At 71.9% G+C, this 230,686-nt stretch carries 189 protein-coding genes, 15 pseudogenes and 1 riboswitch (2 of these 205 running past the window's edge); of the genes and pseudogenes, 104 read left to right on the top strand and 100 right to left on the bottom strand.

The window, feature by feature from the left end; all coding sequences use genetic code 11:
* The 4 genes from P8T65_RS45195 to P8T65_RS45180 all read right to left on the bottom strand — a co-directional run.
* Positions 1-773: the 5' portion of an adenosine deaminase gene (locus tag P8T65_RS45195; protein WP_316731229.1), read on the bottom strand. The gene continues 304 nt to the left of window position 1, outside the view; only the first 773 of its 1,077 coding nucleotides appear in the window; it begins with the start codon at positions 771-773; the stop codon falls past the left edge of the window.
* A 60-nt stretch (positions 774-833) separates the two neighbouring features.
* Positions 834-1,229, bottom strand: a complete 396-nt coding sequence (locus P8T65_RS45190; RefSeq protein ID WP_316731228.1) for a VOC family protein — start codon at positions 1,227-1,229, stop codon at positions 834-836.
* Positions 1,230-1,385: 156 nt separating this feature from the next.
* Positions 1,386-2,642: a hypothetical protein gene (locus P8T65_RS45185; RefSeq protein WP_316731227.1), complete on the bottom strand. Its 1,257-nt coding sequence runs from the start codon at positions 2,640-2,642 to the stop codon at positions 1,386-1,388.
* A gap of 149 nt (positions 2,643-2,791) precedes the next feature.
* Complete coding sequence (locus P8T65_RS45180) at positions 2,792-3,679, bottom strand: glycoside hydrolase family 19 protein (RefSeq protein WP_316731226.1); 888 nt, start codon at positions 3,677-3,679, stop codon at positions 2,792-2,794.
* A gap of 417 nt (positions 3,680-4,096) precedes the next feature.
* Between P8T65_RS45180 and P8T65_RS45175 the strand changes: the two genes are divergently transcribed.
* Entirely contained in the window at positions 4,097-5,140 is a 1,044-nt protein-coding gene (locus P8T65_RS45175; protein WP_316731225.1) for an acyl-CoA dehydrogenase family protein, read from the top strand.
* Between the two features lie 63 nt (positions 5,141-5,203).
* Here the strand turns inward: P8T65_RS45175 and P8T65_RS45170 are convergent.
* A pseudogene (locus P8T65_RS45170) lies at positions 5,204-5,685 on the bottom strand (LLM class flavin-dependent oxidoreductase); the annotation flags it as partial.
* Positions 5,686-5,727: 42 nt separating this feature from the next.
* On the opposite strand from P8T65_RS45170, the gene P8T65_RS45165 reads away from it, so the two are divergent.
* Complete coding sequence (locus P8T65_RS45165; RefSeq protein ID WP_316731224.1) at positions 5,728-6,012, top strand: hypothetical protein; 285 nt, start codon at positions 5,728-5,730, stop codon at positions 6,010-6,012.
* Positions 6,013-6,035: 23 nt separating this feature from the next.
* On the opposite strand, the gene P8T65_RS45160 is transcribed toward P8T65_RS45165, so the two are convergent.
* Together P8T65_RS45160 and P8T65_RS45155 are read right to left on the bottom strand one after the other, a co-directional pair.
* Positions 6,036-8,198 (bottom strand): MMPL family transporter, encoded by a 2,163-nt coding sequence (locus P8T65_RS45160; protein WP_316731223.1) that lies wholly within the window; start codon positions 8,196-8,198, stop codon positions 6,036-6,038.
* A gap of 157 nt (positions 8,199-8,355) precedes the next feature.
* Complete coding sequence (locus P8T65_RS45155) at positions 8,356-8,859, bottom strand: MarR family winged helix-turn-helix transcriptional regulator (protein ID WP_316731938.1); 504 nt, start codon at positions 8,857-8,859, stop codon at positions 8,356-8,358.
* 311 nt (positions 8,860-9,170) lie between these two features.
* On the opposite strand from P8T65_RS45155, the gene P8T65_RS45150 reads away from it, so the two are divergent.
* Positions 9,171-10,532, top strand: a complete 1,362-nt coding sequence (locus P8T65_RS45150; RefSeq protein WP_316731222.1) for a deoxyribodipyrimidine photo-lyase — start codon at positions 9,171-9,173, stop codon at positions 10,530-10,532.
* On the opposite strand, the gene P8T65_RS45145 is transcribed toward P8T65_RS45150, so the two are convergent.
* Positions 10,466-11,626 carry a cobalamin B12-binding domain-containing protein gene (locus P8T65_RS45145; RefSeq protein WP_316731221.1) on the bottom strand — a complete coding sequence of 387 codons (1,161 nt, stop codon included), beginning with the start codon at positions 11,624-11,626 and terminating at the stop codon, positions 10,466-10,468. The two genes, P8T65_RS45150 and P8T65_RS45145, sit on opposite strands and share 67 nt — an antisense overlap.
* Before the next feature lie 328 nt (positions 11,627-11,954).
* Here P8T65_RS45145 and P8T65_RS45140 point away from each other — a divergent pair, with 328 nt between their 5' ends.
* A complete protein-coding gene (locus P8T65_RS45140) occupies positions 11,955-12,404 on the top strand; it encodes an SPW repeat protein (protein WP_215452235.1) in 450 nt (149 codons plus the stop codon).
* Positions 12,405-12,516: 112 nt separating this feature from the next.
* On the opposite strand, the gene P8T65_RS45135 is transcribed toward P8T65_RS45140, so the two are convergent.
* Positions 12,517-13,287 carry a metalloregulator ArsR/SmtB family transcription factor gene (locus tag P8T65_RS45135; RefSeq protein WP_316731937.1) on the bottom strand — a complete coding sequence of 257 codons (771 nt, stop codon included), beginning with the start codon at positions 13,285-13,287 and terminating at the stop codon, positions 12,517-12,519.
* 88 nt (positions 13,288-13,375) lie between these two features.
* On the opposite strand from P8T65_RS45135, the gene P8T65_RS45130 reads away from it, so the two are divergent.
* The 5 genes from P8T65_RS45130 to P8T65_RS45110 all read left to right on the top strand — a co-directional run bounded on the left by P8T65_RS45130 (position 13,376) and on the right by P8T65_RS45110 (position 16,493).
* Positions 13,376-13,759: a hypothetical protein gene (locus tag P8T65_RS45130; RefSeq protein WP_316731220.1), complete on the top strand. Its 384-nt coding sequence runs from the start codon at positions 13,376-13,378 to the stop codon at positions 13,757-13,759.
* Positions 13,756-14,604 carry an aminoglycoside phosphotransferase family protein gene (locus P8T65_RS45125; protein ID WP_316731219.1) on the top strand — a complete coding sequence of 283 codons (849 nt, stop codon included), beginning with the start codon at positions 13,756-13,758 and terminating at the stop codon, positions 14,602-14,604. Before P8T65_RS45130 ends, P8T65_RS45125 begins: the two co-directional genes overlap by 4 nt.
* Positions 14,605-15,144 (top strand): hypothetical protein, encoded by a 540-nt coding sequence (locus tag P8T65_RS45120; protein ID WP_316731218.1) that lies wholly within the window; start codon positions 14,605-14,607, stop codon positions 15,142-15,144.
* Between the two features lie 87 nt (positions 15,145-15,231).
* Positions 15,232-15,495 (top strand): GlsB/YeaQ/YmgE family stress response membrane protein, encoded by a 264-nt coding sequence (locus P8T65_RS45115; protein ID WP_316731217.1) that lies wholly within the window; start codon positions 15,232-15,234, stop codon positions 15,493-15,495.
* 119 nt (positions 15,496-15,614) lie between these two features.
* Positions 15,615-16,493 carry a GNAT family N-acetyltransferase gene (locus P8T65_RS45110; protein ID WP_316731216.1) on the top strand — a complete coding sequence of 293 codons (879 nt, stop codon included), beginning with the start codon at positions 15,615-15,617 and terminating at the stop codon, positions 16,491-16,493.
* 7 nt (positions 16,494-16,500) lie between these two features.
* Here the strand turns inward: P8T65_RS45110 and P8T65_RS45105 are convergent, their stop codons facing one another.
* Complete coding sequence (locus P8T65_RS45105; protein WP_230217761.1) at positions 16,501-17,295, bottom strand: GNAT family N-acetyltransferase; 795 nt, start codon at positions 17,293-17,295, stop codon at positions 16,501-16,503.
* Positions 17,296-17,525: 230 nt separating this feature from the next.
* On the opposite strand from P8T65_RS45105, the gene P8T65_RS45100 reads away from it, so the two are divergent.
* On the top strand, positions 17,526-18,701 hold the full coding sequence (locus tag P8T65_RS45100) for an acyltransferase family protein (RefSeq protein WP_316731215.1): 1,176 nt from the start codon (positions 17,526-17,528) through the stop codon (positions 18,699-18,701).
* On the opposite strand, the gene P8T65_RS45095 is transcribed toward P8T65_RS45100, so the two are convergent.
* Positions 18,679-19,527, bottom strand: a complete 849-nt coding sequence (locus tag P8T65_RS45095) for a GNAT family N-acetyltransferase (protein WP_316731214.1) — start codon at positions 19,525-19,527, stop codon at positions 18,679-18,681. The two genes, P8T65_RS45100 and P8T65_RS45095, sit on opposite strands and share 23 nt — an antisense overlap.
* A 328-nt stretch (positions 19,528-19,855) precedes the next feature.
* Between P8T65_RS45095 and P8T65_RS45090 the strand changes: the two genes are divergently transcribed.
* The 3 genes from P8T65_RS45090 (at position 19,856) to P8T65_RS45080 (ending at position 23,352) form a co-directional block, all read left to right on the top strand.
* Complete coding sequence (locus tag P8T65_RS45090; RefSeq protein ID WP_316731213.1) at positions 19,856-21,520, top strand: alpha/beta hydrolase; 1,665 nt, start codon at positions 19,856-19,858, stop codon at positions 21,518-21,520.
* Positions 21,521-21,644: 124 nt separating this feature from the next.
* Positions 21,645-22,175 (top strand): DUF4232 domain-containing protein, encoded by a 531-nt coding sequence (locus tag P8T65_RS45085; RefSeq protein ID WP_316731212.1) that lies wholly within the window; start codon positions 21,645-21,647, stop codon positions 22,173-22,175.
* A 70-nt stretch (positions 22,176-22,245) separates the two neighbouring features.
* Positions 22,246-23,352 (top strand): chemotaxis protein, encoded by a 1,107-nt coding sequence (locus P8T65_RS45080; RefSeq protein ID WP_316731211.1) that lies wholly within the window; start codon positions 22,246-22,248, stop codon positions 23,350-23,352.
* A gap of 39 nt (positions 23,353-23,391) precedes the next feature.
* Here P8T65_RS45080 and P8T65_RS45075 read toward each other — a convergent pair whose 3' ends face one another.
* Positions 23,392-23,805, bottom strand: coding sequence for an SsgA family sporulation/cell division regulator (locus P8T65_RS45075; RefSeq protein ID WP_316731210.1), 414 nt, complete (start codon positions 23,803-23,805; stop codon positions 23,392-23,394).
* Between the two features lie 376 nt (positions 23,806-24,181).
* On the opposite strand from P8T65_RS45075, the gene P8T65_RS45070 reads away from it, so the two are divergent.
* A complete protein-coding gene (locus tag P8T65_RS45070; protein WP_316731209.1) occupies positions 24,182-25,612 on the top strand; it encodes a SpoIIE family protein phosphatase in 1,431 nt (476 codons plus the stop codon).
* A gap of 56 nt (positions 25,613-25,668) precedes the next feature.
* Here P8T65_RS45070 and P8T65_RS45065 read toward each other — a convergent pair whose 3' ends face one another.
* Positions 25,669-27,180, bottom strand: coding sequence for a hypothetical protein (locus P8T65_RS45065; protein WP_316731208.1), 1,512 nt, complete (start codon positions 27,178-27,180; stop codon positions 25,669-25,671).
* A gap of 235 nt (positions 27,181-27,415) precedes the next feature.
* On the opposite strand from P8T65_RS45065, the gene P8T65_RS45060 reads away from it, so the two are divergent.
* A complete protein-coding gene (locus P8T65_RS45060; RefSeq protein ID WP_316731207.1) occupies positions 27,416-28,555 on the top strand; it encodes an aminoglycoside phosphotransferase family protein in 1,140 nt (379 codons plus the stop codon).
* Positions 28,556-28,791: 236 nt separating this feature from the next.
* Complete coding sequence (locus P8T65_RS45055) at positions 28,792-30,762, top strand: N-acetylmuramoyl-L-alanine amidase (protein WP_316731206.1); 1,971 nt, start codon at positions 28,792-28,794, stop codon at positions 30,760-30,762.
* A gap of 441 nt (positions 30,763-31,203) precedes the next feature.
* Here P8T65_RS45055 and P8T65_RS45050 read toward each other — a convergent pair whose 3' ends face one another.
* Together P8T65_RS45050 and P8T65_RS45045 are read right to left on the bottom strand one after the other, a co-directional pair.
* On the bottom strand, positions 31,204-31,701 hold the full coding sequence (locus P8T65_RS45050; RefSeq protein ID WP_215452222.1) for a hypothetical protein: 498 nt from the start codon (positions 31,699-31,701) through the stop codon (positions 31,204-31,206).
* Between the two features lie 69 nt (positions 31,702-31,770).
* Positions 31,771-32,373, bottom strand: coding sequence for a CGNR zinc finger domain-containing protein (locus P8T65_RS45045; protein ID WP_316731205.1), 603 nt, complete (start codon positions 32,371-32,373; stop codon positions 31,771-31,773).
* A 195-nt stretch (positions 32,374-32,568) separates the two neighbouring features.
* Here P8T65_RS45045 and P8T65_RS45040 point away from each other — a divergent pair, with 195 nt between their 5' ends.
* Complete coding sequence (locus P8T65_RS45040) at positions 32,569-33,489, top strand: transglutaminase-like domain-containing protein (protein WP_316731204.1); 921 nt, start codon at positions 32,569-32,571, stop codon at positions 33,487-33,489.
* A 53-nt stretch (positions 33,490-33,542) separates the two neighbouring features.
* Here the strand turns inward: P8T65_RS45040 and P8T65_RS45035 are convergent, their stop codons facing one another.
* The 5 genes from P8T65_RS45035 to P8T65_RS45015 all read right to left on the bottom strand — a co-directional run bounded on the left by P8T65_RS45035 (position 33,543) and on the right by P8T65_RS45015 (position 37,955).
* The gene (locus P8T65_RS45035; RefSeq protein ID WP_033526253.1) at positions 33,543-33,788 is read right to left on the bottom strand and encodes a DUF397 domain-containing protein; all 246 of its coding nucleotides are present in this window, start codon (positions 33,786-33,788) and stop codon (positions 33,543-33,545) included.
* Between the two features lie 82 nt (positions 33,789-33,870).
* A complete protein-coding gene (locus tag P8T65_RS45030) occupies positions 33,871-35,037 on the bottom strand; it encodes a thiolase domain-containing protein (protein WP_316731203.1) in 1,167 nt (388 codons plus the stop codon).
* A complete protein-coding gene (locus P8T65_RS45025; RefSeq protein WP_316731202.1) occupies positions 35,034-36,104 on the bottom strand; it encodes a thiolase domain-containing protein in 1,071 nt (356 codons plus the stop codon). The genes P8T65_RS45030 and P8T65_RS45025 overlap by 4 nt, the downstream gene beginning before the upstream one ends.
* Complete coding sequence (locus tag P8T65_RS45020) at positions 36,101-37,042, bottom strand: OB-fold domain-containing protein (protein WP_316731201.1); 942 nt, start codon at positions 37,040-37,042, stop codon at positions 36,101-36,103. The genes P8T65_RS45025 and P8T65_RS45020 overlap by 4 nt, the downstream gene beginning before the upstream one ends.
* Positions 37,043-37,154: 112 nt before the next feature.
* On the bottom strand, positions 37,155-37,955 hold the full coding sequence (locus tag P8T65_RS45015) for a crotonase/enoyl-CoA hydratase family protein (RefSeq protein WP_316731200.1): 801 nt from the start codon (positions 37,953-37,955) through the stop codon (positions 37,155-37,157).
* Positions 37,956-38,122: 167 nt separating this feature from the next.
* On the opposite strand from P8T65_RS45015, the gene P8T65_RS45010 reads away from it, so the two are divergent.
* Complete coding sequence (locus P8T65_RS45010; protein ID WP_316731199.1) at positions 38,123-39,742, top strand: acyl-CoA synthetase; 1,620 nt, start codon at positions 38,123-38,125, stop codon at positions 39,740-39,742.
* Positions 39,743-39,766: 24 nt separating this feature from the next.
* On the opposite strand, the gene P8T65_RS45005 is transcribed toward P8T65_RS45010, so the two are convergent.
* Entirely contained in the window at positions 39,767-41,266 is a 1,500-nt protein-coding gene (locus P8T65_RS45005) for an acyl-CoA synthetase (protein ID WP_316731198.1), read from the bottom strand.
* Between the two features lie 229 nt (positions 41,267-41,495).
* Between P8T65_RS45005 and P8T65_RS45000 the strand changes: the two genes are divergently transcribed.
* The gene (locus P8T65_RS45000) at positions 41,496-43,919 is read left to right on the top strand and encodes a penicillin acylase family protein (protein WP_316731197.1); all 2,424 of its coding nucleotides are present in this window, start codon (positions 41,496-41,498) and stop codon (positions 43,917-43,919) included.
* 97 nt (positions 43,920-44,016) lie between these two features.
* On the top strand, positions 44,017-44,829 hold the full coding sequence (locus P8T65_RS44995; protein WP_399102767.1) for an SAM-dependent methyltransferase: 813 nt from the start codon (positions 44,017-44,019) through the stop codon (positions 44,827-44,829).
* Positions 44,830-44,945: 116 nt separating this feature from the next.
* On the opposite strand, the gene P8T65_RS44990 is transcribed toward P8T65_RS44995, so the two are convergent.
* From P8T65_RS44990 to P8T65_RS44960, 7 genes are all read right to left on the bottom strand, one after another.
* The gene (locus tag P8T65_RS44990; RefSeq protein WP_316731196.1) at positions 44,946-46,556 is read right to left on the bottom strand and encodes an acyl-CoA synthetase; all 1,611 of its coding nucleotides are present in this window, start codon (positions 46,554-46,556) and stop codon (positions 44,946-44,948) included.
* On the bottom strand, positions 46,553-47,677 hold the full coding sequence (locus tag P8T65_RS44985; protein ID WP_316731195.1) for a nitronate monooxygenase: 1,125 nt from the start codon (positions 47,675-47,677) through the stop codon (positions 46,553-46,555). Before P8T65_RS44985 ends, P8T65_RS44990 begins: the two co-directional genes overlap by 4 nt.
* A gap of 320 nt (positions 47,678-47,997) precedes the next feature.
* On the bottom strand, positions 47,998-49,596 hold the full coding sequence (locus P8T65_RS44980) for an NAD(P)/FAD-dependent oxidoreductase (RefSeq protein ID WP_316731194.1): 1,599 nt from the start codon (positions 49,594-49,596) through the stop codon (positions 47,998-48,000).
* 152 nt (positions 49,597-49,748) lie between these two features.
* A complete protein-coding gene (locus tag P8T65_RS44975; protein ID WP_316731192.1) occupies positions 49,749-52,049 on the bottom strand; it encodes a tetratricopeptide repeat protein in 2,301 nt (766 codons plus the stop codon).
* A gap of 63 nt (positions 52,050-52,112) precedes the next feature.
* Positions 52,113-53,003: an oxygenase MpaB family protein gene (locus P8T65_RS44970; protein ID WP_316731191.1), complete on the bottom strand. Its 891-nt coding sequence runs from the start codon at positions 53,001-53,003 to the stop codon at positions 52,113-52,115.
* 745 nt (positions 53,004-53,748) lie between these two features.
* The gene (locus tag P8T65_RS44965) at positions 53,749-54,855 is read right to left on the bottom strand and encodes a ricin-type beta-trefoil lectin domain protein (protein ID WP_316731190.1); all 1,107 of its coding nucleotides are present in this window, start codon (positions 54,853-54,855) and stop codon (positions 53,749-53,751) included.
* 31 nt (positions 54,856-54,886) lie between these two features.
* Complete coding sequence (locus P8T65_RS44960; protein ID WP_316731189.1) at positions 54,887-55,138, bottom strand: RICIN domain-containing protein; 252 nt, start codon at positions 55,136-55,138, stop codon at positions 54,887-54,889.
* 852 nt (positions 55,139-55,990) lie between these two features.
* Here P8T65_RS44960 and P8T65_RS47575 point away from each other — a divergent pair.
* Positions 55,991-56,071, top strand: a pseudogene (locus P8T65_RS47575) (hypothetical protein); the annotation flags it as partial.
* Between the two features lie 429 nt (positions 56,072-56,500).
* On the opposite strand, the gene P8T65_RS44955 reads toward P8T65_RS47575, so the two are convergent.
* From P8T65_RS44955 to P8T65_RS44945, 3 genes and pseudogenes are all read right to left on the bottom strand, one after another.
* Entirely contained in the window at positions 56,501-57,070 is a 570-nt protein-coding gene (locus P8T65_RS44955; RefSeq protein ID WP_316731188.1) for a TetR/AcrR family transcriptional regulator, read from the bottom strand.
* Between the two features lie 717 nt (positions 57,071-57,787).
* A pseudogene (locus P8T65_RS44950) lies at positions 57,788-58,309 on the bottom strand (TetR/AcrR family transcriptional regulator); the annotation flags it as partial.
* A 97-nt stretch (positions 58,310-58,406) separates the two neighbouring features.
* Positions 58,407-58,760, bottom strand: a complete 354-nt coding sequence (locus P8T65_RS44945; RefSeq protein WP_316731187.1) for an SDR family NAD(P)-dependent oxidoreductase — start codon at positions 58,758-58,760, stop codon at positions 58,407-58,409.
* A gap of 472 nt (positions 58,761-59,232) precedes the next feature.
* Here P8T65_RS44945 and P8T65_RS47570 point away from each other — a divergent pair.
* Positions 59,233-59,340: pseudogene (locus P8T65_RS47570) on the top strand (hypothetical protein); the annotation flags it as partial.
* Between the two features lie 65 nt (positions 59,341-59,405).
* Here the strand turns inward: P8T65_RS47570 and P8T65_RS44940 are convergent.
* Both P8T65_RS44940 and P8T65_RS44935 read right to left on the bottom strand, forming a co-directional pair.
* The gene (locus P8T65_RS44940; RefSeq protein ID WP_316731186.1) at positions 59,406-60,722 is read right to left on the bottom strand and encodes a cytochrome P450; all 1,317 of its coding nucleotides are present in this window, start codon (positions 60,720-60,722) and stop codon (positions 59,406-59,408) included.
* On the bottom strand, positions 60,719-61,405 hold the full coding sequence (locus P8T65_RS44935; protein ID WP_316731185.1) for a helix-turn-helix domain-containing protein: 687 nt from the start codon (positions 61,403-61,405) through the stop codon (positions 60,719-60,721). The genes P8T65_RS44940 and P8T65_RS44935 overlap by 4 nt, the downstream gene beginning before the upstream one ends.
* A 192-nt stretch (positions 61,406-61,597) precedes the next feature.
* Here P8T65_RS44935 and P8T65_RS44930 point away from each other — a divergent pair.
* From P8T65_RS44930 to P8T65_RS44915, 4 genes and pseudogenes are all read left to right on the top strand, one after another.
* Positions 61,598-62,147: pseudogene (locus P8T65_RS44930) on the top strand (methylmalonyl-CoA mutase family protein); the annotation flags it as partial.
* 45 nt (positions 62,148-62,192) lie between these two features.
* Positions 62,193-63,773, top strand: coding sequence for an acyl-CoA carboxylase subunit beta (locus tag P8T65_RS44925; protein WP_316731183.1), 1,581 nt, complete (start codon positions 62,193-62,195; stop codon positions 63,771-63,773).
* A 17-nt stretch (positions 63,774-63,790) separates the two neighbouring features.
* Positions 63,791-64,000, top strand: a complete 210-nt coding sequence (locus tag P8T65_RS44920) for an acyl-CoA carboxylase epsilon subunit (RefSeq protein ID WP_316731182.1) — start codon at positions 63,791-63,793, stop codon at positions 63,998-64,000.
* A 10-nt stretch (positions 64,001-64,010) separates the two neighbouring features.
* Positions 64,011-64,289 (top strand): annotated as a pseudogene (locus P8T65_RS44915) (cobalamin B12-binding domain-containing protein); the annotation flags it as partial.
* Between the two features lie 883 nt (positions 64,290-65,172).
* On the opposite strand, the gene P8T65_RS44910 reads toward P8T65_RS44915, so the two are convergent.
* A complete protein-coding gene (locus P8T65_RS44910) occupies positions 65,173-66,351 on the bottom strand; it encodes an acyl-CoA dehydrogenase family protein (protein ID WP_316731181.1) in 1,179 nt (392 codons plus the stop codon).
* Positions 66,352-66,466: 115 nt separating this feature from the next.
* Positions 66,467-66,841: a ferredoxin gene (locus P8T65_RS44905; protein WP_316731180.1), complete on the bottom strand. Its 375-nt coding sequence runs from the start codon at positions 66,839-66,841 to the stop codon at positions 66,467-66,469.
* Positions 66,842-67,012: 171 nt separating this feature from the next.
* Between P8T65_RS44905 and P8T65_RS44900 the strand changes: the two genes are divergently transcribed.
* Positions 67,013-67,375 (top strand): DUF6479 family protein, encoded by a 363-nt coding sequence (locus P8T65_RS44900; RefSeq protein ID WP_316731179.1) that lies wholly within the window; start codon positions 67,013-67,015, stop codon positions 67,373-67,375.
* Between the two features lie 91 nt (positions 67,376-67,466).
* Here P8T65_RS44900 and P8T65_RS44895 read toward each other — a convergent pair whose 3' ends face one another.
* The 10 genes from P8T65_RS44895 to P8T65_RS44850 all read right to left on the bottom strand — a co-directional run bounded on the left by P8T65_RS44895 (position 67,467) and on the right by P8T65_RS44850 (position 80,536).
* Positions 67,467-68,666, bottom strand: coding sequence for a 4-hydroxybenzoate 3-monooxygenase (locus P8T65_RS44895; RefSeq protein ID WP_316731178.1), 1,200 nt, complete (start codon positions 68,664-68,666; stop codon positions 67,467-67,469).
* A 125-nt stretch (positions 68,667-68,791) separates the two neighbouring features.
* Complete coding sequence (locus P8T65_RS44890) at positions 68,792-70,000, bottom strand: type III PLP-dependent enzyme (RefSeq protein ID WP_316731177.1); 1,209 nt, start codon at positions 69,998-70,000, stop codon at positions 68,792-68,794.
* 50 nt (positions 70,001-70,050) lie between these two features.
* Positions 70,051-71,838, bottom strand: a complete 1,788-nt coding sequence (locus P8T65_RS44885; protein ID WP_316731176.1) for an IucA/IucC family protein — start codon at positions 71,836-71,838, stop codon at positions 70,051-70,053.
* Entirely contained in the window at positions 71,839-73,032 is a 1,194-nt protein-coding gene (locus P8T65_RS44880; RefSeq protein ID WP_316731175.1) for an MFS transporter, read from the bottom strand.
* The gene (locus P8T65_RS44875; protein ID WP_316731934.1) at positions 73,029-74,795 is read right to left on the bottom strand and encodes an IucA/IucC family protein; all 1,767 of its coding nucleotides are present in this window, start codon (positions 74,793-74,795) and stop codon (positions 73,029-73,031) included. The genes P8T65_RS44880 and P8T65_RS44875 overlap by 4 nt, the downstream gene beginning before the upstream one ends.
* Before the next feature lie 59 nt (positions 74,796-74,854).
* The gene (locus P8T65_RS44870) at positions 74,855-76,054 is read right to left on the bottom strand and encodes an ATP-grasp domain-containing protein (protein ID WP_316731174.1); all 1,200 of its coding nucleotides are present in this window, start codon (positions 76,052-76,054) and stop codon (positions 74,855-74,857) included.
* Between the two features lie 88 nt (positions 76,055-76,142).
* Positions 76,143-77,159, bottom strand: a complete 1,017-nt coding sequence (locus tag P8T65_RS44865; protein WP_316731173.1) for an iron-siderophore ABC transporter substrate-binding protein — start codon at positions 77,157-77,159, stop codon at positions 76,143-76,145.
* Between the two features lie 94 nt (positions 77,160-77,253).
* The gene (locus tag P8T65_RS44860; protein WP_316731172.1) at positions 77,254-78,075 is read right to left on the bottom strand and encodes an ABC transporter ATP-binding protein; all 822 of its coding nucleotides are present in this window, start codon (positions 78,073-78,075) and stop codon (positions 77,254-77,256) included.
* Positions 78,076-78,449: 374 nt separating this feature from the next.
* Positions 78,450-79,490, bottom strand: coding sequence for an iron ABC transporter permease (locus P8T65_RS44855; RefSeq protein ID WP_316731171.1), 1,041 nt, complete (start codon positions 79,488-79,490; stop codon positions 78,450-78,452).
* Positions 79,487-80,536: an iron ABC transporter permease gene (locus P8T65_RS44850; protein ID WP_316731170.1), complete on the bottom strand. Its 1,050-nt coding sequence runs from the start codon at positions 80,534-80,536 to the stop codon at positions 79,487-79,489. The genes P8T65_RS44855 and P8T65_RS44850 overlap by 4 nt, the downstream gene beginning before the upstream one ends.
* 188 nt (positions 80,537-80,724) lie before the next feature.
* Here P8T65_RS44850 and P8T65_RS44845 point away from each other — a divergent pair, with 188 nt between their 5' ends.
* Complete coding sequence (locus P8T65_RS44845; protein WP_316731169.1) at positions 80,725-81,570, top strand: (2Fe-2S)-binding protein; 846 nt, start codon at positions 80,725-80,727, stop codon at positions 81,568-81,570.
* Between the two features lie 143 nt (positions 81,571-81,713).
* Positions 81,714-83,819 (top strand): family 43 glycosylhydrolase, encoded by a 2,106-nt coding sequence (locus P8T65_RS44840; protein WP_316731168.1) that lies wholly within the window; start codon positions 81,714-81,716, stop codon positions 83,817-83,819.
* Here the strand turns inward: P8T65_RS44840 and P8T65_RS44835 are convergent.
* Both P8T65_RS44835 and P8T65_RS44830 read right to left on the bottom strand, forming a co-directional pair.
* Positions 83,806-84,711 carry an endonuclease/exonuclease/phosphatase family protein gene (locus tag P8T65_RS44835; RefSeq protein ID WP_316731167.1) on the bottom strand — a complete coding sequence of 302 codons (906 nt, stop codon included), beginning with the start codon at positions 84,709-84,711 and terminating at the stop codon, positions 83,806-83,808. The two genes, P8T65_RS44840 and P8T65_RS44835, sit on opposite strands and share 14 nt — an antisense overlap.
* A 96-nt stretch (positions 84,712-84,807) precedes the next feature.
* Complete coding sequence (locus P8T65_RS44830) at positions 84,808-85,167, bottom strand: metalloregulator ArsR/SmtB family transcription factor (protein ID WP_033526294.1); 360 nt, start codon at positions 85,165-85,167, stop codon at positions 84,808-84,810.
* A gap of 157 nt (positions 85,168-85,324) precedes the next feature.
* Between P8T65_RS44830 and P8T65_RS44825 the strand changes: the two genes are divergently transcribed.
* Positions 85,325-86,653: an MFS transporter gene (locus P8T65_RS44825; protein ID WP_316731166.1), complete on the top strand. Its 1,329-nt coding sequence runs from the start codon at positions 85,325-85,327 to the stop codon at positions 86,651-86,653.
* A gap of 27 nt (positions 86,654-86,680) precedes the next feature.
* Here the strand turns inward: P8T65_RS44825 and P8T65_RS44820 are convergent, their stop codons facing one another.
* Entirely contained in the window at positions 86,681-87,805 is a 1,125-nt protein-coding gene (locus P8T65_RS44820) for a HoxN/HupN/NixA family nickel/cobalt transporter (protein WP_399102748.1), read from the bottom strand.
* A gap of 206 nt (positions 87,806-88,011) precedes the next feature.
* A riboswitch (cobalamin riboswitch) is annotated at positions 88,012-88,217 on the top strand.
* A 29-nt stretch (positions 88,218-88,246) separates the two neighbouring features.
* Between P8T65_RS44820 and P8T65_RS44815 the strand changes: the two genes are divergently transcribed.
* The 4 genes from P8T65_RS44815 to P8T65_RS44800 are packed head-to-tail and all read left to right on the top strand — an operon-like array spanning position 88,247 to position 91,128.
* Entirely contained in the window at positions 88,247-88,966 is a 720-nt protein-coding gene (locus P8T65_RS44815; protein ID WP_316731165.1) for an energy-coupling factor ABC transporter permease, read from the top strand.
* On the top strand, positions 88,963-89,484 hold the full coding sequence (locus P8T65_RS44810) for an energy-coupling factor ABC transporter substrate-binding protein (protein ID WP_316731164.1): 522 nt from the start codon (positions 88,963-88,965) through the stop codon (positions 89,482-89,484). Before P8T65_RS44815 ends, P8T65_RS44810 begins: the two co-directional genes overlap by 4 nt.
* 5 nt (positions 89,485-89,489) lie before the next feature.
* Positions 89,490-90,245, top strand: coding sequence for a cobalt ECF transporter T component CbiQ (gene cbiQ / locus P8T65_RS44805; protein ID WP_230212636.1), 756 nt, complete (start codon positions 89,490-89,492; stop codon positions 90,243-90,245).
* Position 90,246: 1 nt separating this feature from the next.
* Positions 90,247-91,128, top strand: coding sequence for an ATP-binding cassette domain-containing protein (locus tag P8T65_RS44800; protein ID WP_316731163.1), 882 nt, complete (start codon positions 90,247-90,249; stop codon positions 91,126-91,128).
* Here the strand turns inward: P8T65_RS44800 and P8T65_RS44795 are convergent.
* The 6 genes from P8T65_RS44795 to P8T65_RS44770 are packed head-to-tail and all read right to left on the bottom strand — an operon-like array spanning position 91,110 to position 96,258.
* Positions 91,110-91,979 carry an amidohydrolase family protein gene (locus P8T65_RS44795; protein ID WP_316731162.1) on the bottom strand — a complete coding sequence of 290 codons (870 nt, stop codon included), beginning with the start codon at positions 91,977-91,979 and terminating at the stop codon, positions 91,110-91,112. The two genes, P8T65_RS44800 and P8T65_RS44795, sit on opposite strands and share 19 nt — an antisense overlap.
* The gene (locus tag P8T65_RS44790; RefSeq protein WP_230212629.1) at positions 91,979-92,290 is read right to left on the bottom strand and encodes an L-rhamnose mutarotase; all 312 of its coding nucleotides are present in this window, start codon (positions 92,288-92,290) and stop codon (positions 91,979-91,981) included. The genes P8T65_RS44795 and P8T65_RS44790 overlap by 1 nt, the downstream gene beginning before the upstream one ends.
* The gene (locus P8T65_RS44785; RefSeq protein WP_316731161.1) at positions 92,287-93,285 is read right to left on the bottom strand and encodes an aldo/keto reductase; all 999 of its coding nucleotides are present in this window, start codon (positions 93,283-93,285) and stop codon (positions 92,287-92,289) included. Before P8T65_RS44785 ends, P8T65_RS44790 begins: the two co-directional genes overlap by 4 nt.
* Entirely contained in the window at positions 93,282-94,049 is a 768-nt protein-coding gene (locus P8T65_RS44780; RefSeq protein WP_316731160.1) for an SDR family oxidoreductase, read from the bottom strand. The genes P8T65_RS44785 and P8T65_RS44780 overlap by 4 nt, the downstream gene beginning before the upstream one ends.
* Entirely contained in the window at positions 94,046-95,383 is a 1,338-nt protein-coding gene (locus tag P8T65_RS44775) for an L-fuconate dehydratase (protein WP_316731159.1), read from the bottom strand. The genes P8T65_RS44780 and P8T65_RS44775 overlap by 4 nt, the downstream gene beginning before the upstream one ends.
* 23 nt (positions 95,384-95,406) lie before the next feature.
* Positions 95,407-96,258 (bottom strand): fumarylacetoacetate hydrolase family protein, encoded by an 852-nt coding sequence (locus tag P8T65_RS44770; protein WP_316731158.1) that lies wholly within the window; start codon positions 96,256-96,258, stop codon positions 95,407-95,409.
* Between the two features lie 343 nt (positions 96,259-96,601).
* On the opposite strand from P8T65_RS44770, the pseudogene P8T65_RS44765 reads away from it, so the two are divergent.
* Positions 96,602-97,051: pseudogene (locus tag P8T65_RS44765) on the top strand (hypothetical protein); the annotation flags it as partial.
* A gap of 38 nt (positions 97,052-97,089) precedes the next feature.
* Positions 97,090-97,326 (top strand): annotated as a pseudogene (locus P8T65_RS44760) (ABC transporter permease); the annotation flags it as partial.
* Between the two features lie 105 nt (positions 97,327-97,431).
* Here P8T65_RS44760 and P8T65_RS44755 read toward each other — a convergent pair.
* Positions 97,432-98,748 carry a phytase gene (locus tag P8T65_RS44755; protein WP_316731157.1) on the bottom strand — a complete coding sequence of 439 codons (1,317 nt, stop codon included), beginning with the start codon at positions 98,746-98,748 and terminating at the stop codon, positions 97,432-97,434.
* 233 nt (positions 98,749-98,981) lie between these two features.
* Complete coding sequence (locus tag P8T65_RS44750) at positions 98,982-100,256, bottom strand: DUF418 domain-containing protein (RefSeq protein WP_316731156.1); 1,275 nt, start codon at positions 100,254-100,256, stop codon at positions 98,982-98,984.
* A 191-nt stretch (positions 100,257-100,447) separates the two neighbouring features.
* Here P8T65_RS44750 and P8T65_RS44745 point away from each other — a divergent pair, with 191 nt between their 5' ends.
* The gene (locus tag P8T65_RS44745; protein WP_316731155.1) at positions 100,448-101,131 is read left to right on the top strand and encodes a response regulator transcription factor; all 684 of its coding nucleotides are present in this window, start codon (positions 100,448-100,450) and stop codon (positions 101,129-101,131) included.
* A 74-nt stretch (positions 101,132-101,205) separates the two neighbouring features.
* Positions 101,206-102,327, top strand: a complete 1,122-nt coding sequence (locus P8T65_RS44740; RefSeq protein WP_316731932.1) for a histidine kinase — start codon at positions 101,206-101,208, stop codon at positions 102,325-102,327.
* Positions 102,328-102,448: 121 nt separating this feature from the next.
* On the opposite strand, the gene P8T65_RS44735 is transcribed toward P8T65_RS44740, so the two are convergent.
* A complete protein-coding gene (locus P8T65_RS44735) occupies positions 102,449-102,823 on the bottom strand; it encodes a helix-turn-helix transcriptional regulator (RefSeq protein ID WP_316731154.1) in 375 nt (124 codons plus the stop codon).
* Between the two features lie 253 nt (positions 102,824-103,076).
* Between P8T65_RS44735 and P8T65_RS44730 the strand changes: the two genes are divergently transcribed.
* The 11 genes and pseudogenes from P8T65_RS44730 to P8T65_RS44680 form a co-directional block, all read left to right on the top strand.
* The gene (locus tag P8T65_RS44730; protein ID WP_316731153.1) at positions 103,077-103,766 is read left to right on the top strand and encodes a response regulator transcription factor; all 690 of its coding nucleotides are present in this window, start codon (positions 103,077-103,079) and stop codon (positions 103,764-103,766) included.
* A 99-nt stretch (positions 103,767-103,865) separates the two neighbouring features.
* Positions 103,866-105,224 carry a histidine kinase gene (locus P8T65_RS44725; protein ID WP_316731152.1) on the top strand — a complete coding sequence of 453 codons (1,359 nt, stop codon included), beginning with the start codon at positions 103,866-103,868 and terminating at the stop codon, positions 105,222-105,224.
* Between the two features lie 235 nt (positions 105,225-105,459).
* On the top strand, positions 105,460-106,890 hold the full coding sequence (locus P8T65_RS44720) for an NAD(P)/FAD-dependent oxidoreductase (protein ID WP_316731151.1): 1,431 nt from the start codon (positions 105,460-105,462) through the stop codon (positions 106,888-106,890).
* Between the two features lie 220 nt (positions 106,891-107,110).
* Positions 107,111-107,380 (top strand): hypothetical protein, encoded by a 270-nt coding sequence (locus P8T65_RS44715; RefSeq protein ID WP_316731150.1) that lies wholly within the window; start codon positions 107,111-107,113, stop codon positions 107,378-107,380.
* 116 nt (positions 107,381-107,496) lie between these two features.
* Positions 107,497-109,416 (top strand): alpha/beta fold hydrolase, encoded by a 1,920-nt coding sequence (locus P8T65_RS44710; protein WP_316731149.1) that lies wholly within the window; start codon positions 107,497-107,499, stop codon positions 109,414-109,416.
* Positions 109,413-110,033 (top strand): hypothetical protein, encoded by a 621-nt coding sequence (locus P8T65_RS44705; protein WP_316731148.1) that lies wholly within the window; start codon positions 109,413-109,415, stop codon positions 110,031-110,033. Before P8T65_RS44710 ends, P8T65_RS44705 begins: the two co-directional genes overlap by 4 nt.
* A gap of 2 nt (positions 110,034-110,035) precedes the next feature.
* Entirely contained in the window at positions 110,036-110,161 is a 126-nt protein-coding gene (locus P8T65_RS44700) for a hypothetical protein (protein WP_286014539.1), read from the top strand.
* 39 nt (positions 110,162-110,200) lie between these two features.
* Positions 110,201-112,093, top strand: coding sequence for an ABC transporter ATP-binding protein (locus tag P8T65_RS44695; RefSeq protein ID WP_316731147.1), 1,893 nt, complete (start codon positions 110,201-110,203; stop codon positions 112,091-112,093).
* Between the two features lie 38 nt (positions 112,094-112,131).
* Positions 112,132-112,323: a hypothetical protein gene (locus tag P8T65_RS44690; protein ID WP_316731146.1), complete on the top strand. Its 192-nt coding sequence runs from the start codon at positions 112,132-112,134 to the stop codon at positions 112,321-112,323.
* Positions 112,320-113,108 carry a class I SAM-dependent methyltransferase gene (locus P8T65_RS44685; RefSeq protein ID WP_316731145.1) on the top strand — a complete coding sequence of 263 codons (789 nt, stop codon included), beginning with the start codon at positions 112,320-112,322 and terminating at the stop codon, positions 113,106-113,108. Before P8T65_RS44690 ends, P8T65_RS44685 begins: the two co-directional genes overlap by 4 nt.
* A gap of 104 nt (positions 113,109-113,212) precedes the next feature.
* Positions 113,213-113,371, top strand: a pseudogene (locus tag P8T65_RS44680) (hypothetical protein); the annotation flags it as partial.
* A gap of 64 nt (positions 113,372-113,435) precedes the next feature.
* Here P8T65_RS44680 and P8T65_RS44675 read toward each other — a convergent pair.
* Positions 113,436-113,951, bottom strand: coding sequence for a helix-turn-helix domain-containing protein (locus P8T65_RS44675; RefSeq protein ID WP_316731144.1), 516 nt, complete (start codon positions 113,949-113,951; stop codon positions 113,436-113,438).
* A gap of 89 nt (positions 113,952-114,040) precedes the next feature.
* Between P8T65_RS44675 and P8T65_RS44670 the strand changes: the two genes are divergently transcribed.
* From P8T65_RS44670 to P8T65_RS44630, 9 genes are all read left to right on the top strand, one after another.
* Positions 114,041-114,538: a PaaI family thioesterase gene (locus tag P8T65_RS44670; protein WP_316731143.1), complete on the top strand. Its 498-nt coding sequence runs from the start codon at positions 114,041-114,043 to the stop codon at positions 114,536-114,538.
* A gap of 509 nt (positions 114,539-115,047) precedes the next feature.
* Positions 115,048-117,051 carry a serine/threonine protein kinase gene (locus P8T65_RS44665; RefSeq protein ID WP_399102731.1) on the top strand — a complete coding sequence of 668 codons (2,004 nt, stop codon included), beginning with the start codon at positions 115,048-115,050 and terminating at the stop codon, positions 117,049-117,051.
* Positions 117,052-117,233: 182 nt separating this feature from the next.
* Positions 117,234-118,067, top strand: a complete 834-nt coding sequence (locus P8T65_RS44660; RefSeq protein WP_316731142.1) for a PIG-L family deacetylase — start codon at positions 117,234-117,236, stop codon at positions 118,065-118,067.
* 162 nt (positions 118,068-118,229) lie between these two features.
* A complete protein-coding gene (locus P8T65_RS44655) occupies positions 118,230-118,784 on the top strand; it encodes a SigE family RNA polymerase sigma factor (protein WP_316731141.1) in 555 nt (184 codons plus the stop codon).
* Positions 118,781-120,151 carry a PQQ-binding-like beta-propeller repeat protein gene (locus tag P8T65_RS44650; protein ID WP_316731140.1) on the top strand — a complete coding sequence of 457 codons (1,371 nt, stop codon included), beginning with the start codon at positions 118,781-118,783 and terminating at the stop codon, positions 120,149-120,151. Before P8T65_RS44655 ends, P8T65_RS44650 begins: the two co-directional genes overlap by 4 nt.
* A gap of 248 nt (positions 120,152-120,399) precedes the next feature.
* A complete protein-coding gene (locus P8T65_RS44645) occupies positions 120,400-120,822 on the top strand; it encodes a DUF6924 domain-containing protein (RefSeq protein WP_316731139.1) in 423 nt (140 codons plus the stop codon).
* Between the two features lie 683 nt (positions 120,823-121,505).
* A complete protein-coding gene (gene dhaK / locus P8T65_RS44640) occupies positions 121,506-122,498 on the top strand; it encodes a dihydroxyacetone kinase subunit DhaK (RefSeq protein WP_316731138.1) in 993 nt (330 codons plus the stop codon).
* 89 nt (positions 122,499-122,587) lie between these two features.
* A complete protein-coding gene (dhaL, locus tag P8T65_RS44635) occupies positions 122,588-123,202 on the top strand; it encodes a dihydroxyacetone kinase subunit DhaL (protein ID WP_316731137.1) in 615 nt (204 codons plus the stop codon).
* The gene (locus tag P8T65_RS44630; protein ID WP_316731136.1) at positions 123,195-123,605 is read left to right on the top strand and encodes a PTS fructose transporter subunit IIA; all 411 of its coding nucleotides are present in this window, start codon (positions 123,195-123,197) and stop codon (positions 123,603-123,605) included. The genes dhaL and P8T65_RS44630 overlap by 8 nt, the downstream gene beginning before the upstream one ends.
* 975 nt (positions 123,606-124,580) lie before the next feature.
* Here P8T65_RS44630 and P8T65_RS44625 read toward each other — a convergent pair.
* On the bottom strand, positions 124,581-125,309 hold the full coding sequence (locus P8T65_RS44625) for a glycoside hydrolase family 75 protein (protein WP_316731135.1): 729 nt from the start codon (positions 125,307-125,309) through the stop codon (positions 124,581-124,583).
* Between the two features lie 369 nt (positions 125,310-125,678).
* On the opposite strand from P8T65_RS44625, the gene P8T65_RS44620 reads away from it, so the two are divergent.
* A complete protein-coding gene (locus P8T65_RS44620) occupies positions 125,679-126,659 on the top strand; it encodes a fibronectin type III domain-containing protein (protein ID WP_316731134.1) in 981 nt (326 codons plus the stop codon).
* A gap of 162 nt (positions 126,660-126,821) precedes the next feature.
* On the top strand, positions 126,822-127,358 hold the full coding sequence (locus tag P8T65_RS44615) for a hypothetical protein (RefSeq protein ID WP_230212562.1): 537 nt from the start codon (positions 126,822-126,824) through the stop codon (positions 127,356-127,358).
* 168 nt (positions 127,359-127,526) lie between these two features.
* On the opposite strand, the pseudogene P8T65_RS44610 reads toward P8T65_RS44615, so the two are convergent.
* From P8T65_RS44610 to P8T65_RS44595, 4 genes and pseudogenes are all read right to left on the bottom strand, one after another.
* A pseudogene (locus P8T65_RS44610) lies at positions 127,527-128,066 on the bottom strand (PadR family transcriptional regulator); the annotation flags it as partial.
* 74 nt (positions 128,067-128,140) lie between these two features.
* Entirely contained in the window at positions 128,141-130,162 is a 2,022-nt protein-coding gene (locus tag P8T65_RS44605; protein WP_316731133.1) for an NADPH-dependent 2,4-dienoyl-CoA reductase, read from the bottom strand.
* A 215-nt stretch (positions 130,163-130,377) separates the two neighbouring features.
* The gene (locus P8T65_RS44600) at positions 130,378-131,154 is read right to left on the bottom strand and encodes a putative protein N(5)-glutamine methyltransferase (protein ID WP_316731132.1); all 777 of its coding nucleotides are present in this window, start codon (positions 131,152-131,154) and stop codon (positions 130,378-130,380) included.
* Between the two features lie 355 nt (positions 131,155-131,509).
* Positions 131,510-132,294 (bottom strand): annotated as a pseudogene (locus P8T65_RS44595) (GNAT family N-acetyltransferase).
* A 298-nt stretch (positions 132,295-132,592) separates the two neighbouring features.
* On the opposite strand from P8T65_RS44595, the gene P8T65_RS44590 reads away from it, so the two are divergent.
* From P8T65_RS44590 to P8T65_RS44550, 9 genes are all read left to right on the top strand, one after another.
* Positions 132,593-133,198, top strand: coding sequence for a sulfite oxidase-like oxidoreductase (locus P8T65_RS44590; RefSeq protein WP_316731131.1), 606 nt, complete (start codon positions 132,593-132,595; stop codon positions 133,196-133,198).
* Positions 133,199-133,244: 46 nt separating this feature from the next.
* Positions 133,245-134,036 carry a ferredoxin reductase gene (locus P8T65_RS44585; protein ID WP_316731930.1) on the top strand — a complete coding sequence of 264 codons (792 nt, stop codon included), beginning with the start codon at positions 133,245-133,247 and terminating at the stop codon, positions 134,034-134,036.
* A gap of 204 nt (positions 134,037-134,240) precedes the next feature.
* Positions 134,241-134,825, top strand: a complete 585-nt coding sequence (locus P8T65_RS44580; RefSeq protein WP_316731130.1) for a hypothetical protein — start codon at positions 134,241-134,243, stop codon at positions 134,823-134,825.
* Positions 134,826-134,985: 160 nt separating this feature from the next.
* Positions 134,986-135,387 (top strand): DUF485 domain-containing protein, encoded by a 402-nt coding sequence (locus P8T65_RS44575; protein ID WP_316731128.1) that lies wholly within the window; start codon positions 134,986-134,988, stop codon positions 135,385-135,387.
* Positions 135,381-137,006, top strand: a complete 1,626-nt coding sequence (locus P8T65_RS44570; protein ID WP_316731127.1) for a cation acetate symporter — start codon at positions 135,381-135,383, stop codon at positions 137,004-137,006. Before P8T65_RS44575 ends, P8T65_RS44570 begins: the two co-directional genes overlap by 7 nt.
* A gap of 100 nt (positions 137,007-137,106) precedes the next feature.
* The gene (locus P8T65_RS44565; RefSeq protein WP_316731126.1) at positions 137,107-138,075 is read left to right on the top strand and encodes an acetylxylan esterase; all 969 of its coding nucleotides are present in this window, start codon (positions 137,107-137,109) and stop codon (positions 138,073-138,075) included.
* A gap of 10 nt (positions 138,076-138,085) precedes the next feature.
* Complete coding sequence (locus tag P8T65_RS44560; RefSeq protein WP_316731125.1) at positions 138,086-138,514, top strand: nuclear transport factor 2 family protein; 429 nt, start codon at positions 138,086-138,088, stop codon at positions 138,512-138,514.
* A 103-nt stretch (positions 138,515-138,617) separates the two neighbouring features.
* Positions 138,618-139,778: a serine hydrolase domain-containing protein gene (locus P8T65_RS44555; protein WP_316731124.1), complete on the top strand. Its 1,161-nt coding sequence runs from the start codon at positions 138,618-138,620 to the stop codon at positions 139,776-139,778.
* A 205-nt stretch (positions 139,779-139,983) separates the two neighbouring features.
* The gene (locus P8T65_RS44550; protein ID WP_316731123.1) at positions 139,984-140,730 is read left to right on the top strand and encodes an alpha/beta hydrolase; all 747 of its coding nucleotides are present in this window, start codon (positions 139,984-139,986) and stop codon (positions 140,728-140,730) included.
* A gap of 81 nt (positions 140,731-140,811) precedes the next feature.
* Here the strand turns inward: P8T65_RS44550 and P8T65_RS44545 are convergent, their stop codons facing one another.
* On the bottom strand, positions 140,812-141,612 hold the full coding sequence (locus P8T65_RS44545) for a methyltransferase domain-containing protein (protein ID WP_316731122.1): 801 nt from the start codon (positions 141,610-141,612) through the stop codon (positions 140,812-140,814).
* A 64-nt stretch (positions 141,613-141,676) separates the two neighbouring features.
* Between P8T65_RS44545 and P8T65_RS44540 the strand changes: the two genes are divergently transcribed.
* Positions 141,677-143,263 carry an alpha-amylase family glycosyl hydrolase gene (locus P8T65_RS44540; RefSeq protein WP_316731121.1) on the top strand — a complete coding sequence of 529 codons (1,587 nt, stop codon included), beginning with the start codon at positions 141,677-141,679 and terminating at the stop codon, positions 143,261-143,263.
* A gap of 165 nt (positions 143,264-143,428) precedes the next feature.
* Here P8T65_RS44540 and P8T65_RS44535 read toward each other — a convergent pair whose 3' ends face one another.
* Positions 143,429-145,213, bottom strand: a complete 1,785-nt coding sequence (locus tag P8T65_RS44535) for a sulfatase (protein WP_316731120.1) — start codon at positions 145,211-145,213, stop codon at positions 143,429-143,431.
* Between the two features lie 385 nt (positions 145,214-145,598).
* Between P8T65_RS44535 and rho the strand changes: the two genes are divergently transcribed.
* Complete coding sequence (gene rho / locus P8T65_RS44530; RefSeq protein WP_316731119.1) at positions 145,599-146,741, top strand: transcription termination factor Rho; 1,143 nt, start codon at positions 145,599-145,601, stop codon at positions 146,739-146,741.
* Between the two features lie 80 nt (positions 146,742-146,821).
* Positions 146,822-148,033 (top strand): serine hydrolase, encoded by a 1,212-nt coding sequence (locus P8T65_RS44525; RefSeq protein WP_316731118.1) that lies wholly within the window; start codon positions 146,822-146,824, stop codon positions 148,031-148,033.
* Between the two features lie 275 nt (positions 148,034-148,308).
* On the opposite strand, the pseudogene P8T65_RS44520 reads toward P8T65_RS44525, so the two are convergent.
* From P8T65_RS44520 to P8T65_RS44465, 12 genes and pseudogenes are all read right to left on the bottom strand, one after another.
* Positions 148,309-148,911, bottom strand: a pseudogene (locus tag P8T65_RS44520) (glycosyltransferase 87 family protein); the annotation flags it as partial.
* A gap of 251 nt (positions 148,912-149,162) precedes the next feature.
* Positions 149,163-150,551, bottom strand: a complete 1,389-nt coding sequence (gene mptB, locus P8T65_RS44515; RefSeq protein ID WP_316731929.1) for a polyprenol phosphomannose-dependent alpha 1,6 mannosyltransferase MptB — start codon at positions 150,549-150,551, stop codon at positions 149,163-149,165.
* Positions 150,552-150,713: 162 nt separating this feature from the next.
* Positions 150,714-151,634 (bottom strand): glutaminase, encoded by a 921-nt coding sequence (locus P8T65_RS44510; protein WP_316731117.1) that lies wholly within the window; start codon positions 151,632-151,634, stop codon positions 150,714-150,716.
* On the bottom strand, positions 151,634-153,049 hold the full coding sequence (gene aspA / locus P8T65_RS44505; protein WP_316731116.1) for an aspartate ammonia-lyase: 1,416 nt from the start codon (positions 153,047-153,049) through the stop codon (positions 151,634-151,636). The genes P8T65_RS44510 and aspA overlap by 1 nt, the downstream gene beginning before the upstream one ends.
* Before the next feature lie 235 nt (positions 153,050-153,284).
* Positions 153,285-154,331 carry an asparaginase gene (locus P8T65_RS44500; RefSeq protein ID WP_316731928.1) on the bottom strand — a complete coding sequence of 349 codons (1,047 nt, stop codon included), beginning with the start codon at positions 154,329-154,331 and terminating at the stop codon, positions 153,285-153,287.
* Positions 154,332-154,339: 8 nt separating this feature from the next.
* The gene (locus P8T65_RS44495; RefSeq protein ID WP_316731115.1) at positions 154,340-155,788 is read right to left on the bottom strand and encodes an amino acid permease; all 1,449 of its coding nucleotides are present in this window, start codon (positions 155,786-155,788) and stop codon (positions 154,340-154,342) included.
* Positions 155,785-156,516 carry a FadR/GntR family transcriptional regulator gene (locus P8T65_RS44490; protein WP_316731114.1) on the bottom strand — a complete coding sequence of 244 codons (732 nt, stop codon included), beginning with the start codon at positions 156,514-156,516 and terminating at the stop codon, positions 155,785-155,787. Before P8T65_RS44490 ends, P8T65_RS44495 begins: the two co-directional genes overlap by 4 nt.
* Positions 156,517-156,636: 120 nt before the next feature.
* The gene (locus P8T65_RS44485) at positions 156,637-157,470 is read right to left on the bottom strand and encodes an undecaprenyl-diphosphate phosphatase (RefSeq protein ID WP_316731113.1); all 834 of its coding nucleotides are present in this window, start codon (positions 157,468-157,470) and stop codon (positions 156,637-156,639) included.
* A gap of 112 nt (positions 157,471-157,582) precedes the next feature.
* The gene (gene crcB / locus P8T65_RS44480) at positions 157,583-157,957 is read right to left on the bottom strand and encodes a fluoride efflux transporter CrcB (protein ID WP_316731112.1); all 375 of its coding nucleotides are present in this window, start codon (positions 157,955-157,957) and stop codon (positions 157,583-157,585) included.
* Positions 157,954-158,343, bottom strand: coding sequence for a DUF190 domain-containing protein (locus P8T65_RS44475; protein ID WP_316731111.1), 390 nt, complete (start codon positions 158,341-158,343; stop codon positions 157,954-157,956). Before P8T65_RS44475 ends, crcB (P8T65_RS44480) begins: the two co-directional genes overlap by 4 nt.
* On the bottom strand, positions 158,340-158,813 hold the full coding sequence (gene crcB, locus P8T65_RS44470; protein ID WP_316731110.1) for a fluoride efflux transporter CrcB: 474 nt from the start codon (positions 158,811-158,813) through the stop codon (positions 158,340-158,342). The genes P8T65_RS44475 and crcB (P8T65_RS44470) overlap by 4 nt, the downstream gene beginning before the upstream one ends.
* Positions 158,814-158,993: 180 nt before the next feature.
* Positions 158,994-159,995 (bottom strand): SMP-30/gluconolactonase/LRE family protein, encoded by a 1,002-nt coding sequence (locus P8T65_RS44465; RefSeq protein WP_316731109.1) that lies wholly within the window; start codon positions 159,993-159,995, stop codon positions 158,994-158,996.
* A 113-nt stretch (positions 159,996-160,108) separates the two neighbouring features.
* Here P8T65_RS44465 and P8T65_RS44460 point away from each other — a divergent pair.
* A pseudogene (locus tag P8T65_RS44460) lies at positions 160,109-160,594 on the top strand (hypothetical protein); the annotation flags it as partial.
* Positions 160,595-161,191: 597 nt separating this feature from the next.
* On the opposite strand, the gene P8T65_RS44455 reads toward P8T65_RS44460, so the two are convergent.
* Positions 161,192-162,760, bottom strand: coding sequence for an arabinogalactan endo-1,4-beta-galactosidase (locus P8T65_RS44455; protein WP_316731108.1), 1,569 nt, complete (start codon positions 162,758-162,760; stop codon positions 161,192-161,194).
* A gap of 217 nt (positions 162,761-162,977) precedes the next feature.
* Entirely contained in the window at positions 162,978-164,999 is a 2,022-nt protein-coding gene (locus P8T65_RS44450; protein WP_316731106.1) for a beta-galactosidase, read from the bottom strand.
* A gap of 209 nt (positions 165,000-165,208) precedes the next feature.
* On the opposite strand from P8T65_RS44450, the gene P8T65_RS44445 reads away from it, so the two are divergent.
* From P8T65_RS44445 to P8T65_RS44425, 5 genes are all read left to right on the top strand, one after another.
* Complete coding sequence (locus P8T65_RS44445) at positions 165,209-166,531, top strand: extracellular solute-binding protein (protein ID WP_316731105.1); 1,323 nt, start codon at positions 165,209-165,211, stop codon at positions 166,529-166,531.
* Positions 166,528-167,451, top strand: a complete 924-nt coding sequence (locus P8T65_RS44440) for a sugar ABC transporter permease (protein WP_316731104.1) — start codon at positions 166,528-166,530, stop codon at positions 167,449-167,451. The genes P8T65_RS44445 and P8T65_RS44440 overlap by 4 nt, the downstream gene beginning before the upstream one ends.
* Entirely contained in the window at positions 167,448-168,353 is a 906-nt protein-coding gene (locus P8T65_RS44435) for a carbohydrate ABC transporter permease (protein ID WP_316731103.1), read from the top strand. The genes P8T65_RS44440 and P8T65_RS44435 overlap by 4 nt, the downstream gene beginning before the upstream one ends.
* Entirely contained in the window at positions 168,350-169,381 is a 1,032-nt protein-coding gene (locus P8T65_RS44430) for a LacI family DNA-binding transcriptional regulator (RefSeq protein WP_230212511.1), read from the top strand. Before P8T65_RS44435 ends, P8T65_RS44430 begins: the two co-directional genes overlap by 4 nt.
* Positions 169,382-169,563: 182 nt before the next feature.
* Positions 169,564-170,364 (top strand): VOC family protein, encoded by an 801-nt coding sequence (locus P8T65_RS44425; protein WP_316731102.1) that lies wholly within the window; start codon positions 169,564-169,566, stop codon positions 170,362-170,364.
* A gap of 17 nt (positions 170,365-170,381) precedes the next feature.
* On the opposite strand, the gene glgX is transcribed toward P8T65_RS44425, so the two are convergent.
* Positions 170,382-172,508, bottom strand: coding sequence for a glycogen debranching protein GlgX (gene glgX / locus P8T65_RS44420; RefSeq protein WP_316731101.1), 2,127 nt, complete (start codon positions 172,506-172,508; stop codon positions 170,382-170,384).
* The gene (locus P8T65_RS44415) at positions 172,505-173,020 is read right to left on the bottom strand and encodes a pep a2 (protein WP_316731100.1); all 516 of its coding nucleotides are present in this window, start codon (positions 173,018-173,020) and stop codon (positions 172,505-172,507) included. Before P8T65_RS44415 ends, glgX begins: the two co-directional genes overlap by 4 nt.
* Positions 173,021-173,287: 267 nt before the next feature.
* On the opposite strand from P8T65_RS44415, the gene P8T65_RS44410 reads away from it, so the two are divergent.
* From P8T65_RS44410 to P8T65_RS44380, 7 genes are all read left to right on the top strand, one after another.
* Complete coding sequence (locus tag P8T65_RS44410; protein WP_316731099.1) at positions 173,288-173,650, top strand: DUF5133 domain-containing protein; 363 nt, start codon at positions 173,288-173,290, stop codon at positions 173,648-173,650.
* Positions 173,651-173,710: 60 nt separating this feature from the next.
* Entirely contained in the window at positions 173,711-175,726 is a 2,016-nt protein-coding gene (locus P8T65_RS44405; protein WP_316731098.1) for an alpha-1,4-glucan--maltose-1-phosphate maltosyltransferase, read from the top strand.
* Entirely contained in the window at positions 175,723-177,441 is a 1,719-nt protein-coding gene (gene treS / locus P8T65_RS44400; RefSeq protein ID WP_316731097.1) for a maltose alpha-D-glucosyltransferase, read from the top strand. Before P8T65_RS44405 ends, treS begins: the two co-directional genes overlap by 4 nt.
* A 29-nt stretch (positions 177,442-177,470) precedes the next feature.
* On the top strand, positions 177,471-178,859 hold the full coding sequence (locus P8T65_RS44395) for a maltokinase N-terminal cap-like domain-containing protein (RefSeq protein WP_316731096.1): 1,389 nt from the start codon (positions 177,471-177,473) through the stop codon (positions 178,857-178,859).
* A 4-nt stretch (positions 178,860-178,863) separates the two neighbouring features.
* Positions 178,864-181,218 (top strand): 1,4-alpha-glucan branching enzyme, encoded by a 2,355-nt coding sequence (gene glgB, locus P8T65_RS44390; RefSeq protein ID WP_316731095.1) that lies wholly within the window; start codon positions 178,864-178,866, stop codon positions 181,216-181,218.
* A complete protein-coding gene (locus P8T65_RS44385; RefSeq protein WP_316731094.1) occupies positions 181,215-181,568 on the top strand; it encodes a glyoxalase in 354 nt (117 codons plus the stop codon). The genes glgB and P8T65_RS44385 overlap by 4 nt, the downstream gene beginning before the upstream one ends.
* 66 nt (positions 181,569-181,634) lie before the next feature.
* Entirely contained in the window at positions 181,635-182,036 is a 402-nt protein-coding gene (locus P8T65_RS44380) for a MarR family winged helix-turn-helix transcriptional regulator (RefSeq protein ID WP_184898178.1), read from the top strand.
* A 71-nt stretch (positions 182,037-182,107) separates the two neighbouring features.
* On the opposite strand, the gene P8T65_RS44375 is transcribed toward P8T65_RS44380, so the two are convergent.
* Positions 182,108-182,530, bottom strand: a complete 423-nt coding sequence (locus P8T65_RS44375) for an SseB family protein (RefSeq protein ID WP_316731093.1) — start codon at positions 182,528-182,530, stop codon at positions 182,108-182,110.
* 434 nt (positions 182,531-182,964) lie between these two features.
* Here P8T65_RS44375 and P8T65_RS44370 point away from each other — a divergent pair, with 434 nt between their 5' ends.
* The 6 genes from P8T65_RS44370 to ligA all read left to right on the top strand — a co-directional run bounded on the left by P8T65_RS44370 (position 182,965) and on the right by ligA (position 189,929).
* Entirely contained in the window at positions 182,965-184,254 is a 1,290-nt protein-coding gene (locus P8T65_RS44370) for an alpha-L-fucosidase (protein ID WP_316731092.1), read from the top strand.
* Between the two features lie 378 nt (positions 184,255-184,632).
* Positions 184,633-184,881: a hypothetical protein gene (locus P8T65_RS44365; RefSeq protein WP_316731091.1), complete on the top strand. Its 249-nt coding sequence runs from the start codon at positions 184,633-184,635 to the stop codon at positions 184,879-184,881.
* A gap of 38 nt (positions 184,882-184,919) precedes the next feature.
* Positions 184,920-185,282: a hypothetical protein gene (locus P8T65_RS44360; protein WP_316731090.1), complete on the top strand. Its 363-nt coding sequence runs from the start codon at positions 184,920-184,922 to the stop codon at positions 185,280-185,282.
* Entirely contained in the window at positions 185,218-185,625 is a 408-nt protein-coding gene (locus P8T65_RS47565) for a helix-turn-helix transcriptional regulator (RefSeq protein ID WP_399102695.1), read from the top strand. Before P8T65_RS44360 ends, P8T65_RS47565 begins: the two co-directional genes overlap by 65 nt.
* Before the next feature lie 103 nt (positions 185,626-185,728).
* On the top strand, positions 185,729-187,183 hold the full coding sequence (locus tag P8T65_RS44355) for a glyceraldehyde-3-phosphate dehydrogenase (protein WP_316731089.1): 1,455 nt from the start codon (positions 185,729-185,731) through the stop codon (positions 187,181-187,183).
* A gap of 643 nt (positions 187,184-187,826) precedes the next feature.
* Complete coding sequence (ligA, locus tag P8T65_RS44350) at positions 187,827-189,929, top strand: NAD-dependent DNA ligase LigA (protein WP_316731088.1); 2,103 nt, start codon at positions 187,827-187,829, stop codon at positions 189,927-189,929.
* Positions 189,930-190,020: 91 nt separating this feature from the next.
* Here ligA and P8T65_RS44345 read toward each other — a convergent pair whose 3' ends face one another.
* From P8T65_RS44345 to P8T65_RS44300, 10 genes are all read right to left on the bottom strand, one after another.
* Positions 190,021-191,250, bottom strand: a complete 1,230-nt coding sequence (locus P8T65_RS44345) for a SpoIIE family protein phosphatase (RefSeq protein WP_316731087.1) — start codon at positions 191,248-191,250, stop codon at positions 190,021-190,023.
* A gap of 373 nt (positions 191,251-191,623) precedes the next feature.
* Entirely contained in the window at positions 191,624-192,427 is an 804-nt protein-coding gene (locus P8T65_RS44340; RefSeq protein WP_316731086.1) for an endo alpha-1,4 polygalactosaminidase, read from the bottom strand.
* Positions 192,424-193,086 carry a spherulation-specific family 4 protein gene (locus P8T65_RS44335; RefSeq protein ID WP_184898159.1) on the bottom strand — a complete coding sequence of 221 codons (663 nt, stop codon included), beginning with the start codon at positions 193,084-193,086 and terminating at the stop codon, positions 192,424-192,426. The genes P8T65_RS44340 and P8T65_RS44335 overlap by 4 nt, the downstream gene beginning before the upstream one ends.
* Entirely contained in the window at positions 193,083-194,153 is a 1,071-nt protein-coding gene (locus P8T65_RS44330) for an NAD-dependent epimerase/dehydratase family protein (protein ID WP_316731085.1), read from the bottom strand. The genes P8T65_RS44335 and P8T65_RS44330 overlap by 4 nt, the downstream gene beginning before the upstream one ends.
* A 7-nt stretch (positions 194,154-194,160) precedes the next feature.
* Positions 194,161-194,874: a sugar phosphate nucleotidyltransferase gene (locus P8T65_RS44325; RefSeq protein ID WP_316731084.1), complete on the bottom strand. Its 714-nt coding sequence runs from the start codon at positions 194,872-194,874 to the stop codon at positions 194,161-194,163.
* Between the two features lie 41 nt (positions 194,875-194,915).
* Positions 194,916-195,917: a GDP-mannose 4,6-dehydratase gene (locus P8T65_RS44320; protein WP_316731083.1), complete on the bottom strand. Its 1,002-nt coding sequence runs from the start codon at positions 195,915-195,917 to the stop codon at positions 194,916-194,918.
* Between the two features lie 79 nt (positions 195,918-195,996).
* Positions 195,997-197,415 carry a hypothetical protein gene (locus P8T65_RS44315; RefSeq protein WP_316731082.1) on the bottom strand — a complete coding sequence of 473 codons (1,419 nt, stop codon included), beginning with the start codon at positions 197,413-197,415 and terminating at the stop codon, positions 195,997-195,999.
* Positions 197,412-198,920, bottom strand: a complete 1,509-nt coding sequence (pelF, locus tag P8T65_RS44310; protein ID WP_316731081.1) for a GT4 family glycosyltransferase PelF — start codon at positions 198,918-198,920, stop codon at positions 197,412-197,414. Before pelF ends, P8T65_RS44315 begins: the two co-directional genes overlap by 4 nt.
* Before the next feature lie 92 nt (positions 198,921-199,012).
* On the bottom strand, positions 199,013-201,172 hold the full coding sequence (locus P8T65_RS44305; protein WP_316731080.1) for a hypothetical protein: 2,160 nt from the start codon (positions 201,170-201,172) through the stop codon (positions 199,013-199,015).
* Between the two features lie 409 nt (positions 201,173-201,581).
* On the bottom strand, positions 201,582-202,094 hold the full coding sequence (locus P8T65_RS44300; protein WP_316731079.1) for a hypothetical protein: 513 nt from the start codon (positions 202,092-202,094) through the stop codon (positions 201,582-201,584).
* Positions 202,095-202,856: 762 nt separating this feature from the next.
* Here P8T65_RS44300 and P8T65_RS44295 point away from each other — a divergent pair.
* The 5 genes from P8T65_RS44295 (at position 202,857) to P8T65_RS44275 (ending at position 215,942) form a co-directional block, all read left to right on the top strand.
* The gene (locus P8T65_RS44295; RefSeq protein WP_230216972.1) at positions 202,857-203,723 is read left to right on the top strand and encodes a DUF4132 domain-containing protein; all 867 of its coding nucleotides are present in this window, start codon (positions 202,857-202,859) and stop codon (positions 203,721-203,723) included.
* Positions 203,720-208,648, top strand: a complete 4,929-nt coding sequence (locus P8T65_RS44290; protein ID WP_316731078.1) for a DNA-binding protein — start codon at positions 203,720-203,722, stop codon at positions 208,646-208,648. The genes P8T65_RS44295 and P8T65_RS44290 overlap by 4 nt, the downstream gene beginning before the upstream one ends.
* A 129-nt stretch (positions 208,649-208,777) precedes the next feature.
* Positions 208,778-209,938, top strand: coding sequence for an AAA family ATPase (locus P8T65_RS44285; protein WP_316731077.1), 1,161 nt, complete (start codon positions 208,778-208,780; stop codon positions 209,936-209,938).
* A complete protein-coding gene (locus tag P8T65_RS44280; protein ID WP_316731076.1) occupies positions 209,935-213,864 on the top strand; it encodes a DUF5682 family protein in 3,930 nt (1,309 codons plus the stop codon). The genes P8T65_RS44285 and P8T65_RS44280 overlap by 4 nt, the downstream gene beginning before the upstream one ends.
* Positions 213,861-215,942, top strand: a complete 2,082-nt coding sequence (locus P8T65_RS44275; protein ID WP_316731075.1) for an SWIM zinc finger family protein — start codon at positions 213,861-213,863, stop codon at positions 215,940-215,942. The genes P8T65_RS44280 and P8T65_RS44275 overlap by 4 nt, the downstream gene beginning before the upstream one ends.
* Before the next feature lie 102 nt (positions 215,943-216,044).
* Here the strand turns inward: P8T65_RS44275 and P8T65_RS44270 are convergent, their stop codons facing one another.
* From P8T65_RS44270 to P8T65_RS44255, 4 genes are all read right to left on the bottom strand, one after another.
* Positions 216,045-217,067 carry a hemolysin family protein gene (locus P8T65_RS44270; RefSeq protein ID WP_316731074.1) on the bottom strand — a complete coding sequence of 341 codons (1,023 nt, stop codon included), beginning with the start codon at positions 217,065-217,067 and terminating at the stop codon, positions 216,045-216,047.
* Positions 217,064-218,404, bottom strand: a complete 1,341-nt coding sequence (locus tag P8T65_RS44265; protein ID WP_316731072.1) for a hemolysin family protein — start codon at positions 218,402-218,404, stop codon at positions 217,064-217,066. Before P8T65_RS44265 ends, P8T65_RS44270 begins: the two co-directional genes overlap by 4 nt.
* A gap of 160 nt (positions 218,405-218,564) precedes the next feature.
* Positions 218,565-219,242 carry a response regulator transcription factor gene (locus tag P8T65_RS44260; protein ID WP_316731071.1) on the bottom strand — a complete coding sequence of 226 codons (678 nt, stop codon included), beginning with the start codon at positions 219,240-219,242 and terminating at the stop codon, positions 218,565-218,567.
* A 62-nt stretch (positions 219,243-219,304) separates the two neighbouring features.
* Positions 219,305-220,330: a histidine kinase gene (locus P8T65_RS44255; RefSeq protein WP_316731070.1), complete on the bottom strand. Its 1,026-nt coding sequence runs from the start codon at positions 220,328-220,330 to the stop codon at positions 219,305-219,307.
* A 138-nt stretch (positions 220,331-220,468) separates the two neighbouring features.
* On the opposite strand from P8T65_RS44255, the gene P8T65_RS44250 reads away from it, so the two are divergent.
* From P8T65_RS44250 to P8T65_RS44235, 4 genes are all read left to right on the top strand, one after another.
* A complete protein-coding gene (locus P8T65_RS44250; RefSeq protein WP_316731069.1) occupies positions 220,469-221,185 on the top strand; it encodes an ABC transporter ATP-binding protein in 717 nt (238 codons plus the stop codon).
* Positions 221,182-223,494, top strand: a complete 2,313-nt coding sequence (locus tag P8T65_RS44245) for an FtsX-like permease family protein (RefSeq protein WP_316731068.1) — start codon at positions 221,182-221,184, stop codon at positions 223,492-223,494. The genes P8T65_RS44250 and P8T65_RS44245 overlap by 4 nt, the downstream gene beginning before the upstream one ends.
* Positions 223,495-223,680: 186 nt before the next feature.
* On the top strand, positions 223,681-223,866 hold the full coding sequence (locus P8T65_RS44240) for a hypothetical protein (RefSeq protein WP_316731067.1): 186 nt from the start codon (positions 223,681-223,683) through the stop codon (positions 223,864-223,866).
* Positions 223,867-224,330: 464 nt separating this feature from the next.
* Positions 224,331-224,621, top strand: coding sequence for a hypothetical protein (locus P8T65_RS44235; RefSeq protein ID WP_316731066.1), 291 nt, complete (start codon positions 224,331-224,333; stop codon positions 224,619-224,621).
* Positions 224,622-224,705: 84 nt separating this feature from the next.
* Here P8T65_RS44235 and P8T65_RS44230 read toward each other — a convergent pair whose 3' ends face one another.
* A complete protein-coding gene (locus P8T65_RS44230; RefSeq protein WP_316731064.1) occupies positions 224,706-225,284 on the bottom strand; it encodes a TetR/AcrR family transcriptional regulator in 579 nt (192 codons plus the stop codon).
* 86 nt (positions 225,285-225,370) lie between these two features.
* Here P8T65_RS44230 and P8T65_RS44225 point away from each other — a divergent pair, with 86 nt between their 5' ends.
* The 3 genes and pseudogenes from P8T65_RS44225 to P8T65_RS44215 all read left to right on the top strand — a co-directional run.
* Positions 225,371-225,766: a tautomerase family protein gene (locus P8T65_RS44225; RefSeq protein WP_316731927.1), complete on the top strand. Its 396-nt coding sequence runs from the start codon at positions 225,371-225,373 to the stop codon at positions 225,764-225,766.
* A pseudogene (locus tag P8T65_RS44220) lies at positions 225,759-226,771 on the top strand (zinc-binding dehydrogenase). The gene P8T65_RS44225 and the pseudogene P8T65_RS44220 overlap by 8 nt, the downstream one beginning before the upstream one ends.
* A 5-nt stretch (positions 226,772-226,776) precedes the next feature.
* Positions 226,777-227,010: pseudogene (locus tag P8T65_RS44215) on the top strand (hypothetical protein); the annotation flags it as partial.
* Positions 227,011-227,041: 31 nt separating this feature from the next.
* Here P8T65_RS44215 and P8T65_RS44210 read toward each other — a convergent pair.
* The 3 genes from P8T65_RS44210 to lnt all read right to left on the bottom strand — a co-directional run bounded on the left by P8T65_RS44210 (position 227,042) and on the right by lnt (position 229,892).
* A complete protein-coding gene (locus P8T65_RS44210) occupies positions 227,042-227,536 on the bottom strand; it encodes an aminotransferase class III-fold pyridoxal phosphate-dependent enzyme (RefSeq protein ID WP_316731063.1) in 495 nt (164 codons plus the stop codon).
* A gap of 195 nt (positions 227,537-227,731) precedes the next feature.
* Complete coding sequence (locus P8T65_RS44205) at positions 227,732-228,208, bottom strand: NUDIX domain-containing protein (RefSeq protein WP_316731062.1); 477 nt, start codon at positions 228,206-228,208, stop codon at positions 227,732-227,734.
* 67 nt (positions 228,209-228,275) lie between these two features.
* Entirely contained in the window at positions 228,276-229,892 is a 1,617-nt protein-coding gene (lnt, locus tag P8T65_RS44200) for an apolipoprotein N-acyltransferase (protein ID WP_316731061.1), read from the bottom strand.
* A 282-nt stretch (positions 229,893-230,174) separates the two neighbouring features.
* Between lnt and P8T65_RS44195 the strand changes: the two genes are divergently transcribed.
* Positions 230,175-230,686: the 5' portion of an O-antigen ligase family protein gene (locus P8T65_RS44195; protein ID WP_316731926.1), read on the top strand. 472 nt of this gene lie beyond the right edge of the window; the window shows 512 of its 984 coding nt (coding positions 1-512); its start codon is at positions 230,175-230,177; the stop codon falls past the right edge of the window.

Genomic DNA, 230,686 nt, shown 5'->3' with positions numbered 1-230,686 from the left:
GCGATCCGGCGGTCGCGCACCCAGGCGGCGAGGCGGCCGAGCTTGCCGTCGACGACGTCCTCGGTCAGGCGCACCCCGTGGCCGATGCGCTGGGCGCCGCACACCTGGAGGGCCTGGTGGATGCTGGGCAGCCCGTGGGCCTCGCCGGCGTGGATGGTGAAGGGCACGCTCTCGCGGCGCAGGTGCTCGAAGGCGGCCAGGTGGTCGGCGGGCGGGAAGCCGTCCTCGGCGCCCGCGATGTCGAAGCCGACGACACCGGCGTCCCGGAAGGCCACGGCCAGGTCGGCGGCCTCCTGCACCCGGTCGAACATCCGCATCCCGCACAGCAGGGTGCCGACCCGGACCGGGGTGCCCGCGGCCGCGGCCTTCGCCATACCGACGGCCAGGCCCTCCTGCACGGTCTCCACGACCTCGCTCATCGTGAGCGCGCCCCGTGTGTTCAGCTCGGGGGCGTAGCGGACCTCGCCGTAGACGACACCGTCGGCGGCCAGGTCCAGGACGTACTCCTCGGCCGCGCGCAGCAGGCCCTCGCGGGTCTGCAGCACCGCGAGGGTGTGCTCGAACGTGGCTATGTAGCGCACCAGGTCACCCGAGTTGGCCGCCTCGTAGAACCAGGTGGCGAGGCCCTCCGGGTCGGTCTCCGGGAGGGTGTGGCCGACCTCCGCGGCGAGCTCCACGAGGGTGGCGGGACGCAGGCCGCCGTCGAGGTGGTCGTGCAGGACGGCCTTGGGCAGGCGGCGGATCACTTCGGTGTCTATGCGCGTAGCACTCATGGCGTTCGTTCCTCGGCAGGTGGTGCGGTGGGGTGGGATGGGTCGAGAGGTGGGGACGGTTCAGTCGGCGGCGGGCTGGAGGAGGTCCCAGCGGTTGCCGTACAGGTCCTCGAAGACGGCGACCGAGCCGTAGGGCTCGTGGCGCGGCTCCTCCAGGAACCTGACGCCCACGGCCCGCATCCGGGCGTGGTCGCGGGCGAAGTCGTCGGTGTGCAGGAAGAACCCCACGCGTCCGCCGGTCTGGTCGCCGATCCGGCCGCGCTGCGCCTCGTCCTTGGCGCGCGCCAGCAGCAGGCCGCCGCCCTGCCACTCGCTCCCGGGCTCGACGACGACCCAGCGGGCGCCGTCGGGCCGCGGTTCGTCCTCCACGAGCCGGAAGCCGAGCGCCTCGGTGTAGAAGCGGATGGCCTCGTCGTAGTCGTCGACCACGAGGGTGACCAGGGCTATGCGTCTCATCGGGCCTCTCGGGTCGTTCGGGGTTCCCGGGAGGTTATACGTAACACGCATCGGACGGCAAGTGGCGTTCTTCCCGTACCTCCGGGCGGCCCCCGGCACGACGAGACCCCCCGCGATGCGGGGGGTCTCGGGGCCCGGGAGGGCGTAGGCCCGCGATCACTCGCCGGGCGACGCCTCGCGCAGGGCGGCGATGCACGTGCTCAGCGCCTGCTGAAGTTCCTCCAGGCGCTCCAGCATGTCGTCCTCGTAGATGGCGTCGAGGTCGACGGCGTCGTCGAGGGTCAGCTCCTCGAAGACCTTCGTCGCCTTCTGGAGGCTGCTGTAGAACTTGGTCCGCCGCTCCTGGACCCGCAGTTCGGGGTCGGACTCCACGGTCTGGACGACGAGTTCCTTGACGGTGTCGTAGGCCTCCGTCGCCCACTCGCCGGTGTCCTCGTCGTCGTCGAGCTCATCGATGAGGGACAGGTGCCGCTCGGCCTCGGCGCGCAGTTCGGCGGTGGCGTCGATGACCTGCCCGGCCGGGGTCTTGACCTGCCCGTTCTCCACGATCTGCCGGACGTAACCGATCCGGCTGGCCGCCTGGGTCTCGCTGGCTACGGCCTTCTTCAGCTCGTCGGTGCGGGCGATGTCGCGGGCCAGCTCGGTCTGGAGGGCCGGGTCCTCCTTGAGGCGGTCCAGCAGCGCTGTGCGCGCCGCCTGAGCGGTGGAGGGGTCGGCGAGGATCGCGGCGCGCAGTGCGGTGGGGTTCTCGGCGACCTCCAGCGCCTTGGTCGGGCGGATGCCCTCGGCCTCGGCCGCCGCCGTGATCGCGGTGCCCCGGTCGGAGGTCGCACTGGACCGTGAACTGTAGTACGACAGCCACACGTCCGCGTCCGGGAGGTCGACCTCCTCGCCGGGGGCCAGTGTCTCGAAGTGAGGGACCATGCCGTCGTCGGCCGCCCTGTCCCAGGCCTTGTAGTACCGCATGACCCGCTCCGGCGAGCATCCCGCCAGCTCGGCGAAGTGCTTCGCCGACACCTTCGGCGTCTCGCCCGCCAGCTCCCCGCCGGGCCGCACACTCCGCGCCACCTTCAGCGCGAAGGCCCAGCCACCGGTGCGCGCGTACACCCCGAACTCCCGTGCGTCGCGCGCGACTTGCTCGTCCACGACGTCGACCGGGGTGTCGTCGACGGTCTCCTCGGCGGTGACGTCGAGGCCGGACGGCCCGACCTTGTCGGGCGTCGGCCGCGCGGGAGCCGTCCCCCCGGCGGCCTGTGCGGGCACCTCGGGTGCGGGTGCGGCCTCGGAGGTCCGCGTCTCGACCGCTGCGGGCTCGACCCAGAAACCCTCGTCCCCGGTCGGCGCCGCGCCGGTAGCGGGTGTCTCGTCGGCGGGTGGTACGGCCGATGCGGAGTGGGCGGTGGCTACGCTCACGGGTGACTCTCCCGGGTGGTGACGAACGGCAGGGACAGAACTGGCAGCCTATATGAACCCGTTGATGCCGCTTTGCCTGGACGCCCGCCCCGGTCGTGGCCCGACTGCCGCAGTCTCCCACGCAGCCGGGCGTGCACGACCGGGTCCCCTCAGCAGTACAGGTTGCCGCCCGCCGACGTGCCGAGGATCTGGACGAACCGCTGGTACGCGCTGACCCGGCTCTGCACCTGCGCGGGGTTCTTGCCGTCACACTCCAGCGAGCCGTTGATGCTGCGGATGGTGTGCCCGAAGCCGGCGCCACCGACCATGGCGTTGTGGCCGGTCATGGTGCCGGGACCGGTCTGGGTGTTCCAATACCACAGGGCGGTCTTCCAGGCGACGGCCGCGTCGTTCTGGACCAGCCAGGGGTTGCCCAGCAGGTTCAGACCCAGCGCGTCGCCGGCCGCCTTGTAGTTGAAGTTCCAGCTCAGCTGGATGGGGCCGCGTCCGTAGTACGCCGCCTGTCCGGCCGGGCAGCCGTAGGGCCGGCCCCAGTCGCAGTAGGTGGGGTAGTTGGCGGTGTTCTGCTCGACGATGTGGACGAGGCCGCCGGTCTCGTGGTTGACGTTGGCGAGGAACGCCGCCGCCTCCTGCTTCTTGACGGTGTCGCTGCCCATGGTGGCGAAGGCGGGGTAGGCGCTCATGGCGGCCCGCAGACCGCTGTACGTGTAGAACGAATTCCGGTTCGGGAACATCTGGTTGAACTGCGCCTCGCTCACCACGAACCCGGAGGGGTTGGTGGGGCCGCTCTCGCAGGCGTACGGCTCCCAGTACCAGGTGCTGATGGTGGGGTCGTACCCCGGGTTGTCGTGCTCGGCGATGTACGCCCTGCCGTCGGTGTAGCGCACGATGTCGCCGGTGACGTAGGACCGGCCGGCCACCCAGCTCGCATAGCTCGAACAGGGAGCCGCGGACGCGCTCTGGGCGGGCAGCAACAGGGGGGTGGAACCGCCGATGACCAGCGCGGTCAGCAGGGCGGATATGCGGCGCCTCGACACGTGACCAACTCCTTCGTGGAGCACGGCCGCCCCCGGGCGAGGGCCCGGAGGCATGGCTGGGAGGCACCCCGCGCGCACGTGCCGGCGGTGCCGGCCACGGCGTGGGGGCGGCCGTGGTGGGGGTGTGGGGCACACTCAAGCGCGTTGGTCTGTACCAGTCAAGGGTGTAGACCAGTCAACTCCCGATCGCGCCGTGGGCGGTCGCGAACCTCGGCGCCCCGAACGGGCTTGACGACCCCTCCGGCGCGCGGGGACGACAATGACATCCGAACGCAGCCGCCTGGCCGCTTGCGTCCGAGGACCTGACAACAGGCCGACGTGGCGCAGGTCACACGTCATGCGAGGCGGATGGAGAACGTGTGATCTTCCGGTCCCGAAGATGTGATCTTCGGGACCCGGGCCGGGGAGAATCACCCCATGACCACGTCACCGCACCCTCTCGTCGTCCAGGCGCGCGGACTCGCCGCCGAGGTCCTCGCGCCCCAGGCGGAGCGCGTCGACCAGGAGGGCGTGCCCGCGAGCACCATCCAGGCGATCAAGCGGTCCGGGCTGCTCGGCGTGAGCGCGCCGGTGGCGTACGGCGGGGCGGGCGCGCCCGGCTCGGTGGCGCGGGAGACCGCCGAGATCCTGGCGGGGGCGTGCTGCTCCACCTGGTTCGTGCAGACCCAGCACCACACACCCGTCCTGACTCTCGCGAAGTGCGAACTCCCGGCCAGGGAGAACCTGTTGGGGAAGCTGGCCACCGGCGAGCTGCTGTCCGGCGTCGCGTACGCGCATCTGCGGCGCTATCCGCACGTCCCTGTCCGGGCGGTGCCCCGGCGTGGCGGCTGGCGGTTCCACGGCACGGTGCCGTGGTACACCGGCTGGGGCCTCAACGACGTGATGCTGTTGGCCGGCGTCACGGACGCGGACGAGGTGGTGTTCGCGTTCACGGAGGCCCGTCCGCAGACCGGGTTGCGGGCCTCGGCGCCCATGCGGCTCGCGGCGCTCACCGCCGCCCGTACGGTCTCGCTCCAGCTCGACGGGTTGTGGGTCCCCGACGACGCCGTGGCCCTGCACGCGCCGTACGAGTCGTGGGCCGCGAGCGACCGCCCCAAGCCGACGAACGCCTCGCCGGCGGTGTTCGGGGTCGCCGAGTCGGCCCTCGGCCTGCTCGACCAGGACGACCCCGCGACCAAGGCGCTCCGGCTGCGGCTCGACAAGGTGCGGCGGCAGGCGTACGCCCTCGCCGACCATCCGGCGCCGCACGAGCACATGGCGGAGCGGCTGGCCCTCAAGACGAAGGCGTTCGACCTGATGCGCACGGCGACGACCGCGGCGGTCGTCGCCGGTGGCGGACGCGCCATCGACCTGGACAGCCGCGCGCAGCGCCTGGCCCGCGAGGCGATGTTCCTCCTGGTGCAGGGCCAGACCCCCGAGGTTCGCCGCGCCCACCTCGCCTCGCTGTCGGCGGCGTACTGAACGGGCCGGGTCCGCGCGGCGCGTCAGCTCGCGAACGGCACCTGTGCCGCGGGCGCGGCCCGCGTGGGACTCCTTGATCCGCTCGGCGACCTCGTCGTGGCTGCCGACCAGGGCGGTGCCCGCCCCGCCGTGCACCAGGCCGATGCCCGCCCAGAGGTCGGGGTGGATCTCCAGGCCGTCGCGGCTGCCGCCGTGCAGGGCCAGCATGCGCCGCTGTCCCTCGGACCCGCTGCGGGCGAGTCCGGCCTGCACGGACCGGACCGTACGGTCTCGGGGTCGAAGCCGTCGAACGGTCGGTTCGCCTCCGCCCACGCCTGCGCGGCGGTGTCGCGGGTGATGGCGTGCAGCCGGATCCCGAAGCGGAGCGTGCGGCCCTCCTTCGCCGCCGGCTCCCTGATCCAGGCGATCTTCTTCGCGACCTCGGCCGGCGGTTCGCCCCAGGTGAGGTAGACGTCGACGTGCCAAGCGGCAATCTCCCCGGCGATCGGCGAGGAGCCGCCGATGTACACCTCGGGCACGGGGTCGGGCAGTCGGGCCAGCCTCGCGCCTCCGCGAGGGCCCCCGGCGATGCCGGCGTCGATCGCGGCGTGCAGCGACTGGGCCATGACTCCGTGCAGTTGCGGGCCCTCGAAGGTGAGGTGGTGCGGCAGGACCTTTCGCCCCGCACCCGTACCCACTCCAGACGGACGGTGCCGCTGGCCGTCGTGCGCCGGCCGAGGCCGTCCCAGTCGTCGATCACCGTGACGCCGGGGACACCCCGGGGCACGGCGACCGTGCCGCTGCTCATCCCGGTGATCCGTGACTTCCGCACCGACGGGGCGCGGACGCTGGGCGCCGGGCGGGTCATGACCCGGCCCGGGGCAGGCTCATGACCCGCCCCGGGCGAGATCACGTCTCACCGGCCGGCGTGGCGACCCGCCTCGTCGCGGTCCGCGACCTCGCCGTCCTCGGCCGTCCCGCCGCCGTCGGCCGTCCTGCCGCCGTCGGCCGCATCGCCGGAGCCCACCTTCCCCGGCCACCAGGCGCGCTCCCCGAGGTCCCGCACCAGTGCCGGCACCAGCAGCGAGCGCACCACGAGGGTGTCCAGGAGGACGCCGAAGGCCACGATGAAGGCGATCTGGGCGAGGAAGGCCAGCGGGATGACGCCCAGCGCGGCGAAGGTCGCTGCCAGGACCACGCCCGCGGAGGTGATGACCCCGCCCGTGCTGACCAGCCCGCGCAGCACGCCCTGACGTACGCCGTGCCGCAGTGACTCCTCGCGGACCCGGGACATGAGGAAGATGTTGTAGTCGACGCCCAGCGCCACCAGGAACACGAACCCGTAGAGCGGGACTGACGGGTCGGTCCCGGTGAAGCCGAACAGGTACTTGAAGACGAGGGCGGAGACGCCCAGCGTGGCGAGGAAGTTCAGGGCCACCGTGGCGACCAGCAGCACCGGCAGCAGCAGCGAACGCAGCAGGCCGATCAGGATGAGGAGGATGACGGCGAGGACGACCGGAACGATGAGCGTGCGGTCGCGCTCGGCGGTGCGCAGGGTGTCGTACTGCTGTGCCGTGTAGCCGCCGACGAGGGCGTCCGCGCCGGGCACGGCGTGCAGAGCGGTCCGCAGCCGGGCCACCGTCCGCTTCGCGGCGTCGCTGTCCGCGGCGGCGTCGAAGGTGACGTCCACCCGTACCCGTCCGTCGACGACCAGCGGCTCGGACCCGGGGCGGCCGGACTCGCCGACGGCCGCCGCCGAGGCGACTCCATCGGTGGAGCGGGCGGCGACGAGCACCGGCCCCAGCCGGTCCGCGTCCGCGACGACCACGGCGGGGTTGCCGGAGCCCGCGGGGAAGTGCTCGCCGAGGGTCTTCTGGGCGGCGACGGAGGGGGCGCCGCCCACGAAGGTCTCGTCGAGGGGGACGCCCTTGGAGGTCAGGGTCGGGGCGAAGGCGGCGCCGGCGAGGAGGACGACCAGGGTCACGGCCCACACCCGGCGCGGCCCGCGGTCGACGAGGTCCGCGACCCGCCGCCATACCCCCTCGCCGCGCCGCGCGGCGGCCGCACGGGCGCCCGGCCGGGCGGGCCAGTAGGCGGCGTGACCGAGGGCGACCAGGACGGCGGGCAGGAAGGTGAGCGTGGCGAGGACGGCGCAGCCGATGCCGATGGCACCGACCGGCCCGAGCGCCCGGTTGTTGGTGAGGTCGCTGAGCAGCAGGGCGAGCAGGCCGAGCGCGACGGTCGCGGCACTGGCCACGATCGCGCCCCAGGACTGCCGCAGCGCGGCCCGCATGGCCGTGAACCGGTCGGCACGGCCGGCGAGTTCCTCACGGAAGCGGGCAGTGAGGAGCAGGGCGTAGTCGGTGGCGGCGCCGATGACGAGGATGGACAGGATGCCCTGGACCTGCCCGTCGACGCGGACGACGCCCCGGTCGGCGAGGGCGTACACGACCGCGCAGGCGAGGCCCAGGGCGAACACCGCGCCGAGGATGATCACCAGGGGGAGCAGCACGCTGCGGTAGACGAGCAGCAGGATCACCAGCACGGTCAGGAGCGCCACGGCGAGCAGCAGGCCGTCGATGCCGGCGAAGGCGTCGGACAGGTCCGCCTGGCTCGCGGCGGGACCGGCCAGGTGGGCGGTGGTGCCGGGCAGGCGTTCGGCGGCGGCACGGATCCGGTCGAGGGTCTCGGGCAACCTGTCGCCGAGGTCGGGCCTGAGCGGGACCACTGCCCGCAGCGCCTCGCCGTCCCGCGAGAGGAGTGCGGGCGAGACCTCTCCCGTGACCCCGGGGGTGTCGGCGAGGGAGGCGAGGACGCGGTCGGCCGAGACGCGCCGCTCCGCGAGACCGTCGCCCGTCCACACGACGATCGCCGGCAGCGTCTCGTCCTGCCGGAAGGCCCGCTGGGCGGAGACGACCTCGGTGGATTCGGCGCTGCGCGGCAGGAACGCGACCTGGTCGTTGGTGGCGACCTCGCCGAGACGCCCGGCGTACGGGCCGAGGAGTCCACCGACGACGAGCCAGACGGCGATCAGCAGGAGGGGGACGAGCCGGCGGGCGCGTCGCGGGGTGGGGGACATGGTGCTCCAGAGTCGGGCGGAGTTGCATCGACGAGTGACCCAAACAGATGACTCAACGAAAAACAATCTCAATGATTGAGTTACTTCTCGACCTGATCCTAGAGGCCCGGCGCTCCCCCGGTTCAGCAGGGGGTTGGTCGACCCGGCGGGGGCCGCTTCAGCGGGAGTGCTCGGCGCCGGCGCCCGCGCCCAACTCCTCGTTCATCGCCGCGAGGAAGCGCAGGACGACGGCCAGCTCCTCGGCCGTGAACCGGGAACGCGCGGCCTCGGTCGCCGCCGCGAGGGGCCGGAAGTACGTACGGGCCGCCCCTCGCGCGTCGGCCGCGTAATACAGGTGCACCACCCGGCGGTCGGCGCTCTCCCGGACCCGGCGGACGTGCCCGGCGCGCTCCAGCCGGTCCACGCACGCGGTGACCGCGCCGGAGGTCAGCCCGAGGTGTTCACGCAGCCGCTTCGGCGTCATGGGCGCCTCCGCGTCCAGGATCGCCGCGAGCGCTTGGACGTCCGTCGCGTGCAGTCCGTGGTCGCCCGCGAAGGCGTGCACCAGCCGGTTGATTTCGCCGTTCATGCGGCGCAGCGCCACGGCGAAGGCGTGCAGGTCGGTCGGCGCCCCGGAGACGGCACCCCCGTCGTTCCCCGGCTGCCGAGCGGGATCGTTCACTGTGGCCACGCGGTCAGCGTAGTCGCCGTACCGATCACCCGAACGCGCGGCAATGCCCCCCCGGGCGCATCCGTGACCGCTGTCGCGGAGGAAGTGATGTCGAGGGCCGCGACACCGGACGCGGGGCGCGCGACCGCGTTCCGGCGGGCCGTGGCCCCGCGACCCCGCCGTGCGCGGCGGTCCGCCCGTGAGCGCCCGATCCGTATCCGTCAGATCCATCCGATCCGCCCAACCCGTCCGATCCGCCCAACCCGCTCGATCCCCTTACCCTTCCGCTCCCCCATCCGCTTCCCCATCCTCGGAGCCCGTCCATGAACGTCTCGGTCGTCCTGTTCACCTCCGATCTGCGGCTGCACGACCATCCGCCGCTGCGCGCGGCGCTCGACGGATCGCGGCAGGTGGTCCCGCTGTTCGTGCGCGACCGGGCCGTGGTCGCTGCCGGGTTCGCCGTGCCCAACCGGCTCGCGTTCCTCGCCGACTGTCTGCGTGACCTCGACGCGGGACTGCGTGAGCGGGGTGGCCGACTGGTGGTGCGTTCAGGAGACGTGGTCGAGGAGGTGTGCAAGGTGGCTGCCGAGGCGGACGCCGACGAGGTGCATCTGGCGGCCGACGCCGGCGCGTTCGCCCAGCGGCGTGAGGAGCGGCTGCGGCGCGCCCTGGAGGCCGAGGGCGTACGGCTGCACGTGCACGAGACGGTGACGACCGTCGTGGACCCCGGGGCGGTGACACCGGCCTCGTCGGACCACTTCTCGGTGTTCACGCCGTACTTCGGCCACTGGTCCCGGCACCGGCTGCGCGACCCGCTGGCCGCGCCGCGGACGGTACGGGTGCCGGAAGAGATCGGCTCGGAGGAACCGCCCTCACGGGCGGAGCTGTCCGGCCTGTCGCCGGAGCTGGCGACCGGCGGTGAGACGGAGGGCCGCGCACGGTTCACCTCGTGGCTGCGGTCCGGCATCGCGGCGTACGAGGACCGGCACGACGACCTGGCGGGCGACGCCACCTCGCGGCTCTCACCGCATCTGCACTTCGGCACCCTCTCCCCCGTCGAACTGGTCCACCGGGCGCGCGGGGCGGGCGGCCCGGGTGCCGAGGCGTTCGTACGGCAGCTCGCGTGGCGGGACTTCAACCGCCAGGTGCTGGCCGTGCGGCCGGCGGCCGCGTCCGTGGACTACCGGGCCAGGCACGACCGTTGGCGATCCGCTCCGGACGAGGTCGAGGCGTGGCGGGAGGGCCGCACCGGCTATCCGGTGGTCGACGCGGCCATGCGCCAGCTGCGCCACGAGGGCTGGATGCACAATCGCGGCCGTCTGCTGACGGCGAGCTTCCTGACCAAGACGCTGTACGTCGACTGGCGCGTGGGTGCCCGGCACTTCCTGGATCTCCTCGTCGACGGCGACGTGGCCAACAACCAGCTCAACTGGCAGTGGGTCGCGGGGACCGGCACGGACACCCGCCCCAACCGGATCCTCAACCCGGTCACCCAGGCGAAGCGGTACGACCCGGAGGGGGAGTACGTACGGCGCTGGGTACCGGAGCTGGCGGACGTCGCGGGGCCGGCGGTGCACGAGCCGTGGAAGCTGCTCGGGTTGGACCGTGCGGCGCTGGACTATCCGGAGCCGATCGTGGAGTTGGCCGAGGGACGGGAACGGTTCCTCCGGGGACGCGCATCCTGACGCTCCGGATCCCGAGGCGTCGGCTCTGGCGGCTCCGGCTCCCGACGAGCCGGATCGTCCGCCCCGGCGCCGGAAGACGGCCGTTGCGACCGTTCCGGCCGGTCCACCTGTCCCCGCAGCGCCGACAGCACCTCCACCGCGTCGCCCAGCGAGGACGGCCGGACGGTGCCGGGCGCGGGGTGCCCGTGCCAGCCGGGGCCGCCCAGCACGACGAGCGGCTGCCTGCGGGCGCCCTTCACACCCCAGCGCGCGGCGGCGACATGACGGGCGAGGGGCAGGCTCGCCGTGGAGCGGGCCTGGGCCCACAGGACGACCGCCACGGGGCCGAGCCGGTCGACCGCCGAGGTGAGCGCCTCGGCGGGGACGGCCGCGCCGAACATCCTGGTGGGCAGGCCGAGTTCGCCGAGGGCGGCGTTGAGGGCCTCCAGCGGGAGGGTGTGCTGCTCGCCCGGCACACACGCGAGCACGACCGGTCCGGGCGCGGTGGTGTCGGGCCGGGGTGCGGGCGGCCGGGTGTGGCGGCGCAGCGTGGTGGAGACGTGCCAGGACAGCAGATGCTCGACCTCGACGTAGCGGTCCCTGGAGGAGGCCCATTTGCGGCCCACCGCGTGCAGGGTCGGCACCATCACCTCCTGCCAGGCGACCGTCAGCCCGTACCGTTCGACGGCCTCGGCCAGCTGCTCCTCCACCGCCGGGGCGTCGAGGCGTACGGCGGCGCGGGCGAGGCCCCGGCACTCCCTGCGGAGGTCCCCCGGGGCCGTCGGGCCGGCGGCGCGGGACGGCCGGGGCCCGCCGTCCGGCGTCCGGGCACGTCCGGGGTCCTCCTCCACACTGCGGCCCCCGGCCCCCTCCTTCGCCGCGCGGGCCGCCTCCGCCGGTGGCACCCCCGCCGCGGTGAGCCGGCACATCGCCTCGACGACCGTCACGTCCCGCGGGGTCCAGCGCCGGTGCCGGCCGTCGGCGCGGACCGCGGGCCCGATGCCGTAGCGGCGGTCCCAGGAACGCAAGGTGGTCGGCGACACGCCCAGCCTGCGGGCCAGAGCTCCGCTGGTGAGTCCCGGATCGGCAGGGTTTTCCTCCCCGTATGCACCCATGCGGGCGACTATACGATGCAGAAGCGGTGCGAACTGGAGCCCGCTTCGGCGAGATCGCCGCCCTGCGCATCCGAAGGTCCGGTTCCCACGGAAGTGGCTGACGGGCGGGGCCGAACGACCGGGCCACTGCCGGTCGAGGGCGCGGCCCCGTCCAGGCCCGTCCCCGAGGTGCGGTCGGCGCCCCTCGGGGACGGCCGCCATCCCCATGGTCCACTCCACCCCGACCACTACACATAAAGGCAAAATAAGCGCAGAATGAACGTACGCGGCGCTTACCGCATACCCCACCAGACGCGGTCAGGCCTGCGGAGTTCAAAGGAGTCGACTCATGGCCAACGTCTCACACAGGAGTGACATCTCCAGTCACCCCGACGCACCCGAAATGCAGGCTCGGTACGCCCGCATGCTCGGCGGTCGCGACGTGGCGCTCGTGGACGGACCGGTGTTCCTGCTCGGTCTGTACTGCGCCGTGTCCCCGTGGATACTCCACTTCACCACGAGCCAGCCCGCGCTGGTGCCCCACAACCTCATCGTGGGCATCGCGATCGGACTTCTGGCCCTCGGCTTCACCGCCGCGCCGGAGAGGATGTACGGCCTGAGCTGGGCCATGGGCGCGCTGGGTGTCTGGATGATCATCTCGCCATGGATCGTGGGCGAGAGCCCGGACGCCGGTGTCGTGGTCAACAACATCATCATCGGCTGCCTGACCCTGCTGCTGGGGCTGATGTGCGCCGGCGTCGCCGCCAAGGGCGGCACCCGAGGGGGCCGCACCCCGTAGGGGTGACCAGAACGCCCGCGAGGGGTAACGGCGGCCGATCCGCTCAGGCGGACCGGCCGTCGCCGTTCATCCTCGGGCGGCCGCCGCCGTTCCCGGTCGGGCGATCCGCCGCTCATCCTCGGGCCGGCACCTTCCACGGCTCCTGCGGCAGGACACGGCCGGTCTCCAGCAGCGACTTGAGGTTGGACAGCACCGCGGGCCAGCCGAAGGACACCTCGGCGAGCGCGCCTTCGTCCTGGAGATCCTCGTGGGTCACGGTGAGCCGCACGATGTCGGCGTGCGGCTCGATGTCGAAGGTGACCCGCGAGTAGGTCTCCTCCTTGCCCTCGCCCCCCGGGGAGGCCCAGGTGGTGACCAGCCGGGTCGGAGGCTCGCTCACCACGACCGTGCCGACGACGTCCTCGACACCGGAGCCGTCGGTGCGGACATGGGCCCAGCGCGAGCCCTGCCGCCAGTCCGACTCGTTGCGGTGCCCCCAGTAGTCGGCGGTCAGATCCGTGCTGGTCAGCGCCTCCCAGACCTTCTCGGGCGTGCTCGCGATGTAGGTGACGTACACGAATGTGGGCTTGTCGGTCATGGCTTCCTCGGCTCGTCGTTTCACGGCACCGAGCGCTCTCAGCCGGGGGCGCTCGAACTTGTCGATCCACCGCTCCTGCATCTCGTGGAGCGGGACCGGATTGAGGTAGTGCAGCTTCTCCCGCCCCCGCCGCACCGTGCTGACCAGGTTGGCGGCCTCCAGGACACCCAGGTGTTGCGTCACCGACTGCCGCGCCATGTCGATCCGCGCACACAGCTCGCCCAGGGTCTGCCCGTTGTGTTCGTGCAGCCGGTCCAGCAGCCTTCTGCGGGTCTCGTCGGCCAGCGCCTTGAAGACCTTGTCCATGCCGGGATCGCTCTCTGATCGCACACCCCACGTTATGCAGGTAATTACCTGCATTTCAATTGTCGAGGGCGCGCCGCACACTGTCGCGGTGAGCCGAACCTTCAGCGCCCTGGTGACCTCGGGTGCGGACCTGCTGGGCGTCACCGGCCCCTTCCCCGTCGATGTCCCGTGGTGGGCCGAGGTCAAGCCCGTCGTGGAGCGGCTGGAACGCGCGCTCGGGGTGGCCGTGTACGTGGTGCGGCTGCTGCGTGTCGACGGCGGTGAGGGCGGGCGCGACGGGCATGTGACGTACCACGTCGAGGCGTTGGAGCCTCCCGCCCCAGGCAGCCCGGCGCTCCGCCCCGCGGATCGGGGGACGCGCGCCCTGCTGGAGACGGACAACGCCTGCGCTCCCCGTGGGCACGCGCAGACGGGCTGCGTGAACTGCTCGGCTGGGCCTCGCGGACCCTGGCCGCGCTGGGGCGGCCGGTGACCGGACCGGTCCGGCAGCGGCGGACCTGGAACCTGGCGGGTCTCTGCAGGCTGCCCACCGGGCAGGGGCCGGTCTGGCTCAAGGCGACACCGCGCTTCGCATCCGACGAGGCCGCCGTCATCGCCGCGTTCGCCCGCGTCGACGCGGGACTCGTCCCGACGGTCCTCGTCGCCGACGAGCGCCGGATGCTGCTGGAGCACGTCCCGGGAGAGGGCTGCTGGGCGGCCGACGCCGCGACGGTCGAGGCGGGAGTACGCCGTACGGTCGCCGCGCAGGCCGCCCTGGCCGGCCGCGAACCGCCGCGTCTCCGGGACCGGCGGGACCCGGTCCTGACCGAGCTGGTGCGTGACCTGCTCGACGGACCGGCCGCACCGGACCTCACCGCACAGGAACAGGACAGGGCACGCGAGTTGACGGGCCGCTGGGAGCGGCTCGCCGAGTGCGGCCTCCCCGCCACGCTGGTGCACGCCGACTTCCACCCGGGCAACTGGCGCGGTGACGGCCGGTCACCGGTCGTCATGGACTTCGCCGACGCCCACTGGGGCAACCCCGTACTGGACTGTCTGCGCCTGTACGACTTCCTCCCCGAGGCGGTACGCGGCACGGCCGTCCGGGTCTGGGCCGACGCCTGGAGGACCCACGCCCCGCGGAGCGACCCGGCCCGCGCACTGGCCCTGGCCGAGCCACTGGCACACCTCACGTACGCCGTGCGCTACCAGGAGTTCCTCGACGGCATCGAGCCCTCGGAACGGCCGTACCACGAGGGCGACCCGGCGGCGGTGATCCGCAGGGCCCTGCACTGCCAGAGACATCCCGGCCTCGGTTTCACGGAGATGGTGGACTAGATGGATCGTGCCGAGGTGCTGCTCATCGGCGGCCGGGCCGGGGTCGGCAAGTCGACCGTGGGCTGGGAGATCTCCGACCGGCTGCGGGTCGCCGAGGTCCCGCACGCCCTCATCGAGGGCGACTTCATGGGGCAGGTGCACCCGGCGCCCGCGGACGATCCGCAGCGCGCCGCGCTCGTGGAGCGCAACCTCACCGCAGTGTGGGGCAACTACGCTGCCCTCGGTCACCGTCGGCTCGTCTACACGAACACCCTGAGCGTGCTCTCCGGGACGGCCGACACCTTCCGGCGGGCCATGGGCGCCGACGTCCGGATCGTGCGGGTGCTCCTGACCGCCTCGGACGAGACGACCGAGCGACGGCTCCGGGGGCGGGAGATCGGCTCCGAGCTGGAGCGGGAGCTGACCGGCAGCGCGCGCAAGGCACGACTGCTGGACGAACGGGCGCCGGCGGACACCGTCCGTGTCCCGACGGACGGGCGCACCGTCATGGACATCGCGGCGGAGGCGCTCGCCGTCACGGGATGGGTGCCGGGCCCGTGAAGAAGGTGAAACGGAAACGGACTGCACTCGCGTTCGAAGGGCACTCGCACGGTTGCGGAGATCCCGACGACAAGGGGCGGAGTTCAGATGGAGATCGACGGCATCATCAGCGCCATCGTCATCGGCATTGTCATAGGTGTGCTCGGCCGGCTCGTCATACCGGGTCGGCAGCGCATCGGCATCCTGCTGACGATCCTTGTGGGCATCGTCGCCGCGCTGATCGGCAGTGCGATCGCGGCGGGGATCGGTGTGGCCGACACCGGCGGCGTCGACTGGGTCGAGTGGCTGATCCAGATCGCCCTGGCGGCCCTGGGAATCGTGGCACTGGACCGCGGCCGGGCTCGCCGCTGAGCGGCCCGGGAGCGACGACGGGCGCCTGCGCACGTACGGAATCTCGTTGCGGGTGATCGCGCCCGGCGGCTAGCGTCGCCGGGCGCCGCCGTTCGCCCGTCGACCTTCCCGGAGGGCCGTTGTCCCCGCGCGTCACCCATCTCACCGACCCCGCCGTCACCCCGTCGAGCCGTCGGCTCGTCTGGCTGGCGACCGGCGAGGACGGCACCCCCCTCGGGACGGCCTTCCTGCGGCTGTTCACCAAGGAGGGGCAGACCCATCTCGCGGAGCTGGAGGTCTCCGTGCACCCGGCCGAGCGGCAGCGGGGTGTCGGTACGGCGCTGCTCGACGCGGCGATCATCTCGGCCCGGGACGACCGGCGCCGCGCCGTCGTCGCCCAGGCCGACCGGGGCTCCCCCGGCGACGCGTTCCTCGCGGCGCGTGGTTTCCGCCGGGTGCTGACCCTGACGTACGCCCGGCTCGAACTCTCCGAAATCGACCCGGACCGCATCACCCGGATACTCCAGCAGCCCTGCCCGGGCTACCACTTGACCCGGTGGACGGGCGTCGTACCGACGTCGCTCGCCCGCACCTACGCCGCCTCGCGCCGCGCGATGGACGACATGCCGATGGGCGACACCGACTACGGCAAGGTCGTCTGGGACGTCGAGCGGGTCGTGGCGGCCGCCGAGGCGATCGCGCGGCGCGGCGACACGCTGTACACGGTGGCCGCCGTACACACGTCGAGCGGCACGATCGTCGGCTTCTCGGAGCTGGTCCTGCCGGGTGACGGAAAGGGCGAGGGGCAGCACTACGGCACCGCGGTGCTGCCCGAGCACCGGGGCCACGGCCTCGGGCTGCGGATGAAGGCGGAGGCGATCCGCCACGCCCACGCCCTGGCCCCGGACCTGGCCCTGCTCACCGACACCGCCGAGGAGAACGTCCCCATGCGCCAGGTCAACGACGCGCTCGGCTACCGGCCGACGCACACGGCGACCGAGTACCAGCTCGACCTGTGACCGGCGCTCAGGCAGCGGCCGCGCTGCCCACCGCGTACTCGTACGGCGTGGTGGTCGTGAGCGGCTCGAAACCCAGACGGGCCAGGATCGGGCGGCTGCGGGCCAGCGCGTCGACCTGGACGTAGCGGTAGCCGCGGTCGGCCGCGACGCGGGCGCGGTGGGCGACCAGGGCCCGGTAGACGCCCCGGCCGCGCCAGCCCTCGACGGTGCCACCGCCCCAGAGCCCGGCGAAACGGGTGTGGGGCAGCAACTCCATCCGGGCGGCGCTCACCGGTACGTCCCCGGCGAGGGCCACGACGGCCACCACCGTCTCGGTGTCGCCGGTGAGTTGGGCCAGCAACTGGTGGCGCATCCGGGAGCTGTCCGTGCCGAAGGCCTTCTCATGGACGTCGGCCACCAGGTCCACGCCCGCGCGGTCGGTGACCGGCAGGATCCGCACGCCCTCGGGCGGCTCGACGTCGAGGGTCAGGTCGGCGACCTCGGCGACCATCAGCGTCTCCTCCGGAGCGGGCGTGAAGCCGGCCGCGCGCAGGCGTCTTCCCAGGTCGACGGGGAGATCGTGGCCGTACAGCTTCCATTCGAAGTCGCGTCCGAGCCCGGAGAAGTACCGGATCTGCTCGGTGATCGCCGCGTCGGCGCCCGCCTCGTCGAGGTCGGACCAGACGACACCGCTCCAGCCCTGCTCGGAACCCACCTGGCGCACCACTCCGCCCACGCGCTCGATCCGGGCCCCGGGCCCGTCGGGGCGGGCCCCCTCTCGCATGTCCCGGTCGAACAGTGCCAGCACCGCAGCGTGATCCATGGTGCTCACTCCATCACCAGTCGTTCGCCCTGGCAACGGAATTCATCCGCTTTCTCACCACCCGGTGGTGCTACGGGCGGGCCCCGGTGCCCAAGTCGGTCGGGCGGGTGGGAACGCACCGGCGGTTCCACGCCAAAACCATCGGTCATGTGGTCGAGGACGACTGGGACCGGCGGGACGGGGCAGGCGGTCCGGGTTCAGTCGTCGTTTCGTCCGGAGACCTCTCAGCGATGCCCGAAGACGTGGTGCAGCACACCCGCCCCTCCCCCGCCGCCCCACCCGAGGGGAAGGCGCCCCGGGCGGGGCGGACCTCGCGGGACCCGTACTTCGACAACGCGAAGTACCTCACCATCGTCCTGGTGGCCTGCGGGCACGCGTGGGAGCCGCTGACGTACGGCAGTCGGGCGGCCACGGCCGCGTACCTGACGGTCTACGCGTTCCACATGCCGGCCTTCGCCGTGATCTCCGGGTATTTCTCGCGGAGTTTCGACATGGCGCCCGGCCGGCTGAAACGGCTGCTGACGGGCGTGACCCTGCCGTACGTCGTGTTCGAGACGGCGTACACGCTCTTCTACCGGTGGGCGCAGGACGACCCGGGCTATCCGCTGAGCCTGCTGGACCCCTGGTACGTGATGTGGTTCCTGGTCGCGCTGTTCATCTGGCGGCTGACGACACCGCTGTGGCTGATGCTGCGTCACCCGCTGCCGGTCGCGCTGGGCCTGGCGACGCTGGCGGCGGTCTCACCCGATCTCGGCGGCGACGTCTCCATCCAGCGGGTGCTGGGTTTCCTGCCGTTCTTCGTGCTGGGCCTGACCCTGCGGCCCTCGCATTTCGAACGGCTGCGCACGCGCCGGGTACGGCTGTCGCTGCTCCCGGTCGGTCTGGGAGCGCTCGTGGTGGCGTACTGGGTGGCCCCGTGGTTCGACGCGGGCTGGTTCTACCACCGGGGCAGCGTCACCGGCCAGGGCGTCACCCGCTGGGCCGGCCTGCTGACCACGCCCGCCCTGTTCGCTCTGGCGGTGCTGCTGACGGCCTGCTTCCTGGCCTGGGTGCCGGGTCGGCACCTGTGGTTCACGGCGCTGGGCGCGGGCACGATGTACGGCTATCTGCTGCACGGCTTCGTGATCAAATGGGCGCGTTTTCGGGACTGGTACGCCGTCGAGTGGCTGCACACCCCGCTCGGGGAACTCGCGGTCACGGCGGTGGCGGTCGGCGGCATCACGCTGCTGTGCACCTCCCCCGTACGGGCCGTGCTCCGCTGTGTCGTCGAGCCGCGCATGGAGTGGGCCTTCAGGAAGAGCGACGCCGCCCCGCCGGGCGACGCCGCTCCCGCCTCCGCGGAGGGCCGACGCGAGGCTTCCGCGGAGGCCCGGCGGGAGGCCCCTAGCCGAGCTCCAGGGTCGTGACCCCGAAGACCCGCTCCGCCGCGTACGGCCGGATCGGGCCGGTGTACATACGGGCCGTCTCGAAGGACGGGGTCAGCCCGTACTCCTCGACGAGCGCCACGGCGGCCGTGTTCGGCTCCGGCACGTCGACGGCCAGCTCACGGCCGTCGGCCTCGGCGGCGAGCCCGGCGAACAGCGCGCGGGCGTCCGCGGCGGTGTCGGCGAACAGGGGGCCGATGCGCAGGGCGTCCCGGCCGGGCCGGATGACGCCGTAGCCGGTGAGCCGCCCGTCGACGATCCGCGCGAGGGCCCGGTGTCCGTCGGCGGTCAGCCAGCGCTCCAGGAAGCGGGGGCGGTCGGCCGGGTGGCAGGCGTTGTCGTACGCCGCGAGGAGCCGGGCGTCGTCGACGGGCCGTACATCGCCCGATACGGCGGTCCGCGGCACCACGCCGGAGTACCGGAAGGTGCGATGGGCGGGCTCGAAGCCGGACTGGCGGTAGTTGTCCTGCTGCGCGACCACGCCGTCGAGGCCCACGGTGCGGTCGCCCGCGTGGGCGAGCGCGGTCTTCCAGGTGGTGCGGCCGTGGCCCCGGCCGCGCAGGTCCGGGCGGACCAGGTAGAAGCCGAGGAAGGCGTAGTCGTCGCCGTAGGTGACGACGGAGACGGCGGAGACCGGTTCCCCGTCGAGCCGGCCGATGAAGAAGCCCTCGGGGTCCTGTGCGAAGAAGCACGCCGGGTCCGACAGGCCCGGGTTCCAGCCCTCGTCCCCCGCCCATCGGGCGACCACCGCCCAGTCGTCGACGCCGGCCCGGGTGACGACGAGGTCCTGATGGCCCGGAGAGGTCATCTCTGCGCTCCTTCGCTGAGGTCGCGAGTGCGGCCGCCGTGCGACCGCGGGCGACGGTGGTCGGCCGTGCCCCGCAGCATCCTCGCCGAAGCCCGATCACGCCCGCGACGCCGGACACGGCCGACCTCGCGGCGCGCCTAGGCCGGTCCGGCGGCCCGTTTCACGCGTACGAGCGACCCCGCGCACCGCCGGCGGGGCCTCCTGGCGCGGCGCAGAGTACGGCACTCCGGGACGGTCCGCCCGCCGGGAGGCGTGGCCCCGGGGGGCCGCCTATGGTGATCCGGGGGTCGTCCCCGGCCGCCCCGGCCGGGCTTCCCTGGAGGCACGCATGCGGTCCACGCACAGACGGCGCCCTCTCACCGGAGCCGCGGTCGCGGTGCTCGCCCTGCTGGGCGCCGGGCTGCCCGCCCTGACGGCGGGCGCCGACGACGACAAGGACGACGCCCGGCCCGACCTGAGCCGCTTCTACGACCAGAAGATCAAGTGGTCGAAGTGTGAGGGCGTGGAGATGCCCCGGGATCTGCGCTGCGGCAAGGTCACCGTGCCGCTCGACTACACCCGGCCCCAGGCGGGCACCCTCGACCTGGCGATGGCCCGCTACCGGGCCACGGGCGACGCACGCGGCTCGCTGCTGCTGAACTTCGGCGGCCCCGGCGGCCCCGGGGTCCCCGAACTCGCCTACAGCGGCGAGAACTTCATGGACCTCACCAAGGGCTACGACGTCGTGACCTTCGACCCGCGCGGTGTCGGCCGCTCCTCCCCGGTCAGCTGCGGCGACGGCACCGACGAGGCCCTGGAGGCCACCGACGGCGGTGAGGACGCCGACGACCCCGGGACCGCGCTCGCGAGGCTGCGGCGGGCCGCCGCCGAGTGCCGCGAGAACTCCGGGCCGGTGCTGCCGCACATAGGCACCCGCAACGCCGCCCGCGACCTCGACGTGATGCGCGCCGCCCTCGGCGACAAGAAGCTCAACTACCTCGGTTTCTCCTACGGCACCCGGCTGGGCGCGGTGTACGCCGCGCAGTTCCCCCAGCGGGTGGGCCGGATGGCGCTCGACGGGGTGGACACCCTGAGCGAGCCGCTGACCGAGCAGGGTCTGGTGGGCGCCCAGGGCCAGCAGAAGGCGCTGGAGGACTACCTCGACGCCTGCACCGAGGAGCTGACGTGCCCGTTCGGGCAGGACGCCCGCTCGGCCCGTGAGCAGGTCGTGGCACTGGTCGACTCGCTGGACGAGCACCCCCTGCCGTCGGACTTCGGGCCGGACTTCACGGGCCAGGATCTTGTGGGCGCCATCGGCCACGCCCTCTACAGCGAACAGCTGTGGCCCATGCTCACCCAGGCGCTGAACATGCTCGTCCACGACGGCGACACGCGCGGCGTCATGGCGCTCACCGGCGGCGGCTTCGCCCCGCCGACCACCCCGTACCGCGTGGCCCCGCCGACCGCCCCGTACCGCGTCGCGGCGCCGGGCCGCCCGCACGAACCCCCCGATCCCACTCCGTCCGCCCCCGCGACCCCGCACGACGGGCTGGTCGACATCGAGGAGATCCCGCTGGACAACCTCCCCGCCGCGCTCATGGCGATCAACTGCGCCGACGACCCCGACCGGCCCTCCGCCAGGAAGCTCACCGACAATCTGCGGGACCTGCGCGCCGCCTACGAGGACGCCTCCCCCGTGTTCGGCCGGTACCGGCTCACCCAGGTGCTGATGTGCTACGGCCGCCCCGCGGGCAGCGACTTCATCCGCGAGGAGGTGCGCGACGTCGACACCCCGAAGATGCTGCTCGTGGGCACCCGGGGCGATCCGGCCACTCCGTACCGCTGGACCGTGGAGACGGCGAAGCGGCTCGGCCCCTCGGCGGTCGTCCTGGACAACAAGGGCAAGGGGCACACCGGCTACGGGTCCTCGAAGTGCGTACACGCGAAGGTCGACGACTTCCTGCTGTTCGGGACGCTGCCCGACGACGGAAGTTCATGCGGAGTCGACGACTGAGCATCGGGCGCGTAACACGGGCCCAATCGGTACAACCCCGGGCGCATCTCGCTCGCCACACTGGGCAGACGTCACGTTTGCGTGTGCCGTACCCGTATGTGACTTAACCTGGGGGAATCCACCGATGCGCACCCGCTCCTTGCTCACCGTCTCCACCGTGGCCACCGCCGGCGCCGCGCTCCTGCTCACCGCCGCCCCTCAGGGGCTCGCCGCCCAGCCCGCCGCGAAGACCCCGGTCTGCAAGTCGAAGGTCCTCAAGCTGGGGGCCAAGCAGGCGAAGGACACGCGGATCGTGCACATCAGCGTCAAGAACACCGGCACCCGCACCTGCACGATCGACCGCCTTCCCGTCGTCACCTTCGGCGACCTCGACGGGGCGGCCCAGCCGGTGCCGTCCGGCGAGAGCGGCCCGTACAAGGTCGGCGCGGGGAAGACGGTGTACGCCGCGGTCCGCACGATCGCCCACCTCAAGGACCCCGAGGCGCGTCGCGTCGGCACGATCACCGTGTCGGCCAACCCCGACCTCTACGGCCGCACGTTCCCCCTGAAGCAGCTGGGCGCCAGCAAGAAGGTGAAGGTCTGGGAGCCGGTGACGACCTGGTGGAAGCCTTCCAAGGCCGCCGCCGACAAGGCGCTGAAGAAGGAAGTGGGCTGACCCACGAGGTCCGACCGGGGGCCTCTCCACCCCAAATGCCCGATACGCGAATCAGTCCTATCGTGAAGGGATGGAGCATGCCCTCAGCCTCGCGACCCTCATCGAACTGCGCCGTCCGCGGCCCTACCCGGCGGTCTCGGTACTGACGCCGACGCACCGCCGAGAGCCCGAGAACGCCCAGGACCCGGTCCGGCTGCGCAATGTCGTGGCCGAGGCCAAGAAGCGGCTGGAGCACGATCCCGCCGTCACCCGGGAGCGGCGCCACGACGTCGTCGAGCAGCTGGACCGGGCGCTGGCCGAGGTGGACCTGACGCACGCCGAGGACGGCCTGGTGATCTTCGCCGCGCCCGGTGAGCACCAGGTCTGGTCGCTGACCCGTCCGGTGCCGGAGCGTGTGGTGCTCTCGGACACCTTCCTCACGCGGAACCTGGTGGCGGCGCAGGCCGCCGAGCGGCCGTTCTGGGTGCTCGCGGTCTCCGCCGACCGGGTCACCCTGTGGAACGGCGGCGGCGACCGTGTCACCGAGGCGCACGTCGGCGGGTTCCCGATGACCAGGGACCGCGACAACTTCGACGCCGAGCGGCAGGAACGGATCGGCGACCAGCCGTCCGCCTACCGCGACGAGGACACCCGGCATTTCCTCCGCGACGCCGACACCGCGCTCGCCCGGATCCTGCGCACCCGGCAGCGCCCCCTCTACGTCACCGGCGAGACGGCGGCACTGTCCCTGCTCGACGAGATCGGCACGGTCACCAGGGACGCCACCCACGTCCCCCACGGCGGTCTCGCGCACGGCACCCCGGAGGCCGTGTGGCAGGCGGTGGGCCCCGTGGTCGCCGACGAGAACCGCAGGAGCGTCGACACCGTGGCGCGGCGACTCGAAGCGGCGCGCGGTCGCAAGACGTTCGCCGCCGGCGTCGACGAGGTCCGTCAGAACGCCCGGCAGGGCCGGATCCAGCTCCTGGCCGTCGAGGAGAACTTCCGGGCGGCCGTGCGCGCGGACGGCGGCAGCGCCGACGGGCATCTCGTGCCGGCCGAGAGCGGCGACCTCGACGTCCGCGAGGACATCGTGGACGAGATCGTCGAGCGCTGTCTGGACACCGGTGCCGAGGTCCGCTTCGTCCCCGACGGCATGCTCGGCGACGCCCGGGGCATCGCGGGCGTCCTGCGCTACTGAGCCACACCCCCGCCCACCGCAGCGCCACCGGGAGGGATGTCAGACACCCCGCAGGAGGGACGTCAGTCCCCGGTCGAGCGCGGGGCCCACCTCCTCGCTCCCGGCGGCGACGACGGTGTAGCTGCGCAGCAGGAAGCGCTGCAGTGCCGCCTTCTCGAACCGGAGCAGCGCCATGCCGTACGAGGAGTGCAGCTCCACCACCGTGCGGAACCGGCCGTTGGGACGGATGTGCACATCGCCGGCGCCCGCGGGGGCGCGCACGCCCTCCGCCAGCAGTCCGCGGGCGAACGTCCAGGTCACCATGGAGCCGTTCAGCGAGATGTCGGCCGGGAAGTCGAGGTGCACGGCCAGCGGATCGTCGGAGGAATAGCGCAGGCTCGCGGGCACCGGGATCTCCCGGTCCTCCTCGGTGACGAGGAGCGCGCGGGCGGGCTGTTCCAGCGTGACGGTCATGAACGGTCTCCGTTTCGGATGAAGCTCTTCCTGCCGAGAGGTTTCGCAGGACGCGACGTCCTGGATTCATCGCTGTGACCCATGTCACTCACGGGCCCGGGGAAGCACTCGCACACATGCCCCTCGAACAGGGGAATGAAAGACAGGTGAGCGCGGTCGACGACCCGTCAAGTCACGTACGATCCCTACGACTTGGGCCCTCGGGACGCTCATCGAACCGCAGTGGGCACCCCCGACCGCGAGGACGGTGGCATATGCCGGAAGCACCACCGTATCGTGTCTTGCCAAATCCCTTACAGCGCGTCCGGGCCTGTGCAACAGTCGTAATCGGCCCTTACGTCAGCGTTGGTCGTACCGTCCCCCATCGGAGTACGTGATGCCGTCCCCTCTCTCTGCGGATCGTCCCGCCGCCCAGCCGCCCCGAAGCGGCACGGTCGACGCGCTCATCTCGCAGACGCGACGGCTGCGGGGCGACGTGGACGCCGTACGACGCGACGCGGCCGCCGACGAAGCCGATCCCGAGATCCGCTGGCAGCGGGCGCTCTACGAGCTGGCCCTGCATCAACTGAGCGATCTCGACGACCACTTGGCGCAGCTGCGGGACGGCCCGGCCCCGCCGCCCGCCCCCGCGGCCACGGCCGGCCTCCCGGTCGCGCCACCCCCGGCCCCCCGGCGCGAGTCGCTGCTCAGCCGCGTCGGCAGCGCCGAGTGGAACCTCCTGACGGACGAGGCGAGCTGGTCCGGTGAGCTGTTCCAGATCCTCGGCCGCGACCCGACCGCCCCGCCGCTCACCCTGGACGAACTGCCGTCGCTGGTCCACGACGAGGACCGTCCGCGGCTGACGGCGATGGTCACGGACTGCCTCATCGACGCCAAACGCATCGACGGGGAGTTCCGGATCGTGCTCCCCGACGGCGGGGTGCGCACCGTGCACATGATGGGCGAGCCCGTGCTCGACGACGACGGCGGTACGGCCTCCATGTGGGCCGTCCTGCGGGACGTCAGCGAACTGCGGCGCAGCCAGCGAGCGGTGAGCGAGACCCGTGACTCGCTGCACCGCGAGCGGCACATCGCGCAGACCGAGCACCGGCTCGCGGTCGAGCTGCAGGAGGCCGTGCTGCCGCCGTGGCGCGGCCCCCTGCGGCTCCCGCAGCGGGGCCCCGAGAGACTGGACCTGGCCGCCCACTACCTGCCCTGCTCGACGAGCGCGCTGATCGGCGGCGACTGGTACGACGCCCTCGAACTGCCGGGCGGCGACAGCCTGTTGAGCGTCGGCGACCTCACCGGTCACGGTGTCACCGTGACCTCGGGCATGGCGATGCTGATCGGCGCACTCCGCGGCATGGCGATGTCGGGAACCGAGCCGGGCCGGCTGATGGCCTGCCTCAATCAGTTACTGGACGCCACCGTGCAGCCGGCGCTCGGCAGCGCGGCCTGTTGCCGCTACCGGCCGGCGACCCGCACCCTCGTCTGGGCACAGGCCGGGCACCCCGCCCCGCTGCTGTTCCGCGACGGGACGGGGCGCGTGCTGCCCCCGCCGGACGGAGTCCTGCTCGGAGCGACCTCCGGAGCCGTCTACGGGCAGGCCGAAGTCACGCTCGAACAGGGCGATCTGCTGCTCCTGCACACCGATGGACTGGTCCCCCGGCGGGACGGAGAGGCAGCCGTCCAGCGGCTGTTGGACCTGGCCCCCCGGTTCGGCGAGGCACGTACGGCCCAGGAATGTGTCCGGACGGTGGTGGAGGAGTTCGGCGAGAGGGAGCGTACGGACGACGCGTGCGTGCTCGTCGCCCGGGTCAGCTCCTGAGGAACGGGCCACTCACCCGCACGCCGCCCCTCACCCTCGCACCGGGAGGTGATGCCTCACGCCGGGGCGATGTCGCCCCTGTTCTTCGGCAGTGAGGCCCTCGGCTGGGGCTTGGGCAGGGAGAGCTGGATCTCCTCCCGCAGATCCTGGATCTTCGGATAGCCGGCGTACTGACCGGTGAGCCGGTACATCTCACGCAGCCGGTCCCAGGTGCGGTGCGAGGAGTTGGAGCCCATCGACGCCAGCGCCAGACGCGCGTACCCGCTCGCCTGCTCCGGGTCGTCGCCGATGAAGCAGGCCGAGGCCATCGACAGGTAGTCGAAGATCTGCGACCTCCCCTGGGCGTTCGTCCTGAGGTCCAACGCCTTCTCCGCGTAGTGCCGGGCGTGCTGCGCCGCTGCCGGTTCGTGCTCCGCGAGGGTGCGGTAGGCCAGGGCCTGCATGCCGTACAGATCGGCCTCGTTGAACATCTGCATCCAGCTCGGCGGCGGCACGTCCCCACGGTCGGAGACGAACAGGTCCTCGGCCTGGCCCAGGGTGCGGCGCATGGCCTGGCCCTTCCCCAGCGATGCCTGCGCCCAGGCCTCGACGGTGTGGAGCATGGCCTTGGTGCGGGGCAGGACCTGGTCGCCGGACCCGGACTGGGCGAGTTTCATGATGTCCAGTGCCTCGTCGGGTTTCCCGAGGTGCACCAGTTGTCGGGCCGCCCGGGAGAGGGCCTCGCCGGCGCGGGGCCGGTCACCGCCCTCCCTCGCGGCGTGGGCAGCGATGATGAAGTACTTCTGGGCGGTGGGTTCGAGGCCGATGTCGTGCGACATCCAGCCGGCGAGGACGGCGAGGTTGGCGGCGACGCCCCACAGGCGCCGCTGGAGGTGTTCGGGGTGACGGTAGGAGAGCATGCCTCCCACCTCGTTGAGCTGTCCCACGACAGCCTTGCGTTGCAGCCCGCCGCCGCGGGCCGCGTCCCAGGCCCGGAACACCTCGACCGAGCGCTCCAGTTCCTCGATCTCCTGCGACCCGATGGGGGCGGCCTCGTAACGGTCGAACCCAGCGGGGTCGGCGTGCAGGGAGTTGTCGAGGTCGGGGGCGTCGGCCGCGAGGGCCGGATCGGTGTGCAGCCAGTCGTGCATGGCGCTGCTGAGTGCGGATCCCGCGGTGAGCGCGACGCCCGCACCCACCAAGCCGCGTCGGTTGAGCATGAGGTCCATTCCCGTGAATTCGGTGAGGACCGCGGCAGTCCGTTCGGGCGCCCACGGCACGCCGTCGGGATGTTCCACATTCCCGCCGCCCTGCCGTTTCCCCGTACGCCCGTGCCGGACCAGACCGAGGTCCTCGATGGTCACGACACGGCCGAGACGCTCGGTGAACAGCGCCGCCAGCACCCGTGGCACGGGATCGCGCGGGATCTCTCCCATGTCGATCCACCGCCGTACCCGTGAGGTGTCGGTCGCCAGCTGGGGGTGGCCCATGGCCGCCGCCTGCCGGTTGACCAGCCTCGCGAGCTCTCCCTTCGACCAGCCGGCCAGGCCGAACAGGTCTGCGAGTCGGGTGTTGGGTTGTCCGCTCACGTCAAGCCCCCAGGTTCTCGGCTGAGTTGAATGTAGCCCGCTGTCAGTTGCTCGGGGACTATTCGCCAGGCTTCGCCAGGGTGCGCTACATGGTGTGCCAGGGCCCATCCGGTGTCAGGTAGGAAAGCGCCACCCCGACCCGGTCGCCCCGACGGGCACTCCCCAGGGTGTCCCCGGTACGGCCGGGGCGGGTGGCACGTGACCTGCCGGCACACGAAGGGATCTGTCCTCCCCCATGTACGCAGCATCGTCCTCCGTGTCCGCTCCTCCCCGGTCGCTGCACCCCCGTCAGCCGGGCAGCGGCGGCCCCTACCTCGACCCCACGCGTACGGCGGCCCCGGTGCTCGGCGGCCGGGCGCGGCGCGTGCCCGGGCTCGGCACCCAACCGCTCAGCGGGAGACTCGACTTGTCCGGCCCTCAGGGCGCGCAGCTGCGCACGGCGATCGCCTCGGTGCACCGCATCTGTCCGGAGTTCACTCCGGTCCAGGTGCTGCGCCGCAGCGGCCGCTCGGTGCTGCTCGTCGGTACCACCGGGCGAAGTACGGCCGTCGCCAAGTGTTTACTGGATCATTCCTCCATCTGGGAGGACCGGCTCCGGCACGAAATAGCCGCATACCGCTCGTTCGTCCGGCACCGCCCCCCCGTGCGGGCGCCGAGGCTGATCGCGGCGGACCCGGACAACTGCACCTTGGTCATCGAGCGGATGCCGGGCCGGGTGGCGGCCCTGCAACGGCACCCGGTGGAGGCGCCGCCGCGCGCCGACATCCGGGCGGCGCTCGGCGCGATCTGCCGGCTGAACGCGTGGCGACCGCCGGTGGGGACGTTCGACGCCCCGCTGGACTACGCGGAGCGGATCTCCCGCTTCCATGAGCTGGGCCTGCTCACCGACCGGGACATGGGCGATCTGCAGAAGCTGCTGCACGGCATCGCGCACGCGTCCGGCCGTCAGGGCATGGGCCAGTTCTGTCACGGCGACGCCCTCCTGTCGAACATCCTGCTCTCACCGGCCGGTCCAGTGCTGGTGGACTGGGAGCACGCGGGCTGGTACCTGCCGGGGTACGACCTGGCGACGCTGTGGGCGGTGCTCGGGGACGCACCGGTGGCACGGCGGCAGATCAGCCAGCTGGCGCAGTCGGCGGGCCCGGCATCCCGGGACGCGTTCCTGGTGAACCTGATGCTCGTACTGACCCGTGAGATCCGTACCTACGAGACAGCCGTGCAGCGTTCGATGCACGACTCGACCCCGGCGGCACCGGGTCAGGCCCACCCGGCTGCTGCGCCGTCCGGCGAGGAACAGCGGCTGCTGCTCAGGCGGCTGCACGACGACTGCCAGCTGGCCCGCAAGGCCGTACGGGCGGCGGTCGGCACTCGCTGAGGGGATACGAAGGTCCGCGGTGTGCCGGCGCAAGGGCCGCACCGCGGGCCTTCGTCATGACCCGGGGGTGGTCGTGCGCCCGGCAATCACCGGGGAAGCGGCCTTCTGGGGGCATGATTGACGGATCGTCGGCCGACCGATAGCACGGAAGCGCTCCTCCGCACGCGGGCCTCGCCCACGGGAGGAGCCTTTGGTCTGCCACTCCGCCAACGCCCCACCGTTAGAGGAGGCCCGCCTTGCGAGGATCCCCCACCGACCGCAGGCCCACCCCCCGTCCCAGACGTGTCCGCCGAGCGGCGCTCGCCACGGCTCCCGCCGTCCTGCTGCTGCCCCTGCTGGGCGCGGCCCCGCCGGAGAGCGGTTTCTCGGCCTCCGGCGGTCTGCAGGGCGCGTTCACCGCCGCGGCCGAGAGGTACGGCGTACCGCGCAGCGTCCTGCTCGGCGTCTCGTATCTCCAGTCCCGTTGGGACGAGCACGGCGGCGCGCCCAGCGTGACCGGCGGCTACGGGCCCATGCATCTCACCGACGCGCGCACGGCCCTGGCCGAGGCCCCGCACCACGGCGAGGGCACGGAGGACGCGCGCGGCGACGAGTCGCGCCCGCTGACCGTGCCGGAGGCGAAACTGCCGCAGCCCGCCGAACTCCCGGCCCGGCTACGGACGTTGACGAGGGCGGCCGAGCTGACCGGCCTGCCCGCGCGGAAGCTGCGCACGGACGCCGAGGCGAACGTGGCGGGCGGTGCAGCGCTGCTCGCCGCCGCCCAGCGGCAGCTCGGCGCGGAACCGAGCGCCGATCCCGCGGACTGGTACGGGGCGGTGGCGCGCTTCTCGGGGGCCGACGACCGGGCCACGGCGGCGGCGTACGCGAACGAGGTGTTCGCGGTCATCCGTGCCGGCGCGGAGCGCGTCACGGACGCCGGTCAGCGGGTGGCCCTGGCGGCCGACCCGGACCTCGCGCCCGACACCGGGCAGCTGTCCCGGTCCGGACTGCGCGCGGCGGCCGCCGGGGCGGAGTGCCCGACCACGGTGGCCTGTGAGTGGATCCCGGCGCCGTACCAGGAGTTCGGCGACAACGACTACGGCAACCACGACCTGGCCGACCGGCCGAACTCCCAGCCCATCCGGTACATCGTCGTCCACGACACCGAGGGCTACTGGGACACCACTCTGGAACTGGTCCAGGACCCGACGTACGTGTCGTGGCAGTATTCGCTGCGCTCCACGGACGGGCACATCGCGCAGCACATCAAGCACAAGGACGTGGCCTGGCACGCCGGCAACTGGTACGTCAACGCGGGCTCGATCGGTCTGGAGCACGAGGGGTTCCTCGCCTCGCCGGACGCCTGGTACACGGAGGCGATGTACCGGTCGTCGGCGCGGCTGGTGAGGTACCTGGCCGACAGATACGGCATCCCGTTGGACCGGCAGCACATCCTGGGCCATGACACCGTGCCGGGTCCGACGACGGCGACGATCCCGGGGATGCACACCGACCCGGGTCCGTACTGGGACTGGCGGCACTACTTCGAGCTGCTGGGCAAGCCGCTCGGAGCGACGTCCGGCGCCGACAGCACCATGGTCACGATCCTCCCGGACTACGCCGCCAACCGGCCCGTGTTCACCGGCTGCGGGTCCGGCGGCGCGACCTGCGCGGTGCACGGCTCCAGCGCCGTACGCCTCTACAGCCGCCCCGACGTGACCTCACCCCTGATCAAGGACATCGGGCTGCGGCCGGACGGCAGCGGTTCGACGACCAATGTGAACGACCTCGGGTCCCGGGTCTCCACCGGGCAGCAGTACGCGGTGGCGGAGCGGCAGGGCGACTGGACGGCGATCTGGTTCCTGGGGCAGAAGGCCTGGTTCCAGAACCCGCCGGGCAAGCCGACGGCGGTCGGCGCCACCGGGCTGGTCGTGACGCCCCGGGACGGCCTGGCGGACATCCCGGTGTACGGCCGCGCCTACCCGGAGGCGTCCGCCTATCCGGCGGGGGTGCCCGCGCAGGCGGTGTCCCCGTGGCCGTACAAGCTCCTCAAGGGGCAGAAGTACGTCACCGGGGGCCTGGTGCCGGGCGAGTACTACTACGCCGTCACCTTCGACACGAGCGGACACCGGGTCGTGGTCGGCAAGGACCTCTACTACGAGATCCAGTTCGGCCACCGGGTGGCGTTCGTCAAGGCGGCGGATGTGCGGGTACTGCCGGCCGGGTGAGCGGCGGGACGCCCGTAGGCCCTGTCGTCGCATTCCCGCCTGCCCCGCGACGCCATGCACGCGCTCTCGACGCACCGGGCACCGACCCGAGTACGTCCGGTACCCGGGTCAGTGCCCGGCACGCCGAGAGCACGCTCCCCCGGTCTCGGCTGCGCTCGACCGGGAGGTACCCCCACGACGCCGCCAGGCCGCCCTTCGGGCGACGACGGGAATGTGACGACAGGGCCTAGGAGACCGCTGAAGATCTTGCTCTGGCCGCCCGACTCACCCTGGATTGCCGGTAAATGTCAATCGCCATCAAGCAGGGCAAGCCGGGCGCATTTTCAAGATCTTCAGGACGCTTCTAGGGCACGAAGAAGGGCCGGGTGCGTACCCGGCCCTTTCTCGTCCTCGTCCTCACCGGGTCGCGACCCGGCCGGGCGTCGTACGTCGTGCGCGCTCTCAGCCCTGCTGGAACAGCTCCGCCGGGAGCGGCTTGAGCAGCGCGTAGAGGTCGTCGGTGATGGGGCGGTCCCAGGCGGCGATGGTCACCAGGACGTTGTCGCTGCGGTCGAACTGGACGCAGGAGATCCGGGACTCGGAGAGCTTGAGGCGGCGGACGATCAGCAGGTTGTCGCCCTGCATCACCGGGATGTCCTCGGAACCGACGACGGTGATGTCCTCCTCGTTCTCCAGGGCGACCAGCAGCTGGGCGACCTCGAAGGGGATCTCGCCGTCGGCGACCTCGCGCGCCGGGGAGCCCTCCGGGAGGTTGCCGATGATCATCGCGGGGCCACGGCCGCCGTAGAGGTCGTAGCGCAGGAAGACGCCCTGGCAGCTGCCGTCGGGGGCGGGCAGCAGACCGGCACCGAGATTGCCCGGCCAGTCGCCCGGATCCATGGCCAGTACGTCGAAATCGGGCCCGGCGGGAGTGGCGCTGCGGCGGCGGAGGAAGGACATGCCGTAATGGTACGGCGTGTCGTCCCAGGGTGGAGCCGAGGGAGCGCCGGGGAGGGCGATCCCGGCTGGTCAGGCCGAGGTCTTCCTGTGGCGGTCGTGGTGGCGGGCCACCCGGGCCCGGTTGCCGCAGGCGGGTTTGCACCACTCCTGGCGGGGGTGCTCCTTGAGGAAGTAGCGCACGCAGCGCGGTGCGTGACAGGCGCGCAGCCGTTGTCGTTCGGGGCTCGCGAGGAAGGCGAGCGCGGCGCGGGCGAGGGCGGCGGTGAGCGGGTCCTCGCCGGTGGCGGGCCGGTGGTGCACGACGGGGTCGACACCGGGGCCCCAGGCTAGGACCGGGACGGTCGGGGTGAGGGCGGCGGCCTCGTTGAGACGCGCCAGGGCCTCGGGGACGGGCAGCAGACGGGTGGCGTCGGCTGGGCTGGGCTCGCCGGGGGCGACGGCGCGGGCGAAGAGGGCGCGGACGGCGGCGCGGAGGTCGCGTACGGAGGTGAGCGTGGCCTCGTCGACGTCCGGGCCGAAGGCCGCCGGGAGGTCGTCCGTGTGGGCGCGGACCCAGGTGGCGAGTCCCATGACATCGGTCAGGTCGTCGGCGACACCGCCGCTGCCGTCGTGGCGGACGGTGAGGGCGAGGTCCAGGGCGAGCCGCGCGTCCCCGCTGATCGAGTACTCCATGCCGCTAATGATAAGGGAGCCCACATCCATTAGTTCTTGTCGGTGACGCGCGCGGAGAATGCGGAGAATTCCGGGCACCCGCATTCCCTCGCGCTTCCGCGTGAATTGTGGACAATTGCCGATGAATTTTGACACGGTTGGGGCGGAGCGGCCCGTAACTCGAACACGCGGCCGATTCATTCTGGGGGTTCGCTCATGCCACCCGTACGGCTCGCACCGGACGTCGCCGCCTTCTACACCGTGCAGAGCGCGTTCACCGACCCCGGCGACCTCGCCCCGCTGTACGCCGGCCTCCCGCGGGACCCGGCCCGACTCGCCCGCGTGGCACGGGATCTGATGATCCATCGGGGCGAAGGCGGGACGTTCGGCCACACCGTGGCGCGGGAGCGGCTGCACGACGACGCCGAGACACGCTACCTCGACGACATCCTGCGGCTCATCGTCGAACGGAACGACGCGCCCCTGTCGCACCGCCGTGAGCCCGGGGACCGGTTCGTCGGTGTGTGCCGCGACTTCTCGCTGCTGCACTGCTCGCTCCTGCGGCACTTCGGCGTGCCGGCCCGGCTGCGCTCGGGCTTCGCCACGTACTTCGGGCAGAACGGATTCCACTGCGACCATGTGGTCACCGAGTACTGGGACCCGGCGCGGGGCTGGCTGCTGGCCGACGCACAGCTGGCCGAGCCGCTGGTCGCCGACGAGTGGAGGATCGGCTTCGACCCGATGGACGTACCGCGCGACCGCTTCCTGGTGGCGGGCAAGGCGTGGCGGGCCGTCCGGGCGGGTGAGGCGGACGCCCGGACGTTCGGCCTGCACCCGCCGGAGGACGGGTCGCTGAACGGGGAGTGGTTCGTGGCCGGGAACGTCCGGCTCGATCTCGCGGCGCTGAACAAGGTCGAGACACTGCTGTGGGACATCTGGGGCACCGAGACGGAGGCCGGGCAAGAGCTCGTCGCCCCGGCCCGCGAACTGTACGACGAGGTCGCCCCGGTGGTGGGCGACGAGGTGCGCTTCGCCGCGGCGCGCGAGCTGTTCGCGGAACGCGAGGGGCTGCGGACACCGCGGACCGTGCTGTCGCTGGCGCCCTACAACGGCCCGCGCGAGGTCACCCTGCGCTGACCCCGCCGTGGGCTGGGCGGCCTGACCGCCCACCCCACGGCGCGTACGGCCGCTCAGGTCAGGTCGAACTCGCCCTCACGGGCCCCCGACACGAAGGCGCCCCATTCCGCGGGGGTGAAGATCAGCGAGGGGCTCTCGGGGCTGCCGCTGTTGCGCATGGCGATGAAACCCTCGACAAAGGCGATCTGGACATCTCCCCGCCCCTGGCTGCTCGACCGCCAGTCCGCGTTGCTCAGGTCCAGTTCCGCCGGCTTGTGCCAGCCATCGAGGGATCGCTGCTGCATGGTGGTCTCGGCCACGTCCGTGCTCCTCCCGGTTCGTCGTCCGCCCGCCAGACTAGCGATCGGCCCGCACCGCGCACAGGCCGTGCGAGCGGAAGGTTCAGGAGGCGGGCGGCTCGGCGCCCACGAGCCACATCGAGAAGAACTGCGAACCGCCGCCGTAGGCGTGCCCCAGGACCCGCCGGGCGCCCTCGACCTGGTGTTCTCCGGCGAGACCCCGCACCTGGAGCGCGGCCTCGGCGAACCGGATCATGCCGGAGGCACCGATGGGGTTGGTGGAGAGGACCCCACCGGACATGTCGACCGGAAGGTCCCCGTCCAGCTCGGTGACCCCGGACTCCGTGAGCTTCCAGCCCTCCCCCTCGGCGGCGAAACCCAGGTTCTCCAGCCACATCGGCTCGTACCAGGAGAACGGCACGTACATCTCCACCGCGTCGATCTCGCGGCGCGGATCGGCGATACCCGCCTGCCGGTACACGTCCGCCGCGCAGTCCCGCCCCGCGCGCGGCGACACGCTGTCCTTGCCCGCGAACAGGGTGGGTTCGCTGCGCATCGCGCCGCCGTGCATCCACGCGGCGGGCCGGGGCGCGCGCGCCGCGCCCGCCCGGTCGGTGAGGACCATCGCCACGGCCCCGTCGGAGGACGGGCAGGTCTCCGAGTAGCGGATCGGGTCCCACAGCATGGGCGAGGCCTGCACCTTCTCCAACGTGATGTCGTGCTCGTGGAGATGGGCGTACGGGTTCTTCAGCGCGTTGCGGCGGTTCTTGTACGCGACCAGGGAACCGACGGTCTCGGGGGCACCGCTGCGGCGCATGTACGCGCGCACGTGCGGGGCGAAGAAGCCGCCCGCGCCCGCGAGCAGCGGCTGCTGGAACGGGATCGGCAGGGACAGCCCCCACATGGCGTTGGATTCGGACTGTTTCTCGAAGGCGAGGGTCAGCACCGTGCCGTGGACACGGGCCGCGACCAGGCTGGCGGCGACCAGTGCGGTCGAGCCGCCGACCGAGCCGGCCGTGTGCACCCGCATCATGGGCTTGCCCACCGCGCCGAGCGCGTCCGCGAGGTACAGCTCGGGCATCATGACGCCCTCGAAGAAGTCGGGCGCCTTGCCGATGACGACGGCCTCGATGTCGGCCCAGCCCAACTCGGCGTCGTGCAGGGCCCGTCGGGCGGCCTCGCGGACGAGTCCGGCGATCGACACGTCCCGGCGCGCCGCCACGTGCTTGGTCTGGCCGACGCCTACGACGGCCACGGGCTCCTTGCTCATCGGGGATCCCCTTCGAGTACGGCGACCAGGTTCTGTTGGAGACACGGGCCGGAGGTGGCGTGCGCGAGCGCCCGGTCGGACTCGCCCCGGTGGATGCGGGCGGCGGCCTCGCCGATCCGGATGAGCCCGGCGGCCATGATCGGGTTGGCGGCCAGCGCCCCGCCCGACGGGTTGACGCGCACGGTCTCGTCGAGCCCGAGGGCCCTGCGCAGGACGACCTCCTGGGAGCTGAACGGCGCGTGCAACTCGGCGGTGTCGACGGGCCGTTCGTAGGCCCCGGCCCGCTCGGCGGCGAGCCGGGCGGACGGTGAGTCGGTCAGGTCGCGCACGCCGAGGCCGTGGGCCTCGATGCGGTGGTCGATGCCCCGGATCCAGGCGGGCCGCTCGCACAGTTCCCTGGCTCGCTCCCCCACCGCGAGGACCACTGCGGCGGCCCCGTCGCCGATGGGCGGGCAGTCCCCGGTGCGCAGCGGCCGTACGAGGTAATCGCCCTGGGACACCGAACCCCTCAGCTGGGCATGGGAGTTGGCGGTCGCGTCCGCGCGACTGCGCGCCCCGACCGCCGCCAGGGCCGGTTCGTCCGTGGCACCCGCGTCGATGAGGGCCTGGGCCTGGAGGGCGGCCAGGGCGACGGGGTCGGGCCACAGCGGGGCCAGGTAGTACGGGTCCAGCTGCCGGGTGAGGACGTCCCGTACGGAGCCCGGCGAGGACTTGCCGTAGGAGTAGACGAGCGCGGTGTCGGCGTCCCCCGTGCGGAGTTTCACCCAGGCCTCGTAGAGCGCCCACGCCCCGTCCATCTCGACGTGCGACTCGGAGATCGGCGGCCAGGCGCCCACTCCGTCGAGGGCGAGGGTGAAGGAGAAGGCGCGGCCGGCGAGGTAGTCGCTGGATCCGGAGCAGGTGAAGCCGATGTCGGCGGCCTTCAACCCGGTCCGCTCCAGGACCTGGTGGAGCACCGGCATGAGCATCTCCACCTCGGAGACCTCGTCGGTGGTGCGCCGGTGGTCGGTCTGCGCGAAGGCGACGACGGCGATGTCACGGGCTCCCGGGGCTTCTTCGCGCGTCATAGCAGCTCCTTGTACATGTCGTAGTCCGCGTCGGGTTCGCCGGTGGGCCGGTAGTGGTCGGGGTAGCGGGCCCCTTGCGTCCACACCGGCTCCACGCGCAGCCCCATGCGCACCTGGTCGTAGGGGATGCCGGCGATCCGGCCGTGCAGGGCGAGCCCGGCGCCGTCGAGGGCTATGTGGGCGTAGACGTACGGGACTTCGATGTCCAGGTTCTTCGCCTTGATGTTGACGATGCAGAAGGTGGTGACCGTGCCGCCGGGGCCGACCTCGACGCGCTCCCGCGTGGCGACCCCGCAGGTCGGGCAGGCGCCGCGGGGCGGGACGTACACCTTGCGGCAGGTCGGGCATCGCTCGCCGACGATGCGCCGGTCGCCGAGGGCCTCGATGTAGCCGGTCTGGGCGCGTCCCGGCGAGTAGGTGTAGTCGAGGCGGGCGGCGGCGACGATGCCCGTGATCGCCTCCTCGAACTCACCGCTGTGCCCTGCCGGTTCGACCGATTCGCCGTCGTACGGTTCGAAGCAGGCGATGTCCGTGATGGCACCGGACCGCTCCTCGGCCCACCGCACCCTGACCCGCATACCGGTGCGGACGGTGTCCGGGCCGGGCGCGTCGAGGGCGTGCAGCAGGGCCGTGTCGGCGCCGTCGAGTTTCACCAACACCCAGGCGAAGGGGGTGTCGAGGGGCTGCCCGCGACGGGGGTCGTGGTTCCAGGCCCAGGTGGTGACGGTTCCGGTGGGGGCGACCTCGACGAGGTCCCGGATCTCCTCGGCGGTGACGGGGTCGTACTCGACGGGCGGCACCAGCACCTTGCCGTCGACCGTGCGTACACCGAGGACAACCCGCTCCCGCAGCCCGGTGAGAAAGGCGCTCTGCACGGGGCCGACGGACCGGGTGAACGGAAACTCGACGGTGAGGGGGGCCTTGAGGATCGCGGACATCGGGGCTTGCCTCCTTCGAAAGGGGAGCGGCAGGAGCGCCCCCGAGGGGCGCGGGGAACCGCGCGACCAGCCACGACGGACCCGCGGCCGACACACGACCTGAGCAGTACGTCTACGCCCGCTTGTAAACAGGGGGCCTCTTCTCGGCGAAGGCACGAGCCCCCTCCTTCGCGTCGGCCGTGTCGAAGACCGGCCACCCCCGCTTCAACTCGGCGGCCAGCCCCTCCGCCTCGGTCATCTCGGCCGTCTCGTACACGGACGCCTTCACCGCCTCCACGGCCAGCGGCCCGCACGCGTTGATCTGTTCGGCGATCTCCAGGGCTTTGGTCAGGGCTGTACCGTCGGCCACGACGTGCCCGACGAGACCGATCCCGGCGGCCTCGTGCGCGCTGTAGGGCCGGCCGGTGAGCAGCATCTCCAACGCGTGCGTACGGGGGATCTGCCGCTGGAGGCGGACCGTGGAACCGCCGATCGGGAAGAGCCCGCGCCGGACCTCGAAGAGGCCGAACGTCGCCGACTCCCCCGCGACGCGGATGTCCGTGCCCTGGAGGATCTCCGTGCCGCCGGCGACACAGTGTCCCTCGACCGCGGCGATGACCGGTTTGCGCGGCCGGTGGTGACGCAGCATCGCCTTCCAGTGCAGGTCGGGGTCGGCCTTGAGCCGGTCCCGGTACTGCTGGCCCTCCATGCCCTTGCCCGCGAGGGCCTTCAGGTCCATCCCGGCGCAGAAGGCACCGCCGGCTCCCGTGAGGACGATCGAGCGGACCTCCTCGTCCTCGTCGGCCTGGACCCAGCCGTCGTACAGGCCGACCAGCATCGGCAGCGAGAGCGCGTTCTTGGCCTCGGGCCTGTTGAGCGTGAGCACCAGTGTGGCGCCTTCGCGTCGCACGGTGAGGTGTTCGGTGCCGCCCATCCGGTGTCCTCCGTCCACAGGAAACGAGAACAGGTTGCAGGAGCCGGGTCGGCACTTCAAGGGTTTTCTGACAGGCAGTCAGATTTCTGTGCGGGGACTCTTCACAGTTGTGCCGCCCTTTGCTCTGATGACCGGCAACCGAGGGCAGCGGGGTCAGGAGGAGTGCGGTGGAGTACAACCTTGCCGACCTGTTCGAGTCGGTCGTCGACGTGGTCCCCGACCGGGCGGCGCTCGCGTACCTCGACATCCCCGGTACGGGCGCGGAACGCCGGCTGACCTACGCCGAACTGGACGCGGCGGCGAACCGGATCGGCCACCATCTGCTCGACGGCGGGATACGGCCCGGCGAGCATGTCGGCCTGCACCTCTACAACGGCGTCGAGTACCTGCAGACCGCGCTCGGCTGCCTCAAGGCGCGGATCGTGCCGGTCAACGTCAACTACCGCTATGTGGAAGAGGAGTTGGTCTACCTCTACCGCGACGCGGACCTGGCCGGGCTGGTATTCGAGGCGGAGTTCACGGGGCGGGTGGCGGCCGCGCTCCCGCGGACGGAGAAGCTGCGGCACCTGGTGCGGGTGGGGACCCTCGCGCCGGACGCGCCGGCCCTCGACGCCGTCGCCTTCACCGAGGCGGAGGCCACCGCGTCCGACGGGCGGGGCTTCCCGGCCCGCTCGGGCGACGACCAGTTCATCATCTACACCGGCGGCACCACGGGCATGCCCAAGGGGGTGATGTGGCGTCAGGAGGATCTGTTCTTCTCGGGGTTGGGCGGCGGCGCGCCGACCGGGGAGCCGGTGAAGTCTCCGGAGGAGCTGGCCGAGCGGGTGGCTGCAGGGGGCGACGGGATCACGTTCTTCCCCACGGCTCCGCTGATGCACGGGACGTCCACGCTCACCGCGTTCATCGGGTTCAACTTCGGCCAACGGGTCGTGATACACCGCAAGTTCGTGCCCGAGGAGGTCCTGCGCACCATCGAGCGGGAGAAGGTCACCAGTGTGTCCCTGGTGGGCGACGCGATGCTGCGGCCGCTGATCGACGCGCTCGGCGGGCCGCTGAAGGGCACCGACTGCTCGTCGCTGTTCAGCGTGTCGTCCTCCGGGGCGATCATGTCCGAGACGGTCCGGCGGCAGTTCCAGGCCCTGGTGCCGAACGCGATGCTGCTGAACAACTTCGGCTCGTCGGAGTCCGGTTTCAACGGAACGGCCACACAGGACGCGGGCGCGGGCAACGGGTTCCGCATCCGCGTGCACTCCCGTACGCAGGTCGTGGACCCGGCGACGTACGAGCCGGTCCCGGTCGGTGTGCCCGGCCGGGTGGCGCAGCGGGGCCATGTCCCCCTCGGCTACTACAACGACCCTCGGAAGACCGCCGAGACCTTCTTCGAGCGGGACGGCGAGCGCTGGGTACTTCTCGGCGACATGGCGACCGTCGACGAGGAGGGTGTCGTCACGGTCCTCGGCCGGGGGTCGCAGTGCATCAACACCGGTGGCGAGAAGGTGTATCCGGAGGAGGTCGAGCAGGCGCTAAAAGCCCATCCCGACGTCTACGACGCGCTGGTCGCCGGGGTGCCGGACGTCCGGTGGGGCAACCATGTGGCCGCCGTGGTGCAGCTGCGCGAGGGGGCCGCCCGGCCGTCGCTGGAGGACATCCAGACCCACTGCCGCACCCGCCTCGCCGGCTACAAGATCCCCCGCCAGCTGGTCCTCACCGACGCCATCCAGCGCTCCCCCAGCGGCAAGGCGGACTACCGCTGGGCGCGCTCGGTGGCGGTGGCGGCGGACGCGTGAGCCGGCCACCGGGGCCGCGTCCGGTCAGGGGCGCGTGAAACGGTCGCGGAGCTCGCGCTTGAGGATCTTTCCGCTGGCGTTGCGCGGTAGTTCGTTCACGAAGAAGACCCGCTTCGGTGCCTTGAAGTGGGGGAGCCTCTCGCGGGCGTGGGCGATCAGTTCCTCCTCGGTCGCCTCGCCCCGGGGGACGACGACCGCCGCGACGGCCTCGATCCAGTGGTCGTCGGGCAGGCCGATGACCGCGACCTCGGCCACCCGGTCGTGGGTGTAGAGCGCGTCCTCGACCTGGCGGGAGGCGATCAGAACGCCACCGGAGTTGATGACGTCCTTCACCCGGTCGACGACCGTGAAGAACCCGTGGGCGTCGCGCACCGCGAGGTCCCCGGAGTGGAACCAGCCGTCGCGGAAGGCCTCGGCGGTCTCCTCCGGCTTCTCCCAGTAGCCCTCGCAGAGTTGGGGCGACTGGTAGACGATCTCGCCGGGAGAGCCGTCGGGCACCTCCTCACCGTCCTCGTCGACGACCTTCGCCTCGACGAACATGACGGGACGCCCGCAGGAGTCCATCCGGCCCTTGTGCTCGTAGGGACCGAGGACCATGGACAGCGGGCCGATCTCGCTCTGTCCGAAGCAGTTGTGGAAGGCCAGCTTCGGCAGACGCTCCCTGAGGCGTTCCAGGACGGGCACCGGCATGATCGAGGCCCCGTAGTAGGCCTTGCGCAGCCCGCCGAGGTCGCGGGTGTCGAAGTCCGGGCGGTTCGCGAGGGCGATCCACACCGTGGGCGGGGCGAACAGGCTGTCGGCGCGGCCCTCCTCCACCAGGTCCAGGATCCGGTCGCCGTCGGGCCCGTCGAGGATCGTGTTGGTGGCCCCGACCGCGAGATACGGCAGCAGGAACACATGCATCTGCGCCGAGTGGTAGAGCGGCAGGGAGTGCAGAGGCAGGTCGCCCGCCTGGAGGTCCAGGGCGGCGATCGCGCTGAGGTACTCGTGCACCAGGGCGCGGTGCGTCATCATCGCGCCCTTGGGGAGCGCGGTGGTGCCCGAGGTGTAGAGGAGCTGGACGAGGTCCTCGGCGCGGGGCTCCTCCCCGTCGTACGGCTCGGTGGTCGCGAGGCGGGCGAGGAGCGAGTCGTCGGCGTCCCGCAGCGCCAGGGTGCGGGGGCCGTCGGGGAGGTGGCCGGCCAGGTCCGGGTCGGTGAGGACGAGGGTGCTGCCCGACTGGTCGAGGATGTAGGAGAGGTCGTCACCGGTGAGGTTCTGGTTGACCGGGACGTGCACCAGGCCGGCTCGGGCGGCGCCCAGGAAGGCGATCAGGTAGGCGTCCGAGTTGTGGCCGTAGGCGGCGACCCGGTCGCCCGGTGCGAGGCCGGTGTCGCGCAGGGCACGGGCGGCGCGGGAGACGGCGTCGTCCAGTTCGGCGTAGGTCCAGGACCGTTCGCAGTAGTGGATCGCGGTGCGGGCCGGGGTCCGCCGGGCGCTGCGCCGCAGCGTCCCGTCGACCGTCACGCTGCGGCCAGCCGTCATGTCCCGCTCTCCTTCGTCCAGGTCCTGCCGCGATCCTCGTTCCGTCGCGCGAGCCAGGTCAAGCGCATCGGCCCCGTGGCCGGTGTCCGGCGCACATGGCGGGAAGTCGCTCAACCCCGGCCTTCGAACGGCGAGTCACCTTGAGGGAAGATCCATCACCCGTATGGACTACGCAGACACGTGTCGACCTGCTCAACCCTCTCTTCCTCCGACGACGTTGGGAGTCGCCATGCGCACCCGTCTGAGACAGCTGCTGATCTCGGCCGTCGCCCTCTTCACCGCCTCGGCCGTACTGCCCTCGGCCACCGCCGCCACCGACGACGGACGGGCCGGTGGGCCACGGGCGTCCCACGGCGGTCTGTCCGCCGTGATCCGCTACACCGAGTACGGCATACCGCACATCGTCGCGAAGGACTACGCGAACCTGGGATTCGGCACCGGCTGGGCGCAGGCCGCCGACCAGGTGTGCGTGCTCGCCGACGGCTTCGTGACCGTGCGGGGGCAGCGCTCCCGCCACTTCGGGCCCGACGCCGCCCCCGACTTCTCGCTCTCCTCCGCCTCCAGGAACCTCACGAGCGACCTGTACTTCCGGGGTGTCCGGGACGCCGGCACCGTACGACGGCTGCTGGAGCGGCCCGAGCCGCTGGGGCCGAGCCGCGCGGTGAAGGAGCTGATGCGGGGCTGGGCGGCCGGCTACAACGCGTGGCTGAGGAAGAACCGGATCACCGACCCCGCGTGCAAGGGTGCCGCCTGGGTGCGGCCGGTCTCCACGCTCGACGTGTTCTCGCGGGCGTACGCCCTGGCTGTGCTCGGCGGCGAGGGACGGCTCGTGGACACCATCGCAACCGCCCAGCCGCCCGCCTCCGGCACCGCGGACGAGAGCGCCGCCGCTCCGGACGCGAAGACCGCCGCCCGCGCGGCGAGCGAGCTGTTCGACGCGGCGAACGCCGACATGGGGTCGAACGCCGTCGCCTTCGGCGGTGGCACCACGGCGAACGGCCGGGGCCTGCTGCTGGGCAACCCGCACTACCCCTGGGCCGGCGGGCGCCGCTTCTGGCAGGCGCAACAGACGATCCCCGGTGAGCTGAACGTCTCGGGCGGGGCGCTGCTCGGCTCGCCGATCACCCAGATCGGGTTCAACGCGAAGGTGGCGTGGAGCCACACCGTGGCCACCGGCGTCCCCATGAACGTCCACCAGCTGACGCTGGACCCGGCCGACCCGACCGTGTACCTGGTGGACGGCGAGCCGCAGCGGATGACGAAACGGACCGTCACCGTCGGGGTGAAGGACGGCTCCCCGGTCACCCGCACCCAGTGGTGGACGCGGTACGGCCCGGTCGTCGCCTCGCTCGGCGCCGACCTTCCGCTGCCCTGGACGGCCGGTACCGCGTACACCGTGAACGACCCCAACGCGGCGAACGTCCGCTTCACCGACACCTCGCTGGGCTTCGCCAAGGCGCGAGGCACGGCGGACGTGTTGAAATCCCTCGCCCGCCACCAGGGCCTGCCGTGGGTGAACACCGTCGCGGCCGACTCCGCGGGGCACACCCTCTTCACCCAGTCGCAGACCCTCCCCCGGATCACCGACGACCTCGCGGCCCGCTGCTCGACCCCGCTGGGCAGGGCCACCTATCCGTCGGCGGGCGTGGCGATTCTGGACGGCTCCCGCTCGGACTGCGCGCTCGGCAGCGACGCGGACGCGGTGCAGCCGGGCATCTTCGGGCCCGCGAGGATGCCGACGCTGAAGGACGCACCGTACGCGGAGAACTCCAACGACAGCGCGTGGCTGGCCAACGCGGACCAGCCGCTGACGGGATACGAGCGGGTCTTCGGCAATGTCGGCACCCAGCGGTCGCTACGGACCCGCGGCGCGATCGAGGACGTGTCGGCCATGGCCGACAAGGGCGGCCTGACCGTGCGCGACCTGCAACGGCAGCAGTTCGCCAACCGGGTGCCGGCGGCCGATCTCGCGGCCGACGACATGGCCCGTGCCTGTGCCGCGCTGCCGGGCGGGACGGCGACGGCCGGTGACGGCGAGGAGGTGGACGTGTCCGAGGCGTGCCGGGTGCTGCGGACCTGGGACCGGACCGTCGACGGCGACAGCCGGGGCGCGCTGCTCTTCGACCGCTTCTGGCAGCGGCTGAACGCCACGGTGCCGCGCCCGCAGTTGTGGAAGGTGCCGTTCTCGGCGGCGGACCCGGTCAACACCCCGAACACGCTCAACACCGACGCGCCCGGCTTCGAGACGGCCCTGGCGGGGACGTTGACGGAACTGCGGGCGGCGGGCGTCGCGTTGGACGCGAAGCTCGGCGACCACCAGTTCGTCGTACGGAACGGATCGCGCATCCCGGTGTCCGGCGGCACGGAGTCGCTGGGCGTGTGGAACAAGATCGAGTCGGCGTGGCGCGGGGCCGAGGGCGGCTACGCGGAGGTCTCGTCGGGTTCCAGCCACATCCAGGCGGTCGGCTGGGACGGCGGCCGCTGCCCGGTGGCCCGCACGCTGCTGACGTACTCGCAGTCGTCGAACCCGAATTCACCCCACTACCTGGACCAGACGCGGCTGTTCTCGGCGGAGAAGTGGGTGCCCTCCCGGTACTGCGAGAAGGACATTCTGTCCTCGCCGAAGCTGAAGGTGGTGCATGTGAGCCAATGAGCGAGGGGGTGTGGTGCCGCCCCGCTCGGGGCGGCACCATTCTTCTGACAGCACCATGCCATTGGCATATCACCCTTCCTCTTGAGGAGGCCCCTCGGTGGCGCAGGACTCGTTACGTCCGGAGACGGACTCGACGACCATGATCGACACGTCGGTGCCGCACTCGGCCCGGATCTGGAACTACTGGCTGGGCGGCAAGGACAACTACCCGGTCGACCACGCGGCGGGCGACGCCTTCCGCGCGGTGTTCCCCGGCATCACCGATCTCGCCCGCGACTCGCGGGCGTTCCTCGGCCGGGCGGTCACCTTCCTCGCCGGCGAGGCGGGGATACGTCAGTTCCTGGACATCGGCACCGGGCTGCCGACCGCGGACAACACGCACGAGATCGCGCAGCGGACCGCCCCGGACGCGCGGGTCGTCTACGTGGACAACGACCCGCTGGTGCTGACGCACGCCCGGGCGCTCCTCACCAGCACGCCCGAGGGGGCGACCGACTACGTCGACTCCGATCTGCACGACCCCGAGACCGTGTTGCGGGAGGCCGCGAAGACGCTCGATCTCTCCCGGCCGGTCGGGCTGACGATGATGCAGGTCAGCGGGCACATCGCCGACTACGCCGAGGCGCGTGCCATCATCGGCGCCCTGATGGGCGCGCTGCCGCCCGGGAGTTGGTTCGCGTTCAACGACAGCGTGGACACGCACAAGGCGAACGCCGAGGCCACCCGCCGCTACAACGAGAGCGGCGCGGTTCCCTACTTCCTGCGGAGCCCGGCCGAACTGGCCGGTTTCTTCGACGGGTTGGAGCTGCTGGCACCGGGGGTCGTCCCGCTGAACGACTGGCGCCCCGGCCCGGCGACCCCGGTCCACGGCGAGGTCATCGCACTGGGCGGGGTCGCGCGCAAGCCGTGACGGGACCTCGATGCCGACGCCGATGCCGACGCCCGTGGAGGTGCCAGGACGCCGGTGCCCCGACATCGCAGCCGAAACCGGCGCCGGTGCCGACGATGCCGGTGTCGTCCAGGGTCTCAGACGGCCTTCTCCCGGCCCTCCCAGTACGGCTCCCGCAACCGCCGCTTGTAGAGCTTGCCGTTGGGGTCGCGGGGCATCGCCACCGTGAAGTCGACGCTCCTCGGGCGCTTGTACCCGGCCAGTCGGCGGGCGCAGTGGGCCAGGATCTCCTCGGCCAGGACCGGCCCCGGTGTGAATCCGGGGGCCGGTTCGACCACGGCCTTGACCTCCTCGCCCCAGTCGTCGTGCGGGATGCCGAAGGCGGCGGCGTCGGCGACGGCGGGATGGGTGAGCAGGGCGGCCTCGATCTCGGCGGGGTAGATGTTGACGCCGCCGGAGATGATCAGGTCGATCTTGCGGTCCCGGAGGAAGAGATAGCCGTCCTCGTCGAGAACACCGAGGTCGCCGACGGTGAAGAAGTCCCCGATGCGGTTCTTCCGCGTCTTGCCCTCGTCCTTGTGGTAGGAGAAGCCGCCGGTGCTCATCTTCATGTAGACGGTGCCGAGTTCACCGGGCGGCAGCCGGTTGCCGTCGTCGTCGAAGACCGCGAGCTCGCTGATGGGCCAGGCCTTGCCGACCGTGCCGGGTTTCTTCAGCCAGTCCTCGGCGGTGGCGAAGGCACCACCGCCCTCGCTGGCCGCGTAGTACTCCTCGACGCACTCGCCCCACCACTCGATCATGGCCCGCTTCACATGGTCCGGGCAGGGCGCGGCCCCGTGGATGGCGTGCCGCATGGACGACACGTCGTAGCGGGCGCGCACCTCCTCCGGGAGCGCGAGGAGCCGGTGGAACTGGGTCGGCACCATGTGGGTGTGCGTGCAGCGGTGGGCGTCGATGGCGCGGAGCATCCCCTCGGGCGTCCACTTGTCCATCAGCACCAGACGGTGTCCGATGTGCAGGGACGCGCCGGCGAACTGCAGGACGGCCGTGTGGTAGAGCGGCGAGCAGACCAGGTGGACGTTGTCGTCGAACGGCCGGATGCCGAAGATGCCGAGGAAGCCGCCGAGGTAGGACTCCTCGGGGAGTTTGCCGGGCAGCGGGCGGCGGATGCCCCGGGGGCGCCCGGTGGTGCCCGAGGTGTAGTTCATGACCCAACCGAGGGTGCGCTGCGCCGGCGCCGACTCGGGCTGCCCGTCCGGGAGTTCCGCGTACGGCCGGAAGCCCTCGACCGTGCCGACCGCGTACCGTCGGTTCTCGGGGAGCTTCGCCTCGTCGGCGGCGTTCCGGGCGGCTTCGGCGAACCGCTCGTGCGCGATGAGCACCTTGGCGCCGGAGTCGGAGACGATCCACGCGATCTCGGGGCCGACGAGGTGGTGGTTGACGGGCACGAGGTAGAAGCCGGCCTGGGTGGCGGCCAGGTAGGCGACGAGGAACTCGACGCCGTTGGGCAGGACGACCGCGAAGGCGTCGCCGCGTTCCAGTCCGGCCGCGCGCAGGCCGTGGACCAGCCGGTTGGTCTCGGCGTGCAGCCGTCCGGCGGTCCACTCCTCCCCGTCGGGCGCGACGAGGACCGTACGGCCGGGGTCCGCGGTGGCCTGGGCCCAGAAACCCTGGGGAGGCCGGCTTTGCGGGGCTTGGCCCTGGGAGGCTTGGCCTTGGGAGGCTTGACCCTGGGAGGCCTGGCTCACTGTCCCTCGCTCCTTTCGGCGATCCTTCCGGCGATCCGGTTGATGCGGTCCACGGCCTTCTCGAAGCCCCGGGTGAGGTCGTCGAAGACAGCCTGGACGCTGCGCTCGCTGTTCATCCGGCCGACGATCTGCCCGACCGGGGTGCCGAGCAACGGCTCCACCTCGTACTTCTGGATGCGGGACACCGCCTCGGCGACGAGCAGGCCCTGCAGGGGCATGGGGAGGGTGCCCGGTCCGGTGGGGTCGTCCCAGGCGTCGGTCCATTCGGTACGCAGCTGGCGGGCGGGTTTCCCGGTGAGGGCACGGGAGCGGACGGTGTCCCCGGAACCCGCGGCGAGCAACTTCTCGATCAGCCGGGGCGAGGGCAGTTCGGCCTCGGTCGTGGTCAGCCAGAGCGAGCCGAGCCAGACGCCCTGGGCGCCCAGCGCGAGGGCGGCGGCCACCTGCTGTCCGCTGCCGATGCCTCCGGCGGCCAGCACCGGCAACGGGGCGACGGCGTCGACGACTTCGGGGGTCAGCACCATGGAGGCGATCTCGCCCGTGTGGCCGCCGGCCTCGTAGCCCTGGGCTACGACGATGTCGATACCGGCGTCCGCGTGCTTACGGGCGTGGCGGGCGCTTCCGGCGAGCGCGGCGACGAGGATCCCCCGCTCGTGGGCGCGGTCGACGACGTCGGCGGGCGGGGAGCCGAGGGCGTTGGCGAGCAGCTTGATCGGGTAGTCGAAGGCGACGTCGAGCTGGCTGCGGGCGACCTGTTCCATCCAGCCGGTGATGCGCCAGCCGGAGGCCTCCCCCTCGGCCAGTTCGGGGACGCCGTACTGGGCGAGCGTGTCCTTGACGAACTGCCGGTGCGACTCGGGGATCATCGCCTCGATGTCGGCCTCCGTCACGCCCTCGACCTTCTTGGCCGGCATCACGACGTCCAGGCCGTAGGGCATGCCGTCGACATGGGCCTCGATCCAGTCGAGGTCGCGTTTGAGGTCGTCGGGGGCCGTGTAGCGGACCGCGCCGAGCACACCGAAGCCGCCGGCCCGGCTGATGGCGGCCGCGACCGCGGGGAACGGGGTGAAGCCGAAGACGGCGTACTGGACTCCGAGGGTGTTGCTCAGCTCCGTCTGCATGGTGCGCAGGATGCCGTAGTCCTCCGGACGAGGGAAGGGGTTTTCTGATGCCTCGTCAGATTTGGTTGAGCGAGGGGTGGGCGGGACTGGGCGCGTCTGGGGGTCGAGGGGCGGGTGCGGGTGGGTGGGGGCTGGGCGCGCAGTTCCCCGCGCCCCCTTCAGGGCGCGGCCCTGCTGATCGCGGGCAATCAGCAGGGCCTCTCCCCCGTGAGCGGTCCCCCGTTGCCGCTCGTGGTGTTGATTTCAACGCACGGTGCATTGTTTGGCAGGGCGGGTTGGGCGTCCGGACAATGGGCGGGCCGCCGGGAGGTGTTCCTGTCTCACTCCCCCAGGACGGCCATCGCCGCGTTGTGACCGGGGACGCCACTCACGCCGCCGCCACGTACCGCGCCCGCGCCGCACAGCAGGACGTTGGCGTGGCGGGTCTCCACGCCCCAGCGGCCGGTGCCCTCCTGTGCGTAGGGCCAGGCGAGGTCGCCGTGGAAGATGTTGCCGCCCGGGAGGCCCAGGTCGCGTTCCAGGTCGAGGGGGGTCCTGGCCTCGATGCAGGGGCGGCCGTCGGCGTCGGTGGCCAGGCAGTCCGCGAGGGGCTCGGCGAGGTGGGCGTCCAGCTGGGCGAGGGTCGACTTGAGGAGTTCCTCGCGTACGCCGTCGTTGTCGGCCTCGAACAGCCGCGCGGGTGTGTGCAGGCCGAACAGGGTGAGCGTCTGGTAGCCCTGCTCGACGAGGTCCGGGCCGAGGATGGTCGGATCGGTGAGGGAGTGGCAGTAGATCTCGGAGGGCGGGGCCTCGGGCAACGCGCCGGAGGCGGCCTGGGCGTGGGCGGCCGCCAGTTGGCCGTACCCCTCGGCGATGTGGAAGGTCCCGGCGAAGGCCTCGTGCGGGTCGACGGACTCGTCCCGGAGCCTGGGGAGCCGCTTGAGCAGCATGTTCACCTTGAGCTGGGCGCCCTCGGCCGGAGCGGGCGGTTCGTCGCCGGTCAGGGCGGCCAGCTCCCGCGGCGAGGCGTTCACCAGGACGTGCCGGGCGGCGACCGTGCCCTCCGTGTCGGCGGTCCGGTAGGTGATCTCGGCGGATTGTCCGTCCGTGGCGATGTGCCGGACCTCGTGGCCCGTGGCGATCACGGCACCGGCGTCGCACGCCGCCCTGGCCAGCGCGTCCGTGAGGGCGCCCATGCCGCCGACGGGCACGTCCCAGGCGCCCGTGCCGCCGCCGATCACGTGGTAGAGGAAGCAGCGGTTCTGGCGCAGCGAGGGGTCGTGGGCGTCCGCGAAGGTGCCGATGAGCGCGTCGGTGAGGACGACACCGCGTACGAGGTCGTCCGTGAACGTCGACTCGACGGCGGCGCCGATCGGTTCCTCGAAGAGCGTCCGCCACGCCTCCGTGTCGTCGACGCGTCGGCGCAGTTCGTCCCGGGTGGGGAGGGGCTCCGTGAGCGTGGGGAACACCCGTTCGGCGACCCGGCCCGTCATCCCGTAGAACCGCTGCCAGGCCTCGTACTCGCGGCCCGAACCGGTCAGCCGACCGAAGGCCTCGCGGGTGCGGTGCTCGCCACCGCCGACGAGCAGACCGGTGGGCCGGCCGTCGCGTTCGACGGGGGTGTACGAGGAGATCGTGCGGCCCCGGACCCGGAAGCCGAGGTCCAGGTCCCGCACGATCTTCCGGGGCAGCAGGCTGACCAGGTAGGAGTACCGCGACAGCCGGGCGTCGACCCCGGCGAAGGGGCGCGTCGAGACGGCGGCTCCGCCGGTGTGGTCCAGCCGCTCCAGCACGAGGACGGACCGGCCCGCGCGCGCGAGGTACGCGGCGGCGACCAGACCGTTGTGACCGCCTCCGACGATCACGGCGTCGTAGGAGTCGTGCGACCGGGGCCCGCTCGGGCGTGCGGGGCGTGCTGAGGGTGCGGGGGTGGCAGACATGGCTCTTGGTAACACGCGCCGATCGGGGTCGGCCAGGGGAACGGGTCAGGCGGATCAACGGCATGCGGCGGGGGTCCGGCCCGGTGCCGGGGCCCAGCCCGGCGGGCGGAAGTCCGGCCCGGCGGGCGAGGGCCCAGCCCGGCGGGCGGGGCTCAGCCGTGGGCGGGGGGCCGCCGTCGGCGTAATTCCGCGACGCGTCGGTACAGCTCGACCGCCTCCTGACCGCGACCGAGCTGCTCCAGGCAGTGCGCCTCGTCGTTGCGGCTGGCGAGGGCGTCGGGATGGTCGGGGCCGAGGACGCGCTCGCGGGCGTCGGCGACCCGACGGTACTCGGTGAGGGCGTCGCCCCAGCGGCCGAGCCAGCCGAGGCCGACGGCGACCTCACGGTGGCTGACGAGGGTGTCGGGGTGGTCCGGACCGAAGAGGCGCTCGCGCAGGGCGCACACATCACGGGACTCGGCGAGGGCCTCCTCCCAGCGGCCGAGCCGGCCGAGGTTGACACCGAGGCCGTGGCGGGCGCGGAGCGTCTCGGTGTGGGCGGGGCCGTGGACGCGGGTGCGGTCGTCGACGAGGGCGAGGTAGAGACCGAGCGCGTCGGCGCTGCGGCCGAGCCTGCCGAGACTGATGCCGACCTCGTGGCGGGCGGCCAGCGTGTCGGGGTGTTCGGGGCCGAGGGCCTGTGCCCGGGAGTCGGCGACCTCCTGGTAGGTCCGCAGTGCCTCGGGCCAGCGGCCCAACTGGCCGAGGGCGTAGGCGACCTCGTAACGGGTGACGAGGGTGTCGGGGTGGTTGGCGCCGAGCACCCGGGCGCGGACGGCGGCCACGTCCTCCGCCATGCGGTACGAGTCCTCCAGTCGGCCGAGCCTGCTGAGGTTGAAGGCCAGGTTGTGGCGGCAGCGCAGGGTGTCCGGGTGGTCGGGGCCGACCAGGCGCTCGCGGACGGCGAGGACCGAGGTGTAGGCCTGGTGGGCTTCCAGATGACGGCCCAACTGGCCCAGCACGTAGGCCATTTCCTGCCGCGCGGCGAGGGTCTCGGGGTGCTCGGGGCCGAGGACGCGCTCGCGGGCGAGGGCCACGTGGGCAAACTCGCGCAGCGCGTCGGCGGGGCGTCCGGTGCGGCTGAGGGTGAAGCCGACCTCGTAGCGGCTGGAGAGCGTGTCGGGGTGGTCGGGGCCGAGGGCGTGCTCGCGTTCGGCGGCGACCGCGCGGTGCACCTCACCGGCCTCCGTCCAGCGGCCGAGGCGGCCGAGGCTCAGGCCCGCGTTGTGCCGGCCGGCCAAGGTGGTGATCAACTCCGGCGGCGGGGCGGGGCGTTCGTCCTGTGCGGGGTGTTCGACGCGGCCGGCGGCGGGGCGGGCGATCCAGTCCCCGGTGAGCCCTGCGGAGGGGTCCGGCGGGCGCAGGCCCGGTCCGGTTCCGGCGGCTTTGTGGCCGGTGGTCATGCCCCGGGTCCAGGAGGGCAGCCGGGGTTCGCGCGCCGACGGTCGGCCGGGGCGGTTCCGTCCGTCCGGGTGGGGCCGGCGCCACCCGGGAACGGCTTCAGGGGCGACCGGGGACGGGGCGACGACCGGCACGCGGGCACGGGCCGGTGGCGAGGTCGTCGCCGCCCGCCCCTCGTCGACCCTGCGGCCCAGTTCACGGGCGTCGTGGGGGCGTTGGTCCGGTTCCTTGGCGAGCAGGTCGAGGATGATCCGGTCGAGGTACTCGGGCACCTCGTCGCGGTGGCTGCGCGGGGGTGTCGGCGCGGTGTCGCGGTGGCCCATGAGCACCGCCCAGGCGTCGTCGAGGTCGAACGGCGGCACACCGGTGACGATCTCGTAGAGCACGCAGCCGAACGAGTAAAGGTCGCTGCGCCGGTCGACCTGAGCACCGATGATCTGCTCGGGCGACATGTAGTGCGGGGTGCCCATCGCGATGCCGGTGCCGGTGAGGCGGGAGGTGAAGGTGACGTCACGGCCCAGGCACGCTATGCCGAAGTCGCAGATCTTCACGGTGCCGTCGGTGAGCAGCATGATGTTGGCGGGCTTCAGGTCGCGGTGCACGATGCCCTGGAGGTGGGTGTAGGCGAGGGCGGAGGCCACCTGGTCGGCGATCTCGACGACCGCGGGGACGGCCAGCGGATGGCGCCTGTTGTCCTCCAGGAGCTGGCTGAGGTTGCGGCCCTCCAGCAACTCCATGACGAGGAACAGCACTCCGTCGGACTCGCCGAAGTCGTGGACGACGGTCACGCCCCGGTGCTGGAGGGCCGCCGCGACGCGTGCCTCGCGCCGGAAGCGTTCCCGCAGGACCCGGGTGAAGGACTGGTCGGGCTGGGCGTTGAGGGGCTTGAGGCACTTGACCGCGACCTGCCGCCCCAGTGACTCGTCCCTCGCCCGCCAGACCTCGCCCATTCCCCCGCGCCCGATCAGATCGAGCAGCCGGTACCGGCCCTGGATCAGCCTGGTGTCCCCCATCGCCGACGATCGCCCCCGTATCCGCACGGACCCGCCCTCCCCTGGCCCGTCCAGTATGGCGGCCTATCTGCCGACTTTGTACGGTGCGGGGCGGGAGCCGGGGCCGAGCCGTGACATGGCGCGCAGGATGTGCTTGGGCGGGAGTTGCCAGCGCAGACGTGCGGGAACACAGCGCAGAAAGGTTCCGGTGAGCCGCAGGCGACGGGTGACCACGTCGGGTGCGGGGCCGGGTCGGCCGTACAACTCATGGGCGTACGGCGGCAGGGAGGCGTACGCCAGGTTCGCCACGCGCCGCCACAGTGCCTCACGTGCCGGTACGAGCAACGGGTGGGTGGGCGGCCGCCGCAGGAAGTCGTCGACCTCCCGCGCCTCGGGGCCGGCCGCCAGCTGGGGCCGCACCCGCTCGAAGTAGGCCGCCAACTCAGCCGTGCTTCCGGGCACTTCGGCGGGGTCGAGGCCCACCAGGCGGGCACTGACGCGGTGTTCGCCGACGTACCGGTCGGCGGCGGCCTCGGTGAGGGGGTAGCCGGAGCGGCGCAGGACGTGGAGATAGGAGTCGATCTCCGCGCAGTGCACCCACAGCAGCAGCTCGGGTTCGCCGACGCCGTACCGCTCCCCCGTGTCCGGATCGGTGGCCGACAGCAGACGGTGGATCTTGCGGACGCGGGCGCCCGCGTGCTCGGCGGCCTCGGTGGTGCCGTATGTCGTCGTGCCGACGAAGCTCGCCGTGCGCAACAGCCGGCCCCAGGCGTCCTTGCGGAAGTCGGAGTTCTGCGTGACGCCGCGCACCGCGCGCGGGTGCAGGGCCTGGAGGTACAACGCGCGGACCCCGGCGATCCACATCATGGGGTCGCCGTGGACCTGCCAGGTCACGGAGGCCGGCCCGAACAGGCCGGGGTCGGCCGGGGCAGGGTTGGCGGGGGCGGCGGGGCCGGGGTGAGCTGGGGCATCCACCCCGTCAGTGTGACCGGGATCGATAGTCGGCACCAGGGATCGTTCCTGACCCGCACTGATGCCAACTGGGTTCTGCGACTGGAAGACGGAATCAGAGAGACACTTGGCGCTCGGAACACCGCAGGTCAGGGAGCGTTCCGTCGAGAGCACGAGGGCGGCTTCCCGCAGCGGGCGGAGATCCCGCGCGCCTCGGCGGCGATCAGGCCCCGTAACTCCGCGCACGAGAGTCTCCTACGGCGGCCACTCCGCCGAAACCGCGGCATCCCCCGCGGTCCACCGCAGCAGGCTTCGTTATTGGGCTGATCGATACGTTCTCGGCCGGTCGAAGGCGCTTGACCGACCCACTGCGGCTCCAGGAGGAACTGCTTCCAGCAGCAGATGACGGTCCACAGCCATCCATCTGCTGCGGCACTGCCGATCGGGTCTGCAAATCACCGACCCTCTCAATGACGCGAGCACAATCCGAGGGTCTCCCTCCCGCCGCCCGGCGAGCGGGAGTTGGTGACAGTGACGACTGCGCTTGCCTGGGACCTCTCACGGGGGAAGGAGTCCGTCGTGAACGGCCTGCCATGGGCCGTGGAGGCGTTTGAGCCCCACGGCTCGCCTGCAGCAGAACTGAGAACCGCGAGCGGCCCGCCGTACCGGTGTTCCTGGTGCGGCGGGCCGTTCCTTGTTCGGGTGGCCGACCATGGGTCGGCCTCACTCGAGGAGAACCCGGAAGGGTTTCAGACCCTAGGAGTGGGGGTCATCCGGCGGCGAGGGTGGTCCACTTCTGGTTGGAGCCGCCGTTGCAGTCCCACAGCACGAGCTGTGTGCCGTTGGTCGTGGAGGCGCCCGGAACGTCGAGGCAGCGGCCGGAGGCGGGGTTGCGGTAGCCGCCGTTGTATGGCTGCCAGACCTGGTTGGCGCCGCCGTGGCAGGCCCAGAGCTGCACCTTGGTGCCGTTGGCGGTGGCCCCGCCGGCGGCGTCGAGGCACTTGCCCAGGGAGCGCAGGGTGCCGTCGGTGTAGGCGGACCAGTACTGGTTGGCACTGTCCCCGCAGCTCCACGTCTGAACGGCGGTCCCGTCGGCGGTGCCGGCGCCGTTGACGTCCATGCACTTGCCGGCGATGCCGGACTGCACACGGGAGGGCGCGGGGGCGGGGTTCCTCAGCCACCCGGCGCTGTCCGCGGCCTGAACGCCGCGGTGGAAGGCGTCGGCCATCTTCTGGTAGCCCGAGTCGTTGGGATGCAGGGCGTCGACCAGGTCGGCCGTGGTCAGGCCGCTCATGTCGACGTAGGCGACGCGCTTACCCGCGGACTGTGCGTCCCTGACGATCTGCGGGATCGCCTGGTTGTACGCGCCCCGGTACAGCTCCTCCGAGCCGCTGGTGGACACGACCAGGGAGGCGACGAGGACGGTCGCGTCGGGGGCGGCGGCGGTGATCTGGTCGACCAGCGACCGCAGCCGGGCGGTGGCGGTGGAGACCTGGTAGCTCTCGTTGAGGTCGTTGGTGCCGATGTGCAGCGTGACGACGTTGGGCCGGTAGCGGGTCAGTGAGGCGTCGGTGAGTGCGGCGACCTGGTGGATCTTGTACCCGGAGTGGCCTTCGTTGTCGGGGTCGGACATCGGGCCGCTCCGTCCCGAGCCCACGAAGTCCAGCGGATGCCCGTCCGCCGCAAGCCTGTTCCACAACGGCGCGCGGTAGCCGTTGCCGGTGCTGCTGCCCACACCCCAGGTGATCGAGTCACCCAACGGCATGACCCGCAAAGGGGTGGTGGGCGCGGCGGAGGCAGGAGCCACACCCGCCGCCGTCACCCCGAGCACGGCGGCGACAAGCGTCACCAGGGGGAGAACCCAGGACTTTCTCATACAGACATCCTCTTCTTCGAGTGATGGTGGATCAGCGGGTAGGGGGATAGCCGTTGGTGCCGGCCACTCGGCACCTGCTTGCTACCGAACTGGGCCGGACAACTCCGCCCTCACTGAGCGTTCCGGCGGCTCGCACCGCGAGGATCTGCCAGTCCTGGTTGGAGCCGCCGGTGGAGGGCCACTGGGTGACCTTGGCACCGTCCGCAGGGGAGGCGCCCTTGACGTAAGCGCACCAACCGTTGCGGACGTTGACGAACTGGTAATAGCCGTTGGTCGAAGGCACCAGCCTCCACGACTGGTTGTCGCCGCCCTCGTCGGTTCACTGGTTGAGTCGGTCGCCCAGGCCGGAACCGCCCGGGCTCTGCTGGTTCGCTCCACGGCCACTGGATGACCGCGCCGCCGTCGGCGGTCGAGGCGCCAATGACGTCCATCACCTTGCCGCTCTCGCGGGTTCACCAACAGGACGGTCCCAGCGTCCGCGCTGAAGGGACGGCCGTGGACCCCGAAGTTGCGGATCGAGGCCCGGACGCCGGAGGGCAGCCCGCTGACCGTCACCCGTGAGCAGCGTGCCTGAGCGCGGGGGCGAAACGGCTGCGGCAACCGTCATGGCGGCCACGCCGGGCAGCACGCCGCGACGACTGATCGGTGAGGCAACGTTCCTCTCCTGACTCTTCCCAGAACAGCACGGACGGTGTGAGCCTCTGGTTCAGAGCAACGTGTGGAGGGCATCGTGGTGGTGGACCGCACACCAACGCATACGCGGGCACATCGGATGCATCAGGGGCTTTGGCCTCGCCGTTTCGATTGGGTACGGCGGCTGGCGGGGCGGAAACGCGAAAGTGCCTACCTGACTTGGGACGATGAACCTTGCTGACGGGTTCTGGCCACCATGCGCCGCGATCCTGGGAATACCGCGGATCACCGCCCAACGTAGCCTGACCGTACTCAAGCGAAGCCTGCTGCCTGGCGGTCTATAGCCGTTGCTCGACACGGCGGTCGACGGCGTCGCACTGGGATTGGACGCTGACGACGCAGTGCACGTGGACGCCGGGATTTCGCTGCGCGCCGTCGAAGGCTGAGTACTTGGCAGATCCCTGCCGAGGACCTTGCTGGACTCGCAGGGGGCTGGCCCGTCTTGCCGGCAGGGAGGCCCCGCGCGGCGATCGCCGAGTTCTCGCGCACGGGCTATCACGGCACCACCACCGCGGCGATTGCCAAGCGGGGCGGCATCACACACCCGTACCTCTTCCGCCTCTTCCCGGACAGAAGGCGATCTTCGTCGCTGCTCTGGTGCGGAGTATGGAAGAGACCCCGCCTGGTTTTCGAGAGGGCGGCCGACGGGGTGGGGGCGGCGAGGGGCGGCCCTCCTTACGCGCAGCCGATCTCGACGCGCCCCGCCACGCCCCTGATGCAGATGCAGGGATACGTCACCGCGATGGCCGCCGAGGCGCAGGGCGATGACCTGATCGGTGAGGTGGTCCGGGTCGGCTGGATGAGGCTCTGGGACACCGTGCACCAGTCGCTGGCGCTGATGCCGGCAAGACCGCACGCTTCTTCACGCGCGGGACGCTCGGCAACATCGCTTACGGCCATCGGGCTTCCCTCCGGTGCCGGGCGGGCGAGTGGTGTTCTGAACGGGGACGCGTCAGCGCACGCCTGCCGTGTCGAGCAGGGTGGTCACGGTGGGCACGACGAGCCCGGTCAGGTTGTCGGCCTGGATTCCCGCGCGGGCGCTGGCGCCGTCGAAGACCATGCTGAGCTGCCGGGCCAGCAGGTCGGGGTCGCCTGCCCCTCCGCGCTCGGCCTCGGCGCGGAAGAAGGCGGTCAGGTTCGCCTTTACCTGATGGGCGACCCGGCTCGCGGGGTGACTCTGGTCCTTGAGTTCGATCTGCACGGCCAGGTACCGGCAGCCGCGGAACTCGGGTGCCCCCGCCTGCGATTCCACCTGCTCGAAGACGTGCAGGATCCGCTCGCGGGGTGACCGGCCGTCGTCCGCCGCAGGCAGGAGAGTCGCTACGTAGGCGGAGGCGCGCTCCTTGAGGCTTACCGCCAGGAGTTCGTCCTTGCTGTCGAACAACTGGTACATGGAGCGCTTCGACACGCCCGCCGCCTTGCACAGCGCCTCGACGCCGATACCGACGCCGTCTCGGTAGGTGAGCGTGGCCGCTGCCTCCAGCAGTCGCTCCCTGGGGCTCAGTTTCACTTCGGTGGTCATACCGCGAGGTTAACTCGAAGCGGAGAAAAAGAATACCGATCGGTTTCCAGGAGGCTCCGGACGGAGGCTCGGCGCCGGCCTGAGGGAAGACCGCGCCGAGCCATGGGGGTGCACGCCTGTCGCCTTGGGCGGGGCGGCACCCACTCGCTCACCTCCGCGTCCACCAGGACGGTCACGAGCAGGACGAAGCTGCCGATTCGGGTGGATGACGTTCCGGTGCAGGCCCATCACGCCGAGCCCCGCGGCCACCGCGACCGTCTTGTGCGCGACCGTCCAGATCCGCTCGTGGGGGAAGCGGTCCATCTCTTGAGGGAAACCGACGGAGGGGTTGAGGGCGCGGTAGCCAGCGTCCTGAAGCGCCCGGGTGACGCTGCGGGCGGCGCGGCTGGCCTGCTCGTCGGTCTGGTGGAACTCCTGGTTGGCCACGCTGCGGGCCGGGGAGCGGCAGTTGTCGCGGTTCATCCGGAACAGCATCGCGATCAGGGAGCGGGTGCCGGGCAGCGCGGACCGCGCGTGCTCGCGCTCGCCGGCCAGGTCCTGGCACTGGGCCACCGCGACATCGTCCACATCGACGGGGGCAGGGCACCGGGCGCGGCCGACCGGCGCCGCGGCTACAAGCAGGCCATGAAACACCACGGCCTCACCGACCGCGCCCGCATCGTCCCGGGCGGGCTGACCGAGGACCACGGCGCCGCAGCCGCACGGACGCTCCTCGCCGAGTCCTGCGAGGTCGTCGGCTCGGATCCCTGCGTGAGCGCTGGCCCCATCGAAGACAAGGCTGAGCTGCCGGGCCAGCAGGTCGGGATCACCGACGCCGCCCTTGGCGGCCTCGGCGCGGAAGAAACCCGTCAGATCCTCTTTGACCCGATGGGCCACCCGGCTTGCCGGATGGCTCTGATCCTTGAGCTCGATTTGCACCCCAAGGTATGGGCAGCCCTGGAACTCGGGCGCGCCCGCCTGCAGCTCGACCTGCTCAAGGACGTGCCGAATCCGCCCCCGAGGCGAGCGCTCGTCGTCCACCGCGGGCAAGAGCGCTGCCACGTGAGCGAAAGAACTCCGCTCCAGGCTCGCCGCCAGCAGTTCGTCCTTGCTGTCGAACAGCTTGCACAAGGACCGCTTCGACACCCCCGCAGCCCTGCACAACACCTCGACGCCGATGCGGGTGCCGTCGCGGCAGGTGAGCGAAACCGTCGCCTCCAACAGCCGCTCCCGAGGACTCGCCTTCACTTCGATGGTCATACCGCGACGGTAACTCGCTTCGAGAGAAAAGAAAACTGATCGGTTTCCTTGACGGGTGGATACGCGACCACCCCCACAGGACCCACAGGGGCGACCCTCACGGGTCGACCGACGGCGAATGCCGATCACCCACCTTGCGGACGGAAACCGACCGGTCTACAGTCGGGAAAACCGATCGGTTTCCCCGAGCGCTCTGCGGGGCCGGCCCGGCGCCCGCGTTGTTGATCAGTACGGTCACATCCTGCGCCTGTGCGGCGGCGGCCGCCACGGAAGCGGGGTCGGTGACCTCCAGCGCCACCGGGACCGCGTCCGGGTGCGTCACCGTGCGGGGGTCGCGGGCCGTGGCGTAGACCTTGCCGGCACCGCGCGCGTACAGCTCCTCCACCAGCGCCTTGCCGATGCCGCGGCTGCCGCCGGTGACGAAGACGTTCGCGCCCTTGAGTGCGGTCATGACTGTGCCTCCACAGATGAGAAACCGATCGGTTTCTCATTGTCGTAAACCGATCGGTCTCAAGGTGCAAGCCCGACCAGGAGCTGCCTCTCGGAACCCGGCACGGAGTACGCGGGGCCATGAAGCGCAGCAATCCGGCGCTCCGGCTCAGCGCGGTCGGCGTCCCGGGTGAACCTGACCTGCTCTTGCCATGGCGTGCGCAGGATCTGCGCGCACGAGCGAGCTGGAGCCCCATCCGTGCAGCGGTCGCCGGGACCGCCGACGGGTCCTGGCGCGCATTCCGTGAAGGCGATCATGCTTCCGCGCGCCGGTGACACGCGGTCATATTGCCGGCACCCCGGCTGACGTGTGAGGGCTTGATCGACAGGCTGTTTCCGCATCGGGAAGCGGTGCGCGTGCAGTAACTCGTGCTCACAGAAGGCGAGTTACGTGTTGTGAAGCGGGCCGGGGCGAGCGGGGCCTGGCCTGCCCGATGTGCGGGACACTGTCGCGACGGACGCACAGGCGGTACGAGCGTCGGCTCGCAGACACGCCAGCGACCGACCGCCTGGTGGTGATCGAACTGTCGGTTCGGCGAATGCTCTGCGAAAACTCCGGCTGCACCCGGCGTGACATTCGCTGCACGGTCGAGGGTCGCACCTTCTTCTACGGCCGCCCATCCACCGCCACAGTCAGGGGTGCCCGGAAGGACAGGAGGCCGAGCAACGGGGGCGGTGACGGCGTCGTCGCTCCGGTGGCGAGGCGCACGTCCGGAAGGCGGCGGGCGATCGCTCGCAGGGCCACCGCCGCCTCCGTACGCGCCAGGGACGCGCCCGGGCAGCGGTGTCGGCCGACGCCGAAAGCGAGGTGGCGGCGGACGTCGCTCCGGTACGGGCACATCCGCTCCGGGTCGGTGAAGACCTCCGGGTCAGAACCGCTTCCCATCAGCATCAGCAGCAGCTGCGCGCCTGCGGGGAGCCGCACCCCGGCCACTTCCACGGAGCGGGCGGTGACTCGGCGCCAAGTGGTCACCGGTGGCTCGCGCCGCAGCACCTCCTCCACCCAGGCCTCCGCGAAGCCGGGCTGTTCGGCCAGGCGCGGCCGGAGTGTCGGCTCGACGAGGGTTCGGTGCAGCACCGTGGAGATGAGTTGGCCGGTGGTTGACTGCCCGGCGATGAAGACGAAGAAGCACGCACTGACCGCGGTCTCGATGTCCAGCGGCTTGCCGTCGGGCAGCCGGTGGCGGGCCAGCGCCCCAATGAAGGAGTCCTCTGTGGCCGCGGCGCCGCGCACGGTTGCGGTGAGCCACTGGTGGAACTCGCCCACGAGCGTGGCCAGTTGCAGCTGACGCTCCGGCTCCGACCTGCCCCAGAACAGCTCCAGTGCGGCGTCGCTCCAGCGGATCAACGTGGCCGGAGCAATGCCCCGGATGCACAGCAGCTCCATCAGCACCCGGCACGGCAGCGGCTGGGCGAAGGCAGTAAACAGATCGCAGCTGCCCGTCGCGTCGATCCGGGCCTGTGCCGCGTCGAGCAGTTCCCCGGCGACGTGCTCGATCACCGGTACGGCGTCCGCGATGCGCCGGGCGTTGAAGAAGCGGGTGACCACCTGGCGCAGCCCGGGATGGGTGGCGGTGGCGTTGTTGGCCAGCGCGGGCGGCAGGGTGAAGCCGGCTCGGGCGAGCACCCGCAAGGCGGCCAGGGGCAGCGGGGTCACCGCGTGCTGGGCGTTGTCCGGGAGGAAGGCGGCCGGGTCGAGCAGCACCCGTCGTACGTCCTGGTAGCGGCTGATGAGCCAGAGCCCGGTGCCCGGGTCGTGGTGCACGGGGGCTTCGCGGCGCAGGAGATCGAGCCAGGGATACGGATCGCGCACGAAGTCGTCGCCGAACAGGTCGAGCAGATCGAGCGGATGCCGTGTGTCGGGCAGTACCGCTCCGGTCGCACGGCCGACGGGCGTCAGTGCGCTGTCGTGCCGGAAGCTCACCGCTCGGGCCCGCCCTCGACGAGACGCCGCAGCGACGGGATCAACGCGTCGAGGTCCTGCCCGCTCCTGAACGCGACGACCATGGTGGCGTCGCCGGCGGCGCCTGGTTGGGAACGGGATGCCGGAAAGAGGGCGAGCACCTCGCGCATGGCCTCGTCCACCTCCGCGACCGGGTCGGGCGACTCCCCACGGAGCCATCGGCGCAGCACGTGGTTGTGTGCCGCGACCACCGCCGCCGCCATCAACTCGGCCCTGAGCGATGCCGTCTCGGTAGGGTCGCCCATCCAGTCGGAGATGAACTCCCGGAAGAGGCGCTGGTAGCGGGCCACGCTGGCGATCTCACGGTCGCGGAGGGCGGGCACCTTGCTGGTGAGCGCGTAGCGCCGACGGGCGAGGTCACCTTCATCGACGTAGTGCAGCAGCACCAGGCGTACGGCGTCGGACACGGCCACCAGAGCCGTGCTGTCGCTGGAGGTCGCCAGCCGGTCCCTGATCAGCGCGAGCAGCCGGTCGTGATCGGGAAAGATCACCTGTTCCTTGGACCCGTAGTGACGGAAGAACGTCGAGCGCCCGAGCCCCGCGCGCTCCGCGATGTCGTCGACGGTCGTCTGCTCGTACCCACGCTCGTCGAAGAGGGCGAACGCGGCGTCCGCGAGTCTGACCCGCGCGGCTGGCTTGCTCATGACCGGCCATCCTTCCCCGTCTCAGCGCCTGGGCGCCACTTGCGGCCAGCCTACGGCACTGAGTACCGTACATGCGAGACTGAGTCTCATGCATGTATCGGAGGTATGCCGTGGGTTCCGTGGCACGCAGCGAATCAGACCTGCCTGGACGATGCGGCAGTACGCCGGCTTCGGCACGGCGAAGGAGTCCACGACGACATGCGGACGCTGTTCCAGGGCCTGCCGCTGGACAGGGTCTCGACGTCGATGACGATCAACGCCCCCGCCTCCATGCTGCTGCTGATGTACCAGCTGGTCGCGGCCGACCATGGCGTCACGGGCGACCAGCTGACCGGCACGATCCAGAACGACGTGCTCAAGGAGTACATCGCTCGCGGCACCAGGGCTTCCAGAAGTCGGAGATCGAGAAGTCCGCCGACCGGGTCGCGCTGGAGATCGACAACCGGGAACGGACCGTCGTCGGGTCAACAAGTACGTCCTGGACGAGGAAGAGCCCTACGGGCCACTGCGGGTCGACCCGCAGATCGAGACCGACCAGTGCGAACGTCTCGCAGCGCTGCGCGAGGAGCGCGACAACGACGCCGTCGACCGAGCCCTGGACGCTCTGCGTGCGGCCGCGGAAGGCACCGCCAACATCCTGTTCCCCATGCGTGCGGCCCTCAGACTCCGCACCACGGGCGGAGAGGTCGCCCACGCCCTGCGCGGCGTGTGGGGTGTTCACCGCCCGCGCGACACGTTCTGACAGCGGCCCGCCCATCACTGACCCGCCAGCACGGAGCAGACACAGATGACCAGCATCGACATCCACACCACCGCGGGCAAGCTCGCGGATCTCCAGCGCCGTATCGAGGAGGCGACGCACGCCGGCTCCGCACGCGCCGTCGAAAAGCAGCACGCCAAGGGCAAGTTGACGGCCCGTGAGCGCATCGAGCTGCTGCTCGACGAGGACTCCTTCGTGGAGTTGGACGAGTTCGCCCGCCACCGCTCCACCAACTTCGGGCTGGAGAAGAACCGCCCGTACGGGGACGGCGTCGTCACCGGGTACGGGACGGTCGACGGCCGTCCGGTGGCGGTTTTCTCGCAGGACTTCACCGTCTTCGGCGGTGCCCTCGGCGAGGTCTACGGCCAGAAGATCGTCAAGGTGATGGACTTCGCGCTGAAGACCGGCTGCCCGGTCATCGGCATCAACGACTCCGGCGGCGCCCGCATCCAGGAGGGCGTCATGGCCCTCGGCATGTACGGCGAGATCTTCCGCCGCAACACCCACGCGTCCGGGGTCATCCCGCAGATCTCGCTGGTCGTCGGCCCGTGTGCGGGCGGTGCGGTCTACTCCCCCGCCATCACCGACTTCACGGTCATGGTCGACCAGACCTCGCACATGTTCATCACCGGACCGGACGTCATCAAGACGGTCACCGGCGAGGACGTCGGCTTCGAGGAGCTCGGCGGCGCCCGCACCCACAACTCCGTCTCCGGCGTGGCCCACCACATGGCCGGCGACGAGAAGGATGCCATCGAGTATGTGAAGCAACTGCTGTCGTACCTGCCGTCCAACAACCTCTCCGAGCCGCCGGTCTACCCGGAGGAGGCGGACCTCACCGTCACCGCCGAGGATCTGGAGCTGGACACGCTCGTCCCGGACAGCGCGAACCAGCCGTACGACATGCACGCGGTGATCGAGCGCATCCTGGACGACGCCGAGTTCTTCGAGACGCAGCCGCTGTTCGCCCCGAACATCCTCACCGGCTACGGGCGGGTGGAAGGGCACCCGGTCGGGATCGTCGCCAACCAGCCGATGCAGTTCGCCGGCTGCCTCGACATTCGGGCCAGCGAGAAGGCCGCGCGTTTCGTGCGGACCTGCGACGCCTTCAACATCCCCGTCATCACCTTTGTCGACGTCCCCGGCTTCCTGCCCGGCGTCGGCCAGGAGCACGAGGGCATCATCCGCCGCGGCGCCAAGCTGATCTACGCCTACGCCGAGGCCACCGTCCCCCTCATCACCGTCATCACCCGCAAGGCCTTCGGCGGCGCCTACGACGTCATGGGCTCCAAGCACCTCGGCGCCGACCTCAACCTCGCCTGGCCCACCGCCCAGATCGCCGTCATGGGCGCCCAGGGCGCGGTCAACATCCTCCACCGCCGCACCATCGCCGCCGCCCCTGACGACAAACGCGACGAGGTCCGCGCCCGCCTCATCCAGGAGTACGAGGACACCCTCCTCAACCCCTACACGGCGGCCGAACGCGGCTACGTCGACGCCGTCATCCCGCCCTCCGAGACCCGCCGCCACCTCGTCCGCGGCCTGCGCCAACTCCGCACCAAGCGGGAATCCCTGCCCCCGAAGAAGCACGGGAACATCCCCCTCTAGGAACTGAAGGAGCCGCTGTGACGATCAGAGTCGTACGGGGCAATCCGACCCCGGAGGAGCTGGCCGCCGCCCTGGCGGTGGTCCGCGCCCGCGCCGCGGCGGCAGCGCAGACGCCGTGCGGCGCCCCGGAACAGCGGGTCGGATGGTCGGACCCGTCCCGCATCGCAACACACAGACAGCCGCAGCTGGGCCCCACGGCGTGGACCCGAACCTACTGGCCCATCTGACCATTCAGTCGCCACCGTCATCGCCGAGGACGCGCCGGTCCTGGGCATGTCCGTTCACTCCGGCGCCCATCTGACGATCATGAGCAGGGTGATCGAGCTGCTCGCACGATACGAGGTCGGCGACACCCGGATCCTGGTCGGCGGCATCATTCCGGATGCCGACGTTCTGGCGTTGGAAGCCATGGGAGTTCACGCGGTCTTCACTCCCGGCGCCGACATCAGCGGCATCGTCGAGACAGTCCACCGACTCAGTGCCGCCTTCGACACCACGACGGAGTCGGCATGCTGACGAAAGTACTCATCGCCAACCGTGGCGAAATCGCTGTAGGCCCTGACGGCGAGGATCGGGACGCCTTGGCGCTCACGAATCCGCAGGTCCACCGACAAGGACAGCCTCACACATGCACAACGGCGGTCGTAGAGGCGCAGCGCCCAGCCCCGGCCATGCCATACCTCGACAGTCGATGCGTGAGCCACCTGCCGCTCGTTCACGACGACATCGCCGGCAATGCGCTTCGAGGTCGTGAACGGCCTCGCCTCTCCCCTCTCCGGCAAGAGGCCACGCGGAGTGATCCTGCCTGCCACTGCCCTGACCCGCGGCAACCCAGCCAGGTACGCCAAGACCGGCCAATTCGACCCGGATTCGACCCGGCAGTCCCTGCGACAGCACGACCAGTCTTGAACTGTAAGAATTCCAGTTCTTCCGGTGCACCACACGAGAAACAGCAATGAATTGGCGCATTCACCAACAAAAGCTCTTCTCTCGGATCATCGCAGTGCCCCGATCAGACGTCCGCAGCCCTTGTCAGTGCAGGCAAGACACGTGGCAAGGCTCTGAACGCCGGGCCAAGACCTTCGCCGAAGCGCTGACGGCGGTCGAAGAGGACGTGGAGATGCCGTACCGCATACGGCGCCGCCCCGAGTCCTCATCCGCCGTGCGACAACAACCCACCGACGAGGTCAGCGGTCTGCTGGCACGAATTTCGCCTGGCAGCAGCCGGCGATCAACACCGACAGCGGAATGAACCTCGGAACCCCGTACCCTGGGACCGATCGAACGCGGTCCGCGCCACGTGCGTCGAGGTGATGCGCCGGCACCTCTGAGGAAAGCCGTGATCTTGATGCCAACTCTCCCTCTGTTGTGCCAACTAAGAATCCTCGTCACAACCCGGCTAGCGCCGCACCCTGGGCATGCCGAGGCCGATCCACGAGATGATCTCGCGCTGGATCTCGTTGTTGCCGCCGCCGAAGGTGAAGATGACTGCCGAGCGATAGCCACGTTCGAGTTCGCCGTGCAGGACCGCGCCCGCGGAGCCCTCCTTGAGGGCGCCGGCGGCGGCGACGATCTCCATGAGCCAGGCGTAGGCGTCGCGGCGGGCCTCGGAGCCGTAGACCTTGACGGCGGAGGCGTCCTGCGGGGTGAGGGTGCCTTCCTGCAGGGCGCTGACCATGCGCCAGTTGAGGAGTTTGAGGGCGTCGAGCCGGGTGTGGGTCTGGGCGAGGCGGCGGCGGACCCAGGGCAGGTCGATGACGCGGCGGCCGTCGGCGAGCTTGGTCTCCATGGCCCAGCGCTGGACGTTGTGCAGGGAGCGGATGGCCATGGTGCCGTGGGCGGCGAGGGTGACGCGTTCGTGGTTGAGCTGGTTGGTGATCAGCCGCCAGCCCTTGTTCTCCTCGCCGACGCGCCGGGAGACGGGGACCCGGATGTTCTCGTAGTAGCTCGCGGTGGTGTCGTGGGAGGCGAGGGTGTTGATGAGGGTGCAGGAGTAGCCGGGCTCCGTCGTCGGGACGAGGAGCATGGTGATGCCCTTGTGGGGCGGGGCGTCGGGGTCGGTGCGGGTCGCCAGCCACACCCAGTCGGCCGTGTCGCCGTTCGTCGTCCAGATCTTCTGCCCGTTGACCACGTAGTGGTCGCCGTCCCGGACCGCGCGGGTCTTCAGCGAGGCCAGGTCCGTGCCGGCGTCGGGTTCGCTGTAGCCGATGGCGAAGTCCAGCTCGCCGGAGAGGATCCGCGGCAGGAAGTACGCCTTCTGCTCCTCGCTGCCGAACTGCATGATCGTCGGGCCGACCGTGTTGAGCGCCATCAGGGGCAGCGGGACGCCCGCCTGCGCGGCCTCGTCGAAGAAGATGAACTGTTCGATGGCGGTCAGGCCGCGTCCGCCGTACTCCTTCGGCCAGCCCACGCCGAGCCAGCCGTCGCCGCCGAGCCGGCGGATGGTCTCGCGGTAGAACCGCTTCTGCGCCACCGGGTCGGCATGGCGTGTGTAGGCGCCGTCCGGGACCAACTCGGCGAAGTAGGCGCGCAGTTCGGTGCGCAGCCGCTGCTGCTCGGGCGTGTATTCGAGGTGCACGGCGCCTCCAGGCTCCCCAAGGCCGACCTGACGGCGCACACGCTAGAACGTGTTCCAGTAATTGGGAACAGGCGGGGCGGCCCCGTTCACCGCGCACCGGACCCGGCCGGGCGGCTCAGCGGAGGATGGCGAGGAAGTCCGTGCAGGCCTGCGCGCACTCGCGGCAGGACTTGGCGCCGTCCTCGGCGCCGGGGGTGTCGTCGAAGACACGGGCGCACTCCAGCGCGACGGTCCGGCACCATTCGACCTGGAGGCGGATGGCGGCCTCGTCGAGGCTGGTCTGCTCGGAGAGCATTCTGCAGGTGGCGTCGCACACCTCCGCGCACATGATGCCCTTGCGTCGCATCTTCTCCTGGCCCTCGGGGTGGTCCGGATCGGCGAGGCTCGCCCGCAGCGCGCACGCACGCGCACATTCGGTGCAGGCCTGAGCGCACGCGAAGCGGTCCTCGAGGAACCGGATGAGTTCCTGGTGGGATGTCGTCGTGGTCACCCCGGGCGGGTAGCCGGAGGCGCCCCCACCAAACACGGGGCGCGACGTCCGCCCCGCACCCGGTTCACAGGATTTCGTTTCCCCCGGCGCGGGGCAGGGCACCCGTCCGCTCCGGTCCGCTCGTGCGAAACAGGGCCGGTTCACTCTACATATTGGGGGTATTTATCCCTTATGGACACGGAATGGACTGATATAGCCGCAGAACGCAGCGTACTGGGCGGTATCGCACCGTTCCTGGCCGGCGTCGTGCTGGTGGCCATGCTGATCGGCGCACTCTGGCTGGGCGCGCGTGTTCGCGCCCGTGAGCCGCGTCGGCCGCGACCCGACGAGCAGCCCCGGATCCCCGAGGGGGGCCCTGTCCACGAGGAGCGGCTGCACCGCGAACCGGACGAGATCCCCCAGAGCGACCGCCGGCTGACACCGTACGAGGTGCACGGCAACCAGGGGACCCGGCCGAGCCCGGAGAAGAAGCGGCCGCGCTGGAGCAAGAACAGCAGCGGCGGTTTCGGCAGCGGCGGCCTCGGCGCCCACTGACACCATCGGCTTTTCTGGGCGCTCCCCCTGCGCGTGGCAGGGGGAGCGCCCAAGGCTGTGCCGTCGCCGAGCTGATCGTGCCGTCGCGGAGCTACGACGACCCGAGGTCGGTGTCGAGCGGGATCCCCGTGTAGTTCTCGGCGAGTTCGGCCGCCGCGTGCCGTGAGGTGGCGACGCGGTCGAGCTGGGAGAGCTGGAGCCGGGTCTCGAACGGGGACTGTCCCGGGTCGGCGTGCAGCGTCGTGGTCATGAAGTACGAGAAGTGCTCGGCCCGCCAGACCCGGCGCAGACAGGTGTCGGAGTAGGCGTCGAGCAGCTCGGTCGAGCCGGTCTCCTTGAGCCGGGCGAAGGCGCGGGCCAGCACGATGACGTCCGTGGCGGCCAGGTTGAGGCCCTTGGCGCCGGTGGGCGGCACGATGTGGGCGGCGTCCCCGGCGAGGAAGAGCCGACCGTGGCGCATCGGCTCGGTGACGTGGCTGCGCATCGGCAGGACCGCCTTGGACGTGATGGGCCCCCGCTTGAGCCGCCAGCCGGGCTGGGCGGTGAGCGCGAAACGGCCGTCCAGCTCGTCCCAGATGCGTTCGTCGGACCACTCGGCCGGGTCGGTTCCGTTCGGAACCTGGAGGTAGAGACGGCTCACGGACGGGGACCGCATGCTCGCCAGCGCGAACCCGCGCTCGGAGTGGGCGTAGATCAGCTCGTCGTAGACGGGTGGGGCGTCGGCGAGGATGCCCAGCCAGGAGTAGGGGTACGTCCGCTCGTACGACGTCCGCACCCCTTCGGGCACCGCATCCCGGGCCACCCCGTGGAAGCCGTCGCACCCGACCACGTAGTCGCAGGTCAGCGTCTGCTCGCGGCCCTCGTGGGTGTACCGGACCACGGGCCGGTCGGTGTCGGCGCCCTCCACCGCGTGCACCTCCGCCTCGAACAGCAGGGGTCCGCCGTCGGTGAGCTGGAGGGCGATGAGGTCCTTGACCACCTCGGTCTGGGCGTAGACCCAGACCCGGCGGCCGCCGGTCAGCTCGGGGAAGTCGACGCGGTGGGCGCGGCCGTCGAAGCGCAGCTCGATGCCGTCGTGCGGGATGCCCTCGGCGTCCAGCCGCGCGCCCGCCCCGGCGGAGCGCAGGACGTCGACGGTGGCCTGCTCCAGGATCCCGGCGCGCTGACGCTGCTCGACATAGGTGCGGTCCTTGCGTTCCAGGACCACACTGTCGATTCCCGCGTTGTGCAGCAGACGGGCCAGCAGCAGCCCCGCGGGGCCGCCGCCGATGATGCCGACGGTGGTGTGCATTGAGTACTCCTCGTCGTTGAGGACGAGCCGCGTCCCGTCCTCCGGGCCCCGACCTTGTTCGTCTAGTGAAATTCACTTCACTTATCGAGGATGAGTTTGCGCCCGACTCGCCTGCCTGTCAACGGTCACACTCCCCCGGCGGTTCGGTCGAGAAAGTGGAAACCGGGGCGCGGATGCATCAGGAAGTCGTGGTGCGAGATGTTCCAGGCATACGCGCCCGCGAGGGCGAAGGCCACCCGGTCCCCCGCCCGCACCCCGGGGGCGTGGGCGTTCCGGGCGAGGAGGTCCTTCGGTGTGCAGAGCTGTCCGGCGAGGCTGACGCGCTCCCCCTCGGCTGCCGGGCGCGGCCAGGGGTACGGCCACTCCTCCATCGCCAGCACCGAGCACGGCTGGTCGTGTCCCTTGGTGGCCGGGGTGCGCAGATGGTGGGTGCCGCCCCGGACCACGGCGAACTCCTCGCCGTGGCTGCGCTTCACGTCCAGCACCTCGGTGGCGTACCAGCCGCAGTACGCGGTGAGCGCGCGGCCTGGTTCGATACGCAGTGTCAGTTCCGGGTGCACGTCGGCGAGTTCGGCCAGGCCCTTGCCGTACGCCTGCCAGTCGAAGCGGCTCTCAGGGCGGGTGTAGTCGACGGCCATGCCGCCGCCCACGTTGACCTCGGCGATCGGCACGCCCAGGCCGATCGCCCACTGCACGATCGAGCGGGCGACGGAGAGCTGTTGGGGTGCGTCGAGTCCGCTCGCCAGGTGGGCGTGGACGCCTCGCAGTTCGAGATGCGGGTGGGTGCCGTCCGTGAGGGGGCGGAGCACGTCCGGTGCCCGCTCGGGGTCCAGGCCGAACGGGGTGGGCCGTCCGCCCATGGCGAGCGCGCTGCCCGCCAGCGAGCCGTCCGCCACCGCGAGGTTGAAGCGGAGCAGCACCCCGACCCGCGTTTCCGGTGCCACCTGGCGTGCCAGCTCGGCGAGCACACGCAGATCGTGCTCGCTCTCCACGTGGAAGCGCTCGACTCCCCGCTCCAGGGCGGCCCGGATCTCGTCGGGGGTCTTGCCGGGCCCGCCGAAGGCCAGCGGACGGCCCGGGACCGACTCGGCGACATGGGCGAGTTCGCCGCCGGAGGAGACCTCGTAGCCGTCGACGTACGGGGCGAGCGCGGCCAGGATCGCCGACTCCGGGTTGGCCTTGGCCGCGTAGTACAGCTCGACCCGCTCGGGGAGGGCGGCCCGTACGTGCGCCGCGTGCTCCCGCAGGGCAGTCAAGTCGTAGACATAGGCGGGCAGTTCGGTGGGCGCGAGGGTCAGGATGCGGTCACGGACGGCGGGGGTGGGGTGGGGCATCGAGGACTCCTGGCTCAGGACGCGCCGGTGGCTCGTCCGGGCTTCGTGGTTCACCGGGGGATCCAGCGCAGGACGTCCTCGGCGAGCGGGGAGGGGAGACGGACGTAACCGGCCTCGCGGTCGGCCTTGCGTTCCCAGCGGGTGAGGAGGTTGGTCTTGGCGGGGAGCGGGACCCCCGCCAGGAGGGCGGCGAGGCGGGGCGGGCAGCCCTCCTCGTCGGCGTAGTCCCGCAGCGTGTCCCGGACCGCGGCCCATAGATCGGCCTCGCTCTCGGGATGCAGATCGGCGAGCGCGGCGAGCAGTTCGGCGACGTGATTGACGAGCAGGCAGTACACGACACGGTCCCAGCCCCGCCGGGCGTCGTACGACATCGGTCCCGCGACCTCCGGCGGGAGCGCGGCGAGGGTGTCGGCGTGGTGGTCGGGGACGAGCTTGGTGCCCTCCAGGTCGCGGAAGAGGACCTGGGCGGGCAGCCCGTCGCCGTCGACGCAGATCAGGACGTTCTGGAGGTGGGGTTCCAGGACCAGGCCGTGGTCGAAGTAGGCGGAGAGCACAGGCGGGACGAGGAGGCGCAGATACGCCTGCCACCAGCGCAGCGCGGTCCGCGGACCGGCTCCGCCGAGGAGGCGGGAGACGTGCGCGGCGCTGGTGGGGTACTCGTCGGCGACGGCGGCCGCGAGCAGCGGGGTCGTGCCGGGCAGCAGCCGCCGGGAGAGGCCCTCGCGGACGATGACGCCGAAGCCTTCGAGGAGGGCCCGGTCGGGGGTGCCGTCGGGGCCGGGGACGGCGAGGCTGCGGTAGGCGGGTTCGCGGAGCATCGCGCTGCCGGGGAAGCGGGTCTCCAGGTCGGTGAGGGCGGGCGCCAGCACACGGGTGAGCGCGACGGCGCCAGAGAGTTCGTAACTGGCGTTCTTGCGCAGGCAGTTGGTGATGCGGACGTTGAGGCTGAACTTCAGGAAGGTGTCGCCGTCGAAGAGGGTGCGGACGGAGGCGGTGGCCGCGTACTCCCGACCGCCGGGCCCCAGGTCGAGGATGTCGCCGCGACCCAACACCTCCCGCAGTAGCCGGTGTTCGCGGAGCATCGCGTACTGCCAGGGGTGGGCGGGCAGCAGTCGGTAGCCGTCGGGGACGTCGCCGCGTTCTCGGTCGAGCACGGCGGTGGCGCCTGCCTCGGCGGTCTCCTCGGCGATCAGATGGTCGCGGACGGCGAGGTGGCGCAACGGGAAGGAGGCGCCGGCCTCGGGGGCGTAGGACCGCCAGGCGTCCGCGTCGCCCGTGCGGGCCTTGGGGGTGGGGTGGAAGCGGTGGCCGAAGAACAGGGACTGCTCGGAGGCGAGATAGTCCGGGAGCCCGTGGGAGGAGGCAGGGTGCGGGCCCGGCGCGTCGGCCCCACGGGTCCCGGTGCGCTCGCCGGTCTCGCGGCCCGCGAGTGCGGTGGCGACGGTGCGGTGGCTGGAGTCGATCTGGTCCAGGAACTCGTCGTTGCGGACGCCGGTCCGCAGGGACAGTTCGTCATGGGCGTATTCGGCGAGGCGGCGCCAGGCGAGTGCGGTCCAGCCGGTGTCGGACTGTTCCTGGACGGGGCCGGTGAAACGGTGGGCGCCCAGCAGGGACCTGCGGCGCAGGGCGACCCGGAGAAGCAGGCCGCGGCGGGGCAGGCGCAGCAGGAGGTGGCCGTCGATGACGGCGGTCTGGTGTTCCGGGCCGGAGACCTCGCGCAGCAGGCAGTTGAGGAGGGTGTGGGCCACGGCGTCGTCGGCGGTGGGGAGGGTCTGGGCCACGGCCTCGTCGGCGGTGGGGAGCTGAGTGGTACCGAGCGAGTCGGTGGGCGGGGGCATCTAGTGGCTCCAGCGGGTACGCGGATGTGGGGGCAGGAGGGTCGCGAGGACGGTGAGGGCGGCCATGCCGCCGCCTATGAGCACCGGGGCGGCGGGCCCGAACCGGGCGCTGCCCACGGCGGCGGTCACTCCGGCGGCGACGGCGCCGGCCTTGGAGAAGAACTCCAGGGAGCCGAACATCCCGCCGGGAGCGCGGCCCCGGGCGCAGTCGGCGGCCAGGACCGACAGACCGACCATGCCGAGGGTGAGGCCGGCGCCGAGGAGCATCCGTACGGCGACGAGGGCCGGCAGGCTGTCGGCGACGCCGTGTCCGGCCAGGCCGAGGGCGATCAGCGCGAAGCCGAGGTCGATGCCGTGCCGGGGGCGGGCGTGGATCACCCGGTGCACGGTCAGGGCCGTGAGCAGGTAGCAGAGGTGCGGCAGGGCGAAGAGCAGGCCGGAGAGGGCGGCGGAGGCGCCGGGAAGGCGTTCCTCGACGAGGGAGATGAGATAGGGGAAGGAGATCACCGTGGAGAACACGAAGGCGAACTCCAGGGCGTAGAGCCGGCGCAGTGCGGCCCTCGGGGCGGGGTCTGCGGCCTCCGGCTCGCGCTCCGCCGGCTCCTCGGCCTCGGCCGGTTCGGGCAGCGCGGCGAGCAGCAGGGCGGCGGCGAGCGGGAGCAGGGCGAGGAACGCGTACTGGCGGTGCGGGGCCAGCCACGGTGACAGCGCGCCGACGAAGATCGGCGCGAAGACGAGTGCGGCCCGCGCGCTGCCCTGCATCAGGGTCAGCGCCCTCGACAGTCGCGGGCCGTCCAGGGCGGCGCCCAGATAGCCGTTGGAGGCGGCGAACGTGCCGCCCAGGATGCCCTGGAGCACCAGCGCGACCGTGAACATGGTGAGCGAGTCGGCCCAGCCCGCCAGCAGGAAGGAGACGGCGAGGCCCAGCTGGGCCCGCAGCAGCAGCCGTTTTCGCCCGAAGCGGTCGGCGAGCCGCCCCCACAGGGGTGCCGCGAGCGCGCTGAACACGGTGGGCACGACGTACAGCACACCCGCCCAGCGGGCCGCGCGGTCGCCCAGGCCCGGCAGTATCTCGGTGAAGTACGGCGGCAGCCCCAGCGCGGCGAACGACGCCACGAAGTAGCAGGCGGCCACGGCGTGCGCCTGCCGGCGGCCGAACGCGGGGCGCGACACCCCGAGCGCCTCGACTGTCATACCGGACTCCCCTGTCCCAGAAGGTAGTTGGGCCCGGTGGTGTAGTGCTTGTTGATGTCGGCGGCGCCCGACCGTTCCTTGCTGAGCAGCGTCCCGGCGGTCACCATCGCCTTCACCGGCAGCTCGGGGGCGTTCAGCACCCGCTCGCGCAGGACGGCCGCCGCGTCGCCGCCGAGGCGGTCGACGGCCTCGGTGAGGCGGTCCCCAACGAGGCGCAGCAGCTCGGGCAGCGGGGCGCGGCCGTGGCGGGCCAGGCCGAACGCGTAGGCGCCGGCGCACAGATGGACGGTGATGGTGGTGAAGAGGTCGGCCACGGCGCGGTCGTCGGTGGTGAAGGTGCGGGCGTCGTCGAATCCCCACCTCGCGGGATGCGCACCGAGCTTGGCGCTCAGGCGGGCGAGGTTGACGCGGGGCCCGTCGTTGTCCTTCAGCAGCAGCCGCAGGTCGCCGGGGCCGGGGCCGAACACGAGGGAGACGTTCTGCTGGTGCGATTCCAGGGCGATGCCGTAGCCGAAGAGCGTGGTCTGCCAGTCGAACAGCAGGGTGAGCACGGCGTCGAGCAGTGCGGTCGGGTCACCGCCGTGGTAGCGGTCGGCGAGGTGGTCGAGGGCCAGTCGGCCGCCGGGGGCCTGGGCGAGCAGGGCGGCCATGGGCACGACGGCACAGTCGTCGAGGTCCGTCGGGTAACGGCGGCACAGGACGGCGAGGAGTTCGTGTCCGGCGTGCGCGTACACCGTCTCGTCGGCATGCAGCACCCGGCCCCGGAAGCGGGGCTCGCGGTCGGTCACCGCCGCGAGCAGCCGCTGTCCGGCGGCACCGTCGACAAGGGTCCCGGGCTTGATGGACCGCTTGTTGCGCAGGCCCAACGTGGCGGTGGCCAGGGGAAGTTTGAGGTGCAGTGAGGGTGCGGCGGCGGGTGCGACCGTGCGCATCGACAGGGTGGGGACGACCGGCAGGTACGCCCGGTCGGCGAGTACGGCCCGGTCCGCGAGCCTCGCCTCGCGCAGTGCCGCGTCCAGGGGCGCGCCGACGGTCAGCGGGTGGACGGGCAGGGTGACATGGGTGTGGTCGAGGTCCGCGAGCCCGAGCCCGGAGGGGGTGGGCCAGCCGTCCGGGAGGTCCCCGGTGACGGTGAGGGCCTCCTTGGGCACGGCGAGCCATTGGAGCGCGAAGGTCGGGTGGAACTCGGGCGCGTAGTGGCGCAGTTGCTCCTCGTCGAGTCCGGCGCGGCCGCGTGCGGTCGGGTAGACCGGGTGGTCGAGGCGGGCCGCGAGCGTCTCGTAGGCCAGGCCGCCGCGCAGCCCCGTCCAGTCGGCGAGGTCGGCGCCGTAGAGGTCGGTGAGCCCCTCGGCGATCTCGTCCGCCGTCGCCTCGTGCAGCCGCATCGTGACGAGGGTCTGGCGGCACTCCTCGGCGAAGGCGTCGAAGCCGTCGCGGTCGAGGGGGTCGGCGAGGGTGCGCAGTGCGGCGAGGACGGTGTCGCAGGTGGGGAGGGGTGTGCCGTCCGACTCCCGGACGAGGAGGGGCAGTCGGGCGGTGTGGGTGTGCTGGAAGCCGTCCTCGATGACCGGGAGGAGGAGGGCGTCGTCGCCATCGGCGGTGGGCAGGCGCAGCCAGGCCCCGTCCGGGAGGTCGACGGGGGTGCTGCGGGTGCGCAGGCCGACCACGTCCTCGCGGAGCAGGGCGCCGAGCACCCGGGTGAGCAGTTCGGCTTCGGCGGCGTCCACGGCGGGCGCGGCCGTCGTGCCGGTCGCAGCCGTCATGCCGGTCGGGGCGGTAGTGGCCGTCATGGCGGTCGATGCGGTCATGGCAGTGATCGCGGTCACGGCTGGATCTCCCAGCGCTGGGCGGCGAGGAAGTCCGCCGCCACCCGGTCCACGGTCCGCTGACCGGTGCCGGTGGCGCGGAGGACGCCGAGGTAGTCGCGGTTGGTGCGGTAGAGCGCGTGGTGTTCGCCGAGTGCGCGCAGCGGGCGGTACGTCAGCCGCACCCCGTCGACGGTGACGTCGGTCGCGGCGGGAGCGGCGACGAGGGTGCCGGCCCGGTCGGCGCAGGGGTACTCCAGGCGCGCCGCGCCGTCGCGCCCGCCGCCGAGGTCGGCGGGGAGGGGTTCGCCGAGGTGGGTGCGGAGGATGTGCTCGAACAGCGGGAGGTCGAGGAGCTGGGCGAGCAGCAGGTCGCACTGGTCGCCGATGGCACGGTAGTTGACCTCGATCACGCGGGCCCGGCCCTCGTGGACGACGAACTCGGTGTGACAGGCGCCGAACCCGACGCCCAGCGCGTCGAGTTGGGCGAGCACCTGCGCGACGACCGGTTCGGGATGAGCCGGGACGAAGGTGAGCCGCTCCTCGATGAAGTACGGCGGCGGGGACAGCTCGGTGTGGAAGCCGCCGAGCACGTGTCGGACGCGACCGTCGCCGAGGGTCTCCAGGGTGTACAGCTCCCCGGGCAGGTACTCCTCGACGACCAGGGTGCCGCCCGGTCGGCGGGCCAGGATCTCCTTGCCGCGCGCCACGAGGTCCTCGGCGGTGTCGACGAGCACGACGTCCTCGCTGGCGACGCCCTCGCGGGGCTTGACGACGCACGGGTACGGGGCGTCGGCGACGAGGGGGGCGGTGAGGTCGGCCGGGGCGGTGATCTCGGCGGACCACACGTTGTCCACACCGGCCACGGCGAGGTGGCGTCGCATCTCACCCTTGTCCTTGGTGCGCAGCGCGGCCCGCCAGTCCTTGCCGGGGAGGTCGAAGTAGTGGGCGGCGAGGGCGGCCTGGGTCTGGAGGTGGTCGCTGTTGGTGAAGACCGCGTCGGGGCGGTGACCGGTGGAGATCCGGGAGATGACGGAGCGGTGGTGCCGTACGTCGCAGTCGAGGATCTCGATCCCTTGATACTCCGGGTAGGCCGCGCGGTGCGCGTCGGGCTGGTCGGTGAGGAGGGTGACGTCCAGGCCCAGCCGTACGGCGGCGGGCAGGAAGCCCTCGGTGACGGAGTCGGTGGGGTTGAGGGCGAGCAGGTACAGGCGCATGGGGTGGTGCACGGCTTCCGCTAGCAGGTGGGGGGTGGGGCGGGGCAGGCCCGTCTCGTGGTGGGGCCCGCCCCGGGTACCGCGGGACTTACTGCTTCGGCAGTTCGACGCCGGTTGCCTTCGCGATGTCGGCGAGCATCTCCTCGGCGGCCTGGACGCCGATGCCGGACATCCAGGTCTCGTCCGGGACCTCGAAGACCTTGCCGTCCTCGACGGCGGGCAGGTCCTTCCAGACGGGGTTGGAGGTGACCTGCTTCTGCTGGGTCCTGTCCGGGCTGTCGGCGGTGGTGACGAAGATCAGGTCGGCGTCGGCCTGGTCGATCTCCTCCGGGCCGACGTCCTTCATGGTGACTGCCGGGTCGTCGGAGATCTGCGACTTCGGGCGCCGGAAGCCGACGTCGTTCAGGACGACACCGCTGTAGGAGTTGGAGGCGTAGAGCCGAGTCGGGCCGGCGACGAAGCGGACCACGGAGACGGTCGGCAGGGCGCCGTCCTTCTTCTTGATCGCCTCGCCGAGCGCCTCGGCCCGCGTCTCGTACTCCTTGAGCTTGGCGGCGGCCTCGTCCTCCAGGCCCAGCGCCTCGGCGTGGACCTTGAGGTTCTCCTTCCAGACACCGCCGGTGGTCTCGGTGAAGACCGTCGGGGCGATGGCGCTGAGCTTGTCGTAGACCTTCTCGTGCCGGACCTTGGAGGACAGGATCAGGTCGGGCCGCAGGGAGGCGATCTTCTCCAGGTTCGGCTCCAGGAGCGGTCCGACGTCCGTGGTGTTCTTGAGGTCGCCCTCCAGGTACGTGGGGAAGCCGCCCTCCGTCTTGAAGTGCGGGGCGACGGCGCCGACCGGGTCGACGCCGAGCAGGGTGACGTCGTCGAGCTCACCGGTGTCGAGGACGACGACCTTCTTCGGCTGCGCCGGGATCTTGACGTCGCCCATCACGGTCTTGAGGGTGCGGGGGAAGGCGGCGCTGTCCGCACCGGCCTGGGCGGCGTCGTCCGCCTTCGTCGTGTCGGAGTCGCCGCAGGCGGCGAGGAGGCCCGTGCCGAAGACGACGGTGAGCAGTGCGGCGGTGGGGCCGCCGAATCCGCGCAGGGGTGATCGCTTGAGCATGAGGGCGTTGTCTTTCTTGATCAGCAGATGGATGAACAGGTCAACGGGTGAAGGGGTGAGGGTGAACGGGTTGGGTGGGTGAGTTGATGAGCGGTCAGGTGGTGACGGGCGCGGTGCTGCGGCGTGTCGCGCCGCTCTTCGGGACGACCAGCGGGGTTCCGGTCTCCGGGTCGGGAATGACCCGGCAGTCCACGTCGAACACGGACTTGACCAGGTCCGCGTCGAGCACGTCGGCCGGTGGGCCGGCGGCGGCGAGGCGCCCGTCCTTGAGCACGACCATGTGGTCGGCGTAACGGGCGGCCTGTCCGAGGTCGTGCAGCACCATCACCACGGTGCGGCCGGCCTCGGCGTGCAGGGCGGCGACCAGGTCGAGGACGTCGAGCTGGTGCCGGAGATCGAGGAAGGTGGTCGGTTCGTCGAGCAGGAGCAGGTCGGTGTCCTGCGCCAACGCCAGTGCGATCCAGGCTCGTTGGCGTTGGCCGCCGGAGAGTCTGTCGACGGGGTGGTCGCGCAGCACCGTCGTGCCGGTGCGGTCCAGTGCCTCGTCGACGGCGCGCTGGTCTGCGGTCGACCAGGGGCTGAGCAGGCGCTGGTGCGGGTAGCGGCCGAGCCGTACGAGTGCCTCGACGGTGATCGCCTCGGGGGTGACAGGCTGTTGCGGCAGCAGGCCCATCCGTAGGGCCAGGTCGCGGGCGGACATGCGGTGGATGTCGGAGCCGTCTAGGGTGACTGTGCCGGCGGCGGGGGCGAGCAGTCGGCTGATGCCTCGCAACAGGGTTGATTTACCACAGGCGTTGGGGCCCACGATCGCAGTCACGGCGCCGCCGGGCAGTGTCAGGTCGAGCCCGCCGACCACGAGCCGGTCGCCGTAGCGCAGGTCGAGGCGCCGGATGCGGAGTTCGTTGGTGGGGGGCATGTGGGCTCCTGGGGCGAGCGGGTCGTTGTGCAGTACGCGGAGTACGAGTGCGGGTGCGGGTACGGGTGATGGTCGGTGCGTTGTCGGGTGCGGGTCCGGTGGGGCTTCTCGCGCAGTTCCCCGCGCCCCTAAAAGGCCAGGCCCTTGCCGGCCTGAAAGACCACGGTCACGCGGGCCCGACAGGCGAAGGTCGCGCCGGCCCCAAAGACGGCGGTCGGGCCAGCCCGAAAGGCAGCCCCCGTGCCGACCCGAAAGACAGCCGTAGCGCGGGGTGAAAAGCACGGGGCGTAGCCCCTGCTTTTCAGGGGCGCGGGGAACTGCGCGGTCGGCCCCCACCGGGCCCGCACCCGACAACGCACCCCGTGGCCGCCCCCTCACCCCCGCACCGCCGCACTCTGACGGAACATCAGCACCAGCAACCACGGTGCCCCCAACGTCGCCGTCGCGGCCCCGACCGGCAGGCCCTCCACCGGGAGCAGATGCTGGACCACGAGGTCGGCGGCGAGCAGCAGAACCGCCCCGGTGAGGGCCGCCAGGGCGAGCGTCGCCGCCATGGGTGGGCCGGTGAGGAGACGGACGATGTGCGGGACGGCGAGGGCGACGAAGGTGACCGGCCCGGCCAGGGCCGCCGCCAGCGAAGCCAACGTGACGGCCACGAGCAGCAGTTGGAGGCGCGCGGCGGACGTGTCGAGGCCGAGCGCCCCCGCCGAGTCGTCCCCCAGGTCGAGCACGGCGAGACGGCGGTGGGTGACCAGCGCGACGGCCAGGGCGAGCAGCACGGCGGCGCCCGCGCCCCAGACCTCCGTCCAGGTGCGGCCGTACACCGATCCGGTCGTCCACTGGAGCGCCGAGCCCGCGAGTTCGGCGGGGAAGCGGACGATCAGGAGGTTGACCGCGGCGGCCAGGCCCGCCTGGACGGCGAGGCCGGTGAGGACGAGCCGGGTAACGGCGAACCCGGAGCCCCAGGCGAACACCCCGAGCAGCAGCGCGGCCAGCAGTCCACCGGCCAACGCGCCGACGGGGATGAGCAGTTGGGAGGCACCGGCGGCAAGCAGGGCGACCGCGCCGAGCGAGGCCCCGCCGGTCACCCCCATCACGTCCGGGGAGGCGAGGGGGTTGCGGAACAGCCGTTGCAGGACGCAGCCCGCCGCTCCCAGTCCGGCACCGGCCACCACGGCGGCGACGGCACGCGGCGCCCGGAACTCCCGCACCACCAGCACATCGCCCGGATCGCCGAACCCGGCCAGCGCGCGGAGCGCCACGGAGGCGGGCATGTCCATCTCCCCCGTGGAGACGGCGATCGTGACCAGCGCGAGCAGGGCGAGGAGGCCGGTCGCGCCGTAGGCGAGGAGGCGGGCCCGGCCGGGCGGGCGGTGCGTGCCGCGTCGCACGGCCGCCTTGTACGTCAGTGTCATCGGGCGGCCTTCCGGGCGAGCAGGGCCAGCAGGGGCGCACCGAGGAACGCGGTGACAATCCCGACCTCCAGTTCGGCGGGGCGGATGACCAGGCGGCCGAGAATGTCGGCGGTGAGGAGGAGCAGCGGGCCGACGAGGAGGCAGCCGGGGACGAGCAGGCAGTGGTCGCCGCCGAGGAGCGGGCGGACGAGGTGGGGCGCGGCAAGTCCGATGAACGCGACCGGGCCGGCCACGGCGACGGCGGATCCGGCGAGCAGGACGACCGCTAGGCCGCCGGCGAGTCGGACACGGGTGACGGGTACGCCGAGCGCCTGTGCCGAGTCGTCGCCCAGGGCGAGGGCGTTGAGGGCGGGCGCGACGGCCCCGGCGAGCAGGAGGCCGAGAAGGAGCAACGGCAACACCGGCCAGAGCGTGTCGAGTTGGCGTCCCGCGAGGGAGCCCGCCAGCCAGAAGCGGGCCTCGTCGAGGGTGCGCTGACTGGCCAGCATGACGGCCGACGTCCAGGACAGCAGCACCAGTTGGAGCACCGTGCCACCGAGGGCGAGCCGTACCGGGTCGATGTTCCCGGCGCGGCGGGCCAGCGCTTGGGCGAGGACGGCGGCCGCGGCGGCTCCGGCGAACGCGAACCACACGTACTCGACGGGGTCGGTGAGTTTCAGCGCGAAGATGGCGACGACGACCGCGAAGCCCGCGCCCGCGTTGATGCCCAAAGTGGTCGGGGAGGCGAGCGGGTTGCGGGTGATGCCCTGGGCCACGGCGCCCGCGACTCCGAGGGCGGCGCCGACCGCCAGGCCGATGATCGTGCGCGGCAGCCGAAGTCCCGTCACCACCAGGGCGTCCCGGCCCTCCGCGTGCCCCGACAGCGCGTCGAGCACCGTGGGCAGGGGGACGGAGCGGGTTCCGAGGGCGAGGCTCAGCGCGGCGCACAGCGTCAGCGCGCCGATTCCACCGAGGAGCAGGGTCAGGTGCCTCAGGGCACGCGGGGGCACGCCGGTCGGCGCGGCCCGTTCGGTCGCAGTCACGAAACGTGAGCTTAGGTTAGGCATGCTTTAGTTTTCAACGGCTGTGGGTTCACTGTGATCCATAACGCCCTTGATCAACCGGCCGGCGACTTCGCTGGTCAACGACGCACACGACTCCTCCACACCCCATCGGGTCGGCACCACGCGATCTTGCGGCTAAGGTAAGCCTTACCTACCTCTCCTGCCAAACCCTTCACGCTCTGGAGTTACCGATGACCGTGGCACACCTGGAAACCACCCAGGCCGACACCGCCACGCCCGTCCCGGTATTCCTCACCGCCGCCTACCGCCACCTGGACGCGATGTGCGAGGCGCTGTCCGTACGGATCGCCGAACCGGGTCCGTCACCCGCCCGCACCGTCGGCCTGATGGACGGTCAGGAGGGCGTCGAGGCCTTCGTGGAGGCGGAGGCCGCCCGTATCCGGGAGCGCCACGACCACACCGCGCCCCGGCACGTCGCCGCCTCCCGCGCTCTGCACGAATACGCCTGGTCGGTGGGCCTGTTAATGAGCGGAGTGTGGTTCCTGGAGCGGCGTGTGCCCCGGGTCGCCCCCGGCGACATACGCGTCGACCTCGCCGCGGGCGCCTTCGAAGTCACCCCGGGAACCGAGCTCGGCTGCCTCCCGGGCGACCCGGCCGCACTCCTCCCCGGCGCCCGGGTCGCCGCCCATCAGGAGGCGCTGCGCGCCGAGTTGAGGACCGCTGTGGCGGACCACATGGGTCCGGTGCTGGAGGCGCTCGGCCCGTACGTCCGGCGGGGCTCGCGCGCGCTGTGGGGGCTGGTCTCCGACGACCTGGTCTCCGGCCTCTGGTACCTCGGGCGGACGCGCGGCGACGAGGCCGCCGGCGTCCGGGCCGCCTCCGCCGTCCTGCCCGGCGCCCAGGCGCCCTTCCCCGGCGGCGCGGACTTCCGTTCCCTGCGCACGAGCGACGGTCGCGAGCACCCGACCCGTACCCGTCTGGGCTGCTGCCTCTACTACACGATCCGCCCGGCCGAGGCCTGCTCCACCTGCCCGCGCACCTGTGACGCGGAACGGCTGCGCCGACTGGAAGGCTGACCGCACGGGAAGGCCCTCAAGTCGAAACTTTCGCTGCCTCCCCGGGCCCCTGAGCCGATTGACGCCGCTCGGCGCAGATAGCAACACTCTTCGACGGGCTTTCCCACAGGACATGCCAAAAGGTCGCAGCGCTGGAGGTCGGTTTGCAGGAGTACGCCGGTTACGTCTTCGTCTACTTCACCGGCGAGGGCAGCCCGGACGGCGAGCGGATCAGGTTCGCGCTCAGCCGGGGCGACGACCCGCTGCGCTGGCGTGAGTTGAACGGCGGGGCGCCGGTGCTGACCTCGGACCTCGGGACGGGCGGGCTGCGCGACCCGTTCCTGGTGCGCGCCCCGGAGGGCGACCGGTTCTACCTGATCGCCACCGACCTCAGGATGCACGGGGAGCCGCACGGCGACTGGGACCGGGTGCAGCGCACCGGAAGCACCGCGCTCATGATCTGGGAGAGCACGGATCTGGTGAGCTGGACCGACCGCCGACTGGTGCGCGTCGCCCCCGACACGGCCGGCAACGTCTGGGCGCCCGAGGCCGTCCACGCCCCGGAGCTCGGCGCGTTCGTCGTCTTCTGGGCGTCGAAGCTGTACGCGCAGGACGACCCGGACCACACCGCCGACACCCACAACAGGATGCTGTACGCGACCACCCGTGACTTCCGTGTCTTCAGCGAGCCCCGCCTGTGGAACGACCCCGGCCACTCGGTCATCGACTCGACCGTCGTCCGGCACGACGGCACCTACTACCGCTTCACCAAGGACGAGCGAGCCCACTCCCCCGCCGCGCCCGGCGGCAAGTTCATCACCGCGGAGAAGTCGACGGGGCTGCGCGACACCGCGTACGACTTCGTGGCCGACCGCATCGGTCACAGGGCCGTGGAGCAGGGCGAGGGACCGATCGTCTTCAGGTCGAACACGGACGACCGCACGTGGTACCTGTTCGTCGACGAGTTCAGCGGACGCGGCTACGTACCCTTCGAGACCACCGACCTGGACTCCGGGGAGTGGACGCCCTGCGAGGAGTTCGCGCTGCCGCCCGGCGCGCGGCACGGCTCCGTGCTGCCCGTGACGCGGGCCGAGTACGAGCGGCTCCTCGCCGGGTACGCGCCGCCGGCGTCCGTGGTCGACGCCACCGTGCCGGACGGCCTGAAGGCGTACGCGCTCGTCGACGACACCGCGTCGAAGGTCGTCCTGCCTCTGCACCCGGGCACCGAACTCGCCCGTCTCGCACCGGAGTTCAACCTGGCGGCGGATTGCCGGATCGACCCGCCATCGGGCACCGAGCGCGATTTCCGCACCCCGCAGAGCTACACCGTCAAAGCGGCCGACGGCACCGCGCGCACCTGGACGGTCGAGGCGGTGCCCATGCGCAGCCCCCTGCTGCCGGGGCTGTACGCCGACCCCAACATCCAGGAGTTCCACGGCCGTTACTTCATCTATCCGACGACGGACGGCTTCGAGGGCTGGGGTGGCACCCGGTTCGAGGTGTTCTCCTCCGACGACCTGGTCACCTGGGAGAACCACGGCGTGGTCCTCGACCTGGAGTCGGACGTGAGCTGGGCGGAGCGCCACGCCTGGGCCCCGGCCGCCGGGGAACGCAACGGGTCCTACTACTTCTACTTCTGCGCCGACCAGCAGATCGGTGTCGCCGTCGCCGACAGTCCCACCGGCCCCTTCCGGGACGCCCTGGGCCGGCCGCTCATCGGGCGCGACGACTACGCGGGGCAGATGATCGACCCGGCCGTCTTCACGGACGACGACGGCACCGCGTATCTCTACTGGGGCAACAGCGAGGCGTACGGCGTCCCGCTCGACGAGGACATGGTCTCCTTCGACCCGGCGCGGGTAAGGCGGTTCACGCCCAAGGACTTCCGCGAGGGCGCCTTCGTCCTCAAACGGCGAGGCGTGTACTACTACATGTGGTCGGAGGACGACACCCGCAGCGACGACTATCGCGTCGCCTACGCCACCGGCCCCACCCCGCTCGGCCCGTGGACCGAGAAGGGCGTGATCCTGCGCAAGCGCCCGGAGCACGGGATCCTCGCGACCGGCCATCACACGGTCGTGAACGTCCCCGGCACGGACGACTGGTTCATCTGCTACCACCGGTTCGCGATCCCGGGCCCCGGCACCCCGCGCGGTGACGGCGTCCGCCGTGAATCCACCCTGGACCGGCTGGTGTTCGCGGCGGACGGCTCGATCGAGGAGGTCGTGCCGACGCTGGAGTCCATCGGGCCGGTGGTCAGTCCAGAGTGATCCGGGCGGCGACGGGCAGGTGGTCACTGCCGGTGGCGGGCAGGGCGCGGATGTCGGCGACGGTCGCCGAGCGGGCCATGACCTGGTCGATCCGGGTGAGCGGGAGACCGGCAGGGTAGCTGAACGCGAAGCCGCGCTCCGCCACGTTCATCCGTGTGGTGAGCGGTGCCAGACCGCGGTCGTCGACCGTGCCGTTGAGGTCGCCTAGGAGGACCACCGGGTCGCGTGTCTCGGCGGCGACGGCCCGGCCCAGCAGGCCGGCACTCTCGTCACGCCGGTGCGACACGAGTCCGCCCGCCCCGAGGCGTACGGACGGCAGGTGGGCGACGTACACCGCGATGTCGCCGTGCGGCGTACGGGCCGAGGTCCTGAGCCCGCGGCGCCAGTCCTCCCCGATCCCCTCGGGCTTGATGTCCAGCGGGCGGGTCCCGGTGAGCGGATGCCGCGACCAGAGTCCGACGGTGCCGCGGACCGCGTGGTGCGGGTACTCCCGGGCGAGCGCCCTCTCGTAGACCGGAAGTGCCGAGGGCACCAGTTCCTCCAGCGCGATGAGGTCGGGCCCGGCCGCGGCCAGGGCGCGGGCCGTACCCGCAGGGTCGGTGTTCTCGTCGCTCACGTTGTGCTGCACCACGACGAGATCCCGCGCCCCGGGCGGCGCGCCGGGCAGCAGCAGACCGCCGAATGTGTACGTCCAGGCCGCCGCCGGAAGCAGAAGCGCCAGCAGCGTGACGGCCGAGCGGCGCAGCAGCCCCACGCCGAGCAGGACCACGACCACCAGGCCGAGCCAGGGCAGGAACGCCTCCAGCAGACTGCCCAGCCGGCCCACGGAGTTGGGGGCCAGGCCGGGGAACAGCACGAGCCCGGCCGCCAGCCCGGCCACCACGGCGCTCACCCGTCCGGCACCGGGGCGGTCCGGCCGCACACGGACAGGAGACGGCGGAGGGGTCGGCGGAGGGGACGGTGGATGTCCGGCGGTCATGGGCCGTCCTCAGTCGTGCGGGGCCTGGCCGCTGACCCGGTGGTCGGCGTGGCTGAGCGCCTCCACGACCAGGCGCTTGAGGTGCCCGTCGGCGAGGCTGTAGTAGATGTGACGGCCTTCGCGGCGGGTGTCCACGAGCCCGGCCAGCCGCAGCTTCGCCAGATGCTGGCTGACGGCCGTGCGGGACGCCTCGCAGCGGTCGGCCAGTGAGCCGACGTCCGACTCGCCCTGCGCGAGCAGCCACAGCAGATGCAGCCGGGTGACGTCGGAGAGCATCGCGAACACTCCGGTCGCCTCGGTGAGCCGTGCGCTGTCGGGGGCGCGCAGATGCGCACCGGACGCAGGTGACACGGCATGGCGTTCAGGCATGCGCCCAGCCTAGGCGCTCCGCTCGGGGTGCGGGGGGGGGGTCGGCCATTGGGTGCGGGTTCGTGGGGGCTGGTCGCGCGGTTCCCCGCGCCGCTGCGGGGCGCTCCCCTCCCGCCATCATGTGCATAGGTGCGCACATGATGGTTATCATCTGGTCATGCTTGCCGTACTGCGTCATCGTGTCTATCGGCGGCTCTTCGCCGCCCAGATCGTGGCCCTGGTGGGGACCGGGCTCGCGACCGTGGCGCTCGGGCTGTTGGCGTACGACCTCGCGGGCGCCCGCGCCGGTTCCGTCCTCGGTACGGCACTCGCGATCAAGATGGTGGCGTACGTGGTCATCGCCCCCATCGCGGGCGCGGTCGCCGACCGGCTGCCGCGCCGGGCCCTGATGGTGACGGCGGACCTGGTGCGCGCGGGGATCGCCCTGTCACTGCCGTTCGTCGGCGAGGTCTGGCAGGTGTACGTCCTGGTGTTCCTCCTGCAGTCCGCGTCGGCCGTGTTCACGCCCACCTTCCAGGCCGTCATCCCCGATGTGCTGCCCGAGGAACGCGACTACACCCGGGCCCTGTCGATGTCCCGGCTCGCCTATGACCTGGAGAGCCTCTTCTCCCCCGCGCTCGCAGCCGCGCTGCTGTCCGTGACGACCTACGACGGGCTGTTCACCGGCACGGTCCTCGGGTTCCTCGCCTCGGCCGCGCTGGTCGTCTCCACCGCCCTGCCCGAGCGGGCCGCGGTCACCGCCCCGCGCGCGGGCGGCGTGTACGCCAGGGCCACCGCCGGGACGCGTCTCTTCCTCGGCGTGCCCGAGCTGCGGGCCCTGCTCGTCCTGAACCTCGCGGTCGCGGCGGCCGGGGCGATGGTGACGGTGAACTCCGTCGTCTACGTCCGTGATGTGCTCGACCTGTCCGCGGGCGCCCTGCCGCTGACGCTCGGGGCGTACGGGGCGGGGTCGATGGCCGTGGCGCTGGTACTGCCCCGGGTGCTGGAGAAGGTGCAGGACCGAGCCGTGATGCTGCCGGGCGCGCTGTCGCTGGCCGTGGTCTTCGCCGGGCTCGGGGCCGTCACCGCTGCTCAGGGCGGGAGTTGGCGACTGTCCGCGCTGCTGGCGCTCTGGGCCGCGTTCGGTGCCGCGTGCTCGGCGGTGCTCACTCCGGCGGGGCGTCTCGTCCGCCGCTCGGTGTCGCCCGAGGAGCGTACGGCCGCGTTCGCCGCCCAGTTCTCCCTCTCGCACGGTTGCTGGCTGCTGACGTATCCGCTGGCCGGATGGCTGGGGGCGACGGCCGGGCTGAACTGGGCGGTGCTCGCCCTGGGTTCGCTCGCGCTGGGCGCGGCGCTGACGGCCGTACGGCTGTGGCCGGCGTCGTCGACGTCCCACGTGCACGCCGGGCTCCCCTCCGGTCACCCCCATCTGGTGGGCGCCCGACGCGTCCGTGCCGGGTGGCGGCACAGCCACGGCCATCTCACGGACGGGCTGCACGCGCACTGACGGGCTGCACGTGCCCTAGGTGCGGCGTCAGCCGGTCGTCCACTTCTGCTCGATCCGCGCGCACCGCCAGACCAGCAGGGCGACCGCCCAGGTGACGAAGAAGAGGCCCACGACGACATAGCCGACGGTGTTGAGATCGACGCCGGCGACCCGGTCCCAGAAAATGCCGTGCAGATGGGCCTTCTCCGCGACGAGGCCGAGGAGTTCGACCGTGCCGATGACCAGAGCCACGGCCACGGACAGGCCCGTGACGGTGAGGTTGTAGTAGACCTTGCGGACCGGTTGGGAGAACGCCCAGCCGTAGGCGAAGTTCATGAACGAGCCATCCACGGTGTCGAGGAGCGACATCCCGGCCGCGAACAGGACGGGCAGGCACAGGATCGCGTACCAGGGCAGCCCGGAGGCGGCGCCCGAACCGGCCAGGACCAGCAGCGCGACCTCCGTCGCCGTGTCGAAGCCGAGGCCGAAGAGCAGGCCGATCGGGTACATCTGCCAGGAGCTGGTGAGGGACCTCATCAACCGCCCGAGGAGCCGGTTCATCAGGCCCCGGCTGTGCAGCTTCTCCTCCAGCGCGGCCTCGTCGTAGGCGCCCGAGCGCATCTCGCGGAAGACCTTCCAGATCCCCACCATGATCACCAGGTTGACGACGGCGATGACGTACAGGAACGTCCCCGAGACGGTGGTGCCGATCCAGCCGGTCGTCTCGTGCAGCACGGAGCCGTCGTCGCGGACCGGCCCGGCGAGCGACTTGACGCCGAGGGTGAGCAGGAACGTCAGGGCGAGCACGATCGACGAGTGGCCGAGGGAGAACCAGAAACCGACCGACAGCGGCCGCCGCCCCTCCCCCATCAGTTTGCGGGTGGTGTTGTCGATGGCGGCGATGTGGTCGGCGTCGAAGGCGTGCCGCATGCCCAGGGTGTAGGCGGTGACGCCGATACCGATACCGAAGGTCTTGCTGCCGACGCTGTAGTGCTCGGGAGCGACGATCACCACGAGTGTGAACCAGCCGATGAGGTGCAGCGCGAGGATGAACCCGGCCATTCCGGCCAGGCTCGCCCACTCCCCGCGCGTCAGGAAGCCGCTGATCCGCCGCCAGGAGAGTCCGCCCGTCCCGGCGGTGGCCGAGGGGGCGGTGTCGGTGCCAGGAGCCATGGAGCGTGCGCCTCTTCTTTCGTGGGTATGTGCGGTCGCACCCCCTCAGCCTTGTGCGCCATATTGGTAGCTGCAACTGGCTCGCAGTAAAGCTCGCGTCTGCTTTCGGTCAGGCCGTGGACTCCCGCCGACGTGCGGGGCGTGCGCCGGAGCGTGCGCCCGGGTGTGAGCTGTCGCACGACGCCCGCGCACCCCTCGCCTCCGCTTGTCAGCGTCCTTATCTGGGCACTACTGTCACCACGCCTTGGTGAACGGGAAATCCGGTGTGATGCCGGTGCGGCCCTCGCCACTGTGATCGGGAAGTCCGGCTCCGGTCCTCACGGACAGCCACTGGGTCTTCGGACCCGGGAAGGCGGAGCACGGGCGGTGTCACCCGTAAGCCAGGAGACCGGCCAAGGCGCGTCAACCATCCACGAGGTGCTGGAGAGGGTCTGCTAAGCCATGCACATAGCCGAGGGTTTCCTTCCTCCGGCGCACGCGATCGCCTGGGGCGTCGCGTCCGCGCCGTTCGTCGTCCACGGAGTACGGGCACTCACCCGTGAGGTCAGGGAGCACCCCGAGAGCACACTGCTGCTCGGTGCCTCGGGTGCCTTCACCTTCGTCCTGTCCGCGCTGAAGCTGCCGTCGGTCACCGGGAGTTGTTCCCACCCCACCGGCACCGGTCTCGGCGCCATCCTGTTCCGGCCGCCGATCATGGCGGTCCTCGGCACCATCACCCTGCTCTTCCAGGCCCTGTTGCTCGCCCACGGGGGTCTGACCACGCTCGGCGCCAACGTCTTCTCCATGGCGATCGCCGGCCCCTGGGCGGGGTACGGCGTCTACCGGCTGCTGCGGCGCTTCGGCGTGCCGCTGATGGTGACGGTCTTCTTCGGCGCGTTCGTCGCCGACCTGGTCACCTACTGCGCCACCAGCGTGCAGTTGGCGCTCGCCTTCCCCGACCCGAGCAGCGGCTTCCTGGGCGCGCTCGGCAAGTTCGGCTCCATCTTCGCCGTCACCCAGGTCCCGCTCGCGGTCAGCGAGGGTCTGCTCACCGTGCTGGTGATGCGCCTGCTGGTGCAGTCGAGCAAGGGCGAACTCACCCGGCTCGGCGTGCTCCTGACCGACCGGCGGAGCCGTACCGGTGCCGGGGCGGAGAACGAGAGCGAGGCGGTGGCCCGATGAGCCGGAACACGAAGATCAACGTACTGCTGCTGCTCGTCGTGGCCGCGCTCGCCGTCCTGCCGCTGGCCCTCGGCCTCGGCGACCACAAGGAGCAGCCGTTCACGGGCGCCGACGGCGAGGCGGAGACGGCGATCACCGAGATCGAACCGGACTACGAGCCGTGGTTCTCCCCTCTCTACGAGCCGCCGTCCGGTGAGATCGAGTCGGCGCTCTTCTCCCTCCAGGCCGCCCTCGGCGCGGGCGTCCTCGCCTACTACTTCGGCATCCGCCGGGGCCGGCGCCAGGGCGAGGCCCGGGCGCGGGCGCTGCTGGACGCTGCCGGGCAGACCGACAAGGCTCCGGAGGAGCCGGTGGACGCGACCGTCGCGGCCTCGACCGCGAGCGCGTCCGGCCCGGCGGCGAGCGTTCCGGCCGCCGCGGCCTCGAAGGGCGCGTCGGGGGCGTCCGGCGCCTCGGACCCGACCGGCGACGCAGGCTCGTCCGGTCGCTCCGGGGCCAGCCCGGCCGGGCGGGGCTGATCCGGGTGCTGCCGATCGACGCGGCGGCGCACAGCAGTCGCTGGCGCCGCCGTCATCCCGTGGACAAGGCCGTGCTCGGGCTCGGTCTCACCGCGCTCGCGATCTCCCTGCCGCCCTGGCCGGGCGCGGCCCTGGTCCTGCTGACCTCGCTCGTGGTCCTGCTGGGCCCCGCGGGCGTGCCCGGCCGTCGGCTGTGGCGGGCCTACCGGGTGCCGTTGGGCTTCTGCGTGACCGGCGCGCTGCCGCTGCTCGTGCAGGTGGGCGGGCCGGACGGGTTCGTCACCCCGGCCGCCGGCGGAGCGGTCCGCGCCGGGGAGCTGTTGCTGCGCACCTCGGCCGCCTCCCTGGGCGTGCTCCTGTTCGCCTTCACGACCCCGATGTCGGACCTGCTGCCCCGGCTGGTCCGGGCCGGGGTGCCCGCGCCGGTCGTGGACGTGGCGCTGGTGACGTACCGGATGAGCTTTCTGCTCCTGGACTCGGTGCGCCGGATCCGGGAGGCGCAGGCTGCGCGACTGGGGCACACCACCCGGGCCGCCACCTGGCGTTCCCTCGCCGGGCTCGGCGCCACCGCGTTCGTCCGGGCCTTCGACCGGGCGGCACGGCTGCAGACCGGGCTCGCCGGACGCGGGTACGACGGCACCCTGCGTGTCCTGGTGCCCGAGGCCCGGGTCTCCGTGCGGTTCACCACGGCCAGTGTCGCTCTTCTGGCGGCCGTGGCCGCCCTCACCCTCGTACTGGATTCGTCCTGGAAAGGCCGCTGACATGAGCGAGCCCGTGCTCGTCGCCCTGCGGGGCGCGTCGTTCGCATACGAGGACGGACCGCCCGTGCTCAGCGAACTGGACTTCGAGGTGCGCGCGGGGCGCGCGCTCGCCCTGCTGGGCCGCAACGGCAGCGGCAAGACCACGCTGATGCGGCTGCTCAGCGGCGGACTGCGGCCCCGCGCGGGCGAGTTGACCGTCGAAGGGCGGCCGGTGTCGTACGACCGCAAGGGGCTCACCCGGCTCAGGACGACGGTCCAGCTGGTCGTCCAGGACCCGGACGACCAGCTCTTCGCGGCGTCCGTCGCACAGGATGTGTCGTTCGGACCGCTGAACCTCGGACTGCCCGACGCGCAGGTGCGGGACCGGGTGGACGAGGCGCTCGGCGCGCTCGGTATCGCCGCCCTCTCCGACCGGCCGACCCATCTGCTCTCCTACGGCCAGCGCAAGCGGACCGCCATCGCCGGGGCGGTCGCGATGCGGCCCCGGGTCCTGATCCTCGACGAGCCGACCGCCGGACTCGACCCGGACGGACAGGAGCGGCTCCTCGCCACCCTGGACGAGCTGCGGCGCTCCGGCACCACCGTCGTGATGGCCACCCATGACGTCGACCTCGCGCTGCGCTGGGCCGACGACGCGGCGCTGCTCACCCCGTCCGGCGCGCGCACGGGCCCGGTGGCGGAGATGCTCGCCCGCACGGATCTCCTGCACCAGGCGGGGCTGCGGCTCCCCTGGGGTGTCGCGGTCGCCCGATTCCTGCGCGAGCAGGGGCTGTTGGCGCGGGAGGAGGCGGGCCCGCGCACACCGGACGAGTTGGCGGCCCTCGCGGAGGCGGACGCCGGTCCGGGGGCGCGGCTGCCTCAGCCTCAGATCCGCAGGCCGTAGACGCGCACGGCGGTGCCCGCGAAGACCTCCCGGTGTTCGGCCTCACCGAGTCGGGACATCAACGTGTCGGCGACGTCCAGGACTTCGGCGTAGTCGGAGGCGAGTCGGCAGACCGGCCAGTCGGAGCCGTACATCAGCCGCTCGGGGCCGAAGGCGTCCAGCGCGGTGTCGGCGTACGGGACGAGGTCCGCGACCCGCCAGGAGTGCCAGTCGGCCTCCGTGACCAGGCCGGAGAGCTTGCACACGGTGTTCGGCAGGGCCGCCAGCCCGCGGATCTCCCCCGCCCACGGCTCCAGTTCACCGGAGGCGACGGCTGGCTTGCCCAAATGGTCCAGGACGAAGGTGAGTCCGGGAAGGCGGGCCGCCGCCTCCACGGCGGCCAGGAGCTGGTGGGGCCGGACCAGGAGGTCGTAGACGAGTCCCGCGTCGGCGACCGCAGCGAGGCCCCGCAGCACGTCCGGGCGGGTCAGCCAGCGGGGGTCGGGCTCACCCTGCACCTGGTGGCGGATGCCCACCAGGTACTCCCCGCCGGGGGCCTCGCGCAGTTCGGCCAGGGCGTCGGCGACGGCGGGAGAGGTGAGGTCGGCCCAGCCGACGACCCCGGCGACCACGTCGCTGCCGGCGGCGAGGGCCAGGAACTCGGGGGTCTCCTCGGGCACGGTGATCGTCTGGACCAGGACCGTGGCGGTGACGGCAGCGACGCTCGCAGCGGACTCCAGCTCACGGAGGGTGAAGTCGCGGCGCAGCGACGCCAGTTCGGGTCCGGTGATCCAGTCCTGGTCGCGGCCGGAGAGATCCCAGACGTGGTGGTGGGCGTCGACGGTCCAGGCGTCGGTGTCGTCCGTTCCCATCACAGGTGCCACACCACCGGCAGTCCGGCGTCGGAGCCCTCGGCCGAGTAGTCGTGGACGACGTCGAGGAGTTCGGCCATCCGGGCCTGCCAAGCGATGTTGACCGGCAGCTTCTCCAGTTCGGCGATCATCGCCGGGTAGTCCTCGACCTCCAGCAGGTGGAAGAGGTCGGTGCCGCTGCGCCAGATCGTCCACTCGCTCACCCCTGCGGCGCGGATGGCGGTGGTGAGTTCCCCGGGGACCTCGCGGTGGGCCGCCTCGTACTCCTCGACGCGGTCGGCGCGGACCTTGGTGTGCAGGGCGACCCTCACGACGGGTCCTTCGGCTGCGGGACGGGGGTGTGCGGGCTCAGCAGACCCTCGGCGCGCAACTCGTCCCAGAGGGCGGCCGGGACGGTGCGGCCGTTCAGGTCGACCGTGTCGCGCACCTCCTCGGCGGAGCGCGCGCCCGTGAGCACGGCCGCGACCGCCGGGTGCGCGGAGGGGAACGCCAGGGCCGCGCCGCGCAGCGGCACGCCGTGGCGCTCGGTGACCGCCCTCAGCCGCAGGGCGCGGTCGAGCACGGGCTTCGGCACGGGAGCGTAGTCGTACGTGGCCTGCGGCTTCGGGTCGGTCAGCAGGCCGGAGTTGAAGACGCCGCCGATGATCACGCTGCGGCCCCGGGCGGCGGCCTCGGGAAGCAGTTCGTCGAGGCCCTCCTGTTCGAGGAGGGTGTAGCGGCCGGCCAGCAGCACCACGTCGATGTCGGTCTCGCGCAGGAAGCGGGTGGGCACGGCGCACTGGTTCATGCCGACGCCGATGGCGCCGACGACTCCCTCGTCGCGCAGCCGCTCCAGCGCCGGGTAGGCCTCCCGCAGGGCCTGTTCGACGTGGTCGTCGGGGTCGTGGAGGAGGACCACGTCCACCCGGTCCAGACCGAGCCGTCGCAGGCTGGCCTCCAGGGAGCCCAGGACGCCGTCGGCGGTGAAGTCCCAGACGCGGCGGTGGGTCGCGGGGACCGCGAAGCCGTTTGCCAGGTCGTCGCCCTCGGCGGTCTCGTTCTCCACCAGCAGCCGGCCGACCTTGGTGGAGATCGTGTACGACTCCCGGGGGCGGCCGCGGAGCGCGGCGCCGAGGCGGCGTTCGGACAGGCCGAGCCCGTAGTGGGGGGCGGTGTCGAAGGTGCGGATGCCGGCGTCCCAGGCCGCGTCGATCGCGGCGGCGGCCTCCTGGTCGGTCACCGGGCGGAAGAGGTTGCCGATGCCCGCGGCACCGTAGGCCAGCTCGGTGACGCGGACTTCGGTGCGGCCGAGGGTCGTGGTCCTCATGAGCCCGCCGGGCGGAGCCTGAGGCCCTGCATGCCGCCGTCGACGGCGAGGGCGGTGCCGGTGACGGACGCGGCGGCGGGGCTCGCCAGATAGACGATGGCGGCGGCGACCTCGTCGGCGGTGACCAGACGGCCCATGGGCTGGCGGGCGTTGAGCGCGGCGCGCTCCGCTTCGGGGTCGTCGGCGGCGCCGAGGAGGCGGCCGACCCAGGGGGTGTCGGCGGTGCCGGGGTTGACGCAGTTGACGCGGATGCCCTCGCGGACGTGGTCGGCGGCCATGGCCAGGGTCAGGGAGAGGACGGCGCCCTTGCTGGCGGAGTACAGGGCGCGCTGGGGCAGGCCGGCGGTGGCGGCGATGGAGCAGGTGTTGACGATGCTCGCGTGGGAGGAGGCGCGCAGGTGGGGCAGGGCCGCGCGGCTGGTGCGGACCATGCCGAGGACATTGACGTCCAGGACGCGCTGCCACTGTTCGTCGGAGTTGTCCTCGACGGTGCCCTGCGCGCCGATGCCTGCGTTGTTGACGACGATGTCGAGTCCGCCGAGCCGCTCGGCGGCCTCCGTGACGGCGGCCCGTACGGAGGCGTCGTCGGTGACATCGGCCTTGAGGGCGATCAGCGGGGCCGAGGCCCCGGAGGGGTCGAGGTCGAGCACCGCGACCCGGGCGCCCCGTGCGGTCAGCAGTCTGGCGGTGGCGAGCCCTATCCCGGACGCGCCACCGGTGACGATCGCGCGGAGCCCCGTCAGCTCACCTGTCTGCCCGGTCATGCGACTTCCTCCCGTCCAGCGAGGTCGGCGGCCCAGAACGTGCCGTCCGGGTAACGGTATTCGGCGAGCGACCCGGCCCGCATGGTTGCGGAGTATCCCGGGGTCAGGGGGGCGGTGTAGTGGCCCTCGCGGATCACCACGGGGGCGGTGAAGTGCTCGTGGAGGTGGTCGACGTACTCGATGACCCGGTTCTCGGTGGTGCCGGACAGAGCGAGGTAGTCGAACATGGACAGGTGCTGGACAAGTTCACACAGACCCACACCCCCGGCGTGCGGGCAGACCGGGATGCCGAACCTGGCGGCGAGCAGCAGGATCGCCAGGTTCTCGTTGACGCCGCCGACGCGGGCGGCGTCGATCTGGAGGACGTCGATGGCGCCGGCCTGCAGGAGCTGTTTGAAGACGATGCGGTTGTGCACGTGTTCGCCGGTGGCGACCTTCACCGGGGCGACCCCGCGGCGCACGGCGGCGTGGCCGAGGATGTCATCGGGACTGGTGGGCTCCTCGATCCAGTACGGGTCGAAGCCGGCGAGGGCCCGGGTCCACTCGACCGCCTCGCCGACGTTCCAGCGCTGGTTGGCGTCGATGGCGATGCGGATGCCGTCGCCGACGGCGGCGCGGGCGGTGCGCATCCGGCGCACGTCGTCGGCGAGGTCGGCGCCGACCTTCAGCTTGATCTGGGTGAAGCCGTCGGCGACCGCCTGCTTGGCCAGCCGGGTGAGCTTCTCGTCGCAGTAGCCCAGCCAGCCCGGTGAGGTGGTGTAGGCGGGGTAGCCGCGCTGAAGCAGCACCGCCTCGCGCTCCGCGAGCCCGGCGCGGCCCTCGCGCAGCAGCCGCAGGGCGTCCTCGGGGCTGAGGGCGTCGGCGATGTAGCGGAAGTCGACCTGGGAGACCAGCCACTCCGGCTCCGCGTGGGCCAGCAGCCGCCACAACGGCAGGCCGGCGCGCTTGGCCGCCAGGTCCCAGACGGCGTTGACGACGGCGCCGATCGCCATGTGCATCACGCCCTTCTCGGGGCCGAGCCAGCGAAGCTGGCTGTCGCCGATCAGGTCACGGCTGACCGAGCCGGGATCCGCGCACACCTCATCGGCCGAGCGGCCGAGGAGATGGGGCCGCAGCACGCCGATGGCGGCGACCTGCACATCGTTGCCGCGGCCGATGGTGAAGGTGAAGCCGTGGCCTTCGAGACCGTCGCCGGCATCCGTGCGCAGCACGACGTAGGCGGCGGAGTAGTCGGGGTCGGGGTTCATGGCGTCCGACCCGTCCAGCTCCCGTGAGGTGGGAAACCGGACGTCGTAGGTGTCGACCGCGGTGATCCGGGCGGAAGTTGCAGTCACAGGGGTCCTCAAGGGGGTGCCTTTCACGCTCGGCCGAAGATCTGGCGCTGGCTCCCGAGCCCGTCGATCTCCAACTCGACGGTGTCACCCGGGCGGAGATAAGGAGTGCCGGGCAGGCCGAGGGCAACCCCGGCGGGCGTACCGGTGTTGATCACATCACCGGGCTGCAGCACCATGTACCGGCTGAGGTAGGCGACGATCTCGTGGACCGGGAAGATCATGTCGCGGGTGTGCCCGCGCTGACGCTCGACACCATTGACGCTCAGCCGCAGCCCCAGGCCCTGCGGATCACCCACCTCATCCGCACTGACCAGCCACGGCCCCATCGGGTTGAAAGTCTCGCAGGACTTGCCCAGATCCCACTGCGAGGAGTACTCCAGCTGGAACTCACGCTCGGAGACGTCATGACTGACCACGTACCCGGCAATCACCCCGGCCGCCTCCCCGGGACCCTCCAGATAGCGGGCCCGCCGCCCGATGACAACCCCCAGCTCGACCTCCCAGTCGGTCTTGACCGAGCCACGCGGAATCAGCACCTCGTCGTACGGACCCACCACCGTGCCCGGATCCTTCATGAACACCACCGGACGCAACGGGACAGCAGCACCCGTCTCCGCAGCATGATCGCGGTAATTGAGCCCCACACAGATCACCTTGCCGGGACGGGCGAACGGGACACCCACCCGCAACCCCCCGGCATCAAGCACAGGCAGCCCTCCCGCCTCAACCGCCGCCCGAACCCGGTCGAGACCCCCGGACGCGAGAAAAGCACCGTCGATATCACCGGCCACGGACGACAGATCCAGCAACCCGCCATCATCGGTGCGCACAACAGGCCGCTCCTCTCCCGGGGCGCCGACGCGTAGCAGTTTCATTGGGACAGCTCCCTTGCCATGGGGTTCATTCATTCATCGGAGGAATGGTGCACCGCGACTTTAGGTGCAGTTCGACATCCTGACAACGCATCCCTCGGATGCATGTGGCCACAGCCGAGCTTCCACCGCTCATAGATCCGACATGTCTGACTTAGCCGCCACCGGAGCCCGCCGGAGTGCGGACCGCGTCGCCCGGACAGACGGTCGAATTCCTGCTGGACAACCTTTTGTCAGGTCAGCAATGCCGTCGTAGCATCCTCGATGCCCTAGATACATCGGAGGAATCGCAAGAGCCGAACAACCGCAGCGTGGCCGAAAACGCGACGCTCACCGTCACCGCGGATCCACCCCCCTCTCGGCGCTGTCCGGCGGCAACCAGCAGAAGGTCGTCGTCGCCCGTGCCCTGGCCACCGACCCCCAGATCCTGGTGGCCATCCGCCCCACCAACGGCGTGGACGTCAAGTCCAAGGAGTTCCTGCTGCGCCGGATCCAGCAGGTCTCCGACGGCGGGAAGGCCGCGCTGATCGTCTCCGACGAACTGGACCACCTGAAGGTGTGCGACCGGCTCGTGGTGATGTTCCACGAGCGGGCGGTCGCCGAGTTCGACCGTGGCTGGAGGGACGAGCAGGTGGTCGCCGCCATGGAGGGGGTGGCCGACCGGGCCGAGACCTCCGGCACCGGCGCGCACGGCTCCGCCGGCGATCCGCCCGTCGTCCCCGCCGACGCCACTGAAGAGCACGGAAGGGAGCCATGTCCGCCACCACTGATGTCACCGACCCCGCCACGAGCATGACGTGGGACACCGCCGGAGACACTCGCCGCGGGCTCGAACAGGGCAGCGGCTGGATCTTCCAGGTCTTCGCCGCCACCGTCATCGGCGGGGTCAGCCTCAACGGCGGCAAGGGATCGGTCTTCGGCGCGCTCACCGGTCTGCTGACCCTGCAACTCGTCGTCAACGTCATGACGTTGGCCGGGGTGCCGCCGCTGTGGAACCAGTTCCTCAATGACGCGATCATCATCGTCGCACTGATCATCTCGCGCTTCGCCTCCGGCGAGAAGCAGGAGTAGTCCCGGTACAGGGCGGCACCTCGTGGCACTCACGGACGAGGCGATGGACAAGGTCGACGGGCTCACCCGGGAGGATCCCCTCGGCGCGGCAGAGGGCTGACCGCGCTACAGGTCCGCGGCGTCCTCCAGCTCACCGAGGTCGACGAACTTGAAGCCGGTCGCGGTGCGCGTGCCGCCCTCGCCGTCGGGGACCCCGGGCGTCTCCTGGCCGTCCTGGACGACGAGCAGGCCGCGCGGGTAGCGGCTGCCCAACGGGGCGTTGAGGACGGCCGCGCCGTCGCACTCCTGCACCCCGTCGAGGGTGTCCGACGCGGCCCCGACACGGAAGCCGCCCTCGTACTCGTTGCCCTCGCTCACCTCACGGTCGTACAGGGCGAAGGTGTCGTCGCCCTGGCTGGAGGCGAGCAAGTAGCCGTCCCCGTCGCGGTCCTGATAGAGCGTCAGACCCTCGATGTCGGCCGACAACCGCTTCCCGCCGTAGCCGGGGTCGGCGCCGGGCACGCACTCCTCGGCCTCCTCGTCGTACGTGCCGCGGACGCCGTACTCCCGGGTCCTGTCGATCAGGACGGGCTTGCCGGTGAGGTCGGCGCGCAGCCGCCAGATGCCGATGTCCTCCTGGCCTGCGTAGAGGGTGCCGGTGGCGGGGTCGACGACCATGCCCTCGACCTGCGGGAGTTCACCGGGTTCGGCGCAGGGGCTCCATCGGGTGCCGTTGGGCAGCCGGAAGGAGGCGGGCAGGTCGAGGGTGCGGACCTTGCGGTAGCCGACCCTGCCGTTCGCCGCCGGGAGGAGTTCCAGCAGGGCGAGGCGGGTGCGTTCGCGCTGGCTGACCAGGGCGTAGGACCGGCCGGTGGCCCTGTCCGTCCAGGTGGCGAGGCCGTACGCGGTGCGCTGGTCGTTGATCTCGGCCTGGTCGGCGGAGAAGACGGGGGTGGCGGCCGGGTCGGTGACATCGGTCAGCGGACCGTCCGGGCGGGTGGGGTCGATGCGGTAGATCCGCAGCCGGTCGCTGCCACGGTCGCTGACCACGGCCACGTCGGCCCGGCCCGCGGAGGTGCGCAGGCCGGTGACGAGGTCGACGTTGTTGTAGCGGCCCGGGGCGTCGTCCGGTGTCGGCGGCTTGGGTGCGGCGAGGGACTGCACGAGGCGGGCGTCCAGGTCGTAGACACGCAGACCGCCCTCCTTCGCGGTGGCGACGACGAGGCTGCGGTCCGGGTCGGCGGGGTCGCGCCAGATCGCCGGGTCGTCGGCGTCGGAGTTGCCGCCGGCCTCGTCGTCGTACAGCGCGGCGGACTCGCTCCTCGCGGTCACCGTCGGGAGCGCTACCGTCCCCGCTCCGGCGGGGGTCGCCGCGAGGAAGGTGGTGAGCGCGGTGACCGAGGCGAGAAGGGCGGCTCTCCGAGCAGTGCGGGGCGTTCTCACAGGCGTTCGCTTCCTTACCGTCGTGACTGCCGTCGGTGGTCCTGACTGCCGTCGGTGGTCCTGACTGCCGTCGAGGGTTCTGACTGCCGTCGAGGGGCGGGGCCGGGTCGGTGATCGGGCCAAGTCGATGGTGCGGAGAGAAGCTTGCGCGCAGACGGACGTGAGCTGTCCATGCGGACGCGGTGAAACGGCCGTGGTTCGGCCGAAGTTCGCCCGGATGTCGCCCGATGCGGTCACTTCACATGGCGCGCCGGGAGCGTGCTGACGTGCAGCAGGTGTTCCAGCGGTCCACGGCGGAACCACCGGGTCCAAGCGGTGGCGAGCAGCAGGGCGACCGCACTGTAGAGGAAGAGGTCGAGGAGGGCCGGGCCGGTCTCCTCCTCCATGCCGAACTCCCGGATGGCGAGGATGTGCAGGACGTACGCCGTCAGGGCCGTCATGCCGACGGCGCACACGGGCCGGGCGAGGCGCGCGCAGCGGGGCAGTCGGTCCACGGCCGTCACGCACAGCACCACGACGAGCAGCGCGACACCGGTGTTGCCGAGGATGGAGAAGGTCGTCTGGCTGTGCGGCGCGCCCACCAGGAGCCAGGCCGCCGGGGTGTCGTCGACGAGGTAGCCGACGGTGTCGGACCACCAGGCCGAGGCGGCCCCGTCGCCGTCCGCTGCGGCGGCGACGGTGGCTCGGGCGTGCGGGACGAGGCGCAGGGCCAGCCAGGAGCCTCCGTAGCCGAGGACGGTCAACGCGCCCCCGGCCGCGGTGAGTCGGGTGCGGACAGCGGCGCAGGTGAGGTCGAGCCGGGCCACCGCCATGCCGGCCAGCATGAACGACATCCAGGTGAGCACCGGGTACTCGCCCGTGAACAGCAACTCCATGAGGCCGTCCGTGTCGCTGACCCGGGCCAGCGGGTCGGTGGCGACGATCGCGTCCGCCCAGTCGCCGTCCTCGATCGACAGCCGTACCCCGTACATGACTTGGGGCATGACGAGCGCGCCCGCGGCGGCAAGGAGCGCGAGAGTCCGGACGCGCAGGCGATGGAAGGGCAGGACGGCGAGGAAGGTCAGCCCGTAGAAGGCGAGGATCACGTCGACGTCGGTGTCGAGGGCGGTCAGGGCGAACCCGAGCACGATCAGGACGAGGGAACGGATGACCATCCGGGCGACCGCCTGCCGTCCGGCGCGCCCGGTGCGGGGGTGTGGGCGCCCGGTGATCAGGACCAGGGTGAACCCGGCGAGCAGCGCGAACAGCGCCGAGGAACGGCCCCGCGCCAGTTCCATCACGAAGCCCAGCGGCCCGCCGTTCGCCGGCTCCGGACCGACGTGCGCGGCGTACATGCCGAAGACCGCGAGCCCCCGGGCCAGATCGATGCCGACCAGCCGCCCGGTGGACGGCCCTTGGGGGGCTTCTGCGGTTGCGGAGGCCGGGGCGGGAGCCGGGGCCGCGGCGGAAGCGAGTGCCGGCGCGGCGGCCGGTGGGGACGACAGGTCCGGTGACGTGTCTGGTGTCATGGCCTTCAGCGTCGGGGGCGCGAGGGGCGCGTTCCCATCCGGCGGGTGGCTGGAACGTCCCCGCCGAACAGCCGGAGTCCTCCCCGCCAGGTGACCAGAAATGGGGAGGAATGGGAACCTGGCGGCGACTTCGGGCGTCGTAGCGGTTCCAGCAGAAGTCCATTGGTGGTCCGACGACGAGCGGGGCACGGGTGATCCGGGTACTGGTGGTCGACGACGAAGCCCTGATCCGTACGGGCTTCGAGCACATCCTCAACTCCGCGGACGACATCGACGTGGTCGCGGCGGTCCCCGGCGGCCGGGCCGTGCACGCCGTACGGGAGCTGCGCCCCGAGGTCGTCCTGCTGGACATCCGTATGCCGGACGTGGACGGGCTGACCGTCCTCGCCGAACTCAGGAGACTCCCCCGCCCTCCCGTGGTGGCCATGCTCACCACCTTCGACATGGACGAGTACGTGGCGGCCGCCCTCCGCTCGGGAGCAGCGGGCTTCCTCCTCAAGGACACCGATCCGGAGCAACTTCCGTATCTCGTACGCACCTTGGCGGCCGGTGGGGTGGCGCTGTCGTCCCGGGTGACCCGGACCGTCGTCGACGGCTATCTGGACAACGGGCTCCGGGAGGCCGCCGTCCGGCTCGTGGACCGGCTGACCGAACGTGAGCGGGACGTCCTGGTCCTCATCACGGAGGGGCTGTCCAACACCGACATCGCTGACCGGATGCATCTGAGCACGGGCACGGTCAAGGACCATGTGAGCGCGCTGCTCACCAAGTTGGAGGTGGGCAGCCGGGTGCAGGCGGCACTGCTGGCCGAACGCGCGGGTCTGCTCAGGCGGTCGCGCTCCGCCGGCGGCGGACCCGGACGGGAGTCCGGATGAGGCCCCTCTCCGACGCCCCGCGTCCGTGGCACCGGATGACGGCTCTCGTCGGCGCCCCGCGTCCGTGGCGCCGGATGAGGGCCGTCTCCGGCGCCCTGAGTCCCTGGATCACGGATGCCGTGCTCGTCACGGTCTCCTTGGCGGACGTGTGGATCCACGACGTGGGCCCCCATCACCCCCAGGAGCTGGCCGCCGCCCTGCTCGCGGCCTTCGCGCTCGTCGTGCGCCGCCGGCTGCCGCTGCCGACCTTCCTGCTCGCCCTGCCGACCGCCCTGTTCACGGACGCGGTGTTCGCCACGCTGGTGGCGCTGTACACCCTCGCCTCGCGCACCCACCACCGGGTGCCGCTGGCCGTGTGCGCGTTGGGGTTCACGGTCTGCGACCTGACCTGGTGGTCGTGGCCGTCACCGGAGTTCACCGACATCGACGACCGCCAGGCCCTGATCCCGCTCTCCTACAGCGTGGCGCAGGCGACCGCGCCCCTCTTCCTCGGCCGACTCGTCCAGGCCCGCCGGGAGCTGTCGCTGCGTCTGGTCGAGGTCTCCGAGGCACGTGAGCACGAACGGCTGCTGATCGCGCAGGGCGTTCTGGCGAAGGAACGCGCCCAGCTCGCCCGGGAGATGCACGACGCCGTATCCCACCAGGTCAGTCTGATCGCCGTGCGCGCGGGAGCCCTCCAGGTGGGCAGCCGGGACACGGAGGCGAAGGAGGCGGCCGCCACGATACGGCGGCTGAGCGTGCAGACCCTGGACGAGCTGCGGCACATGGTCGGCATACTGCGGGCCTCCGGCAGCCGCCCCACCGAACTGACCCCGCAGCCCTCGCTCGCGGATCTCGACCGGCTGGTCGCCGGCAGCGGCATCGACACCGACCTGCGGACGGACCTGCCGGGCGATCTGCCGCCGCCCGTCCAGCGCGCCGTCTACCGCACCGTGCAGGAAGCCCTCACCAACATCCGCAAGCACGCCCCCGGTGCCACCGCCACCATCCGGATGCGCCAGGAGGACGGCACGCTGCGGGTGACCGTCACGAACACCGCGCCCAGCCGCCCGGCCCTCTCGCTGCCAGGCGCCCACCACGGCCTGATCGGTCTGCGCCAGCGGGCCGAACTCCTCGGCGGCACGGTCACCTCCAGGCATCTGGGCGACGGTGGCTACGAGCTGCGCCTGGAACTGCCGGTCGACGGCGCGCCCTGAGCCCGCACGGTCCGCCCTGATTGTTTTCTGCTGTCCATCAGAGAAGCACGATCACCGTCACGGCAGCGATCGAAGCCGCCGCCCTGGTTCGGCAACTGACGCACACGCACCCCGGGCCGCGCTAGGGCCGGGGCACTCGATGTGTCCGGTACTCGGAGATGCGACGCTCAGCCACCTGCCACGCGATGCCGGCGGGCCGGGCCCGGACTCCGCTCCGGCCAGTCAAGCGGAACGTTTCACCCATGCCGTCCGTCCAGGCCGTCCTGTCCGTGCGGTCCGTGCGCAGCGCCAGGATTCCCGCGCGCAACGCGGTGACCACCAGATGCGTACGGTTCTTCGCGCACAACTTCTCCCGGATGCTGCGCATATGGGAGGCTACCGTGCGGGGTGAGATCGACAGCTCACGGGACATGTCCGCATCCGACATGCCGTGGGCTGCCAGAAGGAGGATCTCCATTTCCCGGGCGCTGAGTCGGCCGGAGCTGTCCACTGTCATGGGTGCCTGCCTTGTTCAAAGTAGGGGTCGAGGACCCGCTGTCGTTCGTTGGCTGCGCTGTGACTCTTCCGTGACACCCGGGCAACGGCCATCGACCATTCGACCGATACCTGGCGGTAGTCATCGGCCGATCGGCCTCGGTCCCTCGCTCCGGGGCGGAACTTTCGCCGGGTAAGCGCCAACCGCCCGATTCGGCATGGGAGTTCGCCCGTCCGCTTCCCGGGACCGCCGGACCGGGCGGATGATCCATGGCATGCTCGGCCGCGTGAGCAGCACCCCCACACGTGTGATGATCGCCGACGACCAGGATCTGATCCGGGCCGGTTTCCGTCTCATCCTCGACGCCCAGGAGGGAATCGAGGTGATCGGAGAGGCAGCCGACGGACTCGCGTGCGTGGAGGCGGCGCGCGCCTTGCGGCCGGATGTGTGTCTGGTGGACATCCGGATGCCGAAGCTGGACGGGCTGGAGGTGACCCGGCTGCTGGCCGGACCGGGGGCCACACACCCGACCCAGGTGGTGGTGGTCACCAGCTTCGACCAGGACGACTACCTCAACATCGCTCTGCGCAACGGAGCGTGCGGCTTCCTCCTCAAGGACGCGGCGCCCGCGCTGCTGATCGAGGCGGTGCGGGCGGCGGCCCGCGGTGACGCACTGGTCTCGCCCGCGGTGACGGTCCGGCTGCTGAAGCATCTGGAGGAGCGGTCGGCGACCCCGGCGGAGGGCACCGGGGTGACCGAATCCTCGCTCAGCGCACGGGAGTTGGAGGTGGCCCGTCTGGTCGCGGTGGGCCGGACCAATCAGGAGATCAGCGACGAGCTGTGTCTGTCGCTGTCCACCGTGAAGACACATCTGGGGCACATCCACCACAAGCTCGGCGTACGCAACCGCGTCGAGGTGGCCGCCTGGGCCTGGGCCAACGGGATGGTACGGACCGGGCACTGACGGGGATTCCCCGAACGCCCTGTAATGGATCTATGACGCTTCCCACACATTGATCCACCTTCTGCCGGGGAGGCATGCACATGCCTAGCCTCCGGTTCTATGACAACTTCGTCACTCGGGGCACTCTCGGCACGAGCAACCCAGCCGCACCACCACGGCCGCCCCCGGCTACCCGCGCGACGGCTGGACCGCCACGCCCTGTACCCGGCGCTGGGTGTGCTGTGGCTGCTCGACGTCGGCATCATCGTGTCGCACCATCGTGGCCCTCTCGACTGGTTGCCGCTGGTGACGGGCCCCGCCGCCCTGGCCCTGGTGCTCGTGCCCGAATCACGGCTGAGCATCACTTGGCGTACCGGGGCCGCCGCGGCCGTCTCGTCGACGGTGACCCTGAGCATCTCCCTGACGGGCTGGGCCATGCCCCAGTGGGGGCTCCTGGAGACGGCGTGCATGCTGGTCCTGATCGCCCGCACCTGCCGCCAGGTGGCCCGACCCCGGGTCGCCTTCGCGCTGGCCGCCGCGATGGGGGCCAGCGTCATCGACGAGCCCCTGCGCACAGGAGGTATGGGGATCACCCTCACGTACCCGTTCCTGCTGACGTTCGCGGTCGGTGGCGCCGTCGGCGCGGGGTGCTACCTGCGCACCCTGGACGCCCGGCGCCGGCGCACGATCGCCGCCGTCAGGCTCGCCGAGCGGATCCAACTCGCCCGGGAACTGCACGACTTCGTCGCCCACCACGTGACGGGCATCATCGCGCAGGCGCACGCCGCCACTGTCGTCCACGAGAGCGAGCCCCACCAGGTCGGCCCCATCCTGGGCAACATCGCCGAGGCCGGGCAGCGGACCATGGACTCCATGCGCCGTCTGATCCGGGTGCTGCGCGAGGACGGCGAACAGGTCTCCCTCGAACGCCCCGAGGAGCCGTACGGCGAACTCGCAAAGCTCGTCTCGGAGTTCAGCAGCCAGGGCGACGGTTCGACCGCCCAGCTGGAGATCACCGGAGCCGCCCGCAGAAGCGGTCTGCTGCCCGAGGTGGGTTCGGCGGTCCACCGGGTGGTGCAGGAGGCGCTGACCAACGTACGGCGGCACGCTCCGGGCACCCAGGCCACGGTGCGCGTCCACCGCACCCGCGACGACCTGCTGCGGGTCGACGTCTACAACGAGGGGCCCACGGGGCGGGTCTCCCGTCCCACGGGCGGTCGTGGCGGCTACGGGCTGATCGGGCTGCGGGAGCGGGCGGAGGCGGTTGGCGGCTCCCTGACGGCTGGGCCGGACGACGAGGGTGGCTGGTGGCTCATCGCGCATTTCCCGGTGCTCCCGAAAGCCGAGCTCCAGGAATCCGAGGAGGGCGCCGCGCCGGGTTCCGCATCGGGTCCGGTCTCCCGTCGATCCTCCGGACGCCATGCGAAGCCGCACGCACCCTCCGAGCCCGAACCGGACATGAACTGGGACGCCAGTTAGGCGATCCGGGGGCCGTGAATTAGGCAATTCTGCGAATCGCGCCGGGACGGCCGATCGCTCTATCGTGGGAGAGCCAAAGGCGCCGGGACGGCCTTCCTTCGTCCCGCAGAGTGGTGAATCGGCCCGAACGGGCCCTTCGCGGGCCCGTTCAATTCTTTTCCGTGCACCACCGCGCACCGTGCACCACCGCGCGCCGGGCAGACCGGCGCGATCGTCGAGCGGACGCAGGAGACGTATGACTACGGCCGTCGTGGTGGGCAGCGGTCCGAACGGTCTCGCCGCGGCCGTGTTCCTCGCCCGGGAGGGCGTCGAGGTCACCGTCCTCGAAGCCGCCGACACCATCGGCGGGGGCACCCGCACCAGCGAACTGACACCGGGTCTCCTGCACGACCACTGCTCCGCCACCCACCCCATGGCCGTCGGCTCGCCCTTCCTGCGGAGCCTCGACCTCGGCCGCCACGGGCTGACCTGGTGCCTGCCGGAGATCGACTGCGTGCATCCGCTGGACTCCGGCGAGGCAGGGGTCCTGCACCGGTCGGTCGAGGAGACGGCGGAGGGTCTCCCCGAGGGCGACGGCCGCAGGTGGCGGCGGACCTTCGGGCCGCTCGTGGACGGCTACGACGCGCTGGCCGAGGACCTCATGCGCCCCCTCGCGCACGTGCCGCGCCATCCCGTGCGCCTCGCGGCCTTCGGACCGCAGGCCCTGCTGCCGACCGCGGCGGTGGCCCGGCGATGGCGGTCCGAGAGCGCCCGTGCCCTCTTCGCCGGCGTGGCCGCACACGCCTTCCGCCCGTTCGACCGGCCCGCGAGCGCCGCGATCGGCCTGACGATCATCGCCGCCGGCCATCGGCACGGCTGGCCGGTGGCCGCCGGCGGCTCCCGGGCGATCAGCGACGCGCTGGCCGCCCAGCTCACGGAGTTCGGCGGTCGCGTCGAGACCGGGACGCGCGTGCTTTCCCGGGCCGACCTGCCCCCGGCCGACCTGACCCTCTTCGACGTGGCCCCCGGGACGGTGGCCGACATCCTGGGGGATCTGCTGCCGGTCCGGGTGGCCCGTGCCTACCGGCGCTACCGCCAGGGCCCCGGCGCCTTCAAGGTGGACTTCGCCGTCCAGGGCGGAGTGCCCTGGACCAACCAGGCGGCCCGCCGGGCGGGCACCGTCCACCTCGGCGGGCCCTACGCGGAGGTCGCCGCCACCGAGCGGGCCGTGCACGCCGGCCGTATGCCTCGGAGGCCGTTCGTGCTGGTCGGGCAGCAGTATCTGGCCGACCCCCGGCGCTCGAAGGGCGACCTCCATCCCGTGTGGACGTACGCGCACGTGCCGCACGGCTACGACGGCGACGCCACGGAGGCGATCGTCGCGCAGATCGAGCGCTTCGCGCCCGGCTTCCGCGAGCGGGTCCTGGACATGGCCGTCCGCCCGCCGGCCGCGTTCGAGGAGTACAACCCGAACTACGTCGGCGGTGACATCGTCGCCGGGGCGAACACCGCCTTCCAGCTGGTCATGCGCCCTCGCGCCGCGCTCGACCCCTACAGCACCGGCGTGCCGGGCATGTTCATCTGTTCGGCGGCCACGCCGCCGGGCGCCGGCGCCCACGGCATGTGCGGCGCGAACGCCGCCGCGTCCGCCCTGCGTCACCTCGGGCGGCGACACGGCAAGACCTGAGCGCACCCGTTCCTGAAAGGCCTGGGCCGAATCGGTCCAGGCCTTTTCCGTTCTCCGTTCTCCGTTGACCGTTCCCATGGAATTCAGGCCACCCGAAGGACGGCGCCGAGAATAGGCATTTTTATCGATGCGGAGGCGGTCGGCGAGAGCCTAATGTTTTCTCCAGAAGGGCACCGGGAGAAAAGAAATTCCGAAGCCCCGAACGTGAAAGGAAAAAGAAATGAGCAGCACCGAGAACGCGCTGAACAGCGTGGAAATCCCCGTCGAGGGTGTCGTCTACGTCGCCGCTCGCCCGACCCTGGGAACCCCGCGCATCGCGCGGATCGGCCGGATCGCCCAGGCGGCCGAGGGGCTCGGCGCCGCCGCGGCCGGCATCGGCGCCGTGGTCGGTGTCGCCCAGGCCGCGGAGGCGAACAACCTGGCGGCGGAGGCCAACGCCCAGAACGCGGCCGCTCTCGCCGCCGCCGGTGGCCCGCCGCCCGCGGTCTGACGACCGGCGGTGAACTCATAGGAACCCGCTGTCGGACCAGAGGGCTGTTCTGGTCCGGCAGCGGGTTCCGTCGCACGCGAAAAAACGTGCTCAAAAGTATCAGGAAAAGAGGTTCCATGAAACGCGTCCGAAGGATCACTTCCGCGGTGCCGAGCAAGGTCGCCTCCGCGGTGTTCAGCCCGCTGCCGGTCGGCCGTGACCGTGCGCTGGGGCTGTCGGAGCGGCTGGCCGCCGCGACGAGCCTCACCTCGTCCCTCGAATACCTCACCCAGCGCCACGAGATGGGCAAGGGGGGCATGAACGACTGGGAGATCGCCAAGGACAGCATCGCGCACGCGAATCCCCTGCTGCGTCGGCTGGTCGACGTCGTCAGTGGGCCACGGACCACGACGGCCCTGCATCTCACGCGGGCCGGGGTCGCCACCGCGATGCTGCTGCCGGGCAGGGCGAACTGGCGCGGGGCGGGCAGCCTCTTCCTGGGAGCGACCTCCGCTCTGCTCGGCCCCCGTCAGCACTACGGCAGCGACGGCGCCGACCAGGTGGCGACCCTTGTCCAGCTCGCGACCGGCGGCGCCCGGCTGGTGCCCTCCCCGGCCGCCAAGGACGCGCTGCTCTGGTACGTCGCCCTGCAGTCCAACCTCTCCTACCTGGTCTCCGGCTGGGTCAAGCTGCTCGGCCCGGACTGGCGGGACGGCTCCGCCCTGTCCGGCGTGATGCGCACCCACACCTACGGCCACGAGGGCATGCACTCATGGATCCGGAGCAACCCCCGGGCCGCCAGGCTGCTCGCCCACAGTGTGCTGGCGCTGGAGTGCCTCTTCCCGCTGGCCTATCTCAAGGAGGGCCGGCTGACCCGTCCCGTCCTCGCGAGCGCCGCCGCTTTCCACCTTGCCAACGGCTACTTCATGGGGCTCGGCAGGTTCGCCACCGCGTTCCCCGCGATGCACCCCCTGGTCGCCTACACGGCGGCCCCCCGCAGCCACCCGGCCGTCGCGGGACGCGACGACCGCGCCCTGCCGGCCGCTCTCACCCTGCTCGCCGGGGCGACGGCGGTGGCGGCCGGCACCGCCGTCCAGCGGCGCATCCGCGCCACCGAGGGCTGGCGGACCTCCCGCGTACTGACGACCCGGCACGGCAACCGGCTCCAGTACGAGGAGATGTCGGTGGGTGACGGCGAGCGCCCGGTGTTCGTGCTCGCCGCGGGCCTGCTGTCCACCAGCGAGCACTACGCCTGGATCAGCGAGCGCCTGTCCCACGAGACCCCGTACGGCGTCATCGCCTATGCCCGCGCCGGATACGCGGGCAGTCGGCGCAGGGCGACCACCGTCTACCGGCTGTCGGAGTCGGTCGACGACCTCGTCGACCTGGTGAACGGCGCCGTGGCACCGCACCGCAAGGTGATCCTGGTCGGCCACTCGATCGGCGGGGAGCTCGTCCGCCGGGCCACCCGGCACCTCGGCGACCGGGTGCACGGTGTCGTGTACCTCGACTCCTCGCACCCGGACCAGTTCAACCGCTCCGCCCAGCAGCGAGTGACCGGCGCCGGCCTGGGCGGTACCTTCGCGTCCATGAGCCGGGCCCTGCGCCTGGGCACCGGAGCCCTGCTCACCCACCCGTGGTGGATCCGTGAACTGCCCGCCGCCTACCAGGAGAAGGTCTTCGCCCAGTACGCCGACGCGCGGATGTGGTACGCGGCCCGCCGCGAATGGAAGGCGCTGCAGGAGGACTTCGCGGCGTACCCCGGCCGACTCCCCACGATCGAGGGCGTACCCGGTCTGGTGATCTCCGCGCAGCGGACCGTGGACCGCGACCCCGACCAGCTGCTGATGCACCGGGAACTGGCCGAGGCCCACCGCGGGGCGCCCAGCGAGACGGTGGTCGTCGAGGGGGCGGGGCACGACACGCTGCTGCTCAACAGCCGTCTCGCCAACCAGGTCACGGACCGCGTCCTCGCGTTCTTCCAGCGCCTCGACGAGGGCACCCGGGCACCCCGGCGCAGCCGATCCGTCACGCTCGGCAAGGAGGCCGCACGATGAGCACGCCACGCCGCCCCTCACTGCGGAACCCGTTCACCGGCGAAGGCGCGGCCTGGAGGATCGCCGGAGCCGCCATGCTGCTCGTCACCGTCGCGGGCCAGCACCCCTTCGAGCAGTTCTCCCGGTTCCGTTCGAAGGACATCCTCTCGCTGGTGCCCAACTGGAGGTTCTTCGCTCCCAATCCGTGCATGCACGACAGTCACTTCCTGTACCGCACGGTGGACGTCGAGGGCAGCGCCTCCCCCTGGCGGGATGCGTTCTCGACCGAGACGCGCAAGCCCCAGCACATCGTGTGGTTCCCCACGCGCCGTGCGGACAAGGGGGTGTTCGACGCGTGCGCCGACATCATGCCGACCCTGGAGTTCGGCGGCTTCGAGGCCGCGGCACGCACGCCCGGATACCGGATGGTCACCGAGCACCTGCGCGTCCTCATCAGGTCGGAGGGTCCGGTGACCGAGGAGATCCGGGGCTTCCAGTTCGCCCTGGCCCGAGCCACCGGCTTCGACACGCGCCACCGCCCCGAGCTGATGTTCGTCTCCCCGTTCGTCCCCCTCGATCCGCAGGCCCCGGGCACCCCGCTGACGCGGACCCCGGCCAAGTCCCCCGCGAAGGTGTGACCATGGACAACGCAACCCCCTTCATCCTCCTCGGCCTCCTGATACTCGCCGTGGGCCTGCTCAAGGCCGGCCTGCGGCTCGCCAAGGACCGCGCCGAACCGGACGAGGACGGCAGGGAGCACGAGTGAACCGGGAGCGGGCGGCCACCGCGGGACCGGGGGCACGCGATGAGTGACCGTCCGGCCGGCCGGGGACGGCGCACTCGCCCGCAGGACCCGCCGGTGAACCTGGAGAAGGAGACCGGCGCCGGTGCCGGGCGGCGCGCCGCCCACCGGGCGGTTCCCCAGCTCAATCTGCATCTGCTGTGGGGCGAGGGAGCCAAACCATGGCGGGCCATGGGGCGGCACCGCCGCTTGGTCCTGCTCGGCATCTTCCTCGGTCTGGTCGGCGCCGCCACGTCCCTGGCCCAGCCCGCCGTCATCGGTGGCCTGGTCGCCGCCGTCGGTGAGGGCCGCTCGCTGACCGGCCCGATCATGGTGGGTGCGGCGCTGTTCATCGCCGACGCGCTCCTCGGCGCGGCCCACTCGTATGTCATCGGGCTGGCCGGGGAGAACATCGTCTACGACATCCGCCGGACCCTGGCCGCACGGCTGCTGCGCTCCCGGTTCAAGGCCTACAGCGGTCTGCAGCAGGGTGATGTGTTCTCCCGGATGGTCAGCGACACGATGCTGGCCCGCTCCACGATGACCCACGCGATCGACAGCATCCTCAACAACAGCTTCCTGGTCGTCGGCGGGATCGTGCTGATGGCCTGGATCGACACCGTGCTGCTGACCGCCACCCTGGTCTGCCTCGGCGCGACCAGTGTCGTCTCGATCTTCCTGGCGCGCGGGGTGCGCAGGGTGTCGGTGCGCAACCAGACCGACCTGGGTACCTTCGGCACCGCCCTGCTGCGGGTGCTGGGGGCGATGCCCACCGTGAAGGCGTCGCGGGCCGAGGCCAGGGAGACCGAGGGGATCGCGGCCATCGCGCGGCGGGCCCGGAAGTCAGGGATCAAGGTGACGGTGATGTCGTCGCTGCTCGACCCGACCATGAGCATCGGCACACAGCTCGCCCTGACGGTCGTCATCGGTCTGGGCGCGGCCCGCACCGCGACCGGGGCCATGCCGACCGCCGATCTGACGGCGTTCATCCTCTATCTGTTCTATCTGGTGGCGCCGCTGCTGACGCTGTTCGAGTCGATCGCGCAGTTCCAGATCGGCAGGGCTTCGGTGGAACGGCTCGCGGAACTGGGCAAGATCGAGGTCGAGACGGAACCGGAGAACGGCCGGCCGGCGGAACGGCCGCGCGCCGCCCGCTCGTTCGCGCGCGGGTACGAGCCCGGACTCACCTTCGACGGTGTCCGGTTCTCCTATCCGGGCAGCGACAAGATCGTCCTCGACGGGGTCTCCTTCACCGTCCCGGCCGAGGGGCTGACCGCCGTCGTCGGTCCCTCCGGCGGCGGCAAGTCCACGGTCTTCCAGCTGATCGAGCGGCTCTTCGACCCGGTGTCCGGCGTGATCCGCATCGACGGCACGGACATCACCGACCTGCCGCTCAACCGGCTGCGGTCCATCGTGGGCTACGTCGACCAGGACCACACCCTGCTGCGCGGCACCGTCCGGGAGAACCTCACCTACAGCGCGCCGGACACCGACGACAAGGACATCGCCGAGGCACTGCGCATGGCCAACCTGACCGAGGTGATCGCCGCGCTGCCACAGGGCCTGGACACCCCGCTCGGCGACCGCGGCGCCGGACTGTCGGGCGGTCAGCGCCAACGCCTCGCCATCGCCCGTACGTTGCTGCAGGCCCCCCGGTTCCTGCTGCTGGACGAGGCCACCGCGAACCTCGACACCGAGTCGGAGAACGCGCTGCGCGACAGCATCGCGATGATCTCCGGCTTCTGCTCGGTCATCGCCATCGCCCACCGGCTGTCCACGGTCACCGAGGCCCAGCAGATCGTCGTGCTCGACCGGGGGCGGGTGCACGCCGTGGGCACGCACGACGAACTCCACCGGCACAGCGAGCTGTACCGCAGGCTCGCCCGGCTCCAGGAACTCAGCGACCTGGCGTCCTGACACCCCGACAGGAGCAGACATCCCGACAGGAGAAGTTCATGAACGATTTTCTGCTCATCCCGTCCGTGGTAGCCCTCGGCATCGTCGGCTTCCTCCTCGCCACCCGGGCCGTCAGCACCCCCGCCGTTCTCGGCGTCGCCCTCGTGGTGCTGCTCGGTGCCTGCTCCCAGGCCAGACGGAACGCCCATCCGAGGACCACGACACCCAAGAAACGGAGGCACCACCCATGAGCACATCCACCACGTCCACCACTTCCGACATCGTCGACGACATCGGCTACGGCCGGCAGTTCGACGGCTGGTACCACCGTCTCTTCCCCGACGACGCGTCCGTCGTCGCCGAGGTGGACCTCCTGGCCTCGCTGCACCCCGATCCGGCCTCGGGGACGGTCGAGTTCGGCGTCGGGAACGGGCGCATCGCCCTCCCGCTCTCCCGCCGGGTCGGCAGGATCACCGGCGTCGACTCCTCACCCGAGATGCTCGCCCTGCTGCGCCGCGACCTCACCGAGGACACCCCCGTGGAGCCCGTGCACGCCGACATCCGCACCTACACCGCCGACGGCACCGCGGGGCTCGTGTACGCGATCTGCGCCACCCTCTCCATGCTGCTGACTCCCGAGGAGCAACGGCAGGCCGTGGGGCGCGCCGCCGATCTGCTCGCTCCCGGCGGCCGGTTGGTCGTGGAGACCCACAACAAGCCGGCCGTCATCGCCCTGCACGAGGGCAGCGCCCGCGCCACGTACTTCTCGCCCTACCCGGAGCCGGGCACCGGACTGCAGAGCCACTCCGTCCTCCTGCCGGAGGGATCCCTGTGGCACCTCTCCCACGTCTGGTACGAGTCCGACGGCACCACCCGGGTCGGCACCGAGGTCTCCCGGCTGACCGCCCCGGAGGAGTTCGACGCCTACGCCCGCGCCGTCGGCCTCGAACCGGAGCGCCGCCTGGGCGACTGGTCCGACGCGGCCCCGTACGGCCCGGACTCGCCGCTCGCCATCTGCACCTACGTCAAGCCCTGACGCGTCAGAGGGCGTTGAGCAGGAGGACGCAGAGGCCGGTGCCGACGCCGACGCCGACGCCGACGCCGAGGAGGGTGCGCCGGCCGAGGGCCAGGTGGACGCCGATGGTGAGGGCGGGCGCAAGTCGCCCAGGGCGTCCGCGACTCCTTCTCGGCGGGCCTGGGCATCTTGCCCTAGGCGTGGCGCTCGGGCTGCTGATCGGTACGGCGGACTACTTCGTGCGGGTGGCCGTCGCCGATCTCGGCGCGCACGAGGCGTTCCTCAGCGGGCGGGTGATGACCGTCCCCCGGGTCACGAACGTCACCTCGCACTTCACGATGAAGAGGGTCAAGACCGTTCCGTGGCGGGCCGGTTCTCGTCACCGCGGACGTCCGTCCGGGCGAGGAACCGCGCCGAGGGTCCGGGGCAGGTACGGGCCTCCCGCGGGGTCAGTGGTCCGTGGCCCTCCTCGCAGACGACCACCGTCCGCACGGTGTCGCCGCAGTCCGCGTGACTCACCTCCAGAGGCGGCCCCTCGGGGTCGGCCGTGTACCGGTCGCCCCACTGCTTGAGGGCGATCATCGCGGGCCACAGGTCCCAGCCCTTGCACGTGAGCCGGTACTCGCGCCGGGTGCGGCTGCCGGGTTCGCGGTAGGCGACGGTCTCCAGGATCCCGGCCGCGACCAGCTTGCGCAGCCGGTCCGCGAGGACGGCCTCGGACAGCCCGACGTGGCGCCGGAAGTCGTCGAAACGCCGTACGCCGTTCATGGCGTCCCGCAGCAGCAGCAACGACCACTTCTCGCCGACCAGATCCAGCGTCCGGTGGACCGTGCAGTTCTCCGCGCTCGTCTCCAGCCACCTCATGTGCTCATCCTAGGCTGACTTCGCGATTGACAGCCAGATGTGTACCCAGCTAGCTTCATTTGGCGAAGTCAGCTACTCCGGGAGTCGAAATGCGCAGGTCACGTACGTTCGCGTGGGAGGACCCCACCGTCTCCGCACGAGCCGTCGGTGACCACAGCGGACTCGACTTCCTCCGGGAGATGCTCGCCGGGCGGCTGCCAGCCCCTCCGGTGGCCGCCACCCTGGGCTTCACCCTGGAGGAGGCCGAGCACGGCCGGGTGGTCTTCGTCCTGGTGCCGGGCGAGGAGCACTACAACCCGATCGGGAGCGTCCACGGCGGGGTGTACGCCACCCTCCTGGACTCGGCGGCCGGCTGCGCGGTGCAGTCCGTGCTGCCGCGGGGCATGGGCTACACCTCGCTCGACCTGACCCTGAAGTTCCTGCGTCCGGTCACCGTAGGCACCGGCAAGGTCCGTGCGATCGGCACCGTCCTCAACAGCGGCCGCCGCACCGCCCTGGCCCAGGCCGAGCTCCGCGACTCCGAGGACCGGCTGCTGGCCCACGCCACCAGCAGCTGCATGGTGTTCCCCGTCCCGCCCAGGTCGTAGCCGTGCCGTAGCCCGGCAGGCGTCCGCAGGACCCGACTTTCCCGCCGCGTACGCTTGGCCGTTGGCCGTTGGCCGTTGGCCGTTGGCCGTTGGCCGGGGCGCCGTGCTGTGGCCAGGCTCCGGGCCTCGGGGGGCAATCTTCAGCACGGGTGCAACAGCTCTGCACCGCGTCTGAGTTCAGCTTCACGACCCCTGTGGGCTCTTCTCCACGATCCCTGGAGCGGAGTGGGTCGGAGCGGGTTTCGCGAGTGCACCGGATGAGCCGGGGGCGGTCGGCGGTGCAGACGTCCCAGGGGCGAGGTCCATGGGGAGCGCCGCCATCACGCCGGAGAACGACAGCTGGCCGATGTGCACGGCCGGATATCATCCAGCCTCGAACGTCTCCCGCACGACCGATCGGACTGTCTGTGAGCGCTGCTGGATCGGTCGGGCGGATACAGCCCGCTCGCCCGGGTGATCCCTCCCGTGTCGGCCCGTACCGCGTGGTCGGCCGGCTCGGTGCGGGCGGCATGGGAACCGTGTACGCCGCGCTCACGGACGACGGCGCCCGGGTGGCGGTGAAGGTGATCCACCCCGTGCAGGCGGGGGATCCGGAGTTCCGGGCTCGGTTCCGCCGTGAGGTGCGGCTCTCCGCCCTGGTCCAGGGCCCGTTCCTGCTGCCGCTCCTCGCGGCCGATCCCGATGCCGACGCCCCCTGGCTGGCGACCGCCTACGCCCCGGGCCCCACCCTGGCCCAGCATCTGGCCGCCCACGGGCCGCTGAGCGAGGGCACGTTGTACGCCTTCGCCACCGGCACCGCACAGGCCCTCGCGGCGATCCATGCCGCCGGTGTCGTGCACCGGGACGTCAAACCGCAGAACGTGCTGCTGACCCCGGCCGGCCCCCGCGTCCTGGACTTCGGCATCGCGCACGCCGCCGACGGCACCAGCGTCACGCGGACCGGCATCCTGACCGGCACCCCTGGCTGGATCAGCCCCGAGCACTACCGCGGCGGCGTCACCGCGGCCGAGGGCGACCTGTTCACCTGGGGCGCGCTGGTGGCCCACGCGGCGACCGGACGGCTCCCGTTCGGCAGCGGCGCTCCCGAGGCGGTGGCCTACCGTGTCCTGTCCGGCGAGCCGGATCTCGACGGTGTCCCCGACGCGCTCAGGGAGATCCTGGAGAAGGCCCTCGCCAAGGAACCCGCCGAGCGGCCGGACGCCGCCGGGGCCGCCGACGCCTGCGCGCGGCTGCTGGCCGCGGAGTCCACTCAGCTGCTCGCCGGCGACAGGGCGGCGGCGGAGGGTGACGCTCTCCTGTCGGTCGGCGAGTTGGTCACCGCGCTGTGGTCCGTACCGGCCACCGACGACCCGTCCTGGCCCGTACCGGCACCCGGCCCTCCGGCAAGGCCCTCCCGACGCCGGGTCGTTGTCGCTGTCCTGGTCGCGGCGGCCGTCGTCGGCGCGACCGTCGGCGGCGTACTGGCCTTCCGCCAGGACGGGAGCGGCACGGATTCGGCGGACGGTGCCGGAGCGACGGCCTCGACGACATCCAGAGGCACTGGCGGCTCAGGTGCGGGCGCCGGCCGGTCACCCTCCGCCGTGTCCGACGCGGAGGCGACCGGCCCGGCGGTCACCGACCCACGGGCCGTGCCCGTCCCGGCCGACCCGCTCGCCGGGGTGGCCGATCCCGCCTTCACCCGCGCGGACGACGAGGCCCAGCCCGTCCCCGGTGAGTGGGGCGCGAGCCGGTACGCCACCGGCGCGGAGGAGCGGGAGGCCGCGGCCGACATCGTCGACGAGGTGACCGCCATGCTCACCACGAAGGACATGTCGTTCATGAAACCCACGGTCACCTTCAACCGCCGGGCGCAGACGGTGATGGTCACCGGAGGCCCGATCTCCACCCTCACCGACGACTACAAGGAGGTCTTCCGGCGGGCGAGCGAGATGGCCGCCTGCACCACCCTGGCCCACCGGCTCAAGGACGCGCCGAGCAGCTGGCCGTACGGCAGGTTCTCCGTCTACTGGAAGGACCACGACGGCCAGGACGAGGCCACGATCCTAGGTTTCGGCAGAGCCACCACCGGCTGCCACAGCGAGGAGGCCGGACAGCGCCAGGGCACGGACGAGGGCATCGTCACCGCCGAGCTGCCCAGCGCCGACAAGGACGAGATCCGTGTCGCCGGTGACACGGTCGAAGCGATCACCGCCGCCTGGGACACGCGCGTCGCCGAGGGCCACGGCCTGGAGCCCTTCGACCACGACGACGCGATCACCCTCGGTTTCGATCCCGTCGACAAGATGGTGTACGTGTGGGCCCTGGACGGCTCCGGGGTGCTCTCCGGCCGCGCCCAGCAGTCCCACTTCCAGGACGTCGTCACCAGAATCGCCTGCCCCAGGCTGCTCGCCGAGTACAAGCGCGACAAGCGCTGGAACTACACCCACTGGACCGTCGCCGCGTACCAGGGGAACAGCGCCTGGCCCCAGCTCTTCACCTCCGGGGACTGCCTGCCCGCGGAAAGCCGGCCCTGACCGGAGAATCAAGTGGTCTCGCCGGGAACAGCGCGTCCGGCGAGCCGGTTGCACCGGCAGAAGGGCGGGGAGCGCGGGGATCACCGGTCCGTTTGTCCGCTCCCTCGCGATCCGAGTTCCGTGCGCGCGAAGTCCTCACCGCGCGCTGAGACCGACACGTACTTCCGCAGAAGGGCTATTGCATGACTGACCACCCCTTGACGCTCATGGCCGTTCACGCTCACCCCGACGACGAGGCCACCGGAACCGGAGGAGTCCTCGCGCGGTACGCGGCGGAAGGCATCCGCACGGTTCTCGTGACGTGTACCGACGGCGGTTGCGGTGACGGGCCAGGAGGCGTCAAACCGGGTGAGCCGGGGCATGACCCGGCGGCGGTCGCCGTGCTGCGCCGCCGAGAACTCGAGGCGAGCTGTGACGTTCTGAAGATCAGCGATCTGGAGATGCTGGACTACGCCGACTCCGGGATGATCGGCTGGCCGAGCAACGACGCCCCCGGATCCTTCTGGCAGACCCCTGTGGAGGAGGGCGCGGCCCGGCTCGCGGAACTCATGGAGCACTACCGGCCCGATGTGGTCGTCACCTACGACGAGAACGGGTTCTACGGCCACCCCGACCACATTCAGGCCCACCGCATCACGATGGCGGCGCTGGACATGACCGCGCTGAGGCCGAAGGTGTACTGGACCACGGCGCCCCGCTCGATGATGCGGCGGTTCGGCGAGATCATGCGCGAGTTCCATCCGGACATGCCCGAACCGGATTCTGCCGAGGCCGCCGCCACGGCCGAGATCGGGCTCCCCGACGATGAGATCACCACGTGGGTGGACACCACCGCGTTCAGTGGTCAGAAGTTCGACGCGCTTGCCGCGCACGCCAGTCAGGGCGAGAACATCTTCTTCCTCAAGATGGGCAAGGAGAGGTTCGGCGAGTTCATGGGCATGGAGACCTTCGTACGCGTCCGGGACACCACCGGCACGGCCACACCCGAGGACGACCTCTTCGCCGGACTGCGCTGACCGGAGACAGGTCCCCGCACCCCCTCATAAAGGGTGCGGGGACCTGTGCGTTCGGCGGCCGCTTACTTCTCTCCCCGGAGGCCGACGCACAATCTTCCTCGACGAGGGATAGCGGTGCGCGGCTCGGCACGTCGTAAGGCGTGCCGAGAAGGGGGAGGGTTGATGAAAGCGTCGAGTCACGACGAGTTCCGGGAGTTCGTAGCGATGCGCTCCACCGCGCTGCTGAGACTCGCGGTGCTGCTCACGGGCGGGGACCGGCATGGAGCCGAGGATCTGCTGCAGATCGCGCTGATGAAGGTCTACGGACGCTGGTCGAGCATCGAGCAGCCCGAGGCGTATGTGCGCCAGGTCATGTACCGCCAGCAGGTCAACCGCTGGCGGCTGCGCGGACACCGCGCGGAGACGACGGTGCCCGTACTGCCCGAATCGGGCACCGACGCCGACGCCGGGGCGGAGTCCGAGCTGCGGATCGCGCTGTGGGCGGCGCTCGCGCGACTGACGAAGCGCCAGCGGGCCGTGGTCGTCCTGCGCTACTTCGAGGACCTGCCGGAGGCCGAGGTCGCGGCGCTGCTGAGGTGCCCGGTCGGCACCGTGCGCAGCACGGCACACAGATCGCTCGCCAAACTCCGGGCCCTCGTACCGGAACTGGGGCCCGCCGGACTCGCGGACGAACATGCACAGCGGCTCAGCTTCACGCCGAAGGGGGTTCAGGGATGACGACGGAACTGGTGGAGCAGAAGGTCCGGGAGACGCTGCACGCCGTCGACCTGGACCGCGTACGGGCGCCCGGCGACCTGGTCGAGAAGGTGCTGCGGCGGCGCGCCCGGCGCCGCTTCTCGCAGGTGGCGGGGACGGCGGCGGCCGTGGCCGCGATCACCGTAGGAGCGGTGTTCGGTTTCGGCGGCGGGGGCGGCGACCAGGCGCGGCCGGCGGCGCGGTCGTCGGAGGGCTGGCAGCCGTGGCGGACCGACGCCCGGGGCGCCGTCGACCGGGGCTGCCTGGTGGACGGCTCCGCGCTGTACTGCGCCGGGTACAAGTACGACGCCGTGAAGTTCGACGCGAACACCGGCGAACGGCTGTGGACACTCAAGGCGATCGGCGACGGCTCCGGGTCCGTGTCCGTGTCCAGCCGACCGGTCGCCGTGCGCGACGGCGTGCTCTACGCCTACCGCGCCCACACCGCCGAGAAGGGATCGGACGGGAACTACGCCCCCGGCACCGACCTGATGGCGGTGGACACCGGCAGTGGCAAGGTGCTGTGGTCGGTGGAGCTGGCGAGCGACAACCGGGACGACCAGGCCGTCCTGCTCATCGACGGCGCGGTCCTGGCCAACACCCCGAGCGACCGGACACTGTCGGCCGTCGATCCGCGGACCGGCAAGGTGAAGTGGCGCCACAGCTGGGGCAAGGGCATCTGGTGCGATCGGGTGGCGCTGAGCGGTGTCCCCTACCTGCTGTGCTCACCGGAGACCAAGAAGCCCGGCCCGACCGAGGTCCTCCGTCTCGACCCGACCACCGGACGGACCACCAAGGTCACGTCCCTCCCCGGCAGGCAGCAGATCGTCGGGACCTGGGGGGACCGCATCGTCCTGACCAGGATGCCGGAGCGGACGAGCGTGGTCTTCGAGGAGGAGCAGAAGGCGAGGACCGAGAGGCTGACGGTCGTCGACAGCTCCGGCAGGCAGACCCCGCTCTCCTACCCGGTCCAGGGGACGCCGGCCGCCAAGGCCCTCGTCGGGGACCGTCTGATCTCCGTGTCCCTTGCGGGCCAGGCGTCCTCCTACTCGCTCACCACAGGAAGGACCCTGTGGACCGCCCCGGTCGGCATCAAGGTGCCCGACAGCGAGGCGAACTGGTCCGACCTGGCGCAACCGGTGGTGTCGCCGCACCGGAACGTCGTGTACTTCTTCGGCCCGAACGGAGATCTGTCCGGCCTCGACGCGGACACGGGCGAGCGGATCTGGCGCGGTCACGTCGACGCCGGCAAGTACGGTGCCATGCCCCAGGCCCTGCTCTACGAGGACGTGCTGATCGCCCGGAGCGGCAGCAGGTTGGTCTCCTTCCTCCCCAGCCTGAGCGACTGACCACCCACCCCCGGCCCGGACGGTAACCCCCGTCCCGGCCGGGGACACCTCACCTCCGCACCGTTCCGCTCGGGTGCAGCACGGCGCCTTCACCACGCCGGTCCGACCTCGTACTCCAGCCGTAGATCGCGATCATGTCGGCCCGCCGCCTGCTCGGGAGCGGTCCTGGTTGGAGCGGTTGCGCCGCTGCTTGCCGGGGCAGGCGGATTCGCAACGCCCCGTACGACGTCAGGTGAGAGGATCACGAGGTGCCTCTGCCTCAGCCCGATGATCTGACCTCGCTGGTCCTGCGTACCGACTTCGGTGACGAGGAAGCGTGGGACGCGGTGCGAGCCGCACTCGACGCGGCTGGCGAGTACCCCCATGCCACCTATGTCAGCGAGCTTCGCTTTGCCGGCTTGGGCGTCCAGGCCGTGATGGCCGAGGAGGCTGCCGCGGGCGAAGACGAGCAGATCTTCTACCTGTTTCTGGCTGACGCAGCCACGATGAAGGATTCGGGCCACCCGCTCCTGGCCGTGGACCTCTCGGACGAGCCCGGGCGGACGTTCAGGGTCCCCGCTCGGTGGTTTCCTGACATCTCGGCCAACCTCAGCATCGCCAACATGGACTTTGCGGAGTTCGCCGACGCCGCTGATGGATCAGGAACCTTCCGCGGCTTTGACCAGGTCTGATGCTTTCGGGCGCTGTGTACCGCGCCGGATCGGAGTCGGCTCTCATCGCCTGCGGTCAGCGGCCGTCGATGACACCCGCCGCTGCCCGGCAGGTGCCACAGGCGTCGGCTCCGCCGCTTCCGTCTCAGACCACCCTCCGATCGGCGAGCGCAGCCGCCTCGGTGAAGTACGGGCGGAACAACGGCTCATCGCCGGGTGGTACCACCCCCGACGGCCTCCCGGTTCTCGATCGTCGTCAGGGCCAGGTGCGCCGGGATCGCCGCTTCCCGGGCGCGCCTCGGCATGCCGGCGAGGTAGCGGATCAGGGCGCAGACCGCGAGCAGGCACGCTCCCCCGCCGATCGTCAGTCGCAGCGTGGGCGGTTCAGGGTGAGGCGAGCATGCGCCCGGGCTCCCTGGCGCGGCCGTGATCCGCCCCGGCACGCTCGTGCGCGCTCAGGCACGTGACCTTCGTCGCCGCTCGGTCGATACTTCCAGCAGATGCGAATGCGCCGATACCTGTCCGACAACCCCCACTGGCACCTGACGTCCCGTCATCGACAACAGTATTGAGTCAGCGTCAGTACCGCCGGGAGCCCGCCGACGGCCGCCGTCGACCGTCACGATCAATAATTGAACAAGGCTGCACAGGCCTGCGAAAACGCAGGTCAGCGGCTTGCCCGAAAACGTCTGCAGGAGGTAGCAGTGAAGATGCTGATCAACGTGGCCGAGAGCGTTGTCGCTGATGCGTTGCGAGGCATGGCGGCCGCGCATCCCGAGCTGACCGTGGACGTGGAGAACCGGGTGGTGGTGCGGCGGGACGCGCCGGTGGCCGGGAAGGTGGGGCTGGTCTCCGGGGGTGGCTCGGGCCACGAGCCGTTGCACGGTGGGTTCGTGGGACCCGGGATGCTGTCGGCGGCCTGTCCCGGGGAGGTGTTCACGTCCCCGGTGCCGGACCAGATGGTGCGGGCCGCGGCGGCCGTCGACAGCGGCGCCGGGGTGCTGTTCATCGTGAAGAACTACACCGGGGACGTGCTGAACTTCGACATGGCGGCCGAGCTCGCCGAGGACGAGGGCATCCAGATCGCCAAGGTCCTCGTCGACGACGACGTGGCCGTCACCGACAGCCTCTACACCGCCGGGCGGCGCGGCACGGGCGCGACACTGTTCGTGGAGAAGATCGCCGGGGCCGCCGCCGAGGAGGGGCAGCCGCTGGAGCGCGTAGAGGCGCTGGCCCGGCAGGTCAACGAGAACTCCCGCAGTTTCGGGGTCGCCCTGAGCGCCTGCACCACTCCGGCCAAGGGCAGCCCCACCTTCGAACTCCCCGCCGGAGAGTTGGAGTTGGGCGTCGGCATCCACGGTGAGCCGGGGCGTGAACGACGCGCCGTGATGACCTCTCGGGAGATCGCCGACTTCTCGGTGAACGCCGTTCTGGACGACATGAGCCCCCGCAACCCGGTGCTCCTGCTCGTCAACGGCATGGGTGCCACGCCCCTGCTGGAGCTGTACGGCTTCAACGCGGAGGTGCAGCGGGTGCTCACCGAGCGCGGCGTGGCCGTGGCCCGCACCCTCGTCGGCAACTACGTCACCTCGCTCGACATGGCCGGCGCGTCGGTGACGCTGTGCCAGGTCGACGAGGAACTGCTGCGGCTGTACGACGCGCCGGTGCGGACACCGGGCCTGCGCTGGGGCGTGTGAGCGGGCGCACCGGACGGCCGCGCTCGCACCGCCCCCGCGGCCAGCGTCTCTCACTACCCGTCAGTTCACTCATCACGCAAGGAGATTCCGTGCTCGACGCCGATTTCTTCCGTCGCTGGATGACGGCCACCGCAGCCTCGGTCGAACGCGAGGCCGAGCGGCTCACGGCGCTCGACTCGCCGATCGGGGACGCCGACCACGGCAGCAATCTGCACCGCGGGTTCACCGCCGTGGCGGCCGTGCTGGAGAAGGAGGCCCCGGACACCCCCGGCGCCGTCCTCGTGCTCGCCGGGCGGCAGCTCATCTCGACCGTCGGCGGCGCGTCCGGCCCGCTGTACGGCACCCTGTTGCGCCGGACCGGCAAAGCGCTCGGCGACGCCGCCGAGGTGAGCGAGGCCCAGCTCACGGACGCCCTGCGCGTCGGGGTCGACGCCGTCATGGCGCTGGGCGGTGCGGCACCCGGGGACAAGACCATGATCGACGCGCTGGTCCCGGCGGTCGACGCGCTCGCGGGATCGTTCGCCGCCGCGCGGGCAGCGGCCGAGGAGGGTGCCCTCGCGACCACGCCGTTGCAGGCCCGCAAGGGCAGGGCCAGCTATCTGGGTGAGCGGAGCATCGGCCACCAGGATCCTGGTGCCACCTCCGCCGCGCTGCTGATCGCGGCCCTCGCCACCACCGCCGCCCCGGAGGCCGCCGATGTCTGAGGAGAGGCGGGTCGGCATCGTGCTGGTGTCGCACAGTGCCGCCGTCGCCACCTCGGTGGCCGAGCTGGCACAGGGGCTCGCCGGTGCGGGGGCCTCCGTTCCCGTCGCGCCGGCCGGGGGCACCGAGGGCGGAGGGCTGGGCACCAGCGCGGAACTGATCTCGGCGGCGGCCGCCTCCGTGGACCGGGGTGCCGGGGTCGCGGTCCTGACCGACCTCGGCAGCGCGGTCCTCACCGTGAAGGCGCTGCTCGCCGAGGGCGACGAACTCCCGGCGGACACGCGTCTGGTGGACGCCCCGTTCGTCGAGGGCGCGGTCGCGGCGGTCGTCACGGCGTCGACGGGCGCGGACCTCGCGACGGTGGCGGCCGCGGCCGCGGAGGCGTACACGTATCGGAAGGAGTGACCCTCCGGTCGACGGACGGGCGACACCCACGGGGCCCGGGCCCACCGTTGACCGAGATCCACGGGCCCTAGGAGACCGCTGAAGATCTTGCTCTGGCCGCCCGACTCACCCTGAATTGCCGGTAAATGTCAATTGCCATCAAGTAGGGCAAGCCGGGCACATTTTCAAGATCTTCAGGACGCTTCTAGGCCCTGTCGTCACATTCCCGTCGTCGCCCGAAGGGCGGCCTGGCGGCGTCGTGGGGGTACCTCCCGGTCGAGCGCAGCCGAGACCGGGGGAGCGTGCTCTCGGCGTGCCGGGCACTGACGCGTACCGGACGTACTCGGGTCGGTGCCCGGTGCGTCGAGAGCACGTGCATGGCGTCGCGGGGCAGGCGGGAATGTGACGACAGGGCCTAGCCCACCAGCGACCGAAGCTCACGTGGCCGAGCCCACCAGCGACCGCACGTCACGGCGCCTGATCCCACCGACGATCGGCACACACGGCGCCCGAGCCGCAGGCGACCGACGGCCGAGCCGGGGAGGTGGGAGCCGTTCGTCCGCCCGGCACGGTGGTGCGGGCGGACGATGCGGTGGCGTTGGAGGATCGACGCGAGGGCGCCAGGCGGCTGACGCGGCGCCCTGGGACGACCGGCGCGGTGGCCGGCCGCCGACGCAGCGCCCTCGGACGACCGGCGCGGCGCCGTCAGGCGATCGACGCGGTGGCGTTGGGGGATCGACACGAGGGCACCAGGCGGCCGACGTAGCGCCAACGCGCGATCGCCTGACGGCACCAGGTGATCGGCGCGGTGCCGACAGGCGGCCGACGCGGTGCCATCGTGTGATCGGCGCGGCGCCGTCAGGCGATCGACGCGATGGCGGCGGGCCGTCGGCACGGTGCCGCCAGGCGACCGGCACGGTGCCGACAGGCGACCGGCGACAGGCGACAGCGGCGGGCGGCGAGCGAGGGGCCGTTGGGCGCCTTCGGGCGGCGGAATCAGTTCGTCGCCCCGCCCCTCATCGCCGCCCCTCGGCGCAGCCCCGCGCCCTCCACCCACTTTCGTGCGAGTGCCTCGCCGAGTTCGACCGCCGCTCCGTGGTCCTCGATCGGGGTCACCTCCGAGTCCTCGAAGACGATGTAGGTGACCCCGGAGGCGGTGCCGCCGGTGCGCGGGTCGGGGCGGATGCCGAGCCTCTTGGCCGTGGCGTAGGAGGCCTCGCCGATGATGTTCTGCGGGCCGGTGTCGCCCACGACGGCGTACTGGACCCGGTCCCCGTGGACCACAGCCGCGACGGAGCTGCCCTTGATGCCGTGCACCCGGAAGTCCCAGACGCGGCTCGGGGCGGGGACGACGACGAACGGCAGGCTCTCGGAGCGGAGGTAGCGTCCGTCGGACTGCAGGAAGGACGTGGCGGGCTGGAACCACGGGTCGGTCTCGCGGTTGCAGCGCGGGCTCGGCCGGCCGTCGCAGTCGATGTCCATGTCCGCCTTCCAGTACACCGCGCCGTCGACACCGCAGACGGGGATCACGGCGGGCTTCCCGGCGTCACTGCTGTACAGCCCCTCGGAGACCCGGACACAGCCGCGCGCCCCGGCCAGCAGCTCGGCGGCGGTCACACCGCCCTCGTGCTGCGCGGGGCGCTGCGGATGGGCCAGGGCGGGCAGCGCGACGGGGGCAAGCAGGGCGGCGCCGACCGCGGCCAGCGTCAACGAGCGGACTCGCACGATGAGGAACCCTCTCCTGGGGGGACATGACGGACACTCACCCAAAAGTGGTGCGGGTCGGAGAGGACGGCCACCGGGAGGGGGCCGGACGGACCACGGGCGCGGCCGAGGGCCCGGGCCCGCCTCGGCCCCGGCCGCTCGGCCGCTCTCGTCGGCGCGGGTTCGGCGACGACAGCGGCCCGCGCCGTACGGCATGAACAGGCCTGGCACAGAGGCGAGTTCACGCCGTGTCGGAGCACCAGCATACGTAGCCGCCCGCGGAGCCGTGAACCGCACCCACCTCGGACCGCCTCTTGATGTGACCGCGTCAGTCATGGCATACATGGAGATAGGTACAGACCAATCCCGCATCGATCGAGGGGTCAGATCGTGCGACGCGCCTCCGTGGCGGCACTCGTCCTGGTGCCCACGCTCTGTGGCTCGCTGCTCCTCACGGCCGGCTGCGCGGTCAAGGAGCGCCCCGGCGGCCGCCCGCCGCCCGCCCCGCCCGGCGTCACCGCCGACGCGGGCAGCGCCACCAGCGTGCACGTCATGTGGAACCGGGCACCCGGGGACACGGAGATCGCCGCGTACGAGGTGTACCGGGGCGGGACCAAGGTCAAGGATGTGCCGGGCGACGAGCGCATGGTGGACATCACCCGGCTCACGCCCTCCACCACGTACGTGTTCACCGTGCGGGCCCGCAGCACCTCCGGGGACCTCGGGCCGCCGAGTGCGGGGGTCCGCGCCACGACACCCCCCGCCGGCCCGGCGGACCGGCGGCCCCCGAGTCGGCCGGAGCGCCTCGACGGAAAGGTGCTCGGGAGCAGCACGGTGCGCTTGTCGTGGGAGCCGTCGACGGACGACCGGGTCGTGGAGTCGTACGACATCCTGCAAGGCGGCTCGAAGATCCACGGTGTGGGCGGGGATCGGACGTCGGCCGTGGTCACGGGGTTGCGGCCCGGCACCCGGTACTCCTTCACCGTGCGGGCCCGGGACGCCGCGGACAATGTCTCGCCCGTGAGCGCGGAGGTACGGCTCAGCACCCGTCCGGGAGCGGACGACGGGCGGGGCACCGCGCCCACCGGGTTCCGTGCGGAAGCACGCCGGCACGACGGGGCGTACTCCGTCGAACTGTCCTGGCTTCCTCCGCCCGTCGACGGGATCGTCATGGAGTACGAGATCCAGCTCGACGGGCGGCCGGCGACCACCCTCGTGTGGGGCGGGGCTCCGCCTCGGGGCAGGGCCTCCTACGGCTTCTACGTGGGCGAGAAGGCGGGGGTGACGTACCGCGTGCGGATCCGGGCCAAGCTGCCGGACGGGACCTGGGGCGGGTTCTCGGTGGAGCGGACGGTCACCACCGGCGGGTGAGGGCCGTGGGGTCCCCCGCACGGCGGTATCCGTCACCTGCCCGGGTGTCGTCCGCATGCGGGCGGGGCGCGGGGCACGTTGGCTCACCCTGAGGCAGCACGGGTCCCCCGAACCTCGGCGGCGCAAGGGATGTGCCGCGACCGTGCCGCTGGAGGGCAGACCATGCGTACGTCTCAGCTACTCCTCCGCTCCGGCCTGACGGTGGCCGCCGCCGCGCTGCCGATCGCCCTGACCGCGCAGTCGGCCTCGGCGGTGCCGACGGGCATCTCGGTGAGCACCACGGGTTCCTCGGTCAGCGTGACCACGAGCGATTGCCCCGACAGCACCAACGGCACGTTCGGCACCGCCTCGCTGCTCTCCGGCGGGCAGGCGAACTTCTCCCAGGGGCGTCAGGTGACCCTGACCGGCACCAGCACCGCCCAGTCCGCGTCGTGGGCGAACGTGGGCCCGGGCACGTACACCGTGATCGTGGTGTGCAAGGACGGGACCACGGCGGGCACCCAGTCCGTCATCGTCACGGCGGCGACCCCCACCATCTCCACGACTGCCTCGCCCGCGCGCGGCGTCATGGGCGGCGTCGGCGGCGCCACCCGGGAGTACGGCACCGTCACCCTCGTGGGCGGCGGGGCGCTGGTGGCCGTGGGCACCGGAGCGGCCGTCTGGTACCTGCGCCGCCGGGCCAAGCCGCACCGTCTGTGACCACCGGGCCCGTCACTCCTCCCTCGCGCGCTCCTCCTCGGCGCGGCCGCCCCCCACCTTGCTGCCGCCCGCGCTCACGTCCTCCACGCTCACGTCTTTCCCGCTTGTGTCTCCCGCACCGACCTCTTTCGGGGCGCCCGCCCCACTGCTGTCCTCGCCGCCGCCGGTGTCCCCCGGCAGCGTCGAGAACTCCGCGAGGGCTTTCGTCAGCCACTGCGTCCAGAAGGTCTGCAGATCGATCCCGGCCCGCAGGATCAGATACTGCAGCCGGTCCTGGGCGGTGTCCCGGCCGGGCCCGAAGTCCCGCTTCTCGATCTGCTCGTACTCCGCCAACTTCCGCCGGTGCAAGGTGAGATGGCGCCGCAGATCGTCCTCCAGGCCGTCGGTGCCGACCACGGCGGCGGCGCGCAGACGGACGAAGAGCGCGTCGCGCCACGGCTTGGGGTCCTGGGGCGCGGAGGTCCAACGGGCCAGTTCCGCCCGGCCGGCCGGCAGCACCTCGTAGCTCTTCTTCTGGCCCCGGGCAGGCCGCTCGGAGGGCAGGGCCCGGATGTAGCCCTCGCTCTCCAGTTTCCCGAGCTCGCGATAGATCTGCTGGTGCGTGGCCGACCAGAAGTAGCCGATCGACCGGTCGAACCGCCGGGTCAGCTCCAGGCCCGACGAAGGCTTCTCGAGCAGGGCGGTGAGGATCGCGTGCGGGAGTGACATGGGCTCATCCTAGGAAGGCCGGAGGCCCGCCACGGCCGCTCGCACCGCCGCGGCCGAACGCCCGCGACCGCCTCCTACAGTGCCGCCGCCAGCTCCGTCCCCTGCTTGATCGCCCGCTTGGCATCCAGTTCGGCCGCCACGTCGGCCCCGCCGATGAGGTGCGCGGAGCACCCCGCGGCGATCAGGTCGTCGTAGAGGTCGCGGCGCGGGTCCTGGCCGGTGCACAGGACGACCGTGTCGACCTCCAGCACCTGACGGACGCCGTCGACGGTGACGTGCAGCCCGGCGTCGTCGATCAGGTCGTACTGGACCCCGGGAACCATGGTCACGCCGCGGTGCTTGAGTTCGGTGCGGTGGATCCAGCCGGTGGTCTTGCCCAGCCCGGCGCCGACCTTGGTGGTCTTGCGCTGGAGCAGGTGGACCGAGCGCGGCGGCGCGGGCCGCTCGGGGGCGGCGAGACCGCCGGGGGCGTGGTAGTTCATGTCGACGCCCCACTGCCGGAAGTACGCGGCCGGGTCCTCGCTGGTCTTCTCGCCGCCGTCGGTCAGGAACTCGGCGACATCGAAGCCGATGCCGCCGGCGCCGAGGATGGCGACGCGGTCGCCGACGGGAGCGTTGTCGCGCAGGACGTCCAGATAGCCGAGGACCTTGGGGTGGTCGACGCCGGGGAGTTCGGGGGTGCGGGGGGTGACACCGGTGGCGACGACGACCTCGTCGTACGCCGTCGCCGTGAGGTCGTCGGCCGTGACCCGGGTGCCCAGGCGTACGTCGACGCCGTGCGCGTCGAGTTGGGTGCGGAAGTAGCGCAGCGTCTCGTCGAACTCCTGCTTGCCGGGGACTCTGCGGGCGACGTTCAGCTGGCCGCCGATCTCGCTCGCCGCGTCGAACAGGGTGACCTCGTGGCCGCGTTCGGCCGCGCTCACCGCGCAGGCGAGTCCCGCCGGGCCCGCTCCGACGACCGCGACGCGCTTGCGCCGCCGGGTCGGGGAGAGCACGAGTTCCGTCTCGTGGCAGGCGCGCGGATTGACCAGGCATGAGGTGATCTTGCCGCTGAAGGTGTGGTCCAGGCATGCCTGGTTGCAGCCGATGCAGGTGTTGATGGCGTCGGAGCGGCCCTCGCGCGCCTTGTTGACGAAGTCCGGGTCGGCGAGCATCGGGCGGGCCATGGACACCATGTCGGCGTGGCCGTCCGCGAGCAACTCCTCGGCCAGTTCCGGGGTGTTGATGCGGTTGGTGGTGACGAGCGGGACGGAGACCTCACCCATCAGCTTCTTCGTCACCCAGGTGTACGCGCCGCGCGGCACCGAGGTCGCGATGGTGGGGATACGGGCCTCGTGCCAGCCGATGCCCGTGTTGATGATGGTCGCCCCGGCCGCCTCGACGGCCTTCGCCAGTGTGACCACCTCGTCGAGAGTCGAGCCGCCGGGGACCAGGTCGAGCATCGACAGCCGGTAGACGACGATGAAGTCCTCGCCGACCGCCTCGCGCACCCGGCGCACGATCTCGACGGGGAAACGCATGCGGTTCTCGTACGAGCCGCCCCAACGGTCGTCGCGGTGGTTGGTCCCGGCGGCGATGAACTCGTTGATCAGATAGCCCTCGGAGCCCATGATCTCGACGCCGTCGTACCCGGCCCGGCGGGCGAGGCGGGCCGCGTTCGCGTAGTCGTCGATCGTCTGCTCGACCCCGGCGTCGGTGAGCGCGTGCGGGACGAACGGGCTGATCGGGGCCTGCAGCGCGCTCGGCGCGACGAGGTCGCGGTGGTAGGCGTACCGGCCGAAGTGCAGGATCTGCATCGCGATCCGGCCGCCCTCGCGGTGTACGGCGTCGGTGATCTCGCGGTGCCGGTCGGCCTCGGCGTCGGTGGTGAGCTTGGCGCCGCCCTCGTACGGCCGGCCGGCCTCGTTGGGCGCGATGCCGCCGGTGACGATGAGGCCCACTCCCCCGCGCGCCCGGGCGGCGTAGAACTCCGCCATGCGCTCGAAGCCGCGCTCGGCCTCCTCCAGGCCCACGTGCATGGAGCCCATGAGCACGCGGTTGGGGAGCGTGGTGAAGCCCAGGTCGAGCGGGCTCAGCAGGTGCGGGTAACGGCTCATGGGGCCCTCCGTACGTGGCGTCGTCAGCAAGGTTGTAGACGACGCCACGACTATTGTGCAACTAGTTGCACAATGATTGAGGGCAAGGCCACATCAGGTTGCGGGAGGCCCGGAGGGGCCGGCCGGCGTCGGCGCGTGGAACGTGGAACCCGTCGGCCGGCGTCGGCGCGTGGGAACCGGCGGGTGAGGTGGGCGCGCGGGGAAACGGCGGATTCTCAGGCTCTGGTGCCGATCACCACGTGGGCGTGTGCCTCCTCCGCGACGGCCGTGCGGGCGGTGAGGCCGGAGCTGCGGAAGGCGTCGAGGGCGAGCGGGGCCTGGCGGCGGCTGGTCTCGACGACGAGGCAGCCGCCCGGGGCGAGCCAGTCGGAGGCCTCGGCGGCGACCCTGCGCAGGACGTCGAGGCCGTCCGTGCCGCCGTCGAGGGCGACCAGGGGCTCGTGGTCGCGGGCCTCGCTCGGCAGGAGCGGGACCTCGCCGGTAGGGACGTACGGGACGTTCGCCGCGAGGATGTCGATCCGGCCCCGCAGTTCGTCGGGGAGCGCGGCGTAGAGGTCGCCCACGTGGGCGTGGCCGTCGTAGCGCGCGAGGTTGCGCCGGGCGCAGCGGACCGCCGCCGGGTCGATGTCGGCAGCGTGCAGTTCGGCGCCGTCGAGCGACGCGGCCAGGGCGGCGCCCACCGCGCCGGAGCCGCAGCAGAGGTCGACGACGACACGGGCGCGGGGGGCGGTGGCGAGGGCCTGCTCGACGAGGAACTCGGTGCGGCGGCGCGGGACGAAGACGCCGGCTTCCACGGTGATGCGCAGTCCGGCGAACTCCGCCCAGCCGAGAACGAGTTCGAGGGGCAGGCCCGCGACGCGCCGGTCGACCATGGCGGTGACCTCGTCCGGGGTGCGGGCGGACGAGAGGATCAACTCCGCCTCGTCCTCAGCGAAGACGCAACCGGCGGCGCGCAGTGCCGTGACGACGGAGGTGAGGGAGAGAAGTGGCATGACAGCCGAGGAGCCTTCCGGTGGGCCGAAGGGCGCTCCGCGGTGACCTATCGGCGACGCACCGCGCCGCGTCGAGGGGAGAGCACCCGACCTGCTACAGCGGTAATGGGTCTCACCTCCCGGGTCCACGTGCTGACTGGCCCGGCAACCCTACCCCATGGTCACGACCGACCGGCGGGGTCCGAACGGCTCCGCCGGAACCCTCCGGAGGCACGACCCCCGACGCCGAACGCCCGCCCCGCGCACGGCCGAGAGCCCGGCCACCGCCGCACCCACGGCAGCGTGGGACGCCGTACGACCTCGATGGACCTGCCCGGCCCCTTCGGCGGGCGACGCCCCCCGCACCTCTCCCGCGCTACACCCCCACCGGTTCCTCCCCCGCCCCGGCCACGGCGGGTACCCGGGCCGCCATGAAGCGGGTGGTGCGGCGGAGGCGGAAACCGAGGGATTCGTAGAGGCGGATGGCTGTCGTGTTGGTCGCGGCGGTGTGGAGGAAGGGGGTCTCGCCGCGTTCGCGGATGCCGTGGGCCACGGCGAGGACGAGGCGGGTGGCGAGGCCCGCTCCCCGGAAGTCCGGATCGGTGCAGACCGCGCTGATCTCGGTCCGGCCCGGCGGGTGCAGCCGCTCACCGGCCATGGCGACCAGCGCGCCGCCCCGGCGGATGCCGAGGTAGGTGCCGAGTTCGATGGTGCGGGGCAGGAGGGGGCCGGGCTGGGTGTGTTCGACGAGGTCCAGCATCTCGGGTACGTCGGCCGGGCCGAGCCGTACGGCCTCCTCGTCCGAGGCGGCCGCGACGCCGTCGTCCACGAACTGCACCCCGCCAGGTCGAAGGTCACCTCCCAGCCGGCCGGGAAGCCCCCGCTGTAGGCCGGGACCGGGACCTCCGCGCCGGGGTCGGCCAGCGCCGCGAGGTCGGCCCAGTCGTCGGCGTCCGGCTCGTCGGGAAGACCCAGCCACGGCGAGACGTCCAGCGGATAGCGCAGCACCCGGCCGCGCCGCTCGGCGATGGGGGCACCTCCCACGCCCTTCAGGCTGTGGGGGAGGGCGTGCGGCCCGGCGAGGGAGGCGCGGGCGGGGTTGTCGAGGACGTGCGGCACGGTGTGCGTGCCCTTGCGGCCGCCCGTCGCGTACTCGGTCATGTGCTCTCCCACTCCACTCTGTTCAACTCCGCTGCCGTCGGGCCCGACCGCCCGAGCGCGCGCCTGGCCGGCCAGTACGGCCAGTACGCTCGCCGGCCCGTACGACCGCCCGCCGTCGGGGCGGACCCGCTCGCCCGTCCTGCCACTGGCGGCAAGGAAGATCGTCGCGGCCCTGTTCCCGGCACTCCGGAGAGTTCACGCGGCCGCATTGATCGTCGCCCGCCCCCGGGCCGGGGCATGCCTCGGCGGCACGTACGGTTGTATGACTCAGCAACCACCGCCGTCACGTTGGACCCCCATGAACGTCACCCGAGGCTTCACCGGACGCCCCCGCGTCCACCACCCAGGGCTGCCGCCCGGCCAGTACGACGTCGGCGACGACTGGCCCGTCCTGTCGGCCGAGGTCACCCCCGACCTCGCGCCCGTCGACTGGACGTTCCGGATCGACGGTCTGGTGGCGGAGCCTCGCACCTGGGACTGGGACGAGGCGCACGCACTGCCCGCCTCGGGGTACGAGGGCGACATCCACTGCGTGACGAGCTGGTCGAAGTTCGGGGTGCGCTTCGGGGGCGTCTCGCTGGACGCGTTCTGGGACGTGGTCCGGCCCGACGCGTCCGCCACGCACGTGGTCGCGTACTCGCACAGCGGTTACACCACGAACCTCCCGCTCGCCGACCTCACCGGCGGACGTGCCTGGATCGCATGGGAGTACGACGGCGAGCCGCTGCCCGCCGAGCACGGCGGTCCGGCGCGGCTGCTGGTGCCGCACCTGTACTTCTGGAAGAGCGCCAAGTGGATCGCGGGCCTGCGGCTCCTCGACCACGACGAGCCCGGCTTCTGGGAGCAGAACGGGTACCACGCGCGGGGCAACCCGTGGGAGGAACAGCGGTACTCCGGTGACTGAGACGACGGCGGCGACCGAGACGGCAGCGGTGACGGACACAGCGGCGGTGTACGAGCCGACCGCACCGACCGGGACGACAGCGGCGCGCCCGCCCTTCTCGCCGCCCACCCGGTTCGCCGTGCCCGGCCGCATCGCCGTGAGCAACCGGGAGGCTGCCCGGTGGCAGACGGCCACCCTGACGGAGATCCGGCGGGAGACGCCCGCCGTGTCCACGTTCCGGTTCGCGGTGCCCGGGTGGGCGGGACATCTGCCGGGGCAGCACCTGATGCTGCGGCTGACCGCAGGTGACGGTTACACGGCGCAGCGCCACTACTCGCTGGCGTCCCCGCCGGACGACACGGGGCACATCGAGCTGACCCTGGACCACGTCGAGGGCGGTGAGGTCTCCGGCTGGTTCCACACCGAGGCCCGGCCGGGCGACGTGGTGGAGGTGCGCGGCCCGCTCAGCGGTTTCTTCGCCTGGCCCGGGGACCGGCCCGCGCTGCTGATCGGCGCCGGTTCCGGTGTCGTACCGCTGATGTCGATGCTCCGCCACCACCGCGGGCGGGGGCTCGACGTGCCCCTGCGGCTGCTGGTGTCCGCGCGCGGACCGGAGGAGCTGATCTACGCGGCGGAGTACGGCACGGAGACCACGGCCGTGTTCACCCGGCGGGCGCCCAAGGGCGTGCCGGTGGGGCGGCTGTCGGCGGCGCAGGTGGCGCCGGTGCTGGCCGAGCGACCACCGGGCGGGTGGGAGGCATACGTGTGCGGCTCCAACGCGTTCGCCGAGCACGCCTCGCGGCTGCTGGTGGCGGCGGGACAGCCGGTGGACCGCATCCGCATCGAGCGGTTCGGCTGACCCTCACGCATCCCGGACGGCCGGGCTGGGCAGTCCGGCCGGGCAGTCCGACGCGGGTACCGCACACCCCGGGGATCCGGCCTTTCCACCATGATTCATGGCGCAAACCATGCTATCCCGCCCCCTTTCGGGTACACCGGAAGTGCGGACCAGTCCAAACCGGGGTTCTCGTATCTGAGGACCGTGCCGGTGAGGGAGGGCGAGATGCGAGGCCAGGTCTTCGGGTGGCGTTGGCGCGCCAACCCGCTGCGGCGACGTTCGGACGTCGTCGAGGCGTGGACGGTGCTGTGCGTCGTGCTGCTGCTCGTCCTCGGCGCCCCGGCCCTCGGGGTCGCGGTGGGCCGGTGGGCCCACGGGGACGCGCGGGCGCACGCCGCCGCCGAGCGCGCCACGCTGGACCGGGTCAGCGCCGTGGTCGTCGAGAGGGCGCCGGCCTCCGTGCCGTCGGCGCACGGCGACAGGCAGCCCAAGTACTGGGTGGGGGCACGCTGGACCGAACCCGACGGCGGCTCCCGCACCGGTGAGGCCCGGGTGCCCGCGGGCACCGAGCGGGGCGACCGCGCCGACGTGTGGCTGGACGAGGCCGGGCGCAGCGTCCACCCGCCGCCGACCGACACCGCCGTCTGGCAGCACGCGCTGGCCATGGGGACCTGCGCCACGGGCGGCGCCGTCGCCGTGGTGCTGCTCGGCCACGTCGTGGTCCGCCGGGTCGCCATTCGGCACCGGCTCGCCGAATGGGAGCGGGAGTGGGCACGGACGGGGCCCGACTGGGGACACCGTTGGGCCTGACCCAGAACCCGATCAATTCTCAGCTAATAGCTGCGCAGCGCATGTCGACCCCCTCGGAATATCCACAAAATCCACTTCTTCAGCGCAGTTGATACTTCAATTGCCTTGCTGCCATACTCCGCTTCCCCCCACAGGCATAAGGCAGCGAAGAGGGTGCATTGTGTCCAACCATGAGGCACGGTACGGCAGTTCGGCCCCACCTCCCCCTGCACGGACAAGCCGACAGCCCATCCACGCCCATTCTGAATTTCGTTCAATAAGCTCGTCATTTCGCAGATTCGGGATAACGGCGACCGCATTGTCCGTCGGCGCATTCCTGTCGTACGTCCTCCTGTCGAGTTTCGCGCCAGGAGTCATGAATGAGCGATTGATCGGACATCTGACGCTCGGGCTGACCCTGGGCCTCGCGCAGTTCGCCGTCATGGGCCTGACCGCGTTCCTGTACGTCCGGCACATGCGCGAGAACATCGACCCGGTCGTCCGGCGGCTCCGCGCCCAGATGGAGGAGCACGAGGCCGAGCAGCGCCAGGTTCGGGCCGAACGGCGGTTCGGCGCATGGTGACCTTCTCCGCGAGCGTGGCCGACGCGTTCAGCCTGCGGCTGACGTTCGTGCTGTTCCTGACCGTCGTCGTGATCACCCTGTTCACCGCCCTGCTGACGGCGCCGCAGCGGGACGAGATCGGCGAGTTCTACCTCGGCAACCGTGACATGTCGCCCCTGCGCAACGGCCTCGCCATGTGCGGTGACTACCTCTCGGCCGCGACCTTGCTCGGCAGCACCGGCCTAGTCGCCCTCACCGGGTACGACGGTCTGCTCTACCTCGGCGGCACGGTCGTCGCCTGGATGATGGTGCTGCTGCTCATCGCCGAACCCCTGCGCAACGCCGGGAAGTTCACCCTCGGCGACGCCCTGGCCCGGCGGCTCCCGCTGCGTCAGCGGCAGGTCCGGCTGGCGCTCGCCGTCTGCACGCTCTCCGTGTGCACCCTGTACCTCGTGGCCCAACTGGTCGGCAGCATCGCGTTGATGACACAGTTCGTCGGCGAACCCGGCCCGACCACCCGCACGATGATCGTGATCATCATCGGCTCCATCGTCACCATCTACGCGGCCATCGGCGGGATGCCCGGCGCGACGTTCATCCAGGTGATCAAGGCCGTGATGTTGGTCGCCGGGGTCACGGTGGTCGCGTTCCTGGTGTTGAACCGCTTCGACTGGAACATCGACGGCCTCCTGGCGTCCGCCACCGCGGGCAGCGGACTGGGCGACCAGTACCTGCAGCCCGGTCTGCGCTACGGGGCGGGACCGATCAGCAAGATCGACTTCTTCAGTCTCCAACTGGCCATCGTGCTCGGGCTCGCCGCGCTCCCCCACGTCATGATGCGACTGTTCGCACCGCGCCGGACCAGGGTGCTGCGCGCCTCGGTGGTGTGGGCGGTGGGGCTGGTCGGGTTCGTGTGCCTGATGGCCGGCGTGCTGGGCCTCGGCGCCACGGCCGTCGTCGGCCGTGAGGCCATCGCCGACATCGACCACAAGGGCGACGCGGCCGTCCTGCTCCTCGCCCACGAACTGGGCGGTGAGGTGCTCACGGCGATCGTCTCGGCCCTGGCCTTCGTCACCCTGCTCGCGGTCGCCGCCGGTCTCATGCTCGCCGCGGCCTCGTCCGTCGCCCACGACCTGTACGGCGAGGTGATCCGCAAGGGCAGGGCCAAGGAGACGCAGGAACTGACCGTGGCCCGGATCGCCGCGGTGATCCTGGGGGCCCTGAGCATGCTGTTCGCCCTCCTCGCCTGGGGCACCAACACCGCCACGCTCGCGTTCCTGGCCTTCGCGATCGCCGCGTCCGCCATCCTGCCGACCCTCGTCTACAGCCTGTTCTGGCGGGGGTTCACGGCGCGCGGCGCCCTGCTCAGCCTGTACGGCGGTCTGGCCACCTCGGTACTGCTGGTGCTGTTCTCGCCGGTGGTCTCCTCCACCCCCGGGTCGGTCTATCCGCAGGCCGACTTCGCGTGGTTCCCGCTGCAGAACCCCGGCATCGTGTCGATCCCCGCGGGCTTCCTGCTGGGATGGCTCGGCTCCCGCCTCGGTCCCCGGGAGCGGGAGAACGTCTACGCGGACTTCGAGGTCCAAGCCCTGGTCGGCCGACCAGAGGTGAGCACCGGCGCCGGTACCGGCCACGGGTGAACCGTGGGGCGTCGCACCCGGGAAAAAGCCCCTTGGCGGGCCGCGACGCCCCACGTACGGTGTGATCATCCGCACCCCAGAACCCAGAAGGTGGTCCTTCATGGCCCTGTTCGACCTGCCGTTGGACGAGCTCCATGGTTATCGAAGCGCTTCGACGGAGCCCGAGGACTTCGACGCCTTCTGGGCGAAGACGCTCCAGGAGGCCCGCGCGCACGACCTGGACGCCCGTTTCGAGCCGGTCGAGACCCATCTGAAGACGGTCGAGGTCCACGACGTCACCTACTCGGGATTCGGCGGCCACCCGGTCAAGGGCTGGCTGGTCCTTCCGGCCGGAGCGACCGAACCGCTGCCCACCGTCGTGGAGTTCATCGGCTACGGCGGCGGGCGCAACCTGCCCCACACCCACCTCCTGTGGGCCTCGGCGGGCTACGCGCACTTCGTCATGGACACCCGGGGACAGGGCAGCGCCTGGGGCGGGGGCGGCGACACCCCCGACCCGGTGGCGGGCGCGCCCGCCTTCCCCGGCTTCATGACCCGGGGCATCGACGCCCCCGAGAACTACTACTACCGCCGGGTCTACACCGACGCCGTACGCGCGGTGGAGGCCGCCCGCGCGCATCCGCGCACCGACGCCGCGCGCACCGCCGTGACCGGTTCCAGCCAGGGCGGCGGTATCGCCATCGCGGTCGGCGGACTCGTCCCCGACCTGGTCGCGGTCGCGCCCGACGTGCCGTTCCTGTGCGACTTCCCGCGCTCCACGACGATCACCGACCGGGATCCGTACCGCGAGATCGGCAAGTACCTCAAGACCCACCGCGGCCGCACGGAGCAGGTCGGGCGCACCCTCGCCTACTTCGACGCCGTGCACTTCGCCGCGCGCGGCCGGGCCGCCGCGCTGTTCTCGGCGGCCCTGGAGGACCAGACCTGCCCGCCGTCCACGGTCTTCGCGGCCTTCAACGCGTGGGCCGAGGCCAACAAGCGCATCGAGGTCTACGACTTCAACGACCACGAGGGCGGCGGCCCGTTCCAGGAGGCGGTCAAGCTGCGCTGGCTGGCCGCACAGATCTGAGGGGGACCTGATGGACACGGCCGAGGCCGCGGAGCGGTTCGTGGTGGTGTGGCAGCAGGCGTGGGCGGCCCATGACGTCGACGCGGTCCTGGAGTTGTACGCGCGGGACTGCGTACACCGCTCCATGCCCTTCCGGGAGCCGCACCGGGGCCACGACGAACTCGCCGAGTACCTGCGCTGGTCGTTCACCGACGAGAGGGTGGTGGACGTGCGGTTCTCGGAGCCGATGGTCGGCCCGGACGGCGTGGCCGTGGCCGAGTTCCGGGTGCTGTCCGAGTTCAACGAGGACCCGCAGACCCTCGCGGGCTGTGTCTTCGTCCGGTTCGACGCGTCCGGCCTGGCGGTGGAGTCCCGGGACTACTGGCATCTGATCCCGGTCCACACGGAGCCCGCCCGGCCGATGTTCCTGCTCGGGCGACCGGAGCGGCCGGAGCGGTAGCCGCGGTTCCGTCGCACGCCTTCCCTCCTGTCCGACCAGTCGGTACGTTCTGGGGGGCCGGCGACGTCCGTCCCGGCGCACAGCCGTGGACGACGGAGGGTTCATGTCTCAGTCTCTGGTGCGGGGTCACTGCGAGGCGCGGTTCGAGGCCGTGCGCAGCGCGTTCGAGGAGAACTTCGCAGGGCGCGACGAGCTCGGGGCGGCGGTCACGGTGACACTGCGCGGGCAGACCGTGGTGGACCTGTGGGGCGGCTGGGCCGACGCGGCGCGGACCCGCCCTTGGGAGCGGGACACCGTGGTCAACGTCTGGTCGACGACCAAGGGCCCGACCGCGCTGTGCGCTCACCTCCTCGCCGACCGGGGTCTGCTCGACCTGGACGCCCCGGTGGCCGCGTACTGGCCGGAGTTCGCGGCGGCCGGCAAGGAGGGCGTCCTCGTCCGGCATCTTCTGTCGCACCGCTCGGGGCTCGCGGGACCGCGTGAGCCCCTGCCGTTCGAGCAGCTCCTGGACTGGGAGCTGACCGTCAAGCGGCTCGCCGCGCAGGAGCCGTGGTGGGAGCCGGGCACGGCGTCCGGGTACCACGCCATGACGTTCGGCTTCCTCGTCGGCGAAGTGGTCCGGCGGGTGTCGGGGCTGCTGCCGGGCGCGTTCCTGGCGCGGGAGGTGACCGGCCCGCTCGGCGTCGACTTCACCATCGGGCTGCCGGAGGCGCAGGCGTCACGCGCGGCCGAGCTGGTGCATCCGCCGGCCGCGACGACCAGTGAACAAGCGGCGGTCTTCGCCCAGTTGACGCCCACCGCGCTGGCCGCGCTCGCCAACCCGCTGGTCGGCGCGGCCGAGGCCAACACCGCCGAGTGGCGGGCCGCCGAGGTGCCGGCCGCCAACGGCCACGGCACCGCGCGGGCGGTGGCCGCGCTGTACGGGATCCTCGCGCTGCGCGGCACCTGGGGCGGCCGGGAGGTGCTGTCCGCGCAGGCGGCCGAGCGGGTCCGTGAGGGACAGGGGGCCTGCCGCGACCTGGTGCTCGGCGCGGGATTCGGCCGGGACACGGAGATCGGGCTGGGGCTGTGGCTGAGCGGCCCGCACGGCTCGTACGGGCCGAATCCCAGGGCCTTCGGCCACGACGGCTACGGCGGCTCCTGCGGACTCGCCGACCCGGAGGCCGGTGTCTCCCTCGGCTACGTCATGAACCGGATGGGTCCACACATCGCCGACGACCCGCGCAAGATGGCGCTCGTCGACGCGCTCTACGGCGCGCTGTGACCCAAGGGGCGACCCACCCCACGTAGGTCCGGGATGTGTGCTCCCCCTGCACGGAGAGTCCCGCGTCAGTGCACGCTCAGTCGATTCCCGCACCTCGACCGGCGCCAGTATCGACTCCGAGCGAACTGCGGTCCATCGCCGCTCCCGCGGCGAGCAGCGGTCCTTCGACGCCGTTTTCTCGTCTTCGTCGGGAGCTGACACACGCATGCGCAGACGTCACCGTCCTCTGGTCCTGGGCGTCGCCGTCACGGTCGGGGTGCCGGCCGCCACGGTCATGCCGTCGGCCGCCGCCCCCTCGGCCGACCGGACGTCACCGAAGCCCACGGTCGTCCTGGTGCACGGCGCGTTCGCGGACGCCTCCGGCTGGTCCGGCGTCGTCTCACGGCTGAAGAAGGCCGGCTATCCGGTCGTCGCCCCGGCCAACCCGCTGCGGGGCCTGCAGTCGGACTCCGCGTACCTCTCCTCGCTCCTGGGCACGATCGACGGTCCGAAGATCGTCGTCGGGCACTCGTACGGCGGCGCCGTCATCACCGAGGCCGCCGCGTCCGTGCCCGAGGTGAAGGCGCCGGTGTACGTGGCGGCCTTCATGCCCGACAAGGGCGACGTGCTCGGCGAACTGGCGAACCGTTTCCCGGGCTCCGAGCTCAACCCGGCATTGGAGGCGCTTCCGGACGGGGGCGGCCGCCACGACGTGGCGATCAAGCCGGACAAGTTCCACGACGTGTTCGCGGCCGATCTGCCGCGCTCCACGACATCGGTGCTGGCGGTGTCCCAACGCCCGGTCAACGTAGGGGCGTTCGAGTCCACGGCGCGGGCCGCGGCGTGGCGCACGATTCCCTCCTGGTTCCTGGGGCCACCCAGGACAAGACCATCTCCCCCGCGCTGGAGCGCTTCCAGGCGAAGCGGGCGGGCTCGCACACGATCGAGGTCAACTCCTCGCACGTGGCGATGATGTCCCACCCGGACAAGGTGACCGCACTGATCAAGTCGGCGGCGAAGTCCACGCGTTGAGGCTCGACCCGAGGGTCCCGCGTCAGCCCTCGCGGGTGGCCACCACCATGCGGCAGCGGGGGCTGCCGTCGGGCCGCCGGCCGAACTCGGGCAGCGCGAACAACTCCACCTCGAAGCCGGCGCGTTCCAGCTCGCTTCGCACGAGTCCGAGCCGGAACGGCCGGTAGTACATGACGAACGGCGGCCGCCAGACCGCGTTGCGCACCCGCATCGCGGTGTCGAAGCCGAGAGCCGCCCAGTACCAGGGGGAGCGGGCCGGGGCGGGCGCCGGCAGCGGGAACGCGAAGCGCCCGCCCGGCCTGAGGACGGAGTGGACCTCGGAGAACAGGCGCGGCAGCTCCTCGGGCAGGAAGTGCCCGAACGCGCCGAAACTGACGGCCAGGTCGAAGGCCGAGGCGAAGGGCAGGGCGAGGGCGTCCCCGCGCACCCAGGAGAGGCCGGGGCCTTCGCCTCCGGCCGACGCGCCCCCGGGGCCCGATCGACCGTCGGAGAACTCTCCGGAACCCGGGGAGCGGGTGGTGCCGGAGCCCACCCGCTCCCTGCCCACCGCCAGCATTCCGGCGCTGATGTCCACACCGGTGACGCTCTTCCGGCAGACCTCGCGCAGCACCTCCATCCCGGCCCCGGTGCCGCAGCAGAGGTCGAGGCCGTCCTCGAACGGGCCCATCGACGACAGAGCCGCCTCGACCGCCTCCAGCACGGAGTCCGGAGTACGGAACGGGGTGTGATCGAACTTGGGCGCGAGCAGGTCGTAGCCGTGTTCGACGGAGGAGAGTGCCTGAACGGCGAGTTCGCGGAGGCTGGGGCCTTGCGGGGTGAACATCACCTCAGCTTAGGCCCTGACTCGGGGCAGCGCCGGACGCGGACTGTCACCTATGGTCCGGGGCATGACTTCGTTCCGTCCCGCCCCGACCTGGCTGGCCGACGCCGTCTTCTACCAGATCTATCCGCAGTCCTTCGCCGACTCCGACGGGGACGGCATCGGGGATCTCGCCGGGATCACCGACCGCCTCGACCATCTGTCCTGGCTGGGGGTCGACACCGTCTGGCTGAACCCCTGTTTCGTCTCGCCGTTCCGTGACGCCGGGTACGACGTCGCGGACTATCTGAACGTCGCCCCGCGTTACGGGTCCAACGACGACCTGGCGAGGCTCGTCGACGCGGCGGGCCGCCGGGGCATCCGGATCCTGCTGGATCTCGTCGCCGGGCACACGTCGATCGACCACCCGTGGTTCCGGGCCTCCGCGAACGACCCGGACGACCACCGCTACATCTGGACGGCCGAGGGCCGTCCCGAGGGCTTCGTCGCTTCCCCCGGCACCCGGCCGGGCGCGTACCTGCCGAACTTCTTCGACTCCCAGCCCGCCCTCAACTTCGGTTACGCGCGCGGCAATCCGGCCGAGCCGTGGCGGCTGCCGGTCGACGCCGAAGGGCCACGCGCCAACCGCGAGGCCCTCCGCACGATCATGGACCACTGGCTGGGCCTCGGTCTCTCCGGTTTCCGCGTCGACATGGCCGCCTCGCTCGTGAAGGACGATCCGGACCGGGCCGAGACCGCCCGGGTCTGGACGGAACTGCGGCACCGGCTGGACTCCGCCCACCCGGACGCCGTGCTGCTGGCCGAGTGGGGCGAGCCGGAGGTGTCGATCCCGGCCGGTTTCCACGCCGACTTCTTCCTGCACTTCGGCGGCCCCACCGACGGTCTCGCCCTGCGCTCGCTGTGGAACAACGGCACGGGCACGGTCCACGAGCACTGGGACCCCCTCGACTGTTTCTTCGACGCGAGCGGTGGAGGTTCACCGGGCCCGTTCGTGGATGCCTGGCGGCAGGCGACATCGGCCGTCGGCGACACGGGCTTCATCTCCCTGCCCAGTGCCAACCACGACTTCTCCCGCCTCAACTGCGGCCCCCGTACGCCCGAACAGCTGCCCGCGGCCTTCGCCTTCCAGCTGACCTGGCCGACGCTGCCGGCGATCTACTACGGCGACGAGATCGGCATGCGCTACCTTCCGGGCCTGCCCGACAAGGAGGGCAGCGTCCTCGGCCCCGACTACAACCGCGCGGGCTCCCGCACCCCCATGCAGTGGGACGACACCCCGAACGCGGGCTTCTCCACCGCCCCCGCCGACCGTCTCTACCTCCCCCTCGACCCCTCCCCCGACCGCCCGACCGTCGCCGCCCAGCGCGCCGACACCGCCTCGCTCCTCCACCTCGTCCGCCGCCTGATCGCCCTGCGCCGCCGGACCCCCGAACTGGGCTCCGGCGGCTCGGTGGATGTGCTGCACACCGGCGGTCCGTTCGTGTACGTCCGGGGCGGGCGCTATCTGGTGGTGATCAACCCCCGGCGCAGCACGGCCGGTTGGTCGTACGGGCGCGCCGTCCGCGGCACCCTGGAGAGGCAGGGCGTGGAGATCGGGGACGGCACGATCACCGCGCAGGGCTTCGGATACGGGATCTTCGAGCTCGACGGCTAGGAGACCGCTGAAGATCTTGCTCTGGCCGCCCGACTCACCCTGGATTGCCGGTAAATGTCAATCGCCATCAAGTAGGGCAAGCCGGGCGCATTTTCAAGATCTTCAGGACGCTTCTAGGGCCTGTCGTTCGGATGACGCCCGGGCCGCGGGGCTTGGTACGCACCTCTACGGCGCGGGCGAGCCGGCCTTCTTCGGCTCCTCGCCGTAGGCCGTCAGGAAGCGGTCGCGGAAGGTGTCCATGCGCCAGACCGGAGCGTCGTCGCCGGGCCGCAGGCCGTCGGACCAGCCCCAGTCGGCGATCCGGTCGAGGACCTTCGGGTCGTGGGCCACGACGGTGACCGGTACGTCGTGGCTCGCGCCGTTGCCGCTGACGCTCGCCATGGGCTGGTGGTCGCCGAGGAAGACCAGGACGGTGTTCTCGTCGCCGTACTTCTCCACGTACTGCAGGAGGCTGTGCAGCGAGTACTGGACGGACCTGCCGTACTCCTCCTTGACCTTGACGGGGTCGGTGAAGACATCGGCGGGGTCCTTGCCGGCCTTCTCGATGTCCCGGTAGACGGAGCCGTCGCCGACCTCGTCCCAGCCGACCATCTTCGGCAGCGGCGCCCAGGGCTGGTGACTGGAGGTCAGGATGATCTCCGACATCAGCGGCTTGTCGCCCTTCTTGGCGGCCTCCAGGCGTTCGAAGGCGGTGAGGGCGTACTGGTCGGGCATGGTCGACCAGCTGAACTTCGGCCCCTGGTAGCCGAGATCACGGGAGTCGTAGACCTTGTCGAGGCCGTAGAAGTCGCCCTCCGGCCAGTTCTTCTGCACGCCGGGCACGATGCCGACCGTCCGCCAGGCGCCGCTCTTGCTGAACGCGCCGGGCAGCGTGAGGCGTTCGCCGGCGGTGACCGTGCGATAGCGACTCTGGTTGTCGATCCACAGGCCCGTCAGGAACGTGGAGTGGCCGAGCCAGCTGCTGCCGCCGTACGTCGCCGAGGTCAACCAGCCGCTCTTCGCCGCGAACCCGGCCTCGGTCAGGGCCTTGTCCTCCTCGTCGAGGGCCGCGGTCACGCCCGGTGCGATGGCCGGGTCCTCCAGGGCCGCGCGCCCGTAGCTCTCGATGAAGGTGATCATGACGTCCTTGCCGCGCAGCCCGGTCAGCAGCCGGTCGGCGGGCACATCGGCGAACTCGTCCTTCTTGGCCTCCCTGGCGAACGCGGCCTCGTCCCGCAGGGTCTCCCGCACCCGGTCCAGCCGGTCCTGCACGAAACCGATGGTGTTCCTGGAGGCGACCGCCGTGTTCTGGATCGGCGTCAGACCGAGCGCGGCGCAGGTGATCCACACGGTCCCGGCGACGATGGTGCCCCGGGTCGCCCGGTCCCGGTCGCGGACCAGGACGGCGACGAGCCGCACCACCGCCAGCGCCATGACGACGAACAGCAGCAGCACCAGAACCACGAGGCCGACCACGGCAGCCGTCGCGCCCGTCGGGCCGAGCGTGTCCTGGACGTACGACTCGGCGTCGTCCAGCAGGCCCCAGTCGAGGACGACGTTGAACCCTCGGCCGAGGAACTGGTTGAAGCCGATGTCGAGTGCCTTCACGACCACCAGCGCGGCCAGGCCGAGCCCGATGACGACCGCCGCGACCAGCCTCGGCCGCCGGGGCAGCACCAGCATCAGGGCGGCGGCGAGGATCGGCTCCACGGGCAGCCGCAGGAACTGCCGCGCCTCGAAGTACTCGGCCTTGCCGGGCATCAGCAGCGCGAAGAGCACGAGGGCGGCGGCCAGGCCCGTGACGCCCCACGACACGCTCCGCGCCGCGCCGGGGTACTTCGTCCGGAACGCCGTCCGGTGACCGCGCCATCGGCGGACGGGGCCGACGGTCTTCGGCGGTGTGTCCTCGGTCGAGGGCTTGCTCGTCTCGTCCGTGTCGGACGAGGGGCTGGAGCGCGTGAAGAGCGACACGCGACGTTCCTTCCGTGCGAAGACCGCTGGCGGTGCCCCCATCTGTACGGGAGCTCCGCGAGATCAGTTCAACGACCACGGGTAAGCCATCGGTAAGGAACTCTCCACAGGCGGCCACCGATGATGGTAAGCTCAAGTCGGCACGTGTGTATCGCCCTTTCCCGGGCGCCGTTGCCACTCTCTCCCGGATCCCGTGGATCCTGAGATCTTTCTCGCCGCGCCGCCCGTCGATTCCCGACCGGCCGTCGGCTTCAGCGCAACCACCCGCGACGCACGGGCCGCTTCTCGCAACGCGGCCGTGCACGGCTCGGCCTCGCTCCGGGTGTGCGCCTTCCCCTCCCCCTTCCCACGCGCTTTCCTCACGTCCTCGAAAGGACCTCCCTTCATGACCACCACCACACTCGAACGCACTTCCACCGAACCTCGGCAGCCGGTCCGGGTCACCGGCGTCCTGGAGACCACGCAGGGCGGGCAGGGGCAGCTGCGCGTCGCCGGCTGCCTGCCGACCCCCTCCGACCCGCAGGTCTCCGCGGCGCTCGTCCGCCGGTACGGCCTGCGCAAGGGCGACACCGTCGAGGGCCTGCGCGACGGCCGGCGCGCCCTCATCGAGGTCGAGCGGATCAACGGCCGTACGCCCGGGGAGCTGCACGCCCGCCCGCACTTCCGCGACCTCACCCCGCTGCACCCCCGCGAGCGGCTGCGGCTCGAACACCCGGCGAGCGGTCTGACGGGCCGTCTGGTCGACCTCGTCGCCCCCGTCGGCAAGGGACAGCGCGGGCTGATCGTGGCCCCGCCCAAGACCGGCAAGACCGTCCTGCTGCAGCAGGTGGCCGCCGCGATCGCCGCCAACCACCCCGAGGCCCGCCTGATGGTGGTGCTGCTCGACGAACGGCCCGAGGAGGTGACCGACATGCGGCGCTCCGTGCGGGGCGAGGTGTACGCCTCGACGTTCGACCGGTCCCCCAAGCAGCACATCGCGCTCGCCGAACTCGTCGTGGAGCGCGCCAAGCGGCTCGTCGAGCAGGGCGAGGACGTGGTGATCCTCCTGGACTCCCTGACCCGGCTGTGCCGGGCCCACAACAACGCGGCCGCGTCCGGTGGCCGCACCCTCAGCGGCGGGGTGGACGCCGCCGCCCTGCACGGCCCCAAGCGGCTCTTCGGCGCCGCCCGTCTGACCGAGGAGGGCGGCTCCCTCACCATCCTGGCCACCGCCCTGGTGGAGACCGGGTCCCGCGCCGACGGCTTCTTCTTCGAGGAGCTCAAGGGCACCGGCAACATGGAACTCCGTCTGGACCGCGCCCTCGCCGACCGGCGGGTCTTCCCCGCCGTCGACATCACCCCCTCCGGCACCCGCCGCGAGGAACTCCTCCTGACAGTCGGCGAGTTGGCGGCCGTACGCGGTCTGCGGCAGGCGCTGCGCTCGCGCGAGGGGCAGCCGAACCTGGAGACACTGCTGGAGCGAATGCGCGCCACGCCGGACAACGCCGCCTTCCTGCGGCAGGTGCGGCCCACGCTGCCGGCGGCATGACATGCGGCATCCGGGTGCTCGATCCGTGCGCTCGGCCCTGGCATCCGGGAGTACGGCACCCCCCTTCCTACGTTTGCGGTATGACCATCGGATTCCCATCCCGTGCTCCCCGCACCGCCCGTGGCGCCCGCGCTTCCCGCGCGGCCCGCCTCACCGTGTGCTGCACCGCCGCCTGCGCGGTCGGGGCCCTGGCCGTCGTGACCGACCCGGAAGCCACCGGCCCCCGGTCCGTGACGGACGCGCAGGACGCCAAGGCCGCGCAGGGGTCAACGTCCCTGTACCGGCAGGGGACACAGGTGCGGCTGCGGGCCGGGGCGCCCGAGGTGCCGGACGTGTCCGCGGTGTCGTGGCTGGTGGCCGACGCCGACAGCGGCGCGGTCCTCGCCGCGCACGACGCGCACCGCAGACTGCCGCCCGCGAGCACCCTGAAGACCCTGTTCGCGCTCACCGTGCTGCCGGGCCTCCCGGCGGGCCTGAGACACACCGTGAAGAGCGAGGAACTGGCGGGCATCGGCGCCGGGAGCAGCCTGGTAGGCGTCAAGGAGGGCAGCACGTACACCGTCGCCGACCTGTGGCGCGGGGTCTTCCTCAGCTCGGGCAACGACGCCGTACGCGTCCTGGCCCACCTCAACGGCGGCTGGAAGGCTACCGCCCGTCAGATGCGGGACAAGGCCCGCGCCCTGGGCGCCCGCGACACGCACGTCGTCTCCCCCGACGGCTACGACGCGCCCGGCCAGGTGTCGTCCGCCTACGACCTGGCGGTGTTCGGACGGGCGGGGCTGCGCAACGCCGAGTTCGCCGGGTACTGCGCCACCGCCACCGCCAAGTTCCCGGCGGGCGGCTGGTCGTACGGCATCCAGAACACCAACCGGCTGCTCACCGGCGCCGGAGTGGAACGCTATCCGGGGTTGATCGGCGTCAAGAACGGCTACACCACCCACGCGGGCAACACGCTGATCGCCGCCGCGAAACGGGGCGGACGCACCCTCGTGGTGACGGTGATGCGCCCCGAGTCCGGCGGCTACGCCGTGTACGAGGAGACGCGCTCCCTGCTCGACTGGGGGTTCGACGCCGCAGGGCAGGTGGACGCCGTGGGCTCGCTCCTGCCGCCGCGCCCGGCGGCGGCGCCTCAAGCCGGTCCCGGATCGCGGCCCGTGACCCGCGCGGAGGCGGCCGAGGTGACCGTTCCCGACTGGCCGGTGGTGGGTACGATCGCGGGCGCGGTCGGGGTGGGCGCGGCGGCCGTGGCCCTGGCACTGCGGCTCAGGATCGGCCGGTCCACCCGGGGCTGACCGACCGGCAGCCACAGCAGCAGACCGAGCGTGATCCACACATAGGTGTTGCTGCCGATGAAGCCGCCGACGCCGGACGCGTCGTCGAACCACAGCCACACGACGCTGCTGCACAGCACCGCGTACAGGGCCGCCGTGAGCGGCAGCAGCCGACGGTGCCTGAGCAGGACGGCGAAGGCCGGCAGCAGCCAGACCAGATGGTGCACCCAGGTGATCGGGCTGACCAGAGCGCCGGTCAGCCCGGTGAGGGCGAAGGCGGCGGTCCAATCGGCGGCGCGTACCGCCGCACGGGTCCGCCACGCCCACACGCACAGCACCACGAGCACCAGCCCCGCCCACACGGCTCGGCTCGGCTCGTGCGGGGCCACGAGCCGGGCCAGGACACCCTGCAACGACTGGTTGGAGACGTAGTCGAGGCGGCCGACGCGGCTGGTGTCCCACAGCGCCTCGGTCCAGTAGAAGCGCGAGGCGGCCGGGGCGATCCAGGCCGCCGCCGCGGTGGCGGCCGCGGCGACGGCCGTCGCGAGCCCGGCGGCCCGCCACCGCCAGGCGAGCAGCAGCAGTCCGATGAAGATCGCGGGCGTCAGCTTGACCGCCGCCGCCAGGCCGATGCCGACGCCCGCCCAGCGGCCCCGGCCCGTGGCCAGCAGCCGGGCGTCGGCGAGGACCAGGGCCAGCAGCAGGAGGTTCACCTGCCCGAAGCCGAAGGTGTCCCGCAACGGTTCGAACAGCGCGAGCGCGCAGAGAAGCAGGGAAACACCGAACCAGCCGTGGCGACTCGGCGCCGGGCCGGCCAGTAGCCGCAGGACGGCCGCGAGTGCTGCCAGGTTCAGCCCCAGGCACAGCACGATCGCGGTGCGCAGCCCGACCAGCGCCATCGGCAGCATGACGACGGCCGCGAACGGCGGATAGGTGAAGCCGTAGGTCGTGCCCGGCACCAGGTAGTCGTAGAGGCGGCCGTCGTGGTGGACCCAGTGGTCGATCGTGCCGTGGTAGACGCGCAGGTCGAAGAAGCCGCGCAACAGCGGGACGGTGGCGGTGAAGGCGGTGACTGCCAGGGCCGACGCGAGGACGAGGAGGACGCGGGCCCGCTCGGTGCGTGGCCGAAGCCCCCTCGGGCGCGGTTCGCTCATACCGTGCGCTCCAGGGCCGGCGCCCGGGAGACCAGTTCGGCCTGCCAGAGCACGACCACCGCGAGCACTCCCCCGCACACCGCGAGGACGAACTGCTCGGTGTCCGCCGGGTTCCCGCTCGGCAGGACGGCGAGCGCGAGCACCCCGCTGGCGGCCGCGACCCGGCGCTGCACGGAGACGTCCCGGGCGGCGGCGGCGATGAGGAACAGCCCCCACAGGGCGTACCAGGGGCGGATCGCCGGGCCCAGCGCGGCCACGGCCGCCAGGCTGAGGCCGAGCGCGTACACGGGGCCGGGTCGCAGCCGGAACCATATGTGGAGGACGACGGTGAGGGTCAGCAGCAGTCCGGCGGCGCGCCAGGCCGGGAGGGCGAGGGGGGCCAGGTCGCTGCCGAGGTCGTGCAGCAGGGTGGTGGTGGCGCGGCCCAGGACGGTGGTGGGTGACCAATTCTGGGCCGACACGGGGGTGCGCAGCGCGGCGATCCAGCCGTACCCCGTGCCGGTCAGGGCGGTCGCGGCGGCCGTGGTGCCGGCGGCGACGGCCAGGGTGCCCGCGACCGTCCGGACCCATCCGGTACGGCCGCGCATCACGACCACCGCCACCAGCCCGAGCGCGGCGGGTGCCTTCACCAGCGCGGCGAGAGTGACCAGGACGACGCCGACGAGGTACCACCGGCCCCGCGCGAGCACCAGCCCGACGCCCAGCAGCCCCAGCATCATCGCGTCGTTGTGGGCCCCGGCCACCAGGTGCAGGAGCACGAGCGGGTTGAGCGCGCCGAGCCAGAGCGCGACCGCCGGGTCGGCTCCGCTGTGCCGGGCGAGGCGGGGCAGTGCCACGGCCATCAGCGCCACGCCGAGCAGCGCGATCAGGCGCATCCCGATGAGCCCGGCCGGGATCCGGCCGTCGGTCAGAGCGGACAGCCCGGAGGCCAGGGCGAGGAAGACCGGGCCGTACGGGGTCGCGGTGTGCCGCCACATCGGGGCCACCTCGTCGGCGAGCGGTCCGCCGAGCCGGGCGGGCCCGTGCAGATAGACGTCCATGTGCGCGTCGACCATGGCGCCCTGGGCGAGGTAGCTGTAGACGTCCCGGCTGAACAGCGGGGGCGCGAGCAGCAGCGGTGCCGCCCAGACGGCCAGAACGAGCAGCAGGGCGCGCGGAGTCGGTGGTTCCGGGCCGCGTATCACCTTGCCGAGCAGCGCCCAGGCGGCTGTCAGCAGGACGACGCCGAAGTAGACGCCGACGAGCCCCAGCGCGCCGCGCCCCGAGGTCGGCGACAGCAGTTCTCGCACGGGCAGGGCTCCGGCGGTCTCGCCTCCGAGGGCGAGGAAGGCGGTTCCGGCCAGGCCGAGTGCCTGACAGCGGCGCGGATCGACGGGAAAAGCGATGGCCAACACTCGGTCAGGCTGTCAACGCCGGGTGGCGCGGAAGCGACGCCGCGCCTTCCGGGCGGGTACCGGCATGTGACCAGGAGCGAACCCGCCGCCCCGACCGGCGACCGCGGTACCGGGGCGGCGGGCCCTGGGCGGGGAGGCCCTGGGTGGGGAAGGTCAGAAGATCGACAGTCCCGTCAGGGTGGTGAACCGGTCCAGGGCCGCCACTCCGGCCACCGAGTTGCCCCGCTCGTCCAGCCCGGGGCTCCAGACGCAGAGTGTGCAACGGCCGGGCACGACCGCGATGATGCCGCCGCCCACCCCGCTCTTGCCGGGCAGGCCCACGCGGTACGCGAAGTCACCGGCCGCGTCGTACGTGCCGCAGGTGAGCATCACCGCGTTGACCTGCTTCGCCTGGCTGCGGGTCAGCAGCCGTGTGCCGTCGGCGCGCACGCCGTGCCGGGCCAGGAAGGTGGTGGCCAGGGCGAGGTCGGCGCAGGAAGCGGTGAGGGAACACTGGCGGAAGTACTGGTCGAGGAGGACCGGTACGGGGTTGTCGATGTTGCCGTACGACGCCATGAAGTGGGCGAGGGCGGCATTGCGGTCGCCGTGGGCGGATTCGGAGGCGGCGATCTCCGGGTCGAATTCGAGGTCGGGGTTGCCGCTCTCCGTGCGGAGGAAGGACAGCAGCGTGCCGGAGGCGTCGCCGGTCCGGGTGTGCAGGCGGTCGGTGACGACGAGGGCGCCCGCGTTGATGAACGGGTTGCGCGGGATGCCGCTCTCGTACTCCAGCTGGACCAGGGAGTTGAACGGGTTGCCTGAGGGCTCGCGGCCCACGTGTTCCCAGAGGGCGTCACCCTCGCGCTCCAGATCGAGCGCGAGGGTGAAGACCTTGGTGATGGACTGCGTGGAGAACGGCTCACGCCAGTCCCCCACGCCGTACACCGTGCCGTCGGGCTCCGCGACGGCCATGCCGAAGCTGCGCGGGTCGCGGGCGGCGAGCGCCGGGATGTAGTCGGCGGGCCGGCCCCGGCCCGGGGTCCGTTCGATCTCCTCGGCGATGCGTTCCAGGATCGGCCCGAAGGCGGGGGCCCCCATCAGGCGAGCGGTGCGCCGCTGCCCGCGAGGACCTCGGGCCGCAGCAGTTCCCGGAGGCGTTCGGCGGGCAACAGGCCCCTCTCCTGGACGAGTTCGGCCACGCCCCGGCCGGTGGCGAGGGCCTCCTTGGCGATGTCGGTGGCCGCCGTGTACCCGATGTGCGGGTTGAGGGCGGTGACCAGGCCGATGGAGTTCTCCACCGCCGCGCGGAGTTCGTCCTCGTTGGCGGTGATGCCGTCGACGCAGCGCTCGGCGAGGGTGAGGCAGGCCGCGCGGAGGTGGGTGAGGGACTCCGAGAGGGAGTGCAGGATGATCGGCTCGAAGGCGTTGAGCTGGAGCTGTCCGGCTTCGGCGGCCATGGTGATGGTGACGTCGTTGCCGATGACCTCGAAGGCGACCTGGTTGACGACCTCGGGGATCACCGGGTTGACCTTGCCGGGCATGATCGACGAACCGGCCTGCACCGGCGGCAGGTTGATCTCGTTGAGGCCGGCGCGCGGCCCGGAGGAGAGCAGCCGCAGGTCGTTGCAGCTCTTGGAGAGCTTGACCGCGATGCGCTTGAGCACGCCCGACATCTGGACGAAGGCGCCGCAGTCCTGGGTGGCCTCGACGAGGTTGGCGGCGGTGACCAGCGGCAGACCGGTGATCTCGGCGAGGTGGCGGCGGGCCGATTCGGCGTAGCCGACGGGGGCGTTGAGGCCGGTGCCGATGGCGGTGGCGCCGAGGTTGATCTCGTGGATCAGCTCGACGGCCTCGGCGAGGCGGCTGCGGTCCTCGTCGATCATGACGGCGAACGCGGAGAACTCCTGGCCGAGCGTCATGGGGACCGCGTCCTGGAGCTGGGTGCGGCCCATCTTGAGCACCTCGCGGAACTCGACGGCCTTGGCCGCGAAGGAGTCCTGGAGGACGGCCATCGCCCGGAGCAGCCCGCGCACCGCGAAGACCGTGGCGACCTTGACGGCGGTCGGGTAGACGTCGTTGGTGGACTGGCCGAGGTTGACGTCCTCGTTCGGGTGCAGGTGCTCGTACCGGCCCTTGGGGTGGCCCAGCAGCTCCAGCGCCCGGTTCGCGATCACCTCGTTGGCATTCATGTTCGTCGAGGTGCCGGCGCCGCCCTGGATCACGTCGACGACGAACTGGTCGTGCAGCTTGCCGTCGCGGATCTCCCGGCAGGCCTCGATGATCGCGGCGGCCTTCTGGGGGGCGAGCAGGCCGAGTTCCTCGTTCGCGCGGGCGGCGGCCTCCTTGACGGCGGCCAGGGCGTCGACCAGGTGGGGGTAGGCGGAGATCGGGGTGCCCGTGATGGGGAAGTTCTCCGTGGCGCGCAGGGTGTGGACGCCCCAGTACGCGTCGGCGGGGACGTCACGGTCTCCGAGCAGATCGTGTTCGCTGCGGGTCGCTGCGGCGGCGGTCATGGCAGGGGGCCTTCTTTCGTGAGCTGCGGGTGAGTTGGTGGTCGGGGTGGGGTGGGTGCGTCGTCGGGTGCGGGCGGGTGGGGGCTGGTCGCGCAGTTCCCCGCGCCCCTGGAGCCGGGGCTGCGCCCCGTGCTCTTCGGGCACGAAAAAGCAGGGCGCAGCCCCGCGTTTTCAGGGGCGCGGGGAACTGCGCGAGGAGCCCCACCGGGCCCGCACCCGACAACGCAGCCACCCGTCAGGGCAGACGCGGCATCGGATCCAGCGCCCGCACCGCACTGACCCGACCCACTTCCCGCCCGCCCCCGAGCAGCGCCTCACCCGAGAACCCGGCGAGAGTCTCGGGATCGACCCCGGCCCATACGAGCGCCGCCGCGGTCACCGGCACCCGGGCCCGGTTCGCGCCGTCGGCGATCTTCACGGCGACGGCCCGGCCGTCGGGCAGCGCGGCGACCTGGACGCCCTCGAAGCCGTCCTTGGTGAGCAGTCCGGGCACGGCCCGCATCAGCTCGGCGACGTCGCGTCCGGCGCCGGAGGCCATCTCGGCGTGCTCGCGCATGGCGTCGGCGACGGTGCGCTCGGGGGTGCTCTCGGCGGCGGTGGTGATCCGGGCGAGGGCGCGGGCGAGACCGTGCAGGGAGACGGAGAACAGGGGCGCGCCGCAGCCGTCGACGGTCACCCGGGCGACGGCCTGCCCGGTGAGGTCCTCGACGATCTCCGCGATGGCCTGCTGCAGGGGGTGGGCCGGGTCGAGGTAGTCGTCCAGGGACCAGCCGTTCAGCTTGCAGGTGTAGAGCATGGCGGCGTGCTTGCCGGAGCAGTTCTGCGCGAGACGGGAGGGCTGCCTCCCCTCGCGTATCCACACGTCGCGGACGGCCGGGTCGTACGGCATGTCGGTGACGTTGCGCAGGTCGGCCTCGGTGAGGCCGGCCAGCTCCAGGATCCGCCGGGCTCCGGCGAGGTGGCGTTCCTCGCCGGAGTGGCTGGCGGCGGTCAGCGACAGCAGTTCGCCGTCCAGGGGGAGTCCGGCGCGCAGCATCGCCACGGCCTGGACCGGCTTGAGCGCCGACCGGGGGTAGAACGCCGCCTCGATGTCGCCGAGTTGGAGTTCCACCTCCCCGTCGGCTCCCAGCACCACGACGGAGCCGTGGTGGATGCCCTCGATGACACCTCCGCGTACGAGGTGGGCGACGGGGGCGTGGAGCGGTTCCCGGATCGCGGGGGCCGCGGCCACCGGAGCCGCAGGGATCGCCGCGGCGCCGGTGGTCGTGGGGTCGTACGTCACTGCGTGGATCACTTCTTCACTCCGGCCGACTGTTGGGCGACCCGGCGACGTACGCCGAACCACCCCGCGATCAGCGCCAGCACGATGAGGGGCAGGCACAGCACGGTCGTGCGGCCCGCGCCGCCGTCCGCGTACATCAGGACCAGGACCGACGCCAGGAAGAACAGGGTCACCAGTTCGGTCCACGGGGAGCCGGGCAGCCGGTAGCTCGGCCGGGTCAGCTCGCCCTTCTCGGTCTTCTGCCAGAACACCAGGTGACAGATCATGATCATGCCCCAGGTGCAGATGATGCCGATCGCGGCGAAGTTGAGCACGATCTCGAACGCGTCGGCCGGGACCACGAAGTTCAGCCCGACGCCCAGCACACAGATACCGCTGGTGAGCAGGATGCCGCCGTAGGGGACCTGGTTGCGGCTCATCACGCCGGTGAACTTCGGGGCGGAGCCCGCCATCGCCATGGAGCGCAGGATGCGGCCGGTGGAGTACAGGCCCGAGTTGAGCGAGGACATGGCCGCGGTCATCACGACCAGGTTCATGATGCCGCCGGCCGCCGGGACGCCGATGTTGGAGAGCACCGTGACGAAGGGGCTCTCGCCGGCCTTGTACGAGGACCAGGGCAGCAGCATCGCCAGCAGCAGGACGGAGCCGACGTAGAACAGACCGACGCGCCACATGATCGAGTTGATCGCCTTCGGCATGACCTTCTCGGGGTTCTCCGTCTCGCCCGCCGCGACGCCGACCAGTTCGACGGAGGCGTAGGCGAAGACGACACCCTGGATGATCAGCAGCATGGGCAGCAGACCGTTGGGGAAGATGCCGCCGTTGTCGGTGATCAGGGACGGGCCGGGGGTGTGGCCGTCGACCGGCTGCTGGGTGACCAGCAGGAAGATGCCGATCAGCATGAAGGTGACGAGCGCGCCCACCTTGATGATCGCGAACCAGAACTCCAGTTCGCCGAACATCTTCACCGAGATCAGGTTCACGGCGAGGACGACCCCGAGCGCGATGAGCGCGATGACCCACTGGGGGATGTCGGAGAACATGCCCCAGTAGTGGGTGTAGAGGGCGACCGCGGTGATGTCGGCGATACCGGTGGTGGCCCAGTTCAGGAAGTACATCCAGCCGGCCGTGTACGCGCCTTTCTCCCCCAGGAACTCCCGGGCGTAGGACACGAAGGCGCCGGACGAGGGCCGGTAGAGGACCAGTTCGCCGAGGGCGCGGACGACGAGGAAGGCGAAGACTCCGCAGACCGCGTACGCGATGAACAGGGACGGGCCGGCGTCGACGAGACGGCCGCCGGCGCCGAGGAAGAGGCCGGTGCCGATCGCGCCGCCGATGGCGATCATGTTGACGTGGCGGGACTTGAGGGACTTGCTGTAGCCGGCGTCTCCGGCGTCGACGTGGGCCGCCGGCTGCCCGGCCTGTACGGCGTCTTTTTCGAGGGACTGCTCGCTCACGCCTCGGGTCCGCCTTCCGTGGAGCTGTCCGTGCGCGGGGAACGCACGATGTCGGTGAGGGTGGTCTCGACGCGGTCGAGGTGGTGGGACATGGCCTCCACCGCGTCGTGTTCGGAACCGTCGATCAGCGCCTCGACGATGGCCCGGTGCTCTCGGTTGGACTGCTCGCGCCGGCCGCCCAGTTCGTTGAGGAAGGCCGACTGGCGGGCCAGTGCGTCCCGGATCTCCTCGATCACCCGGCGGAACACCGGGTTCTGGGCGGCTTCCGCCACGGCCAGATGGAAGAGGGTGTCCATCGCGACCCAGGCGGTGGTGTCGGTCTCCCGCTCCATCCGGTCCAGCAGGTGGGCCAGATGGTCCAGGTTCTCCGGGGTGCGGCGCACCGCCGCGTACCCGGCGACCGGGATCTCCACGTGCCGGCGCACCTCCAGCAGGTCGCTGGCCGCGTAGTCGCCGAAGGTGGGGTCCTCGACGGCGTTCGCGATCACGAAGGTGCCCTTGCCGGTGCGGGACTGGGTCAGCCCCATCACCTGAAGGGCGCGCAGCGCCTCGCGCAGGACCGGTCGGCTCACTTCGAGCTGCCGGCAGAGCTCCGCCTCCGAGGGGAGCTTGTCCCCGATGGTGTACTTGCCGCGCTCGATGGCGTCGCGGAGGTGGGTGAGCACCGCTTCCATGGCGCTGACGCGCCGGGGTGCCGAGCCACCTGTCTGGCTGTCTGACAGGTTCACGGGGGTGATCCTGCGGGTGACCGGAGGGGGCTGTCAAGGGGGTCCGTACTCGATCTTCCAGGTCATGGGCGGTGGTGGATCAGCTGTGTGCCGGGCGCCGGCCGCGCCCTGTGGGCCACGTCAGCTGAGGCCACCGGCCGCGAGCAGCCCGAACAGCAGCACGCCGACGACGATCCGGTAGGACACGAACACCTGGAAGGAGTGCCTGGTCACGAACTTCAGCAGCCAGGCGACCGAGGCGTACGCGACCGCGAACGACACGGTGGTGCCGGCGATCAGCGGAGCCGCGCCCACCCCCGCGCCGAGGGCGTCCTTCAGCTCGTACAGACCGGCGCCGGTGAGAGCCGGGATGCCGAGGAAGAAGGAGAGTCGGGTGGCGGCGACGCGGTCGAGGTCGAGCAGCAGCGCGGTGGACATGGTGGCGCCGGAGCGGGAGAAACCGGGGAACAGCAAAGCGAGGATCTGCGAACCGCCGACGAGCATCGCGTCCCGGAACCGGGTGTCCTCCTCCGCGCGCCTGCGCCGGCCCACCTGCTCGGCGACCCACATCACGCCGCTGCCCACGATCAGGGAGCCGGCCACCACCCACAGGGAGGCGAGCGGCCCCTCGATCAGCGACCGGGCGACCAGCCCCACGACGACGATCGGGATCGTCGCGGCGATCACCCACCACGCGAACCGGTAGTCGCGCTCCTGCCGCTCCCCCGCGTCGAACAGCCCCCGGAACCAGGCGGACCCGATGCGCGCGATGTCGTGACGGAAGTACACGAGCACCGCGGAGATCGCGCCGACCTGGATGACCGCCGAGAACCCGACCACCGCCTTGTCGTCCACCTGGATCCCCATCAGCCCCTCGGTGATCTTCAGATGGCCGGTGGAGGACACCGGCAGGAACTCCGTCACCCCCTCCACCGCTCCGAGGACGACTGCCTGACCGACGCTGATGGTGCTCATGGGGTCCAGTTCTGCTCGGCGAGGGCGAGGGCGGGGGTGGCCGACGTACACGGGTACGACGCAGGGTCGTATCGGCACAGGCAGTCGTACTACAGCCGGGTAAGATCCCGGCTCACCTCCACAGGGCCTCCGCCACCGACACCCCCACGAAGGCCGCGCCCAGCCCGGCCACCACGCTCGCCGTCACGTTGACGACGGCGTGCAGGCGCGCGCCGTCCTGGGCCAGGCGCAGGGTCTCGTACGAGAAGGTCGAATACGTGGTGAGCGCCCCGCAGAGTCCCGTGCCCAGGAGAAGCTGCAGGTGGGAGGAGGCGGCACCGGCCGCCACGGCACCGGTGAGAACTCCGAGGACCAGCGATCCGGCGACGTTCACGATGAAGGTCCCCCAGGGGAAGACCGTGTCGTGGCGGGACTGCACGGCCCGGTCGGTGAGATAGCGCAGGGGCGCGCCCACCATCGCGCCGACGACGACGAGCAGCCAGTTCACGTGGACCTCTTACCTTCCGCCGAGCGCGCGGCCGGGTCGTGCCGACCGACGATCTCGCACTCGTCCAGGACCACCAGCCCCTCCCCCTCCTTGAGCACTTCCTCCAGTCGGGGCAGGAAGGCCCGGACGCGCTCCTCCGTGTCCACGATGATCACCGCGACCGGCAGGTCCTCGCTGAGCGAGAGCAGCCGCGAGGTGTGGACGACCGAGGAGGCACCGAAACCCTCGATGCCCCGGAAGACACTGGCGCCCGCAAGACCCGCGGCGTGTGCGCGGTGCACGATCTCGCTGTAGAGCGGCTTGTGGTGCCAGGTGTCCTGCTCGCCGATCACCACGGTGAGACGGAGTGCCGGACCGGTGAGCCACTGCCGTCCAGGGCTTGTCATGGCCGCCTCCGCGCGAGGGCCCGGCGTGCCGTGGCGGCCGCCAGCCAGACGGCGGCCAGGGCGGCGAGAAGGGTGGCGGCGAGATAGGCGAGGGCAGTACGGGGGTGCCCTTCGTCCACCAGCCGCTGGACGTCGACGACGTACGCCGAGAAGGTGGTGAAGCCGCCGAGCACACCGGTGCCGAAGAAGGGCCGCACGAGCCGATGGGCTGCCCAGACGTCCGTGATCACGACCATGAAGAGGCCGATCACGAAGCAGCCGACGATGTTCGCCCAGAACGTGCTCCACGGGAAGTGACCGGGCTGCGCGGGCCACAGCAGCGACACGCCGTAGCGGGCCGAGGCGCCGAGGGCACCGCCGACGGCGACACAGCCGACAACGAGTCCCTGGCCCCGCCAGGGGGACGGTCCGTGGGGCGACGGGCGGGTGGTCGTGGAGGACCGGACCCTGTCGGTGGGGGGCACTGTCATGCGCAGACGTCTCCTACTCGCCGGGGCCCGGGTGTCCGGGCGCGATCCGTCGCAAGCAGGGACCGTTGGCGGCATCGATGCCGCGGTTCGGGTACGGCGGGCCCCACCGCCGCGCCGCGAGGAGTCTCGTGGCCGTTCACCAGCGTAACGCGGGCCCTCACAGCACCGCACGCGCCGCCCCTACCCGGCCTCGGGCCGTCCTCGGCCCGCCTCCCCCGGCAGCTCGCACACCGCGATGCCCCGTTCCCACAGACTTCCGAGGATCAGTCGCCCCCCGGTCACGCACGCGCTCGTGACCATGCGGTAGTGGGAACGGCGGTCGACGAGGGTGTGGACCACGTGTCCCTCGTCGTCGACCGCGACGACCCCGGCGAACCCGAGGGGCCGGAACGGCGCCCGGACCGCCACCCGGCTCGCGGCGCCGCGCACGGCCGGACTCGCGCGGTGCAGCCGGTCGAGGGCGCCGATGCGCGGTCCGGCCAGCGCCACCCACAGCAGTCCGCTCCCGGGGTCGCGCCACATGTTGTCGGGCGTGCCCGGCAGGTCCTCGACGAAGGGCTCGCTCGTGCCGGCCCCAGCCCCCGTGAGGTGGACGCGGGTCAGGCGGCGGGCGCCCGTCTCGGCGACCACGAGGAAGGACTCGTCGGCGGAAGGTGCGAGGCCGTTGGCGAACTGGAGCCCCTCCAGGACGACTTCGGGTTCCCCCGCCCCCGGCGCGAGACGCAGCAGCCGCCCGGTACCGGTGTGCTCGACGATGTCGCCGATCCAGTGGTGGAGGGGGTATCGGCGGCTGGAGACCGTGAAGAAGACCGTCCCGTCGGCAAGCGCCACGGCATTGCTGCAGAACCGCAGCCGCTCGCCGCGCACCTCGTCGGCGAGCACCCGCACCGTGCCGTCGCCGGTCCCCACCCGCAGCAGCCCCCGCTCGGCGTCGCACACCAACAGGTCGCCGTCCGCGAGGAGTTCGAGACCGAGGGGCCTGCCGCCGGTCTCGGCGAGCGTCTCGACCCGGGCCCGCCCCGGCTCCGCGAGCCCGTCCACCCGCAGGACCCGGCCGTCCTCGACACCGGTCAGCACCCGCCCACGTCCGTCGGCGACCACGTCCTCGGGCCCGCGCCCGCCGATCCCGACGAACGCCTCCGGTACCAGTGCGGCGCCCCGTGAAACCGTGCTGCCCGTCATGTCCGCCTCCCGAAGGTCCGCCCGATCGCCCGCGCCGCTCCATCCTGGCAGGGGCCGAGCCGCCCCACAGGCCACTCGGGTTAGGTTGGCCGTCGCCTACCAGGGAGACCGCCGTGCCCGGCCGCCCCCGCCTGCTGTACGTCACCGACCTCGCCTATCCGGCCCGGGGGCGGCGGTACTGCGACGAGGACATCTTCCTCACCTCCCGGCTGCGCGCGGAGTTCGACATCGCCCTGTGCCACCCCCTGGACACGGTGGCTCTGATGGAGGGCTTCGACGCGGTCGTGGTCCGCAACAGCGGGCCCGTCCTGCACCACCAGGAGGCGTACGACGCCTTCCGCGAGCGGGCGACGGCGCTCGGCACCCGCGTCTACAACCCACCGACCGGCCGCGCCGACATGGTCGGCAAGCAGTACCTGCTGGACCTCACCGGCGCCGGGTACCCGGTCATCCCCACCGTCGACCGGCCCGAGGACCTCACGCGGCTGCCGAAGTCCGCCTCGTACGCGGTGAAGCCGAAGGCCGGCGCGGACTCCCTCGGCCTGCGCTTCCTGACCGGCCCCGAGCTGACGGGCCTGACCTGGGGCGACGTCCTCCTGGTCGAACTGGAGGACCTCAACCGTTCCTGGGGACTGAGCATGAGTGAGTCCGCCCAGCCGCACGCCCCGAACGGTCTTGGGCGTACTGGTCCCCGGCGTACTCAGCCCCGGGGCGGCGACACGCATCCTGTACGTGGTCCGATCCCGGGAGGCCGGTTCCCTCACGACCTGGCCAGGTGGGTACGGACAGAAGGCGACGGAGAGGCCCCCGACCTTCTCTCCGGAGGAAAGGGGGCTCCGCACGCCGGCTCCGTTCCCGGTGTCCCAGATCGCCCGCTCACCGTAGCCCGAACAGCCCACACCCCCGAAAGCCCGGAAGCCGATCACCACACGATCGAGCTAATCCACCCTCGTACACACTCCCCGGCAAGCAGTTGGCAACCCCTACCTCACCCTGGACCGCCTCCCCGAGCGGGTCCGGGACACCTTCGTCACGGCCATGACCGCCTCACTGCACGCGTTCCTCGGCGGCTGAACGGCCAAAGAGGCCGCACGTCGAAACGTACGGCCCCTCCGACACGCCCCTTCAGGAGCGCGGGCAGCTGCGCGACCGGCCCCCACCGGCCCGCGTTGTCACCACGGACCCGTCGCCCGTACTCACCGGTGGCTGAACCACGCCGCCGCCGGCAGCAGCCTGTCGTCGTACCCGAACAGCGCCTGGTTCTCCCACCCGTTCCCGGAGGCCGCGTCCGTCGGGTCCCAGCCGTTGCCGTTGACCGCGGTCCACGTCGACTCCCAGTAGAAGATCCCGAGACCACGGCCGTTCGGGACGGCCTCGACGATGCTCGCGATGTCCTTCATCCACCGGGTCTGACCGGCGGTGGTGGCCGGGTAGCCGGACACGAGTTCGCTGCTCAGGTCGATGATGTTCTCGTGCGCGTCCTCGCTGTCCAGCCGGAACGGGTACGCCGTCTCGGCGACGAACACCGGCTTGGCGTAGCGGGACGCCGCGTCGTCCAGCGTGGTCTGGAAGTCGGCGAGCGTGCCGTGCCAGTAGCCGTAGTACGACAGGCCGATGACATCGAACTTCACACCCTGGGAGACGGCGTTGTCGAACCACCAGCGGGTGCCGGACAGGTCCCCGCCCTTGGCGAGGTGCAGCGCCACCTGGGTGGAGGAGTTGACCGCCTTGACCGCGTCGTAGCCGGAGTTGAGCAGTCCGGCGAGCTGCGACCAGTTGGAGGTGGAGCCCGCCGACCACAGCATGCCGCCGTTGATCTCGTTGCCGACCTGGACCATGTCGGCGGTGGTGCCCTGCGCCTTGAGGGCGTTGAGGACGTCGTAGGTGTGGTTGTAGACGTCCGTCCGCAGCTCGCTGTACGAGTGACCGGTCCACGCGGACGGCACGGTCTGGGCGCCCGGGTCGGCCCAGGTGTCCGAGTAGTGGAAGTCGACCAGGAGCTTCATGCCCTGCGCCTTGACGCGCTTGGCGGCGGCGAGCACACGGGTCTTGTTGTTGTAGCCGTCGGCGGGGTTCACCCAGACCTTGAGGCGTGCGTAGTTCTGTCCGGCGCCCTTGAGGATGGCGAGGGCGTCGCCGGTGGCGCCGGAGCTGTTCCTGTAGACGCCGCCCTTGGCCTCGCTCTTGACGAGCGAGGACACGTCGGAGCCCTTGACGGGCACGCCCGTCGTCCCGGACGCGAAGGTCAGGTCGTCGACGTTGATCCAGTTCCCGGCACGGGCGTCGGAGTTGACGCTGATGGTGCACTGGTTGTTGGTGACCGCGATCGAGGTGACGATCCGGATCCACCCACTGGCGGAGACCGGGATGTCGGTGCGCTGCTCGGCGCTGCCGCAGTTCTTCAGCGCGAGGTACGCGGAGTTCTGGCCGCCGCCGGAGCGCACCCACGCGGTGAGCTTGTAGTTCCCGTTGGTCAGGCCGGACAGGTACTGGTACGTCTCCACCTTGTAGGCGGAGGACGACCAGTGGGTGAGGCGGTGACTGCCGCCGTGGCCGCCGGACTCGGTGAAGGAGGCGGCGTTCTGCCCGCCCGCCGAGTACGTCGACCAGCCGGCCGGCGTCGCGGTCCCGGTGCCGTCGGACTCGAAGCCCCCGTTGGTGAGCGTGGAGGCGGCGTGTGCCGGGCCGGCGGGCACGGTGGTGAGCGCAAGGCCCGCGAACAGCGGTATGAGCAGGGCCCTGAGGGCACGTCTCGCGTGGAACATCGTCGTCCCTTCGACGGAGGTGGGGAGCCGGGTGATGCGGTGCTGTGGCGGCGCCGCGCCCGAAGGCCCTGGGCGCGGCGCCGCCCGGACCGACCGGATGTCCCCAGAGATCCGGTCGGGGTCGGGGATGACCCGGGGCCGGGAAACGCCCCCCGGGCAGGGAGCGGCGACCGTCACCCGTGCGGCTCGGTGACGGGCCGCCGCCCACATCTGCTGGTCAGGGGTCGAGGCGTACGACCCTGACGCCGCCGGCGGGTACGGCGAGGCGGCCCGCCGTGCGTTCGCCGGTGAGGAGTTCGGTGCCGGCCGTGTCCAGTGGCACCTTCGCGTCGAGCGCGGTGTGGTTGATCGCGAAGAGGAAGTCGCCCGACTCCCCCGCGCGGCGCACCACTTCGACGTCGCGCGGCAGGTCGGCGCGGGGGGCGATGCCCGCGTCGTCGGCGGCCCAGCCGAGGAGCGCGTCGAGGCCGTGTGCGTCGAGGCGGGTGGAGACGTACCAGGCGGAGCCCTCGCAGAGCCGGTGCCGGGTGACGGCGGGTTGGTCGGCGGCGAGTCCGTCGGCGTAGGTCCACACGGACTCGGCGCCGCGCGGCACCACGATCTCGGTCCACACGTCGCCGGTCAGTTCGGAGCCGTCGGGGCCTGTGACGCGGACGCTCTCGCCGCCGAGCAGGGGCGAGAACTCCTCGACGGTCAGGCCGAGTACGTCCCGCAGGGCGCCGGGGTAGGGGCCCTCGTGGACGGCGTCGTGCTCGTCGACGATCCCGGAGAAGTAGGAGACGACGAGGGTGCCGCCGTTCTCGACGTACGCCTTGAGGTTGTCCCCCGCCGCTCGCGTCATCAGGTACAGCGCGGGAACGACGACAAGGGGATAGGCCGACAAGTCGGCTTCCGGGTGGGCGAAGTCGACCGTGAGGTGGCGGTCGTAGAGGGCCTCGTAGAAGGCGTCGGCGCGTTCGCGGGCCTCGTGGTCCTCGCTGGGGCGCCAGGCGAGGTTCTGCGCCCACCAGGAGTGCCAGTCCCACACGACAGCCACGTCGGCGACGGTCCGGCTGCCCCTGATCTGGCTCAACGAGTCCAGCGACGCGCCCAGTTCGACGACCTCGCGCCACACGCGCGACTCGGTGCCGGCCTGCGGCAGCATCGCCGAGTGGAACTTCTCGGCGCCGCGCCGGGACTGCCGCCACTGGAAGAACATGGCGCCCTCGGAGCCGCGTGCCACGTGGGCGAGGGAGTTGCGGGCCATCTGGCCGGGGGCCTTGGCGGGGTTGCGGGCCTGCCAGTTGACGCCCGAGGTGGAGTGCTCCAGGAGCAGCCAGGGGGCGCCGCCGCCGACCGAGCGGGTGAGGTCGGCGGCCATCGCGAGGTTGACATGGGTGCGGCGGCCGTCGGTGATCAGGTAGTGGTCGTTGGTGACGAGGTCGACCTCACGGCCCCAGGCCCAGTAGTCCAGGGAGTCGCACTGGCTGAGCGCGGTCATGAAGTTGGTGGTGACCGGGATGCCGGGGGCGAGGCGGTGCAGGATGTCCCGCTCGGCGACGAAGTTCTCGCGGATGGTCTCGTCGGCGAACCGCTTGTAGTCGAGGGCCTGCCCGGGGTTGCCGACCGTGGGGGTCGTGCGCGGCGGGTTGATCTGCGCGAAGTCGGTGTAGTGCTGGCCCCAGAAGGCGGTGCCCCAGGCCTCGTTGACCGCCGCGACGTCGCCGTACGTCCGCTCCAGCCAGCGGCGGAAGTGTGCGGCGCAGGAGTCGCAGTAGCAGGCGGAGACGGGGACGCCGTACTCGTTGTGGACGTGCCACAGGGCGAGCGCCGGGTGGTCGGCGTAGCGCTCGGCGAGCTTCGTGGTGATGTTCGCGGCGGCGGCCCGGTAGTCGGTGTTGCTGTGGCAGATGGCGCCGCGCGAGCCGAACTCGTAGCGGGTGCCGTCGGCGGCCACGGGCAGCGCCTCGGGATGCTCGCGGTAGAACCAGACCGGCGGTACGACCGTGGGGGTGCCGAGGTCGACGCGGATGCCGTTGTCGTGGAGCAGGTCGAGCAGACGGTCGAGCCACGCGAAGTCGTAGGTGCCCCGAGAGGTCTCCAGCAGAGCCCAGGAGAAGATGCCGACGCTGACCATCGTGACGCCGGCCTCGCGCATCAGCCGGACGTCCTCGTGCCAGACGGTTTCCGGCCACTGCTCGGGGTTGTAGTCCCCACCGAAGGCGAGCCCGGTCAGGCCCGTGGGGGTGGTCTCCGGCATGGATCTCTCCCGTTTTATCGATCATTTGGGAACGTGCACACACAGCGACGCGGTGCGGGGCCCCACATAACCGCACAGCAACAACCATTGACAAGTGTCCGGGATGTTTCTCTACTGTGAACGCTCACAGACGCACTGTCTGTGAACGCTCACAGAGCATGGCATGGTCCTCGCAGCAGACGAGGACCCAGGTCAGGGGAGAACGATCCATGCCCAACATCACGAAGCACCGGCGCTTTGTGGCCACCGCCGTCGCCGTCACGCTCGGCGCCACCACACTCGCCGCCTGCGGCGGGTCCGCCGACGACAGCGAGGCTCAGTCGGGGCCCGCCAAGCTGACGTACTGGACCTGGACGCCGGGCATGGACAAGGTTGTCGACCTCTGGAACAAGGGTCCCGGCAAGGAGCAGCAGATCACCGTCACGGCGAAGAAGCAGGCTTCCGGCGACACCCTCGTCACCAAGATCCTCACCGCGCACAAGGCGGGCAAGGGCCCGGACCTGGTGCAGGCCGAGTACCAGGCGCTGCCGACCCTGGTCAGCAATGACGCCGTCGCCGACATCGCGGGCGAGGCGGGCGACGCGAAGGGCAAGTTCGCCGACGGTGTCTGGCAGCAGACCACACTGGGCACGGACGCCGTCTACGCGATACCCCAGGACATCGGGCCGATGATGTTCTACTACCGCGAGGACCTCTTCGAGAAGCACGCCCTGACCGTCCCGAAGACCTGGGACGAGTTCGCCGAGACCGCGCGCAAGCTGAAGAAGGCGGACCCGGACGTCGACCTCACCACCTTCTCCGCGAACGACTCCGGTCTCTTCGCCGGTCTCGCCCAGCAGGCGGGCGCGAAGTGGTGGACCACCGAGGGCCAGAGGTGGAAGGTCGGCATCGACGACGCGGCCACCCGGCGCGTCGCCGACTTCTGGGGCGGGCTGGTCGAGGAGGGCGCCATCGACAACCAGCCGATGTACACCCCGGCCTGGAACAAGGCCCTGAACACCGGCAAGCAGATCGCCTGGGTCAGCGCCGTGTGGGCTCCGGGCACACTGACCACCGCCGCGCCCGACACCGAGGGCAAGTGGAAGGTGGCGCCGCTGCCCCAGTGGTCGGCCTCCGAGAACACCACCGGCAGCTGGGGCGGCTCCTCGACCGCCGTCACCACGGACTCGAAGAACAAGGGTGCCGCCGCGAAGTTCGCCACCTGGCTGAACACGGACCCCGAGGCCCTGACCGCGCTGGCCAAGGAGGGCGGCATCTACCCGGCCGCCACCACCGCGCAGACCAGTGACGCGTTCGCCCAGCCGCCGGCCTTCTTCTCCAACCAGGCCGACTTCTACACCGTGGCCTCCGAGATCGCGAAGACCACCGCGCCGTCCGCGTGGGGCCCGAACGTGAACGTCGCCTACACCACCTTCAAGGACGCGTTCGGCGCCGCCGCGAAGAACAAGTCGGACTTCGGTGCCGCCCTGAAGACGATGCAGGACGACACGGTCGCCGACATGAAGAAGCAGGGCTTCGAGGTCGCTCAGTGACGACGGCACGCCGGAGGTCGTACGGGGTCAAGGGGGCCCCGTATGCCTTCCTCCTCCCCGCGACGATCCTGTTCGCCCTCTTCTTCGCGCTGCCCATCGGCTACGCGGTCTGGCTCAGTCTGCACAAGGTGCAGGTCAAGGGGCTCGGCCTCGGCTCGGGCGCGCGCAGCGAGGTGTGGGCGGGCCTGGAGAACTACACCGACGCGCTGACCGACTCCGAACTGCTGGACGGCGCCCTGCGCGTCCTCGGCTACGGCGCGATCGTCGTCCCGGTCATGCTCGGTCTGGCACTGGTACTCGCCCTGATGCTCGACAGCGACAAGGTGCGGATGGCCCCCTTCACCCGGCTGGCGATCTTCCTGCCGTACGCCATCCCCGGTGTCGTGGCGGCCCTGCTCTGGGGCTTCCTCTACCTCCCGGACGTCAGCCCCTTCTCCTTCGTGCTGGAGCGGCTGGGCCTGCCGCAGCCGGACCTGCTGGACGGCGGCGGCCTGTACGCGGCGCTGTCGAACATCGCGATCTGGGGCGGCACCGGCTTCAACATGATCGTCGTCTACACCTCGCTGCAGGCGATCCCCGCCGAGGTGTACGAGGCGGCCAAGCTGGACGGCGCGTCACCGCTGCAGATCGCGCTGCGGATCAAGATCCCGATGGTGGCGCCCTCGCTGGTGCTGACCTTCTTCTTCTCGATCATCGCCACGCTCCAGGTGTTCAGCGAGCCCACCACCCTCAAGCCGCTCACCAACTCGGTCTCCACGACGTGGAGTCCGCTGATGAAGGTGTACCGGGACGCGTTCGGCGAGGGCGACATCCACTCGGCGGCCGCGGGTGCCGTGATCATCGCCGTGGCGACGCTCGTCCTCTCCTTCGGCTTCCTGAAGGCCGCGAACTCCCGTAGCAAGCAGGAGGCAGCACGATGAGTTCTCTTGCCGTACCCAAGGCCGCCCCGGCGGCTGGCACCACCCCCGGCACCGCCCAGGGCCCGCCGCTGCGCCGCCGGATCGCGCTCGTCCCGACGCTCACCCTGTTGCTGGGCGCGATCTACTGTCTGCTGCCTGTCGCCTGGGTGCTGATCGCGGCCACCAAGTCGGGCAGCGAGCTGTTCAGCACGTTCACCTTCCTGCCGGGCACCGGCTTCGCGGACAACCTGTCCGACCTGAACGCCTACCGTGACGGCGTGTACTGGACGTGGATGGGCAACTCCGCGCTGTACGCGGGCGTCGGCGCCCTGCTGTCCACCGCCGTCTCCGCGATCAGCGGCTACGCACTGGCGATCTACCGCTTCAAGGGCCGCGAGACCGTCTTCAACGTGCTGATGGCGGGCGTGCTGATGCCGCCGGTGATCCTGGCGATCCCGCAGTACCTGCTGATGGCGAAGGCGGACCTGGCGGACAGCTACTGGTCGGTGCTGCTGCCGCTGGTCCTCTCCCCCTACGGCGTCTATCTGTCCCGGATCTACGCCGCGGCCGCCGTCCCCGCCGACGTGGTGGAGGCCGGGCGGATGGACGGGGCGAGCGAGTGGCGGATCTTCACCCGGATCGCGCTGCCGATGATGGTGCCGGGTCTGGTGACGGTCTTCCTGTTCCAGTTCGTGGCCGTCTGGAACAACTTCCTGCTGCCGTACATCATGCTCAGCGACGACGAGAAGTTCCCGATCACCCTGGGCCTGTTCACCCTCCTCGAACAGGGCTCCAACACTCCGGCGCTGTACACCCTGGTGATCACGGGCGCGCTGCTCGCGGTGATCCCGCTGATCGCGCTCTTCCTGGTCATCCAGCGGTTCTGGAGCCTCGATCTGCTCTCCGGAGCCGTAAAGTCATGACCATGAGCAACACGGGGGGCAGGCGCAGACCGCCGACCATTCACGACGTGGCGCGCGAGGCGGGAGTCTCCCGGGGAACCGTCTCGCGCGTGCTCAACGGCGGTCACTACGTCAGCCCGACGGCGGCCGAGGCGGTCAACGCGGCGATCCGCAAGACGGGTTACGTGGTGAACCGGCACGCCCGCTCGCTGATCACGGGCCGTTCCGACTCGATCGGCTTCCTGCTGACGGAACCGCAGGAGAAGCTCTTCGAGGACCCCAACTTCAATGTCCTGTTGCGGTGTTGCACCCAGGCGCTGGCCGCGCACGACATCCCGCTGCTGCTGATGGTGGCGGGCACGGAGGACGAGCGGCGGCGGATCACGCGGTACATCACGGCGGGCCACGTCGACGGTGTGCTGGTGGTGTCCAGCCACTCCGCGGACCCGGTCGCCCAGGAGCTCCGCGAGGCGGGCATCCCCCTCGTCCAGTGCGGAAAGCCCATGACTCCCGGCTCGAAGGTGAGTTACGTGGCCGCCGACGACCGCGACGGCGCCCGTGACATGGTGCGCCATCTGCTGTCGCTGGGCCGTCGGCGGATCGGGGTCGTGACCGGTCCGCTGGACTCACCCGGCGGTGTCGACCGCCTCGCCGGCTACAAGGAGGTGCTCACCGAGGCGGGCGTCGCGATCGACGAGCGGCTCGTCACCTCCGGCGACTACAGCCGCGCCAGTGGCGAGGCGGGCACCGACCTGCTGCTGGAGCGGGCCCCCGACATGGACGCCGTGTTCGTGGCCTCCGACCTGATGGCGCAGGGCGCCCTCACGGCGCTGCGCCGGGCGGGCCGCCGGGTCCCCGAGGACGTGTCCGTGGGCGGCTTCGACGACTCGGCCGCGGCGACGGAATCCGTCCCCGCTCTCACCACCATCCGCCAGCCCTACGACCGGATCAGCAACGAGATGGTGCGGGTCCTGCTGGCGCAGATCGGCGGCGAGGCCCCGGCCGCCGTGATCCTGCCGACGGAGCTGGTGCGGCGGGAGTCGACGTGAGCTGCGACGCCCGGTAAGAACCCGGGACTCCCAGTCACCACCCGAACGGCCGTCCGAAGATCGCGCTGTGACCGGGGTCGGAAGCCCGTCTCGGGGTACTCGACGCGCACCGGCCCCGGATCCGGTTGGACACTGGAGTGCGGCCGGGTTGCGCCGACGGACGAGACCAGGACACGACTGCCATGAACAGCGACAGCGATCACCGGGACGACGAGAACATCGTCTCCAGCCATTCCGTCTTCGGCGCGCCCTGCTGGGTGAGCCTCACCAGCCGGGACCTGCCGGCCACGGAGGACTTCTACGCCGCCGTGCTCGGCTGGCAGTGGCGTACGGCCAAGCTCGGCGACCACTTCCGGATCGCGCTCGCCGACGGTGTGCCGGTCGCCGGGATCGCCGGGGTGGCCTCCCTGTGGCAGATGGCAGTGGCCTGGACCCCGTACTTCGCCGTGTCGGACGCCGACGCGGCCGCGTCCCGGGCCAGGGAGCGCGGCGGCACGGTCGCGGTCGGCCCCCTCTCCTTCCCCCCCGGACGCGCCGCCCTGTTGGCGGACCGGCACGGCGCCTCCTTCGGGATCTGGGAGGGCGCACTGTTCACCGACTGGGAGACCTGGCGCAAGGCCGCCCCGGCCTTCATTCGGCTGCACACCCGGGACGCCTTCGACGCGGCGATCTTCTACGGCGAGGTCCTGGAGTGGGCCACCGAGAAGCCCGGCTGCTGCGAGGTGCGCTACGAGGCGAACGAGGTCGTCCTGCGCAGCGAGGGCGAGGTGGTCGCCCGGATCACCTCCGGCGCTCTGGAGGCCGCCCCCGACCCCACGATCCGCCCGCACTGGCAGGTCCACTTCTCCGTCTCCGACGTGGCGGCCCGTGTCGAGGCCGCCCAGCACCACGGCGGCACGATCCTCACCCAGGACGCGCACGAGGCGGTCCTCCGCGACCCCGACGGCGCCCAGTTCACCATCACGTCGCGCGGCGAACGCTGACCGGGACGGCCGAGGATTCAGCGGGCCCGGCAGGGCCTGGAGAGCAGCATCAGCCCCCGCGCCTCCAAGGTGATCTCGGCGCCCGCCTTGTGCTCCGACTCGTCCGGGACGCCGTCGGGTTCCGCGGTCGTGTCGACCCGGGTCGTCCAGCGCTCGCCGTACGCGGCGCCGGGGAGCCTGAAGACCCGTGGCTCCCAGTGGCTGTTGAGCAGCAGCAGGAAGGAGTCGTCGACGACGGGGTTGCCCCGGTGGTCGCGTTCGGCGATGGCGTCGCCGTTGAGGAACACGGCCACGGCGTGCGCGTCGGAGCGGTCCCAGTCGGCGTCGGTCATCTCGTGGGCGTCCGGCCGCAGCCACACCAGGTCGGGCAGCGGCTGGTCCGCGCGGGTCGGGGTGTCGCCCCGGAAGAAGCGGCGGCGGCGCAGCACCGGGTGCGCCGCGCGCAGGGCGATCAGGTCGCGGGTGAACGCGAGCAGCGCGCGCCGTTCGTCGTCGAGCCGCCAGTCGAGCCAGGAGACCTCGTTGTCCTGGCAGTAGGCGTTGCTGTTGCCGCGCTGGGTGCGGCCCGACTCGTCGCCGTGGCAGATCATCGGGATGCCCTGGGACAGCAGCAGGGTGGCCAGCAGGTTGCGTTGCTGCCGGGCCCGCAGGGCGAGGACCCGGGGGTCCCTGGTGGGTCCTTCCGCGCCGCAGTTCCAGGAGCGGTTGACGCTCTCGCCGTCCCGGTTGCCCTCACCGTTGGCCTCGTTGTGCTTGTCGTCGTAGGAGACCAGGTCGCGCAGGGTGAAACCGTCGTGCGCGGTGACGAAGTTGACACTGGCGCGCGGGCGGCGCCGGCTGTGCTCGTACAGGTCGGCGGACCCGGTCAGCCGGGACGCGAACTCGCCGAGCATATGGGGACGCCCGCGCCAGAAGTCCCGTACGGCGTCACGGTATCGGCCGTTCCACTCGGACCACAGGGGCGGGAAGTTGCCGACCTGGTAGCCGCCCTCGCCGACGTCCCAGGGTTCGGCGATGAGCTTGACCCTGCTGATCACGGGGTCCTGCTGGATCAGGTCGAAGAACGCCGAGAGGCGGTCCACCTCGTGGAACTGCCGGGCCAGCGTGGCGGCCAGGTCGAAGCGGAAGCCGTCGACATGCATCTCGGTGACCCAGTACCGCAGCGAGTCCATGATCAGTTGCAGGACGTACGGGTGCCGCATCAGGAGGCTGTTCCCGGTGCCCGTGGTGTCGTAGTAGTGCGCCCAGTCGCCGTCCACGAGGCGGTAGTACGAGCTGTTGTCGATGCCGCGGAAGGAGAGGGTGGGTCCCTTCTCGTTGCCCTCGGCGGTGTGGTTGTAGACCACGTCGAGGATCACTTCGAGGCCGGCCGCGTGCAGGGCCTTGACCATCGACTTGAACTCGGTGACCTGCTGGCCCCGGGCGCCGTGGGCGGCGTAGGCGTTGTGGGGCGCGAAGAAGCCGATGGTGTTGTACCCCCAGTAGTTGACGAGGCCCCGGTCCTGCAGGACGCCGTCCTGCACGAACTGGTGGACCGGCATCAGCTCGATCGCGGTCACGCCCAGCGAGGTGAGGTGCTCGACTACGGCGGGATGGGCCAACCCCGCGTAGGTGCCGCGCAGTTCGGGGGGAACGTCGGGGTGGGTGCGGGTGAGGCCGCGGACGTGGGTCTCGTAGACGACGGTGTCGGCGTACGGCCGGCGCGGCGGGCGGTCGTCCCCCCAGTCGAAGAACGGGTCGGTGACGACGCCGAGCATGGTGTGCCCGGCGCTGTCGGCGCCGGGTTCGCGGAGGGAGGGATGGTTGTCCACCTGTCCGTCGACGGCCGTGGTGTACGGGTCGAGCAGCAGCTTCGCCGGATCGCAGCGGTGGCCGGCGGCGGGGTCCCAGGGGCCGTGCACCCGGTAGCCGTAACGCTGCCCGGGTCCGACGCCGGGGAGCCGGCCGTGCCAGACGAAACCGTCGGCCTCGGTGAGCGGAACGGTGCGATGGCGGCCCGCGTCGTCGACGAGCACGAGGTCGACGCCGTCGGCGACCTCGCTGAAGAGGGCGAAGTTGGTTCCGGTGCCGTCGTAGGAGGCGCCCAGCGGGTAGGGGTGCCCGCTCCACACGGGCACCCCTTCGCGGTCCGGACGCACGGTCACCGCGCGTCTTCGAGGATGTCCGGGGCCGCGCCGCCGGGCGCACCGGCGAGCGTCGCGACGGGCAGCTCGCGGGGCACCTGGAGCATCGCGCGCAGGGCCGGCTCGGGTGCCCTCGGCACCAGGGGCACGCTCTGGTCGACGGGGGCCCGTTGGGTGAACCAGATGACCGTGCTGCCGGTGTCCGTGGAACAGCAGCCCCAGCCGTCGCTGAGCGCGGCGATACGGGTCAGGCAGGGGCGCAACTCCCGGTCGGGGCGCAGCTCTCGGTCGTTCTCGGCCACGGCCGAGATGAGATGCTGGCCGTTCCACCACATCTCGATCGACGTGTTCTTGTCCGTCGCGTGCTCCTCGATGGCGTGCAGGAGGAGTTCGGCGCTGTGACACACGGGCTGGACGAGCGTCTCCAGGTCCCAGAACCGGAGGTGAGCGGCCAGGATGCGGCTGACCTGCCCGACCCGTTCCGGACTGACTTCCACGTCGAGGTGGTAGTAGCGAGGCACTTCGGTCTTCATCGTCGTGGGCTCCTCACCGGCGAAGCTCCCTCCGTGCATGCACGAAGCGTGAGCACCGATTACTTCTGAGTCACCTACAGGGTGGGAGGGCTACGCCATTCGTGCAACACGAGCGACTCCCGAGGTTGTTGAAGAACCAACAAGACGCCTGGTGGTTGCGCGTGCACCATGAGTGAAGGCATCGGCTCCGTGAGGGTTCGATGCCCCTCCGTGCACGACCTCCCCCGGGAAGCGTGCTCCGCCGAGAGTGCCGGGAGGGACCAGCACATGCTGCTGCCCGCCAAAAATGAGGTGGCCAGACATCTGCGGCGCTACCGCACCTGGGAACGCGTGATGCTCGCGTCCCCGACCGACCGCGCGGCCCGGGACAGTTTCGAGGACTCCGGCTACACGCTGTGCGTCCTCATGGGCAAACGCTGCGCCCGTGAGGCCGTGGCGGCCGCCGAGCGCTATCTGCAGACGAGCCCGTCCTCCCGTCTCCAGGAGCAGGGCGACCGTCCCGAGCAGGGGGCCGCCGGCAAGCCCCGTAAAGACCGGGCCCGTAAAGGGGCCGGCAAGACCCGGACCGGCGAGAGCCGTTCCGCCACAGGTGGTCCGCCGCCCGGTCGGCGTTCCACGGCAGGGCGGTAGGACCCGCAGAGCACCCGTTCGGCCCAGCGCCGATCCCCGAGCACGGCGGAGGTGAGACCCATGAGCCCGACTCCGGCCCCGGCCGTCGGCCGCGTCCCCGTCAGGGATGTCCGCCCGCTCGTCGAGTGCGGCAGGCGTCCCGCGAAGGCAGTCGTCGGCGAGACCTTCGAGGTCACCGCGACGCTGTTTCGCGAGGGGCACGGCGTGGTGGCCGCCAATGTCGTGCTCAAGGACCCCGAGGGCCGTCCGGCCCCGTGGACCCCGATGCGCGAGCTGGCCCCCGGCACCGACCGCTGGGGTGCTTTGGTCACCCCCACCTGTGAGGGCCGCTGGACGTACCGCGTCGAAGCCTGGAGCGACCCCGTCGCCACCTGGCGTCACACCGCCCGCGTCAAGGTCCCGGCCGGCATCGACACGGGGCTCGTCCTGGAGGAGGGCGCCGAACTGTTCGTACGGGCGGCCGCCGGGGTGCCGGAGGCGGACCTGCACGCGGTCCTGGTGGCGGTGGTCGGCAGGCTCCGCGACGACACCCTGCCGGCCGCCGACCGGCTGGCTGCGGCGTTGGCGCCGGAGGTGGACGAGGTCCTGACCCGGCATCCCTTGCGGGAACTGGTCACCTCCTCCGAGCCGTTGCCCCTGCTGGTGGAACGCGAGCGGGCCCTGTTCGGCTCCTGGTACGAGTTCTTCCCCCGTTCCGAGGGCACCCCCGAGCAGCCCCACGGAACCTTCCGCACCGCCGCAGGGCGCCTGCCCGCCATCGCCGCCATGGGCTTCGACGTCGTCTACCTCCCACCCATCCACCCCATCGGCACCACGTTCCGCAAAGGCCGCAACAACACCCTCTCCCCCACCCCCGACGACGTCGGCGTGCCCTGGGCCATCGGCTCCCCCGAAGGCGGCCACGACACCGTCCACCCCGACCTCGGCACCCTCGACGACTTCGACTTCTTCGTCGCCGAAGCCCGGGCCCTGGGCATGGAAGTCGCCCTGGACCTCGCCCTGCAGTGCTCCCCCGACCACCCCTGGGTCCACAAACACCCCGAGTGGTTCCACCACCGCCCCGACGGCACCATCGCCTACGCCGAGAACCCGCCCAAGAAGTACCAGGACATCTACCCCATCGCCTTCGACGCCGACATGCCCGGCCTGATCGCCGAGACCACGCGTGTCCTGCGGCACTGGATGGACCACGGGGTACGCATCTTCCGCGTCGACAACCCCCACACCAAACCGGTCGTCTTCTGGGAACAGGTCATCGCCCAGATCAACGCCACCGACCCGGACGTCATCTTCCTGGCCGAGGCCTTCACCCGCCCCGCGATGATGCACACCCTGGCCGCCACCGGCTTCCAGCAGTCCTACACCTACTTCACCTGGCGCAACACCAAACAGGAGCTCACCGAGTACGCCGCCGAACTCGCCGGGGAAGCAGCCGCCTACATGCGGCCCAACTTCTTCGTCAACACCCCCGACATCCTGCACGCCTTCCTCCAGGAGGGCGGCCGCCCCGCCTTCGAACTCCGCGCCGTCCTCGCCGCCACCCTCTCGCCCACCTGGGGCGTCTACTCCGGCTACGAGCTCTGCGAGAACACCCCCCTGAAGCCAGGCAGCGAGGAGTACCTCGACTCCGAGAAGTACCAACTCCGCCCCCGCGACTGGGACGCCGCCGAACGCGACGGACGCACCATCGCGCCCCTCATCACGGCGCTCAACCACATCCGACGGCGGCACCCCGCACTGCACGGACTGCGGAACCTGCGCTTCCACCACACGGACAACGACGCGGTGATCGCGTACAGCAAGCGCACCGGTTCGGACGTGGTCGTGGTGGTCGTCAACCTCGATCCCCACCGTGCCCAGGAGGCCACGATCACACTCGACATGGCGGAACTCGGCCTGGGCATGGGCGAGAGCATGCCGGTGCTCGACGAGTTGACAGGGGAGACCTACCACTGGGGACGGACGAACTACGTGCGCCTGGAGCCCGGGCGGGCGCCCGCGCACGTCCTCCACGTCCCGCTCCCCGCCGACAGCTCGTCCTCCTCGTCGCAGATCGGAGGGTCAGGTACGCCATGACCACGAACAAACCCATCCCGGACACCTTCGACGACACACCGCAGAAGGACCGGGACCCGGACTGGTTCAAACGCGCTGTCTTCTACGAGGTCCTCGTCCGGTCCTTCCAGGACAGTGACGGCGACGGCATCGGCGACCTCAAGGGCCTGACCGCGAAACTCGACTACCTGCAGTGGCTGGGCATCGACTGCATCTGGCTCCCGCCGTTCTTCAACTCCCCCCTGCGCGACGGCGGTTACGACGTCTCGGACTACACCGCCGTCCTCCCCGAATTCGGCGACCTCGCCGACTTCGTGGAATTCGTCGACGCCGCCCACCAACGCGGCATGCGCGTCATCATCGACTTCGTCATGAACCACACCAGCGACCAGCACCCGTGGTTCGAGGAATCGAGGAAGGACCCCGACGGACCCTACGGCGACTACTACGTCTGGGCCGACGACGACAAACAGTTCCCCGGCGCCCGCATCATCTTCGTCGACACCGAAGCCTCCAACTGGACCTTCGACCCCGTCCGCAAACAGTACTTCTGGCACCGCTTCTTCTCCCACCAGCCCGACCTCAACTACGAGAACCCGGCCGTGCAGGAGGAAATGCTGGCGGCCCTGCGGTTCTGGCTGGATCTCGGCATCGACGGGTTCCGGCTCGACGCGGTCCCCTACCTCTACCAGGAGGAAGGGACCGACTGCGAGAACCTCCCGGCCACCCACGCGTTCCTGAAACAGGTCCGCCGGGAGATCGACGCACTGTATCCGGACACGGTCATCCTCGCGGAGGCGAACCAGTGGCCCGAGGACGTCGTCGACTACTTCGGTGACTTCGCCAGCGGCGGCGACGAATGCCACATGGCGTTCCACTTCCCCGTCATGCCCCGCATCTTCATGGCCGTACGACGGGAATCGCGCTACCCGGTCTCGGAAATCCTCGCCAAGACCCCCGCCATCCCCTCGAACTGCCAGTGGGGCATCTTCCTGCGGAACCACGACGAGCTCACCCTCGAAATGGTCACCGACGAGGAACGCGACTACATGTACGCGGAGTACGCCAAGGACCCGCGCATGCGCGCCAACATCGGCATCCGCCGCCGCCTGGCGCCCCTGCTGGACAACGACCGCAACCAGATCGAACTCTTCACCGCCCTGCTGCTCTCCCTGCCCGGCTCCCCGATCCTCTACTACGGCGACGAGATCGGCATGGGCGACAACATCTGGCTCGGCGACCGCGACGCCGTCCGCACCCCCATGCAGTGGACCCCCGACCGCAACGCCGGCTTCTCCTCCAGCGACCCCGGCCGCCTCTACCTGCCGACAATCATGGACCCGGTCTACGGCTACCAGGTCACCAACGTCGAGGCGTCCATGTCCTCACCGTCGTCGCTGCTGCACTGGACCCGCCGGATGATCGAGATCCGCAAGCAGAACCCGGCGTTCGGCCTGGGCACCTACACCGAACTGCCCTCCTCCAACCCGTCCGTGCTCGCCTACCTCCGCGAGTACAAGGACGACCTGGTGCTGTGCGTGAACAACTTCTCCCGCTTCGCCCAGCCCACCGAACTCGATCTGCGCGCCTACCAAGGACGCCACCCCGTCGAGCTCATCGGCGGAGTCCGCTTCCCCGCCATCGGTGAACTGCCCTACCTCCTCACCCTCGCGGGCCACGGCTTCTACTGGTTCCGGCTCTCCCGAGTCCTCTCCCGCGCTGCCCTAGGGCGTTGAAGCGCGGGCCGGCGAAAGGACGCGTCACCATGTCGAAGACCGCATCCGCACTGCTCCGGCCGAGTGGCGAAGAGGTCGCCGCCGGCCTCATGACCTCGCTGGCGGGAATGCTGCGCGAATGGCTGCCGCGGCAGCGCTGGTTCGCCGGCAAGGACCGGCCGGTCACGGAGCTCGCCCTGCAGTCGATGACCGAGCTGTATCCGGGCTGCCTGCATCTGCTCGTGCACACCGGTCAGCCGAGCCATCCCGCTCACGGCGGGGTGCCCGCGCCGGGCGGACTGCCCCCGGCCGGCGACTGCTACCAGCTCCTGCTCGGGGTGCGTGAGCATCCGGTGCCGCGCCTGGCCCGGGCGCTCATCGGACAGGCGCGCGGGGGACCGCTCGCCGGTCTGACGGTGTACGACGCGCTGTACGACCCCCGGTCGGCCGAGCTGCTCCTCGAACGGCTGCGGCATCCCGGCTCGGCGGGCCCGCTGCGTTTCGAGGCGGACCCCGGCGCACGGGTACCGGCCGGGCTGGCGCCCAGGCTGCTGGACGCCGAGCAGTCCAACTCCTCGCTGGTGTACGGGGACGCGTACATCCTGAAGGTCTTCCGGCGCGTCCAGCCGGGGGTGAACCCCGATCTGGAGGTGCCGGGCGCGCTGGCCGGGCAGGGGTGCGGCCGGGTGCCGGCGCCGGTGGCCTGGTTCCGGACGACCGATCCGTTCCCGGCGACGCTCGGTGTGCTGCAGCCGTTCCTGCCCGACGCGTCGGACGGCTGGACGCTGGCACTCGGCGCACTCGCCGCCGGACAGGACTTCACGGCACAGGCCCGTGAGCTGGGCCGGGCCACGGCGGAGGTGCATCTGGCGCTGGCCTCGGCCTTCCCCACCGGGGCCCACGACGAGACCGGGCGGACGGCGGCCGCGATGACCGAACGGCTGGACGCCGCCGCACGCTCCGTACCGGCCCTGCGGCCGTACGTCCCCGGGCTGCGCACGGCCTTCCGCGCGCTGCTCGCCTGCGACCCGGGGCCGCCGGCGCAGCGCGTCCACGGCGACCTGCACCTGGGGCAGGTGCTGCGGGCCGGTCCCGACTGGTTCGTCATCGACTTCGAGGGCGAGCCGTCCCGTCCGCTCGCCGAGCGGTGCGGCACGCAGTCTCCGGTGCGGGACATCGCCGGGATGCTGCGCTCCTTCGACTACGCCGCCCGGCAGCGCCGGCCCTGGCGCCCGGAGTGGGCGCGCGGTTGCCGGGAGGAGTACTGCGCGGGCTACGCCGCCCGCGCCGGCTGGGACCCGCGCGAGAAGCACGGTCTCCTGCGCGCCTACGAGACGGACCGGGCGGTGTACGAGGTTCTCTACGAGGCTCGTCACCGTCCCGACTGGCTCCCCGTACCGATGGCGGCGATCGAGCGTCTCGCCGTGAGAGGAGACTGAAGCCGTGGCTCTGCGTGACACCACGCCCCCCGAGTCCGCCGGCCCGCCCCGGCGCCGCCCCCGGCTGACCGTGGCCGCCCCTCCCTTGCCCCCCGAGGAGCGCGCACGGCTGCTCTCCGGCACACACCACGATCCGCACTCCGTGCTGGGCGCCCACCCGGTGCCGGGCGGCGGGGTCGCCGTGCGGGCCCTGCGCCCGTACGCCCACGCCGTGAGCGTCGTGATCGCGGGTGAGCGCACCTATCTCGCCTCGGAGGGCGACGGTCTCTTCTCCGTGCTCCTGCCGCTCGACGCCGTGCCCGCGTACACGCTGTTCGTGTCGTACGAGGACGCCGATCACGAGGTGGAGGACCCGTACCGGTTCCTGCCCGCGCTCGGTGAGCTGGACCTGCATCTGATCCGGGAGGGGCGGCACGAGCAGCTGTGGAAGGCGCTCGGGGCCGAGCCCATGACCCACCAGGGCGTCACCGGCACCCGCTTCACCGTCTGGGCACCGAACGCCCGGGGGGTACGGGTGGTCGGGGACTTCGCCTGCTGGGACGGGACGGCGTTCCCGATGAGGTCCCTGGGTTCCTCCGGGGTCTGGGAGCTGTTCCTGCCGGGGGTGGGCGAGGGCGCCCTCTACAAGTTCGAGATCACCGCGCGCGACGGCCGGCGTCTGCTGAAGGCCGACCCGATGGCCCGCCGCGCGGAGGTGCCCCCCGCGACGGCGTCCGTCGTCCACGCCTCGCGCTACGAGTGGAGTGACGCGGAGTGGATGGCTCGGCGCGGTGACGTCCCGGTGCACGAGGCGCCGTTCTCCGTGTACGAGATCCATCTCCCGTCCTGGCGACCGGGACTGACGTACCGTCAACTCGCCGATGTGCTGCCCGGGTACGTCTCTGATCTCGGGTTCACCCATGTCGAGTTGATGCCGGTCGCCCAGCACCCGTTCAGCGGCTCCTGGGGCTACCAGGTCACCGGCTTCTACGCCCCGACGGCCCGTCTCGGCACCCCGGACGACTTCAAGTACCTGGTCGACGCCCTGCACCGGGCCGGGATCGGGGTCATCGTGGACTGGGTGCCCGCCCACTTCCCCAAGGACGACTGGGCGCTCGGCCGCTTCGACGGGGAGCCGCTGTACGAGCCCGGGGACAGCAGGCGGGCGGAGCATCCGGACTGGGGGACGTACGAGTTCGACTTCGGCCGCACCGAGGTGCGCAACTTCCTCGTGGCGAACGCCGTGTACTGGTGCGAGGAGTACCACGTCGACGGGCTTCGGGTGGACGCGGTCGCCTCCATGCTCTACCTCGACTACTCGCGGGACTCCGGACAGTGGTCGCCCAATGTGTTCGGCGGGCGCGAGGATCTGGACGCGGTCGCCTGCCTCCAGGAGATGAACGCCACCGTGTACCGGCGGGCGCCCGGTGTGGTGACCATCGCGGAGGAGTCCACGGCCTGGGACGGCGTGACCCGCCCGACCGACAGCGGGGGGCTGGGTTTCGGGCTGAAGTGGAACATGGGGTGGATGCACGACTCGCTGGGCTACATGGAGCACGAACCCGTGCACCGCAAGTACCACCACAACGAGATGTCGTTCTCGATGGTGTACGCGTACAGCGAGAACTACGTCCTGCCCATCTCCCACGACGAGGTCGTGCACGGCAAGCGGGCGTTGGTGTCGAAGATGCCGGGCGACTGGTGGCAGCAGCGCGCCAACCACCGCGCGTACCTGGGTTTCATGTGGGCCCACCCCGGCAAGCAACTCCTTTTCATGGGGCAGGAGTTCGCCCAGGGCGGGGAGTGGGTGGAGGCTCAGGGGCCGGACTGGTGGCTGCTCGATCCGGGGTACGGCGCGGAGGCCGACCACCGGGGGGTGCGGGACCTCGTCCGCGACCTGAACATGACCTACCGCCAGACGCCGGCCCTCTGGCAGCGGGACACCGACCCGGCCGGCTTCCAGTGGGTGAGTGCGGACGCCGCCGAGGACAACGTCTTCGCGTTCCTGCGGCTCGCCGCGGACGGGACGCCGCTGCTGGCCGTCTCGAACTTCAGCCCGGTGGTGCGGGAGGAATACCGCCTCGGGGTACCGGACGACGTCGCGGTGTGGCACGAGGTGCTGAACACGGACGCGGTCGTCTACGGGGGCGGCGGGGTCACGCATCCCCATCCCGTCGAGTCAGAGCCGCACGCCTGGCACGGGCGGCCGGCCAGTGTCCGGCTGACGCTGCCCCCGCTGGCCACGGTGTGGCTCCGCCCCGAGCGGTCCCCCGGCCCCGGGGCGACCGATCAGGATCGGAGAAGCCCGGCGGCGCCGGTGCGCCCTAGCGTGGGGGCTGATCCGGGCGACCGGAGATCACCCCGTAGGAGTGCGACATGACTGCCGGACTGAAGACCGTCATCTACCCCGTCAAGGACCTGGCTCGGGCGAAGGCCCTGTTCAGCGCCCTGCTGCAGGTCGAGCCGTACGCGGACTCGGCGTACTACGTCGGCTTCAAGGACGCGGGGCAGGACGTGGGGCTGGACCCGAACGGCCACGCCAAGGGGATGACGGGACCGGTGCCGTACTGGCACGTCACCGACATCCGCACGAGGTTCGCGGCGCTGCTGGAGGCCGGGGCGCAGACGCTGGAGGACGTCCACGACGTGGGCGGCGGCCGACTGATCGCCTCGGTGAAGGACGCGGACGGCAATCTGATCGGGCTGGTGGAGGACACGGCTGCCGAGTAGCGCGATGGTTGCGTCTGCACTAGTTGCACGGACAACGAATGCTTCGCCCTCTGTTACCGTGCACATATGGCAGCGAACACGACCGGTGTCCGGCTCGAGGACCAGTGGCGGGACATCCTGTCCGTGCACGCCCGCACGATGTGCGAGATCGACCGCGTGCTGCATCCGCACGGGCTGGGCGCCAGCGACTTCGAGGTGCTCGACATCCTCGCGTCGGGGATGGCCGCCGCAAGCGCGTCCGGGGACCTGTGCCGGGTGCAGAACATCGCCGAGAAGGTTCACCTCAGCCAGAGCGCGCTGTCCCGGCTGATCGGCCGGCTGGAGAAGGACGGCCTGGTGGAGCGGTCCGTGTGCGCGGAGGACCGGCGGGGTGTGTGGGTGGCCCTGACGGACAAGGGCCGCGAACTGCACACGGAGGTCCAGCCCCTGCAGCGTGAGGTCCTGGCCCGCATGCTGCGGCAGGACTGACCCGCCCGCGGAGCCGCGGGAACGGTCTGCGGGCCGTCCCCTCGTCCTCGGGCGAGTTTCCCCCGTGCGGATCAGATTCCTTGACCTCCCAGGAGGGTGCCCACGTCGTGGGCGTCGAGGGTGAGGCCGTGCGGGGAGCCGGCGTCGATGGTGAGGGAGAGGTCGGCGTCGGCGGGCCACTGGGAGGCCAGGGCGCCCAGTGGCACCAGCCGGTAGCGCGACACATAGGGCAGGAGCTCGGCCATCGCGGGCTCCGAGGTGAAGACCGGCACGATCTGCTCGCCGCCGGGCTGCTCCAGCACGGGCAGCGCCACGGCCGTCGGATCGTTGACGGCCGCCTCGTCGGCGTCGTCCGGGACCGGGATCAGCACGTCGGTGTCGGCGAGCGTGTGGAGCGCGGCCGCGTCATGGGTGTCGAAGGCGAGCGCGGTCAGCGCCCGCTGGGCCGGCGAGACGGCCTGGTGCGGGGTGTGGCCATTGGCGGGTATGTCCATCGGAAGATCCCAGCTAGTAGCGGAAAGGCCGCCCGGGACGGCGTCCGTCCCGGGCGCTGCGCCCCTCGCGTACCCGACGGCGGGGCGGGCATTCCTCTGCCTGGCCGATGCATACGGAACTCGAGGGGCCGCCGGGGGCCGAGAGCCCCGGTCACGACGGGGGTGGTCGCCTCGGAGGCACCCCGGATGTCTCCTCGGGCTACGGATGTCACTCAGGTAGGGCCCGACCGCGCCGATCTTCCCGGGGCCGTCGAGGACGTACATGCGCAGACTGCTCTTGCCGGGGGCGGCGACGCCGTGTGAAGAGGTCGCGCGGCCGGCGCTCCGCCGAAGCGCCTCGGGGACTTCGCCGGCGCCCGAGGCAGGTGAGAATGAACCAGTAGTGGTGACCCGCGCCCACGCGCCCGCCGGGGTCCCGGTCCTAGCGTGGCCGCATGACCATGCAACCCTGGTTTCCCGACGCCAAGCTGGGCATCTTCATCCACTACGGCATCTACGCCGTGGACGGCGTGCCGGAGTCCTGGTCCTTCTACTGGGGCGAGGTGACGCACGAGCAGTACATGAAACAGCTCGACGGCTTCACCGCGTCCGCGTACGACCCCACGGCCTGGGCCGAGTTGTTCGCCCGGGCGGGCGCGAGGTACGCGGTGCTCACGGCACGCCACCACGACGGTGTCGCCCTGTGGGACACCGCCCACGGCGACCTGGGCGTCGTCCGCCGCACGCCGGCGGGTCGGGACCTGATCACCGACTACGTCGACGCGCTGCGCGAACGGGGCCTGAAGGTCGGCCTCTACTACTCGCACTCCGACTGGAACCACCCGGACTACGCCAGTGCCCGCCACCCCGAGATCGACCGGTGGACGAAAGAGCACCCGGGCGGCAACGACGCCAATCCCTACTCCCACGCCGCCCCCGGCGAGGAGGACCCGGCCGCCTGGGACCGCTATCTCGCCTACCGGGACGGCCAGGTGGGCGAGCTGGTCGAGCGGTTCCGCCCCGACCTGCTGTGGTTCGACGGCGAGTGGGAACGCACCGAACAGCAGTGGCGACTAAGGGAGTTGGCCGAGCTGATCCTCAGCGAGAACCCGGACACCGTGCTCAACGCCCGCATGCTCTCGTACGGCGACTACGCCACCCCGGAACAGGGTGTGCCACTCGAAGCGCCCGAAGGGCCCTGGGAGTTGTGTCTGACCATCAACGACTCATGGGGTTTCCAGCACGCGGACCACAACCACAAATCCGTGCGGCAGCTGGTGCGTTACTTCGCCGAGACGATCGGCATGGGCGGCAATCTGCTGCTGGACGTCGGGCCGAGGGCGGACGGGACGATCCCCGCCGAGCAGGTCGAGCGGCTGGAGGGGCTCGGGGCGTGGATCGGGCGGCACTCCGACGCCGTGTACGGCACGGTCGCCGGGCTCCCCGCAGGCCACCACTACGGTCCGAGCACCCTCTCCGCCGACCGGCGCACCCTGTACCTGATGTGCTTCGACGTACCGCGTGAGTCCGTGGCGGTACGGGGGCTGCGCAATCCGGTCAAGAGGGTCACCGTCCTCGGCGCGGGCACCGAGCTGGACCACCGGGTCGTCGGCGGTCTCGACGCGGTGCCCGGCGTGACGTGGATCGACGCGCCCGCCGAGGCCGACCTCGACCCGTACGCGACCGTCCTCGCCGTGGAGTTGGAGGGAGAGCTGGACCTCTACCGGGGCGCGGGGCGCGACTGACCGGCGGGGACACGTCGGCGGGGGCGTGTCGGCGGCTACGTACAGTCCTCGGGAATCGACCGGAGGTTCGCGTTCATGAACCTCCGGATCGGCCCGGGACGGCCCAGGGCCCGCTTCGGGGGGAATCGCATTGCCGTGGGACGTGGCTCCTCTGGTGAGCCGGGAGACCGAGCTGGCCCGCCTCACCGGCGTACTCGACGCACTCACCGGTGACATCGGCAAGAGCAGGCTGGTCTCCGAGTTCTGCGCACGGGCGCGGGACAGGGGCATGACGGTGCTGCGCCGCCGGGCGACCGGTCCACAGCATGGACCGTTTCGCCCTGCAACGCGCGGCGGCGGCCTTCCTGGCCCGGACAGCGCGCGGGCGACGGTCTCGTGGTGGCCCTCGACGACGTGCACTGGGCCGACCCGGCCTCCCTGGAACTCCTCGACCACCGCGTCCGGCATCCGCCGCGGCGCGCTCCCGTGGTGATCGTGGTGGCCCGGCGTGAACGGCAGACCGCGCCCCGGCCCGCGGCCTCCCCCACCCGGGGAGTGGAGGCCGGGACGGTGCACCGCTGTACTTCCTCGCCCTGCTCCAGGCCGGCAGGCCGGCGGGGCTCAGCTCGCTGCTGCTGGACGAACTGACACCCCTCACCGACGGCCCGCGCCGGACGGTCCAGGCCGTGGCCGTGCTCGGCGGCCACGCCGCACCCGCTCTGGTGGCGGCCGTCACCGGCCGTCCCGAGCACGAACTCGAAGCGGACTTCGGTGAGTTGACCGCCCGGGATCTCGCGTGGCCGGGGCCCGACGGCCGTTGGACGCTCCGGCATCCGGTGCTGCGGTCCGTAGTCCACGACAGCATCGATCCCACGCTGCGCACCCGGATGCACCACCTCGCCGCCGTCGAACTGGCCCGGATCGAAGCGCCGGTCAGCGAGTGTGCGCACCACATGGAGCGGGCGCTGACCGGCTTCGCCCCGGATGCCGTGGCCGTGCTCACGGAGGCCGCCCGGCCCGCGCCATGTGGGAGCGCGCCGTGCGGCTGAGCGAGGGGACCGGTGCACACCTGCTGACGGGCCTCGCGGAGGTGATCCGCCCGGCGGTCTTCGTGGAGTCGGCGACGTCGCAGGGCACGGGCGGGGACGCCGGCGCGTCGGCGCGCGACAGGGTGTCCGAGGAGCTGGCCGTGCTGTCCGCGCGGGAGCGGGAGATCGCCGCCCTCGTCGCGAAGGGCCTGACCAGTCCCGCCCCATCGCCGAGCGGCTCTTCCTCAGTCCGCGCACGGTCGAGACCCACCTGTCCCGCATCTACCGCAAGACGGGCGTCATGTCCCGGGCGGCACTGGCGGCCCTGCAGACCCGCGACGAGCTGCGCGAGGGCGGCGCCTGAGCCGCGTGGCCCAGAGGGCGGGATGCGATCCGCACCCCTCGGTGCGTCTCCTCCGAGCGGGATGGTTAGCATATGAGCGCCGCCTAGCTCGAAAGATAAACCTGTGACTCGTAACGAGGACTCGTTCACCGCCTGGAAGCACCGCGAGGAGATCGCGGAATCGATGATCCCGATCATCGGGAAGCTGCACCGCGAGCGGGACGTGACGGTTCTGCTGCACAGCCGCTCCCTGGTGAACAAGTCGGTGGTCAGCATCCTGAAGACCCACCGGTTCGCCCGCCAGATCGCCGGCGTGGAGCTCTCGGTCACCGACACCCTGCCGTTCCTCCAGGCCCTCACCACGCTCGACCTCGGCCCCTCGCAGATCGACATCGGCCTGCTCGCCGAGGCCCACCAGGCCGACGACCGGGGACTGTCGGTCGCGGAGTTCACCGCCGAGGCCGTCGCCGGTGCCACCGGCGCCAACAAGATCGAGGGCGGCGAGGGCCGCGACGTCGTCCTCTACGGTTTCGGTCGCATCGGCCGCCTCGTCGCCCGCCTGCTCATCGAGAAGGCCGGCTCCGGCAACGGCCTGCGGCTGCGGGCCATCGTCGTGCGCGGCGGTGGGGGTCGGGCCGCAGAGGATATCGTCAAGCGCGCCTCGCTGCTGCGCCGGGACTCCATCCACGGCCAGTTCCAGGGCACGATCACCGTCGACGAGGCCACCAGCACGATCAACGCCAACGGCAACGAGATCAGGGTGATCTACGCCGGCGACCCGTCCGAGGTCGACTACACCGAGTACGGCATCAAGAACGCCATCCTCATCGACAACACGGGCAAGTGGCGCGACCGCGAGGGGCTGTCGAAACACCTGCGTCCCGGTATCGACAAGGTCGTGCTGACCGCGCCCGGCAAGGGCGACGTCCCGAACATCGTGCACGGTGTCAACCACCACACGATCAAGCCGGACGAGCAGATCCTGTCCTGCGCGTCCTGCACGACCAACGCGATCGTGCCGCCGCTGAAGGCGATGGACGACGAGTTCGGTGTGCTGCGCGGTCACGTGGAGACCGTCCACTCGTTCACCAACGACCAGAACCTGCTGGACAACTACCACAAGTCGGACCGTCGTGGCCGCTCCGCGCCGCTCAACATGGTCATCACCGAGACGGGTGCCGCCTCGGCCGTCGCCAAGGCGCTGCCCGACCTGAAGGCGCCGATCACCGGCAGCTCGATCCGCGTCCCCGTCCCGGACGTCTCCATCGCGATCCTCAGCCTGCGCCTCGGCCGTGAGACGGACCGCGAGGAGGTCCTCGACTACCTCCGGGGCGTCTCGCTGACCTCGCCGCTCAAGCGCCAGATCGACTTCACCAACGCGCCCGACTCGGTCTCCAGCGACTTCATCGGCTCCCGCCACGCCTCGATCGTCGACGCCGGTGCCACCAAGGTCGACGGCGACAACGCGATCCTCTACCTCTGGTACGACAACGAGTTCGGCTACTCCTGCCAGGTCATCCGGGTCGTCCAGCACGTCTCCGGGGTGGAGTACCCGACGTACCCGGCACCGGCGGTCTGATCCACCGGGCCGAGCGCCCTCCCATGTGACACCCGCCGCCCGCCGGGCCTTCCGCCCGGCGGGCGGTTCGCGTTCCACGGAACCCTGACGAACGGGCCCTGGAGGTCGGCCCCGCGCATCAACGGCGGATCCTCGGGGCCGGGCGTTGACCCCGGTGGCGTGGACATCGTGCGCGAGCAGGGCGGTTACCGCATCGCCGTCGAGCCGTCGGCGGTCGACGCGCACCGGTTCCGCGAGCTGACGAGCCGGGCCGCGCCGGCGGGCGCGGACGAGCGGGCGGTGGCGTGCGGGGAGGAGGCTCTGGGACTGTGGCAAGGAGAGGCGTTCGCCGGAGCCGACACACCGTGGTTCAACAGCCGACGCGCACTGCTGGACGCGGAACGCCTCCCCGTGCGAATGGACCTGACGGACGTGCGGCTCCGTTTCGCCGGCCCGGGGACCTTCAGCCGCACCTTCCGCGACATCGCGGCACTTCGCCGCGGCAGTACCGCAAGGAGGCGCCGCGGCTGCCCGCCCCTACGGCGTCGACTGCGGTCTGCGCGACCCCTTCGGCAACAGTGTCCGCTGCACCCGGCCGAAGGGCTGAGGCCCCGCGCGCCGCCGGTTCGGGGGCGTTGTCAGTGGTGGGCGGCAGGATGGGGGCATGACGACATCAGCTGCAGTGATCGTGGATGCCGCCGCCTACGCACAGGCCGTCGAGGACGCGGTGCGGGCCTCGGCCGCCTACTACACCGGGGGTACGTCGGCGCTGGACGACGACACCTACGACCGGCTCGTGCGCGGCATCGCGGCGTGGGAGGCCGAGCATCCCGATCTGGTCCTGCCCGACTCGCCCACCGGCAAGGTCGCCGGTGGCGCGGTCGAGGGGGACGTGCCCCACACGGCGGCGATGCTGAGCCTGGACAACGTGTTCTCGGGCGAGGAGTTCACCGCGTGGACGGCGTCGCTGGCCCGGCGTATCGGGCACGACGTGGAGCGGTTCAGCGTGGAGCCCAAGCTCGACGGGCTCGCGGTCGCCGCACGCTACACACGGGGCCGGCTCACGCGGTTGATCACCCGTGGCGACGGAACGGCCGGGGAGGACGTCTCGCACGCCATCGGCACCATCGAGGGGCTGCCGGACGAGCTCACCGAGCCGGTCACGGTCGAGGTGCGGGGCGAAGTCCTCATGACCACCGCCCAGTTCGAGCACGCCAACGAGATACGCACCGAGCACGGCGGGCAGCCGTTCGCGAACCCGCGCAACGCCGCGGCGGGCACCCTGCGCGCCAAGGAGCGTGCCTACACCGTGCCGATGACGTTCTTCGGGTACGGGCTGCTGGCCCTGCCGGGCACGGACGCCGTCGACGCCGCCCGGCTGACCGAACTCGCCCACAGCGAGCTGATGTCGCGAGCCGCAGAACTGGGCGTCAACACCACCGCGAGCACGGCCGTGCCCGGTGTCACCGCCGCCTCCGTCGAGGAGGTGCTCGCCCGGGTGACGGAGATCGCCGCGCTGCGGGCCGGGCTGCCCTTCGGGATCGACGGGATCGTCGTCAAGGCCGACCTGGCCGCCGACCAGCGGGCCGCCGGGTCAGGTTCCCGAGCCCCGCGCTGGGCGATCGCCTACAAGCTGCCCGCCGTCGAGAAGATCACGCGGCTTCTGGAGGTGCAGTGGAACGTCGGCCGCACCGGCATCATCGCGCCGCGCGGTGTGCTGGAACCCGTCGAGATCGACGGCTCCACCATCACGTACGCCACCCTGCACAACCCGGCCGACATCACGCGCCGCGACCTGCGGCTGGGCGACCATGTCATGGTGCACCGCGCCGGTGACGTGATCCCCCGCGTGGAGGCGCCCGTCGCCCATCTGCGCACCGGCGAGGAACAGCCCATCGTGTTCCCCGAGGTGTGCCCCAGATGCGGGTCCGGCATCGACACCGGCGAGCAGCGCTGGCGCTGCGAGAACGGCCGCAACTGCCATCTGGTGGCCTCCCTGTCGTACGCCGTCGGCCGCGACCAGCTCGATGTGGAGGGGCTCGGGCACACCCGGGTCGTCCAGCTCGTCGAGGCGGGCCTGGTGGCCGACCTCGCGGACCTGTTCGCCCTCACCCGGGAGCAGCTCCTCGGGCTGGAGCGCATGGGGGAGACCAGCACCGACAATCTCCTCGCCGCGCTGGAGACTGCCAAGGGGCGGCCGTTGTCGCGGGTGCTGTGCGCGCTGGGGGTGCGGGGCACCGGACGTTCCATGTCCCGCCGTATCGCCCGCCACTTCGCCACCATGGAGAACATCCGGGCCGCGGACGCCGAGGCGATCCAGCGGGTCGAGGGCATCGGCACCGAGAAGGCCCCGTCGATCGTGGCCGAACTCTCCGAGCTCGCCCCGCTCATCGACAAGCTCGTGGCTGCCGGGGTGAACATGACCGAGCCGGGCGCCACACCTCCCGCGCCGGCCGGCGAGGACTCCCCCGACGCCGAGGACTCCGCCGCCGAGGAGGGCGCCGGGGCCCCGGGCGGGCCGCTCGCCGGGATGGCCGTGGTGGTCACGGGCGCGATGACCGGCGTCCTGGAGAAGCTCAGCCGCAACCAGATGAACGAACTCGTCGAGCGCGCCGGGGGCCGCGCCTCCTCCAGCGTCTCCAAGAGGACGTCCCTGGTCGTCGCGGGAGAGAACGCCGGCTCCAAGCGTGCCAAGGCCGAGGCCCTCGGCATCCGCCTGGCCGGCCCGGACGAGTTCGCCGCGCTGGTGGCCGACTTCCTGGACTGACCGTTCGTGGCGCCGCGGTGAGCGGCGTCACGCGGCGGGGCCTCGGGGTGGCTCGGCGGCCGGTGCCCGTGGCGGCCACCGGCAGTGCGTCTCACAGCCGAAGGATCACGAGGGCCGTGTCGTCGGTGGCGCGGCCGTGGTGGAGGAGGTCGAGGAGCAGGGCGTCGGCGAGAAGCTCGGGGGCGGAGCGGCGATGGCGGGTGAGCGCCTGGGCGAGGCGGCCGAGGCCGGCGTAGATGTCCTCGTCACGGCGTTCGATCAGACCGTCCGTGTAGAGGACCAGGGTGTCGCCCTCGGTGAAGTCCAGGGTGGCCTCGGGGCGGGGGGTGTGCTCGGGGCGGGCGCCGAGCGGCGGGTCGGTGGCCCCGTCGAGGAAGACGACCGTGCCGTCATGGCACAGCAGGGCGGGTGGCAGATGGCCCGCGCTGCTGTAGCTGATGGTGTGGGTGTCCCAGTCGACGCAGGTCTGCACGACAGTGGTGTTCTCGGCGCCGTCGACGGAGCGGGCGTACAGGCCGAGCGCGTCCAGCGCCTGGGCGGGACCGTCGGCCACCAGGGACGCGGCGCTCAGCGCGCTGCGGAGCTTGCCCATGACACAGGCGGCGGCCAGACCGTGACCGACCACGTCACCGACGGCGATCCCGACACGGTCGACGCCGGACAGGTCGACCAGGTCGTACCAGTCGCCGCACACGTTCAGGGCGTCCGTCGCCGGCTGGTAGCGGACGGCCGCCCGATGGTTCCCGATCGGGTCGGGCGCGGGCAGCATCGCCTTCTGCAGGGTGAGCGCGACGTCCCGTTCATGGGCGTGTGCCTCGCGCAGCCGTTCGTTGACCTCCTGCAGCTCCCGCGCGCGGGTGTAGAGCTCGGCCTCCATGACGCGGGCCCGGTCGCCGGGGGCGCGCTCGCGGGCGCGGATCAGCTCGGTGACCTCCTCCACCTTGTGGATCAGCAGCACCACCTTCCCGTCGGAGTCGAGCACCGGCGCGTTCACGGGGCTCCAGTACCGCTCCTCCCACTCCCCCGGCCGCTCCACCGACTCCACGTCGTAGCGCTGCAACGCCATCGAGTCCCTCTCACCGGTCTCCACCACGCGGTTGAGCGAGGCCGCCAGATTCCGCATCCCGCTCGCGGACGGGTCCCGGGGATTGTCGGGGAAGACGTCGAAGAGATACCGGTTCACCACCTGCTCGCGGGTGCGCCCCGACATCCGCAGAAACTCCTCGTTCGCGTCCGCGTACACCAGCTCGGGTGTCAGCAGCGCCACCATGCCCGGCAGTGCCTGGAACACCGCCGCGTAGTCGATCGCCGTATCCGCCATGGTCGCCGCCTCAGCGTCCGTTGCCAGCCTGTGATCTCCACCATAGGAGCCGAGAGCCGCGTGGGCGCGGTTCTCGTTCCAGGAGAACCGTCCGTCACGCACGGTTGCACGAGCGACGACACAGCGTCGCGGACGCGAGGGGGCGCCGCCGGAGGTCGTCAGCGGGCGGTGCGCGGGAGGAAGTCGCGCATCGAGCCCATGCCGTACGTGTCCTCGTGGCCGGACACAGCTCGGCGGCCTCCCGCAGGAGGGGACCGATGTCGATCCCCACGCGCCGGAACCCCTCGGGGGTGGGCCCGTCGGGCAGATGCACGCCCCGGCGGAACGCGGTGTGGGGCGGCCGCGGGGCGGCGTCCACCTGGGCGGCCCGCGCTCAGCATGGCTGGCGCCACACCCCCAGCTCCAGTCGTTTGACCATGGACGAGAGCCCGAGCCGGCGGGACTCCGCGCAGAAGCGGCTCCTGGGTTCGGTGTACTCGACGTGGAAAACCGCCTTGCCGGCCTCGATGAAGGGCGAGAGCCGCGCGCATTCGTCGTACTGGGCGCACTCCTCGTTGACCGCGAAGTCGAAGTCGGCCAGCAGCTGGGGTATCTGGGGCAGGTCGTTCTTCAGGCCCACCGCCAGGCCGCGCTCGTGGGCGATGTCGGCGATCATGCGGTTGTAGGTCAGCTGGTCGCGCGCGGTGAGGGGGAAGCCGGTGTCGTCGCCGTAGCCTTCCATCAGGTCGGGCTCCACCGCGTCGAAGCCCTTGTCCCGGCACATGTCGAAGCGGCGTTCCATGAGGGGCCGCAGGACGTCCACCTGCCGTATGTCCAGCCAGCGCTCGCCCGCCCAGCCGTTCTCCTCGCCGAGCAGCGAGCGCGGGAAGGCGTCCTTGTCGGGCCGGAAGTCCTCCCAGGCTCCGACGTTGATGTAGCAGATGACCTTGCGGCCGTCCCGGTGCAGCCGGGCCACGTCGGCGGCGGAGTTCTCGAAGCCGTCGATGTCGTAGACGGGGACGTCCGCCGAGGGGTCGACCCTGCCGTCCAGCTGCCACTGCCAGGCGAGACCGGGCCGGGGATTCCAGCGTGGCCCGGACGTGGATTCGTTGTCCGGCTCGGAGTCGCCGCAGCCCGCCAGGGTCGAGGCCACCAGGGCGGCCAGCAGCGCCGCGTACGCGAACGTCGGCCTCCTCATCGGTCCGTCCCGGTGAGGGCGGGCGTCAACTGGGCCCAGGGGTTGGGTGGTTCCCCGGTCACCGGGCCGCAGACGGCGGCGCCCCGGTCGTGCGCGGTGCGCACGGCGAGCGGGACGAGGGCCTCGGGGACGCCGTAGACGAGGTGGCAGAGCCGCTCGGGCGGGTGGCGGGCGGCCCAGGCGGGCCGGCTGAACGCCGACACGTACGTCGACCAGTGTCCCTCGAAGGTGACGGTCAGGTCGGCGAGACGGGCGTAGCCCGGCGCCGGGTGGACGCCGGGGTTGAGGACGACGGTGGCGGCGCCGAGCCGGCGGACGGCCCGGACGAGCCTGCGGCAGGCGGGCAGGCCGTCCGGGGTCGCCGTCACCTGGTCGAGGAAGCAGCCGTCGGCCGCGTACCACTCCCGGTGACGGCGTACGTCGTCGGCGATCTCGGCGCGGTCGCGCACCCCGTAGTCGGTGTCGACGTAGCCGAGCAGCCGGGCCCCGGCCGCGCGCAGGGCCCCGGCCGCCGCGGTGAAGGCGGGGTCGGGGACGTCGCCGGGGCCGTTGGCGGGGTTGAGGACGACGGCGTAGGTGCGGGGCGCCGCCGTGATCAGACGGTGCCAGGCGCCCGGGTCCTCGGCCGGGTGGACGTAGAGCGGGATCAGCAGACTCACGACGTACGGTCACCTTTCCCGCCGCCCCCGCCGTTGTCTTCCCGTCCGCTCTCCCACAGCGTGGTGAGCGCGTCGTCCAGGCTGTGCAGGGGCCGCCAGCCGAGCGCCGCCTCGGCGGCGGTGATGTCGGAGCACTGCCACGACACGTCCGCCGATCGGACGGAACCGGCCGTCGACGCCGGGACGGCAGCCCCAGGGGCTGTCACCACCCCGGCCTCGGCGGGCGTCGCAGGGGAGGAGGGACCGGCCCCACCCCTACCCGGCCCCGCGACACCCACCGCCCTCGGGCGGCCGCGCGCCCCCGCGCCCAGCGCGTTCTCCTCGATGCGGCCGCGGAAGCCGGCCTTGGCCGCCAGGCCCCGGACCACCTCGCGGGCCGGGACGGCCCTGCCTCCGCCGATGTTGAGGATGCGGGGCAGCGGACCGGGAGCCGTGGCCGCGAGGGCGACCGCCCGGGTGACGTCGCGTACGTCGACGAAGTCGCGGTACGCGGAGAGGTCGCCCAGAGGCAGGACCGCGTCGGGGTCGGGGCCGGCCGTGCGGAGGAGCGTGGCGATGCGGCCGGGGAGGCCGGCCGGGGGCGCGCCGGGGCCGACCGGGTTGCCGACGCGCAGTACCACCGCGTCCAGGCCGGAGGCGGTGACGGCGACCGTGCCCGCGAGCTTGGTAGCGCCGTAGGGGGCGACCGGACGGGTGGCCGCCGACTCCGTGACCCGGATGTCCGGGACACCGGGCCCGTACTCGGCGGCCGAGCCCAGGTGCACCAGCCGGGCGCCCGGGGCGGCCTCGCGGAGCGCGGCGCACAGAACGGCGGGGCCACGGGCGTTGACCTCGGCGAGGGTCACGGGATCGCCGCCGGTCGCACCCGCGCAGTTGACCACGGTGTCGGGTGCGGCCGAGGCCAGGATCTTCGCCAGTTCCGGTGGGCCGATGGTGGCGAGGTCCACGGTGTGGTCGGCGGTGGGTCCGCGTCCCCCGCCGAGGACCAGCGCGCCCGGCAGGCCACGCAGCCCCTCGACGACATGGGTGCCCAGATAGCCGGTGAAACCCAGGACGAGAATGCGCATGTGGTGCTCAGGCTCCCTTGAGCAGAAGCGACTTGCGGGTGGTGAACTCGGCGTTGGCCCGGTCGTAGTCGTCCGGTCGGCCTATGTCCAGCCAGTACCCGTCGAAGTCGTAGGCGTGCGGCTGGTTCTGAGTGCTTATCAGATCGAGGACCAACTCGTCGAAACCCAGCGGCAGTCCGGGGGTGTAGCCCTCCAGGGTGGAGCGGGAGACGCCGTAGACGCCCATGGAGACGCGGTAGTCCATGCTCGGCTTCTCGGTGAAGGCGACGACCTTGCTGTCGTCGGTGGTCAGGACACCGAAGTCGATGTGGACCTCGCGGGTGTAGGTGGCGATGGTGAGCGGCGCCCCGGAATCCCGGTGCCGGCGCAGGACGTCGGCGTAGTCGAGGTCGGTGAGGATGTCGCCGTTCATCACGAGGAACGACTCGGGCAGCTTCTCGCGCAGGTTGAGCAGCGGGCCCATGGTGCCCAGCGGGCTCTCCTCGGGGGCGTAGTCGACGGTCAGGCCCCACTGGGAGCCGTCGCCGACGTAGGCACGGATGATCTCGCCGAGGTGGCCGATGGCGATGGTGACATGGGTGAAGCCGGCCGTGGAGAGCTGGCGCAGCACGATCTCCAGGATGGCGTGCTGGTCGCCGATGGGGACGAGCGGCTTCGGCAGCGCGGTCGTGTAGGGCCGCAGCCGGACGCCCTTGCCTCCCGCCAGGATCACTGCGTGCATGGTGCTCCTCCTTCGTGCTTCGTGCCGTGCGTGGACGGGAGTCAGATGTTGTAGATGCCGGTCTTGTAGCGGGCGAGGTTGGCCGGGTCGCGGAAGAACTCCACGGTGTGCGCGAGGCCTTCCTCCAGGGTGTGGGCGGGCTGCCAGCCGGTGGCGGCGGTCAGCCGGCTCGCGTCGGCGACGAGCCGCATGACCTCGGAGTTCGCGGGCCGGATGCGTGCCTCGTCCTCGCGGACGTCGAGTGCGCTGTCCATGACCTTGCCGATCAGCGCGACTAGGTCGCCGACGGAGATCTCGCACCCGGTGCCGGCGTTGAAGGTGCGGCCCACGACCTTGTCGGCGGGAGCGGTGCCGACGGTCAGGAACGCCTGCGCGGTGTCCTTGACGAAGGTGAAGTCCCGGGTGGGGCGCAGATCGCCGAGGGTGATGGTGCGCTCCCCCGCCGCGACCTGCCCGATCACCGTGGGGATCACCGCGCGCATCGACTGGCGGGGCCCGAAGGTGTTGAAGGGTCTCAGGGTGACGACCGGGGTGTCGAAGCTCGCGTGGTAGCTGTCGGCCAGTCGGTCCCCGCCGGCCTTCGAGGCGGCGTACGGGGACTGGGTGTTGATGGGGTGGTCCTCGGTGATCGGCACGGTCCGCGCGGTGCCGTAGGTCTCGCTGGTGGAGGTGTGCACCAGGCGGGGTGTGCCGAGGGTTCTGACGGCCTCCAGGACGTTGAGGGTGCCGGTGACATTGGTGTCCACGTAGCTGTGCGGCGCCTGGTAGGAGTACGGGATCGCGATGAGGGCGGCCAGGTGGTACGCGGTGTCGGCGCCGTCGAGGAGACCGCGAACGGAGCCGGGGTCGCGGACGTCGCCGAGGACGATCTCGACCTGGTCCAGGACGTCCGGGTGCAGGGTCTCCAGCCAGCCGTAGGAGGAGAAGGAGTTGTACTGGGCCATGGCCCGGACCCGGTGTCCGGAGGCGACGAGCGCCTCGGTCAGGTGCGAGCCGATGAAGCCCTCGGCTCCGGTGACGGCGGCGAGCGGTGCGGAGGTCAACTGGTGTGTCCTTCCGGTCGGTCGGTTGTGTGGGGGTGGCACGTGGGGGGGTGTGCGGTGGTCGTGGTGAGCACGGGGCTCAGGCGTGCGGTGCGGGCCGGCCGAGCAGCCGCAGCGCGCACGCCGACAGACAGAGCGCGGCGGCGGCGCAGCACAGGGGCAGCGCCAGGTCGCCCGGTGGCAGGCGCAGCAGGGTGACCGTCCCGGCGGCGCCGGCCGCCGCGAGACAGATGGCGGCCGACGGCCAGGCCGCCCCGAAGGCCTGCAGCAGCAGCGCGGTCCACAGGACGGCGGCGAGCAGCAGCAGCGGGACGGGGTCGGCGTCGGTGAGCAGGGCTGCGGGCAGCAGCGGCAGCAGGTAGGCGAGCAGGCAGAGGCCGAGGATGCCTGCCGAGCGCAGCAGGAACCCGGCGGGGGTCGCGACGGCACGCAGCGCGGAGACGGACAGTCCCCGGTAGCGGTGGAGCAGCCATTCCGCGGGGCCCATGCTCACCGTCAGCACGATCACCGCGTACGGCTCCTGCCGGCCCTCCAGCAGCACGAGGACACCGGCGGCCAGTCCGAAGAGGCCGTACGGCAGGGACCACAGCGGGCGGGGGCGGCGGGCGTCCGGGACGGCCGGTGCGGCGTGGGTGGTCCGCAGGGTCCGGCCGGTGACGGCGAGGGTGGCGAGCAGGGCGAGGAGGGGCAGTCCGGCGCGGAGCCACGGTCCCGGTTCCCACCAGGGGAGGACGGCGGCCCCGGCGATCAACGGGCTGAGCGCGGCGAGGAGTTGGCGTTCCCGCCCGAGTACCAGCAGGACGCCGGCCGCCGCGAGGTACGCGGACTGTGCGGCGGCCACCAGGGTCACGGGTCCGCCGTCGGCGGGCAGCGCGGCGACGGCCGTGGCGAGCAGCGCTCCGACGGGCGCGCCGGTCAGGAGCGTACGGCCCGCCTCACGCGGCCCGGTCGCCATCCGCAGATGGGCACGGTGGCCGAGGGCCTGGCCCCAGGCCCAGGAGACGAGTCCCGCCACGATGAGCGCGGGGGCGTGCGCGCCGGGGTTCCACAGCGGGGCGGTCAGCAGATAGGCGAGGCCTGGCAGTGCGAAGAGGAGGCCCCGCAGCAGGCAGCGCGGGGTGTCCGGGCGCCAGGGGTCGACGCCCGGCGCGGGTTCGGGGAACGTCCTCGGCACCCGTTCGTACAGGGCCGAGGCCAGCGAGAACAGGTTCGGGTGGCCGTAGCGTTCCTTGATGAGGGAGGCGGACAGGCCCTCCGCCTCCAGCAGGGCGGCCACTTCGTACGGGTGGACGGCGGGGCCGACGCGGTCGGCCAGTTCGGCGGCGAGTGCGTTGACCGCGTCCTCGTCCGGGCCCTGGTGCGGGAGCCGGATGGTGAGGGTGGTGTCGTCACCGAAGGCCCAGCTGGGGCGGCGGCGCGGGCGGCGCCGGTCGGCCAGCCGGATGGCGAGGGTGTCCTGTTCGACGCCGCCGGGTTCGAGTGACAGGGGGCCGCTCATCCGGCCACCGTGCTGATCGGAGCGGGCGTCGGCGCCGGGATGTCGACGGTCGCCGATCGCCTTTCCAGGGTGGGCAGTTCGAGGTAGATGGAGCGGAAGGTGTCGATGGTCCGGCGGAGGGTGAACTGCTCGATCACCCGGAGCCGGGCCGCCTCCCCCATGGCCCGGCGGCGCGCCGGGTCGCCCAGCAGCTCCAGCGCGGCCTTCGCCATCGCCTCCGGGTCGCGCGGCGGCACCACGAGCCCGCTGTCGCCGACGGCCTCGCGTACACCGCCCACGTCGGTGGAGACGGTGGCCCGCCCGCAGGACATGGCCTCGATGAGGGTGAAGGGGAAGCCTTCGCTGATGCTGGAGAGCATGACGACGTTGCCGGCGGCGTAGGCGTCCTTGATGTCGTCGACGCGGCCCTCGAAGGTGACGGCGTCGCCGTGGCCCAGCTCGGCGGCGAGGGCCTCGCAGCGGTCCCGGTAGGCCTCGCCGCCGCGCGGCGTCCCGCCGAACAACCGCAGTCGCGCGCCCGGGAGTTCCGCCCTGACGAGGGCGAACGCCCGGATGAGGGTCTCCAGGTCCTTGATGGGGTCGACGCGGCCCGCCCAGCTGAGGGTGGGCGTCTCCGGTTCGGGCCCGGCGGGCGGGAACGCGGCGGGGTCGACGCCGTTGTAGACGGTACGGATCGACTCGGGGTCGGCGCCGCCCTGTTCCTCCCAGAGCCGGTTGTAGCGGTTGCCCGGGGTGATCAGGGCCGCCCGCCGGTAGGTCTCCTCGGCGAGGAGGCGGAAGAAGCCGAGGACGACCGCCTTCACGGGCCAGCGGTAGGGGGCGGTGCGGTAGCCGAGGTAGCGCTCGCGCAGATAGACGCCGTGTTCGGTCAGCAGCAGGGGGACGCCGTGCCGTTCGAGAGCGGTGAGGCCCGGCAGGACGGCGACACCGCCACTGACGGCGTGCGCGACGCCGGTCTCGGGAGCCGGTGCGGCGAGCGGGCGCAGGGCGTGTTCGAGCAGGGAGGTCGCGGTGAGCGCGTCGTGCAGCGTGGGGCGGGCCTCGCGGACGGCGAGGCCGGGGCGGTTCCAGACGGCGGTCAGCTGGGCGATGGCCCGGTCCGAGCGCAGGTAGGGGCTGAGTGCGCCGTCCTCCGCTGCCCGGGCCAGCTTGTACAGGGCGGGCGCGAAGCCGTCCTCGGCCCCCGGGTCGAGCAGGGCGGTGAGGAACCGCTCATAGGCGCCGACGAGCCGGTGACGGGCACGGCCCCGGGGCTCGCGGCCCTCGGGCGGGTCGCCCCACATGGGGACCGACAGCACACGGACGACGTGTGCGGGCAGGTCCCAGACGAGGGGTTCGCGTCCGGTGCCGGTGACGGCGATGACGTCGAAGTCGAGGTCCGGCATGCCCTGGACGAGTTGGTCGCACCAGACGCTGACGCCGCCGTGGCTGTGGGGATAGGTGCCTTCGGTGAGGAGGGTGACGCGCGCCGCGCCGAGTCGGCGCGCGTCGTGCGGAACGGGCATCGGTGTGCTCCACGGCCGTGGTGTGGGGTGGTTCCTGCCGGTCCCGGCCGGTGCAGTGCGGCCGGGACGGCTCGATGGGCGGGTGCCGCGGGTCAGTCGTCCGCGGTGGTGGAGTCCGAGGTGACGGATTCCGCGGTGTACGGCACTCTCTCGCTCACGCCCGCTGGAACTCGGGTGTCCGGTGCGGGGGCCGTGGTCTCGACGGGCCCGGAGGCGTCGGCGGCCGAGGGGCCGGCGGAGGCGGGCAGGCCGAGGGAGAGGGGGGCGCCCGTGGAGGGGGTCCAGCCGGAGACGGAGCCCGCGTAGGCGTCGCCGAAGGCGGAACCGGCGAGGGTGCTGCCGGTGGGCGCGGTGACGGTGATCGCCAGGCCGTCCGGTGCCTCGACGGTGACGGTGTCGCCGATGCGATGGGCGGTGACGTCACCGGCCTGCAGCGCGGCCTGCCAGGCGGCCCTGCGGCGGAGTTCGGCGCCGATGTCCTTCATCCGCAGGTTGACCACGGGGGTGTTCTCGGCGAACAGGGCCGCATAGCCGTCGAGGACGCCGTCGAGCACCGGGTAGGCGATGCGGTCCTCGGCCAGGTTCGACTGGTGGATGAAGTGCGGCTTGGGGTCGCCGGCGAGGACGTGGCCGAGAGCGATCCGCTTCTCCAGCGGCACGATGACCTCTTCGTACCCGGTGGCCGGGTCCAGCGGTGCGGTGAGGCAGGTGGTGGTGGCGGGGTTGTCCTCGCAGATGCCGCTGCCGCCCTGTGCGCGGCCGGTGTAGATCCAGTTGTACTCGTCGACCTGTTCGGCCGCGCGGCCGGCGTTGTAGAAGACGTTCATCGGGTGGCGGGGCACGGTCGTGGCGGGGCCGACCTGCCGCTGGACGGGCTCGCGGGAGTTGTCGGAGCCGAGCCAGGCGATGTCGTTGTCGTCGAGGGCGAGCGCCAGGTTGGGGTTGTCCGCGGGCTGTTGCGGCAGCACCTTCATGCCGGAGTGCTCACCGGTGACCAACTCGTCTTCCTCCAGGGGGAGTCCGGCCGTCTCACCCCAGACGCGGTTGGTGGCGATCTCGTCGGAGATGTCGTTGCGGCTCACCCACCGGGTGGAGCCGTCGGCTTCGGTCGCGCATCGCCAAGGGACCACGCTGGTGTCCTGGACGCAGCCGAGGAAGGGGTGCGAGTAGGTGTGATTGATCCAGCGGAAGCGGTTGCGCTCCGCGACGAACCGGTCGGCGAGGGCGTCGTCGCCGTTGTTGTCCTCGCGGTGGTCGACGCTGCCGGCGCCGTTGTAGGCGAGGTCGAGGGTGAAGCCCTTGGCGGTCTGCCAGGCGGTGGCGTGGTCGACGTCGTCCGGGGTCATGCGTATGGGGTCGGGCTCGACGTTCGGGTCGGCGCAGTCGACGTCGCCGGGCGTGCAGTTGAGTTCGGTGTTCCAGCGGTCGTCGGCGGCGAACACGTCGTCCACGTGCACGGCGAAGTAGTTCCGCGTGGCGCCCAGGTGCACCCCGCCGGTCATCCACTCGACGATGCCGCGGGCGAGCAGCCTGAACTGCTGCTGGTACTGGTTGTACACGAAGGTGACGACGAGTTCGCGCCGCCCGTCGTGGCGGTACTCGCCCACCAGGCTGCCGCGCGTGGACTGGCCGGGGATCGCCGCGTCGACGTAGGACGTGAAGTCGGCGCCCGCCACCGGTCTCGACAGATAGCCGTAACTCTCGCCGACGGCGGGGTCGTTGTCCTCGAAGGGCACGGCGCCGTCGAGGTAGCCGAAGGGGCCCGCTTTCCCGGCGTCGGTCACCTGGGCCTCGGCGCCGTCGAGGCCGCCGGAGTAGCCGCCGTACACCGGGTACTGCAGACCGGCTTCCGGACGCGCGTAGGTGTAGGCGTCGACCTGGGGGATGGCGTACGTGCGCTCGTACTCCGCGAGCGCAGTCATCTCGGTGGAGCCGGCCGGGAACGGATTGTCGTTGGGCAGTACGACCGCCTGGTACTTGGCGCGCGGGCGGCCGTCGACGGTGTCCGCGAGGAAGCCGGCGTCGATCACGGGCCGGTCGGAGCTCGTCAGCTCGATCTCGGTGTACGGCGTGCCCGCGGTGGTGAGTTCAGCGGCTATCGCGTCGGTGGACGGGCCACCGTCGCTGACCACCAGGACCCGCAGATCGATGCGGGGTGCGGGGTCGTCGGCGTGGGCCGGACCGGCGGGCAGGCCGAGCGCGGCGATGAGCGCGCCCACCGTGAGCACGGTGGTGCGTGAAGTCCGCTTCATGCGGTGAAGTCCCCTCCCCGGGCAGGGGTGAGCACGTCTCTTCTGGAGCGGACGCACCCCCTTGCGTGACGCCGGCGTCCCCCTCTGAACCCGGTCGTCGACGCATCCGTCGCGTCACATAGTGGTGTCTGTGTGTGGCTTTCGTGGTCATGCTGCGAAACATGACGGAAAAGTGCAGGTGTCCAAGTGGGCGCACCTGGAACCGAATTGAACGTTTTCTCATCCACCCCCGAACGGGGCGCACGACGACCGCGAGGGCCCGGCGCGCTGGTCCGGGCCCTGCGGGGCGGGTCGACGGGCCGCCGGGGTCCGCCAGTTCGTTCGCCAGTGGTCCAGACCGTGACGGAAACCTGATCGCAGATCATTTCAGGTCACTCCCGTCACGGCCGCCCACCTCACCGACGGGCCGTCAGGCGCAGAGCACCCGGGTCTCGGGCGTGAACACCGGACCGCCGCTGACGTTGGTCCTGTCGCTGAACTCGGCGTAGTAGTACGAGTAGAAGCCGATGTTCCCGTTGCAGCCGGAGTCACCGGCGACCTGGAGCGTCAGCGTGACGGTACGGCTCTGGCCGGGCGGGATGGTGGCGCCGTAGTTGGTGCCGAGGTCGGCGGGGCCGGTGCCGGCGCAGGGGGTGGCGCCGGCGGCCGTGGCGAGGCTGCAGCCGGTGAAGGAGTACTTCAGGTCGGGGCGCTGGTTGGTCAGCCAGGTGGGCTCGATGGTCTGGTAGACGAACCAGACGTCGTAGGTGTGGTTGTTCGTGATCGTCATCGACAGGTCGACCGTGCCGCCGGGCGTGGTGGTGGCGCTGTCGGTGGCGAACGTCAGCTCCGCAGGGGCCGGGGCGGCCGCGCTCGCACCGGGGGCCATGCCGAACACGGCGAGGGCGAGGGCGAGTACGGCGCCGAGGCCGAAGCGTCTCATCAGTGGTGATCGCATGGGCCGGGAGGCTAGGCATCCGCCGGGCACACCGTCTGCCCCGACGGGAGGCGGCCGACCGCGGCCCGGCCGGAAGTGTGCGCTGGGTGAAGACGATGCGGCGGAGCCGTGGCGGCCGCCCCGCGAGCCCGCATCGGCGCACGGTAACCGTGGTGTGACAGGGGGTACGGGAGGGGCCGGAGCCGCCCGTTCGGGCCGTGCGGCGGGCGGGACGGCATCCGGATCGCATTGGCGCGTATCGCACGCCGCGCGCCGCTCTCCCGCCACCGCGCCGTGCGCGCGATCTCGGCCATCCGCCGATTTCCGGCCCCTGTCTGTGGAAACCGCGGCCCCGTTGACAAGTCGGGGCATCGCCTGGCTCTGTCGGACGATCGGCGCCCCCCAGCACGACCGTCGGCGAGGGCACGTGTCACTGCGGAGGGTGAACGCGACGGACACACGTCGGCCGGGCGACAGCCGCGCGACGCCGCCTACGGGGACTGGCCGGTAATACGTACTCCGGTTACGTAGGTCTACGGATGCGTCCGCCCTGTTCGCTTCGATTGGCTTGCCGGACGCCGGGGGGATCCTCTCGCGTGCCCCTTTCGCCGTCGGGCTTCCCGGCGTGCCGCAGGAGCCTCGTGGGGAGGCGCCGGACGGATTGTCAGTGGCTGCCGCTAGCGTTCCGCACATGGTCGCACTTGGGCCGGGATTCCCCGGCTGAACTGTGCTTTCTTCTTGTGCAATTGACGCTAGGGGCTGGGGTTCGTGGGATGGCTGTCGGCGGGCGACGGGTACGAGGTCGCTCTTGTGGAGGGGCGGGTGGCCGCACGAGCCACCTCGGGCCGTGCGGCGGGACGGCAGTTGAAGTCGCTGCCGAAGGCGCTGAAGGACCATCCCGAGGTGGACAGGCTGCGCCGGTTCGCCGAATGGCTGGATCGGCACGCGACGGCGTGCGTCGAACAGGTGGACGCCTGGATGGTGTCGTCACTGCCCGTACCCACCGGCCTGCTGGCCCGGGTGTGGCCGGACGAGGCGTGGCAGGCCGCCCTGCGCGATCTCGCGGTGGTCGGTGACGACCCGGACGAGGTGGGCTTCCTGCGGGGCGCCACCGACTCCGGCGAACTGCGCGTGGTGAACCTGGACGGTGAGACGGTCCGTCTCTCCCCGCGCACGGTGACCCTGCCGCACCCCGTGCTGCTGCCGGACCTCGACGACATCCGGGAGTTCGCGGCGGAGCTCGGCATCGTCCAGCGCGTCGAGCAGATACACCGGGCCACCTGGCGGCGCCCGGACGACCTGGCCGCCAAGGCCACCCAGGTGCGGGAGTTCACCGGCGGCCAGTACCGCTCCCGGTTCGCGCTCGCCGCACGGGCCACGTCCCTGGGGTACCGCGTCTCCGGCGGGTACGCCACCGCCCGGGTCCGGGACGGCGAGCGCACCGTCGAGGCCTCCGTGTGGATCGGGGAGCCGTACTGGGACGACGAGGTGGAGACCGGCAGCCTCACCTGGCAGGACCAGGACGGCCACGCCCTGCCGCTCGGCGAGGTGGGCCCGGTGGCGTGGTCGGAGGGGATGCGGATGGCCGCGGCGCTGTACGCCGGGCGCGTGATCGAGGAGGGCAAGGACGCATGAGCGGGGGGACAGAGGTGTCTTACGAGGATGTGCTGGCCGCGGGCGGGGTGCTGCCGCCGGACACCGAGGGGGCCGGGGAGCGGGCGGTGCCGCTGACGGCGCGGGCGTACCGTCATCCGGGCCTGGAGGAGCGGGTGGTGGTGCGGCTGGTCGCCGGGGAGCTGGGCGCGGCGGAGGATCTGGCCGCCGGGTTCCTGGGCCTGGAGCCGGACGCGGAGCCGGCGGTCGTCGGGCTGGGGCTGCGGCAGTCGCTGGGCTTCCCCGAGTGGGTGCTGGTGCACCACCCGGCGGACGGGCACCACGCGCTGGGCATCGTGCCGGACCTGGAGAAGGCGGCCCGGCAGGCGAAGTCCAAGCCGAAGACGGCCATGGACGCCTATCTGGAGCTCGGCGAGCGGCTGGCGGCGTCGGTGCCGCACTTCCTGCCGACCTTCTTCGAGCAGGCCGGACGGGTGTTTCTCGCCGAGGAGAACGCCACGTACGCGGCCCAGTTGTTCACCCGCGCCCGCAAGGCCGAGGCGGAACACGGGCTCGTCGTGGAGGAGGAGCGGCTCGACGCCGTGTTCCTGGAGTTCGCGCTGGCCGGCGCACTCCCGGTGAAGGTGCTGTCGGCGTACGCGAAAGAGCTGGCCGCGCGGGTCCCGGCCGAGGAGGCGCTGCGGCGCTTCACCAAGCTGTGCCTGCGCCGTACGGCCGGTGGTCTGCCGCCCTCGGCCCAGATGGCGAATGACCTGCGCCGGCTGGCCCGGGCCGCCGGACGGGACGCGGACCGGACCGAACAGGAGTACCTGGCCGAACTGCTGGTCCTGCCGTCCACGCCGCGCGCGGCGGCGGGCTGGTGGAAGGGGCACCGTACGGCGCTCGTGGCGCTGGCGGAGCGCGAGCCCAAGGTACGGGGCACCCTGCTGGACACTCTCCCCTCGTCTCACGACGACCACATGCCCGCGATGTGGCTGGACATGCTGGAGGCCTCCGGCGCCACGGCCGGGCTGTGGGACGGCTCCCTGCCCGAGGAGCAGCGTCCGCACGACGGCACGGCGGGCTGGCTGGAGCGGTTCCTGACCTACCGTGAACGGGCGCGGTCCTGGCGCGGCTCCACCCGGATGCCCGAGCTGTATCCGCTGGTCGAGCGGACGGCGGACCGGCTGCGCGCCGAACTGACAACATCGGGACGCGAGTTGCGGGTCACGCACGACATCGACCTGATGGATCTGCTGCTCTCCCTGGACGTGCCCGTGGCCGCCCCGCCGAAGGACTCGGCGTTGCCGCTGGAGCAGTGGGCCCCGGGTGAGGGACACCGCGAGCTGCTGTCGCTGGCCGCCGACTCCCGCTTCCACAAGGCTTTCCGGCGGGGCGCGGACCGGTTCGGCGACGACGACCAGGGGCGGCGCGCGATCCGGGTGCTGGCCACGTCGCCGGGCGGGCGGCCGCTGCTGGCCGAGTGGGTGCGCGGGGTCGTCCGGCGGTTCGCCGCCGTGGGCCTGCCCCAGCTTCCCGACGCGCTCGCCCGGCTGAAGTGGCTGCCGGCCGAGGCGCTGGCGCTCGCCGAGGAGGAGGTACGCGGCGCCGTCTCCACCGACCTGGCACCGGTGCTGTCGCGCACGCTGCGCGCCGGACTCTTCGACGAACTGGGCTGGCCCGCCTGGGAGGACGCGACGGCCACGCTCGTCCCGAAGGACGATGTCGAGGACATCGTCGTCGCCGACGCCTGGCCGCATCTCGTCGTGGCGGGCGCCGCACAGGCCAGGGTGATCGGCGCGGAGGGCACGCTCCTCACCCACGACCTGCGGGTCTCCGCGGACGACAGGTGGGGCGACCCGGGCTTCCACCACGTGGACGGCGAGCTGCTCGTCTACTGGCGGTCGCGCGACAACGGCCTGCGCGGCTACTGGCACACCCGGGCCGACAGCCCCCAGCCCATGGAGGGCCCGGGCGGCACCCGGAGCACCGAGATGGACTGGTACAAGGCCGACCTGAAGCTCACCCTGCCCCTGCCGGGCGGCGGCCGGGCCACCGGCGCGGGGGTGCTGCACGCCGGGGACACCACGATCCCCGACGAGCGGTGGCTGCTGTTCGACGGCGCCTCGTACTGGGTCTGGCACGCGGAGGGCGAGCGGGAGACACACGGGTTCTACGAGTACGACCCGGCGACGCACAGGCGCGGGCGGATGAGCATGCCCGCCTTCCTCGCCGACGCGCTGCGCGACGCTCCCGAGGGCAGCGTGTACGACAGCGGCTGGCTCGGCCCCTCCCCGACCGTCGGCCACGCGCCGGCCTGCGCACCCGTCGACGGCGTGATCGGCCTGCGCACGGTCCGGCTGCCCGACGGCGCCTACCGCACGCAGGACCTGGCCGGGCACACCGTCACCCTGCCCGCCGGGAAGGGCCGACCGTCCGCGCTCGTCGTGTTCCCGGGCGACGACCGGGCCCGTGCCGTCGTCCGCAACGGCTGGCAGCTGGAGATCGTCGACACCGACGGCGTCGTCACCTCCGTCGCGAAGACGGACCGCACCCCGGGCGTCTTCGGCGAGGGCACGCTGCTGCTGCCCCCGGTGCAGTTCTGGGAGTGCATGACGCCCCGCGACCCGGAGGGCTCCGCGGCGCTGCGCCGCATCGACGCGGCAATCTCGACGGCCCTGCTGGCCGCCGCCGCGCAAGGCGCAGCGCAGGAGGACAAGGACGCGCTTCCCGACGCGATCCGCGCGCTGCTGCCGGTCACCCATGACGCCCTCGTGGCGGGCATCGCCGGAGTCGTCCGCCACGCCGCCGGGCAGCAGGCCGTCCTCGACGCGGCGGCGGCCCGCCTCACCCGGGCGCTGGACGAGGGAGTGGACGAGCTGGAGGGACCCGCGGGCCCCGCCGACACCGTCCTCCAGAGCGCCCTGAGCGGCCTCGGCGAGCCGCCCCACCACTGGTGGAACCGCGACGAGGAGGCCGACACCGTCTTCCGTGCGCTGCGGGTGATGAGCAGGGCCGCCGGACTCCTCCCCGCCACGGCGGCGCCGAAGGGAGCGACGGTCCGCCTCCACCTCGACGGAACCGAACTGCCGAGCGGACAGCCGGATCTGTGGTCGCTGGCCGACCGCACGAGCGCCATTGTCTTCCGGGCCCTGGCCCTCACCACCCCGGAGGAGCACCGGGAGGCGCTGCGTGCCCTGCTCGACCGGTTCGCGACGCTGGGGCTGGGGATCGGTGCCGCCTCCGAGCGGTGGCGCGCGGTGATCCTGGGCCTGAAGGCCGATCAACTGCGCACCGCCTCGGGCGACTGGCGCACCGGCTCGTGGAACGGCCTGCTGCCGCTGGGCGACGACGCCTTCCTCGCCGTCGTGGGACGCCTCTCCCTCAACGACGACGACGGCGCCGTCTTCACCGGGTTCTTCCACGACCCGACGGGACGCTTCGAGATCCCGGAGCCGTACACCCTCCGCGAGTCCTGCCGACTGGCCGGGGAAGCGCACGCGGCCCGGCTCGGCGCGTTCCTCACGGAGCTGGCCGAGCGTGGCCCGGCCCCCTGGTTCCCGGAGGCCGCCGAGGAGTTCGCGCGCCGCACCGGTGTCACCGAGACGATGGCCCGGCTGATCGTCGCCGGACTTCCCCAGGTCGACGTCTACCAGCGGGCGTTCCTGTCCAAGGAGGCACGCGACGCCATCGGTGTGAAGCAGGCTCCCGCGGCCGTCGCCAAGGACGAACTACGGGGCGTCGGCGGCGAGATCCGCGCCGCCGTGGTGGCCGCGCTGCTGCCGGCCGACCCCGCCCTGCTGTGGACCGAGGGGCCCGACGTGGCCGCCGCGGCCGAGGTCTGGAACAGCAAGATGGGCAGGCGGATCGCGATCCCCGAGGAACTGCTCGCCGACGCGACCCGCGCGGTCAAGCACTCCCGGTGGGAGCTCCGCAGCGCCCTGCCCGCGCTGCTCCACCCGGCCGGTGAACCCCGCCTCACCCGGGACCTGGAATGGGCGGTCAGGGGCGACCGGGTCCGGCCCATCGACGACGACGCGGTCGGGTTCACCGCCGACACCCTCGTCGGCTCGGTGGGCCTCGCCGCCTGGCTCGCCCACCGGCTGCCCGCCGGCGACCCGCTGCGGGCCGCGCTGCCCACCGCGCTCACCGCCGTACGCGAGCGGCTGGCGCACCCCGGGCTCGTCCTGGACGTCGGGCGGTACGTCGGCCTCCCCCAGTTCCGGAAGACCGCGGGCACCCCGACCGAGGTCGGCGAGGGCTTCGAGCGGTACGGCGCCGTGATCCTGGCCACCCAGGACGACCAGCCGGCGCCCGGCATCCGGGTCGCGCTGCTCGACGAGGCGGGCGAGGACCCGTACCTGCCCGCGCTGCGCATCGACAACCAGCGGCCCTACGCCGTCGAGGTGGCGCTGCGGCTGGCCCGTTCCGCCCCGTACGCCGCCCTGCTGGCCGACCCGGGTGACCCGGTGGTGGGCGAGCGCGGCAAGGACGGCACCTGGTGGCCGCAGGACCCGAGCCGTTCGGTGCCCGAGCTGGTGACCGAGGTGGCGAAGGAGTACGGCATCGGCGAGGACGCCGCCACGCTCTATCTGATGCTGCTCGCCATGCCCGACCCGACGGACCGGATGACGGCCCGCTGGACGGGGTGGAAGCCGGCCCGGCTCAAGGCGGCCCGTGCCGAACTGGCCGGGGGCGAGCTGGTGGTGGAGGCCACCCGTGCCAGGGCCGGGCGTTCGCTCTTCCTGCCTGGCGGCTGGGTCGACCCGAAGTCGCCGCGGCTGCCGCTGGAGCGGTGGAAGCTGCCGCTGTTCGCCGGCCTGATGACCGACGAGGACGCCACGTTCGGTGTGATCGTGCCCTCCGAACCGGCCGCCGAGCTGTACCGCAGGGCCTGGCAGCGGATCCAGGACGGCGACGCGCCCCGGTTCGAGGAGCTGAAGGTGCGTCGGGGCCGCCGCCGCTGAACAGGGTCGGGGGCGCCCGGCCACCGGGCGCCCCGGCCTGACCCCGCCTCGCACCTTTCCACGCACTTACCGACTCACCTGCTTACCGACATACCTGCTTACCGACTTACCTACTGAGCAAGGACGTTCATGACCCCGACCGACACGGCGACGGCCCTTCCGGCCCGGCAGATCCTGCCCGCCGAGCAGCGCCACGCCACCGAACTCGATTTCCTCGCCGCCCACGACGAGGGTCCGCGGCCGCCCGGCTGGCGCCTGACCCCGCGTTCCGTGGTCACCTTCGTCTGCGGCAGCGGCGGCGAGGCCCTGAAGCTGGCCAAGCCGCACGAGACGCTGCCGGACAAGCTGGTGATCGCGCCCAAGTTCGTCGGCGAACGCGCCCTGGTCGAACGGTGCGTGGTCACCCTCGCCGGCGAGCGCGGCCTGCTGCTCGTCGGCGAGCCCGGCACGGCCAAGTCGATGCTCTCCGAGCTGCTGTCGGCCGCCGTGTGCGGCACCAGCGCGCTCACCGTGCAGGGAACCGCCGGCACGACCGAGGACGCCTTCCGCTACGGCTGGAACTACGCCCTGCTGCTCGCTCAGGGCCCCACCCCGCAGGCGCTGGTCGACTCGCCGGTGCTCGGCGCGATGCGCTCCGGCCGGGTGGCGCGGGTCGAGGAGATCACCCGCTGTCTGCCGGAGGTGCAGGACGCCCTGGTGTCGATCCTGTCCGACCGCCGGGTGAGCGTGCCCGAGCTGTCCGGCACGGACGACGCCCAGGTCGCGGCGGCGCCCGGGTTCACGGTCATCGCCACGGCCAACCTGCGCGACCGGGGTGTCTCGGAGATGTCGGCCGCCCTCAAGCGCCGCTTCAACTTCGAGACCGTGCACCCCATCGCCGACGTCGACGCCGAGACTGCCCTGGTCCGGCGGCAGGCGGAGGCGGCGGTGCAGCGGGCGGGCGCGGCCTTCGGCGTGGACGACGCGGTGCTCGACGTGCTGGTCACCGTCTTCCGCGATCTGCGTGCGGGGCGTTCCGCCGAGGGCTGGGACGTGGAGCGTCCGGGCACGGTGATGTCCACCGCCGAGGCCGTGTCGGTCGCGGCCTCGCTCGGGGTGGCCGCCGCGTACCTGCCGGGTGGGGACGCGCTCGACCTCGTCCCCGGGCACCTGCTGGGCGTGGTCCGCAAGGACGACCCGGCCGACCACGCCCGGCTGCTCGGCTACTGGGACGGCCCGGTGCGCCGTCGCGCCGAGGACGGCTCGGCGATGTGGCGCCGCCTCTGGGACCTGCGGGAGAACCTTCGGTGACGACCACTCAGGACCCGAGGGCCGCCGTCACGGTCCTCGCCGACTCGGCGGCGCCGTACCTGCTGGGGGTACGGCACCACAGCCCGGCCCTCGCCGCGGCCGTGCCCGCCCTGCTGGACGCGTCCGGCGCGGATGTCGTCTGCGTGGAGCTGCCGGCCGACTTCCAGCACTGGCTGCCCCACCTCGCCGCGCCGGGCACCCTCGCGCCGGTCGCCCTTGCCGGGGCGAGCGAGGGAGGCCGCCTCGGCTTCTACCCGTTCGCCGACTTCTCCCCGGAACTCGCCGCCCTCCGCTGGGCCCGGGAGCGAGGGAAGGAAGTGGTGTGCTGCGACCTGCCGATGTCCCATCCGGCGTGGAGCACGGACCGTCCGGGGACGGACGCGAACCGTCCGGGGACGGACACGAGCCGACCGGAGGCGGTGACGGATGAGCTCCTCCCGGCCACGGGCCGACAGGCGACAGAGACGGGAGAGCCCTTCCCGGACACCGGCCGTGCGACCACGAACACGGGAGAGCCCTTCCCGGACACCGGCCGACCGGCGACGGACCCGGACAGGCCGAAGGCGTCCCTCGTCTCGCCCACCGCCTTCGCGGCGGCGCTCACCGCCGCCGGAACCGGTCGTGACGGTGACGATCTGTGGGACCGGTGTGTGGAGGTGCTCGCTCCCGGTTGTACGCCCGAGGCGATCCGCCGGGCGGCTCTCGGCGTGGGGTGGGCGTTGCGCAGCGACGCCGAGACCGCGGGCGGCGTGCCGTCGGTCGACCTGGCCCGGGAGGCGCACATGCGCGACACGATCGCCCGCGCGGCGGCGGGTGGGCGCCGGGTGGCGGCCGTGATCGGCGCCTTCCACGCCCCGGCGCTGACGCACGCGGCCCACGTGGACGCCGACCCGGCCGACGCGCAGGACGGAGGGGTCGGACCCACCGCCGAGGAGACGGCCGGCGCGGGTGGTGCGGGTGGTGCGGTGTCGGCCGCGAGGGCGGACGGCGTCGCGGCCGGGGCCCGGGGAGCGGGCCTCGTCGGGGAGCACCCGCCGGTCGTCACCTCGCTCGTGCCGTACGCCTTCGACCTCCTCGACTCCCGCTCCGGGTATCCGGCGGGCATCCGTGACCCGCGCTGGCAGCAGGCGGTGTTCACGGCCGGGGGCGACCCCGAGCTGCTGTACGGCGCCGCCGCGCGGGCCATCACCGATGTGTGCCGGGAGCTGCGCGCTGCCGGGCACACCGCGGGCACGGGCGAGGCGACCGAGACCCTGCGGGTGGCGGGCGACCTGGCCAGTCTCCGGGGGCTCGCGGCCCCCGGCCGGGGTGAGGTCCTGGAGGCGCTGACGACGGTGATGGGCCAGGGCGAGCCGCTCGGCCGGGGCCGGGCCCTCGCCCGGGCGCTCGAAGTGGTGCTGGTCGGCACCGATCGGGGCCGGATCGCACCGGGCACCCCTCGTTCCGGTCTGGGCCCGTCCGTGGAGGCGGAGGTGGCCGCGCTGCGGCTGCCCGGCCCGGAGGACCCCGCCTCGCGCGAACTCCGGCTCGACCCGCTCCGCTCCACCCTCGACGGCCGCCGCGAGATCCTGCTCCAGCGGCTCGCGGTGTGCGGTGCGGGCTACGGCGAATCCGTGGAGGTGACCGGCACGGGCGACGGCACGGCACTCACCACCCGGTGGCGCGTGTCGTGGACCCCGGCCGTCCCTGTCCGGCTCGACCTGGCCGGGATCCGGGGGGTGACCGCGGCCCTGGCCGCCGAGGGCACCCTGCGGGAGACCTTCCGCCGGGAGTCGGCGCACGGCGGGCCCACCTGTGCTCTGGTCCTCGCCGGGCTTCGGGCGGCGGCCCGCTGCGACCTGCCCGCGCTGGTCGCCGACCGGCTGGCGGACGCGGCCGTCGTGCTCCCGGCCTCGGCCACCCTGCCCGAACTGCTCGAAGGGCTGGACCTGTTGGAGGCGCTGCGGCGGGGCCACCTGCCCGGCACCACGCGCGAGGGCAGGTCGGCGGCGGCCGAGCTGGCCGTCGACCTCCTGGAGGCGGCGGTCCGCGCGCTGCCCGGTCTCGCGGGCAGTGACCAGCCGGAGGACGCGGCCGCGCTCGTCGCGCTCTCGTCCCGGGCCGGCGAACACCGCCTCGGGCTGCGCATGGACGACGCCCTGAGCACGCTCGCGCGCTCCGGCTCCCCGTTGATCCAAGGGGCCGCTCTCGCCGCGCGGGTGCTGCTCGACCTCGACGGCGCCGACACCGTCGGGACGCGCGCGGCAGGCTGGATCGACACGGCCACCGGGCCCGACGGCCGCCGCGCGCTCGCCCTTCGGCTCAGCGGTCTGCTCAGCGGCGCCGCGCCGCTGCTCCAGTCCGCACCGACCGCACTGGACCTGCTGCTCGACCGGATCGACACGCTCACGGACCAGGGCTTCCTCGATCGGCTGCCCGCCCTGCGCGGCGGCTTCGACACGCTCACCCCGGCCGGCCGCGACCGTCTGCTCGGTACGGTCACCGAACGCCTCGGCGACCGCCTCGACCTGTCCCTCACCGCCTCCCCGGAACTCCTCGCGCTGTGGACGGCGGCGGACACGGCGGGCCTGATGGCAGTCGACTCCCTCCGGCTGCCGATCGGTACGGCCCCGGCGGGGTCTGCCGACAACACCACCACCGCGCGGACCCCGTCTGACGGCGCGGTGGCAACCGAAGGCACCGTGACGACCGAAGGCACGGTGGGCGCCCGCGCCCCGCACGCGGCCGTCACGGCCGACGCCACCCGCCCTGCCACCGCCGCCGACGCGCCCCACCCCACCGCCCAGCCGTCCGTCGCACCCCTCCACCTCTCCCCCACCGACCGCTGGCGGCTGCTCCTCGGCCGGGAGAGCGAGAAGCTGCCCCAGGACGCCCGGCGTTACGCGCACGCGCTCGACGAGTTGTACGGCGCCGGCCGGGGAGAGGGCTCTTCGGACCTCGGCCGGGGCGGCCCCGGTCAGGGCGGTTCGCAGGAGGTGTCGTTCCCCACGGCCCGGGAGTGGGGCGAGGAGTTGGACGCGCTGTTCGGCGCCGAAGTCCGTGAGGAGGTGCTGGCGCGGGCCGCCGACCGGGGCCGTACGGACGTACTGGCCGAGTTGGACCCCAAGGCCGTCCGCCCGTCGGTCGATCTGCTGACCTCCGTGCTGAACCTCGCGGGCGGCATGCCCGAACAGCAACTGGCCAGGCTGCGCCCGCTGGTACGCCGACTGGTCGACGAACTGGCCAAGGAGCTTGCCACCCGGATGCGCCCCGCGCTCACCGGTCTGGCCACCCCGCGTCCGACCCGGCGCCCCGGTGGCAGGCTCGACCTGCCGCGCACCCTGCGGGCCAACCTGGCGAGCACCCACCGTACGGCGGACGGCCGGACCGTGGTCGTACCGGAGCGGCCGGTGTTCAGCACCCGGTCGCGCAAGGAGGCGGACTGGCGGCTGATCCTGGTCGTCGACGTGTCCGGGTCGATGGAGGCCTCCGTCATCTGGTCGGCGCTGACCGCGGCCGTCCTGGGGGGCGTGCCCACGCTGTCGACGCACTTCCTGGCGTTCTCGACCGAGGTGATCGACCTGACCGACCGGGTGGACGACCCGCTGTCGCTGCTGCTGGAGGTCCGGGTCGGCGGCGGCACGCACATCGCGGCGGGGCTCGCGCACGCCCGTTCCCTGGTGACCGTGCCCAGCCGGACCCTCGTGGTCGTGGTGAGCGACTTCGAGGAGGGCTACTCGCTGGGCGGCCTCCTGGGGGAGGTCCGGGCCCTCGCGAGTTCGGGTGTGCACCTGATGGGCTGTGCCGCCCTGGACGACACGGGTACCCCGCGCTACTCGGTGCCCGTTGCCCAGCAACTCGTCGCGGCCGGCATGCCGGTCGCCGCCCTCAGTCCCCTCGCCCTCGCCCGCTGGGTGGGGGACCGCCTCCGCGGAGAGAGCCGATGAACGCCGAACTGCCCCCGGTGGCACCCGAGGTGGTGGCCGCCGCCGTGGAGAGCCTGACCTCCCGGTTGCGCAAGAAACTGGACGCCGCGGTCGAGACGTACGCGGCCCTGCCCGTCGAGGCCGACGGCGGTGTCCTGCGCGTCCGGTGCGGCGAGGACGCCGAGGTCGCACTGACGCCGGGCCCTTCGGGTGCGGTGACCGACGCCGAGCGGGCGGTGTGCAGTTGCCTGCTCGCACCCCGCTGTCTGCACCGTGCCGCCGTCCTGAGCGCCTGCCCGGTGGCCGACGCCGAGGACATGGCCGACGCCGAGGACATGGCCGCGGCCGAGCCGGAGGCCGAGCCGGCCGACACGGCGGCGGACGACCTCCACGGAAGTGATGGTGAGGCCCCGGCGGCCGGCCCGGCCGTCGGAGCCAATGGCTCTCGCACAGCGGGCGGATCCTCCGTCACCATCGCCCCGGCCGAAGACCCGAGGCAGGCCGATCCCTCCACTCCCGTCGGCACGACCAGACCCACCGAAACCGGCAACACAGGCACCACCGGCACCGGCACCGGCGTGAGCCCCGCCGACGGGGCCGGCGACCTCGGCCGGGGCGGCGGCAAGCCCCCCACCCCCGCCCAGGTCGCCGCCGCGGCCGGTCTCTGGGCGGCCACCGCGGCCGTGCTCGCCGCCGGGGTCCCGGCGGCGGGGGCGGTGCCGCAGGCGGAGTTGCTGCGGGCCGCGCACACCGCGCGCCTCGCCGGACTTCACCGTGCCGAGGCGGCGGCCCTGCGGGTCGTCCGGGGACTGCGCGGGGCCCGCGCCCGGCACGACGGCCACCGGCTGGCCGACCTGGTCGCCGCCGTGCGCGAACTGTTGCTCACCACCGGCCTGTTGGCGTCGGCCGACACCGACCCCGCCCTCGTCGGCACGGCGCGGCGCGCCTATCGGCCGGGCGGCGGTCTGCGGGTGCACGGTGTGTGCCGGGAACCGGTGATCTCGGCCACCGGATACGGCGGTGTCGTCACCCACCTCATCTCCGACGACGGAAGCTGGTACTCGGTCGCCGACGTGAAACCGGGCGGTCCGGCCCGTGCCCGGGGCGCCGCCAAGGCAACCGTCGCCCTCGGCTCCGGGACCCTCGACCACGCAGGCCTCTCCCGGGGCGGACTGCTGATCTCCGGCGCCACGGTCTCTCCGGAGGGCCGCCTCGGCTCCGGCAAGGGCGTGCGGGCCACTCCGCTCGCAGGTCTCTCCTGGACGGCGGGCCCGCTCGCCGCCCTGTTCGCCCGCCCCCTCGCGGAGGCGGTGGCCGAGCGGCTCACCGGCGGCCCGGGGGCAGACCCCGAGCAGGCGGAGCTGGAGGCGCGCCGACTGATCGGCTGCGACCTGGTCCTCGTCGGCGCGGCGGGCGACCACCTGTTCGCCCGCGAGGTGTCCGGCTCCGGGGAGTCGGCCGACAGCGGTCTCCTCGTCCGGCTGACCCCGGCCAACGGCCACCCCGATCTCGCGCACACCGCCAACTTCCGTCAGCTGGCCGGCCGTCCCGGGCTGCGCATACGGGTGCTCGGGCGCCTGGAACCCGACCGTGCGGCCACGCTCCGCCCGCTCGCGATCGGCCCGGTCCCGGGCACCGAGGCCACGCTGCGGCTGCCGGACGAGTGGCAGGGGCACGCCGACCTGGGCTACGACCGCCTGCGGGGCGCGCACTTCCCGCCACAGGACGCGCTGCCCGAGGTCGACGGCCCCGCCGGGGCGCCGGCCGACCCGCTCGCCGAAGCTCCGCTGTGGCGGCTGCGCCGACTGGTCGAGGTCGCCGTCTCCGGAGGCCGCCGCGCGGTCGCCGAGCCGGCCCGCGACAGCGACCGGGACGGAGCGGGCGCGGCACTGCGGCGCAGTGGGTTCACGGCGGGCGCGGACCTGGCGACCGCGCTCACCGCGGAGGCGGACCGTCGCTCCCGCGACGTCTTCGGACGCGTCACCGACCCCGACCCGGACCGCTACGCCCGCGCCTGGCTCGCCACCGCGGTCTACCTGACCGGCACCGAACGCGCCCTGATCCAGTCCACATGGCGGCTCCCGACCCCCACCACCTGACCCTCGGCCGATCATGGCCGAGCGCCACCGCACCGCTGCGGGACCCCGGCCCCCGGGGCCCCGGCGCCCGGCGGCCCGTCATCCGCTCAGGTCTTCGAGCCGTCAGACCGTCCTCGGCTGCAGATAGCGCGCCAGTAGGTCGTCCAGGCTGACGAGGCCGGTGAGGCGCCCCGTGTCGTCGTGGACGACGGCGAGCGTGGCGCGGTGGCGGCGCAGGACGTCGATCGCGTCGGCCACGGTCGCGTCGTCGCCCAGTCGCGGTACGGGCCGGGCGAGGCTGCGGGCCGTGACCGCGCGGCCCCTCGCCCGGGCGACCAGGGCGTCGCGGGCGTGGACGGAGCCGAGGACCGTAGTGTCCGGGGCGCGGACCGGGAGCCGGGTACGGTCGTGCTCGGCGGCGGCGCGGAGAACGGCCTCGGCGTCGGCGTCCGCGTCCACCGAGGTGATCTCGGCGGCCGGGACCGCGAGTTCGCGCACCGGCGTCTCGGGCTCCGTCAGCGAACGCGTGATCAGCTCGGAGTCGGCCTCGCTGATCAGGCCGAGGCGCTGCGACTCCTCGACGAGGTGGGTGAGCTGCTCGCGGTTGTGGACGGAGGCGAGTTCGTCGCGCGGTGTGACCCGGCACAGTCGTACCAGGGCGTTGCTGACGCGGTTGAGCAGTCCGATCAGGGGGCGGACGGCCCGGACCACGGCCCGGAAGGCCGGGGACAGCAGCATCGCGGACCGCTCGGGGTGGGCGATGGCCCAGGACTTGGGTGCCATCTCGCCGACGACCATGTGCAGGAAGACCACGACGACCATCGCGACCACGAAGGCCACTCCGTAGCTGACGGCGCTGGGCAGTCCCAGGTCGTGCAGCAGGGGGTCGAGTTCGTGGGAGATGGCGGGCTTGGACACGGCGCCCAGGCCCAGGGTGCAGACGGTGATGCCCAGTTGTGCGCCGGCGAGCATCAGGGACAGTTCCCGCATGCCGGCCAGCGCGGCGTGCGCGCCGCGCCGGCCCGAGGCGGCGGCCTGCTCGACACGGTGCCGTCTGGCGGCGACGAGCGCGAACTCGGCGGCGACGAAGAAGCCGCTGCCGATCAGCAGCAGGACGGTGACGAAGAGCGCCGTGGGGAAGCTCATGCCTGGGTCTCCTCGTGCTCACGCGCGGGCAGCCGTTCCAGACGGACGGTGTCCGGCACGTGTCGGTCGAGCGTGCGTACGTCGATGACCGCGCTCCCCCCGTCGGGCAGGTCGACGGTGAGCCGGTCGCCGATGGCCGGGAAACGGCCGAGGCGGTCCACGAACAGCCCGGCGACGGTGTCGTAGTCCTCCTCCTCGGGCAGTGCGACACCGGTGGCGTCGGCGACCTCGTCGAGGCGGCGGCCGGCGTCCACCAGCCATCCGGTGCCGTCGGGGACGGCGAGTTCGACGACGGTGTCGGACTCGTCGGCGATGTCGCCCACGAGTTCCTCGGCGATGTCCTCGTACGTGACGATGCCGGCGACTCCGCCGTGCTCGTCCAGGACGACGGCGAACTCGTCGTCGCGCTCCCGCATCCGGGTCACGGCGTCCGGCAGCGGCAGGGTGTCCGTCAGCAGCAGTGGGCGCCGTGCGAGGGCGCCGGCGGTGGTGGTGAGGGGCCGGCCGGGCAGTCGCATCAGCTCACGGACGCCCAGCACCCCGGCGACGTCGTCGGGGTGGTCGCCGAGCACGGGGTAGTTCGAGTGGCCGTGTTTCGCGATCAGTTCGACCGCCTCGGCTGCGGAGGCGTCCTTGCGGACGAAGACGGCGCCCGCGCGCGGCACCATGACCTCGTCCAGGGTCCGGTCGGAGAACCCCAGGGCGTGGTCGAGGAGTTCGGCGGTGTCCCGGGGCAGTTCGCCCTGCTCGTGGGACTCACCGATGAGGTGGCCCAGCTCCTCCAGGGTCGCTCCGTGGTGCAGTTCCTCGACGGGCTCGACGCCCACCCGGCGCAGCAGCCTGTTCGCGGCACTGTCGAAGATGTGCACGACGGGCCCCACGATCTTCAGGTAGGCAAGCGTGGAGGCGGCCAGGGACTTGGCCAGCCGCTCGGGGACGGCGAGCGCGAGGTTCTTCGGGGCCAGCTCGCCGAACACCATCTGCACGACGGTGGCCCCGACGAAGGCCAGGACCACGGAGATCCCGCCGACCGCGCCCTCCGGGACACCGACGCCGTTCAGGGCGGGTTCGAGGAGGGCGGAGACGGACGGTTCGGCGATGAAGCCGACGATCAGGCCGGTGACGGTGATGCCGAGCTGTGCGCCGGACAGCATGAACGACAACCGCTCCAGCACCGTCAGGGCCCGCGCCGCCCTCCGGTCCCCCACCTCCGCCTCCCGGGCCAGGGCGAGCCGGTCGGCGGAGACGTAGGCGAACTCCTGGGCGACGAAATAACCGGTTCCGGCGGTGAGGACGAGGACGGCCACCAGACCGAGCACGGCGTCGGCGACGCTCATCGGCCACACCCACGGGGGGCTGTGGATCCGGTCGGGGGGTCCGTCGGTCTGGCGGACACGGGCGTGCTCCTTCGATAGGTGTGCGGCTCGTGAACGATTCTGGCCAGATCTTCGTTCCCGATCGCGATCACCCCGCCCGTGGCGCGGCGCCGCCCACCCCTCAGGTTTCCCTGGCTCTGACCAGCCCCTTCTCGTAGGCGATCACAACGGCCTGGGCGCGGTCGCGCAACTGGAGCTTGGCGAAGATACGGGCCACGTGCGACTTCACGGTGGCCTCGCTCAGGGTGAGTTCGGCCGCGAGTTCCGTGTTGGACAGGCCGCGCCCGAGGAGGGTCAGGACCTCCAGTTCGCGCGGGGTCAGGACCTGGAGGTCGGCGGGGACCGCGGGCGTCCCGGCGGCTTCCGTCGCGAAGCGTTCGACCAGGCGTCGGGTGATCGAGGGGGCCAGCAGCGCGTCGCCGGTGTCCACCAGGCGTACGGCCGCCGCGAGATGCCGTGGTGTGACGTCCTTCAGGAGGAAGCCGCTGGCGCCGATCGACAGGGCCGCGTAGACGTAGCGGTCGAGGTCGAAGGTGGTGAGCATGAGCACCCGGCACTCCGGGTTCGCGGCGAGGATGCGCCGGGTGGCCTCCAGGCCGTCCATGGTCGGCATCCGGATGTCCATCAGCACGACGTCCGGTTCCAGTTCTCGGGCCATCGCCACCGCTTCCGCGCCGTCGGCCGCCTCGCCCACCACCTCGATGCCCCGGGCGGTGAGGATCAGTCGGAACCCGGTCCGGATCAGCGTCTGGTCGTCGACCACGAGCACCCGCGGCCCCGCCGCTTCGGTCCCGGCCACCGTTGCGGCCGACGTCCCGGCCGAATTCTCAACCGGCCTCTCGACCGGCTTCTCCGCCGGTGTCATGGCCGGTCCAGGGGGATGCGGGCGCGGACCCGGTAGCCACCGCCGAGGCGGCGTCGGGCGTCCAGGTCGCCGCCGTACACCGCGACGCGCTCGCGCAGGCCCAGCAGCCCGCGCCCGGTACCGCTCGGGTGGCGCGGGGCGGGCCGTGCGGGACGCGGTGGGGAGGGGGCGCCGCCGGTCAGCACGCTGGGGCCGGTGTTCAGCACCTCCACGCGCAGCGCCCGGTCGGCATAGCGCACGGTGACCTCGGCCTTTCCGCCGTCACCGTGTCGCAGCGCGTTGGTGAGCGCCTCCTGGACGATCCGGTACGCCGTCACGTCGATGCCCTGCGGCAACGGACGCGGCTCGCCGGAGATCCGTACCTCGACGGGCAGACCGGCGAACGAGATCCGGTCGACGAGCGACCCCAGCCGGTCGAGTCCGGGCTGGGGCGCCAGCTCCGACAACTCCGCCCGCACCGCTCCCTCCGCCCTCTCCAGGCACGCCACCCGCCGTCCCTCCTCCCTCGCCCCACGGTCAGCCCCGGTCACGTCCGCACCCCCAGCCGCGTCCACACCCCCTGCCATGCCCGCACCCCCAGCCACGCCGGCGTCCCGGACCGCGTCCCCCCGCGCGTCCGTCCCGTCCTCCGGGTCCTCGCCGTCCTGCGAGGGCGCCAGCAGGCCCAGCAGATGCCGTAGGTCGGTCATCGCGCCGCGTCCCGCGTCCTCGACGGCCAGCAGTGCCGCCGCCGCCTCGTCCGGCATGGTGACCAGCACCTCGCGGGCCGCGCCCGCCTGAACCACCATCAGGCTGACGTTGTGGCTGACGATGTCGTGCAACTCCCGCGCGATACGGTCACGTTCGGCCGCGACCGCGGCCCGCGCGGCGCTCTCCCGCTCCCGTTCGAGCAACCAGCCGCGCTCCCCGACCGCCTTCCGCCACCGGCGCCGGGTGCGCAGCAGAGCCACCGCCAGACCCACAGCGACCGCCGCCAACACCCCCAGCGCGGCCACTGGTCCGTTCGTCCCCCACTCCCACATGGGGCTCACCTTCGCAGACCTGCCCCCGCTGCGCATCCGCCCCGGGATGCGGTCGCCTGCATCTGCGGGATGAGGCGCGGGCCAGGTGCCGCCCGGGGAGGGATGTCCCGGCGGCGCCGCTCGCCTAGCGTCCGGTGCATGGTCACCGAGAAGAACGAGAACAACAGCGCGGAGGCCGTCGTACGACTCGACGGTGTGCGCAAGGAGTACGGGGAGACGACGGCGCTGGACGGGGTGTCGCTGGAGATCCGGGCCGGTGAGGCGGTCGCGGTGATGGGCCCCTCGGGGTGCGGCAAGTCGACGCTGCTGAACATGATCGCGGGCCTGGACCGTCCGACGGGCGGCACGGTGGTGGTCCACGGCGAGAGCGTGGGGGAACTGACCGAGAAGGGGCTCGCCCTGTACCGGCGGCGCCGCATCGGCATGATCTTCCAGTTCTTCAACCTGATCGACGACCTGTCCGCGCTCGACAACGTGGCGCTGGCCGCCCAGTTGACCGGCACCCCGGCCCGGCAGGCCCGTCGCCGCGCGCTGGAGCTGTTCGACGAGCTCGGCATCGCCGACCGGCGCAACGCCTACCCGGCGGTGCTCAGTGGCGGTGAGCGGCAACGGGTGGCCGTGGCACGGGCGTTGATGAACCGGCCGGCCCTGCTGCTGGCCGACGAGCCGACCGGCGCGCTGGACAGCCGTGCCGGGGAACAGGTGATGGACCTCCTGCTCGACCTCAACCAGATCGGCCAGACGCTGATCCTGGTGACGCACGACGAGCGTCTCGCGCGGCGCTGCGCCAGCCGTCTCGTCGAGTTCGCCGACGGCCGCGTGCGCGGCGAGCACACCCTGGAGCCGTCCGCATGAGGGCCGTGTGGCGGGCCGCGCGCGCGGCGGTACGGCGGCGCAGGCTCCAGACGCTGGTGATCGGGCTGGTCACGCTGACCTCGACGGCGGCGATCGTGGTGGCGCTCGGTCTGGTCGACGCGGCCTCGTCCCCGTTCGACAAGGCCTTCGGCGCGCAGCGCGGGCCGCATGTGGTCGCCGCGTTCGATTCCGCGAAGGTCTCGGACGGTCAGCTGAGACGGGCGGCCCGCCGGCCCGGAGTCGCGGCGACCGCGGGCCCCTTCCCCCAGGCCACGGTCGAGCTGCCGCGGGAGGCCATGGGCTACGGCCTCGGCAGCGAGCTGACCGTCGTGGGCCGGTCCGGCCCCGGGGGCCCGGTGGACCGGCTGGACCTGTGGGCGGGCCGCTGGGCCACCGAACCCGGCGAGGTCGTCCTCAACCGGCAGTCGGACTGGACGGCGGACGACCTGGGCAAGAAGCTCCGGTTGCCTTCCGGTCCCACGCTCAGGATCGTCGGCTTCGCCTTCGGTCTGAGCCGTACCGCCGACGCCTGGGTCTCCCCCGGGCAGATCGAGGCCCTGCACCCGACGGTCACGCAGGTGCTGTTCCGTTTCGACGACGCCTCGTCGGACCGTCGGCTCAGCGCCCGACTGGACGCGGTGACGGATCAGTTGCCGACGGGTGCGCTGGCGGGCTCACGGTCGTACCTCACCCTCAAGGACCAGATAGGCAGTGCGGCCCGGGCGTACGCGCCCTATCTGCTGGCCTTCGGTGTCCTCGGCGTCGCGGTGGCCGTGCTCATCGTCGCCAACGTCGTCAGCGGCGCGGTGATCTCCGGCTTCCGGCACATCGGCATCCTCAAGGCGCTGGGGTTCACCCCGGGGCAGGTGGTGGCCGTCTATCTCGTGATGATCTCCGTACCGGCGGTGCTGGGCTGTTTCCTCGGGACCGCCGCCGGCAATCTGGCGGCACGGCCCCTGCTCCAGTTCGCGTTCACGGGTCCGGACGCGGGGGTGTTCCACGACAGTGTCTCGCTCGCCCCCTGGGTGAACGTCCTCGCCCTGGCCGGCATGCCGGCCGTGTGTCTCATCGCCGCGCTCGCGCCCTCGGTCCGCGCCCACCGGCTCTCCGCCGCGCGGGCGATCAGCGCGGGCAGCGCGCCGCGCGCCGGCCGGGCGCTCGGTGTCCAGCGCCGGTTGGCGGGCAGCCGGCTGCCGCGGTCGGTGAGCCTCGGGCTGGGGCTGCCGTTCGCCCGGCCGGGGCGCAGCGCCCTCACGCTCGCCGCCGTGGTCCTCGGCGTGACCACCGTGACGTTCGCGACCGGCCTGGCCACGACGATGGACCGGTTCGGCAACGCGGGCCGCGACGCCTACCAGGTCACGGTCTACGTGGGGAAGTATCACGACGGCAAGGAGATCAGGCCGGTCCACGACGACCTCGCCCTGCACTCCCTGCTGCGTTCGCTGCCGGACGCGCGTGAGGTCACCGCCCGGGCGAACACCGAGGTCCGGCTGGCGGGTTCCACGGAGAAGCTCTGGTTGGAAGCCCGCCGCGGCGACAATCCTCCGATGGGCAGCGTGCTCACCAAGGGCCGGTGGCTCCGGGGCACCGGTGAGGTGGTGGCGGGCTCCGCCTTCCTGCGCGGTCACGGTCTGGACGTCGGCGATCGCTTCCGGATGGAGAAGGGCGATCGCGACGCGGACGTGATCGTCGTCGGCGAGTACATGGAGACCAACGCGCGTGTCGTGGTGGCGGACTGGGCGACCATGCGGACCGTGGCCCCGGCGGAGAACCCCATCGCCTACCACGTCAAGCTCCGCGACGGGGCCGGCGCGGGCGCCTACGCCCGTGCCGCCGAAGCGGCCGATCCGGGGCTCAGCCCGTCCGCGACCGGCGCCAACTCCGTCACGCGGACCATCATCGGCTCTGCCACCGCGCTCACCCTCCTGCTCGCCGCCGTCGCGTCGCTCGGTGTCTTCAACACCGTCGTCCTCAACACCCGCGACCGCCGCCGCGACCTCGGCATGCTCAAGTCCATCGGTATGACACCGGCCCAGGTCACGGTGATGACGGTGGCCTCGATGGCGCTGCTCGGCGCCCTCGGCTCGCTCCTGGGCATCCCGCTCGGCATGGCGGGCCACCAGGTGGTCGTTCCGCGTATGGCGGACGCGGTGGACCTCACCCTGCCGTCGTACATGACGGACGTCTGGAACGCCCCGGCCCTGGCCGCGCTCGCCGTGGCGGGCGTCGTGATCGCCGTCATGGGCGCGTACGTCCCTGCACGCCGTGCGGCCCGGCTGACGATCGCGCAGGTGCTGCACAACGAGTGACGCGGCCCGAGGGGACCGCCGGGGCGGCGGGGCGGCGGGCGAGGGGGGCGACGGAGCGGCAGGCGAAGGGGCGGCAGGCGAAGGGGCGGCGGCTGTCGGATTCCGACCATCAGCGGTCCTGAACCGACCCTGGCCCCGGCCGGTCCCCGCCCTACGTTGGGAGAACGCTCGAAAGGATCCCGGCAGATGACCGCCCAGAACGACGCCACGAACCACGCCACGGTCGCCCTCACGGACGCCCCCACCGCCTCCGTGACGTCACCCGCCGCGCTCCGGGCCGCCGCCGGGGTCTCGACGCCGGTGGCTAGCCCACCCTCCGCACCTGGCTCGACGAGGCCGACCGCGTCCTGGTCGCCGCCGGCGCGGGGCTGAGCGCGGCCGCCGGCTACGACTACGGCGACAGCGCACGCCTCAAGGAGCTGCTCCCGGCGCTGTACGGGCTCGGCCTGCGCTCCCGCTATCTGCTGGGCGTCCCGCTGCCCGCGGACATGATATGGGGCTACTGGGCCGTCCACATCGGCGACATCCGCTTCGGTTCCGAGCCCAACCCCCTGTACCGGCGGCTGCGTTCCCTGGTCGGCGACCGCGAGCACTGGGTGATGACCTCGAACGTCGACGCGCTGTTCGCCCGCAACGGCTTCTGCCCCGGACCGGGTCTTCACTCCCCAGGGCGACTACGGCCACCTGCAGTGCACTGTGCCGCGCGTCCAGGAGACCTGGGCGGCCCGGCCGTTCCTCGACCGTGTCCTCGCCGCCTACGACCGGGAGATGGGCCGGGTGACCGACCCGTCCGCCCTGCCCGTCTGCCCGAACTGCGGGGCGGATCTGTCCCCGACGTGCGCGCGAGACCGGAGTTCGTCGACGCCGCCCACATGCCGGCGGGCGAGCGGCTGAGCCACTGGCTCGGGGAGGCGCCAAGGCCCTGTCTGCTCGTGCTGGAGACCGGGGCCGCCTTCAACACGCCCGGCGTGATCCGGTGGCCCATGGAGAACGTCGTACGGCACACCCCCGGGGCACGCCTGGTACGGGTGAACCCGACCATCCCGAGGTCCCCGCCGACCTGGGGAACCGGTCCCTGGCCGTACCGGTTGGTTGCGGACCTGCTCCTGGACGCACTCGCCGGGTGAGCAGGAACAGGCACACACGGTCGGCCCGTAGACCTCGGCCTGTTGTATCGCCGCGCCCATGTCCCAACCTGGGGGCTCGTGCTCTCAGGCCCGGCCCGGGGCCCCCGTGCGCAGGCCGCGCATGACCAGGTCGAAGAGGCGGTCGGCCCGGGGGCGCCAATCGCCCGTGGGGTCCATCTGCCAGACGCCCGCGATGGCGAGGACGAAGTCGTCCGTGGTCACACCGGGGCGGATGGTGCCGGCCTCGTGGTTGGCGGCCAACAGACGATCGATCGCGGCGAGGAAGAGCGGATAGCCCGGCTTCGCCGCACCACCCGTCACCGCGGCGGCCCGCCGGAGCGCGTCCGCCAGGCCGGCCTTGGCCATGGCGTAGCGGGCGAGGCCGTCCATCCATTCCCGCAGGGCCCGGTCGGGTTCCCGGGTCCGCAGCAACTCGGCGGCACTGTCGGCGAGTTGCTGCACCTCCTGGCGGTGGATCTCCAGGACGAGCGCCTCGCGGTCGGGGAAGTGGCGGTAGAGGGTGCCCTGTCCGACGCCCGCCTTCTTGGCGATCGCGCTGAGCGGGACGTCGGCGGAGCGCGACAGCTCGGCGAGGGCCACCTCCAGGATGCGCTCACGGTTGCGCTGCGCGTCCGACCGCTGCGGCACCTCGCCTCTCGACACGACTCACCGTCCCCTCACCTTCATGGACAACCGTCCACTTAGGCGCACCTTACCGCGCGGTCCGGCTCACCGCCCCGACCGGCTCACTGACCGAGGCGGGCCGCGAGAAGGTCCAGCGCGACCTCGCCGCCGTGCTGCTGCGCTGGGAGGGCGCGCCCGACACCGCGTTCTTCCGTGCCCAGGCGTGGAGCTGTCTGGTCGAGCTGCCCGCAGGTGCGCAGACGACGGCCGAGGACGACGCGCCGCGCTTCCTCGTGGAGGTGACCGTTCCGCAGGGGGCGCTGTCCGAACGTCGCCGCGCGGGACTGGTCGAGGACACCACCGGAACCGTCCTCGAAGCCGCCGGGCTGCCCCCGGCCGAGGCCCTGCGGGTGTGGGTGCTGGTGCACGAGCAGCCCGACGGCATCTGGGGCGCGGGCGGGTCCGTCGTCCGCTTCGCCGACCTCGTGGCCCAGGTGAAGGGGCAGCGGACCGATGCGTGAACTGACCTACGTGGCCCGCCGCACCGTCGAGCGGCGCGAGGCCCCCGACCCCAAGCTCCGCTCCGACGCAGAAGCGATCGTCGCCCCGGTGGCCGCCACCTCGTGCGACGTGGACTCCGCGATCCTCGCCGGTCACAGGTTCGTCGAGCCGCCCTTCGCGCTGGGACACGAGTGCGTGGCGCGGGTCGTGGAGACCGGCGATGCCGTCACCACCGTGGCCCCCGGTGACCTGGTCGTCGTCCCCTGGTCCATCAACTGCGGCGTCTGCGACCACTGCCGGGCCGGGCTCACCGCGCACTGCACGGCCGTACCGCACATGGCGATGTACGGGGCGCCGATCGGCGGCACCTGGACCGGCCTCTTCTCCGACCTGGTCCGGGTGCCGTACGCGCAGGCCATGCTGGTGTCACTGCCCGCCGGGCTCGACCCCGTCCCCATGGCCTCCGCGAGCGACAACTGGTCCCTGTCCTGGCGCCTGGTAGCACCCCATCTCGCCGAACGGCCCGGCGCTCGCGTCCCGGTCGTCGCCCGGGGGCAGCATCGGCCTGTACGTGTGCGACATCGCCCGCGCGCTCGGCGCCTCCGACGTGCTGTACGTCGAACCCGACCCGGCGCACCGGCAACTCGCCGAGGGCTTCGGCGCCCGTACCGCGGAGGCCGTCGAACCCGTCCCGCGCGGCTTCGACCTCGCCGTCGAGGCCACCGGCCGTGTCGACCAACTCGCCCTCGCCGTCGGGTCCCTCGCCCCGGAGGGCGTCTGCGAGTCCGCGGGCAACCAACTTCCGGCCCGGCGAACTGACCCCGCTCGACATGTACCTCACCGGGGTCACCCTGCGCGTCGCCCGGGACAACGTCCGCGTCCACATCCCCGACGCCCTCGCCCTCGCCGGTTCCGGGAAGGTCGACCCAGGGCGCGTCGTCTCCCACGTCCTCGACTGGGAGCAACTCCCCGACGCGCTCCCCGAGAACCACCTCAAGCCGGTCTTCGTCCGCGCCGACGGCTGAACCCGCGCAAGTGGCTGCTGCTGGGCGCCTGGGCGGGGCCCGCGGGGGCACCACTCGGTGGCTGGCTGCTCCACCGCGCCGTCGACGTCCTGTTGCTCGCGGTGGTCTGGTGGGCGTTGCGCCTGCTGCCCGGACCGCTCACCCGGGCGACCGTCCCGGCACTGGCGGTCGGCGGGCTCTGCGCGACCGTCCTGGCCCTGCTCGCGAGCCAGTTCCTGCGGATGCTGGTGGACGGGACGCAGCTGCGGGCGCCCCGGACGGCAGCACGGGTCACCAGCCGTACGTCAAGACGTCGTCCAGGGCGGCGACGAAGCCGTCCGCGTCCTCCCATGTCAGACACAGCGGTGGCTTGATCTTCAGCACGCACCGCCGGTCGGATGTCGGCGGCATGATCACGCCAAGTTCGCGCAGCCGCTCGCAGATCGCGGCCGTCTCCTCGGTGGCCCGCTCCGGCGTCGTACGGTCGCGCACGAACTCGACGCCGAGACAGAGGCCGGAGCCGTGCACCGCGCCGATCAGCTCGTGGCGGTGGGCGAGTCGCTGGAGCCGGTCCTTCAGATGGCCGCCCACGTCCCGGGCGTTGGCCTGGAGGTCCGCGAACCGCAGTGCGTCGAGGACGGCGAGGCCGACCACCGAGCTGACCGGGCTGCCGCCGGCGGACGAGAGGAAGCACCCCTGGCTGCGGTAGGCCTCGGCGATCTCGCGCCGGGTGATCACCGCGCCCAGCGGCTGCCCGTTGCCCATCGCCTTGGCGACGGGCACCACGTCCGCGGGGGATGGCTCATCTCAGGGCTCCACCCCTCGTGCCGGAACGTTCCGGGAACCGTAGGACGACGCGTCGTTCGACCACGTCAACGCCACCAAGGGAGGGGCCGTCGGGGCCGGTGCCCGCGCGCACGCCCGCGCGGCGAGCGCGTGCGCCACGCGCACGGACCCGGCCCCGCCGTCCCGCGCGCGGTCTCAGACCGTGGGGTCGAACCACGTGGCCGTGTCGGACAGGGCCTGCTTGATGCGGAACAACGCGAACTCGCTCAGATCAGGCGGCAGGGCGTCCAGCGAGAACCAGCCGACGTCCAGGGACTCGTCGTCGTTGACCCGCGCCTCCCCGCCCACGGCACGGCAGGAGAACGTGATGTCCATGTACTGGCAGACGTCCCCGTTGTCGTACCGCACCGGTTCCAACGCCTGTACGAGCACGACCCGTTCGGCCACACACTGCACCGCCGTCTCCTCGTGGACCTCCCGCACGGCACAGGCCGCCGGCTGCTCCCCCGGGTCCGGGATGCCGCCGATCAGCGCCCACCTGCCGGTGTCGGACCGGCGGCCCAGCAGCACTCTGCCCTCGTCGTCGAAGACCAGGGCGGTGACTCCGGGGAGCCAGAGGAGCTGGTTGCCGGCGGAAGCACGGAGTGTGCGGATGAAGTCAGGGGTAGCCATGGAGCCGACCCTAACGGGCCGGTCCCCTCACCCCGCCGCATCCACCACGCGCACGCGAGGCGTACGGCTACACGCCACCGGCGCGCCTCCCGCGCACACCGGCCCCGATCGCCCAGCCGAGTCCACCCGCCGCGACCAGCACCAGAAGCATCTCGGGCGCGATGCCGACCCGGGTGGCGGGCGTCTGCGAGGACCGCAGCGGTACCTTCTGTACCAAGGAGTCCGGGACGAACATGCCTGTCCTCTGCGTGATCCGCCCGTCCGGCATGATGATCGCGCTGACTCCGCTGGTCACCGGGACGGTGACGGTGCGGCTGTGCTCGACGGCGCGGACCCGGGACATGGCGAGCTGCTGGTAGGTCATCTCGCTGCGCCCGAAGGTGGCGTTGTTGCTCGGCACCGAGATCAGCTGCGCGCCGTCGGTGACCTCGGAGCGCACGGCCCAGTCGAAGGCCGCCTCGTAACAGGTCACGAGACCGACCTCGGCACCGTCCATGGAGAACACACCGGGCTTCGTGCCCCGGCTGAAGTCCTGGCGGACCATGGACGTCCACTCGCCGTTGATGGCGCCGACCAGCGACCGCAGCGGCAGGTACTCGCCGAACGGCTGGATCTGCCGCTTGTCGTAGGTGTCGACGGGACCCTTCTCGGGGTCCCACAGGATCTGTTCGTTGTAGAGCTTGCCGTCCCGCTCCACGACCCCGCCGACGGAGATCGGGGCGCCGATGGCGGTGGCCGCCCCGTCGATCACCGCGCGGGCGTCGGCGTTGGCGAAGGGGTCGATGTCGGAGGAGTTCTCCGGCCAGAGCACGAAGTCGGGCCGGGCGACCTTGCCGGCCTTGACCTCGGCGGCCAGCCGCTCGGTCTCCCGGGCGTGGTAGTCGAGCACGGCCCGCCGCTGGGCGTTGAAGTCGAGCCCCAGCCGCGGGACGTTGCCCTGGATGACCGCGACGGTCGCGGTGCCGTCCTCCGCCTCGTCGCTCACCAGCGCCCGGGAGGCGAAGGCGCCCACCAGGGGTACGGCCACGGAGAGCGCCGCCACCGCCGCGGTGCCCCGGCGTACGGCCTCGCCGGTGCGCCGGTTCTCCACGACCAGGCGCACCACCTCGTAGAGGCCGAACCCGCACAGGACGACCGCGAAGCCCAGGACGGGTGTGCCGCCGAGCGCGGCCAGCGGCAGGAAGACGCCGTCCGCCTGGCCGAAAGCGATCTTGCCCCAGGGGAATCCGTTGAACGGGGCACGCGCGCGTGCCGCCTCACCGGCGATCCACAGAGCGGCGGCCCACACAGGCCGGCCCGGCAGCTTCGAGACGACGGCGACGCCCGCGCCGACGAGCGCCACGAACACCGCCTCGATGGCGACGAGCGCGAGCCACGGACCGGGGCCGACCTCCACGCCGGTCCATACCAGCAGCGGCAGCAGGAAACCGAGACCGAACAGGTAGCCGAGACCGAGGCCCGCCTTCCAGCCGCGTCCGCGCAGCACCCAGCCGAAGCCGGCGAAGGCCGGCAGGGCGAGCCACCACAGGGTGCGGGGCGGGAAGCTGACGTAGAGCAGCACCCCGGAGAGGGCCGCGACGACGGCCGGAAGGAGCCGGCTTGCCCACCGGGACACCCGGGAAACGGGCGCGGCCTGGGGTTCGAGCTGCTCCGGCTCGTCTACGGGAGTGGCGGTGACGGTCACTCGGGGAGTGTACGGCGCGTCACCCCGGCGCCGACAGCGCGGTCCGCACGTCCCGGGTGCGGCATTTGTCGCCCGCAGCCGCATCGTTCCTGCATAACTCGTCCACAAACCGGCGCATCACCCGTTACGGTGTGCGCGAGCCTCTGACGTGCGGCCGGATGTGGTCCGGGCGGTCGAGGCCCGGCACAGTCGGGGGGCGACACGTTGGGGTCCACGGGGACGGAGGCCGCGGCAGGAGCGTCGGCCTCGCACGAGAGACGGAACGTCTCCGATGTCACGGGTGTGCTGCTGCTCGGGGCGTGCGCCGCCTGGTCCTTGATCACCGCGGCGGCGCGGGGCGGCCGTCCGGAGGGTGTGCTGCTGGCGGTGCTCGCCGTGGCGGCCGGCTATGCGGCGGGCCGGATCTGCGGGGCCCTGCTGCCGGTGGTGGCACCGTCCGCGGGCGCGCTGGCCGGCCTCGGTCTGGCGGTCACCGACCCGCACACCATGACGGGCTCGCCGCTGGTCTCGCCGCTCGGGCACACCGGGGCGACCGCCTCGCTGCTGGTCCTGGCAGCGGGTGCCGCCTGCTGTGCCGCCTGGGCGGCCCGCTCGCCCGGCCTGAGGCTGACGCTGCGGCTGCTGGCCTGCGGGATCGCCGTGACCGCTGCGGTGCTCGGCTCCACCACCGGTTTCGCCGCGTGCGCCGGGGTGCTGCTGTGTTCGCTCGCGGCGGCCCGGATGCGTCGGGGCCCGGGGCTCGTGGGACTCGCCCTCGCCACGGCCCTGGTGACGGCGACGGTCTGGGCCGTCGC

The organism is Streptomyces sp. 11x1, assembly GCF_032598905.1.
Classification (GTDB): Bacteria; Actinomycetota; Actinomycetes; order Streptomycetales; family Streptomycetaceae; genus Streptomyces.
This window is presented reverse-complemented; position numbering and strand designations above follow the sequence as displayed.

Bases quoted from the DNA above. Each gene is read 5' to 3' on its own strand.
- P8T65_RS45190 (WP_316731228.1), bottom strand. From the start codon at position 1,229: ATGAGACGCATAGCCCTGGTCACCCTCGTGGTCGACGACTACGACGAG.
- P8T65_RS45175 (WP_316731225.1), top strand. From the start codon at position 4,097: ATGACCACGTCACCGCACCCTCTCGTCGTCCAGGCGCGCGGACTCGCC.
- P8T65_RS45160 (WP_316731223.1), bottom strand. From the start codon at position 8,198: ATGTCCCCCACCCCGCGACGCGCCCGCCGGCTCGTCCCCCTCCTGCTG.
- P8T65_RS45150 (WP_316731222.1), top strand. From the start codon at position 9,171: ATGAACGTCTCGGTCGTCCTGTTCACCTCCGATCTGCGGCTGCACGAC.
- P8T65_RS45145 (WP_316731221.1), bottom strand. From the start codon at position 11,626: ATGGGTGCATACGGGGAGGAAAACCCTGCCGATCCGGGACTCACCAGC.
- P8T65_RS45140 (WP_215452235.1), top strand. From the start codon at position 11,955: ATGGCCAACGTCTCACACAGGAGTGACATCTCCAGTCACCCCGACGCA.
- P8T65_RS45135 (WP_316731937.1), bottom strand. From the start codon at position 13,287: ATGGACAAGGTCTTCAAGGCGCTGGCCGACGAGACCCGCAGAAGGCTG.
- P8T65_RS45120 (WP_316731218.1), top strand. From the start codon at position 14,605: ATGGATCGTGCCGAGGTGCTGCTCATCGGCGGCCGGGCCGGGGTCGGC.
- P8T65_RS45115 (WP_316731217.1), top strand. From the start codon at position 15,232: ATGGAGATCGACGGCATCATCAGCGCCATCGTCATCGGCATTGTCATA.
- P8T65_RS45105 (WP_230217761.1), bottom strand. From the start codon at position 17,295: ATGGATCACGCTGCGGTGCTGGCACTGTTCGACCGGGACATGCGAGAG.
- P8T65_RS45100 (WP_316731215.1), top strand. From the start codon at position 17,526: ATGCCCGAAGACGTGGTGCAGCACACCCGCCCCTCCCCCGCCGCCCCA.
- P8T65_RS45095 (WP_316731214.1), bottom strand. From the start codon at position 19,527: ATGACCTCTCCGGGCCATCAGGACCTCGTCGTCACCCGGGCCGGCGTC.
- P8T65_RS45090 (WP_316731213.1), top strand. From the start codon at position 19,856: ATGCGGTCCACGCACAGACGGCGCCCTCTCACCGGAGCCGCGGTCGCG.
- P8T65_RS45085 (WP_316731212.1), top strand. From the start codon at position 21,645: ATGCGCACCCGCTCCTTGCTCACCGTCTCCACCGTGGCCACCGCCGGC.
- P8T65_RS45080 (WP_316731211.1), top strand. From the start codon at position 22,246: ATGGAGCATGCCCTCAGCCTCGCGACCCTCATCGAACTGCGCCGTCCG.
- P8T65_RS45075 (WP_316731210.1), bottom strand. From the start codon at position 23,805: ATGACCGTCACGCTGGAACAGCCCGCCCGCGCGCTCCTCGTCACCGAG.
- P8T65_RS45070 (WP_316731209.1), top strand. From the start codon at position 24,182: ATGCCGTCCCCTCTCTCTGCGGATCGTCCCGCCGCCCAGCCGCCCCGA.
- P8T65_RS45060 (WP_316731207.1), top strand. From the start codon at position 27,416: ATGTACGCAGCATCGTCCTCCGTGTCCGCTCCTCCCCGGTCGCTGCAC.
- P8T65_RS45050 (WP_215452222.1), bottom strand. From the start codon at position 31,701: ATGTCCTTCCTCCGCCGCCGCAGCGCCACTCCCGCCGGGCCCGATTTC.
- P8T65_RS45045 (WP_316731205.1), bottom strand. From the start codon at position 32,373: ATGGAGTACTCGATCAGCGGGGACGCGCGGCTCGCCCTGGACCTCGCC.
- P8T65_RS45040 (WP_316731204.1), top strand. From the start codon at position 32,569: ATGCCACCCGTACGGCTCGCACCGGACGTCGCCGCCTTCTACACCGTG.
- P8T65_RS45030 (WP_316731203.1), bottom strand. From the start codon at position 35,037: ATGAGCAAGGAGCCCGTGGCCGTCGTAGGCGTCGGCCAGACCAAGCAC.
- P8T65_RS45025 (WP_316731202.1), bottom strand. From the start codon at position 36,104: ATGACGCGCGAAGAAGCCCCGGGAGCCCGTGACATCGCCGTCGTCGCC.
- P8T65_RS45020 (WP_316731201.1), bottom strand. From the start codon at position 37,042: ATGTCCGCGATCCTCAAGGCCCCCCTCACCGTCGAGTTTCCGTTCACC.
- P8T65_RS45015 (WP_316731200.1), bottom strand. From the start codon at position 37,955: ATGGGCGGCACCGAACACCTCACCGTGCGACGCGAAGGCGCCACACTG.
- P8T65_RS45005 (WP_316731198.1), bottom strand. From the start codon at position 41,266: ATGACGGCTGGCCGCAGCGTGACGGTCGACGGGACGCTGCGGCGCAGC.
- P8T65_RS45000 (WP_316731197.1), top strand. From the start codon at position 41,496: ATGCGCACCCGTCTGAGACAGCTGCTGATCTCGGCCGTCGCCCTCTTC.
- P8T65_RS44985 (WP_316731195.1), bottom strand. From the start codon at position 47,677: ATGCAGACGGAGCTGAGCAACACCCTCGGAGTCCAGTACGCCGTCTTC.
- P8T65_RS44980 (WP_316731194.1), bottom strand. From the start codon at position 49,596: ATGTCTGCCACCCCCGCACCCTCAGCACGCCCCGCACGCCCGAGCGGG.
- P8T65_RS44975 (WP_316731192.1), bottom strand. From the start codon at position 52,049: ATGGGGGACACCAGGCTGATCCAGGGCCGGTACCGGCTGCTCGATCTG.
- P8T65_RS44965 (WP_316731190.1), bottom strand. From the start codon at position 54,855: ATGAGAAAGTCCTGGGTTCTCCCCCTGGTGACGCTTGTCGCCGCCGTG.
- P8T65_RS44955 (WP_316731188.1), bottom strand. From the start codon at position 57,070: ATGACCACCGAAGTGAAACTGAGCCCCAGGGAGCGACTGCTGGAGGCA.
- P8T65_RS44945 (WP_316731187.1), bottom strand. From the start codon at position 58,760: ATGACCGCACTCAAGGGCGCGAACGTCTTCGTCACCGGCGGCAGCCGC.
- P8T65_RS44935 (WP_316731185.1), bottom strand. From the start codon at position 61,405: ATGAGCAAGCCAGCCGCGCGGGTCAGACTCGCGGACGCCGCGTTCGCC.
- P8T65_RS44925 (WP_316731183.1), top strand. From the start codon at position 62,193: ATGACCAGCATCGACATCCACACCACCGCGGGCAAGCTCGCGGATCTC.
- P8T65_RS44900 (WP_316731179.1), top strand. From the start codon at position 67,013: ATGGACACGGAATGGACTGATATAGCCGCAGAACGCAGCGTACTGGGC.
- P8T65_RS44895 (WP_316731178.1), bottom strand. From the start codon at position 68,666: ATGCACACCACCGTCGGCATCATCGGCGGCGGCCCCGCGGGGCTGCTG.
- P8T65_RS44890 (WP_316731177.1), bottom strand. From the start codon at position 70,000: ATGCCCCACCCCACCCCCGCCGTCCGTGACCGCATCCTGACCCTCGCG.
- P8T65_RS44885 (WP_316731176.1), bottom strand. From the start codon at position 71,838: ATGCCCCCGCCCACCGACTCGCTCGGTACCACTCAGCTCCCCACCGCC.
- P8T65_RS44880 (WP_316731175.1), bottom strand. From the start codon at position 73,032: ATGACAGTCGAGGCGCTCGGGGTGTCGCGCCCCGCGTTCGGCCGCCGG.
- P8T65_RS44875 (WP_316731934.1), bottom strand. From the start codon at position 74,795: ATGACGGCTGCGACCGGCACGACGGCCGCGCCCGCCGTGGACGCCGCC.
- P8T65_RS44870 (WP_316731174.1), bottom strand. From the start codon at position 76,054: ATGCGCCTGTACCTGCTCGCCCTCAACCCCACCGACTCCGTCACCGAG.
- P8T65_RS44865 (WP_316731173.1), bottom strand. From the start codon at position 77,159: ATGCTCAAGCGATCACCCCTGCGCGGATTCGGCGGCCCCACCGCCGCA.
- P8T65_RS44860 (WP_316731172.1), bottom strand. From the start codon at position 78,075: ATGCCCCCCACCAACGAACTCCGCATCCGGCGCCTCGACCTGCGCTAC.
- P8T65_RS44855 (WP_316731171.1), bottom strand. From the start codon at position 79,490: ATGACACTGACGTACAAGGCGGCCGTGCGACGCGGCACGCACCGCCCG.
- P8T65_RS44850 (WP_316731170.1), bottom strand. From the start codon at position 80,536: ATGCCTAACCTAAGCTCACGTTTCGTGACTGCGACCGAACGGGCCGCG.
- P8T65_RS44845 (WP_316731169.1), top strand. From the start codon at position 80,725: ATGACCGTGGCACACCTGGAAACCACCCAGGCCGACACCGCCACGCCC.
- P8T65_RS44830 (WP_033526294.1), bottom strand. From the start codon at position 85,167: ATGCCTGAACGCCATGCCGTGTCACCTGCGTCCGGTGCGCATCTGCGC.
- P8T65_RS44825 (WP_316731166.1), top strand. From the start codon at position 85,325: ATGCTTGCCGTACTGCGTCATCGTGTCTATCGGCGGCTCTTCGCCGCC.
- P8T65_RS44820 (WP_399102748.1), bottom strand. From the start codon at position 87,805: ATGGCTCCTGGCACCGACACCGCCCCCTCGGCCACCGCCGGGACGGGC.
- P8T65_RS44815 (WP_316731165.1), top strand. From the start codon at position 88,247: ATGCACATAGCCGAGGGTTTCCTTCCTCCGGCGCACGCGATCGCCTGG.
- P8T65_RS44810 (WP_316731164.1), top strand. From the start codon at position 88,963: ATGAGCCGGAACACGAAGATCAACGTACTGCTGCTGCTCGTCGTGGCC.
- P8T65_RS44800 (WP_316731163.1), top strand. From the start codon at position 90,247: ATGAGCGAGCCCGTGCTCGTCGCCCTGCGGGGCGCGTCGTTCGCATAC.
- P8T65_RS44795 (WP_316731162.1), bottom strand. From the start codon at position 91,979: ATGGGAACGGACGACACCGACGCCTGGACCGTCGACGCCCACCACCAC.
- P8T65_RS44785 (WP_316731161.1), bottom strand. From the start codon at position 93,285: ATGAGGACCACGACCCTCGGCCGCACCGAAGTCCGCGTCACCGAGCTG.
- P8T65_RS44780 (WP_316731160.1), bottom strand. From the start codon at position 94,049: ATGACCGGGCAGACAGGTGAGCTGACGGGGCTCCGCGCGATCGTCACC.
- P8T65_RS44770 (WP_316731158.1), bottom strand. From the start codon at position 96,258: ATGAAACTGCTACGCGTCGGCGCCCCGGGAGAGGAGCGGCCTGTTGTG.
- P8T65_RS44750 (WP_316731156.1), bottom strand. From the start codon at position 100,256: ATGACACCAGACACGTCACCGGACCTGTCGTCCCCACCGGCCGCCGCG.
- P8T65_RS44740 (WP_316731932.1), top strand. From the start codon at position 101,206: ATGAGGGCCGTCTCCGGCGCCCTGAGTCCCTGGATCACGGATGCCGTG.
- P8T65_RS44735 (WP_316731154.1), bottom strand. From the start codon at position 102,823: ATGACAGTGGACAGCTCCGGCCGACTCAGCGCCCGGGAAATGGAGATC.
- P8T65_RS44730 (WP_316731153.1), top strand. From the start codon at position 103,077: ATGCTCGGCCGCGTGAGCAGCACCCCCACACGTGTGATGATCGCCGAC.
- P8T65_RS44725 (WP_316731152.1), top strand. From the start codon at position 103,866: ATGACAACTTCGTCACTCGGGGCACTCTCGGCACGAGCAACCCAGCCG.
- P8T65_RS44720 (WP_316731151.1), top strand. From the start codon at position 105,460: ATGACTACGGCCGTCGTGGTGGGCAGCGGTCCGAACGGTCTCGCCGCG.
- P8T65_RS44715 (WP_316731150.1), top strand. From the start codon at position 107,111: ATGAGCAGCACCGAGAACGCGCTGAACAGCGTGGAAATCCCCGTCGAG.
- P8T65_RS44710 (WP_316731149.1), top strand. From the start codon at position 107,497: ATGAAACGCGTCCGAAGGATCACTTCCGCGGTGCCGAGCAAGGTCGCC.
- P8T65_RS44705 (WP_316731148.1), top strand. From the start codon at position 109,413: ATGAGCACGCCACGCCGCCCCTCACTGCGGAACCCGTTCACCGGCGAA.
- P8T65_RS44700 (WP_286014539.1), top strand. From the start codon at position 110,036: ATGGACAACGCAACCCCCTTCATCCTCCTCGGCCTCCTGATACTCGCC.
- P8T65_RS44695 (WP_316731147.1), top strand. From the start codon at position 110,201: ATGAGTGACCGTCCGGCCGGCCGGGGACGGCGCACTCGCCCGCAGGAC.
- P8T65_RS44690 (WP_316731146.1), top strand. From the start codon at position 112,132: ATGAACGATTTTCTGCTCATCCCGTCCGTGGTAGCCCTCGGCATCGTC.
- P8T65_RS44685 (WP_316731145.1), top strand. From the start codon at position 112,320: ATGAGCACATCCACCACGTCCACCACTTCCGACATCGTCGACGACATC.
- P8T65_RS44675 (WP_316731144.1), bottom strand. From the start codon at position 113,951: ATGAGGTGGCTGGAGACGAGCGCGGAGAACTGCACGGTCCACCGGACG.
- P8T65_RS44670 (WP_316731143.1), top strand. From the start codon at position 114,041: ATGCGCAGGTCACGTACGTTCGCGTGGGAGGACCCCACCGTCTCCGCA.
- P8T65_RS44665 (WP_399102731.1), top strand. From the start codon at position 115,048: ATGGGAACCGTGTACGCCGCGCTCACGGACGACGGCGCCCGGGTGGCG.
- P8T65_RS44660 (WP_316731142.1), top strand. From the start codon at position 117,234: ATGACTGACCACCCCTTGACGCTCATGGCCGTTCACGCTCACCCCGAC.
- P8T65_RS44655 (WP_316731141.1), top strand. From the start codon at position 118,230: ATGAAAGCGTCGAGTCACGACGAGTTCCGGGAGTTCGTAGCGATGCGC.
- P8T65_RS44650 (WP_316731140.1), top strand. From the start codon at position 118,781: ATGACGACGGAACTGGTGGAGCAGAAGGTCCGGGAGACGCTGCACGCC.
- P8T65_RS44630 (WP_316731136.1), top strand. From the start codon at position 123,195: ATGTCTGAGGAGAGGCGGGTCGGCATCGTGCTGGTGTCGCACAGTGCC.
- P8T65_RS44615 (WP_230212562.1), top strand. From the start codon at position 126,822: ATGCGTACGTCTCAGCTACTCCTCCGCTCCGGCCTGACGGTGGCCGCC.
- P8T65_RS44605 (WP_316731133.1), bottom strand. From the start codon at position 130,162: ATGAGCCGTTACCCGCACCTGCTGAGCCCGCTCGACCTGGGCTTCACC.
- P8T65_RS44600 (WP_316731132.1), bottom strand. From the start codon at position 131,154: ATGCCACTTCTCTCCCTCACCTCCGTCGTCACGGCACTGCGCGCCGCC.
- P8T65_RS44590 (WP_316731131.1), top strand. From the start codon at position 132,593: ATGAACGTCACCCGAGGCTTCACCGGACGCCCCCGCGTCCACCACCCA.
- P8T65_RS44580 (WP_316731130.1), top strand. From the start codon at position 134,241: ATGCGAGGCCAGGTCTTCGGGTGGCGTTGGCGCGCCAACCCGCTGCGG.
- P8T65_RS44570 (WP_316731127.1), top strand. From the start codon at position 135,381: ATGGTGACCTTCTCCGCGAGCGTGGCCGACGCGTTCAGCCTGCGGCTG.
- P8T65_RS44565 (WP_316731126.1), top strand. From the start codon at position 137,107: ATGGCCCTGTTCGACCTGCCGTTGGACGAGCTCCATGGTTATCGAAGC.
- P8T65_RS44560 (WP_316731125.1), top strand. From the start codon at position 138,086: ATGGACACGGCCGAGGCCGCGGAGCGGTTCGTGGTGGTGTGGCAGCAG.
- P8T65_RS44555 (WP_316731124.1), top strand. From the start codon at position 138,618: ATGTCTCAGTCTCTGGTGCGGGGTCACTGCGAGGCGCGGTTCGAGGCC.
- P8T65_RS44550 (WP_316731123.1), top strand. From the start codon at position 139,984: ATGCGCAGACGTCACCGTCCTCTGGTCCTGGGCGTCGCCGTCACGGTC.
- P8T65_RS44545 (WP_316731122.1), bottom strand. From the start codon at position 141,612: ATGTTCACCCCGCAAGGCCCCAGCCTCCGCGAACTCGCCGTTCAGGCA.
- P8T65_RS44540 (WP_316731121.1), top strand. From the start codon at position 141,677: ATGACTTCGTTCCGTCCCGCCCCGACCTGGCTGGCCGACGCCGTCTTC.
- rho (WP_316731119.1), top strand. From the start codon at position 145,599: ATGACCACCACCACACTCGAACGCACTTCCACCGAACCTCGGCAGCCG.
- P8T65_RS44525 (WP_316731118.1), top strand. From the start codon at position 146,822: ATGACCATCGGATTCCCATCCCGTGCTCCCCGCACCGCCCGTGGCGCC.
- P8T65_RS44510 (WP_316731117.1), bottom strand. From the start codon at position 151,634: ATGGGGGCCCCCGCCTTCGGGCCGATCCTGGAACGCATCGCCGAGGAG.
- aspA (WP_316731116.1), bottom strand. From the start codon at position 153,049: ATGACCGCCGCCGCAGCGACCCGCAGCGAACACGATCTGCTCGGAGAC.
- P8T65_RS44485 (WP_316731113.1), bottom strand. From the start codon at position 157,470: ATGAGCACCATCAGCGTCGGTCAGGCAGTCGTCCTCGGAGCGGTGGAG.
- P8T65_RS44475 (WP_316731111.1), bottom strand. From the start codon at position 158,343: ATGACAAGCCCTGGACGGCAGTGGCTCACCGGTCCGGCACTCCGTCTC.
- crcB (WP_316731110.1), bottom strand. From the start codon at position 158,813: ATGACAGTGCCCCCCACCGACAGGGTCCGGTCCTCCACGACCACCCGC.
- P8T65_RS44465 (WP_316731109.1), bottom strand. From the start codon at position 159,995: ATGACGGGCAGCACGGTTTCACGGGGCGCCGCACTGGTACCGGAGGCG.
- P8T65_RS44455 (WP_316731108.1), bottom strand. From the start codon at position 162,760: ATGTTCCACGCGAGACGTGCCCTCAGGGCCCTGCTCATACCGCTGTTC.
- P8T65_RS44450 (WP_316731106.1), bottom strand. From the start codon at position 164,999: ATGCCGGAGACCACCCCCACGGGCCTGACCGGGCTCGCCTTCGGTGGG.
- P8T65_RS44445 (WP_316731105.1), top strand. From the start codon at position 165,209: ATGCCCAACATCACGAAGCACCGGCGCTTTGTGGCCACCGCCGTCGCC.
- P8T65_RS44435 (WP_316731103.1), top strand. From the start codon at position 167,448: ATGAGTTCTCTTGCCGTACCCAAGGCCGCCCCGGCGGCTGGCACCACC.
- P8T65_RS44430 (WP_230212511.1), top strand. From the start codon at position 168,350: ATGACCATGAGCAACACGGGGGGCAGGCGCAGACCGCCGACCATTCAC.
- P8T65_RS44425 (WP_316731102.1), top strand. From the start codon at position 169,564: ATGAACAGCGACAGCGATCACCGGGACGACGAGAACATCGTCTCCAGC.
- P8T65_RS44415 (WP_316731100.1), bottom strand. From the start codon at position 173,020: ATGAAGACCGAAGTGCCTCGCTACTACCACCTCGACGTGGAAGTCAGT.
- P8T65_RS44410 (WP_316731099.1), top strand. From the start codon at position 173,288: ATGCTGCTGCCCGCCAAAAATGAGGTGGCCAGACATCTGCGGCGCTAC.
- P8T65_RS44405 (WP_316731098.1), top strand. From the start codon at position 173,711: ATGAGCCCGACTCCGGCCCCGGCCGTCGGCCGCGTCCCCGTCAGGGAT.
- treS (WP_316731097.1), top strand. From the start codon at position 175,723: ATGACCACGAACAAACCCATCCCGGACACCTTCGACGACACACCGCAG.
- P8T65_RS44395 (WP_316731096.1), top strand. From the start codon at position 177,471: ATGTCGAAGACCGCATCCGCACTGCTCCGGCCGAGTGGCGAAGAGGTC.
- P8T65_RS44385 (WP_316731094.1), top strand. From the start codon at position 181,215: ATGACTGCCGGACTGAAGACCGTCATCTACCCCGTCAAGGACCTGGCT.
- P8T65_RS44380 (WP_184898178.1), top strand. From the start codon at position 181,635: ATGGCAGCGAACACGACCGGTGTCCGGCTCGAGGACCAGTGGCGGGAC.
- P8T65_RS44375 (WP_316731093.1), bottom strand. From the start codon at position 182,530: ATGGACATACCCGCCAATGGCCACACCCCGCACCAGGCCGTCTCGCCG.
- P8T65_RS44370 (WP_316731092.1), top strand. From the start codon at position 182,965: ATGACCATGCAACCCTGGTTTCCCGACGCCAAGCTGGGCATCTTCATC.
- P8T65_RS47565 (WP_399102695.1), top strand. From the start codon at position 185,218: ATGCCGTGGCCGTGCTCACGGAGGCCGCCCGGCCCGCGCCATGTGGGA.
- ligA (WP_316731088.1), top strand. From the start codon at position 187,827: ATGACGACATCAGCTGCAGTGATCGTGGATGCCGCCGCCTACGCACAG.
- P8T65_RS44345 (WP_316731087.1), bottom strand. From the start codon at position 191,250: ATGGCGGATACGGCGATCGACTACGCGGCGGTGTTCCAGGCACTGCCG.
- P8T65_RS44340 (WP_316731086.1), bottom strand. From the start codon at position 192,427: ATGAGGAGGCCGACGTTCGCGTACGCGGCGCTGCTGGCCGCCCTGGTG.
- P8T65_RS44330 (WP_316731085.1), bottom strand. From the start codon at position 194,153: ATGCGCATTCTCGTCCTGGGTTTCACCGGCTATCTGGGCACCCATGTC.
- P8T65_RS44325 (WP_316731084.1), bottom strand. From the start codon at position 194,874: ATGCACGCAGTGATCCTGGCGGGAGGCAAGGGCGTCCGGCTGCGGCCC.
- P8T65_RS44315 (WP_316731082.1), bottom strand. From the start codon at position 197,415: ATGAGCGGCCCCCTGTCACTCGAACCCGGCGGCGTCGAACAGGACACC.
- pelF (WP_316731081.1), bottom strand. From the start codon at position 198,920: ATGCCCGTTCCGCACGACGCGCGCCGACTCGGCGCGGCGCGCGTCACC.
- P8T65_RS44305 (WP_316731080.1), bottom strand. From the start codon at position 201,172: ATGAAGCGGACTTCACGCACCACCGTGCTCACGGTGGGCGCGCTCATC.
- P8T65_RS44300 (WP_316731079.1), bottom strand. From the start codon at position 202,094: ATGAGACGCTTCGGCCTCGGCGCCGTACTCGCCCTCGCCCTCGCCGTG.
- P8T65_RS44290 (WP_316731078.1), top strand. From the start codon at position 203,720: ATGAGCGGGGGGACAGAGGTGTCTTACGAGGATGTGCTGGCCGCGGGC.
- P8T65_RS44285 (WP_316731077.1), top strand. From the start codon at position 208,778: ATGACCCCGACCGACACGGCGACGGCCCTTCCGGCCCGGCAGATCCTG.
- P8T65_RS44275 (WP_316731075.1), top strand. From the start codon at position 213,861: ATGAACGCCGAACTGCCCCCGGTGGCACCCGAGGTGGTGGCCGCCGCC.
- P8T65_RS44270 (WP_316731074.1), bottom strand. From the start codon at position 217,067: ATGAGCTTCCCCACGGCGCTCTTCGTCACCGTCCTGCTGCTGATCGGC.
- P8T65_RS44265 (WP_316731072.1), bottom strand. From the start codon at position 218,404: ATGAGCGTCGCCGACGCCGTGCTCGGTCTGGTGGCCGTCCTCGTCCTC.
- P8T65_RS44255 (WP_316731070.1), bottom strand. From the start codon at position 220,330: ATGTGGGAGTGGGGGACGAACGGACCAGTGGCCGCGCTGGGGGTGTTG.
- P8T65_RS44250 (WP_316731069.1), top strand. From the start codon at position 220,469: ATGGTCACCGAGAAGAACGAGAACAACAGCGCGGAGGCCGTCGTACGA.
- P8T65_RS44245 (WP_316731068.1), top strand. From the start codon at position 221,182: ATGAGGGCCGTGTGGCGGGCCGCGCGCGCGGCGGTACGGCGGCGCAGG.
- P8T65_RS44240 (WP_316731067.1), top strand. From the start codon at position 223,681: ATGACCGCCCAGAACGACGCCACGAACCACGCCACGGTCGCCCTCACG.
- P8T65_RS44205 (WP_316731062.1), bottom strand. From the start codon at position 228,208: ATGGCTACCCCTGACTTCATCCGCACACTCCGTGCTTCCGCCGGCAAC.